The organism is Afipia sp. GW821-FHT04G03, from assembly GCF_059419985.1.
The window spans coordinates 424,781-655,466 of sequence record NZ_JBWKSV010000003.1; the positions used below are offsets into that span (position 1 = coordinate 424,781).

Annotated in this window: 211 protein-coding genes, 2 tRNA genes and 2 pseudogenes (2 of these 215 cut by a window edge); 74 read left to right on the top strand and 141 right to left on the bottom strand. The window is 58.8% G+C overall.

Annotated features, from left to right (window positions below; all coding sequences use genetic code 11):
* Positions 1–61 carry the 5' portion of an ABC transporter substrate-binding protein gene (locus AC07UB_RS16410; RefSeq protein ID WP_492790523.1) on the bottom strand. It extends 1,115 nt beyond the left edge of the window, so 61 of the gene's 1,176 nt are visible here — the first part of the coding sequence; the start codon lies at positions 59–61; the stop codon falls past the left edge of the window.
* A 117-nt stretch (positions 62–178) separates the two neighbouring features.
* Between AC07UB_RS16410 and AC07UB_RS16415 the strand changes: the two genes are divergently transcribed.
* Positions 179–706 carry a MarR family winged helix-turn-helix transcriptional regulator gene (locus tag AC07UB_RS16415; protein WP_492790524.1) on the top strand — a complete coding sequence of 176 codons (528 nt, stop codon included), beginning with the start codon at positions 179–181 and terminating at the stop codon, positions 704–706.
* 53 nt (positions 707–759) lie between these two features.
* On the opposite strand, the gene AC07UB_RS16420 is transcribed toward AC07UB_RS16415, so the two are convergent.
* The 3 genes from AC07UB_RS16420 to AC07UB_RS16430 are packed head-to-tail and all read right to left on the bottom strand — an operon-like array spanning position 760 to position 3,554.
* On the bottom strand, positions 760–2,019 hold the full coding sequence (locus AC07UB_RS16420) for an NAD(P)/FAD-dependent oxidoreductase (RefSeq protein ID WP_492790525.1): 1,260 nt from the start codon (positions 2,017–2,019) through the stop codon (positions 760–762).
* On the bottom strand, positions 2,016–2,345 hold the full coding sequence (locus AC07UB_RS16425; RefSeq protein ID WP_492790526.1) for a 2Fe-2S iron-sulfur cluster-binding protein: 330 nt from the start codon (positions 2,343–2,345) through the stop codon (positions 2,016–2,018). Before AC07UB_RS16425 ends, AC07UB_RS16420 begins: the two co-directional genes overlap by 4 nt.
* 15 nt (positions 2,346–2,360) lie before the next feature.
* Positions 2,361–3,554, bottom strand: coding sequence for a cytochrome P450 (locus AC07UB_RS16430; RefSeq protein ID WP_492790527.1), 1,194 nt, complete (start codon positions 3,552–3,554; stop codon positions 2,361–2,363).
* Positions 3,555–4,029: 475 nt separating this feature from the next.
* Here AC07UB_RS16430 and AC07UB_RS16435 point away from each other — a divergent pair, with 475 nt between their 5' ends.
* Positions 4,030–5,133: an ABC transporter substrate-binding protein gene (locus tag AC07UB_RS16435; RefSeq protein ID WP_492790528.1), complete on the top strand. Its 1,104-nt coding sequence runs from the start codon at positions 4,030–4,032 to the stop codon at positions 5,131–5,133.
* Positions 5,134–5,223: 90 nt separating this feature from the next.
* Here the strand turns inward: AC07UB_RS16435 and AC07UB_RS16440 are convergent, their stop codons facing one another.
* From AC07UB_RS16440 to AC07UB_RS16455, 4 genes are all read right to left on the bottom strand, one after another.
* Positions 5,224–5,643, bottom strand: coding sequence for a Zn-ribbon domain-containing OB-fold protein (locus AC07UB_RS16440; protein ID WP_492790529.1), 420 nt, complete (start codon positions 5,641–5,643; stop codon positions 5,224–5,226).
* Positions 5,643–6,812, bottom strand: a complete 1,170-nt coding sequence (locus AC07UB_RS16445; protein WP_492790530.1) for a thiolase family protein — start codon at positions 6,810–6,812, stop codon at positions 5,643–5,645. The genes AC07UB_RS16440 and AC07UB_RS16445 overlap by 1 nt, the downstream gene beginning before the upstream one ends.
* Before the next feature lie 27 nt (positions 6,813–6,839).
* A complete protein-coding gene (locus AC07UB_RS16450) occupies positions 6,840–7,598 on the bottom strand; it encodes an enoyl-CoA hydratase-related protein (protein ID WP_492790531.1) in 759 nt (252 codons plus the stop codon).
* A gap of 139 nt (positions 7,599–7,737) precedes the next feature.
* Positions 7,738–8,400, bottom strand: coding sequence for a TetR/AcrR family transcriptional regulator (locus tag AC07UB_RS16455; RefSeq protein ID WP_492790533.1), 663 nt, complete (start codon positions 8,398–8,400; stop codon positions 7,738–7,740).
* Positions 8,401–8,672: 272 nt separating this feature from the next.
* Here AC07UB_RS16455 and AC07UB_RS16460 point away from each other — a divergent pair, with 272 nt between their 5' ends.
* The 3 genes from AC07UB_RS16460 to AC07UB_RS16470 are packed head-to-tail and all read left to right on the top strand — an operon-like array spanning position 8,673 to position 11,902.
* Entirely contained in the window at positions 8,673–9,500 is an 828-nt protein-coding gene (locus AC07UB_RS16460) for an ABC transporter ATP-binding protein (RefSeq protein WP_494654421.1), read from the top strand.
* Entirely contained in the window at positions 9,497–10,282 is a 786-nt protein-coding gene (locus AC07UB_RS16465; protein WP_492790535.1) for an ABC transporter permease, read from the top strand. The genes AC07UB_RS16460 and AC07UB_RS16465 overlap by 4 nt, the downstream gene beginning before the upstream one ends.
* A gap of 21 nt (positions 10,283–10,303) precedes the next feature.
* Complete coding sequence (locus AC07UB_RS16470; RefSeq protein WP_492790536.1) at positions 10,304–11,902, top strand: class I adenylate-forming enzyme family protein; 1,599 nt, start codon at positions 10,304–10,306, stop codon at positions 11,900–11,902.
* A 48-nt stretch (positions 11,903–11,950) separates the two neighbouring features.
* Here AC07UB_RS16470 and AC07UB_RS16475 read toward each other — a convergent pair whose 3' ends face one another.
* The 12 genes from AC07UB_RS16475 to AC07UB_RS16530 all read right to left on the bottom strand — a co-directional run bounded on the left by AC07UB_RS16475 (position 11,951) and on the right by AC07UB_RS16530 (position 24,091).
* Positions 11,951–13,006, bottom strand: a complete 1,056-nt coding sequence (locus tag AC07UB_RS16475) for an NADH:flavin oxidoreductase (RefSeq protein ID WP_492790537.1) — start codon at positions 13,004–13,006, stop codon at positions 11,951–11,953.
* On the bottom strand, positions 13,003–13,890 hold the full coding sequence (locus tag AC07UB_RS16480) for an IclR family transcriptional regulator domain-containing protein (RefSeq protein WP_492790538.1): 888 nt from the start codon (positions 13,888–13,890) through the stop codon (positions 13,003–13,005). The genes AC07UB_RS16475 and AC07UB_RS16480 overlap by 4 nt, the downstream gene beginning before the upstream one ends.
* 7 nt (positions 13,891–13,897) lie before the next feature.
* Positions 13,898–16,009 (bottom strand): acetate--CoA ligase family protein, encoded by a 2,112-nt coding sequence (locus AC07UB_RS16485; RefSeq protein ID WP_492790539.1) that lies wholly within the window; start codon positions 16,007–16,009, stop codon positions 13,898–13,900.
* Positions 16,006–17,427, bottom strand: a complete 1,422-nt coding sequence (locus AC07UB_RS16490) for an aldehyde dehydrogenase family protein (protein ID WP_492790540.1) — start codon at positions 17,425–17,427, stop codon at positions 16,006–16,008. Before AC07UB_RS16490 ends, AC07UB_RS16485 begins: the two co-directional genes overlap by 4 nt.
* A gap of 102 nt (positions 17,428–17,529) precedes the next feature.
* Positions 17,530–18,300, bottom strand: coding sequence for an enoyl-CoA hydratase/isomerase family protein (locus tag AC07UB_RS16495; protein WP_492790541.1), 771 nt, complete (start codon positions 18,298–18,300; stop codon positions 17,530–17,532).
* Between the two features lie 7 nt (positions 18,301–18,307).
* Complete coding sequence (locus AC07UB_RS16500; protein ID WP_492790542.1) at positions 18,308–19,270, bottom strand: Bug family tripartite tricarboxylate transporter substrate binding protein; 963 nt, start codon at positions 19,268–19,270, stop codon at positions 18,308–18,310.
* A gap of 85 nt (positions 19,271–19,355) precedes the next feature.
* A complete protein-coding gene (locus AC07UB_RS16505; RefSeq protein ID WP_492790543.1) occupies positions 19,356–21,032 on the bottom strand; it encodes a thiamine pyrophosphate-requiring protein in 1,677 nt (558 codons plus the stop codon).
* Positions 21,029–21,430 (bottom strand): RidA family protein, encoded by a 402-nt coding sequence (locus tag AC07UB_RS16510; protein WP_492790544.1) that lies wholly within the window; start codon positions 21,428–21,430, stop codon positions 21,029–21,031. Before AC07UB_RS16510 ends, AC07UB_RS16505 begins: the two co-directional genes overlap by 4 nt.
* 10 nt (positions 21,431–21,440) lie before the next feature.
* Positions 21,441–21,905, bottom strand: a complete 465-nt coding sequence (locus AC07UB_RS16515) for a MaoC family dehydratase (RefSeq protein WP_492790545.1) — start codon at positions 21,903–21,905, stop codon at positions 21,441–21,443.
* Positions 21,906–21,913: 8 nt separating this feature from the next.
* On the bottom strand, positions 21,914–22,249 hold the full coding sequence (locus tag AC07UB_RS16520) for a MaoC family dehydratase (RefSeq protein WP_492790546.1): 336 nt from the start codon (positions 22,247–22,249) through the stop codon (positions 21,914–21,916).
* 5 nt (positions 22,250–22,254) lie between these two features.
* A complete protein-coding gene (locus AC07UB_RS16525) occupies positions 22,255–22,704 on the bottom strand; it encodes a hypothetical protein (protein WP_492790547.1) in 450 nt (149 codons plus the stop codon).
* Between the two features lie 421 nt (positions 22,705–23,125).
* A complete protein-coding gene (locus AC07UB_RS16530; protein ID WP_492790548.1) occupies positions 23,126–24,091 on the bottom strand; it encodes a 2-hydroxyacid dehydrogenase in 966 nt (321 codons plus the stop codon).
* A 298-nt stretch (positions 24,092–24,389) separates the two neighbouring features.
* On the opposite strand from AC07UB_RS16530, the gene AC07UB_RS16535 reads away from it, so the two are divergent.
* Positions 24,390–25,406 carry an LLM class flavin-dependent oxidoreductase gene (locus tag AC07UB_RS16535; protein ID WP_492790549.1) on the top strand — a complete coding sequence of 339 codons (1,017 nt, stop codon included), beginning with the start codon at positions 24,390–24,392 and terminating at the stop codon, positions 25,404–25,406.
* Between the two features lie 118 nt (positions 25,407–25,524).
* On the opposite strand, the gene AC07UB_RS16540 is transcribed toward AC07UB_RS16535, so the two are convergent.
* The 3 genes from AC07UB_RS16540 to AC07UB_RS16550 form a co-directional block, all read right to left on the bottom strand.
* On the bottom strand, positions 25,525–26,553 hold the full coding sequence (locus tag AC07UB_RS16540) for a D-alanine--D-alanine ligase family protein (protein WP_492790550.1): 1,029 nt from the start codon (positions 26,551–26,553) through the stop codon (positions 25,525–25,527).
* Positions 26,550–27,578, bottom strand: a complete 1,029-nt coding sequence (locus AC07UB_RS16545) for a putative zinc-binding metallopeptidase (protein ID WP_492790551.1) — start codon at positions 27,576–27,578, stop codon at positions 26,550–26,552. Before AC07UB_RS16545 ends, AC07UB_RS16540 begins: the two co-directional genes overlap by 4 nt.
* A gap of 205 nt (positions 27,579–27,783) precedes the next feature.
* The gene (locus AC07UB_RS16550) at positions 27,784–28,965 is read right to left on the bottom strand and encodes a peptidase M15 (RefSeq protein ID WP_492790552.1); all 1,182 of its coding nucleotides are present in this window, start codon (positions 28,963–28,965) and stop codon (positions 27,784–27,786) included.
* A gap of 249 nt (positions 28,966–29,214) precedes the next feature.
* On the opposite strand from AC07UB_RS16550, the gene AC07UB_RS16555 reads away from it, so the two are divergent.
* Entirely contained in the window at positions 29,215–30,765 is a 1,551-nt protein-coding gene (locus AC07UB_RS16555; RefSeq protein ID WP_492790553.1) for a L,D-transpeptidase, read from the top strand.
* A 41-nt stretch (positions 30,766–30,806) separates the two neighbouring features.
* Here AC07UB_RS16555 and AC07UB_RS16560 read toward each other — a convergent pair whose 3' ends face one another.
* Positions 30,807–31,244 (bottom strand): hypothetical protein, encoded by a 438-nt coding sequence (locus AC07UB_RS16560; protein WP_492790554.1) that lies wholly within the window; start codon positions 31,242–31,244, stop codon positions 30,807–30,809.
* Positions 31,245–31,289: 45 nt separating this feature from the next.
* Here AC07UB_RS16560 and AC07UB_RS16565 point away from each other — a divergent pair, with 45 nt between their 5' ends.
* The 5 genes from AC07UB_RS16565 to AC07UB_RS16585 are packed head-to-tail and all read left to right on the top strand — an operon-like array spanning position 31,290 to position 34,189.
* A complete protein-coding gene (locus AC07UB_RS16565; protein WP_492792679.1) occupies positions 31,290–32,081 on the top strand; it encodes a sterol desaturase family protein in 792 nt (263 codons plus the stop codon).
* Between the two features lie 24 nt (positions 32,082–32,105).
* Positions 32,106–32,504: a hypothetical protein gene (locus AC07UB_RS16570; RefSeq protein ID WP_492790555.1), complete on the top strand. Its 399-nt coding sequence runs from the start codon at positions 32,106–32,108 to the stop codon at positions 32,502–32,504.
* Between the two features lie 24 nt (positions 32,505–32,528).
* The gene (locus tag AC07UB_RS16575; protein WP_492790556.1) at positions 32,529–32,726 is read left to right on the top strand and encodes a hypothetical protein; all 198 of its coding nucleotides are present in this window, start codon (positions 32,529–32,531) and stop codon (positions 32,724–32,726) included.
* Between the two features lie 21 nt (positions 32,727–32,747).
* Complete coding sequence (locus AC07UB_RS16580) at positions 32,748–33,044, top strand: DUF6166 domain-containing protein (RefSeq protein WP_492790557.1); 297 nt, start codon at positions 32,748–32,750, stop codon at positions 33,042–33,044.
* Positions 33,045–33,079: 35 nt separating this feature from the next.
* The gene (locus AC07UB_RS16585; protein WP_492790558.1) at positions 33,080–34,189 is read left to right on the top strand and encodes a Zn-dependent alcohol dehydrogenase; all 1,110 of its coding nucleotides are present in this window, start codon (positions 33,080–33,082) and stop codon (positions 34,187–34,189) included.
* 10 nt (positions 34,190–34,199) lie between these two features.
* Here AC07UB_RS16585 and AC07UB_RS16590 read toward each other — a convergent pair whose 3' ends face one another.
* The 8 genes from AC07UB_RS16590 to AC07UB_RS16625 form a co-directional block, all read right to left on the bottom strand.
* Positions 34,200–34,820 (bottom strand): GntR family transcriptional regulator, encoded by a 621-nt coding sequence (locus AC07UB_RS16590; RefSeq protein ID WP_492790559.1) that lies wholly within the window; start codon positions 34,818–34,820, stop codon positions 34,200–34,202.
* 321 nt (positions 34,821–35,141) lie between these two features.
* Positions 35,142–36,284, bottom strand: coding sequence for an acyl-CoA dehydrogenase family protein (locus AC07UB_RS16595; protein WP_492790560.1), 1,143 nt, complete (start codon positions 36,282–36,284; stop codon positions 35,142–35,144).
* A gap of 35 nt (positions 36,285–36,319) precedes the next feature.
* Entirely contained in the window at positions 36,320–37,075 is a 756-nt protein-coding gene (locus AC07UB_RS16600) for an enoyl-CoA hydratase/isomerase family protein (protein WP_492790561.1), read from the bottom strand.
* Positions 37,076–37,104: 29 nt separating this feature from the next.
* On the bottom strand, positions 37,105–37,809 hold the full coding sequence (locus AC07UB_RS16605) for an ABC transporter ATP-binding protein (protein ID WP_492790562.1): 705 nt from the start codon (positions 37,807–37,809) through the stop codon (positions 37,105–37,107).
* A complete protein-coding gene (locus tag AC07UB_RS16610; RefSeq protein WP_492790563.1) occupies positions 37,802–38,575 on the bottom strand; it encodes an ABC transporter ATP-binding protein in 774 nt (257 codons plus the stop codon). Before AC07UB_RS16610 ends, AC07UB_RS16605 begins: the two co-directional genes overlap by 8 nt.
* The gene (locus tag AC07UB_RS16615) at positions 38,565–39,503 is read right to left on the bottom strand and encodes a branched-chain amino acid ABC transporter permease (RefSeq protein ID WP_492790564.1); all 939 of its coding nucleotides are present in this window, start codon (positions 39,501–39,503) and stop codon (positions 38,565–38,567) included. Before AC07UB_RS16615 ends, AC07UB_RS16610 begins: the two co-directional genes overlap by 11 nt.
* Positions 39,500–40,360 carry a branched-chain amino acid ABC transporter permease gene (locus tag AC07UB_RS16620; protein WP_492790565.1) on the bottom strand — a complete coding sequence of 287 codons (861 nt, stop codon included), beginning with the start codon at positions 40,358–40,360 and terminating at the stop codon, positions 39,500–39,502. Before AC07UB_RS16620 ends, AC07UB_RS16615 begins: the two co-directional genes overlap by 4 nt.
* 106 nt (positions 40,361–40,466) lie before the next feature.
* Entirely contained in the window at positions 40,467–41,645 is a 1,179-nt protein-coding gene (locus tag AC07UB_RS16625) for an ABC transporter substrate-binding protein (RefSeq protein ID WP_492790566.1), read from the bottom strand.
* A 221-nt stretch (positions 41,646–41,866) separates the two neighbouring features.
* Here AC07UB_RS16625 and AC07UB_RS16630 point away from each other — a divergent pair, with 221 nt between their 5' ends.
* Positions 41,867–42,547: a GntR family transcriptional regulator gene (locus tag AC07UB_RS16630; protein WP_492790567.1), complete on the top strand. Its 681-nt coding sequence runs from the start codon at positions 41,867–41,869 to the stop codon at positions 42,545–42,547.
* 17 nt (positions 42,548–42,564) lie between these two features.
* Here AC07UB_RS16630 and AC07UB_RS16635 read toward each other — a convergent pair whose 3' ends face one another.
* The 15 genes and pseudogenes from AC07UB_RS16635 to AC07UB_RS16705 form a co-directional block, all read right to left on the bottom strand.
* Positions 42,565–44,154 (bottom strand): acyl CoA:acetate/3-ketoacid CoA transferase, encoded by a 1,590-nt coding sequence (locus AC07UB_RS16635; protein ID WP_492790568.1) that lies wholly within the window; start codon positions 44,152–44,154, stop codon positions 42,565–42,567.
* The gene (locus AC07UB_RS16640; protein ID WP_492790569.1) at positions 44,151–44,894 is read right to left on the bottom strand and encodes an enoyl-CoA hydratase/isomerase family protein; all 744 of its coding nucleotides are present in this window, start codon (positions 44,892–44,894) and stop codon (positions 44,151–44,153) included. The genes AC07UB_RS16635 and AC07UB_RS16640 overlap by 4 nt, the downstream gene beginning before the upstream one ends.
* A 10-nt stretch (positions 44,895–44,904) precedes the next feature.
* Positions 44,905–46,233, bottom strand: coding sequence for an FAD-dependent oxidoreductase (locus AC07UB_RS16645; protein ID WP_492790570.1), 1,329 nt, complete (start codon positions 46,231–46,233; stop codon positions 44,905–44,907).
* Positions 46,234–46,291: 58 nt separating this feature from the next.
* Positions 46,292–46,558: a hypothetical protein gene (locus AC07UB_RS16650; RefSeq protein WP_492792812.1), complete on the bottom strand. Its 267-nt coding sequence runs from the start codon at positions 46,556–46,558 to the stop codon at positions 46,292–46,294.
* Positions 46,559–46,570: 12 nt separating this feature from the next.
* Positions 46,571–46,796, bottom strand: a pseudogene (locus AC07UB_RS16655) (alpha/beta hydrolase); the annotation flags it as partial.
* A 168-nt stretch (positions 46,797–46,964) separates the two neighbouring features.
* Positions 46,965–47,348: pseudogene (locus tag AC07UB_RS16660) on the bottom strand (gamma-glutamyltransferase); the annotation flags it as partial.
* 9 nt (positions 47,349–47,357) lie between these two features.
* The gene (arcC, locus tag AC07UB_RS16665; protein WP_492790571.1) at positions 47,358–48,323 is read right to left on the bottom strand and encodes a carbamate kinase; all 966 of its coding nucleotides are present in this window, start codon (positions 48,321–48,323) and stop codon (positions 47,358–47,360) included.
* The gene (fdrA, locus tag AC07UB_RS16670; protein WP_492790572.1) at positions 48,310–49,842 is read right to left on the bottom strand and encodes an acyl-CoA synthetase FdrA; all 1,533 of its coding nucleotides are present in this window, start codon (positions 49,840–49,842) and stop codon (positions 48,310–48,312) included. Before fdrA ends, arcC begins: the two co-directional genes overlap by 14 nt.
* On the bottom strand, positions 49,839–51,089 hold the full coding sequence (locus tag AC07UB_RS16675) for a YlbE family protein (protein WP_492790573.1): 1,251 nt from the start codon (positions 51,087–51,089) through the stop codon (positions 49,839–49,841). Before AC07UB_RS16675 ends, fdrA begins: the two co-directional genes overlap by 4 nt.
* A gap of 10 nt (positions 51,090–51,099) precedes the next feature.
* A complete protein-coding gene (locus AC07UB_RS16680) occupies positions 51,100–51,297 on the bottom strand; it encodes a hypothetical protein (protein ID WP_492790574.1) in 198 nt (65 codons plus the stop codon).
* 240 nt (positions 51,298–51,537) lie between these two features.
* Positions 51,538–53,130 (bottom strand): gamma-glutamyltransferase family protein, encoded by a 1,593-nt coding sequence (locus tag AC07UB_RS16685; protein WP_492790575.1) that lies wholly within the window; start codon positions 53,128–53,130, stop codon positions 51,538–51,540.
* A 216-nt stretch (positions 53,131–53,346) separates the two neighbouring features.
* Positions 53,347–54,090: an oxamate carbamoyltransferase subunit AllH family protein gene (locus AC07UB_RS16690; RefSeq protein ID WP_492790576.1), complete on the bottom strand. Its 744-nt coding sequence runs from the start codon at positions 54,088–54,090 to the stop codon at positions 53,347–53,349.
* 395 nt (positions 54,091–54,485) lie between these two features.
* Positions 54,486–55,238 carry a TetR/AcrR family transcriptional regulator gene (locus AC07UB_RS16695; RefSeq protein ID WP_492790577.1) on the bottom strand — a complete coding sequence of 251 codons (753 nt, stop codon included), beginning with the start codon at positions 55,236–55,238 and terminating at the stop codon, positions 54,486–54,488.
* 196 nt (positions 55,239–55,434) lie between these two features.
* Positions 55,435–56,640 carry an amidohydrolase family protein gene (locus tag AC07UB_RS16700; protein WP_492790578.1) on the bottom strand — a complete coding sequence of 402 codons (1,206 nt, stop codon included), beginning with the start codon at positions 56,638–56,640 and terminating at the stop codon, positions 55,435–55,437.
* Between the two features lie 63 nt (positions 56,641–56,703).
* Entirely contained in the window at positions 56,704–57,711 is a 1,008-nt protein-coding gene (locus tag AC07UB_RS16705; RefSeq protein ID WP_492790579.1) for a polysaccharide deacetylase family protein, read from the bottom strand.
* A gap of 160 nt (positions 57,712–57,871) precedes the next feature.
* Between AC07UB_RS16705 and AC07UB_RS16710 the strand changes: the two genes are divergently transcribed.
* From AC07UB_RS16710 to AC07UB_RS16720, 3 genes are read left to right on the top strand one after another with little or no spacing between them, the layout of a single operon-like run.
* The gene (locus AC07UB_RS16710; protein WP_492790580.1) at positions 57,872–59,080 is read left to right on the top strand and encodes an ABC transporter substrate-binding protein; all 1,209 of its coding nucleotides are present in this window, start codon (positions 57,872–57,874) and stop codon (positions 59,078–59,080) included.
* 35 nt (positions 59,081–59,115) lie between these two features.
* Positions 59,116–59,991 carry a branched-chain amino acid ABC transporter permease gene (locus AC07UB_RS16715; RefSeq protein ID WP_006019414.1) on the top strand — a complete coding sequence of 292 codons (876 nt, stop codon included), beginning with the start codon at positions 59,116–59,118 and terminating at the stop codon, positions 59,989–59,991.
* Positions 59,988–62,531: a branched-chain amino acid ABC transporter ATP-binding protein/permease gene (locus AC07UB_RS16720; protein ID WP_492790581.1), complete on the top strand. Its 2,544-nt coding sequence runs from the start codon at positions 59,988–59,990 to the stop codon at positions 62,529–62,531. Before AC07UB_RS16715 ends, AC07UB_RS16720 begins: the two co-directional genes overlap by 4 nt.
* Before the next feature lie 147 nt (positions 62,532–62,678).
* On the opposite strand, the gene AC07UB_RS16725 is transcribed toward AC07UB_RS16720, so the two are convergent.
* A complete protein-coding gene (locus AC07UB_RS16725) occupies positions 62,679–63,278 on the bottom strand; it encodes a hypothetical protein (protein ID WP_492790582.1) in 600 nt (199 codons plus the stop codon).
* Between the two features lie 156 nt (positions 63,279–63,434).
* Here AC07UB_RS16725 and hpaR point away from each other — a divergent pair, with 156 nt between their 5' ends.
* Positions 63,435–63,980, top strand: a complete 546-nt coding sequence (hpaR, locus tag AC07UB_RS16730; protein WP_492790583.1) for a homoprotocatechuate degradation operon regulator HpaR — start codon at positions 63,435–63,437, stop codon at positions 63,978–63,980.
* Between the two features lie 10 nt (positions 63,981–63,990).
* Here the strand turns inward: hpaR and AC07UB_RS16735 are convergent, their stop codons facing one another.
* From AC07UB_RS16735 to AC07UB_RS16790, 12 genes are all read right to left on the bottom strand, one after another.
* A complete protein-coding gene (locus tag AC07UB_RS16735; RefSeq protein ID WP_492790584.1) occupies positions 63,991–65,454 on the bottom strand; it encodes an NAD-dependent succinate-semialdehyde dehydrogenase in 1,464 nt (487 codons plus the stop codon).
* Positions 65,451–66,431 carry a 3,4-dihydroxyphenylacetate 2,3-dioxygenase gene (gene hpaD / locus AC07UB_RS16740; RefSeq protein ID WP_492790585.1) on the bottom strand — a complete coding sequence of 327 codons (981 nt, stop codon included), beginning with the start codon at positions 66,429–66,431 and terminating at the stop codon, positions 65,451–65,453. Before hpaD ends, AC07UB_RS16735 begins: the two co-directional genes overlap by 4 nt.
* Before the next feature lie 199 nt (positions 66,432–66,630).
* Positions 66,631–67,431 carry a 2-oxo-hept-4-ene-1,7-dioate hydratase gene (gene hpaH, locus AC07UB_RS16745; RefSeq protein WP_494654407.1) on the bottom strand — a complete coding sequence of 267 codons (801 nt, stop codon included), beginning with the start codon at positions 67,429–67,431 and terminating at the stop codon, positions 66,631–66,633.
* A gap of 75 nt (positions 67,432–67,506) precedes the next feature.
* Positions 67,507–69,027, bottom strand: coding sequence for a 5-carboxymethyl-2-hydroxymuconate semialdehyde dehydrogenase (gene hpaE, locus AC07UB_RS16750; protein ID WP_492790587.1), 1,521 nt, complete (start codon positions 69,025–69,027; stop codon positions 67,507–67,509).
* Positions 69,028–69,289: 262 nt separating this feature from the next.
* The gene (locus tag AC07UB_RS16755) at positions 69,290–71,359 is read right to left on the bottom strand and encodes a methyl-accepting chemotaxis protein (protein ID WP_492790588.1); all 2,070 of its coding nucleotides are present in this window, start codon (positions 71,357–71,359) and stop codon (positions 69,290–69,292) included.
* Positions 71,360–71,400: 41 nt separating this feature from the next.
* Positions 71,401–72,705 carry a TRAP transporter large permease gene (locus tag AC07UB_RS16760; RefSeq protein WP_492792680.1) on the bottom strand — a complete coding sequence of 435 codons (1,305 nt, stop codon included), beginning with the start codon at positions 72,703–72,705 and terminating at the stop codon, positions 71,401–71,403.
* A gap of 6 nt (positions 72,706–72,711) precedes the next feature.
* Complete coding sequence (locus AC07UB_RS16765) at positions 72,712–73,206, bottom strand: TRAP transporter small permease (RefSeq protein WP_492790589.1); 495 nt, start codon at positions 73,204–73,206, stop codon at positions 72,712–72,714.
* A 153-nt stretch (positions 73,207–73,359) separates the two neighbouring features.
* A complete protein-coding gene (locus AC07UB_RS16770; protein WP_492790590.1) occupies positions 73,360–74,376 on the bottom strand; it encodes a TRAP transporter substrate-binding protein in 1,017 nt (338 codons plus the stop codon).
* A gap of 388 nt (positions 74,377–74,764) precedes the next feature.
* Positions 74,765–75,631 carry a fumarylacetoacetate hydrolase family protein gene (locus AC07UB_RS16775; protein ID WP_494654406.1) on the bottom strand — a complete coding sequence of 289 codons (867 nt, stop codon included), beginning with the start codon at positions 75,629–75,631 and terminating at the stop codon, positions 74,765–74,767.
* 1 nt (position 75,632) lies between these two features.
* Positions 75,633–76,025 (bottom strand): 5-carboxymethyl-2-hydroxymuconate Delta-isomerase, encoded by a 393-nt coding sequence (locus tag AC07UB_RS16780; protein ID WP_492790592.1) that lies wholly within the window; start codon positions 76,023–76,025, stop codon positions 75,633–75,635.
* 397 nt (positions 76,026–76,422) lie between these two features.
* Positions 76,423–76,824 (bottom strand): RidA family protein, encoded by a 402-nt coding sequence (locus tag AC07UB_RS16785; protein ID WP_492790593.1) that lies wholly within the window; start codon positions 76,822–76,824, stop codon positions 76,423–76,425.
* Complete coding sequence (locus AC07UB_RS16790; protein WP_492790594.1) at positions 76,824–77,519, bottom strand: GntR family transcriptional regulator; 696 nt, start codon at positions 77,517–77,519, stop codon at positions 76,824–76,826. Before AC07UB_RS16790 ends, AC07UB_RS16785 begins: the two co-directional genes overlap by 1 nt.
* Positions 77,520–77,743: 224 nt before the next feature.
* Between AC07UB_RS16790 and AC07UB_RS16795 the strand changes: the two genes are divergently transcribed.
* The 5 genes from AC07UB_RS16795 to AC07UB_RS16815 all read left to right on the top strand — a co-directional run bounded on the left by AC07UB_RS16795 (position 77,744) and on the right by AC07UB_RS16815 (position 83,994).
* Positions 77,744–78,793 carry an extracellular solute-binding protein gene (locus AC07UB_RS16795; protein WP_492790595.1) on the top strand — a complete coding sequence of 350 codons (1,050 nt, stop codon included), beginning with the start codon at positions 77,744–77,746 and terminating at the stop codon, positions 78,791–78,793.
* 75 nt (positions 78,794–78,868) lie between these two features.
* Positions 78,869–79,675: an ABC transporter permease gene (locus AC07UB_RS16800; protein ID WP_492790596.1), complete on the top strand. Its 807-nt coding sequence runs from the start codon at positions 78,869–78,871 to the stop codon at positions 79,673–79,675.
* The gene (locus tag AC07UB_RS16805) at positions 79,675–80,454 is read left to right on the top strand and encodes an ABC transporter permease (protein WP_492790597.1); all 780 of its coding nucleotides are present in this window, start codon (positions 79,675–79,677) and stop codon (positions 80,452–80,454) included. The genes AC07UB_RS16800 and AC07UB_RS16805 overlap by 1 nt, the downstream gene beginning before the upstream one ends.
* Positions 80,447–81,535, top strand: a complete 1,089-nt coding sequence (locus tag AC07UB_RS16810; RefSeq protein WP_492790598.1) for an ABC transporter ATP-binding protein — start codon at positions 80,447–80,449, stop codon at positions 81,533–81,535. The genes AC07UB_RS16805 and AC07UB_RS16810 overlap by 8 nt, the downstream gene beginning before the upstream one ends.
* Before the next feature lie 1,127 nt (positions 81,536–82,662).
* Complete coding sequence (locus tag AC07UB_RS16815; protein ID WP_492790599.1) at positions 82,663–83,994, top strand: MFS transporter; 1,332 nt, start codon at positions 82,663–82,665, stop codon at positions 83,992–83,994.
* 161 nt (positions 83,995–84,155) lie between these two features.
* On the opposite strand, the gene AC07UB_RS16820 is transcribed toward AC07UB_RS16815, so the two are convergent.
* The 6 genes from AC07UB_RS16820 to AC07UB_RS16845 all read right to left on the bottom strand — a co-directional run bounded on the left by AC07UB_RS16820 (position 84,156) and on the right by AC07UB_RS16845 (position 90,419).
* Positions 84,156–84,932 carry an SDR family oxidoreductase gene (locus tag AC07UB_RS16820; RefSeq protein ID WP_492790600.1) on the bottom strand — a complete coding sequence of 259 codons (777 nt, stop codon included), beginning with the start codon at positions 84,930–84,932 and terminating at the stop codon, positions 84,156–84,158.
* A 41-nt stretch (positions 84,933–84,973) separates the two neighbouring features.
* Positions 84,974–86,176: a CaiB/BaiF CoA transferase family protein gene (locus AC07UB_RS16825; RefSeq protein WP_492790601.1), complete on the bottom strand. Its 1,203-nt coding sequence runs from the start codon at positions 86,174–86,176 to the stop codon at positions 84,974–84,976.
* Between the two features lie 66 nt (positions 86,177–86,242).
* Entirely contained in the window at positions 86,243–87,205 is a 963-nt protein-coding gene (locus AC07UB_RS16830) for a 3-hydroxyacyl-CoA dehydrogenase NAD-binding domain-containing protein (protein WP_492790602.1), read from the bottom strand.
* 9 nt (positions 87,206–87,214) lie between these two features.
* Positions 87,215–87,985 carry an acetoacetate decarboxylase gene (locus AC07UB_RS16835; RefSeq protein ID WP_492790603.1) on the bottom strand — a complete coding sequence of 257 codons (771 nt, stop codon included), beginning with the start codon at positions 87,983–87,985 and terminating at the stop codon, positions 87,215–87,217.
* A gap of 220 nt (positions 87,986–88,205) precedes the next feature.
* A complete protein-coding gene (locus tag AC07UB_RS16840; RefSeq protein ID WP_492790604.1) occupies positions 88,206–88,592 on the bottom strand; it encodes a phasin family protein in 387 nt (128 codons plus the stop codon).
* 180 nt (positions 88,593–88,772) lie between these two features.
* Entirely contained in the window at positions 88,773–90,419 is a 1,647-nt protein-coding gene (locus AC07UB_RS16845; protein ID WP_492790605.1) for a fatty acid--CoA ligase, read from the bottom strand.
* A 740-nt stretch (positions 90,420–91,159) separates the two neighbouring features.
* On the opposite strand from AC07UB_RS16845, the gene AC07UB_RS16850 reads away from it, so the two are divergent.
* Positions 91,160–91,813 (top strand): TetR/AcrR family transcriptional regulator, encoded by a 654-nt coding sequence (locus tag AC07UB_RS16850; RefSeq protein WP_492790606.1) that lies wholly within the window; start codon positions 91,160–91,162, stop codon positions 91,811–91,813.
* 135 nt (positions 91,814–91,948) lie between these two features.
* On the opposite strand, the gene AC07UB_RS16855 is transcribed toward AC07UB_RS16850, so the two are convergent.
* Entirely contained in the window at positions 91,949–93,037 is a 1,089-nt protein-coding gene (locus AC07UB_RS16855; RefSeq protein WP_492790607.1) for a hypothetical protein, read from the bottom strand.
* A gap of 306 nt (positions 93,038–93,343) precedes the next feature.
* On the opposite strand from AC07UB_RS16855, the gene AC07UB_RS16860 reads away from it, so the two are divergent.
* A complete protein-coding gene (locus AC07UB_RS16860) occupies positions 93,344–94,474 on the top strand; it encodes a helix-turn-helix transcriptional regulator (protein WP_492790608.1) in 1,131 nt (376 codons plus the stop codon).
* A gap of 95 nt (positions 94,475–94,569) precedes the next feature.
* Here the strand turns inward: AC07UB_RS16860 and AC07UB_RS16865 are convergent, their stop codons facing one another.
* From AC07UB_RS16865 to AC07UB_RS16880, 4 genes are all read right to left on the bottom strand, one after another.
* A complete protein-coding gene (locus tag AC07UB_RS16865) occupies positions 94,570–95,133 on the bottom strand; it encodes a c-type cytochrome (protein WP_492790609.1) in 564 nt (187 codons plus the stop codon).
* Between the two features lie 72 nt (positions 95,134–95,205).
* A complete protein-coding gene (locus AC07UB_RS16870; protein WP_492790610.1) occupies positions 95,206–95,811 on the bottom strand; it encodes a TetR/AcrR family transcriptional regulator in 606 nt (201 codons plus the stop codon).
* A gap of 1 nt (position 95,812) precedes the next feature.
* Entirely contained in the window at positions 95,813–96,214 is a 402-nt protein-coding gene (locus tag AC07UB_RS16875; RefSeq protein ID WP_492790611.1) for an ester cyclase, read from the bottom strand.
* A gap of 54 nt (positions 96,215–96,268) precedes the next feature.
* Entirely contained in the window at positions 96,269–97,018 is a 750-nt protein-coding gene (locus tag AC07UB_RS16880; RefSeq protein ID WP_492790612.1) for an oxygen-binding di-iron domain-containing protein, read from the bottom strand.
* 856 nt (positions 97,019–97,874) lie between these two features.
* Here AC07UB_RS16880 and AC07UB_RS16885 point away from each other — a divergent pair.
* From AC07UB_RS16885 to AC07UB_RS16910, 6 genes are all read left to right on the top strand, one after another.
* Complete coding sequence (locus AC07UB_RS16885) at positions 97,875–99,533, top strand: NAD-dependent epimerase/dehydratase family protein (protein ID WP_492790613.1); 1,659 nt, start codon at positions 97,875–97,877, stop codon at positions 99,531–99,533.
* Positions 99,534–99,544: 11 nt separating this feature from the next.
* Positions 99,545–100,786 (top strand): DegT/DnrJ/EryC1/StrS family aminotransferase, encoded by a 1,242-nt coding sequence (locus tag AC07UB_RS16890; RefSeq protein WP_492790614.1) that lies wholly within the window; start codon positions 99,545–99,547, stop codon positions 100,784–100,786.
* A 6-nt stretch (positions 100,787–100,792) separates the two neighbouring features.
* Positions 100,793–101,509, top strand: coding sequence for a sugar transferase (locus AC07UB_RS16895; protein WP_492790615.1), 717 nt, complete (start codon positions 100,793–100,795; stop codon positions 101,507–101,509).
* Between the two features lie 32 nt (positions 101,510–101,541).
* Entirely contained in the window at positions 101,542–105,669 is a 4,128-nt protein-coding gene (locus tag AC07UB_RS16900) for a beta strand repeat-containing protein (RefSeq protein WP_492790616.1), read from the top strand.
* An 85-nt stretch (positions 105,670–105,754) separates the two neighbouring features.
* A complete protein-coding gene (locus AC07UB_RS16905; RefSeq protein ID WP_494654401.1) occupies positions 105,755–107,926 on the top strand; it encodes a type I secretion system permease/ATPase in 2,172 nt (723 codons plus the stop codon).
* Complete coding sequence (locus AC07UB_RS16910) at positions 107,865–109,283, top strand: HlyD family type I secretion periplasmic adaptor subunit (RefSeq protein WP_492790618.1); 1,419 nt, start codon at positions 107,865–107,867, stop codon at positions 109,281–109,283. Before AC07UB_RS16905 ends, AC07UB_RS16910 begins: the two co-directional genes overlap by 62 nt.
* Positions 109,284–109,330: 47 nt before the next feature.
* Here AC07UB_RS16910 and AC07UB_RS16915 read toward each other — a convergent pair whose 3' ends face one another.
* From AC07UB_RS16915 to AC07UB_RS16930, 4 genes are all read right to left on the bottom strand, one after another.
* Entirely contained in the window at positions 109,331–109,681 is a 351-nt protein-coding gene (locus AC07UB_RS16915; RefSeq protein WP_494654397.1) for a VanZ family protein, read from the bottom strand.
* A gap of 34 nt (positions 109,682–109,715) precedes the next feature.
* Entirely contained in the window at positions 109,716–111,029 is a 1,314-nt protein-coding gene (locus tag AC07UB_RS16920) for a polysaccharide biosynthesis/export family protein (RefSeq protein WP_494654395.1), read from the bottom strand.
* A 23-nt stretch (positions 111,030–111,052) separates the two neighbouring features.
* Positions 111,053–112,321: a lactonase family protein gene (locus tag AC07UB_RS16925; RefSeq protein WP_494654767.1), complete on the bottom strand. Its 1,269-nt coding sequence runs from the start codon at positions 112,319–112,321 to the stop codon at positions 111,053–111,055.
* A gap of 69 nt (positions 112,322–112,390) precedes the next feature.
* Entirely contained in the window at positions 112,391–113,245 is an 855-nt protein-coding gene (locus AC07UB_RS16930; protein WP_492790621.1) for a LuxR C-terminal-related transcriptional regulator, read from the bottom strand.
* A gap of 539 nt (positions 113,246–113,784) precedes the next feature.
* On the opposite strand from AC07UB_RS16930, the gene AC07UB_RS16935 reads away from it, so the two are divergent.
* The 8 genes from AC07UB_RS16935 (at position 113,785) to AC07UB_RS16970 (ending at position 125,169) form a co-directional block, all read left to right on the top strand.
* Positions 113,785–114,441, top strand: coding sequence for a LuxR C-terminal-related transcriptional regulator (locus AC07UB_RS16935; protein WP_492790622.1), 657 nt, complete (start codon positions 113,785–113,787; stop codon positions 114,439–114,441).
* Between the two features lie 350 nt (positions 114,442–114,791).
* A complete protein-coding gene (locus AC07UB_RS16940; protein WP_492790623.1) occupies positions 114,792–116,132 on the top strand; it encodes a glycosyltransferase family 4 protein in 1,341 nt (446 codons plus the stop codon).
* Positions 116,129–117,433, top strand: a complete 1,305-nt coding sequence (locus AC07UB_RS16945) for an O-antigen ligase family protein (RefSeq protein ID WP_492790624.1) — start codon at positions 116,129–116,131, stop codon at positions 117,431–117,433. Before AC07UB_RS16940 ends, AC07UB_RS16945 begins: the two co-directional genes overlap by 4 nt.
* A gap of 1 nt (position 117,434) precedes the next feature.
* Complete coding sequence (gene asnB / locus AC07UB_RS16950) at positions 117,435–119,441, top strand: asparagine synthase (glutamine-hydrolyzing) (protein WP_492790625.1); 2,007 nt, start codon at positions 117,435–117,437, stop codon at positions 119,439–119,441.
* A complete protein-coding gene (locus tag AC07UB_RS16955) occupies positions 119,438–121,369 on the top strand; it encodes an AAA family ATPase (RefSeq protein ID WP_492790626.1) in 1,932 nt (643 codons plus the stop codon). The genes asnB and AC07UB_RS16955 overlap by 4 nt, the downstream gene beginning before the upstream one ends.
* 75 nt (positions 121,370–121,444) lie before the next feature.
* Entirely contained in the window at positions 121,445–122,974 is a 1,530-nt protein-coding gene (locus AC07UB_RS16960) for a nucleoside/nucleotide kinase family protein (protein ID WP_492790627.1), read from the top strand.
* A gap of 25 nt (positions 122,975–122,999) precedes the next feature.
* The gene (locus AC07UB_RS16965) at positions 123,000–123,806 is read left to right on the top strand and encodes a nucleoside/nucleotide kinase family protein (protein WP_492790628.1); all 807 of its coding nucleotides are present in this window, start codon (positions 123,000–123,002) and stop codon (positions 123,804–123,806) included.
* Entirely contained in the window at positions 123,799–125,169 is a 1,371-nt protein-coding gene (locus AC07UB_RS16970) for a lipopolysaccharide biosynthesis protein (RefSeq protein WP_492790629.1), read from the top strand. Before AC07UB_RS16965 ends, AC07UB_RS16970 begins: the two co-directional genes overlap by 8 nt.
* Before the next feature lie 91 nt (positions 125,170–125,260).
* Here the strand turns inward: AC07UB_RS16970 and AC07UB_RS16975 are convergent, their stop codons facing one another.
* From AC07UB_RS16975 to AC07UB_RS16990, 4 genes are read right to left on the bottom strand one after another with little or no spacing between them, the layout of a single operon-like run.
* A complete protein-coding gene (locus tag AC07UB_RS16975) occupies positions 125,261–126,163 on the bottom strand; it encodes a polysaccharide deacetylase family protein (protein ID WP_492790630.1) in 903 nt (300 codons plus the stop codon).
* A gap of 45 nt (positions 126,164–126,208) precedes the next feature.
* A complete protein-coding gene (locus AC07UB_RS16980) occupies positions 126,209–127,708 on the bottom strand; it encodes a tripartite tricarboxylate transporter permease (protein ID WP_494654390.1) in 1,500 nt (499 codons plus the stop codon).
* Positions 127,699–128,187 (bottom strand): tripartite tricarboxylate transporter TctB family protein, encoded by a 489-nt coding sequence (locus tag AC07UB_RS16985; protein WP_492790632.1) that lies wholly within the window; start codon positions 128,185–128,187, stop codon positions 127,699–127,701. The genes AC07UB_RS16980 and AC07UB_RS16985 overlap by 10 nt, the downstream gene beginning before the upstream one ends.
* 15 nt (positions 128,188–128,202) lie before the next feature.
* Positions 128,203–129,192, bottom strand: a complete 990-nt coding sequence (locus AC07UB_RS16990; RefSeq protein ID WP_492790633.1) for a Bug family tripartite tricarboxylate transporter substrate binding protein — start codon at positions 129,190–129,192, stop codon at positions 128,203–128,205.
* A gap of 134 nt (positions 129,193–129,326) precedes the next feature.
* Here AC07UB_RS16990 and AC07UB_RS16995 point away from each other — a divergent pair, with 134 nt between their 5' ends.
* The 5 genes from AC07UB_RS16995 (at position 129,327) to AC07UB_RS17015 (ending at position 133,524) form a co-directional block, all read left to right on the top strand.
* Positions 129,327–130,025: an isochorismatase family protein gene (locus tag AC07UB_RS16995; protein ID WP_492790634.1), complete on the top strand. Its 699-nt coding sequence runs from the start codon at positions 129,327–129,329 to the stop codon at positions 130,023–130,025.
* Positions 130,015–130,782, top strand: coding sequence for a maleate cis-trans isomerase family protein (locus AC07UB_RS17000; protein ID WP_492790635.1), 768 nt, complete (start codon positions 130,015–130,017; stop codon positions 130,780–130,782). The genes AC07UB_RS16995 and AC07UB_RS17000 overlap by 11 nt, the downstream gene beginning before the upstream one ends.
* A 42-nt stretch (positions 130,783–130,824) precedes the next feature.
* Positions 130,825–131,469, top strand: a complete 645-nt coding sequence (locus tag AC07UB_RS17005) for a MarR family winged helix-turn-helix transcriptional regulator (RefSeq protein WP_492790637.1) — start codon at positions 130,825–130,827, stop codon at positions 131,467–131,469.
* 66 nt (positions 131,470–131,535) lie between these two features.
* Positions 131,536–133,014, top strand: a complete 1,479-nt coding sequence (locus tag AC07UB_RS17010) for a 4-hydroxyphenylacetate 3-hydroxylase family protein (protein WP_492790638.1) — start codon at positions 131,536–131,538, stop codon at positions 133,012–133,014.
* A 3-nt stretch (positions 133,015–133,017) separates the two neighbouring features.
* On the top strand, positions 133,018–133,524 hold the full coding sequence (locus AC07UB_RS17015) for a flavin reductase family protein (protein ID WP_492790639.1): 507 nt from the start codon (positions 133,018–133,020) through the stop codon (positions 133,522–133,524).
* 284 nt (positions 133,525–133,808) lie between these two features.
* Here AC07UB_RS17015 and AC07UB_RS17020 read toward each other — a convergent pair whose 3' ends face one another.
* From AC07UB_RS17020 to AC07UB_RS17040, 5 genes are all read right to left on the bottom strand, one after another.
* Complete coding sequence (locus AC07UB_RS17020) at positions 133,809–134,297, bottom strand: CYTH domain-containing protein (RefSeq protein WP_492790640.1); 489 nt, start codon at positions 134,295–134,297, stop codon at positions 133,809–133,811.
* Positions 134,298–134,456: 159 nt separating this feature from the next.
* The gene (locus tag AC07UB_RS17025; RefSeq protein WP_492790641.1) at positions 134,457–137,630 is read right to left on the bottom strand and encodes an efflux RND transporter permease subunit; all 3,174 of its coding nucleotides are present in this window, start codon (positions 137,628–137,630) and stop codon (positions 134,457–134,459) included.
* 4 nt (positions 137,631–137,634) lie between these two features.
* Positions 137,635–138,789 carry an efflux RND transporter periplasmic adaptor subunit gene (locus tag AC07UB_RS17030; protein WP_492792682.1) on the bottom strand — a complete coding sequence of 385 codons (1,155 nt, stop codon included), beginning with the start codon at positions 138,787–138,789 and terminating at the stop codon, positions 137,635–137,637.
* A 404-nt stretch (positions 138,790–139,193) separates the two neighbouring features.
* Positions 139,194–140,540, bottom strand: coding sequence for an MFS transporter (locus AC07UB_RS17035; RefSeq protein ID WP_492790642.1), 1,347 nt, complete (start codon positions 140,538–140,540; stop codon positions 139,194–139,196).
* Positions 140,541–140,568: 28 nt separating this feature from the next.
* Complete coding sequence (locus AC07UB_RS17040) at positions 140,569–141,729, bottom strand: amidohydrolase (RefSeq protein WP_492790643.1); 1,161 nt, start codon at positions 141,727–141,729, stop codon at positions 140,569–140,571.
* Positions 141,730–141,954: 225 nt separating this feature from the next.
* Here AC07UB_RS17040 and AC07UB_RS17045 point away from each other — a divergent pair, with 225 nt between their 5' ends.
* Together AC07UB_RS17045 and AC07UB_RS17050 are read left to right on the top strand one after the other, a co-directional pair.
* Entirely contained in the window at positions 141,955–142,413 is a 459-nt protein-coding gene (locus AC07UB_RS17045; RefSeq protein WP_492790644.1) for a MarR family winged helix-turn-helix transcriptional regulator, read from the top strand.
* 213 nt (positions 142,414–142,626) lie between these two features.
* The gene (locus AC07UB_RS17050) at positions 142,627–144,609 is read left to right on the top strand and encodes an FAD-binding monooxygenase (RefSeq protein WP_492790645.1); all 1,983 of its coding nucleotides are present in this window, start codon (positions 142,627–142,629) and stop codon (positions 144,607–144,609) included.
* Between the two features lie 424 nt (positions 144,610–145,033).
* Here the strand turns inward: AC07UB_RS17050 and AC07UB_RS17055 are convergent, their stop codons facing one another.
* The 8 genes from AC07UB_RS17055 to AC07UB_RS17090 all read right to left on the bottom strand — a co-directional run bounded on the left by AC07UB_RS17055 (position 145,034) and on the right by AC07UB_RS17090 (position 152,577).
* Positions 145,034–145,828 (bottom strand): SDR family NAD(P)-dependent oxidoreductase, encoded by a 795-nt coding sequence (locus AC07UB_RS17055; protein ID WP_492790646.1) that lies wholly within the window; start codon positions 145,826–145,828, stop codon positions 145,034–145,036.
* Positions 145,829–145,840: 12 nt separating this feature from the next.
* The gene (locus AC07UB_RS17060) at positions 145,841–146,632 is read right to left on the bottom strand and encodes an SDR family NAD(P)-dependent oxidoreductase (RefSeq protein ID WP_492790647.1); all 792 of its coding nucleotides are present in this window, start codon (positions 146,630–146,632) and stop codon (positions 145,841–145,843) included.
* Between the two features lie 73 nt (positions 146,633–146,705).
* Positions 146,706–147,503, bottom strand: coding sequence for an alpha/beta fold hydrolase (locus AC07UB_RS17065; RefSeq protein WP_492790648.1), 798 nt, complete (start codon positions 147,501–147,503; stop codon positions 146,706–146,708).
* A 15-nt stretch (positions 147,504–147,518) separates the two neighbouring features.
* Positions 147,519–147,983, bottom strand: coding sequence for a cupin domain-containing protein (locus AC07UB_RS17070; RefSeq protein ID WP_492790649.1), 465 nt, complete (start codon positions 147,981–147,983; stop codon positions 147,519–147,521).
* A gap of 35 nt (positions 147,984–148,018) precedes the next feature.
* Complete coding sequence (locus tag AC07UB_RS17075; protein ID WP_494654383.1) at positions 148,019–149,347, bottom strand: MFS transporter; 1,329 nt, start codon at positions 149,345–149,347, stop codon at positions 148,019–148,021.
* A gap of 195 nt (positions 149,348–149,542) precedes the next feature.
* On the bottom strand, positions 149,543–150,718 hold the full coding sequence (locus AC07UB_RS17080; RefSeq protein WP_492790651.1) for an LLM class flavin-dependent oxidoreductase: 1,176 nt from the start codon (positions 150,716–150,718) through the stop codon (positions 149,543–149,545).
* Positions 150,715–151,497, bottom strand: coding sequence for an alpha/beta fold hydrolase (locus AC07UB_RS17085; protein WP_492790652.1), 783 nt, complete (start codon positions 151,495–151,497; stop codon positions 150,715–150,717). Before AC07UB_RS17085 ends, AC07UB_RS17080 begins: the two co-directional genes overlap by 4 nt.
* A 156-nt stretch (positions 151,498–151,653) precedes the next feature.
* Entirely contained in the window at positions 151,654–152,577 is a 924-nt protein-coding gene (locus AC07UB_RS17090; protein WP_494654381.1) for a LysR family transcriptional regulator, read from the bottom strand.
* A 217-nt stretch (positions 152,578–152,794) separates the two neighbouring features.
* Here AC07UB_RS17090 and AC07UB_RS17095 point away from each other — a divergent pair, with 217 nt between their 5' ends.
* Genes AC07UB_RS17095 through acuI form a run of 3 tightly spaced genes read left to right on the top strand, consistent with a single transcriptional unit; the run spans position 152,795 to position 154,798 of the window.
* Positions 152,795–153,415 (top strand): NADPH-dependent FMN reductase, encoded by a 621-nt coding sequence (locus tag AC07UB_RS17095; RefSeq protein WP_494654379.1) that lies wholly within the window; start codon positions 152,795–152,797, stop codon positions 153,413–153,415.
* Positions 153,416–153,451: 36 nt separating this feature from the next.
* Complete coding sequence (locus tag AC07UB_RS17100) at positions 153,452–153,763, top strand: NIPSNAP family protein (RefSeq protein ID WP_494654378.1); 312 nt, start codon at positions 153,452–153,454, stop codon at positions 153,761–153,763.
* Between the two features lie 48 nt (positions 153,764–153,811).
* On the top strand, positions 153,812–154,798 hold the full coding sequence (gene acuI, locus AC07UB_RS17105) for an acrylyl-CoA reductase (NADPH) (RefSeq protein ID WP_494654376.1): 987 nt from the start codon (positions 153,812–153,814) through the stop codon (positions 154,796–154,798).
* 590 nt (positions 154,799–155,388) lie between these two features.
* Here the strand turns inward: acuI and AC07UB_RS17110 are convergent.
* From AC07UB_RS17110 to AC07UB_RS17195, 18 genes are all read right to left on the bottom strand, one after another.
* A complete protein-coding gene (locus AC07UB_RS17110) occupies positions 155,389–155,514 on the bottom strand; it encodes a hypothetical protein (protein WP_492790657.1) in 126 nt (41 codons plus the stop codon).
* Between the two features lie 169 nt (positions 155,515–155,683).
* Positions 155,684–156,382 carry a DUF2270 domain-containing protein gene (locus tag AC07UB_RS17115; RefSeq protein WP_492790658.1) on the bottom strand — a complete coding sequence of 233 codons (699 nt, stop codon included), beginning with the start codon at positions 156,380–156,382 and terminating at the stop codon, positions 155,684–155,686.
* 169 nt (positions 156,383–156,551) lie between these two features.
* Complete coding sequence (locus tag AC07UB_RS17120) at positions 156,552–157,682, bottom strand: 8-amino-7-oxononanoate synthase (protein WP_492790659.1); 1,131 nt, start codon at positions 157,680–157,682, stop codon at positions 156,552–156,554.
* Positions 157,683–157,736: 54 nt separating this feature from the next.
* Positions 157,737–158,792 carry a biotin synthase BioB gene (bioB, locus tag AC07UB_RS17125; RefSeq protein WP_492792683.1) on the bottom strand — a complete coding sequence of 352 codons (1,056 nt, stop codon included), beginning with the start codon at positions 158,790–158,792 and terminating at the stop codon, positions 157,737–157,739.
* Positions 158,793–158,894: 102 nt separating this feature from the next.
* Positions 158,895–159,371, bottom strand: a complete 477-nt coding sequence (locus AC07UB_RS17130) for a PaaI family thioesterase (RefSeq protein WP_492790660.1) — start codon at positions 159,369–159,371, stop codon at positions 158,895–158,897.
* The gene (locus AC07UB_RS17135) at positions 159,364–160,914 is read right to left on the bottom strand and encodes a class I adenylate-forming enzyme family protein (protein WP_492790661.1); all 1,551 of its coding nucleotides are present in this window, start codon (positions 160,912–160,914) and stop codon (positions 159,364–159,366) included. The genes AC07UB_RS17130 and AC07UB_RS17135 overlap by 8 nt, the downstream gene beginning before the upstream one ends.
* A 16-nt stretch (positions 160,915–160,930) precedes the next feature.
* Positions 160,931–162,304, bottom strand: a complete 1,374-nt coding sequence (accC, locus tag AC07UB_RS17140) for an acetyl-CoA carboxylase biotin carboxylase subunit (protein WP_492790662.1) — start codon at positions 162,302–162,304, stop codon at positions 160,931–160,933.
* Positions 162,305–162,344: 40 nt separating this feature from the next.
* The gene (locus AC07UB_RS17145) at positions 162,345–162,842 is read right to left on the bottom strand and encodes an acetyl-CoA carboxylase biotin carboxyl carrier protein (RefSeq protein WP_492790663.1); all 498 of its coding nucleotides are present in this window, start codon (positions 162,840–162,842) and stop codon (positions 162,345–162,347) included.
* Positions 162,843–162,883: 41 nt separating this feature from the next.
* Positions 162,884–164,374 (bottom strand): hypothetical protein, encoded by a 1,491-nt coding sequence (locus AC07UB_RS17150; protein WP_492790664.1) that lies wholly within the window; start codon positions 164,372–164,374, stop codon positions 162,884–162,886.
* Positions 164,375–164,376: 2 nt separating this feature from the next.
* On the bottom strand, positions 164,377–165,564 hold the full coding sequence (locus AC07UB_RS17155) for a thiolase family protein (protein ID WP_492790665.1): 1,188 nt from the start codon (positions 165,562–165,564) through the stop codon (positions 164,377–164,379).
* A gap of 1 nt (position 165,565) precedes the next feature.
* Positions 165,566–166,396, bottom strand: coding sequence for an SDR family NAD(P)-dependent oxidoreductase (locus AC07UB_RS17160; RefSeq protein WP_492790666.1), 831 nt, complete (start codon positions 166,394–166,396; stop codon positions 165,566–165,568).
* A 101-nt stretch (positions 166,397–166,497) separates the two neighbouring features.
* Positions 166,498–167,274 carry an ABC transporter permease gene (locus tag AC07UB_RS17165; protein WP_492790667.1) on the bottom strand — a complete coding sequence of 259 codons (777 nt, stop codon included), beginning with the start codon at positions 167,272–167,274 and terminating at the stop codon, positions 166,498–166,500.
* Positions 167,271–168,110, bottom strand: a complete 840-nt coding sequence (locus tag AC07UB_RS17170) for an ABC transporter ATP-binding protein (protein WP_492790668.1) — start codon at positions 168,108–168,110, stop codon at positions 167,271–167,273. The genes AC07UB_RS17165 and AC07UB_RS17170 overlap by 4 nt, the downstream gene beginning before the upstream one ends.
* Positions 168,111–168,122: 12 nt before the next feature.
* Complete coding sequence (locus AC07UB_RS17175) at positions 168,123–168,965, bottom strand: SDR family oxidoreductase (protein ID WP_494654369.1); 843 nt, start codon at positions 168,963–168,965, stop codon at positions 168,123–168,125.
* A gap of 99 nt (positions 168,966–169,064) precedes the next feature.
* Complete coding sequence (locus tag AC07UB_RS17180) at positions 169,065–170,084, bottom strand: ABC transporter substrate-binding protein (RefSeq protein WP_492790671.1); 1,020 nt, start codon at positions 170,082–170,084, stop codon at positions 169,065–169,067.
* 136 nt (positions 170,085–170,220) lie between these two features.
* On the bottom strand, positions 170,221–170,697 hold the full coding sequence (locus tag AC07UB_RS17185; RefSeq protein ID WP_492790672.1) for an aconitase X swivel domain-containing protein: 477 nt from the start codon (positions 170,695–170,697) through the stop codon (positions 170,221–170,223).
* Positions 170,694–171,929, bottom strand: coding sequence for an aconitase X (locus AC07UB_RS17190; RefSeq protein ID WP_492790673.1), 1,236 nt, complete (start codon positions 171,927–171,929; stop codon positions 170,694–170,696). The genes AC07UB_RS17185 and AC07UB_RS17190 overlap by 4 nt, the downstream gene beginning before the upstream one ends.
* Positions 171,930–171,959: 30 nt before the next feature.
* Positions 171,960–172,793, bottom strand: a complete 834-nt coding sequence (locus AC07UB_RS17195; protein ID WP_494655279.1) for a GntR family transcriptional regulator — start codon at positions 172,791–172,793, stop codon at positions 171,960–171,962.
* A gap of 558 nt (positions 172,794–173,351) precedes the next feature.
* Between AC07UB_RS17195 and AC07UB_RS17200 the strand changes: the two genes are divergently transcribed.
* The 5 genes from AC07UB_RS17200 (at position 173,352) to AC07UB_RS17220 (ending at position 177,940) form a co-directional block, all read left to right on the top strand.
* Entirely contained in the window at positions 173,352–174,125 is a 774-nt protein-coding gene (locus AC07UB_RS17200) for an integrase core domain-containing protein (RefSeq protein WP_494654365.1), read from the top strand.
* Positions 174,126–174,499: 374 nt separating this feature from the next.
* Positions 174,500–174,817, top strand: coding sequence for a hypothetical protein (locus AC07UB_RS17205; RefSeq protein WP_494654364.1), 318 nt, complete (start codon positions 174,500–174,502; stop codon positions 174,815–174,817).
* A 633-nt stretch (positions 174,818–175,450) separates the two neighbouring features.
* Positions 175,451–175,825 (top strand): DUF3489 domain-containing protein, encoded by a 375-nt coding sequence (locus AC07UB_RS17210; protein WP_494654362.1) that lies wholly within the window; start codon positions 175,451–175,453, stop codon positions 175,823–175,825.
* A gap of 19 nt (positions 175,826–175,844) precedes the next feature.
* Positions 175,845–176,351 (top strand): DUF2924 domain-containing protein, encoded by a 507-nt coding sequence (locus AC07UB_RS17215; protein ID WP_494654360.1) that lies wholly within the window; start codon positions 175,845–175,847, stop codon positions 176,349–176,351.
* The gene (locus tag AC07UB_RS17220; protein WP_492790679.1) at positions 176,348–177,940 is read left to right on the top strand and encodes a recombinase family protein; all 1,593 of its coding nucleotides are present in this window, start codon (positions 176,348–176,350) and stop codon (positions 177,938–177,940) included. Before AC07UB_RS17215 ends, AC07UB_RS17220 begins: the two co-directional genes overlap by 4 nt.
* Before the next feature lie 164 nt (positions 177,941–178,104).
* Here the strand turns inward: AC07UB_RS17220 and AC07UB_RS17225 are convergent.
* Positions 178,105–178,180 (bottom strand) — tRNA-Ile (locus AC07UB_RS17225).
* A gap of 195 nt (positions 178,181–178,375) precedes the next feature.
* Between AC07UB_RS17225 and AC07UB_RS17230 the strand changes: the two genes are divergently transcribed.
* The gene (locus AC07UB_RS17230; protein WP_492790680.1) at positions 178,376–178,588 is read left to right on the top strand and encodes a DUF1328 domain-containing protein; all 213 of its coding nucleotides are present in this window, start codon (positions 178,376–178,378) and stop codon (positions 178,586–178,588) included.
* A 25-nt stretch (positions 178,589–178,613) separates the two neighbouring features.
* Here AC07UB_RS17230 and AC07UB_RS17235 read toward each other — a convergent pair whose 3' ends face one another.
* The 5 genes from AC07UB_RS17235 to AC07UB_RS17255 all read right to left on the bottom strand — a co-directional run bounded on the left by AC07UB_RS17235 (position 178,614) and on the right by AC07UB_RS17255 (position 183,355).
* Positions 178,614–179,873, bottom strand: a complete 1,260-nt coding sequence (locus AC07UB_RS17235) for an adenosylmethionine--8-amino-7-oxononanoate transaminase (RefSeq protein ID WP_492790681.1) — start codon at positions 179,871–179,873, stop codon at positions 178,614–178,616.
* Positions 179,870–180,511, bottom strand: a complete 642-nt coding sequence (gene bioD, locus AC07UB_RS17240; protein ID WP_492790682.1) for a dethiobiotin synthase — start codon at positions 180,509–180,511, stop codon at positions 179,870–179,872. The genes AC07UB_RS17235 and bioD overlap by 4 nt, the downstream gene beginning before the upstream one ends.
* Positions 180,508–181,638, bottom strand: coding sequence for an 8-amino-7-oxononanoate synthase (locus AC07UB_RS17245; protein WP_494654358.1), 1,131 nt, complete (start codon positions 181,636–181,638; stop codon positions 180,508–180,510). The genes bioD and AC07UB_RS17245 overlap by 4 nt, the downstream gene beginning before the upstream one ends.
* Before the next feature lie 42 nt (positions 181,639–181,680).
* Positions 181,681–182,028 carry an aspartate 1-decarboxylase gene (gene panD / locus AC07UB_RS17250; protein WP_494654764.1) on the bottom strand — a complete coding sequence of 116 codons (348 nt, stop codon included), beginning with the start codon at positions 182,026–182,028 and terminating at the stop codon, positions 181,681–181,683.
* A 91-nt stretch (positions 182,029–182,119) separates the two neighbouring features.
* Positions 182,120–183,355 (bottom strand): MFS transporter, encoded by a 1,236-nt coding sequence (locus AC07UB_RS17255; RefSeq protein ID WP_494654356.1) that lies wholly within the window; start codon positions 183,353–183,355, stop codon positions 182,120–182,122.
* A gap of 294 nt (positions 183,356–183,649) precedes the next feature.
* Here AC07UB_RS17255 and flhA point away from each other — a divergent pair, with 294 nt between their 5' ends.
* Together flhA and AC07UB_RS17265 are read left to right on the top strand one after the other, a co-directional pair.
* Entirely contained in the window at positions 183,650–185,782 is a 2,133-nt protein-coding gene (gene flhA, locus AC07UB_RS17260; protein ID WP_492790685.1) for a flagellar biosynthesis protein FlhA, read from the top strand.
* Positions 185,783–186,085: 303 nt separating this feature from the next.
* Positions 186,086–186,295, top strand: coding sequence for a hypothetical protein (locus AC07UB_RS17265; RefSeq protein WP_492790686.1), 210 nt, complete (start codon positions 186,086–186,088; stop codon positions 186,293–186,295).
* A 174-nt stretch (positions 186,296–186,469) separates the two neighbouring features.
* Here the strand turns inward: AC07UB_RS17265 and AC07UB_RS17270 are convergent, their stop codons facing one another.
* The 4 genes from AC07UB_RS17270 to fliI form a co-directional block, all read right to left on the bottom strand.
* Positions 186,470–187,543 carry an anti-sigma factor gene (locus AC07UB_RS17270; protein ID WP_494654354.1) on the bottom strand — a complete coding sequence of 358 codons (1,074 nt, stop codon included), beginning with the start codon at positions 187,541–187,543 and terminating at the stop codon, positions 186,470–186,472.
* A 46-nt stretch (positions 187,544–187,589) separates the two neighbouring features.
* On the bottom strand, positions 187,590–188,138 hold the full coding sequence (locus tag AC07UB_RS17275; protein ID WP_492790688.1) for a sigma-70 family RNA polymerase sigma factor: 549 nt from the start codon (positions 188,136–188,138) through the stop codon (positions 187,590–187,592).
* 298 nt (positions 188,139–188,436) lie between these two features.
* On the bottom strand, positions 188,437–188,856 hold the full coding sequence (fliJ, locus tag AC07UB_RS17280; protein ID WP_492792685.1) for a flagellar export protein FliJ: 420 nt from the start codon (positions 188,854–188,856) through the stop codon (positions 188,437–188,439).
* Positions 188,857–188,961: 105 nt separating this feature from the next.
* The gene (gene fliI / locus AC07UB_RS17285) at positions 188,962–190,287 is read right to left on the bottom strand and encodes a flagellar protein export ATPase FliI (protein ID WP_494654352.1); all 1,326 of its coding nucleotides are present in this window, start codon (positions 190,285–190,287) and stop codon (positions 188,962–188,964) included.
* A 369-nt stretch (positions 190,288–190,656) separates the two neighbouring features.
* Between fliI and ctrA the strand changes: the two genes are divergently transcribed.
* The gene (gene ctrA, locus AC07UB_RS17290; RefSeq protein WP_044414657.1) at positions 190,657–191,358 is read left to right on the top strand and encodes a response regulator transcription factor CtrA; all 702 of its coding nucleotides are present in this window, start codon (positions 190,657–190,659) and stop codon (positions 191,356–191,358) included.
* Positions 191,359–191,589: 231 nt separating this feature from the next.
* Here ctrA and AC07UB_RS17295 read toward each other — a convergent pair whose 3' ends face one another.
* From AC07UB_RS17295 to chpT, 9 genes are all read right to left on the bottom strand, one after another.
* On the bottom strand, positions 191,590–192,495 hold the full coding sequence (locus AC07UB_RS17295) for a DUF1259 domain-containing protein (RefSeq protein WP_494654350.1): 906 nt from the start codon (positions 192,493–192,495) through the stop codon (positions 191,590–191,592).
* A gap of 83 nt (positions 192,496–192,578) precedes the next feature.
* A complete protein-coding gene (gene chrA / locus AC07UB_RS17300; RefSeq protein ID WP_494654348.1) occupies positions 192,579–193,979 on the bottom strand; it encodes a chromate efflux transporter in 1,401 nt (466 codons plus the stop codon).
* Positions 193,976–194,806: a chromate resistance protein ChrB domain-containing protein gene (locus AC07UB_RS17305; RefSeq protein ID WP_494654346.1), complete on the bottom strand. Its 831-nt coding sequence runs from the start codon at positions 194,804–194,806 to the stop codon at positions 193,976–193,978. Before AC07UB_RS17305 ends, chrA begins: the two co-directional genes overlap by 4 nt.
* A gap of 135 nt (positions 194,807–194,941) precedes the next feature.
* Entirely contained in the window at positions 194,942–195,811 is an 870-nt protein-coding gene (locus tag AC07UB_RS17310) for a CheR family methyltransferase (RefSeq protein ID WP_492790693.1), read from the bottom strand.
* On the bottom strand, positions 195,808–196,983 hold the full coding sequence (locus tag AC07UB_RS17315) for a protein-glutamate methylesterase/protein-glutamine glutaminase (RefSeq protein WP_494654343.1): 1,176 nt from the start codon (positions 196,981–196,983) through the stop codon (positions 195,808–195,810). Before AC07UB_RS17315 ends, AC07UB_RS17310 begins: the two co-directional genes overlap by 4 nt.
* 97 nt (positions 196,984–197,080) lie before the next feature.
* A complete protein-coding gene (locus AC07UB_RS17320) occupies positions 197,081–197,446 on the bottom strand; it encodes a response regulator (protein ID WP_494654342.1) in 366 nt (121 codons plus the stop codon).
* Between the two features lie 84 nt (positions 197,447–197,530).
* Entirely contained in the window at positions 197,531–198,001 is a 471-nt protein-coding gene (locus AC07UB_RS17325) for a chemotaxis protein CheW (protein WP_492790696.1), read from the bottom strand.
* An 11-nt stretch (positions 198,002–198,012) separates the two neighbouring features.
* Positions 198,013–200,688 carry a hybrid sensor histidine kinase/response regulator gene (locus AC07UB_RS17330; RefSeq protein WP_494654340.1) on the bottom strand — a complete coding sequence of 892 codons (2,676 nt, stop codon included), beginning with the start codon at positions 200,686–200,688 and terminating at the stop codon, positions 198,013–198,015.
* Positions 200,689–200,900: 212 nt separating this feature from the next.
* Positions 200,901–201,548, bottom strand: a complete 648-nt coding sequence (gene chpT, locus AC07UB_RS17335; RefSeq protein ID WP_492790698.1) for a histidine phosphotransferase ChpT — start codon at positions 201,546–201,548, stop codon at positions 200,901–200,903.
* A 203-nt stretch (positions 201,549–201,751) separates the two neighbouring features.
* Between chpT and AC07UB_RS17340 the strand changes: the two genes are divergently transcribed.
* On the top strand, positions 201,752–202,612 hold the full coding sequence (locus AC07UB_RS17340) for a 3'(2'),5'-bisphosphate nucleotidase CysQ family protein (RefSeq protein ID WP_492790699.1): 861 nt from the start codon (positions 201,752–201,754) through the stop codon (positions 202,610–202,612).
* Here the strand turns inward: AC07UB_RS17340 and AC07UB_RS17345 are convergent.
* On the bottom strand, positions 202,606–203,115 hold the full coding sequence (locus AC07UB_RS17345; protein WP_492790700.1) for a YHS domain-containing (seleno)protein: 510 nt from the start codon (positions 203,113–203,115) through the stop codon (positions 202,606–202,608). The two genes, AC07UB_RS17340 and AC07UB_RS17345, sit on opposite strands and share 7 nt — an antisense overlap.
* A gap of 124 nt (positions 203,116–203,239) precedes the next feature.
* On the opposite strand from AC07UB_RS17345, the gene AC07UB_RS17350 reads away from it, so the two are divergent.
* The 3 genes from AC07UB_RS17350 (at position 203,240) to AC07UB_RS17360 (ending at position 205,475) form a co-directional block, all read left to right on the top strand.
* The gene (locus AC07UB_RS17350; protein ID WP_492790701.1) at positions 203,240–203,812 is read left to right on the top strand and encodes a DUF1134 domain-containing protein; all 573 of its coding nucleotides are present in this window, start codon (positions 203,240–203,242) and stop codon (positions 203,810–203,812) included.
* A 146-nt stretch (positions 203,813–203,958) separates the two neighbouring features.
* The gene (locus tag AC07UB_RS17355) at positions 203,959–205,257 is read left to right on the top strand and encodes a hypothetical protein (protein ID WP_494654337.1); all 1,299 of its coding nucleotides are present in this window, start codon (positions 203,959–203,961) and stop codon (positions 205,255–205,257) included.
* A 143-nt stretch (positions 205,258–205,400) separates the two neighbouring features.
* Positions 205,401–205,475, top strand: a tRNA-Val gene (locus AC07UB_RS17360).
* 3 nt (positions 205,476–205,478) lie between these two features.
* On the opposite strand, the gene AC07UB_RS17365 is transcribed toward AC07UB_RS17360, so the two are convergent.
* Positions 205,479–206,240: an outer membrane protein gene (locus AC07UB_RS17365; RefSeq protein WP_494654335.1), complete on the bottom strand. Its 762-nt coding sequence runs from the start codon at positions 206,238–206,240 to the stop codon at positions 205,479–205,481.
* Positions 206,241–206,567: 327 nt separating this feature from the next.
* On the opposite strand from AC07UB_RS17365, the gene AC07UB_RS17370 reads away from it, so the two are divergent.
* The gene (locus AC07UB_RS17370) at positions 206,568–206,960 is read left to right on the top strand and encodes a hypothetical protein (protein ID WP_492790704.1); all 393 of its coding nucleotides are present in this window, start codon (positions 206,568–206,570) and stop codon (positions 206,958–206,960) included.
* Between the two features lie 11 nt (positions 206,961–206,971).
* Here the strand turns inward: AC07UB_RS17370 and AC07UB_RS17375 are convergent, their stop codons facing one another.
* The 3 genes from AC07UB_RS17375 to AC07UB_RS17385 all read right to left on the bottom strand — a co-directional run bounded on the left by AC07UB_RS17375 (position 206,972) and on the right by AC07UB_RS17385 (position 209,275).
* Positions 206,972–207,133, bottom strand: a complete 162-nt coding sequence (locus tag AC07UB_RS17375) for a Flp family type IVb pilin (RefSeq protein WP_494654333.1) — start codon at positions 207,131–207,133, stop codon at positions 206,972–206,974.
* A 312-nt stretch (positions 207,134–207,445) separates the two neighbouring features.
* Positions 207,446–207,664 (bottom strand): hypothetical protein, encoded by a 219-nt coding sequence (locus AC07UB_RS17380; RefSeq protein WP_492790706.1) that lies wholly within the window; start codon positions 207,662–207,664, stop codon positions 207,446–207,448.
* Between the two features lie 66 nt (positions 207,665–207,730).
* Positions 207,731–209,275, bottom strand: coding sequence for an acetolactate synthase large subunit (locus AC07UB_RS17385; protein WP_492790707.1), 1,545 nt, complete (start codon positions 209,273–209,275; stop codon positions 207,731–207,733).
* Positions 209,276–209,669: 394 nt separating this feature from the next.
* On the opposite strand from AC07UB_RS17385, the gene AC07UB_RS17390 reads away from it, so the two are divergent.
* Positions 209,670–210,242: a L,D-transpeptidase gene (locus AC07UB_RS17390; protein ID WP_492790708.1), complete on the top strand. Its 573-nt coding sequence runs from the start codon at positions 209,670–209,672 to the stop codon at positions 210,240–210,242.
* Between the two features lie 177 nt (positions 210,243–210,419).
* Positions 210,420–211,205: a DUF2927 domain-containing protein gene (locus tag AC07UB_RS17395; RefSeq protein WP_494654331.1), complete on the top strand. Its 786-nt coding sequence runs from the start codon at positions 210,420–210,422 to the stop codon at positions 211,203–211,205.
* Between the two features lie 144 nt (positions 211,206–211,349).
* Here the strand turns inward: AC07UB_RS17395 and AC07UB_RS17400 are convergent, their stop codons facing one another.
* Both AC07UB_RS17400 and AC07UB_RS17405 read right to left on the bottom strand, forming a co-directional pair.
* Positions 211,350–212,522, bottom strand: coding sequence for an isovaleryl-CoA dehydrogenase (locus AC07UB_RS17400; RefSeq protein ID WP_492790710.1), 1,173 nt, complete (start codon positions 212,520–212,522; stop codon positions 211,350–211,352).
* Between the two features lie 215 nt (positions 212,523–212,737).
* The gene (locus AC07UB_RS17405; RefSeq protein WP_492790711.1) at positions 212,738–214,216 is read right to left on the bottom strand and encodes a methyl-accepting chemotaxis protein; all 1,479 of its coding nucleotides are present in this window, start codon (positions 214,214–214,216) and stop codon (positions 212,738–212,740) included.
* 260 nt (positions 214,217–214,476) lie between these two features.
* Here AC07UB_RS17405 and AC07UB_RS17410 point away from each other — a divergent pair, with 260 nt between their 5' ends.
* From AC07UB_RS17410 to AC07UB_RS17425, 4 genes are all read left to right on the top strand, one after another.
* Positions 214,477–215,745 carry a cytochrome P450 gene (locus tag AC07UB_RS17410; protein ID WP_492790712.1) on the top strand — a complete coding sequence of 423 codons (1,269 nt, stop codon included), beginning with the start codon at positions 214,477–214,479 and terminating at the stop codon, positions 215,743–215,745.
* A gap of 114 nt (positions 215,746–215,859) precedes the next feature.
* Positions 215,860–217,023 carry an acyl-CoA dehydrogenase family protein gene (locus AC07UB_RS17415; protein ID WP_494654328.1) on the top strand — a complete coding sequence of 388 codons (1,164 nt, stop codon included), beginning with the start codon at positions 215,860–215,862 and terminating at the stop codon, positions 217,021–217,023.
* Positions 217,024–217,031: 8 nt separating this feature from the next.
* Positions 217,032–218,156 (top strand): CaiB/BaiF CoA transferase family protein, encoded by a 1,125-nt coding sequence (locus tag AC07UB_RS17420; protein WP_494654326.1) that lies wholly within the window; start codon positions 217,032–217,034, stop codon positions 218,154–218,156.
* The gene (locus AC07UB_RS17425) at positions 218,153–219,007 is read left to right on the top strand and encodes an HTD2 family dehydratase (protein WP_494654325.1); all 855 of its coding nucleotides are present in this window, start codon (positions 218,153–218,155) and stop codon (positions 219,005–219,007) included. The genes AC07UB_RS17420 and AC07UB_RS17425 overlap by 4 nt, the downstream gene beginning before the upstream one ends.
* Before the next feature lie 7 nt (positions 219,008–219,014).
* Here AC07UB_RS17425 and AC07UB_RS17430 read toward each other — a convergent pair whose 3' ends face one another.
* Together AC07UB_RS17430 and trhA are read right to left on the bottom strand one after the other, a co-directional pair.
* The gene (locus tag AC07UB_RS17430) at positions 219,015–219,812 is read right to left on the bottom strand and encodes an SDR family oxidoreductase (protein WP_494654324.1); all 798 of its coding nucleotides are present in this window, start codon (positions 219,810–219,812) and stop codon (positions 219,015–219,017) included.
* A gap of 35 nt (positions 219,813–219,847) precedes the next feature.
* The gene (gene trhA, locus AC07UB_RS17435) at positions 219,848–220,543 is read right to left on the bottom strand and encodes a PAQR family membrane homeostasis protein TrhA (protein WP_492792686.1); all 696 of its coding nucleotides are present in this window, start codon (positions 220,541–220,543) and stop codon (positions 219,848–219,850) included.
* Between the two features lie 202 nt (positions 220,544–220,745).
* Here trhA and AC07UB_RS17440 point away from each other — a divergent pair, with 202 nt between their 5' ends.
* The 3 genes from AC07UB_RS17440 (at position 220,746) to AC07UB_RS17450 (ending at position 223,661) form a co-directional block, all read left to right on the top strand.
* Entirely contained in the window at positions 220,746–222,215 is a 1,470-nt protein-coding gene (locus AC07UB_RS17440) for a YcjX family GTP-binding protein (RefSeq protein WP_494654323.1), read from the top strand.
* A complete protein-coding gene (locus AC07UB_RS17445) occupies positions 222,212–223,255 on the top strand; it encodes a YcjF family protein (RefSeq protein ID WP_494654322.1) in 1,044 nt (347 codons plus the stop codon). The genes AC07UB_RS17440 and AC07UB_RS17445 overlap by 4 nt, the downstream gene beginning before the upstream one ends.
* Positions 223,256–223,412: 157 nt before the next feature.
* The gene (locus AC07UB_RS17450; RefSeq protein ID WP_494654321.1) at positions 223,413–223,661 is read left to right on the top strand and encodes a hypothetical protein; all 249 of its coding nucleotides are present in this window, start codon (positions 223,413–223,415) and stop codon (positions 223,659–223,661) included.
* 63 nt (positions 223,662–223,724) lie between these two features.
* On the opposite strand, the gene AC07UB_RS17455 is transcribed toward AC07UB_RS17450, so the two are convergent.
* Positions 223,725–225,290, bottom strand: coding sequence for a glycosyltransferase family 39 protein (locus tag AC07UB_RS17455; RefSeq protein WP_494654319.1), 1,566 nt, complete (start codon positions 225,288–225,290; stop codon positions 223,725–223,727).
* A gap of 183 nt (positions 225,291–225,473) precedes the next feature.
* Here AC07UB_RS17455 and AC07UB_RS17460 point away from each other — a divergent pair, with 183 nt between their 5' ends.
* Both AC07UB_RS17460 and AC07UB_RS17465 read left to right on the top strand, forming a co-directional pair.
* Positions 225,474–227,237: an adenylate/guanylate cyclase domain-containing protein gene (locus AC07UB_RS17460; RefSeq protein WP_494654317.1), complete on the top strand. Its 1,764-nt coding sequence runs from the start codon at positions 225,474–225,476 to the stop codon at positions 227,235–227,237.
* Positions 227,238–227,376: 139 nt separating this feature from the next.
* Positions 227,377–227,577 carry a cold-shock protein gene (locus AC07UB_RS17465; protein ID WP_235098904.1) on the top strand — a complete coding sequence of 67 codons (201 nt, stop codon included), beginning with the start codon at positions 227,377–227,379 and terminating at the stop codon, positions 227,575–227,577.
* Positions 227,578–227,669: 92 nt separating this feature from the next.
* Here AC07UB_RS17465 and htpX read toward each other — a convergent pair whose 3' ends face one another.
* Complete coding sequence (htpX, locus tag AC07UB_RS17470) at positions 227,670–228,599, bottom strand: zinc metalloprotease HtpX (RefSeq protein WP_494654315.1); 930 nt, start codon at positions 228,597–228,599, stop codon at positions 227,670–227,672.
* Between the two features lie 255 nt (positions 228,600–228,854).
* Here htpX and AC07UB_RS17475 point away from each other — a divergent pair, with 255 nt between their 5' ends.
* The gene (locus AC07UB_RS17475; RefSeq protein ID WP_492790723.1) at positions 228,855–230,087 is read left to right on the top strand and encodes a multidrug effflux MFS transporter; all 1,233 of its coding nucleotides are present in this window, start codon (positions 228,855–228,857) and stop codon (positions 230,085–230,087) included.
* A gap of 407 nt (positions 230,088–230,494) precedes the next feature.
* Here the strand turns inward: AC07UB_RS17475 and AC07UB_RS17480 are convergent, their stop codons facing one another.
* Positions 230,495–230,686 carry the 3' end of a hypothetical protein gene (locus AC07UB_RS17480; protein WP_492790724.1) on the bottom strand. The gene runs 678 nt beyond the window's last position, so the window shows 192 of its 870 coding nt (coding positions 679–870); its start codon lies beyond the right edge, outside the window; it ends in the stop codon at positions 230,495–230,497.

The window sequence follows — 230,686 nt, forward strand, 5'->3', positions numbered from 1 at the left end:
GAGACGATGCACACAGTCCGACGAACAACCCTGTCATCACGATGTGCTTGAACTTTTCCATTTTTTCCTCCCTCATTCTGATTTCAATGACTCTGCGTTTGCTTTAGATCATCACTTTGTATGTTCGGTCTTATGCAAGTGACCGGATTTCCTTTGAGAAATTGCGGGGAAAATATTCGTGCAAAAGAAAAATGTTCGTCAGGGAGCTACAGCCGTATCCGGCCGCACCGTGCTCGATCTGGATCGGCACATCCCGTACTTTTTCACTTACATCTCGAACAGGCTGTCGCGCGGTGCTTCCGACACCTACCGGAATCACTTCGGTCTTGGGATCACCGAGTGGCGCGTGATGGGCGTCCTCGCGGGAATGCCTGACATCAGCGCGAACCAGATCATCAACGCGATCGGACTCGATAAAGGCGCGGTCAGTCGCAGCCTGCACGTCCTTGAGGACGAGCGTCTTGTTACGAGTGAGCCCGATCCCGATGACAACCGCTCGCGGATCATGCGGCTGTCCAAATCCGGCAATGCTCTCCATGACCGCATTATTGCTGCAGCGCTTGCGCGCGAAGAACGGCTGCTGTCGACTCTTTCGCCGGAAGAGATCGAAACTCTCATCGTCTGCCTGCGAAAGATGCGCGCTAATGTGCCTTACGTGAACGCCTACGACCCCACGAGCCCCACTCAAGGCAAACGGAAAAAGTAGCGAGATGGAGGCATTTCTTTGGCGAAGATGGCTTTCGCGGATGGCTCGGCCTGTCATGGACAAACCTCCAACGCCGTCTCACGCGCCTGAATCTCCATTGCCTTGATATCGAACTGCGCGGCAGTGACCTGCTCCGGTGACAACCGAACGTTATGCTTTAATAAGCGCCGGCCAGCCATGTGATCGGCCGGGCGGTTGACGGATTCGATGGCAACGAGATTTTTTCTTCTGAAGCAGAATACTGAGAAGCAGCCGCCATCCATTTCGCCTGAAACCAGGACTTCATCATGCCCTGCTGCAAGGCCAACAATCTGCAATTTGACGTCGCCCTGGTCGCTCCAGAACCACGGCACGCTTGCATAACGCATCTGCCGGCCCACGAGTTTCGCAGCCAGGACACGTCCCTGATCGACGGCGTTCTGCACCGATTCCAGCCGCGTCAACATACCGTCCGCGCCGGCCGGAAAAGCTGCACAGTCGCCGATGGCGGAAATATGCGGGGCGCTGGTCGTCAGGAATTCATCGACGACGATGCCATTGTCCACCAACAACCCCGCTGAAGCTGCCAGCTCTGCATTTGGAACCACACCGATTCCAACCAGAACGAGATCCGCCGCAAGCCGCTCACCGGTTCCGAGTTGAATTCCAGTCACCTTCCCATCGACGCCGTCGATCGCAACAACGTCGGCATTCATATGAATCTTCGCGCCGCTTTTTGCGTGAAGGCCGTGAAAATAATCCGACGTCAGTGAACTGACGGCACGCGCCATAGGCCGCGACGCGATGTCGAGCACCGTCGTGGCAATACCGCGCTTCCGAGCAACCGCAGCGACTTCGAGACCGATAAAGCCAGCACCGATGACGACCAAGTGTTTGGCCTGTTCAAGCTTGGCCCGGAGAACCTCGGCATCGGCCGCAGTTCGAAGATAGCAAACCCCGTCGAGATCTGCGCCGGGAACCTGCAGAAGCCGATTCCGCGTGCCGGTCGCAAGAACAAGATGATCGTATCGGAGAATTTCTCCTGAGCGCAGCGTGACCAATAGGCTCGAACGATCGATTTTTGAAACCGGCTCATTGGACCGGACCTCTATCATTCTGTCGTCGAAGAATTTCGACGGCCTGAGTGATAGTCCGGTGGCCTGCGCCCCGGATTCGAGCGCCGCCTTGGAGAGAGGTGGTCTCTGGTACGGCAAATGCGGTTCATCGCCAATCAAAAGAATGCGGCCCGCGAATTTCTCATCGCGCAGCGAAGCCGCGGCTTGGAATCCCGCCTGACCCGCGCCGACGATGATGACCGTTTCGGGCGCCGTCATAGCTGGCTCTCGGGTAGATGAACCACAAGGCCATCGAACGCTTCTGTAACACGGAGCTGGCAACTCAGACGGCTTTCACTCCGTCGCTCCGATGCCGCAGAATCGAGCATCGCGTCTTCAACAGCGCTGACCGGGGGAATTGCTTTCGCCTGATCCTGTTTTTGATCCACATAGACATGACATGTTGCGCACATCGCGGATCCGCCGCACTCACCAACGATACCGTTGAGACCTGCGCCGACGGCCGCGTGCATGAGCGTGGTGCCGACCGGCACATCGAGGACGTCCTGGCGTCCATTAGATTGAATGAAGGTGATCGACGGCATTGAATCTTTACCGCCTCACGCGTGAAAGCGCAGAGGAAGGCGCTCGAAGCCCCTCAGCGTATTGTGCAACTGGCGAACCGGTGAATCGGTCATTTCTATCCGACTCACCCGTCGCGCAAGCGCGGATAAGAGCACCTCAACTTCGAGCCGGGCGATCATTTGTCCAACACAACCGTGAATGCCGGCCCCGAACCCGACATGCCCCGTTGTGCTGCGCCGAACGTCGAAATTGTCGGGATTGTTCCATTTGCGCGGATCGCGGTTCGCGGCACCGATGGACACAAGGACCTTGCTGTCCTTTTCAATCTGAACGCCCGCGAGTTCCGTATCGCACGTCGTCGTTCGGAAGAATGTCTGAAACGGCGATTCAAAGCGCATCATTTCCTCGAACGCCGCTTTCACCATCGCCGGCTCGCTCCTAACGATGTCCCATTGGTCGGGATGACTGGCGAAACAGAAAAGCGCACTGGCTATCGCGTATGTTGTCGTATCAATTCCGGCTGACAGAAAGGACCGGACCAACAGCGCGGCGTGCCGTTCGTCGATCTCTCCAGAATCAACATGACGATAAACTTGCGCGCCAAGATTGCCGTCCGTCAGGTTTTCACGCTGACAGGCCATGTTGACCCATTGCGACACCTCGTCGGCATTCGCCATTGCACAGTCGAACAGTTCGTTGCGAGGCCCCATGCCATTAAACACCATGTTGCCCCAAGCGATCAGATGGTGCCGGCCCTCGAGAGGTACGCCAACCGCATCTGCAAATACCTTCATGGGGAAGGCTTCAGCAAATCCGGTAATGCCCTCAACCGTTCCGGCCTTGACGACCTTATCGACCAGAATTTCCGCTTCCTTCTCGAACGTAGCGCGCAAAGCGCGCAGCGCCGCGGGGGAGAGAATGCGGCCGACGATTGCGCGGTTGGCGGTATGGTCGGGCGGATCTGTTTCAAGAAGAAGGCTTGGCGTTCTCCAGCCGCCATTCTTACGCTGATCGAGAATTCCGACGCCGCCGCCCGAACAAAAAGTCCGCCAGTCTGTCAGAACGGACTGCACTTGCTCGTAGCGAGCAACAGCCCAGACGTTCCATTTCTCGAGCCAGACAACGGGGGCAAGATCTCTCATCCGCTCATGAGATGCATAGGGATCGAGGATGTAACCCGATGAAAAAGGATCGATGTCGGTAGCGGTCCGATCAGCAATCACGTCCATGGTCATTCTCCTCCTAGTGACTGAAACGAACGTCCGTCGATCCGGCATCGCACAAGAGAAACGAGCCCCTGTGATTCATCAGGCCCGCTCGTTCGGCAAAACCAGATTCCTCCGAGCGATCAGCAAACCGTCCGCACTCGCATGCGCCTAGTTAGTTGCCACCTCAACTTTATTCTGTCAACCAACTTCAGGAATTGTACGGGCGTACAATTTGCATTTCTGTTTTGCATTGCACCCATTTCGACAGCTTGGAAATGAACGGTCCGGCGTCACCAAGCACTGGAAATAGAGACCCAGGCGAAATGCGTTGTTCGACATGCCGCTGCATGCACGCAGCGGATTCCGCCTTCCTGCAGTTATTCCCGTGCCTTAGTGCTGCGACGTGATGGCGCTCGTATCGAATGAGGCTTGACTTGTCTCTCACCTAATCGCACGATCGTGCAAATAAAAATTAATTACTATAGGGGAGAGAAAATTGTCACACTGTATCAATCGAAAGGCATTGTCACAGTTGCGGTTCGCGCTCGTGATTGCTGGCAGCATCCCACTCCTTTCCTCGGTCGCTGTCGCCCAGTCGCCTGACGTCGTGAAAATCGGCTGGCCAGCCGGCTTTGCGTCCAACATGGCGCACCTGACTTTCGGCAAGGAGCTTGGCCTCTTCAAGGACGACAACCTCGACTACGAGGTCGTCTCCATGCAGGGGACTTATCCCGTCATTCAGCAAATACTGTCGGGAGGATTCGACACCGGTTATGTGGGCGTGGAAACCGTGGTCAATGCACTTCAGCCAGGCGCGACACCAATTCCATTGCGCTTTGTTTTCAATTACACGCGGCAGTCGATCTGGGAGATCGTTGTTCCCGAGAACAGCCCGATCAAAGGACTTGCCGACCTGAAAGGTAAAACAATCGGAATCGCCGGTCCGACATTCGGCAACGTCCCCGTCACCAAGGCTGCGTTGGGCGTTGTCGGTATCCAGCCAAGTCAATACTCGCTTTTCACCGTCGGTACTGGCGGTCCAGCATTCCGGGCGATGACGACTGGACAGGTGGATGCCTTGAATCTTTGGGACACCATGCACGCGACTCTCGAAGCTTCCGGCTTCAAACTCCGCGAGGTCAACTTTCCAAGCGAATTCAACGGAAACCCAAGTCACGGGTTCGCGGTCACAGACGATCTGATGAAAAACAAGCCCGAGTTCGTTGCCCGTTTTGGCCGCGCCATCGCTAAAAGCATCGTCGCCTGTGACGCCAATCTAGAAGAATGCATCCGGTCGTTCTGGCGAGCTTACCCTGCCCAAAAACCGCAAGGCCTGGAAAGCGAGGCGATGGCAAAAGAACTGAAGATCCTGTCGGCGCGTATGAAGAAGCTGCTTTACTTTGGGCCGGGAGAAAAGCCGCTGTTGGGCAGCTTTACCGATGCCGAGTGGCAAGGCGTCATCAAGTCGCTCAAGCTCGGCGGCGTAATTACGGTCACCGACCTACCGATGGACAAGCTTTATACGAACCGCTTTGTAGCCGACTTCAACAAGTTCGACCGCGCGGACGTCATCAAGCGAGCCAAGGCGGCTACGAAGTAAACGATATCCGGAGTCCTCTTACGACAAAGCCGCCGACAATTGTCGGCGGCTTGCTTTTGGTCGGTCGAAGGGTCAACCTCGACGGGTTGTTTATGCCGGCTCGAACACCGGATAGTTCGAAGTCCCGGCCAGCACCCATGTCAGGCGGACCGGCATGTCGATCTTGAGGGCTTTCGGATCGCAATTAATGATGTTGGTCAGAATCCGCACGCCTTCTTCGAGCTCGACGCTCGCGATGACGTAAGGCTTCACGTCCTTGAACGGAGGCGGAGCCTTATATGACAGCGAGAACGAATAGATGTGCCCTTTCCCGCTGGCTTCGCGCCATTCCAGTTCGCGTGTGCCGGTGTAGACACTGACCGGCCGGGGATAGAACTGGTACTTGCCCGATTTCGGGCAATACTGAAGCATCAGCTTCTTGTCCTTCGCGCCGTCCCAGAACGGCTTGCTGAAGTTCAACGGAATCGGAGCAGGACGCTGTCCCGCCAAGGGATCGAATTCGATCGACATTATGCAGCCTCCAAAATCAATGCGGTGCTTGAGCCCCAGTTACGTCCGTACGGTATCCAGCCGATTCCGGTAACGATCGCATTGGCATGATCCTTGATCTGGCGGGCGCCAGCCTCACCAAACAACTGGCGCAAAGCTTCCGACAGATTATGCGCACCGCCTGCCAGTCCGGCCTGCCCTGCTGAAATCTGTCCGCCGCCCGTGTTCAACGGAAGATCGCCGCGATAGGTCATGTCGCGCTCGTTGACGAATTGGCAACCGCGCCCTGTTTCACAGAAACCGAGATGTTCGAGTTGCATGACGATGGCGATAAGAAAGTCGTCGTAGGGCTGGAACATCTTGATGTCGGAAGGCTTCATGCCAGCGCGTTCAAACGCCCGCTTGCCCGCAGCGCGGTGACCGCCCTCGGTGATGTCGGGAGTCGGGTTTGTCTCCATGTAGTTTACCCGTTCGCCATAGCCAATCGGATGGACCATCTTCTTTGCGCCCATCTTCTTCGCACGCTCGGTCGTCGTAACGATAAACGCGCTGGCGCCGTCGCATACCATGACGCAATCCAGCATCCGGATCGGGTCGGAAATCATCGGCGATGCGAGGTAATCGTCGACCGTGATCGGCTTTTTAAGCTTCTCACATGCGAGATCATTCATCAGCGCATGGTTCCGCTGAGTCACCGCAAGCTTTCCAAGCGCCTTGGGATCCAGCCCGTACTGATGATCGTAGCGCTGGCTGATCAATGCGAAGTATCCCGGAGGACCCATGATGCCCATCGGGTACTGGAATTCGCCTCGGAAAGCTCCAATAGCCTGCTTGTTTTCACTGGACTGCGGATCGGATGCGATGACAACAACAGTTTCGCAGAGCCCTGCTTTAATTGCCGCGGCAGCGCGCGCGATGTTGCCGGAGGCCGACGCTCCGCCAAGATCCGTCACCTGGCACCAGTCCAGTTCAAGCCCGAGATAGGCCGATAGAATCGGCCCATAAAACGGATTGCCGGCATCCGCAAAGCTGGAAGAGACAGCCATGCCATCGATCTCGGATTTTTCAATCCCGGCATGCGCGAGTGCGCCAGCCATGGCTTCGCCGGCCAGATCGTAGACGCTGCGGCCAGACCGGAATTCGATCTTTGTCTCGGCAAAGCCGATAATTGCGATATCGCGATTTATCATTGATTTTCCTCAGGGTTCCTCGACGTTTTACTTGCCCGCAAAGGCGGCTACACGCTTTTCCGTGAATGCCTTGACGCCTTCGCGCATGTCCGCGGTACCGAACATCAACTGGTAGCCGCGCCGCTCGAGCTTCAACCCGGCATCGAGCGACGTATCGAGGCCCGCATTCACCACCTCCTTGATCTGCTGCGCTGCCAGCGGCGCAAGCGTTGCAATCTGCGCGGCGATCTCAAGCGCGCGCGGTTCGCAGTTGCCCGGAACAATTTCGCTGACGAGGCCCATGCGATGCGCGTCGTTGGCGTTGATGAACGCGCCTGTCAGCAGCAGGTACAACGCGTTGTACTTGCCGACCGTCCTCGGCAGCCGCTGTGTTCCGCCAGCGCCTGGAATCAGACCCAGCTTGATTTCGGGCTGACCGAACTTGGCCTTGTCGTTCGCGATGATGATGTCGCACTGCATCGCGAATTCGCAACCGCCGCCAAGCGCAAAGCCGTTAACTGCCGCAATGACCGGCTTCGGAAAATCCATCACGGCGCGGGTCGTGTAAGCCTCGATCGCGCCGACGACGTCGCGGCCTGCCTGCTCCTGAATGTCCGCGCCGGCGGCAAATGCCTGTTCGTTGCCCGTCAAAACAACGCAACGGACATCGGGATCGTCCGCCAGCTGGGCGAAGTGTCCATGCAGAAGGCGGCGCACTTCGGTGTTCAGCGCGTTACGCACATCCGGGCGGTTGAAGCGGACGACGGCGACGTGCGGAGATGGTCTTTCGACAAGGACAACAGGCATGCGGGCTATCTTTCCTTTGATCTTGCTACGGGCAATCCGGGATCGGTTAACATAATTCGCACGACCGTGCAAATAATCCAAAGATACAAAAAAACCGCCGGCCTTATGACCGACGGTCTCTATAATTGCGCCAATGAGCTTAGCTGATCTCGGACAATTCCCGGATCGAAGGCTTCAAAGTCTTGCCATCCGTCTCAGGCTTACGCCGCTCCAAGACCTCGAAATACTCCTCGAGAAGCTTTTCGCAATGCGCACGATTTTCTGCATCTGCACGCAATATCTGACGCATGACGAGTCCGTGGACGAAGATCAGGAGATGCTCGGAAGCGCGCTGCGCCTCAAGATCGGCCGGCAACTCCCCAGCCTTGATAGCGCTCTCGATCAGCCTCCTCCAGAAGCCGAGTTGCTTCTCGAAACGCCGGTTTTGATGCTTCCGCAGCTCAGTGCTTCTGGTGCCGGCAGCGGCGTAGTTGACCCAAAAGCGCCAGAACCGGTCGTTCGACGAGCGAAAAATATGGCTGAAGGCAAACACCTTGAGTTGCGCCAGCGGTGAAGAACTGGGCTCCTCTTCGGAGGGTGTCTCATAGGCAGCCTGAAGCGCCGCCATGATCAGCTTTTGTTTGTTTCCAAAATGGTAGTTGATCGTTCCGGTGCTGACCTCCGCCCGGTCGGCGATCTGTCGCATGCTGGCTCCGTCAATGCCGGATTCCGAAATGACTTCGTAAACAATGCCCAGCAAATCCTTGCGCCTCTGAACTCGACCAGGCCGCTTTCCGGCAATGGCTTTCGATTTACTCTTCATGTTCCGGGAATCCAATTTCGAGCGTTGTCCGCGATCCGATGCGGCAAATTATCGGGTCTTGCATCTACCGGCAATGATAGCAGTTTTACGTCGCAAAAATAACCCGCAATGAAATTATTTGCACGACCGTGCGAATTGTGCACAATGGCTCCTGCACTGCCGCCGAATGGCGGATCAACCGGCAAACGGGCGCAGACCCGCACACACAAAACCCATCAATCCGCGGACGGGAAACCGCAGATATCTCGCGAGAGGCCCAAGGTCGCACCAATATGTCGAAACCGGATCAGACAACAAAACAGATGCGTGGCGATTCTCCGAATCCCGTGCTCTCGATCAACCAGATGAATCTGACCTACAATTCGAGCCGTGGCCCGATTCCAGCCATCCGCGATCTGTCGTTCTCGATCCGGAAAGGCGAATTCGTTTCGATCCTCGGGCCGTCCGGATGCGGCAAATCGACCTTGCTTCGGATTGTGTCAGGTCTGCTGCGTCCGACCTCAGGCAAGGTTGTTCTGGCTAACGCCGAGGTTAAAGCGCCGCGGCCGGATGTCGGAATTGTCTTTCAGCAACCGACGCTTCTCCCATGGAAGACTGTTCTGGAGAACGTTCTCGTGCCGATCAGGGCCATGCGCATGCCCATCGCCGAATACAAGGATCGCGCGCACGATCTTCTGCGGCTCGTCGGGCTGGGCGACTTCGTCAATCACTATCCGTACGAACTTTCCGGCGGAATGCAGCAACGGGTCGGCATCGCGCGCGGCCTTATTCACGACCCTGCGATGCTGTTGATGGATGAGCCATTTGCAGCACTCGACGCAATGTCGCGCGAATTCATGATGGACGAATTGCAGCAGATATGGATGACCACCGGAAAGTCCGTGCTGTTCATCACCCACTCGATTCCGGAGGCGGTGTATCTATCGGATCGTGTCCTGACGCTGTCGCAGCGTCCGGGTCGCGTTATTGACGACCTTAAAATCGACCTTCCTCGCGTCCGGGACGTCGAAACCATGGGACAATCCATGTTCGGCGAGTATGCAACCCACCTCAGGGCGCTGTTCAAATCAAGCACCACGCAATCTGCGAGGACCGCATGACAAAATTTCGCTGGATTGAAATTGGGATTTCCATCTCGTTTTTCGTGATCACCCTGCTGCTGTGGGATCTCTCGGTCCGCTTCTTCAAGGTGCCCGCTTATCTTGTCCCCTCGCCGCTTTCCGTCGGTGGAGCGCTCATCGATGGCCTTATAGGAGGCACCTTCTATCCGCATATCGCCGCGACGCTTTATGCAGTGGTCGTTGGCTATCTCCTCGGCTGTTTTCTCGCCATCGCGATCGGCGCCCTTCTGGCCGAAATTCCGCTCATCGAGCGAGCGCTGATGCCCTATATCGTCGCGTTGCAATCGATGCCAAAGGTCGCCCTCGCGCCGCTCATCATCGTCTGGTTCGGATTTGGGATATCCTCCAAAATCGTCCTGGTCGCACTGATCTGCTTCTTCCCTGTTTTCATCAACACACTGGTCGGCATCCGCTCGGTCAATCCGGACATCGTGAACCTCTACCGTGCGTTCAGTGCATCGCGATGGAATATCCTGCTCAATGTCAAACTCCCCGCGGCAGCATCATCCATCTTCGCTGGCCTTCAGATCAGCGTCGCTATGGCGCTGATCGGCGCAGTCGTTGGCGAATTCATCGCATCCAAGGCCGGACTTGGTAACTTATTGCAGGCTTCCTCTATGACGATGGATGTCGCAACGATGTTCGCGGTGGTCATCGTTCTCGCCGCCATCGGGGTGGCCGGAAATGAGATCCTGCAATACCTGCATCGCAAGGTGGTCTTCTGGGAGAACAGAAACCATCTTGCGGCAGAAGGCGCATAATCATAGCGCTTGGGGAAGGCCATGTCGTCGACAGTAAAAGCAGCCGCAATGCACGAGACGGAATTCAGCGCGGTTGACCCGCTCAACGGCGGCAGCGCGGAAGCCTTGCTGGCGTCCATGCCGTCGCGGCTCGCAGGGCTGGTTCAGCGGCAGGCCTTGACCGCGCCGCATCGCATCGCGCTCATCTCGGCTGGGAAGTCCGTTACATATCTGGATTTTTGGCAAGCTATTGAACGCGCCAAGGACTTGCTGAAAGCGACCGGTGTTGTCGGTGGCGATCGTGTGATGATCGTGAACGAGAACTCCATTGCCGCTGTCACATTCATTTTTGCCGCGACCGATCTCGACGCATGGGCGAGTCCCATCAATGCACGAATGTCAGCGCGCGAGATCGAGGCCTGCCGCGCATACAGCGGGTGCCGCACAGTCGTTTACACGGTCGGAGATTCAACGGCGGCGGCGGATCACGCCGCGCAGGCACAGGCTCGGCCGCACGAAGATCCTGTTTTTGGCAAAGTCGCGTTCGGAGCCACGGACGTCAACGCGCAACCTGAGCCGGTTTATGCGGAGAAAGAACGCCAGACCGCCATTCTGCTGTTTTCGTCGGGCACCACAGGTGCGCCGAAAGGCGTGATGCTGAGCCACCAGGCTATCATGTATATGGGCGGAAACATGGCCGAGCTCCGCAACATTACGCCAGACGATGTGTTCTACAATATCACGCCGGTGAGTCATGTTATCGGTCTCGGAGCGATGCTGACAACGGCAATCTGGGCCGGCGGCACAACCGAACTCGTGACTCAATTCCGTCCCGACAGTTTCGTGACCGCGCTCAAGGCCGATCGCATCACCTACGTCATGGGCGTACCCACGATCTTCGCGCGACTGCTCGAATACGCCAAGAGCAACAACGTTTCGCTGCGATCCAATCGGTTGCGCTTCATTGCCGTCGGTGGAATGCCGCTCGACCTGACACTGAAGACGCAAATCGAAGAGGCCTTCGGGCTCGAGCTCGGTAATTCATACGGGATGACAGAGATCGCGCCGATCACGCGATCACGCGGCGCCACAATAGGTCGATCGGTCGGTGTGGTGCAGCCCGGAATCGAAATCCGTATCGTTCGCGAAGACGGCAAGCATGCCGCGATTGGAGAACCCGGAGAGATATGGGTCAAGGGCCCCAATCTCATGCTGGGATACTATAAAAACGAGCTCACAAACGCTGAAGTCAGGCGGCCCGACGGCTTCATGACAACGGGAGACATCGGATCTCTGGATCAGGACGGTAATCTGTCTCTGGTCGGTCGAACGAAGGACGTTATCATCCGTAGCGGATTCAACGTCTACCCTATCGAGGTGGAGGCGGTCTTGTCGCAGTTCCCCGGCGTTGCGCTGGTGGCTGTGGTTGGCCGCGCCGTGGATGGCAACGAGGAAATCATCGCCTATGTTCAACCGACAGCAGGCCGTCAGCTCAATGTTGCCAAACTTGATGCCTGGGCGAAGGAGAATCTCACTGCCTATAAACGGCCAAAGGAAATTGTTCTGACCAACGAATTGCCGATTGGCCCGACAGGCAAAATCTTAAAATCGAAACTGAAAGCCGATTTCGCTAAGCCATAGATTTCTCTCTCGAGAATCGATGGATCAAAGCGAGCGCGGTCGAGCATGTCAGGCCCGAACGTCACCAAGCAGCGGCAAACGCTCTTGTCCAGGCGCGTATCGCACCACATCGCTCTTGGCGATCATGCGAGTCAACCAGTCTGGATTAGCGAGATAAGCTCGAGCGATCGAGACCGCGGTTGCACCACCCTCCTGAAGCGCAGCTTCGCAATCCTCAAGTGTCGTCAAACCGCCATTGGCGATGATATCGCCGGATGCTGCTGCCCGGACGGTACGAAAGAGCGGCTCACCCCATGCCTCGGTGCGCAACGCCTTGCGCGTGCTGACGTGGATGATGTCGGTGCCCGCACCGCACAGCGCTCGCACTATCTCCGTCACCTCGTCCTGGCCACCAGGCGGCTGATACGCAGGGTCATCCATCTTGTAGAGGGAGAAATTGAAACTCAGCGGCAAAGCCCCAATCGCCGCACGCACGCTCTTCACCATTGCAAGGGGTATCTCGAGACGCGACTTTAACGACCCACCGAACATGTCGGTACGGCGGTTGGTGCTGGCAGAAAGAAAATCATCGATGAGGTAGCCGCGTGCGCCATGGATTTCCACGCCATCGAACCCGGCCTCGCATGCCCGTCGAGCAGCATCTCCAAATGACGTAACGATCTCTTGGATTTCAGTCACGGTAGCAGCGCGCGCCACCGCATTCGGGCGTCCGGTCTGCCACGTATTTCCTGCCGCAACGCCATCGCTTGCGGCCAGATGCAGCGGATTCAAACCCGGCTCGGCAAGCCGTCCGCCGTGTTGGAGTTGCGCGAAAATCCGACCGTCAGCGGCATGCACCGCATCGACGACCTTCCGCCACCCTTCGCCCTGCCTGTCGTTGGCAAGTCCGGGTTGATTGAAATATGCGCGGCCGGATGTTTCATCGGTATAGACGGCCTCGGTCATCACCAGCCCAGCGCCGTCGCGCGCGTAGCGCGCATAATAGTCGGGCATATCGGATGAAACGACGCCGTCGGTCTGAGCCTGCATGCGCGACATGGGAGCGACCACCACGGCATTGCGCAGTTCCATGGACGCGAGACGCGTCGGCTTGAGTGCCTTCATCCGCCCCGTCCCTTGAGATTCTGCGAGGCAGCCGCCCTGCGCATCGGTTGTCCGACCGAGAGCGAAGCCTGAATTCGGTCTGCCGCAGTCTGCAAGCTCGGCAGCAGCCGCTTGACCATTGCATCTTCCTTGACCGCGGGCTGATTGATGCTGACGTTCAACGCAGCAATCACCCTGCCATCGACCTGACGAATGGGGACCGATAGTCCGGAGACGTTCTCTTCGATCTCGCTGCTCACCCATGCATACTGCTGGCGAGTGACATCCTTGAGCAGCTTGCGCAGACGTGCTGGGTCCACAACCGTGCGGGGTGTAAACGCCTTGAGACGCGCGCGCGCGAAGTAGGAATCGAGCTGTGTGGGGCCTAAATCAGAGAGCAGCACCCGCCCCCCCGAATGGCAATAGAGCGGTAGGCGCGAGCCGACGATTACCCCTTGGCTCAAAATGCGATGAATGGGAATGCGCAAGACATAGACGAGATCTGTATCGTCCTGGACGGCTATGGCGCAGGTTTCGCCCACTTCCTCGACAAGATCCTGCAATATCGGGCTGGCAAACGACCACAATGGCGTAGATGCGAGGTAGGAATATCCAAGCGCCAGCACCTTGGGCGTAAGGATGAAGTGCCGCACCCCTTCGCGCGCGACGAAGCCGAGATCCTCAAGCGTCATGAGTATGCGCCGCGCCGATGCTCGCGTGAGGCTGGTTACGGCAGCCGCTTCTGCAAGTGTCAAAGCAGGTGTTTCCGCACTGAACGCCTGGATCATGGAAAGCCCCTTCGCCAAACCATTGACGAAGTGCTTTCCGCGGGCGCTGTCCTCCTCACTATCCTGGCGGCGATCCACCGCCTTGCCGCGTCGAGACTTTTTGGCCTTCGTCGTCATATTTCCCTCATGAGCGCACCAGCTCAACGAGCGCGTCCGCTGCCGCCATTGCGCCGGCTGGTCCTAACATGAGAGGGTTTATGTCGGCAGACTTTACACGTCCAGCATGATAGTGGACCCAGCTACCTAGCTTCACCGCAATCTCGGCAACATGCGTTGCAGAAAGGGGGGCTTCCCCGCGGACGCCAGAGAAGAGAGGAGCCATACGCAAAGCACGCATCCGCGCGAGACAATGCTCCACATCGAAGGGATGGATCAGCGTGACGACATCGGGCATGGCCTCGACGTACTTGCCACCGTCACCGATCATCACGATGCTTCCGAACTGGGCATCCCAGCGCGCACCGATAATCATCTCGCGCTGCGCACGCAACATGCTCGCAACGATCACACCATCAAGACCCTTCCCGAGTTTCTGCACCGCCTCGGTGATCGCGTCGAAGGCAGAGATAGCAGTCTCTTGATCCGCAATACCAAGTTTGACGAGCCCATACTCGGTCTTATGCGGGATCTCCGCCGAGCAGGCCTTGATAACCCAGGGGCCCGGCACTTCCCGCAACGCGACGGCCAATTCCTGCCTGGACCGGCACAACCGATAAGGAGCAACGGGTATACCGAGTTCCGCAAGACAGGCGAGACTGTCGCTCTCGGACAGGAAGCCCCCCGCCGACACTGGCAACCCTGATTTCACAGTCTTCATAGACGCGCCCACAAGGCGCTCGGCCTCGTTCTGCAACGCAGTTACGCGCGCAAGTTGACCAAGCGCGAGCATAGCATCCTCGTCATGCTCAAAACTCGCTACGCCTGCCTTCTCGAACAAGTCGCGCGTACTCGCCAGCGGGCTTGCAACTACCGTCGGCTTCCCCGTCTGCCTTGCAAAAGAGGCCGTATCCTCTGCGAACTGTGGGACGTCATAACCCTTCCCGGACATCGGCAGGCTGATGAAGTAAGCATCTGCAACATCATTCGGAGCCAGCAGCGGCAGAACCTGGCTAAAGAGCTTGCTGTTGGAAAGCAACGCAGCCGTCAAGTCGATCGGGTTTGCGGCACTCGCAAAGGGAGGCAGTACGCGCTCCAGCATGCTGCGCGTATGAGAGGCCAGCGGTTCGAGGTCTAGCCCGTGGCGTTCCGCAGCGTCCGCCGCCATGACGCAGCAAGCGCCCGAATTGCTGATCGCCACCACACGTCGGCCATCGAGCCTGGCCCCATTGATGAGCACGCGCGCGGCACGCACGAGCGACCGCATATCGGAGACGCGTAAAATTCCGGCTTGGCGGAAGAACGCATCGACGACCTTGTCTTCGGTCGCGAGGGCTCCGGTGTGAGAGCTGGCCGCTGCCTGCCCTCGGCTGGACACGCCGGCTTTAAGCGCGACGATCGGCACGCCGCGCGCGCGCGCGACACGGGCCGCTTCACTGAGAGTTGCGGGATCGGATATCGATTCCATATAGAGCAAGATCAGCCGGACACCAGGATCTTGCGCCACGGCAAGCGCGAAGTCGGCAACAGTCAAATCGCACTCATTGCCAGTCGCATGCGCGTGGCGCACCCCGATGCCTTCGGCCCGCAGAAAGGCATAAGGCACAACGCTCATTGCCCCACTCTGACTCACAATGGCGACCGGTCCATCTTCAGCACCGAGTTCGCCGATCAGAGTCGCGAAGCTGGCAATTGCACCCGAGCTGAAATTCACGAGCCCTTGCGTATTGGGTCCGACGAGTCGCATTCCGTGCCGGCGAGCTGCGTCCAACATGCGATCCTGAAGCTGCCGCCCTTCAGCGCCGGTCTCGCCGAATCCGGAGGATACAATGACGCAGATCTTCACACCGCGCCGCGCGCATTCCTCAACCGCCTCGACCGCAAGCTGGCCCGGAATGCAGACGATAGCCATCTCCGGAACAGCAGGAAGCGCAGAGATATCCGGATAGGAGCGCAGTCCCTGGATCTCGGAACGGGTCGGATTGATCGGATAGATCACACCACGGTAGCCGTGGGCTTTCATGTATTTGATGGGACGGCCGCCGATCTTCTCGGGGTTCTCGGATGCCCCGATAATAGCAACCGATGCCGGGTCCAGCGCTGCCGAAATCCAGGCGTCGTTGTGGGCGCTTCGACTCACTGACGACCTCCCTGCGACAGCTCGGCTGTCTGGCTGAAATCGATCCAGACGGCCTTCGCACGCATGAAACCTTCAATTCCCTGCCTGCCGGACTCCTTGCCGAAACCCGATTGTCCGTAGCCACCAAAGGGGCTTGTCATCATTTCCGGAGTGCGCCCCCAACGATTGATCCACACTGTGCCTGCTTTCAGCGTGCGCGCCGCAGATAGGGCCGTAGCGACGTCTCGGGTAAACACCGCGGCAGACAGGCCGTACACTGGATGCTGGGCAAGTTGCAGCCCTTCTTCACGCTTCGCGAAGCGTTGCACGCAAAGAACGGGACCGAAGATTTCCTCGCGGTATCCGGTCATTCCATCCTTCACTCTATCGAGAATTGTTGGACGGAAAAATGAACCACCCTGCAATTCAAAGGCACCGGCACCGCATCGGGAGATGGCACCCTCTTCGCGCGTCGAGCGCACAAGCGACGAGATGCGCGCGCACTGTTTCTGGCTAATGATGGGCGGAAATGTCGTTTGCGGCGACCAGGTCGGACCGGGCACCAACATTTGCATGCGCTTGGCAATGCGCTCGATCAGTTCGTCTGCAATGCTTTCCTCCACGACGAGCCGCGCTCCGGCGTAGCAAAGCTGCCCGGCGTTTCGCGTGATACCCCACGTGACATGATCGGCAACTGTTTCAAGGTCTCCATAGTCGGAAAAGACGACCGTCGCGCTTTTGCCGCCGAGTTCAAGCGAAACGGGCTTGATCCCTGACGCTGCAGCATCCGACATGATACGCGCACCGACTGCCGTCGATCCCGTGAAGGTCACATAATCGATACCCGGATGCCGGACGAGCGCCGCACCAGTCTCCGGCCCCGATCCGTGGATCACATTGATAACGCCATCGGGAAGTCCCGCCTCACTGGCGAGTTCGGCCAGCTTGCGGATGGAGTATGGCGTCAGTTCGGATGCCTTGACCACAACGGCATTGCCAGCAGCGATGGCCGGCGCGAGCTTCCAGGCCGCGAGGAAAAGTGGAAAATTCCAGGGCGTGATGATGCCGACTACGCCATAAGGCTCCCGCAACACCAACGAGAGGCGATCATTTCCGCTCGCGGTCACAGTCCCTTCGAGCTTGTCGGCATATTCACCGTAAAAACGCAGCCATTCCGCCACGGCCGGCACATCCGCGGCGACAGCTTCGTGGTAGGGGCGCGAAGAGACAACGGACTCGAGCTGCGCCAGCGCCACAATATCCCGGTGCACGAATTCAGCCCAGCGACGCATCGCAGCTCCGCGTTCCCGCGGGCGCATAGCGGCCCAAACGCGATGACCATCGCGCGCCGAAGCGACAGCTGCGTCCACCAATCCCTCATTCGCCTGAGGTATGCGCCCATGTACGCAGCCATCGGAAGGGCGCATGACATCAAGCATCGAAACGCAATCGGTTCGAGCGCGTCCATGCACCCAATGACCTGCCGGCGGCATGACATCGGACGGATCATAAGCGTGCTTCACGGAAGTCATCGTGCTGTCCTATTTCCACCGCGGCGCGCGTTTCTCGCGATATGCGAGCATGGCTTCCGCAAAATCATCGGACACGAGACCCTTGCGCTGATAACCCATGTAAGCAGCCAACGCTGCGTCGTAGTCCATGGTGGCAAGCTCGTTCATCGCGCGCTTGGTCGCCCTCACTCCCTCGGATGAGAGGTCGGCGATTTTCCCGACCCAGTCGGCGAACTCCGCCTCGCGATTCTCGTCGGAGACAAGCTTGGACACGAGACCAATCCGCAACGCCTCCCTGCCATCGATCGGATCTCCGAGTAGAGCCAGTTCCTTGGCACGTCCCATCCCGACGAATTTGGCCAGCCGCCACACGGAAAGGCCAGGCAGGAGCCCTTCGCGCCCTGCCGGAAGGCCGAACTGCGTCGTCGGCGTCGAGATGCGCAGGTCGCACGCAATTGCGAGTTGCACGCCGGAGCCAAACGCATAGCCGTGGACAAGCGCCACCGCGATCTTGTCCATGGTTTCGACGATCCGCAGACAGTCTTCCCACAGGGCAAAATTGCGTTCGTCGATTTTTCGGCTCGAAAGCTCCTTTAGATCAATTCCGCTGCAGAAGGCGCGGCCGGCTCCGCGGAAAACAACAAGACGAACACTTGCGTCCTCCGCCGCATGAACGAGCGCTGATTTCAAATCCCATTTGCTGGGATAGTCCTGGGCATTCAGCCGCTCCGGGCGATTGAGGGTTACAGTCGCGACACGATCTCGAACTTCATACGTCAGATTAGGATATTCAATCCGCATTGACAGATTACTCCACCTTCACGCCGGATCGCTCGACCACGTCCTTCCAGCGCTTCGATTCACGACCGATGACATCTCTAAATTCCGCGCGGCTATTGGCGACAATCGTGACACCCTGTGCCTTGAGTTTATCTGCGACACTCGGGTCCTTGAGCGCCTTCACCATCTCGCTGTTGAGTAGATCGAGAATTTCTGCCGGGGTCCCCGCCGGCGCGACGAATCCGAACCAGGCTGTCGCGTCAAAACCGCGGACACCCGCTTCATCCAGTGTGGGAACGTCTGGCAATGCATCGGAACGGGTCGCGCTCGTGACCGCAAACGCCTTGAGTTGTCCGGACTTCACGAGCGGCAGCGCGGTAGGCAGATTGTCGAACATGATATTGACATGTCCGCCCAGGAGGTCCTGAAGCGCGGGTGAACTACCACGATAAGGAACGTGCTGAATATCCACGTTTGCCAGGATCTTTAACATCTCGCCATTGAGATGCCCGGTCGTCCCGGTACCCATTGAAGCAAATGTTATCTTTTTCGGATTCGCGTGTGCGTAGGCAATCAGTTCCTTGATATCACGCGCGGGCACAGAAGGATGCCCGAGCAGAACGTTCGGCACCGAACCCGCAAGCGTAATGGGTGCGAATTCCTTCTCGGGATCATAGCCAAGGTTCGTATAGAGCCATTTGTTGATCGCGAGAATACCGATGGGCGCTGTCAACAGCGTATACCCATCAGGCGTTGCCTTCGCCACGGAGGATGCGCCCACGTTTCCGCCAGCTCCCGACCGGTTTTCCACGACAACAGGCTTGCCGAGGCTGGACGCCATCCTGTTAGCAACTGCGCGCGCAATGATGTCGTTTGTTCCGCCGGCCGCATACGGCACCACCAGCGTAATCAGCCTCGTCGGATATGACTCCGCTGCAGCAGCTAGCGACATGGATAATGTGGCAACGATGATAAGGGCAGCGCGCATCATGGCTGAATTCCTGAATTGTTGGTCTGAACAATTGGATCGTGTTGCGATAGTGAGAGTTTTTTCTCCTACGGACTCCATGTCCGCCTTAGCTTGTACGAGTGTAAGTCGCCTCCGTGAGAACGTTGATGACCGCTTGTCGGCGTTCCTTTTGAACCGCATAGACCGCGCGCTCGATGGCCGGCTGTAGCTCGCTGACCTGCTCTACCCGCAAGCCAAGCCCACCACTCGCTTCAACGATGCGTTCATAGTCGGGAGCCGGTTCGAGCGTTGCGAAGACAGGCGTTGGTTGCGCGGCTGCCGCTCCCTGCGGATACATGGATAGCGTCGCACGATGCACTGCCGCCCATCGCCGGTTGTTATAGATCACGGTGATAAACGGAAGTCCGCGACTCGCGCTTACGAAGTGAGCCGGCGTTGGATTGCCGAACATGTACGTGCCGTCACCGATCGTAGCGAAGACGGTGGCGTCTGGCCGCGCCATGCGAATGCCGAGTGAAGCACCCAGCGCCCATCCAAGCCCCCCAGCCGGGCTGTGCGTGAAGAATTGATCATTTGTTTCGACCCGCAGTTCTTCCAGAGCAAAGGTGTATTCGTTGACGAGAACACTGTTCTGGTCCATCGCGTCGGCGATGCACCGTGAAACATATTGGTTTGTTAGGGCATGACCGACAGAAGGAATCTTGTCTCGCCACTGCGTGGCAGCCTTCAGCCAAGCCGTGCGCGGCGCTGCGGTGGGCTGAGCAGCCATCAGCTCGCGCAAGATCAAGGGCGTGCTTCCTTGCAACGTCAGATCCGATCGAAAGCTGCGCATTGGATAATCGGCATAGAGCGGGTCGCGGCCGATGTGGACGATCTTGGCGCCCAACGCTGGAGACACACCGTCTGGTAACCACGGCACATCGCTTTCGACGACGAGGACGAGATCGGCATCCGGGAGGAGAGACGCCGCTTCATATCCTGCATGGGTCGGCGAAGAGCAAGGAATGCTGAGATAGCGTGGCCGATATTGCACGACCGGTACGCCATATTTCAGCGAAAGCTCGGTCAGCGCATCGAACCCTTCGCGGGTCCGCCCTGCACCAGATGTGATAACCAGCGGGCGCCGCGCACTTGAAAGCCATTTCCGACAGATTTCGAGATCGCTTTCCGGCGGAAGGCCCGCAACCGCCGGCATCTGCACGCCGAGACCACGATTGGTGGCTTCGATCGCATTAGCCGCAAGCACTTCGCGCGGCAGAACGAGATAGACAGGGCCTTCCGGAGAAGATCGGGATATCGCGAAAGCCCGGTCCACAACGTCCGATATCTGAGCGGGGTCACGCAGCTCATAGTCCCACTTCACGAGCTCTCGCACCATGCCACCCTGGTCGAACATCTCCTGGGCCCAATTGATGAAATTGTTGCGGGCCCCCAGCCGTCCATGCTCGAGAACTGGCGTGCGGCCAGCCGAGACGATCATCGGCACATGCTCGCGGGCGGCGTTGAATATACCCAACAGAGCATTGGCAGTTCCAAGCCCCACATGCACCATCACAACCTGTGGCTGCCCGGTGATCAGCGTGTAGCCATACGCCATAGCGACGGCGACGTTCTCATGCGGAACGACGATCGGCTCAATGCCGGTATCATCATGGGAGAGCGCCTCGACGAGCGGAGGAAAATCCGTTCCTCCATTGCCAAAGATATAGCGGACACCATGGGAACGCAGACATTCGAGATACTGTGCTGCTACCGAACGCGTTGACTTGCGGCTGGAGGTCATGCGCCGCCGCCGAGATAGGCAATTACCCGGATCTCTATAAGAGCGTCCGGCCGCACGAGTTCGGACACCTTGACGCCCGTCGCTGTGGGGAAAGGACCATCGCCGAATACATCGCGACGAACCTTCGCCGTTTTCTCATAACCCTCGAAGGTGGTGACGTAGTCTACCGTTTCGACAATCTGGCCAAGATCTGCGCCTGCGGTTTCCAGCACCTTTGCAATCTTGCTGTAAATAAATCTGGCCTGAGCCTCGATATCACCAACACCGACGATTCGACGCTGATCATCGGTGGCGGTGATACCGGAGACATAAAGAAAATCTCCAGCACGCACCGCCGACGAGAAAGTCGCCTTCGGATTGGCGCCGGCGACCTGGATCGGATTCAATGAAGAATGCATAATGCGCCCACTAAAGTGTCGTCTTGAGAAGAAATCGGTGGCTTACCCGCGCCAGCACCTGCCGAGCTTCAGAAAGAAGCTCGACATCAAAGCCCACGAGCGACACACCGTTTGACTTCGGCACGATCTCGCCAACGCGCAGTTCGATCTTGATCGCATCATCCAAGTATGCGGGACCGAGAAACTTGGCCTCGGTCCCCACCATGGCCACCATGCTCGCGTGTAAGCGATCCGAGATCGGCGTCGCACCGAGCGCCGTCATTGCGACAAGCAGCAGGCCATGAGCGATAGGAGCTCGCAGTCCGCGCGCTCTCGAATATGCGACGTCGTAGTGGATCGGGTGATTGTCGCCGGTCAGCGACGCGAAGGCATCAAACGTGCCCCTGTTTAGCATGATAGCGCGCTCCGCTAAAAGCTCCCCGGGGTTGAGGTCGCACGCTGCGAGCTGATCGCCGATTACCTTCGTGTCGGACACGGCTTCCCTCAATCCTTAAGCGTGACAGAGCCGACCATGGCGACTTCACCGCCCGATACGGCTTTCACAGTCCCATCGTCGGAAAGCTCAACCACGAAGCGATCCCTTGGGCACACCGGGCCGATCCACTTGGTCTTGAGATGACCACGATAGAGCCATTCCTTGCCGTAGCGCTTTGCCCCGAGATCCGAAGCAAAGGCAGTCATGTGAGGACCGTGCAGAAGCGTGCCGCGAAATCCGCGAGCCAAAGCATACTCGTGATCATAATGGATGATATCGTTGTCGCCGTTGATGCGGCCGTAGCCGTCGATCATTTCCTGGGTGATGTCGATCTCGCGCTTCATAACGTTTACTCCGGCACGTGGAAGGTGTTGATCAGCGTTGCAATTGGCTCGCCGTCCGTGCGGGCGAATGTCGCCTCCCAATTGATGTAGCGACGGCCACGCTTTTCGAACTTCGTGAGAACGCGCCCGGTAGCGACGACCGAGGTCGTCTCATCCGCCCAGATCGGCTTGTGCCAGGTCATGTCCAGCTCGGCCATGACGATCCCCTGGTTCGGCGGATAGGTCATGTAGATCGGCACCGTCATGTAAGGCAGCAGCACGTTCGGTGGCGCAGCTTGACGATCGTCAATCTTGTAGAGAGCACGATCTGCAGAGACCGCAGTAAAATACTCCTCCACGATTGCCGGGGTTATCTCGAAACTTACCGGTCCAAGTCGAGCCCCTTCCGCGAATTCGTCATATAGCGTTCCCCGCACAGAACCTTCGCGGGGCTTGATCTCACTCGGTCTGGTCACATTTGCCTCCTGTGCGATAATCGCACAATAGTTTCTATATGCGCACAGTGTATTCAGACGAAAGGTTCTGTCAACGGGGCACCGTGGCGAAAATTGTTTTCGCGGCGGACGTATTCCCGGGGCTGTTTGGTCGAAAGGCAGATAGAGCGCGGGCCGCCGTCGCCCGTTGGGCGCTAAAGTCGGCGATTACAAAAGACGATGCGTCTTGCTCTATCGAAAGGAGCGACAGTGAGCTCAGGCACCGCTCTCTACGCGATCTTTATCCGCTATCAGTTCAGCGGATTCTCTAAGCGCACCAATCGAAGCAGGCTTTCTTATCGAACAGCCGCCTGCCCAATTTTAATTTTGGCTTTCTGGCGCACGCGCGGTCTCTGACTGATGAATCGCTCGCCGCCGTACTAGAACGAAAGAAATTGGGTAATCAGTAGCCACGCTGGCGATCGACCACGTTTTGCAGCGGTTGTCCTGCCTCGAAGTTCAAAATCTGCGTGGCAACATATGAAGCGATGGTATCGGGATCTGTATCTGCGGCATTGTGCGGGGAGATCGTAACCGCAGGATGTGCCCAAAGCGGACTGTCGGACGGCAGCGGCTCGCGCTCAAACACGTCAAGCGTGACTGCTTTAAGTGTGCCATCCTCAAGACAGGTGATTATATCCTTCTCGTTCTGCAGTCCGCCACGGCCAGCGTTAATAATCACCGGTCCCCCGAGAGGGCCGTCGCTTGCAAGCTGCACAAAAAGATCACGCGCAAGAAGCCCTCGCGTTTCCGACGTCAAGGGCAGAAGCACCACGAGAATATCGGTTCTCGCAAGAAAGGCGTTGAGCTGACTGGGTCCTGCATAGCATTGGATACCTTCGATTGACCTCACAGTCTTGCTCCAGCCTGCGACCTGAAACCCGATATCACGAAGCGCAAGCGCGGCCTGCCGGCCCAACACACCCATTCCAAGCATGCCGACGCGAACAGCTCGGGCCGGCCATTGCAAGCGAGGCGCCCAGACTCCCCTGACCTGGCAGTCGGCGAGATAAGCCTGTTGCCGATGATACATCAGCGTATGCATGACGATATACTCCGTCATGCGAGACGTCAGGTCATCATCCGCGACGCGGACAAGCGGCACAGCTGGAAGCAAAGGATCTTGTAAGACTGCATCAACGCCCGCACCTAGATTGAAGATCGCTTTGAGGTTCGGGAAGGTCCGAAGAAGGCCCGGTTTTGGCTGCCAAACGGCAGCATAATGCACCAGATCCGGGTCAGCCCTGTCAGCAGGAAGCAGAGCAATATCTCGGTCCTTGAGCTTCTGATTGAACCGCAACTTCCAGCGATCCGGAGCCCAGTTATCAGTACCGCCGCTGATGAGCAGCGCTAAAGCGCCCTTCGACATCTGGAAACTCCAAACCGCGCCATAATAATTTCAGCGACATCACCACGTATATGCCCAGCGGCTTGCATATCCAACCGATAAGGTTTTGCATCTTTCCTTACTAATCTCCAACCAAATGGTCCTACCGAACGCGCACGGTGACGCTCGAATAGCCCCGGACAACGCCCACTCGATTCGCTTGCGCAATTGCAGACGACCCGTTCAAAGCCGTAAACGTTGAGTTTCCCGTTGAGCTCTTGCAACAGAGCTCACTCACGGCCAGCTAATTGGGCTTAAGATGACAGGTTTGGATGGTACAATGAAAAAGATCGGTTTTCTTTCGTTCGGACATTGGTCCGCCGCTACCGGTTCAGCGACGCGCTCTGCCGGTGATGTCCTTCTGCAATCGATCGATCTCGCGGTCGCTGCGGAGGAACTGGGAGCCGACGGCGCTTACTTCCGCGTCCATCACTTCGCACGGCAACTCGCGTCACCGTTCCCATTGCTGGCGGCGGTTGGCGCCCGAACGAAGCGGATCGAAATCGGAACCGGGGTAATCGACATGCGTTACGAGAACCCTCTTTATATGTTTGAGGACGCTGGCGCGGCCGACCTCATCAGTCGGGAACGACTTCAGCTCGGCATTAGCCGCGGCTCGCCTGAACAGGTCATCGATGGCTGGCGTCATTTCGGCTACGTGCCAAGTGAAGGACAAAGCGATGCAGATATGGGACGCCGGCACGCGGAGGTCCTGCTTGAACTGTTGAAGGGGAAAGGCTTCGCCGAGCCAAGTCCCCATCCGATGTTTCCGAACCCGCCGGGTCTTCTGCGTCTCGAGCCATACTCACCAACCCTGCGCGAACGCATCTGGTGGGGTTCGGCGTCAAACGCGACAGCGGTCTGGGCCGCACGCATGGGCATGAACTTGCAAAGCTCTACGCTGAAGGCGGACGAGACCGGCGAACCCTTTCATCTCCAACAGGCAAAGCAAATTCGCAGCTACCGCGATGCGTGGCGCGAGGCAGGACACACGCGCGATCCGCGCGTTTCGGTCTCGCGCTCGATCTTCGCGCTAACGGATGATCGCGACCATGCTTACTTCGGCCGCGACGACAGCAGCGATCAGATCGGTATCATCGACAACATGCGCGCTGTCTTTGGCCGGTCCTATGCCGCCGAGCCGGACGTCCTTGTCGAACAACTCAAGAAGGACGAAGCGATTGCTGAGGCGGACACCCTCCTCCTTACAGTCCCGAACCAGCTCGGGGTGGACTATAACGCGCACGTCATAGAAGCGATCCTCAAGCACGTGGCTCCGGCAATGGGCTGGCGTTAGCGTGATTGTCAGTGATCAGCTTACCTTGCCTTATTAGTCGCTGACTGAATCAATTGTTCAGTTTCCTTATGAGTGGGCGAACTGACACCATATCGCTGCTCAAGCGGGGCTTTGTCTTTTAACCTACAGATACACCCGCTTTTGCCCGCCTGATTCCGAGAGCAAGAATGCGGTTCAGCAGGTCCGGATAATCGAGGCCGTCATGCTGAGCGGCGGTAGCGAATTCTTGGCTTTTCGCGATTTCAGGATTGGGATTTGCTTCAATGAAATACGGCGTCCCGTCGGACGAGAGGCGAAAGTCGATGCGCGCGTATCCATCGAGCCCCAGCGTCCGGTAAATGCGTTTCGCTGCTCGCTGAACGCGGGCGGATACTTCCGGCGCCAGGCCCTTGGCTGGTCCGTCCACGATTCCGACGCGTTCCTGGTAACTGGTATCGTGCTTGACCTTCTCGGTGGCGATGTTCCGAGCACCGCCCATGGTGCCGAACTTCAATTCCCACACCGGCAGAGCCCTCAGCCGATTGTTTCCGAGTACGCCGACATACAGCTCACGCCCCTCGATGAATTGCTCGGCGATAGCCGCAGTTTCGATCCGCTCATGGATGAATGCGACGCGTTCGGCGAGCTTTTCGTCGGTATCGACGACAGACGCCTGCGAGATGCCGTGTGATCCATCCTCGTTCAGGCTCTTGACGATCAGCGGCAGCGCCAGGCGCGACGGCCGCTTGACCTTGCGGCGCATCGGAAACACGGCGAAAGCCGGGACCGCGATCCGGCGATGATGCACCAGCGTCTTCGACAGGTCCTTGCCACGCGCCAGCACCAAGCCGCGTGGATTGCACCCCGTATAAGGAACCTTCATCAATTCGAGAAAGCTTGCGATGTGCTGATCGTACGCGGTCTGATAGTGAAACTCTTCCAGTAGAGTGAACACCACATGCGGCTTGAAATTTTCAATCTCGTCGCGCATAGGCTTGATTTCTTCCTGCACGCCGAGCGGACGAACGTTATGGCCGACCGCGCGCAGGGTGCTTACGACATCGTATTCCGTTTTCCATTTATTGATTTCCTGCGCGGTGTACCCATCGGCCGAATCCGGAGGCACGAAGTCCGGATGCATGAGCACGAGGATACGGAGGCGCCTCATAGTGCTATCCATTTGCGTCGTGATGGGCCGAACAGTGCGTGCATGGTTTTGGCGGTCAGCAGCACTGTGAAGTCCATCACGAGTTTCTGTTCAGAGCCGACTGCGCGCAGATCAAGCTCGCGACAGCGGGAGATCATGTCGTCCAACACGGCATCTAGCGTCAGCTGGTTCTCACCGGTCCAACGCGCAACCAACTCACGGATACGCGCGCGGTGCCGCCGGATGAAGCCCGACGCTGCTTGCGCCCGGTGGTGCCTGGGGTCCGCGGAAAACAGCCGGGAGAGATCGCGGTCGTATGTTTTCGGCGGTGTGAAGGCATAGAACGCCTGCTTTTTCCGGTAGTGCTCTTCGAGAGTCTGGCTGAGTTCATTCAGGGGCTCGACCCGCTCCCGCGTCGTCAACAGCGGCCGTTTCCCGGCGATCTCGCCCATCAGCTCGTCGACATATTCGAGCTTCTTGAGCGCCGGCCAGCCAGCATAACGGGTCCGCCAGCTCGAACGCGGCCGCAGCCACACCGCAAAGGTTTCGGCGAAATCTTCGTCCGGATGGCTCTGCGCGTACCAGAGCCGAAGATGCTGGACATACCGCCGGCTGGCCGGATTGGGCCGGTAGTAGCGCGGGTAGCGTTTCGAGGACGGGCCGAACAGCTGTTGCCAGCGTCGGCGGCGTTGTAGCTGGTAGGCGTGCTGCACAGTGTGGCCTGCCTCATGACGGAGAATTGCCATGCACTCGGACCAGGTGCCGCCCTCGACCTCGAGCATCATCTTCTTCTCGATCTTCATCAGGCGGGGATGAGTGAGATAGAAAGGAATGGCGATACCCGGCGAATTTGCCGGGCTGAACCATTCGCTTGAGATCCATGCGTGCGGCCGCAGCCGGATTCCCCGCTCTTCGAGCTCTTCATGCAGGGTTGCGAGGCAATCGTCGAGCCAGGTGCCTTTGACGCCAACCTTCAAACTGCTGAGGCGGCGCGCAAGCAACTTGTCGTCCGATAGCTTTTCCCAGGCAAATTTTTGGCGTGACATAGGATATCTGAGGTCATGAAACATCGATGTTCGGATGGTGTCACAAGATGTCGCTTACAACAACCGTGTGGGTCTTCGAGGCGCACCGCTGTTCGGCCGCGCTTCTCGATTTTGGGTCAGAAGCGACGATCTACAGATATCTGCTTTTGCGCCAGTAAGGGACGTCAGGAATTCATTTTGCGAGTCTGATATCGGACCCAAGCACTCAGCTCGCTCTCAGCTTTGAGACGGCGGCAGTTCTCGGGCGCTTCGCAGGGCGTGAGTGGTCGCGTGTGGTCACGCGCTTCAGCTTCTTCACGTCGAGCTTCTTCACGTTCACCTTCTTCACGTCTAATGCCGCCTGTCTGGTGTCGCGGTTGTGCGCTGCATATTCTCGGCCATCGATCGGTGCGACATGCGGCGGGTCCCTGCCGAGATATGGGCGCCCGATTCCGAATTCCTTCCCATGCACATCAACCCACTTCCAGAGCCTATCGGAGGAAGCCCATCGCTGGTCGCGAGTTCCACCTTGGACACTCACGATATCGGCCGCAAGTCCATGCCCATAGCCACCGCGGGAGCTCCCGCCATGAAACGATTTGTTGCTCGCCGCCTTGAGGCCGCTTGCGATCGACTGGCGGTAGTCATCACGGAATGCGCTGGTGATGCCGGGCGAAAGGCCCGCCGCCTCCGCCGCGTGAAGCATATGAAACAATTTTAGCTTGAAACTCCGATCCATGCCTCCGATCACGTAGTCCATCATCGACATGCGGACCCGGTCCGCCGCCTTGGGATCCTTCCACCCAAAACCTTGATCGACAAGCTTGGTGAAGGTTCTAACGACAGTCACCATCTTGCGCTTCCGCTTGACGGAGACGTTCCTCCGTTCACGCACCTTGATGGTGTCCTCCTTGGGCGTCCGTTGATAAAGCGCCCACAGATAACGATCGACGCAAATGTCCACGACCAGGCACTCATCGATAATCTCGATGGAGTTGACGACCCTGCTTGCGTCGCCGATTACGATATCCGACGGATCAGCGCTTGCGACTTGAACAGGCCCTGGTTGCGTCGGCGGCACATCCGGGGAATTAATCGAAGTCGTCTCGACAGCCGGGAGCGGCTTGTTCAAAGCGATGAATGCTTCGGCAACTGCGCCTGCAAGTTCGGCCATCGCACCATCGGCTCGATCGAGATCGTCATTGGGCACTGAGGCAAACTGCGATCCCCCAGCAAGCTCATGTTTGATGGAGTGAGAAGAAGCGATGATGCCCTTGCCTGGGGCCGCGCCGGTGCTCCGGATTCCTTCTGGCCCGGAAGCAGCGAGCAAGCCGACGACCCCGGTCGCGAGAATGGCTAATCGCAACAATAGCGACGGCTCTGTCCAAAGTCGCTGCAGGTTCATCATTCCAGCCTCATCGGAACCGGATTGCACAGCCAAGCATGCGGACGCCGCTGATTGTTCGGGCAACGTCATGACCACGCAATGCGTAACCCGACAGGCTGTGCCCTTTTCCCCGAAGTGTTGCCTGTGCGCAACGGTGGATGGCGGGCCCGCTTTGCGCCAAATTCAGGTGCGGGCACGCTTGTTCCTCACGAGTCGGATATGTTGATGTTCGGTTCACGGCAGCGGACGCGCGCTGCATCGGAGAAGCGAATGGTGGATGGATTGACGTCGGCGAAATCCATTATGGCGATGCGCCATTGGCGATTTTCAGCCGTTGTGATGTTCGCAGCGATGGCCGCGCTGATGGCGCCGGCCGCAGATGCCGCGGCGAAACAGGCGCGCCGCGCGCAACCCGCCGAGACGGCTGCGCCGCGCGAGGCAGGCGAGCCGATCATGGCGATCGTGTCGATCAAGAGCCAGCACGTCACGGTCTATGACGCCGAGGGCTGGATCCTGCGCGCGCCGGTGTCGACCGGCATCAGGGAGCGCGAGACGCCAGCCGGCGTCTTCGCCATCGTCCAGAAGAACAAGGACCACCGCTCGAACATGTATGACGACGCCTCGATGCCGAACATGCAGCGCATCACCTGGAACGGCCTGGCGTTGCATGGCGGGCCGTTGCCCGGTTATGCAGCCTCACACGGCTGCGTGCGAATGCCTTTTGGCTTTGCGGAGAAGCTGTTCGACAAGACGCGGATCGGGATGCGCGTGGTCATCTCGCCGGGCGATACGGCCCCGGTCGAATTTTCTCACCCAGCGCTAGCGCTCTTCGTACCAAACGCGGAGGTCATCGCAGCTGCCCCGGCAAAGGCCGAGACGCTCTCACGCGAAGCGGCGGACGCTGTCATGACGGCCGACGCGGCCAAGAAGACTGCTGCGGCAATGGCTCGCGAGTCGGCACCGCTCGCAGCGTCTCTGCGCAAGCTGGAGCGGCTCAAGGCGCGGGCAGACGCCGAGCTCGTATCCGCCGACAAGGCGGTGGCAGCCGCCAAGATCGATCAAGCCAGGGCAAAGGCTGAGGTTCGTAAGCAGAAGGCCGCCGCCAGGGCAGCGGAACTGGGGACCCAGTTCGACACCGCCAAGGCGGACGCGTCATCAAAACTCGACGCAGCCAGCGCCGCAAAAGAAGCGGCCAAGACGGCTCAGACAAAAAAGGCCGACACCGCCAAGGCGGCGCTTGACGCGAAGCTCGCACTTGAGCCGGTCTCGATTTATATCAGCCGTGCAACGCGGACGCTTTACGTCCGGCGCAACACGCATAAGCCGGCGCCGGACGGGGGTGGCGAAGTGTTCGATGCGACCATCGAGGTCCCGGTCGCGATTCGAGATCTCGGCAAACCACTCGGCACGCATGTGTTCACGGCGGTGGCGCGCAATGACGCGGGCCTGCGCTGGACCGCCGTCACGATCGATAATGGGGATGAGGCCAAAAACGCGCTCGATCGGATCACTCTCCCGAAGGAGGTCCTCGACCGCATCGCGCCGACCGCATTGCCGCGATCCTCGATCATCGTCTCTGACGAGCCGCTGAGCGAGGAGACCAACTATCGCACCGAATTTGTTGCGGTACTGAGCGACCAGCCCCAAGGCGGCTTCATCACACGCCAACCGAGCGAGGTTCTCATGGCGGACGACAACGGCTGGGGTTACGGCAGCCGACAGGACGACGACGGCTTCGGCGTCTTTTCCCAGCGAAATCCGAACAATACGCGCCGGAGCGGCAGCCAGTTCATTGCTCCGGTGCAACGAGGCTGGTGGTAAGACGCGGCACGCCGTGCTTTGGCCAGAATATCCGCTTCGGGTCAGGAGCGCGGAGTCTGCAGCACTGCCCGCGGGAGCTTCGGCCGCGCGCGCGACGCCGTCGGGCGTCCTGTCAACCGCAGCGCGTTCGCGACAACCACGATTGACGATCCCAAACATAGCCACTGCGGCAAACAGTGGGGGGTGACATAGCCAAGGATAGCAATGGGGACCGCCGCGAGATTGTAAAGAACCGCCAGCGCCAAATTTTGGCGCACCAGACGGCCCGCCCCGCGAGTCAACGCAATCGCCTGCGGCACCGCCGAGAGACTTTCCTGCAGGAAGACCAAGTCAGCGAGGTCGCGGCCTGACGGCTTATCTCTGGACTGGTCTTCATTGCGTTTTTCTAAGTTTTGCAATGGATGGTTCGAGCGCGCAGAGCCGCAGCCCTGCTTGGCCAAACTCATTTTCGCCTTCGAAAACACCTTGCGATCGGCCATTAATATGTTACTGATATGTCAGCAATCGAACCTTGGAGCCGCATGATGGAACTCGTTCAGAGCGTAATGGCGGAACGGCAACGGAAGTACCGAGCAACCTATCGGGAGCGTGTTGCGGGCTGGTATAATGGCTGGCTGCACGTACTTCTGATCTACACAATTGGATTCACTGCGCTTTACATCTACATCGCCAACATGCGCGACGTGCGTTCATGGGAATTGCTGACAGTTCCTGCTGTTTTCCTGATCGCCAATTTCTTCGAGTGGGCCGTGCATCGCTATGTCATGCATCGTCCCTCCAACATCCCGGTGCTGCGCGCGGTCTACAGCCGCCACACTTTGATGCACCATCAATTCTTCACCGAAGAAGAAATGCGCTTCGCCGACCATCAGGACTGGCGCGTGACGTTTTTCCCGCCGTACGCCCTCGTCGTGTTCACATTCATGTCGATCCCTGCGGCAATCGCAGCCGGTTACGTCATTACCCCAAACGTTGGCTGGCTGCTGATTACGACAACGACGTCCATGTATCTGATCTATGAATTCATGCACTTCTGCTGCCATGTCGAAGATAACTGGTTCGTACGCAATATGCCTTTCGTAAACACAATTCGCAGACATCATACGGCTCACCACAATCAGTCGATCATGATGGAGCGCAACATGAACCTCACTTTCCCGGTGATGGACTATGTGTTCGGAACTTCTGATCTGGACCGAGGTCTGCTTGGCCATATCTTTAACGGCTACGAGACTCGCTACGTGAAGAAGAACATGCGCAAGACCGCTCGTACGCCACGCGTATCAACGACGACGCTTCAGCAGACCAAGACCTGAGCGACCTCGAAGCCGAGACGATCAATGAGCCAGCTAGAACCAAATATCATAGAGCTTGTCTGGTTTACTTTACTCTGGAGCGTTTGTTGTCTCGGCTTTTTTCAGCTCGCCGGCATGTATCCACTCGCTTCGCGAAGCGCGAAGATTCCGGCTTCGGTCGTGATTGTGAGTACTGCAATCTGGATGACCCTGCTGGTGACCGCGCTCGCATACGCTGTCACCGAACTGCGGTGGACGAGCACCATTGTCGTCGCTGGACTGCTTTTCCTGTTCACGCCTGAACCTTTTCAAGCAATACCGGAAAGGTGGCGAAACAGTTCGGCGGGGTTGATCGTTACGGGACTGACTCTCGCTGTGACTTTAATCGCTTTCTGTGTCTTCACACCAAATCTGCTAACGAATGTTCTGAGATCGATCATCTAATCTTTCACGTTTAGGACACGACGAATGCCTCCTCGCATCAAATTCTTTCTCTCCGTGGGCTGTCTCCTGGTGGCCGCAGCAGCTTATTTCTATATGGCGCAGGCGGGCAAAACCGGCCCAAGTTATGCGGTCGCGTTCCTCGGCGTTTTTGCCACCGTCGCCATGTGGGTGTTCCCTGAGGTGATGAAGAAGGGCGACAGCAGCCAACGCACCCACTCGTAAGCTCACCAAAGGGCCCGGAACATGACTCACTACGTTGGCGACAGAACGATCGACGGAATCGCGGTATCGGCTGATGGAAAGCCGCTGTCCACTTATTATGACCAGCTAGCCCTCACAGATCGCGGGTTCGAATGGAGCTACGAGGGGCCGGAGCCCGCGCAACTGGCCTTTGCGTTGCTGTACGACCATCTGCGCGACGCCAACCGAGCAAAGGCTCTCCATGACCAGTTCATGAAGAGCATCGTAGCGAACTTTGACAATGTCTGGGAGCTGACGTCAGAGGATATGGACGAGTCGATCAAGGCTCTGAACGCATAGACAGCAGTTCTCTTACGCCGCCCCGGAACAAATCAATGAGTTCAGATTTCCGTGCCGCCGTGCTGCACAAGGTCGGTACGCCGCTGGCAATTGAGACAATCACCGCCCCTCCTGTCGGTCCGGATGACGTCAGGGTACGGATTCGTGCCACCAGCCTTTGCCACACCGATCTTGAAGTGATCGACGGCTCCCTTCGCAATCCGCTGCCGATGGTGCTCGGCCATGAAGCATCGGGCATCATCGAGGAGATTGGCCGCGGGGTTACCGATCTGAAGGTAGGCGACCATGTGGTATTGTCCTGGAATCCACACTGCGGCCATTGCTTCCAATGCGATCGCGACCAGCCGATCCTCTGCGACACCTATATCGAGGCCGGCCCGCGCGGGCTGCATTTCGATGGCGCGTCGAAAGCTACTCTCGCATCGGGTTCACCCCTCACCCACCTCATGTTCCTCGGTACCTTCGCAGAGTACTGCGTGGTGCCATCCCAGCAGGCCATCGTGGTACCCAAGGACATTCCATTCGATCGATCCTGCCTGATCGGATGTGGCGTCATGACAGGGGTCGGTGGCGCGTTGAATGTTGCTAAAATCCACCAGGGCGACACTGTGATGGTCTTCGGTTGTGGCGCCGTGGGCCTTGCCGCCATTCAAGGTGCAAAGCTCGCCGGTGCCGGCGCCATCATTGCGGTTGATCTCGATGACTCCAAACTTCAGATCGCGGCCAGCCTAGGGGCAGACCGGCGGGTGAACGCCACGAAGGAAGATCCCGTCGAAGCAGCCCGCGCCGCCACAGGCGGCCGTGGGGTAGATGTCGTACTCGAATCCGCCGGTCATCCCGTCGCCTTTCGCCAGACCACCGAGGCTGTGCGTCTCGGCGGCCAGGTGATCTGGCTTGGCAAGATCGATGTCACCAAGGATGTGAATTTCCGCTGGGGATCGCTGATGGGCGAAAAGCGCCTGCGCCGGTCCAGCTATGGCGGTGCGCGGCCGCGCCGTGATTTTCCACTTCTTGCCAAAGCCTATCTGGACGGGCGGCTGAAGCTCGACGAGTTAATAACCCATCGTATGAAGCTCGAATCCATAAACGAGGGATTTGACCTTCTGCGTAACGGAAAGACTATTCGCACTGTCATCGAATTCTAGCGATGCATCATCACAACGTGGATCTTGCAAAGCTTTCGATATAGCCGACCAAGCGGTCGGAGGCCGCACCCGCCCTATCCAGATTGCCCTCCGCAATGGCTTCAGCAACCTCCGCATGTAGCCGCGCAGCAAGCGGAAGGTCCGCCGTCTGGCGGTAATGCTGATACCAAAAGCGGCGCGACAAGCCGTGCATCAGCCCCATAGAGCGGCTCGCGAACTCGTTTCGCGCAGTCGTTGAAATAAGCGCGTTGAACTCCTTGTCGAGTCGCATGAACGCGATGTCGTCGGCTTCGCGCGAAGCACGCTTCATACTTTCGGCGATAACAGTGAACTTCTTGCGCTCGATGTCATTTGCCCGCTCAGCGGCAGCTCTGGCCATCAGCCGCTCAAGCTCCCGCCGCACTTCAAGCAAGCGCAACTGACTGTGAAGATTGATCTCGGACACCAGAATTCCGCGACGAGGCAAGATGTTTACGAGCCCGTCTCGCGACAACCGCTGTAATGCTTCGCGGATCGGTGTGCGGCCAATTTTCAACAGCTTAGCCAGCACCGCCTCCGACAGAACAGTGCCCGGCTCAAGCCGCAATGTGACGATCATTTCCTCGAGCTCGGCATAAGCTCGATCCGTCATCGTCTGCTCGGACAGCCGATCCGGAGCTTCGATCTCGCGCCGGGGCCGGGAAGCGGCTGCGTGACTTTTTGGCCCGCGTCCCGCACGTATAGGCGTCTTCGCTGTTGCCAACGGTTGATGCTCCGTTTCTTGATCTGCAGCCTGAAGAAAATTCAGCCGAGGCCGGATACGAACGGGCGCATTATGCGTCTAAAGCGCTCCGGCTCAATGCCTTTTCACGCCACACACAGGAATCACTCCAGCGTGGAGCGCCAGAGTGCGGCAAGGAGCCGACTGAACGAACAAACCTGCGAACAACAGGGGGTTGTCGCGGCGCGAGAACTAGGCGGTCAGTTCGCGGGCGATCACCAGACGCTGAATCTCGCTGGTGCCTTCCAGAATCCTGAGTACCCGCGCCTCGCCTGGGAGGCTCGACACATCATACTCTTCAAATGCGCCATAACCGCCATGGACCTGAAGGGCAATATCGGCAGCCTGACCTGCCATCTCCGTTGCAAACAGTTTTGTCATGGACGTTTCGAGCCGGAATGGCCGATCTGCGTCCGCTAGGCACGAAGCATTTCGAATCATCAGTTCAGCGGCGTGAATATTCGTCAGAGAATCCGCGAGCGGGAATGTCAGCCCTTGATGGGTAAACACCGGAACACCACCGACCTTGCGCCCGCCACCATAGGCCTTGGCAAGATCGACCGCCTTGCGGGCCAGACCGAGTGCCGTGGCGGCGACCAGAATGCGTCCAATGCTGAGCGTGGTCAGAATCTGCTTCAGCCCGTCACCGCGATTGCCAATCATGTTGGCTTTCGGGATCCGGCAGCCATCGAGGAAGAGTTCAACCGAGTCCGCAATACGCCAACCAATCTTGCGGCCAGGCTTGCCGACGGTGAAACCGGGCGTACCTACCGGCACCACAAAAGTGGAAAGTCCGCGCGGACCGAGGTCGGGATCTGTCACCGCGACGAATGTCGTGACGCCGTGCAGAGGCGTTCCGGCATTGGTTGAGAACACCTTTGATCCGGAGAGTACGAACGAATCGCCGTCTTCGACCGCTCGCATCTTGACGCTTGCGACGTCGGAGCCGCCACTCGGCTCGGTGACGCCGAACGATGCAATCATGTCTCCACGGCACAACGGCTCAAGCCACTTTTTTTTGATCTCATCCGAGCCATACCGAGCGATCGTCGTCATAGGAGCGCTGTTGCAGAGATATATCGCCGCAAAGCCCGGCTCGATGCGGGCAAGCTGCTCTGCAACGATCGCCGCTCCACGGGTGCCAAGCCCGCTTCCACCGTAGTTGGGATCGTACGCCGTGCCCATAAACCCGAGCGCAAGAAACTCCTTCATCAGCTCGGTCGGGAATTTGTGCTCGTCCGCAAACGGCTTGATCTTCGGGCGCAGCGCGCCCTCCCCGAACTGCTGCAACCCGTTGCGCAGCATGGTTTCGTCTTCGTTGAGATCGAGTAGCATCGTGCCTGTCCTGCTCGTTGTGTTGGCCCTGTCGCTCAGCGCCGGTATTTGGCAAGGGTCTGCTGCGCAGCGCTCTCGCGGCAATTGTCGAGAAAGAGCCTGTTCGCCTCGAAATCCATCGCCTCGGCATCCTCCATTAGATAGTTCGAGAAGAAGCGCTTGGTTGCGCGGACTGCCGGCCGCGGCAGCGTCGCGATCTTCCCCGCGATGGCCAATGCCGTTTCGAGCGCTGTGCCGTCGTCACAGCAGTAGTCGACCACGCCAATCTCACGCGCAGCTTCGCCGTCGAGCGGTTCGAGGCAAAAGCAAAGCTGCCGTGCCTTCACGAGACCGACTCGCGAAACGAGCGATTTGATACCCCAAGGTGTCAGCCAACCATGCGGCACTTCAGGGAGGCTCCATTGCGAGCCACGTCCGGCCACCACGACATCACAGCTTGTCGCAAGCGTGAATCCGCCGCCGACGGCGAACATCTCGACAGCCGCAATCACAGGCGTTTCGAGAAACCCCATCAGCCGCCCCAGATCCCCGCACTCCTGCTCGAAGCGCCCCATGACTTCAAGATCGAGGTTGCCGATAAACTTCAGATCGCTACCAGCTGAAAAACCCGGTGCTGCGCCAACCAGTACAATTGCGCCAACGTTTTGGTCCCGATCGAGTTTGAGAAGCGCGGCCCTCACACCGTCGACCAGCGCTTGGTCCATCGCATTACGTCGCGCTGAGCGCAGCAGCGTAACGATCGCTACCGCGCCACGCATTTCGATACCAACTACACTCTGATCGTTACTCATGCTCATCTTCAGTCAGGTACGCGCGACAATCACGTACCAAGATACATTTGCTTAACTTCGGGGGTTGCCGAGAGCTGTTGGGCGTCGCCCTTCATGACAATGCTGCCCGATTGCAGGATGTACGCGCGATCAGCACAACCAAGCGCCATCATGGCATTCTGCTCGGCGAGCAGGATCGCCAGACCCGCCTGCGCAAGATTTCTGATCGTTGAGCCAAGCTCCTCAATGATGATCGGCGCAAGACCGAGCGTTGGTTCGTCGAGAAGCATGACCTTTGGGCGAGACATGAGACCACGGCCGATGGCAAGCATCTGCTGTTCGCCTCCCGACATCGAGCCGGCGCGCTGAACCCGACGCTCTTTGAGGCGCGGGAACATTGTGAAAATTCGTTCAAGATCGCTGTCGAGATCGTTACGGTCCGCACGGTGATAGGCGCCCATCAGCAGGTTTTCATTGACTGTTAGACGCGGGAATATCTGACGCCCTTCCGGAACCAGCACCAGCCCGGATTGAACGCGTTCGACGGTCGGGAGCGCAGAAATATCGGCTCCGCCGAATCCGATTGTTCCGGAGTCCGCCTTCTTCAAACCTACAATCGTACGAAGCGTCGTCGATTTACCGGCCGCATTCGAACCAATGAGAGCGACGACCTCGCCTTCCTGAAGCGATAGGTTCACATCGCGCAGAACCTTTTGCTTTCCATAGCTTACGTTAATATTTTTGAGTTCAAGCATGTTTCTTGCCCAGATAGGCGGTCACGACCGCGTCGTTGGCGAGAACGTCGGCGGTCTTTCCGGAAGCAATAACTGCTCCATGATGCAAAGCGATAGACCGGTCAGCCAGACGACCGAGAAAGCCCACCTTGTGATCGATAATGCAAAGCGTGATACCGTGCGTTTTCAAATCGCGAAGCACAGCGTCAAGATTGGTGATTTCGTCGTGACCAAGGCCCGAAGCCGGCTCGTCGAGCAGCAGGAGTTCGGGGTCGCAGACCATTCCCATCGCGACGCCGAGCATCTTCTCACCACCGTAAGATAGCGCGCCTGCTTCGTCGTTACGGTGCTTGTAGAGCCGGCACAACTCGAGCATTTGATCAATCTTCTTGCTCAACGTCTTTTCAAGCTCGACCGTTGCGCCCTTTCCGAAAAGCGTGAGCAGTCGCTTCGGGCCGAGCGCCCGCTTGACGTGAAGATGACATGCAATGCGCATGTGCTCGGCAACGGTCAGTTCGGGGAAAAGCTGCGGATTTTGAAAGGTTTTGACTAGCCCCTGCTGCGCAACCTCGAACGGCGTGAGCGTATTTATATTCTCACCTTTCCAGACGATCTCCCCGCTCGTCGGCTTCAAAATGCCGGCGATAAGGCTAAGCGTCGTGGTTTTCCCCGAACCGTTGGGTCCAAAGATACCGATGATTTCGCCGCGCTCGATACCGAACGTGACATTTGAGACGGCGGTCAAACCGCCGAAGCGCTTAGTAAGATTTTTGATATTAAGCAGCATTTTTTCTGCTCGACAAAAGACCCATGATGCCCTTGGGCATCACCAGGATCACGAAAATGAGAATTGCGCCGTAAAGCGCGATGCGAAGTTCAGCGCTCAGCTCGATCATGTGAGGCAGCGCAGTCAGCAGGAGCGCGCCGATCACAGGTCCGATCAGCGAGTTGATGCCGCCGAGCAGGACCATCGCCACGATGTCGAGGCCGAGCGTGATTGACAGATAGTGCGGCTCAACAAAGCCGGCGTAGAAGCCATAAAAAGCGCCCACGAGACCGGCAAGTGCGCTGCCGATAGCGAAACTGAGCAGCTTGTACTTGAAGACATTGATCCCGAGCGTCTCGCCCAACTGATCGTTCAGGCGGATGGCTGCAAGACACTGGCCAATCCACGAATGGAGAACCCGGTGGCAGATTATGTAAACGACAACCAGCAGCGCGAGCGTCACATAGTACCAAGAGAAGCCGCTCGAAAACACGACCGAACCCCATGGCGTCCAAAGCGAGGGCTTCTCAACCACCGTAATGCCGAGCGAACCGTTAGTGACGCTGTTCCAGTTCAGTGTGATGAGACGCAGAACTTCCGAGAATGCCATCGTGACGACGGCGAAGTAGAATTCCTTCAGCTTGAAGCGAAAGCAAATCGTACCCACCAGAAGGGAGAGAAGAATCACCAGCACAAGGGCGCATGGAATGGCGAGCCAGAAATTCCAGCCAAACGTAGTGACAAGGATCGTCACTACATAGGCTGACACCCCGAACGAGGCGGCATGGAACATCGAGAGCTGACCGGTGAAACCGAAAATCAGGTTAAAACTCACAGCCAGCGATGCTGCCATGAAGCCGTAAACAGCGATCGCCAGCGTGGAGTCGCTTTTCACGAACCACGGCGCTATCAGCGCGACAAGCAAACCGCCCAGGATAGCTAGTCTCATGACTTGTCTCCAAACAGTCCGCTCGGGCGGACAAGAAGGATTGCGATGAGGAAGACGAGTCCATACGCGTCGCGGAAAGCGGACGGAAAGAACACCGATCCGATATTCTCACTCACACCGAGAATGATTCCGCCCCCCAGCGCTCCGATCACACTTCCGACACCGGCGAGGATCGCAGCTTCAACGGCCTTCAAGATGTAGGCCGCGCCGATTGTGGGTTCGAGGGAGTACATGCTGGCGTAGAGACCACCGCCCAACCCTGCCAAAGCTGTCGAGTAAACGACGACAATAGTCTGCAACCGTTCAGTGCGAATGCCCATCAGCGCGGCGGCTTCCGGATTCTGCGCATATGCGAACGCAGCTCGCCCAAGCCATGTCCGCGTTAGAGCCAAGTACGTACCGAAGATAATTGCCAGGAAGACCAGGCAAACGACAACTTTGATCTTCGGGAGGAACATGCCCGCGACCTGGAAAGCGCCCGGTAGAACGTAGGTTAAATCCTTCGGTGTCGTCGTGAAGGCCGCGAGCACGAGCGCCTCGAACACCGAGATGAGGCCGATCGAAACAAGAAGACCGTTTACGAGATTACCTCGCGTGAAACGGAACAGAAATAGATCGGATAGATAACCGATAACACTGACGATGAGAACCGCGCCAACCACCGCCACGGGATAAGGAAGGTGATTTACATCGTAGAGATACCATGTGCTGTAGGCGCCAAGCATCATGAACGCACCGAGTGCGAAGTTCACGATGCCGGTGAGCCCAAACGTAAGAGTCACACCCAACGCGATGATCCCGTAGAGCGAGCCTACGATGATGCCGTTGAGCAGCTGACCAATAATGAGCTGTGTCATGGATGAATGTATCCGTTGCGGTTTCGCTCCGCGGAGATCGCTATTGTGTGCGTTGAAAATCAAGGAACGGCGCCGCGGACAAAGCCGAGGCGCCGCCCTGTTTTGGCTACTTGGTGGGGTCGAACTTGACGACTTCGATGGTGCCGCCCTTGCGAACATGCACAACGTCAAACCCGAAGACCGCTTCGCCGGTTTGGTCGTACTTGATCTTCCACAGGCCGTCGTAAGTGATCTCCATGAGCGCCTTACGGATCTTGGCGATGTCGCTCACAGTTCCCGCCTTCTGCATGGCTTCGACCAGCATGTAGACATGGTCGTAGCAAGACGACGAGCAGAGCGGCGCCTGGTCATACGGGAAGTCGCGCTTGTGAATTTTCTTGTAGCTTTCGATGAAGGCCTTGGTCTTCGGTTCGGTCTTCTCCGCCTCTTCGAAATACTTTGGAACGTAAGCGATGTAGTCGGCGATGGTGTCCTTGTTCTTCAGAGCAGGTCCGATCGAACCACGAACGAGGAAAAAGCGATTCCCGAAACCGGACTCGGTCGACTGACGAACGATGTCATAGAGCACCGCGTCCGAGTAGCCGGGAAAAAGGATATCAGGCTTTCCAGATGCAAGCTTGGCAAGCGCGGCGCTGAAATCCTTCGTGCCAGGCTCGAAGAGCTCAACCTGAAGCTCGATACCGGCTTCCTTGAATAGCGCGGCGTAGATGTCGACGGCAGTCTTGCCGAACGCGTCGTTCTGGAAAAGCATTGCCACCTTCTTGGTGTTCAACTTCTTCAGATAGTCGACCATCAGCTTTCCAAAACCGGTTTGCCCCGCGTCCCAGTTCCAGGTTCGCAGCAAATAGTCATGCTCCGGCTTTCCAAGCGCATGGTGCGCGGACGTGGCGCCTGCAAACAGAAGAAACTTGCCGTTGTTCTGATTTGCGATCGGCTCGATCGCATTGAACACGTTGGTCAGAAACGGGCCGAAAACGAACTGGACGTTCTCTTCCATCATCTTTCGGAACTGCACGGTCGCTTCGCGCGGCTCGCCACGCGTGTCCATCTGCAGCAATTGAATCTTGTAGGTCTTGTCACCCACCTTGAAGCCGCCCTTGGCGTTGATCTCTTCAACTGCGACTTTCGTGCCTTGTGCCGACATCCAGCCATACGTTGCAGTCGCGCCGGTCAGCGCTTCGATCTGACCGATCTTCACGGTGTCCTGCGCGCGCACCGCTTGGTTCGAGAGTGCCAGGCCGGCTGCTGCGATCACAGCTACCGCCACCTTCTTGAGATGCATCATGGATTATTCCTCCCCAAAACGTTTGTATTATTTAGCTAACGTACTAGTAATATACTACGAACTTGAGGTCAATCCGCCCGCGAAGGATTCGCCCTTATTGAGAATCGAAGCCGGCGGAGGTTGCGCTCTGGCAGAGGTTACGTGCCCACGCTAACTAACGAATCCAGTAGTGTGGTATTACTGGCCCCGAAGCGACCACTTGCCCTTAGGCTCGATATCCCATGGCTAAAAAACCCGAGATTTCCCTTCCACCCGCTTCGCAGGCCGACCTGGCCCATCAGCGGCTCGAAGAGATGATAGTTACGCTGAAGCTTGCCCCGGGGAGCCATTGGTCCGAGGAAGGGCTCGCCGATGAAATCGGAATTGGGCGCACCCCTGTGCGCGAGGCGGTAAAACGTCTGCAGGCTGACTATCTGGTAAGTATTCTTCCAAGACACGGCCTAATGATCACTGAGATCAGCGTGCATGATCAGTTGCTGGTCATAGAATTTAGACGGGAGTTGGAGGCATTTATATCAAAGCGCGCCGCCCTTCGCATAACGGCATCTGACAGGGAACTCCTGTCGGTAGCGGCAAAGGAAATCGACAATGCGGGCATTAAAGGAAATCTGGAAAAGTACCTCCGTGAGGTTTTCAACGCCAACCATCTGATTGCGAAGGCTGCCGGAAATCCGTTTGCTGCAAGATCAATTTCCCCGCTTCATGCTCTGTCTCGGCGATTTTACTACAGGTACGAAAGAGACCTTCAGAACTTGCGCGCAATGGGCGGACTTCACGCCGATCGCGCGCGAGCGATTGTCCAGCAAGACGAGCGGTTAGCTGTTGAGAAGGCCAACGCGCTTCTGGACCAGATCGAGAGCTACACCAGAAAGATATTCAACCTGAGTGTTGCCGGGAACTAGTTCGTAACGGCCCCGGCCTAACTCGCCTGTGCTTCCGCCATGGGCTTTGAGAAGAAAGCCGCGTCCATTGTCCGCAGTTGATCGGAAATCTGCGCTGGCGCGAACTCCATTTGGTCAAGGATGTCTTTCCTTACATCGATGCCAGGTGCGACCTCGGTGAGAACGAGTCCCTTTGTCGTGACCTCGAAGACAGCGCGCTCAGTCACAACCTTCGCGGTTTGGCCACGGAGGATTCCCGATGAAACAGAGTATGTGATGTGTTCAACATCAGGTACGAATTTACGCACCTTCCCCTCTTTAAGGATGCGAAGCTTCCCATTCTCACATGCCACTTCAAGCCCGCCCGTCGTAAACGTCCCGGTAAAAACAAGCCGCTTCGCGTTTTCGGCGATATCGATAAATCCCCCCGCGCCGGGATTTGCTACGCCGAATTTCGAGACGTTGACGGTCCCCTTGGCGTCGAACTGCGCGAACGCCAACGCCGCAAATTCGCAAAGGCCTCCGTCAATAACGTCGAACTGGTAAATGCCGTCGAGAATTGCGTCTGGATTCAAGTTCGCGGAAAACTGCCAACCGGACATAACGAGCCCGCCATATGATCCGTGCTCGGTTGTGAACCAATAGTCTTGCAGTTCGCCAGCAGCGAACATTCCTTGCTCTGCCATGACCAGCGGGACATCCGCCGCTGCACCAAAGCCGAAGATTGATAATTCTCGTTTGCGCACTTCCTTGGCCGCACGCATCGCGACGACCTTGTCTGCTGACATTGCGATCGGCGGCAGTTGCGACAAAGGTCTGCGTGAACCACCGAAGTAAACGGGATCAAATTTCACGTCCGTGGTCATCATCATTTCATGATCGACAACGACGGCATCGACAAACATTCCCGGAATTCGCACATCGGTTGCCGACCGCGTGGCGTGCGAAACCCGACGTCGTACCTGCGCAATCACCCGTCCACCGCTCGCCTTTGCGGCCAGCGCAAGCGCAATATTCGAGGAAACCAACGCATCTTCCTCGAAGGAAAGATTGCCGTACTCATCCGACGACGAGGCGCAGAGGAATACGGTGTCGAGTTTCCAGGCTGGGTAGAACAGATATGGCTTCCCTTCGAACTCGATGCGCTTAACGAGATCGTCCTTCGCGCGCTCGGTGAACCGTCCGCCCCCGTTCTTTGGATCGATATAGGTATCCAATCCGACGCGCGTCATGTAGCCCGGACTCCGGCGCGCCACCTCGCGCAGCCAGTGCATCGTGGCTCCGATCGGCCAGGAGTAGGCTTCAACTTTGTTTTCGCGGATCAGACGCATCAGCTCCGGCCGCTTGCCGGTCACTGGATCGACGGGATTAATATAGGAGCCCCCGACAATGCGCTTCATCAGCCCTTCTTGGGCGACATGATCCATTCCTCTGATGCCCTGGGCATCGCCGGTGCCCACCGGAAAATAGAATGTCAGATTACGAGGAGCAGCTTCCTTTCGGAAGCGATCACCCAAAGCCTTGAGCAGCGCATCGGGAGTCACCCACCCGATCACGCCGACGCAACCAACCGACGACCCGTCTGAAATGGACGCTACTGCCGTTGCAGCGTCAACAATCTTGCTCATGACTTCACCGTAAAACGCTCGAAAGTTTTTTTGGAACTGGGGGATTCGCAATTCAGCGCGAATTCTCGCCCCGCGACTTCATCAAGGCGCTCTGCATCCGCCATGATAAGCGGCTCGAAGAACCGCTTGGTGGACGCAATTGCCTCAGGCGGCACCGCAGCGAGCTGATTGGCGACATCAACCGCATTTGAAAGCGCCGCGCCTGGCTCAGCCAAATCATCGACAAGACCGATCCGCTCGGCTTCGATGGCATCGATGGGTTTGGCGCCCCATGTCAGCCGCCGCGCGCGCACCGGCCCTACCCGCGCGGTGAGCGCCATCAAACCCCATGGCGGCAGCCAGCCATTTGGGGCTTCAGGCAAATGCCAGCGCGCATTCGATGCGCTCACGACGATGTCGCACGAGGCGGCAAGAATGAATCCACCGCCGAGAGCGTAGCCCTCTACTGCCGCGATCACCGGCTTTGCCCGGTAGCCAATCGCACGGGCAAAGGCCGCTGTCACAGCTTCATGATGGCACATGTCCGCGATTGACAATCCGGCCAGTTCTTTCAGATCACTGCCTGCACAAAACGCAGGGGCCGCACCTGTCAGAACGATCGAACGCACATCTTTGTTGCGCTCGGCCCCGGCCAGAGCGGAGCCAAGCTGCGCCATCAGCTCTGAGCCCAGCGCATTGCGGCGCTGGGGCCGATCGATTGTCACGACCGCTACCGCACCATGTAACTCGGACGTTATCATTCTAGATATCCTATTGGCCGATGCGTGCGCCGTCGGCGTTCACGGCAGCGCGGACATCCTCTCCGCGGATTTCACGGGGGGTGAGGTTGTTCCGGATGGCCATGACCGCGGCATGCCCTATAGCGTGACCGTAAGCGAAACATTGCGCGGTCACCCTCGCCGACGCTACGGCCTCGTGTTCCGCCGAAAGACAGCGGCCCGCAACAAGCAGTCCTTCGCCCCCCTCCGGGACAAAGCATCCGTAAGGCACCTCGTAATAATCATTGAGCAGCCATTCAACCTTCGGCTTTTCACCCGAGTGAAGCTCGATAGGCCACGGCGAAACGGCGATGCCGTCGGCGAACTTCGTTCCCTGCACGACATCGGAGTTCATCAGACGTTTGACGCCCGATACTTGGCGCGTCTGGCGCACCCCGACCTGCACGCCGGTATCGTTCAGGAAGGAATTCTCGCAACCGACAAGATTCTCCTGGAAGAACCTTGCATACTGCCGTGCCTGCAGTCGTCCTTCGATCTCCGCATCGGTAAAATCTCGGGCATACAGCGTATTCAGCTCCCGGCCGTCGGAGCCGATCACACGAGTGCAATTACAAAGAAGTTCGTTTGGACGCGTCGTTGCAAATAGCCATATTTTTGCACGAGGCAGCACATAGTCGCCCGCATTGTGCTTGGAGCGGATCATCGCGGAGATTTTCTCCGGCATGATGGTATCCGTGCCGTATTCACCAATGAAGCGATCGACATCCACTCCCATGATCCGGAAGATCATTGTGGGGTTCTGCACCCGGCCTTGATCACCAACAAAATTGGGCAATCCAGCCATTGCCACGACATCCGCATCGCCACTGGCATCGATCACAATTTTCGCACGCGCGTCGATCGGACCCTGTTTGGTCCAGACCTTCAGACCAGCAACACGGTCTCCATCCATATGGACCCCGGTCGCAACCGCATGAAAGACAATATCAACGCCCGCCTCGCGCAGCATGGCATCGGCGGCTTCGCGCCAAACATGCGGGTCATGCACTCTCGCCCAGGTTTTCCCGTACAAAACCGGATCAGCGAGACCACCCATTGCCTCTAATCGCCGACAAAATTCATCGGCAAAGCCAAAGACAACTTGCTTAGGCCCTCCGGCCAGGTTCTCGGTCGCTTCATAAAGACCGCATACTGTCCCTGACAGGCCGGCAACAGCACCGCCCCCGCAGAACCCATAGCGCTCGATCAAAGTCACCTTAAGTCCTTGTCGGGCCGCCGATACTGCGGCCGCGACTCCGGCCGCACCTCCGCCTACTACGACGACGTCCGTATCGATCCGAACGGAATTACGACTGTCCAAGGATTGCCTCTGATATCTTAGTGATGCACTATTGGTATGTTATAGTACTGAGGCCTGTTCAGCGCAACCGGCTTGATATGTTCAGGGGACGATCTTTGAAAATTGCAGCGCAGCCATTCGACACCGACCCATTTGTGCCGGCTACCAAAAGCGTTCTAAGTTGAAGATAGATGCCAGGCCCAGCTCGATCATCCACGGCGGTCGTGATGCAGCCCTGTTGCGCCAGATGCTGGGCATACAGGTCCGCGACCTGCCCCCTTACGTAAACGGATTCGGATCTACCCAGGAATTCGCGCCGCCTTTCGCTGATGACGCCGTTGGTCATTTCGGTCCCCCCTTCGAGTCTCCTCTCGGCAAGGAGCTTCGAGACCTGATCCGCAATCTCCACGTTGTTCAGGTCCGACATCAGGAAGTGTGTGTGTTGCCGGGAATGGCGATGACGGGCAGATGCACCAGCCGGCGTCGCCGCCGTGCTTGTTGATGGCTTCGACCCAGAGCTTCGCCATGGCCAATCGCACCCGCCAATTGTCCGCGCCGTAGCGTGCAGTCGGCATCGTGGGATATTATCGCCGCAACCCGGTTGCCCGCGTCGGATCAAAAGGAGGCATGTGCACAATGTCCGCTGGCGGTGGGATTTAACGAACAGCGCGGACGCGGGGCCCGTTCCGGCGTGCCTTCTCGACACTCAGATTGAACGACAACATAAAATGCCGTTACTCAGTTCCGCTGCATCACATGCCAAGTGCTCGCCCGTCGCTGCGCGGATCGTGCGCTACGGATCGCGCCGGGATGTCCTGCCAGAGGACTCTGGGCGGGAATCGGACTCATTTCGTGGCCGCGTTCAGCGAGTTTCTTGAACACCTCTTCGCCCGCGTCCTTCTCCAGTTTCAGGCTGTCGCGTGAATCGGAGAACGTCTTCCGAGCAGGAAGCGCGGCCGCGAAAGCGCCGTGAGCGGGTCCATGTTGTAGTCGATGAGCCGCGTGAGCACGGCAGCGAGCGGCTGACCGTCGGCGCCCTGCGTTCCATACAGAAGATGAGGCCGTCCCTGCTTGAGATACATGCCCGGATTGAGCGTGTGGAACGGGCGCTTGACTGCGCATATTTCCCGTGGCGCGGAACCACGTCACGGATTCCGTACGATATGCGTGCCGGTCTCGCCGCGAAGCGCAGGTATCGCGTGATCGAGATGACTGATGATGGCGCGCTTACCACCTCCTTCGATAAAACGGATCGCCGCATCGATCTTCGGTCCCATGCTGCCGGGCGGAAAATGTCCCTCCCGGTGATAGGCCTTGATCTCGTCGAGGGTCACCTCCGCAAGCTCTTTCTGGTTGGGCTTACCGAAATTGATGGCGACACGCGGCACCGCCGTAAGGATCAGCAACTCGTCGATGTCGAGCACGTTGGCGATGTGTGCTGACGTCAGGTCCTTGTCGATGACCGCAGGCACACCGGTGCGCACGCCCTTCGCATCGCGGATCACCGGCATGCCGCCCCCGCCGCCGGCAATGACGATCGTACCTCGCTTGACCAGTGCATCGACCAGCGAGATATCGCAGACATGCTTTGGTTTCGGCGACGGCACGACATGACGCCAGCCGCGGCCCGAATCCTCACGCATCGCCCAGTTGAGCTCCTTGCTGATGTTCTTGGCTTCCTCTTCCGTAAAGAACGGCCCGACGAACTTGGTCGGGTTACGGAAGGCAGGATCGTCGGCATCGACTTCGACCTGAGTAAGGAGACTTGCGACGTGCCGCTGATTGCCTTGTTCCCGCAGCGCGTTCTCGATCGCCTGCATGAGCAGATAACCGATGCCGCCCTGACTGTGCGCCACACAGATGTCCATCGACATGGGCGGAATACGGCTCATGGTCAGCATCTGGCGCATCATGATCTTGCCGACCACGGGACCATTGCCGTGCGTGATCACCAGTTCGTTGTCGATCTGGGCAAGCGGCAACAGCGCTTCCGCGGTTTGCTGCGCGACGGACTTTTGCTCTTCGGAGGTCCCGCTGATGTCTTCCGGGTGAACAGCGTTGCCGCCGATCGCAATCACGAGGCGGCGCGGAACTTCACTAAGTGTTCGCATAACGGTTCACCTTCATGTCAGTGGCCGCGAGGGCCAGCACGAGTTCGCATGCCTGTGCATTCGATGGCGCGACCATAACGCCCGCCTCTTCCAGACGCCGGGCCTGCGCGGAGCGGACCTGCCGATCGAGTTCGGTGCCCGTCACTGAAGCGACAATGAAGGGCGCATTGTCAGCGCGGTCTGCCACGATCTCCGCCAAATGCGCGGCGGGATCAGCATGCGCGCCGTAACCAATCACGAGATCGACGAGAATGACCGCAACCTCGGGATCGATCAGCGCCGCGCGCAATGCATCGTCGCGCACCGACGGATCGATCATGGGATGCGGCCGGCCTTGGGTATATTCGTCGGCACCCAGGTCGATAATCCGATCTCGACCCACGCTCTCCGGTGCATCGAGATAGGGAACGTTGGGAATTGCTGCGTTCGACGCTACCTTGCGGCCGCCTGCTCCGAGGATCACCTGCGCTTCCGCACAGAGTGTTCCTCCGGCAAACAGTCCCTCGATCCGGCGCTCGCCTCTGCGCCTAGGCAGGCGCGTGGCCAGTTTCGTGACGTTGAAGCTGCCGCCAATGGTCCGGCCTCCGAGCGCGAGTTCCGCCGCGTCCTTGAGGGTGCGGGCAAACTTCGCATTCGGCGGAAGCTCAGCCGAAGCTGCGCCGATGAAGCACACCGTGTAGGGCTTTGGACTTCTGGCAATACGCGCGATCACAGCTTTCGCAACATCCGGATGCGGTGGCTTGGAAATCAGCACCACGCGTTCCGTTTCCGGATCAGCGTCCAGCGCGTCCATCGCCATCAGCGTCGTGATGCCGCCGATTTCCTTTTTCAGGTCTCGGCCGCCCACACCGATCGCATGGGAGATGCCCTCGCCCGCTTCGGAGATGAGACACGAGACTTCCTGCGTGCCGGTTCCGGACGCGCCGATGATACCGATCTTGCCGCGCTTCAGCTTGTTGGCAAATGCCAGCGGCGCGCCGCCGATAATGGCCGTACCGCAGTCCGGTCCCATCATCAGCAGACCTAACTCCCGCGCATGCTGCTTGAGCGACAACTCATCAGCGATCGAGACGTTGTCACTGAACATCAAAACGTGGAGTCCGCGATTGAGTGCCTTGCGTGCTTCCGCCGCGGCGAATTCACCCGGAACGGATATCAGAGCCAGATTAGCGTCAGGCGCGGCCTTGACCGCGGCGCCGATGCTGCGCGGCCGCCATGCGGCTTCTCCCGAACTCTGTGTCTTCGGCTTGTCGAGCGCCTTGAGCGCATCGCCGAGCGCCGCCCGCGCGGCCTGTTCGCTCTCGGCCTTGACCGCCAGGATCAGATCATTGCCTTGCGCAGCGACATCGCCATCAAGCAATCCCGCGTTGCGCATAATGGCGACGTTGGACGGCGTCCCCATCATCAGCGCGGCTTCGAGAATGCCAGGCGCCGACGCGATCTCACGGGACAGTCGCATCAGCGCGACGGAATCCAGATAGAAACCTTTTCGAATCTCATTCAGAACGAACGCGCTCATGATACCCCCAGGTCTTTCGCAATGGCTCGGACGGCTTGCTGGAAGCAGGCCATCGGCGCCTTCACCACGCCGGCGCCCACCTGCCCGATCCCGGGCTCACGATGTGCGATGCCAGTATTGATCACCGGCGCTAATCCGGTTTCGACCACCAGCCGCACGTCAATTCCGGTTGGAACGCCAGCGAAGTCGAGCGCTGCGATCGTCCATTCAGGATTTTGGCCAACGGTAATCTCACCCATCGCCCGGGTGAAGTTTCCCGCGGAGGACGGCGCACCGGCGCCGATGAATCCGGCAACGGCGGGCGACGCAGCCATGGCGAAACCGCCGAGACCGATTGTCTCGACAATAGCGGAGTCGCCCATGTCGGGGTTGGCGTCCTTTTCTGAATAGCCTGCGAAGTAGAGCCCCTCCGGCATCTCGACCGGCGCGGTGAACCACTGGTCACCCAAGCCGCTGACGCGCACGCCGAAGTCGGTGCCGTTGCGGCACATGGCGGTAACGATGGTCGAACCGCGAATGCCCCTCGCCGGATCGGTCATCGCCTTGCCCATCGCCATCGCGATGTTGAGAAAGAACTGATCGTTCTGCGCAATGAACGCGATGCAATCGGCGAGAACTTCGTTGTCGGTCGACGTTCGCGCCATCGACGGTCCCACCTCTCTCAGAAACACACTCGAGCAGGCGAGATTGCGCTGGTGCATCTCATCGCCCATCGAAAGACCGCGCGCGATGATCGACTTGAGTTCAATGCCACCGCGCGCCCGGATCGCCTTGGCGAGGACCGGCCCAAACACGTCCCGCAACCAGGCCAGACGCGCCAACACACTCGCGTCATTCCCACCGAAACGCATCACCTTTCCGAGCCCTTCGTTGATGGCGCAGTAGGCGCGGTTCGAGAACCTGGAGTTTTCGACGACAAAAAGCGGCATCGAGACGGTCGTCATTCCAGTCATTGGACCGACCGCCCCGAAATGATGGTTCGGATGAAATTCAATACCGCCGCTTGCTGCCAATTCAGTGGCGGCATCGAGATCGGGCGCCCAACCTTCAAAGACGGCCGCGCCGGCGACCGCACCGCGCATCGGACCGCACATCTTGTCCCAAGTGATCGGCGGTCCGGCATGAAGAACCATCCGGTCCTTCAATCCCTTCAACACCTCCCGCGCCGGAACGATGTCGATTAGCTTCGGCTCGCCTTCCAAAATGCGCGCCAGCGCCTGCTTGTTTGCTTCTTCGATCAATTTCATGAATGCCTCCTCATACGCCGAGCTTTGCGAGCAGCGCGGCCATCTCAGGATCGCCGCCGGCGGGTGGCGACCAGTCGACATGAATGACCTCGATGTCGCAGTCGCGCAGATCCTTCACGAAGCCTTCAAGTCCGACGTTCACGACTTTCACGTCGCTCGTCAGCAAGGCTTGGTACGGCGTGTCTTTCTCAGTTGCCACGAACGTCATTCCTCCACTCTTTATCGACGATTTAAGATTAGTAAGAAAATTCTTACTTTGTCAATTGTCGATGCAAGCATGCTCAATAGATGCAGCGAAAATCATGGTGTGAGTGAAGGGTCGCAGCAGCAATGCACTGCACGCCGCTCGTCGCGGCTGAACGATGCTGAAACAGCATCAAGACGCCGCGCGATCGGCATACGAGACTAGCTCTCACCAGCCACACCGACGTCGCGCTGCAAATCGCAGCTATCGCGCAGCGACCACGCCATCGCTGCGGGGATCGCTTGCGCCTTCGAGCAATCCGTCTGGATGCCAGACGATTGCGCCTGCGTGCCCCATGAATTCCTCGAACGCGCCCACAACCTGGACATCGTGTCCGAGACTGCGCAGGGCCTCGATCGTTCCGGGATCGAAACGGGATTCGATTTTGAGGTTGTTGTTTTCCTCACCCCAGGTTCGGCCCAGCAGCCAGCGCGGAGCGGTGACCGTCGACTGGAGATCTTGGCCGTGCAGCGCATAACGCGAGAAAATCGCGGCCTGCGTTTGAGGTTGTCCCTCACCGCCCATCGTGCCGTAAGACATCAGGCGGCCGTCGCTCAGTTCCGCCATCGCAGGCTGAATGGTGTGGAATGGAAGCCGCGACGGCTCCAGCAGGTTGGTGTCGCCCTCGGATAAGCTGAAGCTTGTTCCGCGATTTTGCCAGGTCACGCCGGTTTGCGGAAGAACGACGCCCGAACCGAACTCCCAATAGATGCTCTGAATGAAGCTGACGCTGAGACCGCTGCGATCGGTTGCGGCGAGCCACACCGTGTCGCCCTGCTTTGACGGATCCGGCCACGGCGCAGCACGCCCTGTCGAAACAGTTTTGTCGAGAGCAACGAGCGATTCCGCGGTCAGGAAGTCGGCCGCAGCACGCTCCATGTAGTCAGGATCCGTCACGTGCCGATTGCGGACACGGAACGCGGCCTTGGTGCATTCAACCAGCCGGTGAAGATGATCGATGCCATCGGCCACATTGGCGATGCGCCGTGCGTAAAGCCCAAGGATCAAAAGCGACGCAAGACCCTGCGTCGGCGGCGGCATATTGAAAACCTTGTGGCCGGCCACATCCAGCGACAATGGTGTCACGAGCGTAGCTTGATGGCGCTCGAGATCGGCCAGACGAACCGGACTGCCGGCCTTTTCAAGATCCGCGGCCATCGATCGGGCGAGATCACCGCGATAGAAATCCGACAGGCCCGCTTGCGACAGACGCGCGAGCGTATCGGCCACGCGAGGCTGCCGCAGCTTTGAACCGATAGCGAGCGGAGCGCCATTTGGCAAATAGACATCGGCAAAGCCCGGCACATCCTGCAACTCCGGGCGCTTCTTCTTGATGTTCTCATGAAGGGTTTGCGGAACCGGCACCCCTTCCCATGCATAACGGATCGCGTCCTGAAGAAGCCGCGACATCGGCAATCGGCCGCCATGCTGCCGGCGGCTGAGATTTTGCGCTTTCTCCCAGCCATCCACGGTGCCTGCAACCGTCAACGCCGCCAGCGGACCGCGTCCGGGAATGGCTGTGCATCCGCGATCCCGATACCAGTTGCGATCGGCAGCCATCGCGGAGCGCCCGCATGCCTGAATTCCGATCGGTGCCGATCCCGGCTTGCCGATCAGCCAGAAACTATCGCCGCCGAGACCGTTCATGTGCGGATAGACGACAGCGATTGCCGCAGCCGAGGCGATCATTGCTTCAATCGCATTGCCGCCGTCCGACAGAACGGAAAGACCAGCCTGGGCCGCGAGGTGATGCGGCGCCGTAACCATGCCTCGATAGCTTCTCTTCGTCTGCAACATCAGAACGCTCCGGAGAAAAATAAGTAATAATGTTTTTACTTATATATCGTCAAGAGCCTTTTGTGAGCGAACCGCACCACAATCGACGTGCGATTGCGTGGTGCCGCATCGAAAAAATACATAGACGGCGAGAGCAGCACGCAGCAGAGAAAGAACTGCTCCGGGCCTGCACCCGGAGCAGCCAAGTTGGGAGAAAGTTGCCGGAATTTGGTGCTGTTAGATGTTGAAAACTGAAGCCCGTTCTTCATTGCCGGCGAAATGCCGCCCGACGGCTCGTAGCGCAACCAGGGCACCTGCAAAACCATCCCTGCCCGAGCTGTGACCGATCGCCGATACGGCAGCCAAGACCTGCTCCACGCGACTGATGTCGCCTTTTATCGTCGCCTGAATTGCAGCATGCATCGCGGCAGCTCCATAACCCAGCGCCGCTGTGCGCAGATGTATCGCGCTGATGTCGTTGGTACGATGAAGGTGATCGCGGCAGGCGCTCCACAGCAGATCCTGCACCTTCGACAGATCGAGTGCCGCCAACGCGATGAGCGCGCCTCCGAGCAAATCGTCGCCCGACGGTGTCAGACCGGGTCCCAGACCGATCAGCGTCGCAAGCTCTGCGCTATCCGTTGACGACGGAGCGCATCCATCGAGCGCATTCGTGATGACGCGATCAAGAGCCGCAATTCCCGGTGCGGCGGCAGCAATAAGTGGCGTGAATGTCACGGGAGGCTGCACACATCCCGCAGCCGCCAATCCCTCCTCCGCCGGTCCTAAACGAAAAGACTCTTCAACAGCGCTGAGTCCAAGCCGCAACTCTGCAAACGTCCAGCTTACCGGCAATTCTGGCCTCCAGATCGACGCATCGCCGAATGTCGCAAATGGCTTATTGTCGACCCAGAGAGTTGAACCGGTCACCGCGATTGCGGCCCCTATCTCTGGCCAGCAAAGCGGCCGGCGCTCATACAAGACATGCAGCGGACCAGAGCCGAGATGCGGGAGACCGACGCAGATCCACCGATCCCCAAGCGCGGCATAAAATGAACTCTCGAAAACAGCGGCAATTCGCCCCTCGCTTTCGCTAAGGAGAACCTTCTCGGCGAGAAAGCCAAGCTCGATAATGGCCGGCGACGGCCGGCTCGCGGCTCGCTCCGACTGTGACACCGACGTCCGTATTCGATCCGCAATTGCCATATCTAATTCTCAGGCGGCCACGCCCTGCAAGCATATAAGTAATAATATTCTTACTTATCGATGTCAAACAGTAAGCCGCAGCCGCGTCCAGTCGCCCGGCAGCGTCAAGGCATGATCGAGAATGGGGTCGCCTGCGGCGCGCGCCCGCAGAAGGCGCCGATAATAACGGGTTAGACGAGGTGGGACGCCTTCCCCTGCACAGGCGACAGTTTCGGCGAGGGAACCTTCTTCCCGTCCTTGCGCAAGGCATTGGAGACCGTCAACCATGTCATGATCACATCGTGAGTATGCATGCGGCGATCTTCAAGCCATTTCGGATCGCCCAGTTCCTTGTCGAACATTAGCGACAGCGTGTGCCGGTTCGACACATGGAAGTAACTGAATGCTGTAATCGTCACGTAGAGCTGGATCGGGTCCACCCCGCTGCGGAAAATGCCAGCCACCACGCCACGCCGCAGGATATTCTCGATGTTGGATACAAGCGGCATCGTGAGCGCAGCGATCTTGCGGGATTTGCGAAGATACTTTCCGCGTTGCAGATTCTCCGTGTTGATCATCGCGATGTAGTCTTGGTGATTCTGGAAGAACGTGAACGTAAAATCGACCAGTTCGCGCAGAGCTGCCGCGGGATCGAGGCTATCGAGATTAAGCTGTTGTTCGGCGGCGCGGATATCCGTGTAGACGTGTTCCAGAGCAGCCAGATAAAGGCCGTCCTTGTCGCCGAAATAGTGATACAGCAGGCGCATGTTGGCCTTCGCGCGGTGTGCAATCGCGTCGACACGGGCACCGCCAAGTCCATTGCGGCAGAACTCATAAGTCGCAGCCCGCAAAATCGATTCCTTAGTGAGGGCGGAATCCCGCTTACGCTTGCCTCCAGCGGCTTTCTTTCGCGCGGGCTGCTTCTTTACTGACGTCTCGTTCATTCGTGCACCTGGTCAACACCGTTGAAAGCATTTGGTGACTTTGAAATGGTGACTTTAATATCGTTGCCGTTACCGGCGAGTCATTCGACATTCTGCGGGCAATACCGGTCCTAGTTACCACATCGCCGCTACCGCAATCAAATGACGAGATAGACCGTCTGCACCAGATGGATGGCCCATTAGCCAATGCGCTTGCTCAATGCGCATTGGAGATCATCGCACCGTTGCGGGCGACCATGCGGCCGGCCTTATAGACGTCACGGCACTTCGGCCGCGCGATAACCGCCTCTTGAACGTGCTGCGCATCGATCACCAGAAAGTCCGCAGGACCGCCTGCCGCAAGACCATACCCCTTGATATTGAGGGCGCGCGCCGCCTGTGACGTCACCATATCAAATGCGAGCGCGAGTTCCGCGTCGGTATTGAAACCCGAGCGATATCCCACAATCATTGCCCGTTCGAGCAGATCGCCGTCTCCATAGGGCCACCAAGAATCGCGGATGTTGTCATTGCCCGCGAAGACATTTACGCCGGCTTCGTGAAGCAGCAGGACCGGTGGAAAGGCGTGGGCGCCGGGCGCATTCGTCAGAATCGAGACCCCCGCCTCTGCGAGCCGATTCGCCGCTCGCTGCGCGACGTCGCGCGGAACCTGACCCAGCGCATAAGCATGACTGATCGTCACTTTGCCGCCAAGCCCAAGTGCTTTCGTGCGCTGTGCGATCTCCTCAATTTCGAACACACCGAGCAGATCGCCATCGTGCAGATGGATATCGATGCCGACGCCATGCCGTTCCGCGACGTCGAAGATAGCGTCGAGATGCCCCGCGATATCGCCGTCGTAACCAGCCGGGTCGAGACCACCTACAAGATCGGCGCCGTTGCGGACGGCCTCGTCAAGTAATTCGCGCGTGCCGGGCGCGGTCACGATGCCGCTTTGCGGAAAGGCGACGATCTGGATCGATACCTTGTCGCGATGCGCGTCCCGCACCGCCAACACCTGTTCAAGATTCCGCAACCCGATCTGCGGATCGATATCGACATGGCTGCGCATGTGGGTCGTGCCCTGTGAAACGCAGAGTTCGATCAAGCCAGCGGCGCGTACGGGAATCGGCTTCGCCTTGGCAAGCGCCTGCTTCTCGAATTCGACCCGTTCGCGGACATTGAAACCTGCGGTGCACGGCCGGTGCGGCTTCCACTCGTCGCCGATGAAGCCCTTGTCGAGATGGATATGACCGTCGACCAGACCCGGCAGCACGAGGCGATGGTTGAGATCGGAACTTTCACGCGCTGTAACGCGCAGACCGGCTGCGATAGCAGCAATACGCCCGTTCTTCACGGCAATATCGGCGGTTCGACCATCAGGCAGTCGTGCATTTTGAAACAGCGTGTCGATGTCAGTCAATTGAAGTCTCCAAATCTGTAGGCAAGCGAATGCATGGTCAGTCGGCCGCACTACAGCGCCGCGTTATGACTGGATGATTCCTTCCGGGAGCGTCCGGCAATAATCGGCGATACCTCCAGCCGTGGTGATCCAGATGTCGCTGCGTTTCGCAACGATGGCTTGCAACGCGCGCCGGAGCGATCGCAGGCGGTATGGCTGGCCTACAAGATAAGGATGCAGCGCGATGCCCATCACGAGAGACTGCTTCGTCGACTGCTCCAGCATCTCCTCGAAGTTGTCGACGATCATGTTCGCAAACTGCTCGCCCGAATCCTTTCGGCCTACGATGGCAGGAATATCGTTCATTTCCTGTGGATAGGGCACGGACAGAATTTTCCCGCCATTGCGGGTTGAAAACCAGATCGGCTGATCGTCCATGCACCAGTCGAGCAGATAGCCGTAACCGGCTTCGGCCAACAAATCCGGCGTGAGGTGGGATTGCGAAATCCACGGTCCGAGCCAACCTGCCGGCTGGCGCCCCTCGGCATCGCCGATCACCGCAGTGCACTCTGCGATCAATTGCTGTTCTTCCGCTTCAAGCAGGATGCCCTGCCGTTCGGAATTCGTGCGCCCGTGGCCGACAACCTCGGATCCGCGTTTCCGAAAAGCTTCCATCACTTCCGGGCAGTAGTGGTAGATGCTGCTATTCGCGAGCACTGATACGGGCAGCGACAACTCATCGAAGAGATCGATCAACCGCCAGACACCGACCCGGTTGCCGTAGTCGCGCCATGCATAATTCAGAACGTCCGGATGCGGCCCGCCAGGACACAACTCTGCGCCCAGCCCATCTCCGAATGAAAAATGCTCAAGATTCAGACCGATATAGACAGCAAGGCGTTTACCGTCGGGCCAACTAAAATCGGGCCGGTTGACGATCGCGCTGTAGCCATACCGCCCGTGCGAAGGAACCTCGAGATTCTTCCTTGCCGGCGAACGCAACTGATTTTTCGGACTGCTCGAAGCGTCGGCAACTGCCGCAGATCTGGGCACATTTTGCTCCTCTTTTGGAGTGGACGTTTTCTCGACCATCCCGAAAACTCCTTCAAAGTAATTATGGCCGCTTGACATTTCGACTATAGTTGAAGAAAGTTTTTACTTCCGTCAAGTTCGCAAAACGATGAGCGGCGGAAATGCTGGCGAGTTCGCTCTCGATACGCAGAGTGACCGCCTTATTGGGAGGAATAACAGAATGCGCTACAATTCGACATCATCGAACCGTGCCTTTCCTCGTCTTTCGTTCCGGCAAGGCATGATAGGCGCGGCCTTCGCGGCAACACTGGCCGTTTCACCAGCTCACGCCGCTGACCCTATCAAGATTGGTCTCGTCACTGCCCTTTCAGGCCAATCGGCACGAGCTGGCGAAGCTCTGACTCGTGGAGCCACCATCGCCATCGAAGAGATTAACGCCAAGGGCGGCGTTCTCGGCCGGCCACTTGAACTCGTTCGCCGCGATGACGAAAGCAATCCGGCGAAAGGACTCATTGCCGCACGCGAATTGATCCAGCGTGAGAAGGTCTCAGCCCTGCTCGGCGGCCTCGACACGCCGGTCGCACTCGCGATCGTGCCGTTCGTCAACAACGCCAAGATGCCCTTCGTCGTGCCATGGGCTGCGGGCACCAACATCACGCAGAACGGCGCCGCCGACAACTTCGTGTTCCGTGTCTCGGCGATGGATGATGAAGTCGACAAGGCCATCGTCCAATTCGCCCGCAAGACCTACGACACCAAAAAACCCGGTCTGATCCTGGTCAACAATCCATGGGGCGAGTCGAACGAGCATGGCCTCAAGGCGGCCATGAAAGCATCTGGCACAGAGCCCGCCGGCATCGAGAAATTCGAAGGCAACGACGTCGATGTCGTGCCGCAGCTTTCACGATTGAAGCAGGCAGGCGCCGATACGTTGTTCCTGGTCGGCAACGTCGGCCCCGCTTCGCAGGTGGTGAAGTCACTCGACCGAATGGGCTGGGCTCCGCCGATCGTTTCGCATTGGGGTCCCGCCGGCGGCCGCTTCACTGAACTTGCAGGCCCTAACGCCAAGAACGTGATTTTCGTCCAGACCTACAGCTTCTTCGGCGACCTCTCGCCTGTCGGCAAGAAAGTCATCGCGGCACTGCAGGCGAAGTATCCTGACATCAAGGGTCCGGCTGACATTACCCCTGCCGTCGGCGTTGCCAACGCCTACGACTCCGTCCTCGTCATTGCGAAGGCAATCGAGAAGGCCGGCAAGGCAGAACCCGTCGCAATTCGTGACGGCCTCTACACAATCGACCGAGTCGATGGCCTGATCAAAACATATGAGAAGCCGTTCACGAAGACAAAGCACGACGCGCTCACGGAGAGCGACTACATCTGGACGCGCTTCGAGGACAACCACATCCTGCCGTTTGTGAAGAAGTAACCGGCTCGTTAGCCGATAACCAAGGCGCTCAGCACATGTCACTTCTTCCTGCGATCATCACAGGATTGGCGCTCGGCAGCATGTATGGGCTGCTCGCGCTTGGCTTCCATGTCACCTACGCCGTATCCGGCACCGTGAATTTCTCCCAGGGCAGTTCGATGACCCTGGGAGCCGTGGCCGGATACTTTTTTCTTGTCCTGTGGGGCTGGCCGGGCGCACTTGGAATTCCGGCCGTGCTCGCGATCTGCGCTCTGTATGGCCTCATCATCGAACGTTACGCCGTGCGCCCGTTCGTGCAGCGTGGATCGGACAACTGGCTGATGGCGACTGTCGCCGTCGGCATCATCGTCGATAACCTGATGCTGTTTGTGTTCGGCAAGGAGCCTCGCGGTTTCCCGTCGATGCTCGCGGTGAAGCCCATCCAGATCGTCGAAGGAGCGGGCGTCTATCCGCTTCAGCTACTGATCCCGGTCATCGGCCTTCTGCTGGCAACGGCTCTCCATCTTTTCACCCGCCGTACACGCCACGGCGTCGCTATGCTTGCCGTCGTGCAAAATCCAAATGCAGCGCGCCTGATGGGCATCGATGTCGGCCGCGCCATCGCTGCAAGCTACGCGGTGTCGGCAGTTCTCGCCGGGATCGCCGCCCTCCTGATCGCGCCGCTATTCAACGTCTCTTCGGAAATGGGCACACTGTTCGGCATCAAGGCATTTGCCGCCGCGATTATCGGCGGCCTAGGTAGCGCATGGGGCGTGATGCTGGCTGGACTCTGTCTCGGTCTCATCGAGGTGTTCGCCACCAGCTATCTCGGCTCGGTTTACACCCAGATCATCACATTCGCTTCCGTCATCGTGATTCTCGTAGTTCTGCCTCACGGGCTGCTCGGCCGCGCTGGAGTGAAAAAGGTATGACTTCCCGCACGTCTCTTCTCATCGGCTGCGCCGTACTTGCGATCACTCTTGGCTATACCGCCCTCGCCGACAGCTACGCGGTGTTTCTCATCGCGACGATCGCACTAACCGCAATTGCCTGCATTGGCCTGAATGTCCTGCTCGGACTCGCGGGCCAGATCTCGCTCGGGCACATCGGTTTCATGGCTATTGGCGCCTACACCACGGTGCTTCTGATGGAAAAAGCGGGTTGGCCATATCTAGCGGCTACCGGCGCAGGCATCGTCCTTGTCAGCATCATCGGCGGTCTTCTTGCTATGCCCGCGCTACGCGTCCGGGGCCCGTATCTGGCCATGGTCACGATCGCGTTCGGCTTCATCGTCGAACACGGCACCATCGAATGGCGCGATCTCACCGGCGGCGGCAACGGCCTCGTCCTTACCGTTCCGCCGAGCATTTTCGGCGTGCCGTTGTCGGAACGCGGCCTCGCGATCGCCAGCGTCATCCTGATGTTCGCCGGCGTCGTCCTGTTCGATCGGCTGAAGCGCAGCGGCTGGGGCTATGCCATGCGCGCCGCTCGCGATTCCGAGGTTGCGACACGCTCGGTCGGTATCGATCTCGTCCGCGTGCGCACTATGGCCTTTGTCATTTCCGCGGCGGCCATGGCGCTGGCAGGATCGTTGTTCGCTCCGCTTCAGGGGTACATCAGCCCAAGTTCATTCCCATTCCTGCAATCGATCCTGCTGCTGTTCGGCGTCATGATCGGCGGAGCCGGATCGGCGCTCGGCCCGGTCATCGGTGCAGCGCTTGTCGTGCTGTTGCCGGAGCTTCTGTCGGATCTGGCGGAGTATCGCCTGCTCGCGTTTGGTCTTTTGCTGTTCGCTGTGCTGCGCGTCGCTCCAAACGGGGTTGCAGGCCTTGTCGGACAGCTCATCGCAAAATTCTTTCCAGCGTCACGGCTGCAATCCGAAACGGAAGCCGTGTCCGCAATCGGCGAACCGGGCGCCGGGCTTCGTGTGGAAACCAACAGCGTTCCTCCGCTCGACGTGACGGATCTCTCGATTGCATTTGGTGGTGTGCGCGCGGTGCAGAACGTGACATTTACGGCACAGCCTGGTCACGTTACGAGCGTGATCGGTCCCAACGGCGCCGGCAAGACGAGCGCTCTCAACCTGCTCTGCGGGTTTTATCGGCCGAGCTCAGGGACGGTAAAGCTCGGCGATCGTGACCTGACCGGCCTGCCGTCGCATGTCCTCGCCCGCGCTGGCGTGGCCCGAACATTTCAGACCACGCAACTGTTCGGATCACTCACCATTATCGAGAACACGCTTCTGGCGGAAACCGCGGGTAAGCTCGGCGGCATCGTCTCGCCGCTGCGCAACCCGGATACGGAGCGTTTCGCACGATCGCTGCTGCGGTTCGCCGGTGTCGACGGCGACCTCGACCGGCCGGCGGAATCCCTGCCGCATGGCGAGAAGCGTCTGGTCGAAATCGCGCGCGCGTTGGCGTTGCGGCCAAAAGTTCTGCTTCTTGACGAGCCCGCCGCAGGCCTGTCGAAAGGCGACAAGCAGCGCTTAGCGACGCTCCTGCGCCGCATCGCAGACCTCGGTGTCGCCGTGATCATTGTCGAGCACGACATGCCAATGATCATGTCGCTGAGCGATCACATCGTGGTGCTCGATGGTGGCAAGCGCATCGCCATCGGCGGGCCTGCGGCCATCCGGAACGATCCGCTGGTTCGGAAAGCCTATCTTGGCGACGCTACGGCAAGCGAACAGCACCACCGTCCCGCACGTCAGACCGGACAGGAAACCGTGCTCGATATTAAGAAGCTTAATGCGTTCTACGGTCTGTCGCAGGCGCTCGAAAACATCGATGTTGTTGTCGGAGACGGCGAAGCGATCGCGGTGCTTGGCGCAAACGGTGCCGGCAAAACTACGCTAATGCGCTCCATCGCGGGCCTCGAGCCGCCACGTGCAACCGGCGAGATTTCGCTTTCCGGCAAACGGATCGACGGCCTGCCCGCGCATGCGCGAGCCCGTATCGGAGTTGTGCTGGTGCCGGAAGGACGACAGGTATTTCCAGAACTCACCGTCCGGCAGAACCTGCAGCTTGGCGCCTATGCTCGCACGGGTATCGACCTCGATGCCGAAGTCGAAGCCATGTTGGCCCGCTTCCCGCGCTTGAACCAACGCATCGATCACCGCGCCGGTCTCCTCTCCGGTGGTGAACAGCAAATGCTGGCAGTTGCGCGCGGCCTGCTGACATCGCCGAAGGTGCTGATGCTGGATGAACCCTCGCTTGGTCTTGCTCCGCTTGTTGTCGATGAACTCTTTGCGTCGTTCGAGAGACTCCGCGTTGAAGGCATGACACTGATCGTCGTCGACCAGATGGCCGGACAAGCGCTTGCTCTGGCTGATAGGGCCTATCTCCTGGAGACGGGCGCCATTGTAAAAAGCGGCGCGGCAGAAATCATCGCGGAGGATCCCTCGCTCGAAGCCGCGTATCTGGGTGGAAATGCTCAGGCAAGCGCTGATCAAAGGACTGCGGTCGGCGCCTGATGATCCGTGAAGCTGGTACATCCAACGGGGCAATGGCTTGGTCCACAAGCAAGTGCCCTGCCCAAACCAAATCGTTTGAGCTTCCTCCTCAGCATATCGGGAGACGATCAAACAAACGATGCCAGCAAGATCGACCCCACTGTGACCTCACATTTCGACAATGTCATTCTTCGAACCCGTCATCGGACTATGCCTGTCTAGATGGCGATCGATGACGACACACAGTTCCAGCCTGGGAGTGGCACGGTTTGCGCCCATCAAATCATTGATCTCAAAGGCGCCGTCTATACTGATATTGTGATGCGAGGCGATGATCTGCGTCACCAGCCCCTCCTCGAAGAATGGCAGTAGCAGACGTTCGTAAGATACGGGCCTGTGAAGTACATCCTCGATCATAAAGATCGTATAAACTGGGCGAGCGCGGGAAATACATTCGACGTACGCCGGAATAATCATCGGGGCGAGCTGGGGGCCGAGATACTGATCGAGAGCTTGCCCCGTGCTGGCATGGCCGTAGACCGTAGCCATGTGGGTGCTTTCCCGCTCGAAGAACAGTCGTGGAGGCACCGTCTGCCGATCGACTGTAAACAGCGCCAACTTCGGTAACTCATCACCGATCCGGTCAGGCTGATAATCGACTACGCGCGGTTGCTGCTCATGCTTTGCGAACAAGCGAAGCCATTGGTTCAGCAAATCGCGCTGTTTGATTGACCGTACGATTGATGGCGTTGCGCTCTCGAACTCCATGATACCCACCTTTCGAGCCGTTCAGATTGAACAATCTGAACATTTTTGAATGCAGATCCAAGCCGCTTCAAATCGCAAGCCTGTCCAAATCTCCACTGGTAAAATGACCACAAAAACGCTAGCCAATACACTTCACGTCCGCCCAAAAAGATAACCATGATTGACGATCCCTCGCCCCCCGGAGGCCGCCTTCGCGGCTTCTCGATGTCGCTGCCGATGTCGCTCCTTCGCGCACGTGAATCGGTCATGCAACATTTTCGCGCCATGCTTCGCACATTCGGGATCACGGAACAGCAGTGGCGGGTTTTGCGGGCCTTGACGTCAAAGGAATCTGTCGAATTCTCCGAGCTTGTCGAAATGACATTTCTGCTTGGTCCGAGCATGTCACGCATCCTCAAGGAGCTTGAGAGCCGCAAGCTCATCGTTCGCCGAACACCGAACAGTGACCAGCGGCGCGTCATCGTATCCATCACCCTTCCAGGCTTACGCCTGATCGAGAACGTCGGCGTATACTCCGAATCAATCTACGCTCAGATGTCTGAGCGCTATGGTGCAAAGAAGCTATTGACCTTGCAAAACATGCTGAAGGAGCTGGAGGACGCAATGTCCAGCCCAATCTTCCAGCCGGTTTCCGCAGCCGGCAAAAAGGAAGCAAGCCGAGCCGACGGAAAGCCAAGAAAAGCACGCAAGGCGTCGGGTTAGAATCCTTGCGCTAGTGCGATAGCCCTCCCATACAAACATATTTGATCTCGATATAGCTATCGATCCCGTATCGTGATCCTTCCCTGCCGATGCCGGACTGCTTCACTCCACCGAAGGGCGCCTCGGCCGTTGAAATCGCACCTTCATTGATCCCTACGATTCCGGCATCGATACTACGAGCAAGGCGCCAAGCCCGCCCGTGATCTCGGGTGTAGACGTATGAGGCCAACCCAAACTCACTGTCGTTGGCCCGCTCGACAGCCTCGTCCTCGTGTTCGAATCTGACCAGTGCCGCAACAGGTCCAAATATCTCTTCGCGCAACAGTCTTGCAGTAGGAGGAACATCGACGAGCACGGTCGGCTCATAAAATAGACCGCCACGTGCGTGAGGCCGACCGCCGACAATTGCGCGGGCGCCTCCCCGAAGCGCATCGTCCACCAGTAGTTGCACCTTCTTGATAGCTGCTTCGCTGATGAGAGGACCTTGCTGGGCACCTCTCTCAAAACCTGAGCCAACCTTCAACTGGCTTACGGCGAGCGCCAGTTTTTCAGCGAACGCGTTGTAAATTCCGGACTGAACATAAAACCGATTGGCGCAAACGCATGTCTGTCCCGAGTTACGATACTTCGACGCAATAGCTCCGCTCGCGGCCTGATCCACATCTGCATCATCGAACACAATGAAAGGCGCATTCCCTCCAAGCTCGAGCGACACGTTCTTGATCGTATCCGAGCATTGCCGCATGATCAGCCTGCCGGTCTCGGTTGATCCTGTGAACGATATTTTCCTCACGCGGTGGTCGCTCGTCAGAATGTCGCCAATTTCCCTGGTGCGGGTCGTCGGCAGGACGTTGAGAACGCCAGGCGGAATTCCCGCCTCTTCCGCAAGGGCAGCCAACGCCAGCGCCGAAAGCGGCGTTTCGCCGGCTGGCTTCACGATCGCGGTACAGCCCGCCGCCAGAGCCGGCGCAACCTTGCGGGTGATCATGGCATTGGGAAAATTCCATGGCGTGATCGCTGCGATCACGCCGACCGGATCTTTCAGGACGACGATCTCGCGCCCCGACCTCGGTGCGGGCGTCACGTCGCCATACACGCGGCGCGCTTCCTCGGCAAACCATTCGATGAAAGATGCACCATAGACAACCTCATCGCGCGCTTCCGGAAAGGGCTTTCCTTGCTCGCGAGAGAGGATGGCTGCGAGTTCCTCCGCACGCTCCATGACAAGATCAAACCATCGGCGCAGCAGGTTCGCGCGCTCCTTCGCCGGCGTTGCCCGCCAGCCCGGAAATGCTGCCTGTGCGGCCGCGATCGCCCGCTCCGCATCATCCCGCGATAGGTCAGCCACCATCGCAACGACAGAGCCGTCGGCGGGATCTGTCACCGCGAAGGTGCCGCCATCCGCTGCGCTGACCCATTCGCCGCCGAGATAGGCACGGTCACGCAGCAGCCGCAGATCGACGCGGCGCATCATGGCGCCACGATGGGTGTCGCCAGCAGCTTGGGCTTTCTCGGTGTGGCGCCGATGAACAAGCTGCCTTCCTCGAACCATGAACGGGGAGCCGGCGCGCCCCACAGCGTTTGCCGTTGCGGATCCTTGAGATCCCATCGGATCGGCTCGTGATCCGGATCGACTGTCTGATAGTCAGAACAATAGATTTCGATGCGATGCCCGTCGGGATCACGGATATAGAGGAAAAAAGCATTCGAAATGCCGTGACGCCCCGGCCCGCGCTCGATGTTGGCCACATAACCGGATGTGGACATAACATCCAGCAGATCGATGATGTTCAGCGGCGTCGGCACCCAGAACGCCACGTGATGCAGCCGCGGGCCCATGCCGTTGGTAAAGGCGATGTCGTGCACGCCGCCTTTACGATGCATCCAGGCCGCCCAGAACTCACCGGTGTCTTTGGTATCGGTGTATTCGGTCAACCGGAAGCCGATCGAGTTATAGAAGCTCACCGCCTCGGCGACATCAGGGCTGAAGCAGTTGAAGTGGTCGATCCGCAGCGGCTTCACGCCGCGATAGAGAGCGTACTTCTGATGGATGGCCGGCAGTCGCTCCATCCGCGCGTAGAACTCGAGCGGGATACCTTGCGGGTCGCGTGTTCTGAACGTGCGCCCCTGATACGGAGTTTCGACCCAAGAGGTCGCAAGTCCTTGCGATTCAAAAAATGCCTTCGCCTGATCGAGATGCTCGTCGTTCTGAACCTTGAAGCCAAGTTCGTTGGCAACCGCCACATCGCCCTTCTCCAGCACGATGCAATGGTGGCCGCGTTCCTCCATGGCCCGCAGATAGATGCGGTTTTCGGTTTCATCCGTAACCTGCAAGCCAAGAATTTCGACGTAGAACTTACGCGATGCGCTCAAATCCGTCACCGTCAAGACAATATGACTGAGACGGACGACGTTGAACGGAGGATTCAACACACAGACAGGGATCGCCATGATTTCCTCACCTCGATATTCGTTTTTGTCTTTCAGTAGGTTTGCTTGGCTCGATCAGGCCTATGTCAGCGTTTTCAGCTTGCTCACGGCCTAGCGCTGCCTTCGATAACACCATTGCAAAGCGATCTGATCTTCCCAGCACGGCTCCGGAAATATCGCCTGGCCGTCTTGAACGAATTTTGCGAGCGGTTCATGGACTTTAGCCGAAATGACAAGTGACGCTGCCGAATGCGCCGAAATCCGCATGAATCGTATCGCCCTTCCTGGCTTCAACCGGCCGTATGAAGGATCCGGACAGAATCACCTGCCCCACTTCCAGCGAATATCCCTGCGCCGCGATTTTGTTCGCGAGCCATGCCACACCGCTGCCAGGATGGTTCAGGACTCCCGCCGCAACTCCGGTCTCCTCGATCTGCCCGTTCTTGTGGACCAGCACACCTACCCATCGCAGGTCTGTATCTGTCGGGCGAAACGGACGCCCGCCGAGCACGACGCCGGCATTCGCTGCATTGTCGGCAATGGTGTCAAAGATCTTCCGCATCGATCCTGTTTTGGGATCGACGCGCTCGATTCGTGTATCAAGAATCTCAAGCACCGGCACGACGAAATCGGTCGCGTTGAGCACATCGAGCAAAGAGCAATCCGGCCCTTTCAATCTGTACTTCAACACAAACGCCAGTTCTGCTTCGACCCGGGTTGCGATAAAACGATCGGACGGCACGACCGCGCCATTCTCGAAGAACATATCGTCGAGCAAAACTCCGGAGTCCGGCTCGTCGATTGCCAACGCGCTTTGCATGACCTTGGAGGTCAGGCCAATCTTGTGGCCGCGCATGGTGCGACCATTCGCGATCTTCATGCCCATCCAAGCCTGCTGAATGGCATACGAGTCCTCGATAGTGAGGTCCGGGTATTGCAGCGATAGCTGCCGAATCTGCACGCGGGTCTGTTCCGCCTTGCTCAACTGGGCTGCCGCATCACGTATCAATTCTGGCTTCAACGACATAAATGCAATCCAACGATCCTGATAATCCGCAACAGCCGGTTTCCTGGAACAAACATGACCTCGATTGGCTCAGTCACCGGTGAGACGCTGAACGTCGTGCGCACGTGTCGCGAATGCGACGTTCTTTGTCTCCATGTAGAAGTCGAACGACCAGTCTCCGCCATCCCGGCCGATGCCGGAGTTTTTCACGCCGCCAAACGGTGCTGGCAAATGACGCACATTTTCCGAATTGACCCAGATCATCCCCGCTTCGAGCCGGTCGGTGAACCGAAATGTCCGGCCAACGTCGGACGTCCAGAGATACGCCGTGAGGCCATATTGGCTATCGTTGGCCAAGGCCAACGCTTCATCTTCCGTATCAAAAGGAATGGCTGCCAGAACTGGGCCAAAAATTTCCTCTTGAGCGATACGCATCGTGTTAGTCACGTTTGTAAAAAGCGTGGGCGCCACATAGCATCCACCTCCAGGGCCCTCGACCGCCGTTCCGCCCGCAGACAATCTGGCACCTTCGGCCTGCCCGAGAGAAATGTACGACAGCACCTTCTCGCGATGCTCAGGATGAATCATCGGCCCGATGACGGTTGCAGGATCGAGCGGATGACCGACCTTGATCCTTCCAATCTTCTCAGCAAGCCTGGCCGTAAAATCCGAATAGATCGAAGCTTCGACCAACAGCCGCGACGATGACGTGCATCGCTCGCCGTTCAACGAATAGATCATGAACAGGACGGCATCGGTCGCACGATCCAGATCGGCATCTGCGAATACGATCACCGGATTCTTGCCGCCCAGTTCAAAATGCACCCGCTTCAGGGTATCCGCGCCCTGCTTGAGAATGGTCGATCCCGTCCGGCTTTCGCCGACGAAGCCGATCGCCTTGATGTCCGGATGAGTGGTGAGCGCCCGCCCGGCCTCTTCACCTAACCCATTCACCAGATTCCACACGCCGGCTGGAATTCCCACGTCGACGGCGATCTCCGCAAGCAACCGTGCCGTCAACGGGGAGAACTCCGCGGGCTTGTGAACGATGGTGCAGCCCGCAGCCAATGCCGGCGCGATCTTCCAGGTCGATAGCATGAACGGCGTGTTCCACGGCGTGATGATTCCGACCGGCCCGATCGGCACTCGTGACGTCATGTTGATCTGACCCGGCGCGCGCAACGTCTTGCCATCCCGCGCTTCCGGCGCCCGATCGGCGAAGAAGCGGAAATTCTCCGCACCGCGCAACGCAGCCTTTGCCATAAACCGCAGCGATTGACCTGTATCCATGCATTCAACCAGGGCGATCTCTTCCGCCCTGGCTTCAATAGCGTCCGCAAATTCGTGAAGCAGTTTTTTGCGCTTCCCTCCCGGCATAGCCGACCATTCGGGGAAAGCCGCTTTTGCCGCTTTCGCGGCACGGTCGATATCCTCTGCCTTGCCGGCAGCGATTTTTGCGAGCGGCTTCAGGTCGATCGGCGAGATGGTTTCAAAGTAACTCCCGTCAGCCGACGGAACGCTGACCCCGCCGATATGATGACAAACCGGCGCGCCCCGGAACCGTTGGAGATATCTCTCCGCCTTTCTGAGGTTCTCACTCAAATCCGACATCCAGCCTCCAATGCATCCGTCCAAATCGCTCGGCAACAGCGATTATGGGCATCGCCACCTTCATTTCATTAACATGTTAATGAATTATACGCGTGTGTCAATCGCAATCCGGCAAGCCGCGTTTGAGGGCAAAAAGTATCGGCCGCACGGCATATCCATACGACCGACTAGTTTGGGAGGCTCGCCATGGCAGCGGGAACGCTCTTCCCGCCGCAAACTGTTTCGGCACCGCTGCGAACCACAAGGATTTTCCCGGCATCCGTCAGGTTGCGCTCGACTTGAATTCGCTGTCTTTCATGGAACTAAGGAATTCACGAATCTGGGTGACCAGCACATCGAATTTCTGCTTGAGGAACTCGACATCGCTCAGCGCATCGCCGGTCGCTCGCTCTGCAGCGACAACATCTCCCGTCACCAGAACGAGGATATCCGCGACAACCTGCGTGGTTCGTCCCGCTTCGGTGACGTTCGTGCTGATCTCCCGCGCCGTCAGGCTTTGGCGCTCTACCGCAACGGCGATCTCAGCGGTCGCGTCCTGCGATCGCATCGCCAGTTGCGAGATGTGCTTGACGCTTTCAACACTGGTGACAGTCGCGTTCTGAACACTGGCGATCTTCTTTTCGATCCCCTCAATTTCCTTTGCGGTCTGCCCGGCGAGGGTCTTGACCTCTTCGGCGACAATCGCGAAGCCGCGGCCACTGTCGCCGGCACGCGCCGCCTCGATCGTCGCATTCAGCGCCAAAAGATTGGTCTGCTCGGCAATCTCGCGGATCACATTCACGATGCTACTGATTTCCAGGCACCTTGCCGCAAGGTTTTCGATCGCTGCGCAGGCTTCACTGGCTGCGGTCGAGGTATTGGCGCAAAAGCCAGCGCTCTGCGCCGTCTGTTCGGAGATGCGCTCGACGGAACGCGACATTTCGCCAATAGCGGCGGAAACAGCGTTAGCGTTGCTGAGCGTTTGCTCGGTAGCGGATTGGACCTTCCCGGCGTGCCGGGCAACACCGTCGATGCGCGTTTTCATTTCGCCGACGCAGGTTGTCACCCGATCGGTGGCGAGCGATGCCTCATCCAGAAGGTGGGCTACCGAACTCTCGAACTGGTAGGCGGTCGCCACCAGAAGCTGCCGGCGCTCCGCATCGAGCTTCTGGCGGGCGTCCTGCTGCTGCATGGTCAGACGGCTCACCTCCTCTGCGTTCTGCTTGAAGACTTCGACAGTTCTTGCCATGGAGCCTATCTCGCTGCGGAGCGAAGCGCCCGGAATGTCGATCCCGGTTTCTCCGCCGGCAAGCCGCTCCATCGCACGCGTCAATTTCTGCAACGGCGTGCTGATGCCCTGACCGATCAACCAGCTCAGCAGCAGGCCGACAACAGCGGTCGCGATCCCGATCCCTATCACCGCTGTTCTTGCCACTGCCTGCGATGCTCTTTGCGCAGCCGTCGCTTTATCGGCGTGGTCCCTCGCCGCGGCGATCAGTTCACTGGCCTGTGGCAACATTAACTGAATATCCGAATTGATGCCGCTCAATAACGGAGCCACTGCCCCGGCATTCTTTAACCACGCATCGAACGCCTCGGCGTACCCGGTAATCGCAGTATTGATCTCAACTGCTTGATCGGCGTTCAGGACAGCGCCTTGAAACAACGACCGGGATCTTTCGATCTCGGCGCGAAAAAGCTGTGGGACGAACCCGACCCGATCGATGCGATACTCGAAGTCCAGGCGTCGCGCAGCCATCAGCGACATCGCAAAACCTTTGTCGGCGGGACTCGTGGCCGCGTCACCGGTGGCGATTCGATCAACTGCCGCGCCCGCGGCCTGAAGCCGTCCTCTGATGCCATCGCGCGGCGACAAGCCGAACGTGTTTTGCTCCTTCGCCAGAGCTGAAAATTTTGCTTTCAGGCCGCTGAGCAGGCCATCCAGCCCCGCAATCAGTCCACGGCTATCCGCCGCCGCATGAGCGTCGAGGGCATTGATACCGGTTTTTGCAAGCTCGTATGTCGCATCGAACGCCTGCACCAGCGACGCACTCGGCTGGGTCGAGAACTCCCTCGCTATTCCCTGCAACGTCGTGAGCGCCCCTTTGAGCTCGAGGCCCGATTCAATCATCTGCCGAGAATTGGCCGAGTTGGCGAAGGCGTGATCGACTTGCTTCTCATTGAGGTCGAAGCTGATCCCGTTAGCAATGAACCCGAACACTGGAATGATGGCGAGCGCCACGATCCGCGCGCGAACCGAGGCTATCCAGGGCTGATTCACCATCGGTGTCGATACCTGCCGGTCAACCTTGAGGACGTCATAGGAAGGATCAACCTGCAATGCGTCACTCATAGGCGGCCCCTTGTTGTCCCGAACCCAACCGTGCCACCGCCCTACCCCATCATGCGTTGTGGAAGCCAGATCGCGAGCAGCGGGAAAGCTATGAGGATCACGAGACGGATCAGATCCGTGACTACGAAAGGAAGCACTCCCATGAAAATCGTCGACATGTTGACGTCCTTGATGACGCTCTTGATGACGAAGACATTCATGCCGACCGGCGGATGGATCAGGCCGAGTTCAACGGTCATAACGATAATGACGCCGAACCAGATCGGATCGAAGCCCAGCGCTGTGACCACTGGAAACACGATCGGCACGGTCAGAATAACCATCGCCATCGCGTCCATCAGGCAGCCCAGAACCAGATACATTAGCAGGATCAGCGCGAGCACGCCGTATTTGCCGATGCCGAGGCCGGTGAGAAATTGAGTCACATGTTGCGGCGTCTGGGTGATAGTGAGGAAATAGCCGAAGCACAACGCGCCGATCAGGATGGTAAACACCGCCGCCGCCGTGCGGGTCGCCTGCAACAGCGATTCCAGCATCCCGTCTTTCGTCAATTTGCCGCGCATGACGCCGATGATAAAGGCGCCGACCGCGCCGACCGCGCCGGCTTCGGTCGGGATGAAAAAGCCTCCGTAGAGGCCGCCGATCACGAACACGAACAGCGCCAGCGGCGACCAGACGTCCCTTAGTGCATGCATCCGGTCCTTCCATGGACTTTTCGGCCCACTCGGCAGGAAGTCCGGCTTGACGACGCCGATGATCGCAATCGTAACCATGTGCATCACAATCGCCAGTAATCCCGGAATGACGCCGGCGATGAACAGTTTGCCGATGTCCTGCTGGGTGATGATGCCGTAGACCGCAAGCACGGTGGATGGCGGCAGCATCGCGCCAAGCGTGCCGCCGACCGCGATCACGCCGGCAGCAAAGGATTGCGGATAGCCGAAGCGCCGCATCTCGGGATAAGCAACCGCCGAGAACGTCGCAGCAGTCGCGACAGACGAGCCGGAGATCGCCGCGAACCCGCCGCAGGCTGCGATAGTGGCGATGCCGAGACCGCCCTTCCAGTGTCCAACGAAAGTGTTGGCGGCGCGGAACAACTCGCGGCTAATGCCGGAGACCGAGACGAACGCGCCCATCAGCAGGAACATCGGGATCACGCCGAAGGTGTAGTCGGTCACCGTCCGCATGACGGTCTGACCGACAAGTTTCAGCGCCGGCTCAAAGCCGGTGAGATAACCGAACCCGACGGTGCCGACGAGGCCCATTGCCATGCCGACCGGCACGCGCAGCAACATCAGGCCGAACAGCGAGACAAAGCCGATGATGGAAACCGCTTCATGGCTCAACATCGGTCACTCCGCGGTCTTGATTTTGGGTTCGTGCATCAGTTCGGGATTGAAGATCAGCCGCCAGGTGCGGATCGCGATCAACAACACCGCGGAAACGTCACCGATCCAGGCTACCGCGAAGAACGGCCAGTTCGGCAGGCGCAGATCGTAGGTCAGGACGTGATCGTGATAGGTCGAGACCACCTTGTCGAACAGCGTGTAGGTCTGCACCGTCACCACGAACAGCAGCACCAAGGTCGCAAAGATATCGATCCAGCGCTGATACTTCGGCGTCGCATTGGCCCACACCAGATCAACCGTGATGTGAGTTCCGCGATAACTGGTCGCAGCGATGCCCCAAAAAATCAGAATACCGAGCAGTAGCCGTCCAAAATCATAATAATCCGGAATCGATATCGCGAAGAACTTGCGCAGGAAAACCGCGATGAAGGTGTTCAGCGCGACAATTCCGACAAACGCCGCCGCCACCCATTCGATCGAGTCGATAAAGCGGTCCATGGGGCTCTTCTTCGCCGGACCATTCGGCTCACTCCCCGTTTCGTCAATGCCGCCAGCACCACTGGATCCGACCGCTGCCGCCATGCATTCCCCCACATCCAAAAATCGCCGCGACGGCAAGGCCGCCGCGACTCAGTGCCCCACACACAACAACTAGAATCCGGCGTTGAACTTCTTCAATTCGGCCTGAAGATCGGCTTCGATCTTGTCCGGATCGCCGCCGGCCTTCTTGACGCCATCCGCCCAGCTCGTCTTCAGCGGCTCGGTCGCCTTCTTCCACTGACCCAGTTGATCGGCGGTCAACGGATAGACCTCATGATCGTTGAGCGCCTTCATCTTGGTCCGGCCATTCGCCTCAAAATCATTCCAAGGATCCGAAACCTTCGATGCCCACTCAGAGGTGCAATGATCGTCGATAACCTTCTTCTGAGCCGGGGACATCACGTCATAGATTTTCGGATTGATGTTGTAGGTGAACACGGTCGTGTAGAGCGGCGCGTCCATGTGAAACTTCGTCACCTTGTCGATACCGAACAGGAAGATCGATCCCCATGGGAAGGTGATCTCGTCGGCGACGCCGCGCTCAATGGCGTCACGCGCTTCCGGCGCCGAGGCCTGAACATTGGTGCCGCCCAGCATCTTCACCATCTCGCCGATTGTGCTCTGGGCCGGACGGACCTTCATGCCCTGCAGATCCGCAGGAACGACGATTTTCTTCCTGCCATGCAAGGCACCCGGATCGTGGATGAAGGCGAAGCAGAGCTTCGTATCCTTCATCTCGGTCTTGGCGTACTTCTGGTACCATTCGTTGAGTGCCTGCGTGCCCTTCTTGCCATCATTGAAGACAAATGGGAGCTGACCCGCTGCAATGATCGGGAAGCGGCCGGGCTGATAGCCTGGGTTCACGTAAGTCACGTCGGCAATGCCGTCACGCGCCATATCATAGTGGTCGAACGCCTTGCCAAGTTGTTCGGACGGGAAGACGACGGCCTTGATAGTCCCGCCGGACGCCGCCTCGATGTCCTTGGCCCAGGCTTGCGTCGCCGGCACCAGTGGGTGCGCAGGAGGCACCCACAGGGAAATTTTCAGAGTAACCGTCTTGTCTTGAGCCAACGCCGGAGACGCGAGAATTCCGGCAAGCAAAATCAGCGCAAAAGAAATCCGTTGCATTGGCATCTCTCCCTGAGACTGCAGTGAACACGATCGGGCTTCTGGCGGCCCATGATTGTTAACATGGCAATGATTAACATGTTATCTTTTAAAAAAACAAGATGCAAGCCATTGCCATTGAGCGGCGTATCGTCCGGGGAAAACGACGATCCGCCGCGTCTTGGAGCAAATGCTGAATTCGATCGAAGAAGGTGGCCACACCTTTGAACGGCACGGCATCGCTGCAAGGTATGATCAACGCATTGACGCGGCGGCGTAATCCAAATGTAACGGCGATACAGTTCAGCCGACTCTTTATCGAAGGCGTCTGCCCGTGCAGCCTATGGGTGCGCTCGATTTAATCGAGCTGATCGACCTCAATGTCGATCTGCTGCATCGAGAATATGCGCTAAGCCTCGTCCATCACACCATTGCGAAGAGTGCCGATACCGTCCGCCGTCACCTCTATGATGTCTCCGGGTTTCAGCCACACGGGGGGCTCGAAGCGGGCACCGGCGCCCGTCGGCGTTCCGGTCACAATCACATCGCCTGGCACCAGCGTGGTGAATGTCGAGATATAATTGATGATCTTGCGGAATGAGAAAATCATGCGCCCGGTTCGGTCGCGCTGGCGGACATCACCATTCACACGAGTTTCCAGACCAATATCAGCGATTTGCGTTTCACCAATGTAGGGAATGAGCCACGGGCCGATCGATCCCGTGCAATCGAAATTCTTGCCTTGAGTTACGTTGAATTTGGCGTGGCGTACCCAGTCGCGAATAGTGCCTTCATTGCAAAGCGACAGCGCTGCAATATGTCCGAGCGCGTCTTTCTCCGCGATGCGCCGCCCGCTCTTGCCGATGATGATAACGATTTCGCCTTCATAGTCGAGCTGCCCGGATTCCGGGGGCCGGACCAGCGGTTGCCCATGCCCGACGAAACTGCGCGGAAAACGAACAAACAGCGATGGGTTCGCGGGCGCCGCATTTCCGTCCTTGTATTCTTCATTGCGATCCGGATAGTTGACCCCGACACAAATGATCTTTTCGGGACCGGGCACCGGAATTTCGTAGCGAATGTCGGTCGCTGCAATATCCGGTGAAAATTTCGCAGCATCATCCGCAAGGCGCGCCAACGCGCCTTCGGCGATAACTTCCCTTAGAGTTGGCCAGCGATCGGCATACCGGACGGAAAGGTCGACGACCCCATCTTCGGTAAAAAGCCCGTATCCGGCCCTGCCCCCTGTGGTGAAACTGATAAGTCTCGCGGTCATGTCATCCCTTCATAACGCGAAGTCTGGGATGGATGGCGTTCTTCTTCCAGCTGAGAGCTGCATCAATCTCGCGAACCTCCAGCGATAGCGCAAAATGAGGGGTGACGAAGAGATCGGATAGCCGCTTGCTCGCGGCGGCAAAAATCAGTTCCCCTGCCTGCTTCGCTTCTTCGGCGGTGCGCCCGCGCCCAATACGAAATGACATGTCGAGAAAGCTGTTCCGGTCGTCGAGGTCGGCGATTGCATAGTGGCGTGCCGGAAATGCCCGCACACGCACTGCCCCAAGCTCAAACAGCCCGCTATCCATGATCGACTGATGCAAATCCCGGCACAGCGCAGGAATATCTGCCTTCGACTCGAGATTTGCCGAATACTCCAACGAGAGATGCGGCATGTTTCCTCCGAGACCGGGCTCTCCGCTATTGCTTAACATGTTAAGTATGTGCACGGGCGTGTCAACTGATATTCGCGCTCTGCGCTCCCGGAGGAGATTGCAGGATCGCAAATAGATCGCGCGGGCCTTCACCTATATCGCGGCAACCTATCGTTTCCAGGCTGCCATGATACGCGGTGCCGACTCTGGCTCGCATTGCACCTTCGCATTAAGCTAAACAAGCTCATCCAATGAAAAGCTCATCAGCAAGCCCTTTCGCAGCCCCGTTGATTAGGCCTGTTCCCAAAGGGAAGGCTTTCGTTATCTGACGCATGCGGAAGTAGGCGCCCTTGAATCACGGCAGTGAATCAGCGTCGCCAATTTTCGGCGACGCTGATCAGAAATTGGCTATTGATCGTTAGGTCGGCAGCCCGACCACGGCTTCGACTTCGACCTTCATTCCCGGCACTGCAAGCTTGCTGACTTCAAACAAGGTGCTCGCGGGCCGTGCCGCGCCGAAATACTTCTCGCGGACGGGATTGATCTTGGTTCGGTCGTTCACGTCGGTGAGCAGAACCGTCACCTTCAGAATGTCTCCGAACGTCGCGCCGGCCTTTTTGAGAATCTTGTCCATCGCGGAGAAGATGGCCTCGGCCTGCGCAGCCGGATCATCTCCGCCGATCAGGTTGAGATTTTCGTCCAGAGGCGCAATGCCCGATATGAACAGCAAATTCCCGAACGAGACTGCATCGCAGTAGTGGCTGATGGGAGGGCTGAGACCGACGGAGTATTCGCGACGCACGGCTTTGGAATTGCTCACTATGAACCTACCTTGGTTTGCTGGGTGGATTTCTTCTTTGCTGATCCCGATGGAAACGGCATGGTCTGCCCATTCATCAGAAAATAGACGAGGCCGGCGCCAGTGTGGCGGATGTGCTCTGCCAGCGCTGTTCTGGCGATTGCCGGATCACCCGTGCGCAACACCCTGAGAAGCGACGAGTGTTCGACGCCCGGCATTTCGGGCTCCTTATAGACGTCGATGTACATCAGAATGTAAGGACGGATGGATTGTCGAACGCGATGGATCTCATCGAGCAAGCGCGGCATCTCCGCATGACGATAGATCATGTCGTGGAATTCATCGTGCAGCAGGAGCCACCGCTTGGTATCGGCTGAGACCCGCTCCATGCGGTCGAGCTGAAGCTCGAGTTCGGCAAACACCGCAGGTGTGAGCCGCAAGACAGCTCTTTCGATAGCGAGCGCTTCGAGAGCAATTCTGATCTCCAGGCGCTCCAGAATCTCCTTCACGCTCAGCACTGTCACGACCGGCCGCCGATTTGCGCCGAACGTCACCAACCCTTCCGCCTCGAGCTGAACGATCGCTTCGCGCACGGGCATGCGGCTCAAGCCGAGTTTGCTGCCGATGTCCGCAGGCTTGATCGCCGTCCCCGCCGGCATCTTCCCGGCCAAAATCCGATCCTTGAGAAAATTGTAGGCTTTTGATTGGGCATTCATCGGGCGTTCCCGCGCAAGAGGTGAAGCGCGACCATTGTTCACAAAAGTGTATTCAGTTATTCAGTGAAGTCAATTAGTCGCGGACGAATGAATCCACATAAACCATCCATATAATGGCATTTTATGCGCTTACCGCAAATATAAGCGAGAACTTCTCATAAATCGCCTTGCAAGAATTGTAATATGTGTATCCAATTATGCAGAACTCAAAATGGAGCGATCGCATGTATTCCAGACGGTATATTCTCGGCGGCTTGGGCGCAGGCATGGCAACAGCAGTATGGCCCAGCGGCATGCTGGTCCAGGCTCAGGAAAATTCGATCACGATCACCAGCCTTGGCGGCAAATGGGAGCAATCGATACGCGAGCACTTCATTCCGCTGTTCAAGCAGCGCACGGGCGCTGATGTAAAAGTTGTGCTCGGCTCCCCAACGCAATGGTCGTCTCAGATCGAAGCGCTGCCCGGCAAGCCCCCTCTCGATGCGGTCGACAACAGCGAGACACTGGCAATCTCTTTGATCGACAAGGGACTTGTTTCAAAACTGACCGTCGACAAGGTCCCCAATCTGGCGAACACACCTGATCTGTTCCGCAAACCGTTTGATGATTACGGCGCATCGTATCAATATTCGACGTCGGGCCTTTTCTTCAACGCAGATAAAATCAAGAATCAGCCCAAATCCTGGGCGGAGTTCTTTGAGCGCGCCGGCAAAGGTGAATTCGGCCGCTCGATCACGCTGCCGGACATCAGCTATCCGTGGGGACCGCATCTGATGTGGCACTACGCGGTGGCACTCGGTGGCAGTATCACCAATCTCGATCCGGCTTTCGAGGCTATGCGGAAGATCAAGCCCTACATTGTAAAGTTCTGGGGAACGGCTCTCGAAGTCGAGCGTATGGTGATGTCGAAGGAAGTCGATATCGGCGTTCTCTGGGATGGCCGCGTTACGGCCATGATGAGCGGCGGAGCGAAATTCCTTCAGTTCACACGACTGGATCCTCACTCGCTGATCACGTTGTCTCCAGCCCAGGTTGTTAAGGGTGGAAACGAGCGCCTCGCATATCAGTGGGTCAACACCCTCCTCGATCCCGAGCCGCAGTTGAAATACTTCAAGCTGATCAACTTCACTCCGACCAACAGCAGGGTGGAGATTCCTGCCGAACTGCGCGGCAACATCATGCCGCTGGAGAAGGGCATCACGCCTCCCTATAGGGATCTCATTCGAGCCATACCGGGGATCGTCGATCGCTGGAACCGTGAAATCCGCACCTAAGACACAAGCGCAGTTACGATGAACGGAACCAGGCAAGCATTTGGCCGGTCGACAGCGGTTCTTTTACTGGGACCGGTGTTCGCCATCATCTTCGTGGGCTACATGCTGCCTGGTCTCGCGCTTTTTGCGATGAGTCTGGAAGTCCCGTTTCGCTGGCCGACATCCCTCGACTCTCTCAGCTTCCGACACTACGGCCGGCTATTCACCGACGCCTATTACGCCCGGATCCTTGGCTACACCTTGGCAATGGGCTTGATCGTTTCGACGATCACAGCCATCGCTGCATTTCCGATTGCCTATTATCTGGCGCGCACCCGCAGCAGACTGACCAGCTTTTACGCCGTCCTCACCTTCACGCCGCTTGCCGTCGGCATGAACATGCTTACGCTCGGCTGGATGGTGATCCTCGGACGCACAGGCTTCATCAATTCACTGTTGACCGGGACCGGCTTGATTACCGACCCGCTTCAACTTCTCTATGGCTGGAGCTCGGTCATCGTCGGGATGGTGCACGTCACCTTCACCTTCATGGTCTTGCCGATCGAAGCGGTGATCCGACAGATCGATCCGTCCCTGGAAAAGGCGGCGCGCACCCTTGGTGCCGGCCCTATCAGGACGTTCATCGCGGTAATCCTGCCTCTGAGCATGCAGGGCGTGGCCGCCGGCTTTCTCATTGTATTTCTGCAGGTCTGCGGCGCCTTCGTATTGCCGCTGCTGCTCGGCGGTCAGGGCCTGTCTATGATTCCGATCTCGATCTGGGAGCAGATTACAGTCTCATCCGACAAGCCGTTCGCGGCTGTGCTTTCGGTCGCGCTGATATTGATTTCGATCATTATCATGATCCTCCAGTTGAGGATCATGCGCGGCAAGGATCTCGTCTGATGCAACGCATGCCCCTTCCGATCCGCATATATGCCGCAGCAGTCGCGGTTCTGCTCGTCTTCCCTCTGGTGATCGTGGCCGCAGTCTCTTTCGATCCCGGGAGCTACATTGCATTTCCCCCATCCGGCTTCAGCGTCCGCTGGTACGTCGAGATGTGGGCGAACGAGACGATTGTTCTTGCGCTCAAGAACAGCCTGATCGTCGGAATTGCGTCGTCCGTCCTGGGAACAGTGATCGCCATCCCCGCCGCCCTTGCGATCGCGCGAGGCGGCGCGGTGTCTCAACAGTTCATCTACCCGCTTCTGCTATCGCCGTTCGCTATTCCATGGTTAGTTTACGGATTGGCCTTGTTGTTCTTCTGGAGCTTAACCGGCCAGCGACTGTCGCTTTGGACGATCATGCTCGGCCATACGGTCATCGCCATTCCTTATGTCCTGCGTATCACGCTGGCGATCTTGCGCGATATGCCTCCGAACTACGTGCGCGCGGCGCGCGTGGCGGGCGCCAATCCCTGGCAGGCGTTTCGTTACGTTACGCTTCCCTATATCCGCTCGGGCATCGTCGCGGGCGCGTCTTTCGCGTTCATTGTATCGTTCACCAACATTCCTGTATCGCTTTTTCTGACGACTGCGGACAATATCACACTGCCGGTCGCAATCTTTAACTACATGATCAACAATTTCGAGCCGATGGTAGCAGCGGTTTCCGTTGTGCAGGTCTTGATGATCATCGTGGTCCTTCTAATGACGAGAAAACTGGGAGCTCTGGATCGTGGCTGAACCTTCGCGCTATGACCTCCACCTAAACCGCGTCAGCAAAAGCTTCGGATCGACGCTCGTCGTCAGCGACGTCTCTTTTGCGCTGAACAAGGGCGAGTTCCTCGCGCTGCTCGGCCCCAGCGGCTGCGGAAAAACGACAACGTTGTCCATGATCGCGGGGTTTGAGCGCCCCGATTCCGGAATGATCTCCATTCGCGATCAGCGCGTAGAATCATTGCCCCCAGAGCGCCGCGACATCGGGATGGTGTTCCAGAACTACGCCCTCTTCCCGCACATGTCCGTGGCGGAAAACATCGCATTCGGCCTGAAAATGCGGCGAACCGCCAAGGCCGATATCGAGCCGCGCGTGCGCAGGGTCGCAACACTGGTGAAGGTTGACCATCTGCTTGATCGACAGCCCAAGGAACTGAGCGGCGGTCAACAGCAGCGTGTCGCCCTGGCGCGCGCTCTCATCGTCGAGCCCGCAATTTTGCTGCTGGATGAACCGTTCGGTGCCCTTGACAGGCAACTGCGGGAAGACTTGCAGATCGAGGTTCGCGCGCTGCTGCGCAGGCTCGACATCACAACTGTTTTCGTCACCCACGACCAAGACGAAGCGCTCTCGATGTCGGATCGAGTCGCCGTCATGAACGGAGGCCGGATCGAGCAGATTGCTTCACCCCGCTCTCTCTATGACACCCCAGCGACCAAAAATGTCGCCGCCTTCATCGGCAAGGGAACTTTCATTTCGGGAAGGATTATCAAAGACGCGTCATCATCAATGGTCAGAACCAGTATTGGCGATTTCAGCTTACCACACAGAGTTGGGCAATCTTTGCCAGAGGGAGAGATTGACTATTTCCTCCGTCCTGAGGCAATCCAACCGACCACTTCGAGTGAAAATCTATCGAACCGCGTTACCGGTACCGTTGCTGCGACCACATTTCTTGGCGACCGCCAGCAAATCCTCGTCGACGTACAAGATCGCGTCCGATTCCTGGTAAGGTTTGAGCAAGTTCAGGTACCGGCGATCGGTGATCAGATTACACTGGGCTGGAAAGAGGATAGTTCCGCATTGTTCCGCGAAGGCCAGCGCCTTTAGAAAGCAAAACCGACCGTAAGATCGCCCGAATTGAAGAAATTCCGTAATCGATCATTCCGCGAACTGCACGTCACGAGCCATTGAAGTCCATATTCCCTTGGCTGAGACCATCACTGACACCTTACGGCACAGTGGTTTTATTCGCCTGAAAAGCGACTTCGCGAGCCATCCCTGCGTTCTGTTGCCCTTCACCTCCTCCACATTAGTGGGTAAGCAACCGGACTACCCTCCCTTTGCGATGCCGCAACAGGCGCTGTTCGCCTGTTAATTCCGAGAATCAGATTCTGAGCTTGTGATCGATCGGCGTGAAGCCTTTCTACGGACAAGCCCGGAACCGCTCGCCATCCAAGCAAACTGTACGCTCCCGAAATAACGCGCCTCGAAGGGCACCTCGGCTTCAACACCCGCCATGATCGCGATATCCAATTCGCCAGATCCGAGCTTCATAATTGAGCAAAATCTCAACTTGTAAGATCAGCTTCGGATACTGCTCACGAACAGCTGCCACCATCTTTGGCAGCCAGGTGATGGCCACGATCTCGGCGACTCGGCCTGGATGGTCTTTTAAAGGACCACTATTTCCGACGTGACAGGTGCATTTTCCCGAGGTGCCCTCAAGTTTGCCCCTCAATTGCCCCGCGAGCTTAAGGCTGCCTTAAGCTCCTTCGCCTGTGCGTGGCCCCCTCAATTGCCTGACAATACTGGTTTCTTGCTCGGCTACACACCCCAGCCGAAACCGCCAGATGCGGGTAGCAGCAGCATGTCCCCTGTTCGCAGCGCATCCGGGACAACCGGCGCGTGTTGCTAAACAATCAAGCGACTGATAGATTAATGGCAAGAGTCTTTTGAAGCTAACCGTGACCGTTTTGGCCTTGGTTCTTGCCCGAAAGTCAATCACGATGCGGACAACGCCGAGCGTGTGCCCGAGAACGTTCAAAAGATCCGGCCACGCGCGCGCAGCGCGACTGGCAGCGGTCCCGAACAGTCATCGTCTGGGATTTCAGATTTTCAACATGCGAAACGTCAGCAGCCGCGGTTACGGCGCGCCGGACGCCAAGGAGTAAGAACCAGCAAGTTCCAACTCGGAGCAAAAACGACTCCGAAGGAATACAAACGAGGGGGTAACAATGGCTGTACATGCGACCAGTATCCGCACAGTTCCTTCCGCTGAAGAGCCAATCGCCGTCGCGAAGCTGTTCTCCAAGATCAGTTGGCGGATCCTGCCCTTCCTGATTGTTTGTTACATGATCGCGTTCCTGGATCGCATCAACATCGGATATGCCCAGCTTCAAATGAAGCAGACGCTGACTTTCAGCGACGCAACCTACGGCTTCGGTGCAGGCATCTTCTTCGTCGGCTACTTTCTGTTTGAAGTTCCCAGCAACCTACTGCTTGAACGTATTGGTGTCCGCAAGACCTTGCTGCGCATCATGTTCACGTGGGGCATCGTGGCGTGCGCGATGGCGTTCGTGCAGACACCGCTGCAATTCTACATTGCCCGGTTCCTGCTTGGCGCACTCGAAGCGGGCTTCTTCCCGGGCATCATCCTTTATCTGACGTACTGGTATCCTTCGGCGCGGCGCGGCCAGATCATCGCGATGTTCATGACCGCGACGGCTATCGCGTCCGTCATCGCAGGTCCGCTGTCCGGCGCCACGATGAAGTATTTCAACGACATCGAGGGCTGGCACGGCTGGCAGTGGCTCTTCATTTCCCAAGGCTTGCCGGCATCGATCCTCGGTCTTGCCGCCTACTTCTATCTTCAGGATAAACCCGAAGATGCGAAATGGCTGAGCAGCCAGGAAAAAGCGGCCCTGCGCTTCCAGCTTGATCACGATCACAAGGACGTCGAATCCGCGCACCACGCCGGGTTCTTCCAGATGCTGAAAGACCCGAAGGTCTACGGCCTCGCATTCACCTACTTCTTGTTGCTGGGCGCGACCTACACCATGGTTTTCTGGATTCCCACGCTGATCAAAAGCTGGGGCGTGGCCGACCTCTTGTATGTGGGCTTGCTTGCCACCCTGCCGCAAATCGCGGGTATCATCGGAACGATCCTGATGGGACGTCACTCCGACAAGACAAGAGAGCGGCGATGGCACTACGCCACTTGCGTCGCCGTCGCTGCGATCGGCCTTTTGGCCATCACATTCTCCCACGGCAACTTGCCGGCGTCGATCATAGGTCTGACACTTGCCGGCCTCGGGTTCATTTCAGCGACGCCATTGTTCTTCACCACCATCACTGAGTACCTGTCCAAGGCGAGTGCCGCGGGCGGCATCGCGCTGATCAGCAGCCTCGGTAATCTCGGCCCTGCCGTCGCACCTTCCCTCACGGGCTATATTAGCGCGACGACGGGCAACTCGCTTTACAGCACATATCTTATCGTCGGAGCCTATCTGCTGTCCGGGTTGTTATTGCTGATCATCGTAAAAGCCGCAGGCCCCGACGAGGCCTGAGGCAGGACAGCTATCACGATCGGCGAACGTCTGAAGCAGACGCTCGCTCCCGAGAACTGATGGTTCAAGAAGAAGGCGCCGCATCATGCGGCGCCAGTTTTTTTTGGGAGGCTCTCGAAGCCCGTTGATACGCGCTGGAGTCTTGCTTTACAGCGCGGACCTCAAGCCGTCGTGGCCAAACCACCATCAACCGGAATCACAGCACCGCAGACAAACCCGCTGGCCTTTGAGGCGAGATACAGCGCAATTCCCGCCATGTCCTCCGGCGATCCCATACGCTTCATCGGCGCCCCCTCGATAACCATCTTGGCTTCCTGCTCTTCGATCGCATCCGTCATCTTGGACGGGAAGTAACCCGGCGCGATGGCGTTGACGGCGATGTACTTCGGCGCGAGGAATTTCGCCATGATGCGCGTTAGATGGTTCACGCCCGCCTTTGACGCTGCATAGGAATAGGCTTCCAAACTGGACGTGCGAATGCCCTCGATCGATCCTATGTTAATGACCCGCGCGTAGGAATTCTTGGAACCCGCAACTTCCAGAAGATCGAGCAGCTTCTGCGTGAGGAAGAACACCGACTTAACGTTCAGGTTCATCACCTTGTCCCAGCCGCTCTCGGGAAACTCGGCGAAGGGCGATCCCCAGCTCGCGCCAGCATTGTTGACGAGGATGTCGAGTTTCTTCTCGCGCTTGTGGAGTTCTGCGGAGAACCGCTCAATCTCATCCATCCGCGACAAGTCTGCCGGAATGGCGATGCACTCCCCGAATTTCGACAGCTCTTCTGCCAGCGCCATGCAGGCGTCGGCCTTGCGCGCGGTAATATAGACCTTCGCGCCGTTCTCGACATAGGCGCGGGCAATGATCTCGCCGAGACCGCGGCTGCCGCCGGTGACCAGCGCAACCTTACCGCGGACACTGAACAATTCCTCGATCTTCATGCGTCGCTCCTCAAATTGGAATTACCTTGACGAAATCATCCTCAACCAATCGCTCCGACGGCCCGCATCTGCGCGATGACCGCCGCATCGAAGCCCGCTTCCCTCAGAATCTCGTCGCTGTGCTGCCCCACCGAAGGCGGCATCCGCGGTTGCACCTTGTCGGCTCCACGCAAAGCGATAGGCGAATTGATCGTCTTTGTTTCGCTGTCGGCGAAGGGAATGAGGATATCGTTATCGTGAAGCTGTTGATCGGTTGGAATATCTTCCGGCGTCGCCACGACGTCAAAGACGATCCCAGCCTTGGTGAGCCGCTTGCGCAAATCGGCACGGTCCTGCTTCTCAAACTCCTTGTCGAGCAACGCAATCAGCTCCTTCGAGCGCGCCAATCGGTCAGCCTTTTTGGCAAAGCGCGGGTCTTCGATCAGATCCTCACGATCAAGGCATTTCACGAATTCCGGCCACTGCTTCTCCTCGTTGAGGATGGTCAGGATCACCCACTTTCCGTCGCGGCACTTGTAGTAGTTCGTCAGCGCATTGAAAGCGACTTCACGCGGCGGACGATCGGTGAAGGTCGCGCCACATAGCGCCGCCTGTCCGTTGTAACCGTTGGCCCAAAGCCCGTTCGCCAACAGTGACGACAACACCTCCGTGCCCTTGCCGGTGATCTGGCGTTGATAGAGCGCCATCACGATGCCGGAGAATAGCGTGAAGCCCGCCGAGTAGTCGCCCATGCCGTTGGCGGGACGCACCGGCACCGATTGCGACGACGCACGCACGGTATCCATCAGGCCGGATCGCGCCCACCAAGCCGTGACGTCGAATCCCGGCTTGGTTGCCTCCGCGCCGTTTTCGCCATAGCCGGAGAATGACGCGTAGATCAGCCGGTCGTTCAACGCTGAAAGCGTCTCGTAACCGATGCCGAGCTTCTTGCGCACTGCGGCTGGGTAATTGGTGATAAACACATCCGCCTTTGACGCCAGCCGCAGGATCGCTTCCCTGCCCTCGGGCTTACCCATGTCCACCGCGAGGCTACGTTTGTTTCGCGAGCCCATCATCCAGGCGTAGTTCTGGTCGCTTTTTGGATGACCGGGCAGCTTGGTCAGATGCCGGTAGGGATCGCCCGCTCCCGGCGGCTCGATCTTGATCACGTCGGCTCCGAAGTCCGAGAGCACCGTGGCCGCAGCGGGCGCTGCGATGAAGCTGCCGCAGTCGATCACCTTTAAGCCTTCAAACAGAAGTCCCATTTTCATTCCTCCCTTAGAACGCGCCTTGATCCTTTCGGACGGCACGATTGCAGCCTTTGTTACTGCTTATCCTTGAGCCTTCACCGCCTTCAGCGCACGGATAATGGCCAGTTGCTTCGCATCGCGCTCGCCCTCGAGTTTCTCAGGCGGCTGGGCGGCAAATGACGCTTCGGCCTGCGCGATAATCCTGTCCTGCGCGACTTCGTCCAGATTGACCGGCGCCATGTTCTTCCAAGCCTCGTTGAGGCCGGGCCCAAACTGCTTGAAGAACGACTTGAAGCCACCAGCGCCGCCACCGAGATGGAACGAGCGGAACGGCCCGTCCGCCGCCCAGCGCAGGCCGATCGAACTCGTCACGATGTCGTCGAGTTCATCGACCTTCACGACCCCCTGAATAACCAGGTAGCAACACTCCCGAAAGATCGCCCGTTGCAGCCTGTTCGCGACGAAGCCCGGCATTTCCTTGCGCACGACGCGCGGCACCTTTCCGAGCGCCGCGTAGAATGCAACGGCGTCGTCAACGGCCTCCGGACTCGTCTTCTCGCCGGGCACAACCTCGACCAGAGGAATCAAATGCGGCGGGTTGAACGGGTGCCCCACCAGCAACCGCTCGGGCCGCGACATCTTCAACGCCTGCTCCGTCGCGGTCTTGGCGGAGCTTGACGACGCCAGCAGCGTGTTTCCGCCGACCACCTTGTCGATGCGCGCCCACAAATCCTGCTTGAATTCGATCCGCTCCGGTCCATTTTCCTGAACGAGGTCGGCGCCGGCCACCGAGCGTTCGAGATCGCTCTCGAAGCTCAACTTCCGTTCCAGATTGTCCGTCGGCAATCCGAGTTCTTTCAAGGTCGAAAGGTTATTGCGGATGTAATCGCGAACGATGGTCTCGACATCCGGGCGCGGATCGTTGACGACAACGGAAAGGCCATGCGCCAGAAAGAGTGCCGTCCACGATGCGCCGATCACGCCAGCGCCAATCACAGTGACTTTTGAATACCTGTTCAGGATGTCTTGCTGAGCTGTGGCCATCGCATTCGCCTACTTTTTCTTCTTGGGATCGGCAGCAGGTGCGCTGTCGTTGAGATAGTCGTAGATGACCGTGGCCGGCGACAGCGTAAGATCGGTCAGGATGTGCGTAGCCGAAATGATCTCACGCACGGGGAGGTCCGCAAGCGGCGCCAGCACATGTTCAAACAGCTGCAATCGGGCGGGCCCGCGCCACGCGCCCCTCACGGAGATGTTGGTGATCTCGGTGCGGACCAGTTCGCAGATGCGCGGACGCCTTTCGTAGCTCGGAAGAATTTTCAACATGAACGTCGGCACGCAGATTTCCTGTCGCGCCTTTTCCAGATCCATCGGCTTGTGCTTGTAGCCCATCGTCGCGCGGGCGACGCTCAGTGTGCCGTAATCCAGCGTTCCCACCAACGTATCGGAATCGACAAACAGCTTCGCCGAACCCAGCTTTTTCGGAAACGCGCTGAGTTCGCGGCCCGCGGCAATCGCAGGCAGGTTGTCGAGATACATTCCGATAATGTATTCGCCGACTTCATCGCCGTGACGCACGACCGCGGCCTGTCCGCATTCAACATACGAGCCGTAGCCTGTGGTATCAGGCATGTTCATCACTTCGAAGCGCACCAGGGGCTCGTCGACTTCGAGCGGCTCGGGCACCTGTTTCTGAAGGGCTTCCCGATCCGTCCGGTAGGTGATGTTGAGATATTCCCGAGAGGTGAAGCGATGTGGCCCCGGGACGAAAGCCGGAGCTCCTGTCGGTGTTGTGTATTGCTTGAGTACGTCCTCTTTTTTCATCTTGACGCTCACCCTTGAGTTAGACGTTTCAGCGTTCGGTATTGGCGACGGCCTCGCAACCTCCCCGCTGCGCTCCACACCCGCCACCAGTACGAACCATTGAGCCTGTCACTGCAAGCCGGATCATGGCTAAGTCGTGAGGCTGCCGCGGAGACGACGTGCAATGCGCCAATTCTTCCGCGTTGCAGCAGATGCCGCCCGCAACGTCAGACATGAGAACTCAGAACTTTTTTGCTTCAATGGCCGTGCGCGCCTCGGCAAAGCTTTCGCGCATGCGACCGAGAATGATTTTGGGCGCTTCGCTGCTCGACTTCTGAACCAGTTCAGCAATGTCCCTGGTGTTTTTGACGGTTGCTTCAAAAATGCGCTTGGTCAGTTCCGCCTGCTTGGTTGCAACTTCCTGCGGAGAACCGCCCGGCTTGAAGTCAGCGATCAACAGCCGCGCCTCGCGCGCAACCTCCAACAGGATTTCCTGCTGTTTTGCGAAGACGGCGCGCCCACCGTCCGACAGCACCGCCACAGACTTCTGCATGGCTTCGATATTCTTGCGGTGGATGTCGAGAAACGCCTCGTAATCAATCTTCGGCAGATTGATCTGCTTCGCCATGTCGGCGAGCATATCCATGACTGTCTTGTCGGCCATTTTCCCTCCCGGTTGTACTGTTGTGCCTGGAGCTTTTTTGCCTACTCCATGTCGTTGTCTGACCTCATCATAGCCAGACCGCTTTCGACTAATCAAGCGATCGATCAATTAATCCGGATCGCGGTCTATTTCTTCGGTAGCGGCTTAACCGTCCCCGTATTTTGCGCGCAGCACCTTTTTGTCGATCTTGCCGACGCTGGTCTTGTCCAGAGCATCGACGAACATGATCCGGTCCGGAATCGCGAAGCGCGAAATGGCGCCTTTTTCGGCATAGCTTTTTACATGCTTCTGCACAGCCACATCGTCCACGTTGCCACCCGGATGAGCGACCAGGATGGCTAGCGGACGCTCGCCCCATTTTGCATCCGCGACGCCGATGATCGCCGCCTCGCGCAGGCCCGGCATCTGGAGCAGGATATCCTCAAGTTCGATCGACGAAATCCATTCCCCGCCGGTCTTGATCACGTCCTTGATCCTGTCGGTGATCTGAACGACGCCGTGGGCGGTCATGGTGCCAATGTCGCCGGTGTGCAAATAACCGCCTTCCCAGAGCTTTTCCGAGGATGACGGATTGTTGAGGTATCCCATCGTCAACCAGGGCGCGCGGACTACGATTTCGCCCGGGGTACGGCCGTCGTGAGCGACGTCTTTCATCTCGGCATCCACGATGCGGAAGTCGACCAGCGGCACCGGCGTCCCTGTCTTGGTGCGAAGCTCGGCCTCTGCATCAAGGTCACCCGTGAGCTCATGCTCCTTGAGCTGCGCGATCGTCAGGATAGGGCCGGACTCCGACATGCCATAGCCGGCAAAGATGTCGATGCCGCGCTGCATCGCGGCCTTGGCCAGCGCTCTGGTTAGCGCCGCGCCCCCGATCACCATTTTCAGCTTGGAGAGATCGACGTCCTTGCTGTTGGGAGCCGACAGCAACATTTGCAGGATCGTTGGAACGCAATGACTGAAAGTAACGCCCTCAGTCTTGATCAGGTTCAGAAGCAGCTCGGGTTGGTATCGGCCGGGATAGACCTGCTTCACACCGGCTGCAGTCGCAGCGTAAGGCAAACCCCAGCCGTGGACGTGAAACATCGGCGTGATCGGCATGTATACATCTTCGCGGTGGAAGCGCCCTTGCCGCGCAGGCGAGCCGAACCCGACCAGATCGATCAGCGTGTGCAGCACGAGCTGGCGATGGCTGAAATAAACGCCTTTCGGCGCGCCTGTGGTCCCGGTCGTGTAAAACAGCGTCGCGCGGGTGTTCTCGTCAAAATCCTCGAACGTGAAATCGGGAGCGCTCTTGCCCAGCATCTCTTCATAATGACCAACAGTTTTGATCGAGCTGCTCGGAAAGACACCGTCGTCCGACATCAAGATGATGCCTTCGACGGATTCAAGCTGACCGTGCAACTGCTCGATCAGCGGAAGAAACTCAACGTTCACCAGCAGCAGTTTCGGACGCGCGTGATTGAGGGTGAACAGAACCTGTTCGGGCGACAGACGGATATTGACGGTTTGAAGCGTGGCCCCCAGCATCGGGATTGCAAAATAGGATTCCAGATAGCGATGGCTATCCCAATCCAGCACGCCCACGACATCGCCGCGGCGAACGCCTTTCGAAGTCAAACCGCTCGCAAGACGTCCAATTCGCTCGCGCAGATCGCGATATGTGTAGCGGCTGATGTCGCGGTATACGATCTCCTGATCGGCCGACTGTGTCATCGGCGTGTGAAGAAGGTGTTTGATCAGGAGCGGATATCTGTAGGCCGACGGTGTGTGCTCGATCAGGAAATCAGACATTGATTTCTCCTTAAGGGCTGGATGACGTCAGCGACCCTTTCACCTCAAATCCAAAGGAACGCGTTACAAGACGTGGTCGCTTGATCGATGAATTCGCTGAAGTCGGTGCCTTTCACGACGACGCACCCGATGAACAACCGGCGTCTTCCCGGAGGCGCAGCAGTTTGCACCACAGGTTTCCGAAATCCGGAAAAAGCTGGGTCGTTCACGGCGCTCCTCGTGCCGGCGGAATTGTTTCCGTCCGTTTTGTTTGCTCGGCTTGTCTCCTTTTGCCCCGCACCGGAAAAATCCAGCGGAAGACGGCCGAGCATTTCTTATTCTATCGTTCGCTTGATTGAATAGTAAGTCAAGCCGAATGTATAAGCGGGGCCGTGATGAGCTGCCGCCGGCAAGCATCGATGCACCGCAATGATGGGCGGGTCGAATGAAACGGCCCGAGCGAGCACTGCCAGTGCGCTGATAAAGACCGGCGTGTCTGATCGACGCACTGCGGGCCAAGGCGCACCGGCTTGAAATGCAGCCTCACGAGCCGCGGCGACGCGGCGGCCTGTGACGTCGGTTAGCGGACTCTCGCGTCTATCGGTCGCTTGATCGATTCTCGACAATGCCTCCCCAAAAGTGTAGATGGTCTGCACTCCGCGAAATGGTTTCTGCAAACCCTGCCGAGGCGATTGGAAGCCAGGAGTGGCCAAATCTTACGTTGCAGCCAGGTTCTTCATTGTTGACGGACTGAGAAGAAGATGACGAAGCCCTTAGGGCGCGCGAAGGCTCGTACAAAAAAGCCGAAATCCTTGCGAAAGGGTCCCGATCGCCGCCGGCAGATCATTGCCGCAGCGTCCGAACTGTTTGCGCGCAACGGATTTGAAGGCACGTCGATCCGCGACATCGCAGCCGCGTCAGGCGTTCTGTCCGGTTCGCTGTACTATCACTTTCCGTCTAAGGAAGACCTGCTCTTCACGGTGCACCAGGAAAGCCTCACGGCGATGCGCCAGGAGGTCGAGACCGCCATTGCTGAAATCAAAGAGCCCTGGAAGCGGCTCGACGAGGCCATCGCTGCGCACTGCCGGATATTGCTCGGCGGCAGCGTGACTCGCGCGATCCTCACGCCGCCGCGCTACTACAATCTCAAGGGTGTCCGAAAACTTGTCCGTCAGCGCGACGAATACGAGCAGATCTTCGCCAGCCTCATCGACGATTTGCCTCTGCGCGCCGATTGCGACCGGCACGCATTTCGGCTGTCGATCCTTGGCGCCATGAACTGGACGGTGTTCTGGTACACCGCAGGCGGTCGCTTGAGTGTCGACGATGTTGGTCGGCAGATAGCCCTGATGGTACGGGGCGCCGCCAGCACCGCCGCGACCAAAAATAGCGTTGGTGAAAAACGAAACTCTTGAAGCTATGGGATAATCGCAGTCTGGCGAGAACTACCGCTACACCCATCTCCTGACAATCATCAAAGAAATCGGCTAGCTTCGGCGACATCTCCCGACAAAGCGGATACGGCGCATCCGGAAAACACGATAACGATCTTAAGGATTGAACCCGACCGTCAGGCGTCCGCCAGCGTAATAACTGGTTTCCGACGCGAACTTGATTCCGGCCGGGGTAACGCCAGTGGGAGCGCCGCCGACAAAGGAGGCCGCCAACATACCAGGAACGCGGCTGTCGAAATTCAGGCCGCCGAAAACTTTCAGTGAGACACCGGCAAGCGGCTGGATTGTCGCGCTGGCTTCAGCGCTGGCGAGCAGTGGCGCGGTGGCATGGCTTCCAGCTGCGGCGGAATAGACAGTATAGCCGCCCACACCCAGATGGTTGTACTCGTCACTCGCATTCATCGAAACATCACGCCAGGCGGTCCCAATGTTTCCGCCGAGGCCGACGCTCAACCAGTTCGCGAGTTGCCATTTTCCGTCGAGCCCAGCGCGTGCGCCCCAATCAGTCCAGCCGAGCAAGGAGTTCGCGCGATAATTCCGGTTCGAGGGCGATACACCGGTGTTCAGTTGCTGAAAGAAAGTCTGGTTGTTGCTTGCGTGACCTGCGAAGACGGACAGCGACGGCGTCAATGTCACCGGGCCAAAGGAATGGTCTGCTGCGGACTTCAGGCCGATTTTCCAGGCAGTGTAATCGGTCGTGAGCGTCGAGTTGGTCCATGACGTGCTGCCGAAACCGTTGGTTTCACCAAAGCCACCGCCCAGCATCTGCGCGGCATAGCTGTAGCCAAAGCCCGCAATATCGGCACTCCGGCCGGTCGTTGTTCCGCTGGCGTGGATGTAGGACGCGCCGATTTCAAGCCGAACATTGCGGCCCCACATGTTCGCAAACGTTCCGTCCGGCGCGACATACCCAGCTGTGCCCGCGATGCCATAGCCATCGACGCGAGGCTTGTAAGTCTCGGACGGCCCGCGATTGGCTCCCGTGGTGTAGTCGGTCAGTTTCCAGCCGAGATCGTAGGCTGGCAGATTGATGGTTTGCGACGATCCCTCAATCGAGGCGTAAAAGCCGGCGCCCTCAAATGACGGGATTGGCTGCTGCCGCCGAAGAGAAACATCGTCGGCATTTGCGGTTGCGGCGGACATCAAAGTAATCAGCGCAACCGTGTGCAGTACAGTCAATTTCATACGTTAATTCCAATGGCAATGACGCGAATAAAATGTACGCTGCGGATTTCGGGAAGCCAGACATGGGTCGGACTGAAGGCACAGCGAGGCGGACATTCCGCAAATCGCAAAATCAGCTCCCAAACGCCCTCAACACCGATTCATCCCGGAAATCGAGAACTTATGGCTATTGGGCCGGGTGTAACGTGTCGTCACCCCCAGGTATGAGGCGAACGATTCAACATCGCGTGGTGGCAAGAATCACACAGTTTGACTTGACCTCGCCTTTCGCACACACAACGAGCACAGAACCTTAAAAGGCCAAGAATGGCTGCCGTAAGCAACGAGACTCTCTCTTCGATCATCGGCGATATTTACGACTGTGCATTGAATCCAGACGGTTGGCCTGATGTTTTGACTCGTATTACGCGGACCATGGATGCCGCGTACACCACTATCGCGTTAGCCGGTATATCCGACAATCAAGGCCGTTTTGCTGCCCAATCGCCTTGGGAGCCGGCACGCATGCGTGAGCTGGAAGAATATGACTTTGACCAAATTCCAGGTCTCAAGGCTGCTGTGACCGGAGACGTCGATGCGCCAATTTCCACATTGTCATTAATGTCGGAAGGCGAACTTCAGCAAACGCAGTTCTTTCGCGATTGGGCTGGCCCGCAAGGATTGCGCGAAGGCTGCATCACAAAATTCGTGCATACGCCGGACCGGATAGGTCTCCTGGGGGTCACGACACGTATGAGCCGCGCCGCGTTTGACCCGGACGATGAGAAATTTCTAGCTCTATTATCTCCTCACCTTCGCCGCGCGGCTCTCATCGGCGACTTGCTGGATAATGCGCGGCTGGCCACCCTCCGCTTTCGCGATACTCTTCAGAACCTCGCCGTGCCGATCGTGCTGACAGATGCACGCGGTGAAATTCTTTACGCGAATATGCGCGCGGAAAAGATGTTCGCCGATGGAGGACCGATCCAGCGGCAAGACAGGAGAATACAACCTGAAAATCCAGCTATCGGTGACGCGCTACTTCAAGCCCTAACAAGCGGCTCCTCGGACCTTTCAGTGGGATCAAAAGGAATCGGTCTCCCCATATCGGCGAGGGGTAAACCGCCTGCGGTGGCCTACGTCCTTCCGCTAAATCAGGGCGTAACTCGTTCAGCGCTTAGACCTGCATGCGCAGCGATCTTTATTTCGACGACGACATCCGCGTCGCCGATGCCCGAAGCAGTTCTTGCCACGTTGTTTGAGCTGACACCGGCCGAAGCCCGTGTGCTCCGGACAATCGGAGGTGGTTCGACCTCTGCATCGGGTTCGGAGACCTTGGGCATTAGCGAGAATACGCTAAAAACCCATCTCAACAGGATTTACGCGAAAACAGGGATGTCGCGCCAGGCCGATTTGGTGAAGCTCCTAAGCGAGATCAGCACTCCGCTATCAACCTGATTTCGCCGCTCTGCAACATAGTAGGTGGAAGCGGGCGCTTCCACGCTACGCTGCAGCTCCACCAAAGCACGCCAGGGTCTCATATTTATAGATCACTATTTTTGCTCTGCCGCGCTTGCGGAACTGGCGGGCGGCACGATCTTCATCACAAATGACACTGGCTTGTCGTCGGGTCCAAAGGGACCAGGGACCTTGTTCTTCACGGGCGGCAGACTCTTGAGAAAGGCGACAATGGCTAGAGTATCCTGGCGCGTGAGATTGGCGAATGCATGCCAGGGCATGATCGGCGCCAGCATCCGGCCATCGGGCCGCCGGCCTTTGGTAATTGCTGCCGCAATATCCTCCGATGACCATTGGCCAAGCCCGGTCTCACGATCCGGCGTGAGATTCGGGCCGTGAAATACGCCGAGGCCTGGAATTTCAAATCCGACTTCCGAACCGCCGAGATAACGTGCCGTGTCCGGTTTACCGAAGAAATATCCTGGCGTGTGGCAATCGTTACAGCCTCCGAAGGAAACCAGATACTGGCCGCGCTTGATCTGGGCGTTTTGGGCAGAGGCCGCACAGCACATGACGAATGTCAACGCCGCAGCCACTGCTGCAAGACGAACAGCGATCCTGGAGACGGTTCGGTACAACGTATGAATAATGTCGATCATGGCTAATCCACCAGTTTATGAAAAACAGATCGTGAGTTCGGAACGCGGGAAAAACTTCCCGACCAGAAGTATTTACTTTTTTGCCGCTTCGACAAGTGAGCGGATGACCCAGCGCTTGACCTTTCGCGCATCCTCATCGGGGAGACGCAGAACATCCTTGATAACGATGGTTGCTTCCGGGCCCATGACCAGCGCAAGCGCCTTCGTGAGCATGCGTAGATCGGCCAGCTTGAACTGGTCGCGCGCCGGCTCCAGCGCCGCTTCAATCAACGGCGTGCGACGATCCTGGCGCTTCGGCAACTTGGCATCGCCATCGGTGAGGAAGTCCCTCTGGATGGTGTAAGCGAGCATGTTGCGCAGCAACGACTCGTTCGCCAGGATCATATCGTAGAGCGTGGTTTCAACACGCTGCAACCGCGCCACCGGATCACGCGACGTCTCATTTCGGAAGAACTCCCCAGGCTCAGGCACGGCGACGTCAACTACCGCTTCCACCATAAGAGCTTCAACGCTCGGAAAGTATCTGTATGCTGTTGCGCGCGATACCAAGGCAGCCTCGGCGACCTCCTCCAAGGTTGGCGTGCGGCCCTGCTTGATCAACTGGGCCGCAGCCTGAAGGAGATCCTTCCGTGTGCGGGCTTTCTGGTTCGGACGCCCCAATGATTCCGATTGTGTCACGTCAGTCCTGTGGCAATTGCTGCATGATGGCGGCCAGATCGATCCAGACATTCTCACGCTTGATATCGCCACTCTCGGCAAACTCTAGGACGTGAAGCAACCTGAACTCAAGGGGTCGGTTTCGCCCTTCCAGCCCGAACGGCCTTCCTGGCGCCTTGCCTGACCAGATCGATTCATCGACCATAAAATTCGACCCATAGAGTCGTTTCACACACCGCACCTTACTGTCGGCAAGGTCAACAAACATTGTTTCATAGAAACGGCGCGCGCCTTCATGACCACGCGAAGGACCTAACGGCCAGCCCACAATGTCATGATCCACATCATCGGTCAGAGTGGCAAGCACGCCGTCAACGTCGTCGTTCCCTTCGAACGCGAAATGCTCGTCCATCTTGTCGTCCATCTGTCTCGAAGTCAGTGCCATAGAAGTCGCCCTTTCTGGCTATGAATACGAAATTCAAGCTGCCTTGACGTTCGAAAGCGCGGCGATCCGCATGCGTCGATCGTAGTCATCTGCCAGCGCGCACAACGCTGCGGCGCCGTCGCCGGAAAACGAAGGACCGTGCATGAGCGCAAGCGTTTTTGGCGTCAGCTTCGACAACGCGCGTATCGTCGTCCCCATCTCGGGATTGAGTCCTGAATACTTGAATAAGTCTTCGGCTTCGATGGCGGGGCCGACAATATCACGATCCGTTAGCGCCGAACTGTTGCCGAGCTGTGTGAACAGATCCCCACACAGAAGCGTGCCGGTCGATTCCTCATACATGACACCGGCATCCCAGCCATGTGGCGTGTGGGGAGTGTCAATAAAGCGCACCCGCTTGCCACCGCCAATATCAACTACGTCGCCATCGTTGAGGACGCGCGGTGGACGATCGGCAAAATCGTTGAGGGACACCATACAGCCGGTGTTCCCATGGGCGGCGGTCGCGTGCGGTGCAATCGACAGCCATTCATTCATGGCTCCGCATTCGTCCGCCTCGAAATGGCCGTAAGCAATCCAGCGCAGCTTTTCAGGCGAAACGATCCGAGCAAGCGCCTCGCTATTGAGCGTGAACATCTTTCGCAAGCCGGTGTGGAACATCAGAGGCTCATCCCCGAGGACGAGAAACTGGTTGAAGGTGAAACCTGCCGGTGGCGCGATATCCGGCACAAATGTTGAGAGACGATAGATACCATCGGCAATTTCGGTGATTTGGGTTTCCATGACTTTCCCCCGAAAAATCGGCGCGTGCCTGCCCCGGACATCCGTCAGGCATATGGCAGTTGAAAAAAGCGCGCCACTAAACGAGATAAGTTTTATCTAATGAGATAATCGTCTCATGTCAATACTAAAATCTCGTTACGTATAAACACCTTTAATAACAACCCGTTATCTGCTTCGGACAAGGAAGGGCCCCAACGGGGTAGGTAGCAGCCGGAACATCTGCCGGTCAGCGGGACCACGCATTCACTGCGCTTTTTTGACCCAAGCGGCCGCCAGTATGCTGCGGGCGACTTCGACGATCTTGAGCGTGCTGCTTACAACCGGAGCGCCACCCGGTGGATATCTGCAGCTTCAGGACACAAGAATGGGATTCGTGCCCATCTGGCGCTCAAATGTAGTCCGCATGCGCTTGAAGCTCCGCACCGCCATTGTCGCTTTGCCGCCTCCGGACCATGGAATATAGACCAAGCTCGGCGCCAGTATCCTCCCGAGCAACTCAGCTTCATGGCATGCAAAGGCTTCGTACCATTGCGATGCGATTTGCTTCGGTTCGCTCTCCGCCGTTGCAACACTATAAGCTATTCAGCTCGGACATCATCCATTTCGGGTCAAGGCTCGGTTGAAGCTGCGCATCACCATCGAACGCTGACATCCGCAAAAGCAGCATCATAAAGTACCCATTTGTAAGTACCTCCCCTCGTCTTCACGAGGTGCGCTCGCCTGCGACGGTAGTACTCCGGTTTAGTCATCAGCCAAAAATTCCGACCGCGCTATAATAAACGGCCGGCCGGTTGTCTGGCGACTAACAACAGGAATCGACCTCAGAATAAAAAAGTAAAAAGACGCAAGCTGGAGATTGCAATCCAAGTTCTCTCTGCATCGCATTTCGCTCGGTTTTATCCGAGCAAATGTATGTGTCCGCGGTCTGTTGCCCGGAGTAACGCGTATGACTTTGTTGCATCGTTTGATTTCCTTCGAGGCGTTCTTTGCATTGCGCCCAACCAAAGGCTCCGCACTACGTATCGCAGCCGACGCCAGCTCCCTATGGGCGGCATTTCTGTTTGGCTGGTTCTTCATAGAAGAACGGAATCTCGCCGCCATCGCCGAAACAAAATATATTTTTCCGTTCCTTGGGCTCTTCTCGCTCATGATCTTTATCACCTACGCTGATGCCGGCCTCTATACGTGCCGGCACGGCTACTCTCTCACGACAAAGATCAGCAGTATCATCCGGATCAATCTCGTGTTGCTGATTATTGGAGGCGTCATCCTTGCGTTTGCGCCGTCCGCTTCCGGCATCACGCCTCGCATTCTTTTGACGACCATTACAGGCGCGACGCTTCTCGCCTGCGTTGCGCGAATGATCTCTTTCGTTCTGCGCTCCGAAGATCGGGAGCCCGGCGGATCGGACGCGCATGAAAGCCCCGACGAGTCGCGGGTACTGGTGATCGGCGGCGCGGGCTATATCGGCTCTGCGCTGGTCGAGAAGCTGCTGAATCTCGGGAAGCATGTCACGGTTCTCGACGCCATGCATTATGGTGATGAACCGCTTGCGCGCGTTGCCGGACATCCAGAGCTGACGATCGTCCGGGAAGATTTTCGGCACATTGAAGTTCTCACCCGCGTCATGAGCGGTATAGGCGCGGTGATACACCTTGGCGGCCTTGTGGGCGATCCGGCATGCGCGGTCGACCCTGACCTCACCGTCGACATCAACGTCACGGCGACCAAGCTCGTTGGCGAAATCGCCAAGGCACGCGGCGCCAAGCGCTTCATCTTCGCCAGTTCATGCTCAGTCTACGGTGCTTGCGACGAAATGGTGGACGAAACTTCCCACTTCAACCCTCAGTCACTTTATGCACGCAGTAAAGTCGCATCTGAAGCGCTACTCGGCACACTCAACAGCGATGATTTCGCCGTGACATGCCTGCGCTTCGCCACGGTCTACGGTATTTCCGGCCGCACACGTTTTGATCTCGTGGCCAATTTGCTGTGTGCGAAAGCCGTTCGTGACGGGGTCATCACGGTTTTCGGTGCGGATCAGTGGCGCCCCTTCGTGCATGTGGATGACGTTGCAAGAGCCATCGTGACGGCTCTCACGGCTCCGGTTGCAGACGTCGCTGGCGAAGTATTCAATGTCGGCAGCGATACCCAGAACTACACGCTCGGCGAACTCGCAGCGCTCATCAAAGCACAAGTGCCGGACGCTCGGATCGTTTCCGACAACAACTGCACGGACAAGCGCAACTATCGTGTGTCTTTCGCGAAGATCCGCAACCAGCTCGGATTCGAACCGGCGTGGACGCTCGAACGCGGCATAACGCAGGTCATCTCGGTCGTGCGATCGAATGAAGTGGGTCACTATTCCCTGCCGAACTACAGCAACGTCCTCTATCTGAAGGAATGCGGCAGCCAGAGCTTCGGTAGCTTCAAGATTACAGGCTGGGAAGCCGAATACATGAAAATCGATCGCATCGCTCCGAGTCACGGAGTGAGACAGACAGCCGCAGCTTAAAGGACATTGCAATGCGATACCAGCAAGCACAGGAAATCCGCGCCTCAAGAATTAGCCGGTCGCCGCACGTCCCTAAACTTCATAAGCCCAAGGTTCACGAGCTTCTCACGAACATCCCGTGCTTCCGTCCCGTGGTGGGTGAGGAAGAGATTGAAGCCGTGACAGCCGTGCTCCGTTCGGGATGGCTGACCACGGGTGCCAAGGCTCGCGAGTTCGAACAGAAATTCGCGACCTTTCTCGGCGGCGGGATCGAGGCCGTGGCGGTGAACTCGGCGACAGCCGGGCTGCATCTGGCGGCGGAAGCTTGCGGAATAGGCCCCGGCGATGAGGTGCTGGTGCCGACGCTCACATTCACCGCCACCGCGTCCGTGATACGTTATCTCGGTGCGGAAATCGTTTTCGTCGACGTCGATCAGAAAACCCGCACGATCGACCTCGAACACGCCGCGCGGCGCATCACGCCACGCTGCAAAGCCATCATTCCGGTCCATTTCGGCGGGTTTCCCTGCGATATGGTTGCGGTACTGGACTTTGCCCGTCGCCATAACCTCAAAGTTATCGAGGATGCGGCCCACGCCCTGCCGGCGCATCGGTTCGATCGTCAAGTCGGCACCTGGGAGTCGGACGCTTGCGTGTTCAGTTTCTATGCCACCAAGCCGATCACCACCGGCGAGGGCGGCATGATCACCACCCGCAATCCGGAAATCGCCGCACGCGCACGCGTGATGCGGACCCATGGACTCAATCGCGATGCGTTCGATCGCTTCAGCAAGGTCGGCGCATCGTGGGCATACGATGTCGTGTCGCCCGGGTTCAAATACAATCTCACCGACGTCGCTGCGGCTGTGGGTGTGGTTCAGCTCGACCGCGCCAGGGGGCTGCAATCCGGCCGGCAACGCGCAGCGCAACGCTATCTGGAGAAACTCGCCGGTTTGCCGCTCGATTGCCCCGCACCGGCGCCCGCCGGCAGCCTTCATTCGTGGCACATGTTTCCCATCCGCATTCACGAAACCGCGCGCGTCACGCGCGACGATGTCATCGCAGCATTGACCGCACAGGGCATAGGCACCTCGGTCCATTACCGGCCGCTGCACCAGATGACTTACTGGAGACAGCGTTATTCCTTCAAGCCGGACGATTTCGTGGAAGCCGATCGTTATTTCTCCGGTGCGGTGTCATTGCCGCTCTTCCCCACCATGACCGATCAAGAGATCGATCGGGTCGTTGACGCTTTGCGAGATTTGCTGGAGTGACACGCCATGCCCGCTTGCGATACCAGCCTCTCCATAACGCGGCCATCTGCGACAACGCTCTCGTTCAAACGCGCTCTAGATGTGGCCGGTTCAGCTTTCGGACTGATTCTGCTGTCGCCGCTATTCGTTATCATTGCAATCGCAATCAGGCTGGAAAGCTCGGGACCGGCTTTCTTCCGCCAAACGCGGGTCGGGCTCAACGGCCGTCCATTCCGGATTTACAAGTTTCGATCGATGAGCACCGCAAAGGGGGCGAACCGTACGGCCCTGACAGTGCGCGCGGACAAGAGAGTAACCCGCATCGGCAGATTCTTGAGAAGAACGAAGATCGACGAACTGCCGCAGCTCATCAACGTTCTCGCAGGGGACATGTCGCTGGTCGGCCCCCGCCCCGAGGTTCCCGAGTTCATGGGGTTCTATTCTCCCGAACAGCGGGCGATCCTTCTCTCGATGCAACCCGGAATGACCGACTATGCCGCGATCCTGTTTCGCGACGAGAGTGCCATGCTCGATCAGAACCAGGACCCTGTCGCGGTCTACAGGCACAAGATCATGCCTATCAAATTCGGCCACTATGAACGTTACAGTCGCGAGATCGGCGCGATCAACGACCTGCGCATCATTCTGGCGACGGTTTTGCTGCTTGTGGTCGGACATATTCCCGGAATGTTGGGGATCGAATCCGAACTCCCTGATCTGACCCGCGAGACGATAGCACAGTAACGTGGCAGCATACGGAATAAGGTAGTGTTCAAATGAGTTCGATCTCACAGATAGACACGCTCTTTTCTGGCATTTCAAACACGTCGAGCTACCCGCCGCACAATGGCCTTGCGGTTGGGCCGAACAACATCGTGATGGCCGAAGGATCGCGGATCGAATGGACCAACCTGACTGGCGGCGCGGTCACAGTTCAGTCGGTCTACAGCTTCTTCTCATCGCTCGGAGCGACGGCAACCAACTCGCTGTTCGACCCGCGCTGCATCTACGACAGCGCCAGCGGCCGCTTTATCATCCTCATGGAGAACATCGGCGCTAACGGCACCGTCAGCAATATCGACATCGCCGTGTCAAAGGACTCCAATCCGAATGACGGTTGGTACTTTGCGTCGCTGAACACCTCGCTCACCATCAACGGACAGCTGACCTCTTCCGACAGACCGTCCATCTCCATCGACGGTAGCAACATCTACATCACCGCGCCGCAGTACAACGTCAATGTTTCGGGCTACGCGGGAACCGAGACATGGGTCATAGGAAAAACCGCCGGTGCCGGCGGCGGTCTCTACAACGGCGGCACGATGACGGTTGTCGCCAACCAGATCACCCCGTCGAACCAGGGTATTTTTTCCGTCGCGGCAGGCAACAACGGCACGACATACTACGCTTGCGACTATTCCACGGGCAGCCAGATCATCGCTGTGGTGCAGGCTTATAACACCTCCACCAGCACGTTCGGTCCTGCGACCACCATCTCGCTCGGCAATATCGACCAGGGCGGCGCATATACCGCCCAACAGCAAGGCACCACCTTGCTGCTCGACGCCGGCGACAAGCGCATCCAGAATCTCCAGTATGCCAACGGTTTTCTCTGGGGTGTCTGCGAGCTGCAGCCGATCGGCTCCAGCGTGCCGCTGGTCCACTGGTTCAAGATCGATGTCAGTAATCCGAACAGCCCGACGCTTGTCGCCCAGGGTGACATTTCCGGCGCGTCGCTCGGGACCAATGTGGCAACCTTCAACGGCTCTCTCGCCGTCGACGGTGCCGGCGATGTGGTCATCAACTTCACCGCCAGCGGTCCGAACATGTATCCTTCGGACTACTACGTTTACCAGGCCTCGTCCGATCCCACTGGCACCTTCAGTTCGCCGCTCCTGTACCAGGCAAGCACAGGCTTCTTCAATTCCGGAAACGGGTCCAGCGTGCAGCGCTGGGGGGCCTATTCGACAGCGATCCCCGATCCCAACAATCCGAATGCGGTCTGGGTATCCAACGAGTACGTCGCAAACGGCTGGTGGCAAACCGCCGTTTCCCAGATCGAGATCAAGGCGACGAATATCCCGGCTATCGCGTCGGTCGTGACCACCGGTGCAGGCGTCACCAATGGCGGCGGCGACCTTAACGCCGGCAAGACCGTGACACTGACGGTCAATTTCAGTGTTGCCGTGACGGTCAACACGACAAACGGTTCGCCGACACTGGCGCTCAACGATGGCGGCATCGCAAGTTATGTCGGAGGCTCGGGCAGCAACGCTCTTGTCTTCAGTTATGTTGTTACGCCGGGCCAGAACACACCCGATCTCGCGATATCATCCATCATTCTCAATGGCGCCACGATTCAGGACGGGCTCGGCAACAATGCCGATCTTTCGGGTGCGGTGAATTACAATCCAGCCGGAGCATTGCAGATCGACACAGTCGCGCCGATAGCACCATCGGGGCTGTCGCTCGACACAACGGCCGACAGCGGCGCCAAGGGCGATGGCATCACCAATCTCACGCAAGTGAAGATCGATGGCACGGCCGAACCCGGCAGCACTGTGACATTGTACGACACCAATGGCACCACCGTGCTCGGCGTAGGGATTGCCGACGCTACGACCGGCACCTTCGCGATAGGCACAACTGCGCTCGCCAATGGATTGCACAGCATCACTGCGCAAGCGACGGATGCGGGCGGCAATACCGGTACGGGATCGGTCGTCTATGCGGTGACAATCGACACCATCGCACCGGATGCGCCAACCGGCCTTACCCTCGACCCGGCCACCGACAGCGGCACCAAAGGCGACGGAATCACCAACTTCACGCAAGTGAAGATTAACGGTACAGCGGAGCCCGGCAGTAGCGTAACGTTATACGACACCAATGGCACCACCGTGCTCGGCACGGGAATTGCCAACGTAACGACCGGCGTGTTCGCCATCACAACTCTGCCGCTCGCTGTCGGAACTCACAGCATTGCGGCAAAAGCGACGGACACCGCAGGCAACACCAGCACAGTATCAGCGGCGTACACGGTCACCGAGACCGCAGCCCCACCTGCAGCCACCTCAGAGGTTGAAACTCAATTCTCGGGCATTTCCGACAAATCCGGTTATCCACCTCACAACGCGCTTGCTGTGGGGCCCAACTACATCGTGATGCTGGAAAGCTCAAAGATTGAATGGACGAATCTGAGCGGCGGTGCGCCGACACTTCAATCAGTTTATCAGTTCTTCAAGCCGCTGGGGACGACGGCGACGAATGCCCTGTTCGATCCCCGCGCCGTTTATGACAGCGTGAACAGCCGCTACATCATTACCATGGACAATATCGGCTCCAACGGTGCGATCAGCAACATCGACATCGCAGTTTCCAAGGACTCCAATCCGAACGACGGCTGGTACTTCGCCTCGCTGAATACCGCACTCACCATCAACGGGAAACCGACCAGTTCGGATACGCCCGTGGTGTCGGTCGACGGCACCAACATCTACATCACCGCTCCACAGTACAACATTAGCGGCGGCGGCTGGCAGGGAACAGGCGTCTGGGTTATCGGCGACACGGCTGGCACCGGTGGCGGCATCTACAACGGCGGCACGATGACAGTTACCGCTAGCGAGGTCACCTCCCCCAATCAAGGAATCTACCGTGTCGTGGCCGGCAACAACGGCAACACCTATTATGCAAGCAGCTACTCCGCCGGCGGTCAGATTGTCGTGACCCTGCAGGTCTACGATGTGGCCACCAAAACGTTCGGACCGATCAGCACCATCGGGCTGGGCAATATCGATCAGGGCGGATCCTATACCGCCCAGCAACTGGGAACGAGCTTGCTGCTGGATGCAACAGACAAGCGCGTCCAGAATCTCGCCTACTCCAACGGCTTCCTCTACGGCGTCACCGAGGAAAAGCCAATCGGATCGAGCGTGCCGCTGGTCCACTGGTTCAAGATCGACGTCAGCAATCCGAACAGCCCGACCCTGGTAGCGCAGGGCAACATCTCAGGCGCCTCGCTCGGCACCAATGTGGCAACCTTCAACGGCTCCATCGCTGCGGATAGTACGGGCGACGTCATCATCAATTTCACCGCCAGCGGCCCGAACATGTATCCGTCGGACTACTACGTCTTCCAGTCGGCGGGCAGCGGAACGGGATCTTTCAGCGCACCTATCCTGTATCAGGCGAGTTCAGGCTTTTTCAATTCAGGCAACGGGAACAGCGTCCAGCGCTGGGGCATCAATTCAACGGCGATCGCTGACCCTAACAATCCGAGTTCGTTCTGGATTTCGAACGAGTACATCGCGAATGGGTGGTGGCAGACCGCAATCTCCCAGGTGCAGATCCAGTCAACTCCGGAAACGCCTACGCTCACTCTTGGCAGCACCGCCCTGACAGTGAATGCCGGGGGATCGGTGGCGTTACCAATCAGCGTCACCGCATTCGACGCCGACGACGCCGTATCTGTCACGATCAGCGGACTGACAAGCTACGAGACCGTAACCAACGCACTCGACAAGACGGTCTTCAGCGGCAGCTCCGTCACATTGAGCGCGGCGGAGGTCAACAGCGGACTGACACTGCTGTCGTCCTATAGCGGATCAGATCATCCGGTGAACACACTGACGATCAGCGCAAGCAACACGACCTCAGGCGAAGCCGCAACCTCGGCATCGCAGACAATTGTCGTCACCGACCCACCCGTGACTCCCGTCACGGCTGGAGGAATTCCTCAGGGGACGCCGCTCGGCCAACTCATCGCGCTGATGGACCAATATACGGCCGCGGGTTTCCTCCACGGAGCTGGCAGCAATGGCTTCAGCCAGATTGTGCAATCGCTATCGACGCAGATCGGACCAGACGGTCCGCCGCTTCTGTTCGCGCCGCATCATGCATGACGCACCAAGACGAGTTCAACCGCCTCCGATGGCATGAGACTAGTCGCTTTGAATTTCGTTTTCCTGAAACGCGGGACGTCAGCTAATGACACCAGAAAACGATTCAGGACTTCTTGCCCTCGTGCTGCTGCTTCGGATGAACGGCATTGCCGCGGAAGCTGAACAGATTCGTCACCGCATCGGGACAGATACGATCGGCACAACGGAGATGCTCCGCTGCGCCCGTGATCTTGGCCTCAAGGCGCGCGCCATCAAGACAAATTGGGCCCGCCTGGCACGAACTCCCCTCCCGGCAATCGCGGCTCTCGCCGACGGCGGCTTCCTGATCCTTGGCAGCACCGGGGATGACAAGGTACTCATCCAGCGCCCGCCAGGGCTACAGCCGGAAGGGATGAGCAAGGCGGACTTCGAAACTCTGTGGAGTGGCCGCCTGATACTGATGACACGTCGTGCAACGCTTTCCGACCTTTCACGGCGCTTTGACGTCACCTGGTTCGTTGGCGCCATTCAAAAATACCGCCGGCTCCTTGGCGAAGTCATCATAGCCTCCTTCTTCTTGCAAATCTTTGCGCTCGTAACACCGCTGTTCTTTCAGGTGGTGATCGACAAGGTGCTGGTACACCGCGGGCTCGGCACGCTCGAAGTCCTCACCATCGGCCTCATAACCATTGCTATCTTTGAAGCAATTCTCGGCGCACTACGCACCTATCTCTTTGCCCATACGACCAATCGGATCGACGTCGAGCTTGGCGCGCGGCTGTTCCGGCACCTGATATCGCTGCCGCTCGCCTATTTCCAGAATCGCCGCGCCGGCGACTCAGTCGCGCGCGTCCGCGAACTCGAGAATATTCGCAATTTTCTCACAAGCTCCGCGCTCTCCTTGGTCATCGATCTGGTCTTCACGTTCGTTTTCCTGAGCGTGATGTTCATCTATTCCCCGCTGCTTACCTGGATCGTGCTCGGCGCTTTTCCCTTCTACATCGCAATTTCGGCCGCCGCGACGCCTCTGTTCCGCCGATCCCTTGATGAAAAATTCAAACGCGGCGCTGAAAACCAGGCCTTTTTGGTCGAAAGCATCGTCGGGATGGAAACGTTGAAAGCGATGGCGGTCGAACCTCAGATGCAGCGCCATTGGGAAGAACAACTCGCGGGTTATGTCGCTGCGAGCTTCCGGGTTCTAAATCTTGGCAACGTGGCAAGCCAGGCCGTTCAGTTCGTGAGCAAGCTTGTCACAGCCACCATCTTGTTCCTGGGTGCCAAGCTTGTCATCGACGGCAGCCTGACTGTCGGCGAGCTTGTCGCATTCAACATGCTCGCCAGCAGGGTAAATGTGCCGGTTCTGCGACTCGCACAGGTCTGGCAGGATTTTCACCAGGCCCGCCTTTCCATCGAACGGCTCGGCGATATCCTGAATACGCGCCCGGAATCGTCGATCACGGCTCACCGCGCTGCGCTTCCGCCGATCCGTGGCGAGATCACGTTCGAGCATGTCGGCTTTCGCTATCGCATAGATGGACCTGAAGTCCTGCACGATGTGCAATTCCACGTGCCCGCCGGGCAAGTGGTCGGCATCGTCGGACCTTCAGGTTCGGGCAAAAGCACCCTCGCCAAGCTAGTCCAGCGCCTCTATTTGCCTGAGGCTGGCCGCGTACTCGTTGACGGCGTCGATCTCGCCATGGTCGACACAGCCTGGCTGCGCCGCCAGGTCGGCGTCGTTCTGCAAGAAGACATGCTTTTCAATCGCTCAGTGCGCGACAATATCGCGCTCGCTGACCCTGCGTTGTCGATGGATCAGATCATTGCCGCGGCGACGCTTGCCGGTGCACACGAATTCATTCTCCAGCTTCCCGAAGGTTACGATACGCTCGTCGGCGAACGTGGCTGCAGCCTCTCTGGCGGACAGCGGCAACGGATCGCAATCGCTCGCGCCCTCGTCACCGACCCGCGCATTCTGATCTTCGACGAAGCGACGAGCGCGCTCGATTACGAGAGCGAGCGGATCGTACAGTACAATATGCGGCGCATCTGCGAGCGGCGCACCGCCATCGTGATCGCTCACCGCCTTTCGACGGTACGCGGCGCCGACCGCATCCTCACGATCGACCGGGGACGCCTCGTCGAGGACGGAACGCATGAGGAATTGATTCATACCAACGGACGCTACGCCACCCTCCATGACATACAGGCGGGATTCCATGACATCCGTCAAAAAAATCATTCAGTTCCCGGAACGGCAGAAGCTCTCTCGCCACGATGAGACGGCCTTTCTTCCCGCCGCACTTGAAATCGTCGAGACTCCTGCCTCGCCTACCGCGCGCGCGCTCGGCGCGGCGATCATCGCGCTTTTCAGTGCGGCACTGGTATGGGCGTCGCTCGGCCGCGTCGATATTGTCGCAATCGCGCCTGGCAAGGTCATTCCAACCGGCCGCACCAAGATTATCCAGCCGTTCGAAACCGGGATCGTCCGGGCCATTCACGTTCACGACGGGTCAGTGGTGACGGCCGGAGATGTTTTGATCGAACTCGATCCCACGATCAATGCAGCCGATGTCAAGCACATGAGAATTGACTACGTCGCCGCGGAACTCGACGTTGCCCGTCTTCGCGCGGCACTCGCGGACGGCGACAATCCGTTCGATGACTTTATCTCGCCGAACGGCGCAACCAAAGAACTCATTGAAACACAGCGCCAGTTCCTCATGACCCAGACTCAGGAGCATCGTGCAAAGATCGCCGAGATCAATCGCCAGATCAGTCAAAAGGAAGCAGAGCGGAACACCATCTCCACCAACGTTGCCAAACTTGAGGCCACGACCCCCTTGCTTGAGGAGCGAGCGAATCTGAGAGGGTACCTCTATGAAAGCAAGCTTGGCTCAAAAATTACCTATCTGTCGGATTTGCAGGATCTTGTGGGGCAACAGCACGAGATCCTTGTTCAGAAAAGCAGGGAGCGCGAGGCGGACGCCGCGATCGCGGCATTGAACGAGACACGATCCAAAGCGAAGGCGGAATACCGCCGCACGCTGTTCGACGATCTGGCAAAGACGGAACAGAAGGCCGGTGGCCTTGGCCAGGAGGTCATCAAGGCGGAACAAAAAGCCAAACTGCAAATCCTCACCGCGCCAATTGACGGCGTTGTCCAGCAACTCTCCGTGCATACCATCGGGGGCGTGGTCACGCCGGCACAGGCCCTCGCCGTTGTCGTCGCAACCGATGGCGCGGTCGAGATCGAGGCCATGGTATCAAACACGGATATAGGCTTTGTATCCCCCGGGCAGGACGCCGAGATCAAGGTCGATACATTCAACTTCACGCGTTACGGCCTCGTCCACGGACGCATCATCAACGTTTCGCACGACGCCATTATTCCCGATAAGTTACGCGACAAATCATCCCAGACGGAGAGCGCAGCGAACGAACCCAAAGGCCAGGAACTCACCTATGCCGCGCGCATCGCGCTCGACCGCACACAGATGCAGATCGAGGACAAACTTATTCCGCTCTCTCCAGGAATGGCGGTGACAGCCGAAATCAAAACAGGATCGCGCCGCATCATCAGCTATCTGCTCTCTCCGCTCACGCGGTACAGGCACGACATCCTGCGAGAGCGATAACTCCGATCGAGGAGTGCCCGGAGACAAGGCGCCTCAATCAAACAGCCTCAATCAAACAGCCTTGGACAGACCCGCACGACGAACAACAGATGGAGGCCTATCCAGGCCCCCAATACGCTGACCGTGAAATCCTCAATGCTTGCGGTCCGTCCGACAATAAACATTTGTGCTGCTTCGAGCGAGGCAGCACCGACGATCAGCGCAATACCAATGGCAAGCCGCTGCCTGAGCGCGGGATAGCCCGCTGCAAGGAGACAGCCGACAACGATATAGGCGACAAAATGCTCCTCATAGTTGTTCGCTAGAACGTGAGGGCGCAGACGGCCGGGCACCAGTGAGATCACCACGACCGACAGCACCGCCAGCCAGCCGATAATCCTGGTCGCGGCGGCGCTCATTCAGGATAACCTCGCACAATCATCTTACATCGTCTTATTGTCCACGCGGCTCGCCGGATAGTCCGGGCCGCAGAGTGACCTCCACGACATCGCCTGGCTGAAGCTCGGATTCTTCATTCGCAAGGATGCGCTGCTGACCCTTTTCGCTGATCCGGATGATTGCGATCTGGGGCTCACTACCGCTTCCACGTATAAACTGCGACTTGACGACGGTCGCATATTGCAGTTTCTCCGCTGTGCTCTGCAGCTTCGACCGAATCTCGCTGAGCCTCAGATTAGCGTCCTGCAACTCGCGGAGCAGCTCCATCTTGCGCTGGGCGTCGAGTTTTCCGATTTGTCGTGTGAAATCGTCTTGCTGTTGCTTGATCTGCATCAGTTGAGCCGATGTCTGCAACTTTCTTGTTGAAGACATCAGCACCGCACGACGGGAGTCGGCAACGCGAGGACTTGGAAGCGACCCCTTGCCATAGAGATCCATTGTCCTCTGCAACTCGTCTATGTCCGCTTGCGCGCCCTCATCGTCCTGCCTCTGCTGCTCCGTGAGAACCCCGACCTGGTTTTGACCCAGTGCGATTGCGCGTTGCAGGAATTCCTTCTGACTATCGTAGTCTGCCTGACGAGCCTTCAATTGCTCCGCCTCGACATGCACGATTTCGGAGATGGTTGATTGACCCAGAGGCAGGTCCTTCAGACTGCTCCGATCGAGATTCCTGTCTTCTCCGAGCTCCGTCTTCAGGCGCCACACATGGGCCTGCTCTTTGGCAAACCCCGCCCAAAGCGTTTCATACTCGGCTCTCAAATCCGCCGACTCGAGAATAGGATTCTGCATGCGGTAGCGCATAAGCTCATAACCGCCCGAAAGAGCCACCGCCTGCCGCACCGTCATTAGCGGCCGATAGGAATATTCGCCAGGTTTGGAGACGTCGCCATTAACGTATACCGGCCGGTATTCCACGACGGTCGCCGTCACCTCGTCGTGGTCGATCATGATCTCGTTCTCGCGGCCATCCGATATCCGCTGCCGGAAGACCTTGGTGGCCAGGATCGCCTGAATTCTGGCCTGCGTCTCCGAGGGCGTAAGACCTGCTATCGGAAGATTGCCGAGCATGGGGAACGAGATCGATCCGTCCAGTTGCACAGGAACGCGTTGTTTGAGTTCCGGCGCCCTGGCTACCGAGATTTCGACCACATCACCGACATGCAACCGATAATCGGCCCTTGCCTGAGGGGCCGAACACAACATGGCCGTTGCGAACAGCGCCCACTTTAGACCGGATGCTCCATCCAGCCGAACGACCTTGCGGAAAAAGGAGGCGCTGGTCCCCGGTGGCAATCGAATGGTCGGCATATTGTATCTCCCTGTGTCGGTAATCACTGACGCATAGATGATTGCTTTCGCGAAGTTTCCGGCCAGGACAATCGCGTGACGTAATCCGCGACCGCGCCGCCCGGTTGCCCCCAGTTGCTGGACCAGATGACTTGCGACCCATCGGGCGAAGGCGATGCATGGGTCTCGCTCCAATAATCATGCTTGGGATTGCGGGTCTGCGCGATCCGGCGCACCTCTCCGCTGCCGTCAATGCGGAGCGCGACAACTTCCTGGTAAAAGGGCGCCCAGCCCCGCTGTCGCGAGACCTCGGAAAAATATCCGCCATAACTCAGGAATACCCATCCGGGCAGATTGATATTGCGAAGCGAGGCATGCTGGCCCTCGCCGTAAGGCGCAAGGTCAGTTACCTTACCGTCCGCCAGCCGCCGCTTGATAATATGAAACTTGTCTGGATTATCCTTGCTGATGCCGACATAGACGTCGCTGCCGTCCGCATCGATCGTCAGGTCGCCGTGGCCCGGACGATGATGATCGGTCCAGTGCTGGAGCTGCACCCCATCGACCGTGAAAACATACCCTTCAGTGATCCCGCCGGATAAATTTTGACTACAGAATATGTAACGACCCGATGGTGAAATGCCGCAATAGCCATTAGTCCCGGGTAGGTCAGTGAGCCTGATATCCGGAAATCTCGTTTTCGTTGAAATATCGAATGCAAAGGCGATGAGCGTCCCGGACTTCGTCGTTGCGCGCACAACCAGCCTATTGCCATCTCTGGATGGATTGCCCTTGTTCGGCCCGAACTGGAGATCGCGGTCGGCATCTCCGACGAAAACAATCGTCTTGGTGTCGCTCCGCGGTGCCCACGTATAGATTGCGCGACTGCTGACGCATATCATCAGCCTTGCATCGGCCGGATGCCACTCGCATTCGTTAAACATTGAGCGCTGAAAGAGGGGGACGTAGGTCTGCCCGTCCAGGAAACAGAACCCGGAACAGCCGTTTGTGATCAGCAGCAAACTCTGATCTGCGTTCCAGGCTTGCGAACTGGAATATCTGTGAGTGCAGTATGCCAGCTTGCAGACAACGCCGCCGGGCATCTTCCCACCTGGATCAGTGACTCGGGTTACAAGCGTTCCGAAGACCGGATCCTTGGCCTCTTGCAGATAGCCGACATTTGGCATGGGAGGCGTCGCGAGGACCCGCGCCGCCGTCAGTTCATCATAGGCCAGCGCAACGGTATGCAACGCGACAATCAGCGATGCCGCACACAACACGCCTCTCGCTGTCGGTGCCCTGGTCCCGTGCATTTTCGAGCCGACCAATCAGCCGTTCTTTCAATCGAGGCTCACCCGCCCGTGATCAACAAAATCTTCGATTTACCACGGCTCGCTCTTTCGAAGAGCAGCCGCCGTGAACAGCGATGACTCGCTTCTCTTAGCTGGAGGCAGAGCCGGCATTGCGTGCTGAGACACAGACGGTTGAACGGATATCTGCGCAAGAGGTGTCGAACCGTTTCCTACCTGCCAGATGGAAAGGCCGTAGCTCATACCCCAAATTGCCGCCTGCGTACGGCTATGAACCCGTATCTTACGAAGGATCGACTTGACGTGAACCTTTACGGTCGCTTCTGAAATAGCGATCTTGCGTGCAATCTCCTTGTTTGAGCACCCATCAATAATACAGCGCAGGATCACCTTTTCCCGCGCTGACAATTGCCTCATGGGCGCGCTGTCTGCCACCGTCAGAAATTCCTGTTTCAAGTCAGTTTTGCACGCGCCCCCGTCATCGTGATGACTTCTGCCATTCTCGTCGCAATTTTCGTGGTCTAGCACAAATGGAAGAAATTCAGCAGGCAGTATTGTTTCGCCCAACATCACCAGTTCCAGAAACTTGATGAAGGCCACGGAGCTTGCGACGTTGGCAAAATAGGCACTCGCCCCCCCACGATAGACAGAGGCGGCATTGGTCAACTGATTGGTGCTATCCAACACCACAACCCGCCACATTGGATTGTGTGCCTTGATAAGCTTGATTTGATCCAGCATGGCTGCTGAATCATCGCCGGCTTCGAGAATAAACAAGATGCCGTCGCGCTCCTCGGCCAAGGTATCCAGAACGGAGCTGTTAACGCTGGCAATTGCATCCAGTATCCGGAAATTCGCCGCTCCGAGAATACTGATAAGGCCTTCACGGAAGAGATTGTTCGATCCAACAATGACGGTCGCATGCATTTTGCTGCTCCCTAATTGTTCCCACCTCTGATCAATTCATTCGCTCCGTTTCGGAGTCATTATTGGCAGCACGTCAAACAAGCCGCTTGAAATCCCATGCACACTCGTGCGATTTTTCTCCTTCCAAAGCCGACAGTGCGATTGAAATTTCGACGCCACCGATTGCAACTCTTTTATGAAATATAAATGACAATCCCCGATACTCATATATATCGTTCGTTATGTGCGAATGACGTCCTTCCGAAACGAGACCGCCTTTCGCCCCTGCGATCCGCAACGGCGATTCAATGCTGAGCTTTGAAAAAGCGATATCTCAGTGAGTGCGCACCGCGGTGCGAATGCGGCCGGGCGCAACTTGCGCCTGCGGCTGAACGGCGGCCAAACCCGCCACCACACTCACGAGTTACAAATTCTTGACTTGCTGCCCGTGTGGAAATGTGAAAAAAATAAGGCCTTACTACGCTATATCGTGCCTGACGAGATATCTCCGAAGGCCGCATCGATACTGACTGGGGGCACCCATTTCAGAGGTGTGTGCTATGCGTTGCGTAAGAGTAGTTATTGCGGACCGCAATCCATTGGTTTTGCAAGGCCTTGCCAATCTTCTGAATGCGGAGAAGAGCTTCAAGGTCATAGCTGGCTGCATCAACAGCACCGAATGCATTCGGATTATCCAAGCTGAATCTCCGGACATCGCGCTCATCGAAGCCATGTCTGGCATACCAGGTTTCGATATTCTCGCGGCCATCGCGTCGGCATCCGTGTTCACGCGGGTGGTCTTTCTAGCGGCATCATCCCAGCTTCGCGAGCTGATTGTAGCATCCGCCGCCACTCCCTATGGATTGTGCCTCAAGGAAACGACGTTGGTGCACTCCCTGCGTCAGGTCGCGGCTTGTCAGAGATCGATCGGCCGTGTGCTCCCCGACGATAAAAATGTTTCGGGGGGACGGCATCACTCCGCGCACGCCGGTATATCCAACCAATCGCTTGCATGTCTAACCGAACGCGAGCGCGAGATCATGTATGAGATATCCGAAGGACTTTCGAACAAAGAGGCCGCCCGGCGACTAAACATTTCCGAGGGCACGATCAAGGTTCACCTGCACCATATCTATCACAAGCTTTCCATCAAAAATCGGGCTGCACTTGCTGCGATGGCGGTCAATCATTCCGGGCCGACCTGGCTTGCCGTCTGAACCGCCGGGCGGGGAACTCAATTCCATCTCCGGGTTTCCGCAACATCGGATGATGTAACGTCATCTACGCCCTCGTCCTCCGAGGCGAGGCAGCGCATCATGCCCTTGCAGTTCTGCCGCAAGTTTCAAAATCCTCATCCGCAATCGCAGGCACTTCGGACCATACCTCCCTATGGGTACTCCCTAATGCACAAACTCTGTCAGCCTTCCTGCTGGTAGCATTGTGGCTCCTCCGTTCGATAGGGCCGCTTGGCAGAGCCAATGATGGGGTTCTTCACACACGCAGCAGGGAGATTGCGGCGACATCGAGATTCACGCGCGAGACTCATGCGTTTGTAGGACATACGTTCATGACCGAAAGCTTTTCCTGTGACATCGATAATCCAGCTCGCGGCAGTACATATCAATTCAGCCATAGCAGCCCGCAAATTGCCGGCACCGAAAATGGCAAAGCCCGATTTTCCGACAGTCGCTGCAAGAACCCGCACCTGCTTTGTATCGGAGGCGAGGACCATAATCTGCGCATTCCATTCTTGCTCGCGCTCCGGGATCGTGGCTATCGCGTGACTGCGGCTGGAACAGGCGATCCTGGCCCATTCATGCGGCACGGCATCGATTTCCGTCCGTTTTGCTTCAACCGGTTTATCAATCCGCTTGCGGACGGTTCCGCAGTTCGCGCCCTGACCAGACTCATGGCCGACGTGGGACCCCACATCGCCCAGAGCTTTGATACGAAGCCAAATTTGCTAGTCCCTCTTGCAGCGAGGAGCCTGCCGAATGTCCTCGTAGTACGCACAATCAACGGGCTGGGACAAATCTATTCATCGCGCTCGTTGTTGGCCCTCACACTGCGTCAGATCTTTCCAACGCTCCATCGGGTGGCAGCGCGCTCCACGGCCCTGACGATATTTCAAAACCGTGACGATCAGGCTTACTTCGAACGCCATCGGATGATCGGCAAGGGAACGAGCCTGCTGATACCTGGCTCGGGCGTCGATATCGAGGCCTTCGACAAGACTCTTCTCACAGGCCCCTCTGCAAACGAGCTCCGTCAACAACTCAAGCTTGATAATTCAGAGGTTGTGATCACGGTCACCCGTATGACGCGTCAGAAGGGAATTCCGACCCTGCTTGCGGCAGCGGCATTGGTGAACAAGGTACGCCCCCATGTGCGCTTCCTGCTTGTCGGGCCACGCGAGGGTGAGGGATCGTCTGCGGTCACACAGGCCGAAATCGATCGCCACGCCCCCTATGTGATACCCATCGGAAAACGGTCAGACATCCCCGCACTCCTCGGTCTCGCCGACGTTTTCGCATTTCCGACAGAATATCGTGAGGGCGTGCCTCGCGTTTTGCTTGAGGCAGCGCTCGCGAATTTGCCGATAGTCACGACGAAGATGCCGGGATGCACCGACGTTGTCCGTGATCGGTGGAGCGGATTTCTCGTTCCACCTCGTGATCCGCGCCTGCTCGCTGCGAGAATTATGGACATGCTGCACGACCGCGAATCTGCGCGGGTGATGGGTACCCGCGCCGGTCAACTGGTGAGAAAGGAATTCGGCCTTCAGCTCACAGTTAATCGATACACGGAAGCATACAGCGCGTTGATGGATCGATCGGCCCAGGTCCCCTCGCATGGAGAGCGCGATGAAACAAGACACGAGACTATATTGCAGGAGGCGCCCTCATGATGCGGGACGCCCTGCTCGCTCTCGGCTTGCTGCTGTCCACGGCGTCGCAGCTGCGCCCCGATGGCGTCCCGATCGGGCCGGGTGAAATTTGCCTGGTCATCTGGATCACCTTGATGCTGGGCGGGATGCAAGACCTGCTTCGCTCGAGGATGACAGCGGCTCTTTCTCGAATGTTTGTTTTCTGGGTCCTCTTCATCATTTCCCTGTGCTTGGGGTCCGCGACGGCGTTTGCGATCAGCGACATTCACGATCCTGATCTGTTCATCCACGATATCCTAGCGTATCCGCTTCTCGCCGCTGTGAGCTTCCTGAGTACGGTGGAGTCCCACGCTGGTTGCCACATTCATCGCGCAGCGTGGTTTCTTACGCTTTTCAGCGCTGTGTTTTTTGGTGTTCAACTCGCCCTTGCGTGGGACTTCATCACCATCCCGAACATGGACCCCTGGTATTGGGACAGATTTCGCGGCCTGTCGGAAAACCCAAATCAGCTCGCCATTTTTTGTGCATTGATCACGTTCCTGGCGATTCATTTCGTCGAACACGCAGCGGGACCAGGCAGAAAGATCTTTGCTGTCTCCTGTTCGATCCTCTCGATGTATGTCGGCCGGCTCACGAAGAGCGATACGTTTGGCCTTATCCTGGCGAGCGGGCTTCCGCTCTTCGCAGCGCTCAAGCTCCGATACTGGCTGCTGACGTCCAAGCGGAGCATCCCGTTCAGGAGCGCAATCGCCGGCGTCATGGTCGTCACCTTGCCGATTATCGCCTCCACTGCACTGCTATTCACCAACCTGATCGAGGTCGACGCGCTAGATGTCATCAAGGAGATGGCAAAGGGCACACCCCAGGAAACATCCGAAACCGCCAACATCCGGCTACAATCATGGGGTCGCGCAATCGATCGCGGTATAGAGTCGGGAATGCTTGGGTTGGGACCGGGCCCGCACATCGAAATTCCACCCGTACTCGTCGCAGCCAGGCGGGAAGCGACCGAGCCAAAATACATCGAACATCCCCAAGTCAACGGCACACCGAATTTCGAAGCGCACAACACGTTTCTCGATCTTTTCACGCAGGGCGGATTGATCGCGGTTCTGTCTTTCACCTGGCTCATCGCAACGGCTTTCCGATCGGTCTATCGATCCAATCTGGACGCCCTAACGATGGTGGTGTGGAGCATCACTGTCCTCAGCATCTTCCATTTGATCGTTCGCCATCCGCTGTTCTGGTTCACAATCGCCTTCGTGCTGGTTGCCGGGACAGAAGCCCGCATCCCCTCCTTCCTGCTAAACCGGAGCAAATGACATGTGCGGAATTGTCGGCATCTTTCTTGATCAAAAAGCTGCCGATCCGCGCCAACTCGCGGCGATAGAAGCGATGACCACGACCCTGCACCATCGTGGACCCGATGCCAGCGGCACGTGGATCGACGCGGATAGCGGTATAGCCCTCGGTCATCGCCGACTCTCGGTCGTCGATCTGTCGGAGGCCGGCAAACAACCGTTGCTGTCTCACGGCAAAGGTCTGGCCATGACTTTCAACGGCGAGGTCTACAATTTTGAGGAGCTACGACTAAAGCTGGAGGAAGCTGGTTGTCATTTCAGAGGTCACAGCGACAGCGAGGTCATGCTCGCTGCGTTCGAGAATTTTGGCATCGCATCTGCACTGACGCAGTTTTCCGGGATGTTTGCTCTGGGTGTCTGGGATCGCAAGGACCGAATTCTGCATTTAATTCGCGATCGCATCGGAAAGAAACCTCTGTACATCGCGATCGTCCGCGGCGGCATTGTCTTCGCGTCTGAGCTCAAGGCTATTCTGGCTTACCCCGGCTTCAAGCCAACGGTCGATCGCAACGCCATCGCCATGGTGTTGCGGCACGGCTTCGTTCCCGATCATTGCTGCATCTGGGAGGGCGTTTTCAAGCTGCCGCCCGGTACAATGCTCTCCGTGACCGCCGATGATCTGAAAAATGGCAGCGTCTCCTATCTGCGCCAACGAGTCCAACGCTGGTGGTCTCTCGCCACGATCGCACAAGAGGGCCAGCAAAACCCGATCACAAGGGATCAATCCGATCTCGAAACCGAACTCGATCAACTGCTGCGAACCGTCGTGCAACAGCGGATGAGAGCTGACGTGCCATTCGGCGTATTCCTCTCTGGAGGTGTCGACAGTTCAATTATTGCCGCACTGATGCAGGCGCAATCGCAACAACCGATTCGCTCGTTCACGATCGGCTTTGCCGAATCCAACTACGATGAGGCGCGACATGCCTCGCTGGTAGCGCGGCACTTCGGCACAAAGCACACGGAGTTCCGGGTCACGCCCAAAGAAGCGCTCGCCGTCATTCCGGATATTCCGCACGTTTGGGACGAGCCGTTCGCCGACGAATCGCAAATTCCGACACTGCTTCTTTCCCGGCTAGCGAAGGAGCATGTCACGGTCGCGCTGTCAGGCGATGGAGGTGACGAGTGCTTTGGTGGCTACTCTCGCCATGTCATGATGGCGCGTCTGGCGCCTTTCTTCCAGCTTCCGGCGAAGCTGCGCCAGATGACCGTCTCGGCGTTCCGCGTGCTGAGCACGGAAAGCTGGGAGAGCATGCTCCGCGGCTTGCCCCTCCCCGAAGATCTGCGCGCGACCTTAACCGCGGAAAATCTGGAAAAACTCGGCCGAGTCCTCAACGCGAGGGACGATCACGAACTCTACCATCGGCTCATGACGTTCGGCTGTGGATGGCAATCGACTTCACCCGGACTAGTCGGAATCGAGGATATTCCCAATCTGCCCGATGCGGCAGCCAGCCTCATCTACTGCGACATGGCCAGCTACCTCGTCGGCGACATTCTCGTGAAACTCGACAGAGCCACCATGGCGGCAGGTCTCGAGGCGCGCAGCCCGTTCCTCGATCATCGCGTGATTGAATTTTCGTGGCGCTTGCCGACGTCCCTGAAGATTCGCGGCGGGCAAGGTAAATGGCTGTTGCGGCAGGTTCTGCGCCGCTACCTTCCGGAGTACCTCTTCGAGCGGCCGAAGCAAGGCTTCAATGTGCCGATCGGCCCTTGGCTCCGCGGCCCGTTACGCGACTGGGCCCAGGGATTGCTCGATATGCACCGCATTCGGAACGATGGCTTTCTCAATTCTCGAAGCGTCCAGGCATGCTGGCAGGAGCACCTGACTGGCCGGCGCGACCAGTCGCGCTATCTGTGGTCGGTTCTGATGATTCAATCATGGCTCGATGCGAACTGCAAAACAGGTATGTCACTGCCTGCTCCCGACAACGCCGGAACCAAATGTCTTGTGGAGATTGAGTCATGAACTGGACGCGCATAGACATGGACGCAGCCCACAAGATAGCTCCTGCATTCAGGCCGTTGCCAAACGTGTACAACGCCGGATACGCGCATCCCGGCGATGAACGACCCGCTCCAGGACTTTACCTTGCGCAATTGCTTGATACCCTGCGGCGCCGCCGGAAGCTCATTCTGACGATTGCCACCTGCGGTACGCTGCTGGCAACCGTGGTTGCGTTGTTGGTTGCGCCGAAATACACCGCCGCAGCTCAGATCATCGTTACCCCAGTTCAGAGCGCCAGCGGACCACCTGCCTCGCCGGCATCGGATGAATCGGCCGTTGATACGCAGGTCAAGGTGCTAACATCGCACGATCACCTGCAGCGGATTGTCGAAGTCTTGCTGGCAGATCCGGAATTCCTCGCGATAGCGAAACGAGCCGGGGCCGCGGCAATGACGGCATCCCCGAACAAACCCTCCAGATCTGTAGCTACCGAAGCCGGGACATCCTGGTTGGGCGAACTTAATCGCCGCCTTCACATCTGGGTGGGAATGCTCTTCAGAGACAGGCACGGAGCGCCTCTCGATGTCGAGGATCTTGAACGGCGTCTGAAGGTTGCTCAGGAAGGCCGCTCCCGCGTGATTACCGTCAGATATACGTCGCAGAATCCCGAAGAAGCGGCCATCGTCGCGAACAAGACCATACAATTGTACATTGACGGCCAAAGCGAACAGCAGTCGAAATACACTTCTCATGAACTTGCGCAGCTTCGTGAACGGATTACCGAAGCGCGAAACGATGTCGTGCAGAATACTGCCGCCGTCCAGAAGGTCGCCCAGGAACAGACCCAGGCCTCGCAGAATCAGGGCCGCGATGGAACGCGGGAGATCAACACCCGTCTTCGCGCACTTGAGCGCGAAGCAGCGGCAAGCGCGTTGACCTATTCCAAGCTCCAGAGGCGCGAGAAGGAAATCCTCGACCAGCGAGACGGGATGGGATCAACTATCCGAATCGTTTCTCTTGCCACTCCGCCGGAGCAGCCAAGCTCCCACAATCCCATTCTCTTCATTCTGCCGATCCTGATCATTCTGCTGATCGGCGGAAGTATCATCGCCGTGATCGCGGAGCAGGGCGACAGAGGACTGCGCAGCGAGCGCGACATTAATGATGCGCTCGGGATATCCTGCGTTCGTCTTGTGCCGCGGCTGCCTGGCATCGGAGACATGAAGCCCCATCAATATATGCTGACGGAGCCCTTCTCCGCGTACACAGAGACAATCCGCTCGGTTGTCAGCGAATTGTGGTTGGCCTCGTCCCGGAGCGCGCCAAGGACGGTGCTGATCAGTTCAAGCGTGCCTGGAGAGGGAAAGACCACGGCCGCCGTAAGTATCGCCGTCTGCGCCGCATCGCTCGGACGACGGGTGCTGCTGATCGACCTCGACTTCAAGCGGCCATCCGTCGCGCGTGAACTCGGCGGCAATGCGGAGCGGGAAATCTTCGATATCCTTCTGCGCAACCAGTCTCCGACAGAGGTCATTACGCATATTCCGGATCTTGGAATCGATTATCTTGCGATGTTCACATCTCCGCTTGACGCCTTGCCGATTCTTTCCGGCCAGAAACTGCCGCTCCTGCTGCGTCAACTGAGCGAAAATTACGACAGCGTCATTATTGACGGACCACCTCTTCTCGGGATCGTCGAATCCCGGTTGCTGGCTCTGATGGCGGACAAGGTTCTCTTCGTGGTGAAGTGGGGTAGCACGAGACGCGAGGTCGCGCAGAACGCGATGAGCTTGCTGCGCAGCCCGGATGGTCTCACCAGGGACGTCGATATCCCCATCGTTCTTCTGACGCAGGTCGATCTGCAAGCGCACGCAGACTATCGCTATGGCGATGTCGGTGAGGCTCTCGTGAAATACGAAAATTACTACTCGCACTCGGTTCGGTCCTGACTGCAACAAAGGTGGTTTGCCATCGTGAAACCCATCGCTGCCAGCGAACGCCGTTGAAGCCGGAGTGCCTCGACCATGAGACAGATAGATATCCAGAGAGAGCTTAAAGTAACTGCACCACCGCGCACGGAAAGCTCCGTCTCCCTCGTCTTGTTGGCTGTTCTTCATGATTTCCACCGGACAGAAATATCTTACTGCTTCTGGAAAAGCAGCAGGAGCATTCATTCCGTCCTGACCGGTGAAGGTGATCTTGACCTTCTCATCGCACGAAAAGATCAGCACCGTTGCGAGATCATCCTGCTCGAACGCGGCTTGAAGCTCTTTCCGTCGGTTCCCAGCCGGGATGATCCGGCAGTCCTAAGTTTTCTCGGTTATGATAATTTGACTGGCCGACTGGTGCATATTCACTTGCACTTCTGCCTGGTGGTCGGCGAGCGATTACTCAAGAATTACCGCCTCCCGTGGGAAGAAGTGATCCTCGCACGCGCCATTCAGCATCCGTCACTCCCCATCAAGATGCTCGATCCGGCAAGCGAGGCGTTACTGCTGATCATTCGCTGTTGCCTGGAACTGCGGCGCCGCGATCCGGTCACACTGTGGCATTGGACCTCCACAACACGAAAATTTGCCTTGGATCGCGAGATACTCGCGGCTCATCTCGATCGCAAAGCCCTCCACCATCTGGCCTCAAGCCTCATGAATCGGCATCTCGCGACGGAAATCGTTGAGGTCTACGACGATAAACCGCTGGCAGATCGGCACGCACTGAGACATCACATAGAAAAATTTCTTGCACCTTACCGCGCTTACGGAACGGTTGAGGCACGCTTGCGAGCAGCCGGCCGCGCGGTTCGCTGGATCGCCGGTGGTCTTAACAAGCGGTTCTTTCACTTGCCCCGGCCATGGAACCGACGTGCGCCTGGCGGCGGTGCCGTCGTGGCAATCGTCGGCGTCGATGGCAGCGGCAAGTCTACTGCCGTGGCCGCAATCAGGGCGTGGCTGGGCTCGGAGATCGACGTCGTTCCCATATACTTCGGCACCGGGGACGGCAGACCGTCACTGCTTCTGCGTCCTTTCAAGATGATGATGCCTCCGATCGCACGCATCCTCCGATCGCGTCCCAGGGGATCTTCGCATGGCAAGATTTCGAACCGAGCACCGGGCTTTCTCTACGGCTCGCTTCTCACTGTCTGGGCGATCGTTGTCGCTCGGGAAAAGCTAAGCAAACTGTTGGCTGCGCGACGCGGAGCCAACAGGGGACTGATCGTTCTGACGGATCGATACCCCCAGAACGAAATCCCCGCCTTCAACGACGGCCCTCTCCTCAACCGTCTTCCTGGTGCTCCGCGATGGATTCGCCGTCTGGAAGGTTCTGCCTACGCCCTCGCGCATCGCCTGCCGCCGGATCTCGTCATCAAACTGCAGGTCACGCCGAAAACGGCAGAGACGCGCGAGCCAAACATGAACCCGGCGGTCATTCGCGAACGCATAGACGTACTACAACACCTGAACTTCGGGGCCAGGCGTGTCGTGACTGTGAATGCCGAACAACCGCTGCCTGAAGTGATACGCCTGATCAAATCCGAGATCTGGAATCTTTTGTAGACCTGTTTTTCGGGGAAACTGGAGCATGATTATCGAGATCTTCGGTCCCCAAGGTGTCGGCAAAACGACTTTCGCCCGCGCACTTGCTGCTCAATTGCAGGAACAGGGTCACATCGTTGATCTTGTTCTCAGCTACCGGCCTGCCGAACGTGTGCGACCAGATCCGCGCAAACATCCTGCGCCCGCCCGATCAGCAGCCGTAGCTATCCGCCTGGCCCGGCCGATCATTGAGTTGCTGACAATGATGCTCCACCCGTTCGCCTATTCGAACGACGTCAATAGGGTTGCGAACCTGCTGAGAGCCCTGCCGCCGAAAAACTTTCTTTCGTCGATCCGATTGAGCCAGTACATCCTTCGCCTCTCCCGCTCCTGGCATCTTGCTTCCGAGTCAGACCATATCACATTGTTCGATCAAGCCTTCGTCCAGGCCGTGTGCTCGCTCGCGCTATTTGGCCGATCGGTCGACGAAACACTGATCGCGCACGCGCTCGACGTCATCCCGAAACCCGATGTGCTGATCCAGCTCGATGCGCCTCCGGAGATCCTGGCAATCCGTCTTCGCGACCGACAGCGCCTCCAGGGCTTGGTAGAACGCATGCTTGAGATCGATCCTAAAACGAATATCGAAGGCAAACCGATTTTCGAACAGTTGTACAATCTTCTTCGAAAACGGGCGCAGGCCGTAACCTGCGTCTGCTCATCCGATCCGAATTCACTTGCCGATGCGGTGAACAGAGTCGCAGAACAGGTGAGAACGATGCTCCGCGCGCGACATCAGAAGCACCGCGCAATTTCGGAGAACTTCTTCGGTGAGGGTCTACCGCATGTTTGACAAAGTACTCGGCAGCGGCTCTGTCAGACGCGTCACCCTCGGGGGAATGACCGCGCTCGCGGTTTATGTCGTTGGCGCTGGGTTAACAGCCTGCTCACAATTCCTGATAGCGAGAATCGTCGGGGTGGATACATTCGGAATCTACTCTTACGTTCTCGCCTGGATCACGGTTCTTGCTTATTTCTCGGCGCTTGGCTTCGATATTGCGCTTCTACGCTTTGTGTCCGCTTACCGCGCCAGTCAGGCGTGGGGTCTGCTTCGTGGCGTTATCCAGTATTCGGAGCGACGCATGATGATCGCCGGCACCCTCGTCGTCGCGGTCGGCGCGATCGCGGTTGCGATTTCGGCCAACGAAATAACTCCGGAGCTGAGAAATACTTTTCTGGCGGGATTCACTCTGGTGCCGGTCTGGGCCCTGTTGTGGCTTCGAAGCTCAATCGTGCGGGCGTTTGGCGGAGTCCTGTCGGCTGTTGTTCCGGATCGAATGGTACGGGACGGCACTCTGATATCCATCATCGCGCTCTTGAGCTGGGGGCTGAAATGGCACCTCGACGCCCCCTTGATCATGATGGCAACACTTGCCAGCACGGCCGCGGCTCTCGTCATGGCAAGCCTGGCCGTGCGGCGGCTACATCCTTCCGAAATTGACGGCGTCTTACCAGACTACAATATTCCGGCCTGGCGAAAGATCATTCTACCTCTCATGGCAATTACCGCGACAGAAGCTCTACTGAATCGTTGCGGCGTGCTAGTGCTCGGCTGGACCGGATCTACTAAGGATGCAGGCATCTACGCCCTTATATTTAGCATTTCATTCCTGGTGGCTCTGCCGAGAACCGCTGCCAACACCTTACTAGCGCCCACCATCTCGGATCTGTTTGTCAGGAAGCAACACCACTCGCTACAAATCCTGATCACTAGGATCGCATTGTGGACGCTGTGCGGAGCCGCTATCAGTGCGCTGGCGCTTTCCGCTATGGCTGCGCCGCTTCTCGCCTGGTTTGGTCGGGATTATGAGACCGGAGCCCCCGCGTTGCACATACTCCTTGCAGGCCAGGTCATTGCCGCGAGTTGCGGATCACAACTATCGATTATGACCATGACGGGATGCGAGCGTGGAGCTGCGCTTCTTCTCATACTGAGCGCTCTATTCAACCTTCTTCTCAGTGCCGTTCTCGTTTACCCGTTAGGACTAACGGGTGCGGCAATCTCGACAACGGTTACACTCGTTGTCTGGAATATAGCGATGGCAATTTTTATCTGGCATTACATGCGATTACTGCCGGGTCCGATCTTCATGCTTCAATCGATGTTCAGGACGAAGACGATTATTCGCACGACGCGTGGCAGTCCCACGATCTGACCGGAACTGATGCGCGACTGCGCCGGCCGCACGCGAAGAGTCGCCTAGCGAGACCTGTGGATTAATGTTCGTATCGAATTAGCTAACCCTTTTACGGCTCAATCAACACGCCCTTCGGAAGTGTTAGGGAATGCTTAGCGATTTCGCCGGCGGTTGTAATCCAGATATCGTCTCGATGCTTGGCAACATGATCCAAGGCACGCCGAAGCCTGCGCGCGCGATGGGGTTGACCCATCACAAAGGTATGCAATGCAACACAATAGACGAGCGGATACTTTTTTGAATCTTCGAGCTGTTGGTCAAATGCATCAATCAAGAGAGATGCAAATTCTTCATCACTTACTTTGCGATTGAAAATCGCCGGAAGATCGTTGAGCTCCATCGACGGATAAGGCACGCTGAGAATTGGACCGTTATCCGTTCGAAACAGCTGTGGCTGCTCATCAAAGAACCAATCCAGCATGTACCGAAACCCATTTTCAACCAGAAGTTCGGGAGTTTTTGCGCTTTGCGAGATGAAGGGACCGAGCCAACCCCGCGGTGCCGCACCTTCTTCCCTTGTAAATTTTTCGCAAACCTCACGAAGCATCTCTCGCTCCTGATCCTCTGTCATATCGACTTGGCGCTCGGAGTTCGTACGACCGTGACCGACAAATTCATCCTTTCGCTCGCGAAACGCGGCAAGCAACTCAGGATAAGCATCATAAACCGCTGCATTGGTGAGAATTGACAGCGGTATATTCAACTCGTTGAACATGTCTAAAAGACGCCATGCTCCAACACGGTTTCCATAGTCGCGATAGGCGTAGCCACGATGAAACGGTGCGCTCGGCATCGTCGTAAAATCGGGACCTGGATTTCGGCCGAATTCGAAAGCTTCAATGTTAATCGCAAAGTAAACTGCCAACCGCTTGCCATTTGGCCACTCGTAAACCGGGCGTTTTGGAATAGGAACGAAGGGGTAACGGTTCATTTTTGTTTCGAACTTGGTCATGCATCTCTCTGATAGGTTTGATGGACGTAAATCACAGTCGCTAGCTTACTCAGCGAATGCTGCTTCTCTTTTCGCTCGCAGCGCGGGGAGCAGCAGCGACATGATCAACAACAGGGTTGCTAAGAACAGCGCTAAGCTGATTTTGCTATGGACTAAAATGGCGGGATCCCCGCCCGAAAGCAGCAGAGAACGGCGCAAATTCTCTTCCAGCAAAGGCGCGAGGATGAATCCCAGCAACAACGGCGCAGGCTCGCAATCCAACTTGCGTAAAATGTACCCAACAAGGGCAAATCCGGCCATCAGCACGACATCGAAGGCCTGCAAATTGACGCTAAACACCCCGACGCAACAGATCAGCAGAATAGCTGGAAAGAGCCGCCTGTAAGGAACGAGCACCAGCCGCGCCCAGAGGCCCACCAAGGGAAGATTGATAACGAGGAGCATGAGATTGCCAATCCACATGCTCGCGACAACCGTCCAGAACAGTTGCGCCTGTTCCTCGATAACTTTCGGCCCTGGGATAATACCCTTCACCGTCATGAGACCAAGCATAAGCGCCATGACGGAATTGGCTGGAATGCCCAACGTCAGCAGCGGAATAAAGGACATCTGAGCGCCCGCGTTATTCGCCGATTCAGGTCCGGCCACACCCGCTATAGCTCCGTGTCCGAATTTTGAGGGATCTTTCGCAACTCGCTTTTCAAGCGCGTAACTCGCGAATGACGCAAGAATAGCGCCTCCCCCAGGCAAGATTCCCAGAACTGATCCGATTCCTGTACCGCGCAGCATGGCCGGCCACGACTCGCGCAACTCCTCGCCACTAGGGAGTATTTTGTTTAGCTTGGTCGTGACAAGGCTACGCGTTTCAGGCTTCTCGAGCGCCAAGATTACCTCTGAGATTCCAAACAGTCCCATTGCAATTATGGTGAAGTCGATGCCATCGGCTAGTTGCAGAAAGCCAAACGTAAACCGCTGCGCATCCGAACTCACATCAGTACCAACCAGGCCGAGGAATAGGCCCAGAAATATCATGGCGATCGATTTCAGTAACGAACCGTTGGCCAACACGACGGCGGCCACAAGTCCGAGGACCATCAAGGCAAAATATTCTGGCGCACCGAACTTCTGCGCGAACGCCGCAAGCGGAGGGCTAAGCAACGCGATGAAAACAGTCGCTACAGTTCCGGCAAAGAACGAGCCGATGGCGGCTATTGCGAGCGCTGTCCCAGCTTTGCCTCGCCGGGCCATCTGATGACCGTCCAGTGCCGTCACCACCGACGATGCTTCACCCGGAAGGTTAATCAGGATGGACGTCGTGGAGCCGCCGTACTGAGCGCCGTAATAGATGCCAGCTAACATGATGAAAGCAGCGTCGGCTGGCAACTGATAGGTGATGGGCAACAGAATTGCGAGCGTTGCGGTCGGACCCAAGCCAGGCAGAACACCGATCAGAGTTCCAATCAGAACGCCGACGAAGCAGTAAAAAAGATTTGCAAGCGACAACGCCGAAGCCAGTCCGTTCAGAAGATTGAGACCTAGCTCCATGGCAACACCGGCAGTCTAGGAAGAAGATCGATGCGTACGCCGATGCCATACACAAAGACTAATGCGACCCCGATGATAAGAACGCCGGCGAGAAGCAGCGTCTCCATGATGCTATTGCCTTTAACCGCCTGAGCGCCGCACACAAGCAACGCCAGGCTTGAAAAGATCAGCCCCGCTGGCTTTACCAAGACAGCAAACAGCAATATGCCGATCAGGACGCTAAACAGCGGCCGCGTATTCCAGTGATCCGCGTTTATCGAAAGGCTCTCCGTTCGGAGGGTTGCAGCAAAGCCTTTTGCAGCGATAACAAGCCCAAAAAGCGCCATTCCGCTTCCGATCATGAGCGGCACATACCCCGGCCCCATACGGCCGGCAGTTCCAATCTTATAATTCAGGCTTAACGCGATCGCCGCTAACCCCAGAGTCGCAAACAAGATTCCCGCCAGGACATCTTTGTTGAGGAACAACTTTCTGGTCATTTATCTGCCCATCGCTCAGTTGCTGTCGGCCTTAAGGCCCGCCTCTCTGACGATCTTGCCAATGACTTCAAAATCACTTCTTACGAACGCTGAGAATTCGTCGGCCGTGAACGCACCCGGTGTAGCGCCACTGTCGATAATGCGCTTCTTAAATTCAGGCATCTCGGCCATCTTCCGCAGTTCTGTATTTATTTTTTCAACGATTGGTTTCGGCGTTTTAGCTGGGGCGAAGAGACCGAACCATGATCGCATTTCGTAACCTGGCACTCCCTGCTGAGCGATTGGCGCAACATCGGGGATGAGATCTTGGCGATTGGTGGTCGTTACTCCCAAAGGTCGCACTGTGCCTGCCTTGATTTGGCTGATCACCGAAATGGTGTTCGCGAACATCGATTGAACTTCGCCGACCGCGACCGCATTTGCCGCCAAAGCGGAGCCTCGGTATGGGATGCTCAGAAGATTGACGCCTGCCCTTTCTTTGAACAGTTCACCGGCAATGCTCATTGAGGTTCCTGAGCCGGCGTGGCTGAAGGTAACTTTTCCGGGGTTGGCTTTTGCGTAAGCGACGAATTCTTGAACCGTTTTCACAGGCAGGTTTGGATTAACGACTAGGACATTTCCGAGCATCGCAATCAGCGCGATTGGTTCGAAGTCCTTCAAAACATCGAACTTCAGGCTCGTGAACAGATGCGGGTTGGTTGCGTGCGTCGCCTGCCCGCCCATCAGCAATGTGTAGCCATCCGGCTCCGCGTTCGCGACTGTCTGCGAGCCGAGAATCGCCTGGCCGCCGGGAATGTTCTCAATGATAAATTGCTGTCCGAGCGCTTTCGTCAGATGTTCTGCAGCCATGCGACCGTAAAGATCGTACACGCCACCAGGAGGAAACGGCACAATGATCCTTACAAGTTTGCTGGGATAGTCCGCGCCAAGAGCGCTTGGCGAAAAAAGCGCAATAGCAAAGAAAACCGTCAGACGTCCAATCTTTGACCAAATTGAATAAAGCATAACGCCTCCAAACTGTGCCTGCTTACTGCTGACACGCAGCCGAACCCAACTTGACTAAAAGGCTAGTTCAAGATATTTAATTTTGCAAACTAAAAATATGCACAAAATTTTGCCGCTTAGCACAAAGGACGATCATGAGACCGTGGGACCCCTTTATCTCCGCCGAAGAAAAGCGCGCCTACGAAGCGGCTGGTTTCGGTCGATCGGCTGGCCTTGGAAAGCGCCCGGCGCTACTTATCATCGACGTTCAGTATCGAACTACTGGTACGCAACCGCTGCCCTTCTGGAGGGCGGTGGAGGAGTTTCCAACATCCTGTGGCGATGTCGCTTGGGAGGCAGTCCATCAAATACAAACCGTCTTGACCTTGTTTCGCGACAAGGGATGGCCGGTCCTTTATCCGCATGTCGCACCGAAAACGGCGAACGACGGCGGGCGACTGGCCGGCAAAGTGCCCGCCATTATGTCAATTCCGCTCCAGGGCTATCAATTTGTGAAAGAAGTGGCACCGGTTGAACAAGACATACTAATTCCGAAGAAGCATCCTAGTGCCTTTTTTGGAACAACGCTTGTCAGCCATCTTGTAGATCTCAAGGTCGACACTCTAGTCATGACCGGCTGCACGACATCAGGATGCATCAGGAGCAGCGTCGTCGACGCATTTTCCTATAACTTTCATGTCGCAATTCCTGAAGAGTGTGTCTACGACCGCAGTACGACAACCCATGCCGTGAACCTTTTCGATATGTCGCAGAAGTATGCAGAAGTTTTGCCAACCGCGACACTGCTTTCACAGCTCGCCAATCTCCAAGGTGATGACGAAGATGCGGGATGATTTCGAATATGGTTCGGCAGGCATCATCGGCATTGCTCCACCGCAATCGAATCCAACCGTCGAGCCAGAAATGGCAACGCTTATCCCGGCGGATGTTACGATGGTCACGACCCGTCTGCGCGGTGACATGAACGACGCCCGAAAGAGATTCGGTGAGTATCTCACAAACCTTGGAGATAGCCTTGAAGGATATGGGGCGATCAAATTGGGGGCCTTTGGCTTCGCCTGTACGGCAACCACCTATCTGCGTGGTGAACCTGAAGCGAACCGCGAATTTGATCGGCTGTCCAAGCGTTTTGGATATCCCATAATCTCTTCAGCTCAAGCGATCCGTATGGCTCTCAAAGAACTGGGAGCAACCCGCATCGCGATATTCGGCCCCTACCCGGATTGGCTGCAGAACGCGTCATTCAATTTTTGGACAGAGTGCGGCTTTGATCTTGTTTCGAAGGGCGGAGTCGATCTCGGGACTGGCGATACCCTGGGAATCTACCGATTGCGGACGAGCAGTATCGTTGAAGCTGTCAGTAAGATGGACTGGAGCAAAGCCGACGCAATCGTTTTGACCGGGACTGGCGCGCCTACCCTCACAGCAATTCCTGAAATTTCGGCGCGATCGGGAAAACCGGTATTTTCTTCAAACCTTTGTCTCGCATGGGCACTTTTGCGTGCGATCGGGCACCCGTCAGCGCTGCCTGTCAGGGAGGACAAAAGCATGTTAATCAAGGATTGGGCAGCCCGACTAAATTACAGATGATTCGAAAGACAGCGCTATATGGGCGCACAAGGTAGTCAGTCCATGAAATCCAAAGAACCCAAGCAATCGTTACGCGCAAAACCGAGGACTACCGGATCGAAGGAAACTTTGCTTCCGCCGACCATTTCGCGCGCAGCTCTGATGCTTGACGGTTCTGACGCGCTCGTACGCCGGATTACGCATTTGCACTACGTGCTATCGGGGATGCTCGAGAATATTCGTGGCGGATTTGCATCGCTGATCGGCGTCTCCTCATTCCAGTATGTGCTGATGCAGGCGCTTGGACGGCTTCAGACGGACACGAACTGGACCGTGCGTTCGGTCGCACGCGAGATGCGCATGACCGACGCATACGTCAGTACGGAAATTAGTAGCCTCGAAGCCCAAGGGTTTTTAGCAAAGGTAACCAACCCAAATGACAGGCGAATGAGCTTTCTGGCTCTGACAACAAAAGGACGCGAAGCGCTCTCAATGATCGCTCCGGTCCAGACGATTGTGAACGACACGCTGTACGGACACCTGGATCGGAAAAGCGCAGCCTCGTACGCTGATGAGCTGGATACCCTACTTTCGCAGGCTGAAAAGGCTAGCGCAGTACTCGATCAAATTGCAGCCGCCCAGCGGCTGGCAGTCTTGGGAAACGTCCCTCGCCCACGCCGCCGAAGACGCAGTCCCGGGGGAGCATAATAAGTACGCTTGACAGCTTCGTACTCGTTTATTATTTAGTTTAGATAAATAACTAATGGGTGACTTATGCTTCGGTCTGGCAAGGATTATCTTCGCTCGCTTCAGGATGGTCGGAAAGTCTATCTCGGAAATAAGCTGGTTGACGATGTCACAACGCACCCCGGCTTTCGAAACTCTGCGAAGAGCTTTGCTCATCTTTTTGATCTAAAGCGGGACGCGTCCCATACAGATAGCCTTTCCTTTGAATCTGAGGGCGATCGCCACAGCTTCTACTATTTACAGCCACGAAACACGCGCGATCTTCAGTTCCGGATGAAGGGTCACAAGCTGTGGGCCGATGCGAGTTACGGTCTCTTCGGCCGGTCCCCCGATCACGTCGCTTCATTCATAACCGGCATGACCTGCCGGCCTGAAGTCTTTGACGTCGCCGATCACGGTTTCAAGAACAGGCTATTGGATTACTATCGGTACATCCGGGACAATGATCTTTACGTGAGTTACGCCACTCATCCACCTCAGGGGGCCCGCAATTATTCATCGGATTCGAAGGCGCATTTCTTTAAATCGCCTGCCCTGCATGTTGAGTCCACAGATAGCGAAGGGATCACGCTCCACGGGATGAAGACCCTCGCAACAGGCGGTGCTTTTTGCGACGAGGTCTGGATCGGGAACTTGACCCCACTTGCCCCGGATCGCGTGAAAGAAGCCGTTACATGTGCAATTCCCGTCAACTCACCTGGTCTTTCGCTTTGGTCGCGCAGGTCCATGGAAGAAGCCGCAGCGAACGACTTCGATTACCCTCTGTCTTCACGATTCGACGAGAGTGACTGCATGCTTGTGTGCGAGCATGTCAAAGTACCTTGGTCCCGCGTGTTCACCATCGGGAACGTTGATCTTAGTCGTGCCATTTATATGGAAACCGGTGGCCACTACTTCGGCAATCACCAGTCAAACGTTCGATTCTGGTCAAAACTTCAATTGATTATCGGCTTGGCAAATAAGATTGCGAAGTCTGCCGGCGTGCGGGGAATTCCCGCCGTTCAGGACACGCTGGGCAAGCTGGCCGCAATGGAAGCCACCATTGCCGGGCTAGTCCATGGTCAAATTGCTGACTACCAGCCGCTTGGCGATGGCTATGTTGTCGTGAACCAACGGTATATGTACGCGGCGTTAAGCTGGTGTCAGGACAACTACGGCCCGATTTGCGCAATGGTGCGTGAGCTCATGGGCGGCGCCATCTTCCAGATGCCCGCTGATATTTCCATCATCGAGAGCGAGAAGCTCAACGACATCTTCGAGACCTATTGGGCGACGGAGAACGAGACAGCCCTCGACCGAATGAAGCTGTACAAGCTTGCTTGGGATCTGCTCGCCTCGGAGTTTGGCGCCAGGCACGTGCAGTACGAAAATTTCTACGCTGGCCCCCCGTTCCTTGTGCGGGCACACAGCATGAGGCTGGCTCCATGGCAAACCTTTGACACGACCGTCGATGACCTAATGGCGAGCTACGGACCCAAGTCGCCCTCTCAAGCCGCAGCGGAATAGAGAATGTCGGGGGACGCTCTCTTACCCACCACTTTCGATACACGGGCCTTTCGCAACGCGCTCGGGTGCTTTCCGACTGGCGTGGCGGTCATAACGGCGAGACCTGAGGGCCAATCGCCGGTAGGGCTTACGATTAGTTCGTTCGCTTCGGTGTCGCTTGATCCACCGCTCGTTCTTTGGAGTCTTCGCCGTGATGCCCCCAGCAAGGATGCGATCCTTAAAGCCGATCATTTCGTAGTCAACGTGCTAGACGAGGACCAACTTGACCTCGCTCACCGCTTTGCAAAGCCAGCACATGACAAGTTTAATGGTGTGAAGATTGCCGCGAATAGCTGGGGTGCACCATACATAGCTGACTGTATTGCCCGATTCGAATGCAGAATTTTAAGCTGCTTCGATGGCGGCGATCATGTGATATTTCTGGGAAGGGTAGAGCACTTCAATCACTCGGCGGGAACGCCGCTGGTCTTTTGCCGCGGAATGTTTGCGTCGTTGCACGGGTCAAAATAGTTTGGAGGTAAGTAGTTGAAGCGGTTCTCAGCCTGCTGAAAGCCCTTTGAGAAATTCATAGTGTAATTGGAATTAACGGTGCGCTATCATTCAGACTCAGGGGGAAATGTCATGAGTTTGAAGGGTGCCGGAAACGGCTTGTTATCTTCATTGACCGTGTATGAGCTGCTGCTCCGCGGAGCTGAAGGCGAGCCAAATTGGACCGGTGTCATCAGTTCACGCGCAATCCTGGGCGGACTCCATCACCACTACGCCCGTGTCTAGGTTTTCGGTACACACAATGGTCACGATGTCCCGCGATCCAACGATCGCCCGGCCTGTCGCGCCTCAAGCATCGCGCTCTTCCTGTATTCAGGCCGGCCAGTGACTTCTTCTCCTATCCACTCCGGAAGCGAAACTTCTTGGTCCATGCGATCGAGTTCGACTTCGGCGAGAACTACGCCGACCAACAGACCGTCATAGATATCGATTTCCCACTCTATGTCATCGAAGGGCACATGGTAACGGGTTTTCTCAAGGACGTTGGAGCCGCAATGTAACGCCAGCATTTCTTCCGCGTCGTCGCGCGGGATTTCGTATTCGAACTCCGCGCGCTGGCCCTGCCGCTGCCTGGACTTCACCGTAAGGGTCGCACGGTTCTCATAGAGCCGGACCCGGACCTTTCGGCCGTCGCTTGCCGCCAGTATTCCATCACGGAGATGCTCGCTTCGAGCGACCCGACGGCGCCACGTATCGTTCTTGACCAGAAACTTACGTTCGATTTCCTGCGCCATCAACATCCCAAACTCAACAGCGGTCCAGCTAATCTGATTGCACAACGGAACTTCCGTGTCTACATCATGGCACCGCGTCGGAGCGTTGCCACGCCTCTATGGGCCGCCCCGTTATTCGATTCGCAAAACGGCGGCGGCGAATCCCTGATCTAACCGAGCCTAGGGCCCTAATTTGGGTTGTCCAACTGGCTCGCGGGCGGGCTTCGCCTGATCCCTGCCCTCTCCTGCAAACCGCCGATGAGTCCACTCGCGCATGCTCTCGAATACGACATAGAGCATGGGAATAAGAAAGAGGCCGATCACTGTCGCCGCGATCATACCAGTGAAGACGGGTGTGCTTACCGCGTGCCGCGCGATCTGGGAGGCGCCCTTCGCCCAGACCAACGGCACGAGCCCGAGAATGAACGCGAAAGACGTCATGAGTACCGCACGGAAGCGCATTTCTGCGCCTCGGGCTGCCGCGTCAACGATGCCGTGCCCCTGCTCTCGCTGCTCTTTGGCGAATTCAACGATCAGAATAGCGTTCTTGGCCGCCAGCGCGATCAACACCACAAGGCCGATTTGCGCGTAGAGATCGAGCGTAAGTTTGGCCACGAGGATTCCGCCGATGGCACCAAGAACACCGACGACCACGGAGAGCAGCACTGGTATTGGAATGACCCAGCTTTCATAGAGAGCGACTAGGAACAGGAACGCAAACAACAGCGCCATGCCAAGCACGATTGTGGTCTGACCCGCTGCCCCCTGCTCCTGGTAGGCCGTGCCGGTCCATTCGAAGGCGTAGCCAGCCGGCAGCGTCTTCGCCGACACTTCCGCCATCGCGGTCAGCGCCGTTCCCGTCGCGACGCCGGGAGCCGGGCTGCCATTGATCGTGACCGACTGGTAATTATTGTAACGCGTGATGACTTGCGGCCCGGTGATTGTCCGCGCGGTGGCGATCGATTGGAGCGGCACCATCGTGCCCTTTGCATTGCGAATGTAGATCTTCCAAAGCGCGGAAATGTCGCGACGGTCTGCCGCCTCGCCTTGCAGGTTCACTTGCCATGTACGGCCAAACAAATTGAAGTTGTTTATGAAGTAGCCGCCGAGCGTGGACTGCAGGGTGGTGAAGACATCGCTGAGCGTCACACCCAGCGCCTGCGCCTTCTCTCGATCGATGTCGAGGAAAATTGATGGGGCGCTGGCCCCATACGTCGAGAAAACGCGCGACAGGCGCGCATCCTGATTGGCTGCCGCTATAAGCCCTTGAACGACGCTGCCCATGACCTTGGGATCAGCGCCTGCAAGGTTCTCCAACTGATATTCGAAGCCGCCGGTCGTCGACAGGCCGACCACTGGAGGAAGATTGAACGGGAGTACATTTGCCGTGCGTATCTGCTGCGACGCGTTGAACACCTTGGCGATCAGCGCCTGAGCGGTATCTGCTGCTGCAGTTCGATCCTCGAAAGGCTTTAGTATGGCGATCAGAAAAGCATTGTTGCTCGCCGAATAGCCGTCGAGCAAGGAGAAGCCGATAATCGCCATAGTGTCCTGCACCTGCGGCATAGATTTCAAGATGCTCTCGACCTGACGCACGGTTTCGCTGGTCCGGTTAACCGATGCGCCGTCCGGCAATTGAACGTTGATGAAGAACGCGCCCTGATCTTCCTCGGGCAGGAAACCCGTCGGGGTGACCTTCATGAGACCGAAGATACCGAATCCGAATGCCGCAACAAGCACGACGGAAACGATAGACAGCCGCAAGGTCTTGCGCACGATGGTAGCATAGCCTCCACGAACCTTATCGATCCCCCCACTGATGCGCCCCATGATGCCGCGCCGAGGGGAATGTCGGAGAAACACCGCACACAGGGCTGGCGATAACGTGAGCGCATTGATGGCGGAAATGAGCACCGATGCGCTGATCGTCACCGCAAACTGGCGGAACAGTTCGCCCGAAATCCCTGAAATAAAAGCGATGGGAACGAAGACGGCGAGCAGCACGAGCGTGATACCAACGATCGGCGCGGTCACCTGCGCCATGGCTTTCTTGGCCGCATCCACTGGGGAAAGTTCCGGCTCCTCTTCCATCACTCGCTCGACGTTCTCAACAACGACGATCGCATCGTCCACCACGATACCGACTGCGAGTACCAGCGCCAGTAGCGAGACCGTATTGGCTGAATAGCCTAATGTCAGAAGAATGACGAAAGTACCGACGAGACTGACGGGGATTGCAATGATCGGGATGATCGTCGCACGCAAATTCCCGAGAAAGACAAACACGACGATCGCGACGAGAACGAACGCCTCGATCAGGGCGGTGATAACCGCGCTGATCGTGTCCGTGACAAAGATGGTAGAATCGTGAACCACACGCGCCTTCAGTCCTTCCGGGAAACGGGCGCGCAACTTGTCGAGCGTTACGTTGATGGCCTTGGACACGGTGATGGCATTCGCGCCAGGGGCGAGATAGATGCCGACGGCGACCGACGGGTTTCCGTTCAAACGACTGAACGTATCCTCATTCTGTGCCCCGAGTTCAACGCGGGCGACATCCTGCACCTTCAGCACCGAGCCATCCTGGTTGGCGCGAATGACAATCGCGCCGAATTCCTCCGGTGTGGCCAGACGGCCCTGGGTCTGCAGGTTGAGCTGGAATTGCTGGTCGTCCGGCACCGGGCGAGCGCCAAGACGCCCGACGGGAGCCTGAACGTTTTGAGCCCGGACCGCCGCGATTACATCCGATGGCGCAAGTCCAAGGCTCGTAAGCTTCGACGTATCGAACCAGATCCGCATCGAATAGTCTTCGCGCGCGAAGAGGCTGGCCTGGCCGACCCCCGGCGTGCGCGACAGTTCGTCCATGACGTTGATGATAGCGTAGTTCGTTATGAATAGCGGATCGAGTTTACCGTCCTCGTTATACAGCGCGATGAACTGAAGGATCGACGAAGACCGCTTCTGGACCGTCAATCCCTGAACCTGAACTTCGGTCGGCAGGGAAGCCAGGGCCGTCTGGACGCGGTTGTTGACGTTGACAGTGTTGATGTCCGGATCCGTACCGAGGGCGAAGCTGACGGTGAGACTGTAACTTCCATCGGCGCCGCTACTGCTCTTCATGTAAAGCATCTTATCGACGCCGATGACCTTGGATTCCAGCGGCTGCGCTACAGTAGATTCCAGAACTGAAGCGGACGCGCCTGGATAAACCGCAGATACCTGAACCTGCGGTGGCACGATGTCGGGAAGTTGCGCGACCGGAATGCGCGATAAAGCGAGCAGTCCCGCAAGCGATATGACGATCGCGATGACGATCGCCAATCTCGGACGGTCGATGAAGGTTGAAGAAATCATGCCCTCACCTCGCGCCGCGAGCTGTTGGCGACGCTGGTCCGGGCGCCACGACGAGGTTTGGACGCACCCGCTGGATGCCTTCGACTACGACCTGCTCGCCGGGCTTTAGGCCCTCGGTCACGGCCGCGATGTCCGGTGTCGACTGCCCTAGTTTGACGCGACGCTGCTCGGCGACATTCTTGTCGCTGACGACAAAGAGATAGTCGCCCTGTTGATCGGAAAGCAACGCGGATCGCGGGACGGCCAACACTTTGAGCGGCTCAACCGCTTCCAGCAGAACGGTGACAAACTCTGCGTCGGACAATTCGTAAAGCTTGCTGCTCCCCACCGTCTGGATAACGGGATTGGAGATCGTGCCGCGCAGGGTGATGGTGTCGGTATCCTGCGCGACGCCGATATCGACGAAATCCAGCTTTCCGGTCGAACTGTAAAGTTCGCCGGTCGGCAGGCGCAGACGAATTTTGACGGCGTCGAAGCCGCCCTTGTCAGCGTAGCGGTCCCTTAGTTCAAGAACGCGACGCACCGAGACAGGAAAGGTCACATACATGGGATCTGGACTGACAATCGTCGCCAGCGTTCCGCTGGTGGGGCTGACAACGTTACCGATCGTGATCGAGGTTCGGCCAATGCGGCCGTCGATCGGCGATTTTATTTCTGTGTAACCGAGATTGATCTGCGATTGATGGAGTTGCGCTTGCGCAGCCTTTACCTGCGCTACCGCCGTGCGCTGCGTCGCCAGCGCGCTGTCGACCGCGACCTGCGTACCGGAGTTTTTCTGCAACAGGTCCTGCGCGCGAGAGAGCGTGAGATTGGCGTTCTCCAGTTGAGCCTGAGCCTGAGCAACGGCCGCTTCTTTAGCCTCGACGTCGGCCTCGAACGGAGCGCGCTCCAGCCGGTACAGAAGCTGTCCCTTCTTGACGTCCGCGCCTTCTACAAAAAGCCGCTCGTTCATGAACGCCGTCACGCGCGCGACCAGATCAACGCGATCCCGAGCCTGAATGCGACCGTTAATTTCCGTGCTTTCCGTCATCGGCCGAAACTCAGCCTTGACTACACCTACCGCCGGCGGCCCGCCGGGGGGCACTTGCGCCATCGCCGGCGCCACAAACAAAAGTGTTCCCATGATTGTGACAGTACGAAGCGACGGGGACGCGCGCATGGCAAGCTTCCTTTTAGTCGGCGACGAATAATCACGGGGAACAACTAAGACCCGCGCCAAATCTAATCACGAGTAGAGGGATTGCCCAATAGCATTGTGTGTACCGAAAATCTAAACTCGCACGTAATGGTGATGAAGGCTGTCAAGGATAGAATGCGATTTGATGCTTCCGGTCGGCTGAACTGGGCGAGAGACCGGCGCGTCTTTATCCAGTAACCGATGCGTTCTGATGTCGTTGTAATAGCGTGCGTACGATCACAGAATCTGGCGCAGATGCGCCGCAATTTTGCGCCTATTCAGAATAAAGCTACGAAGTTACATATTATTGAAATTACCGTATGATATCAGGAGACAGCGAACTTTTGAACGGCCCGCTGTCTCCTCCAATCTGCGTAGCAGTTGTCTTAAGCCGACCTAACGGGAGCGGCTGCTACCGCCGGACGGGCGCGGACCTCCCGCAACAGAAGCAGGCCCAGCACACCGACCACCGCTGAGATGGCGACGTAGTAGACCGGGCTCATCTTGTCGCCGGTGATGGCGATCAGCCAAGTGATGGCAAACGGCGCCAGTCCGCCGAACAACGCCACGCCAACGTTGTAGATCATCCCCACGCCGGTCGAACGGACCCCAACCGGAAACAGATCCATCAGCAGCACTGGTGTCGGTCCCCAGATGAAGGCCATCACGAGCGACGTCGCCATTTGGGCGAGAATTAACCGGCTGAGCGATGGCTCCGCGAGGAGGTGGTGCACCGTCAGCCACACCACAACCGCATAAATGACTACCGCCGGCAGAACCACCACCCGGCGGCCGATGCGATCGGAAAGGCTGCCTGCGAGGGGGCAGAAAACGACGATCAGCGCCGTCGACAGCACAGACGAGAGCTGCGCGCCGCTCATCGGTATTCCAAGTTGCCGAACAGCATAGATCGGGATGTAAAGCAGCATCACGTAGTAGGAAACCGTGCCCATCACCACGATGCAGAAGCCGACCACGAGTTCGCGCAGATGCTTTGTGAAAAGCTCGGCGAGAGGCGTATTCGCCGACTTGTGCTTGGATTGCAGATAGCGCTGAAACTCGGGCGTTTCATCGATGTTGGAGCGAAGCCAGTAGCCGAACGGGCCGATCAATATGCCAAGGATGAACGGAACCCGCCAACCCCAGCTTTCCAGCGCCGCGGGCGACGCATAGGTGGTGGCGAGATACGCCAGAAGCGCGCCGACCGTGAAGCCAAGCGCCTGTGATACCATCTGAAAGCTGCCGTAGTAGCCGCGGCGGCTCTCCGGCGAATACTCGACCAGCATCGCGGTGGCGTTGGAGAATTCGCCGCCAACGGAGATGCCCTGGATCAACCTTGCGACTACCATGAGCAGCGGTGCTGCAATGCCGATCGCAGCGTAGGTCGGCAACAAGCCGATCATACCGGTGCCGATCGCCATCATGATGATCATCAGCGTCAATGCACGTTTGCGGCCCAGCCGATCAGCATAAAGCCCGAACAGGACACCGCTCAGCGGACGCACCGCAAACGCGACCGCGAATGTCGCAAACGTCAGCAGCATCGAGTTGACGTCGTTGCTGGCCGGAAAGAACAGTTTTGAAATGATCGGTGCAAACATGCCGAAGATCGCGTAGTCGAACCATTCGAAGGCGTTGCCCAATGTCGATGCGACCACCACGCGGCGACGCATCGCCGACGTGGCATCGTCCGAAGCGAGATCTCTTGATCCAGTGCTGCCTTGGATACCCATTGCTTCCCCCAATTTTATGTTTTGTAGATCAGTCCCTATTCAGCCTATCGTAGGCAATCTGCACGAACATCGCGCCGCCGATCGGCATGATCGCATCGTCGAAAATATACTCGGGGTGGTGGCAGTTCTGGCCACTCTGCCCGACGAAGAAGTAAGCCCCCGGCCGCTCCTGCAACATGAAAGAGAAATCTTCCGACGCCATCACCGGCGTGATGTCGGCGACCAGATTGTCCGGCCCGACGACGAGCCGCGCCGCCCGTTCGACCACCGCGGATTGTTCGGCGTGATTGACCGTCGGCGGACAGCCGGGCCCGATATCGCAAGCGATCTTGATGCCAAAACAGTTGGCAACCCCGTCGCAGATCTCGCGAACGCGACGCAGCAACAGCGCCCGGCCATCTTTCGACATCGAGCGGATCGTGCCCTCCAGCACCACCAGATCGGGAATCACATTGGCAGCCGTGCCGCCGTGCATGGTGCCGATGGTCACGACCCCGGAATCCATGGCGTTGAGCGAGCGGCTGACGATGGTCTGCAACAAGCCGACGAGTTCGCAAGCGGCGACGATCGGATCGATGCCCTGATGCGGTTGCGCCCCATGTGCACCAACACCGTGCACCTCGATCCGCAGCGGATCGCAACCTGACAGGATCGCACCGGCGCGAATGCCAATCTTGCCAGGCGTCATCAGCGGGTTGTTGTGCAGGCCATAGACTTCGCTGACCGGCGCATGGGTGAACAGGCCGTCAGCGATCATCGCCGGCCCGCCGCGCAAGGTTTCCTCGGCAGGCTGGAAGATAAAATAGACTGTGCCGGCGAAATCCGGATGCTCGGAAAGATATTTGGCTGCACCCAGCAAGGTCGAGGTGTGCCCGTCATGCCCGCAACCGTGGAACGCGTCCGGCCGAGTTGAGCGATACGGCACGTCCGCGCGCCCGGTCATCGGCAAGGCGTCCATATCGGCGCGAAAGCCAATAGCGTTGTTACCCGGTCGGCGGCCGCGCAGCGTCCCGATCACGCCGGTGCCGCCTATACCAGTGCGGACCTCGATGCCCCAACTGGTGAGCAGTTCGGCAACCTTCGCTGCGGTGCGGGTTTCTTGGAATCCGATTTCCGGATAGGTGTGGAAATCATGGCGCCAGCTCGCCAACAACGGCAGTTCGCGCTGCAGGTATTCAAGAGCACCCATCCCCGCCCCATCGACATGTTGCGCGCCAGAAGCCGATAGGCTTCAAGGAACCAAAGGCTTCCACGCGACGGATTTGGCCATCAAGGCCGCACCCGCTTGTTCGGAGCCAATCACGATTAGTTGGTATTTACAACAATATTGTTTGACAACAATACGGGCCAGGACCGGCCCGCGAACGAGGGACCCATGCGGCGAGAAAAGGTCGAGCGCCACTTAACTTATAGGATGGACACTCTGAGCAGCAGCGCGATCGACATGGCCAACGAAGTCTATGTCCGGTGCTGCGGCCTCAATGTGCGCGAGCTGCGCATCCTGCGTCTCACCGACGACAACCCGGGCATCACCTTCAGCGATCTCGCGGCGGAGACCAGGTTCGAGCGAAGCCTGACATCGCGCCTGCTGTCGAAGCTCATCAAGGACGGACTAATCCGGCGAACGATCGGAAAGAAAGACGCGAGGCAATTCAATCTGCACACCACCGCAAAAGGACGCGAGATGTGCGGAAAGGCCACGCAGATCGCTGGCGAAGTAGAGGAGCACTTTCTAACACCGTTGTCCGCGGTGGAGCGCGAAACCCTGGATTCCTGCATCCAGAAACTGACTGAATGGGTGGACGGCGGCGGCAAGGATGTGATCGGGCAACTCGTCCCGTCGAAACGCCGAGGTTCGACTAACAAGGTTTGATGGCGCGAGCTTTCCTGAGACTTGGAGTCTGAGTCATCTGGATAGAATCGATCGGGGATCCCCCGGACAGGCAGCCTTTATCCGATCGAGCGCATCCAGCCGCTATGCCTGCCCGACAGATTGACTGTTTGAGAATAACTCGACTTCATCGAACAGGACATTACGCTGACAATCGGCGTGATTGCCAGAACCGCGACGTAGGAAGACGAATCGATGCAATTTCATCTCGACGGATTTCGGCCCGGTGACCCGGCGATCGCGCGCGCGTCCGATACGCACGACAGTCCGCCCAGCCATATCGATGTGCTCATCGTCGGCTGCGGTCCCGCAGGCCTGACGCTCGCGGCCCAGCTTGCTGTATTTCCGGACATCGCCACGATGATCGTGGAAAGCAAGGACGGCCCGCTTCAGGTGGGGCAGGCGGACGGCATCGCTTGCCGCACTATGGAGATGTTCGAGGCTCTCGGTTTCAGCGAACGCGTTCAGAAGGAAGCCTACTGGGTCAACGAAACGGTTTTCTGGAAACCGGACCCGGACCATCGCGGCAGCATCGTCCGCAGCGGCCGCGTGCAGGACGTCGAGGACGGGCTGTCGGAAATGCCGCACGTCATTCTCAATCAGGCGCGGGTGCACGACTTCTTGCTGGAGACGATGCGCCACGCGCCGTCGCGACTGGAGCCGGTCTATGCGCGTCGGCTGGTGCAGCTTGAGACGGCATCCGTCAACGCCAGCGCGCATGAGCCGGCAGGCTATCCGGTAACCGCGTTTCTCGAACGCCTTGATCTAGGGCACGAAGGCGAGATCGAGACGGTCCATGCGCGCTACGTCGTCGGCTGCGACGGGGCACGAAGCAAAGTACGGCAAGCGATCGGGCGCGCGCTGGTTGGTGATTCCGCCAATCAGGCCTGGGGTGTCATGGACGTGCTGGCGGTGACCGACTTTCCGGACATCCGGTTGAAGGCCGCGATCCACTCGGCGAACGACGGCAGCATGCTGGTCATTCCGCGCGAGGGCGGATACCTTGTTCGGCTCTATATCGAACTCGACAAGCTGGCGGAGGGCGAAAGAGTCGCGAGTAAGAACATCACCTCGACTCATCTCGTTGCTGCCGCGCAGCGCATCTTCCGTCCTTACAGTCTCGACGTGAAAGAGATCGCGTGGTGGTCGGTCTACGAGATCGGGCAGCGGCTTTGCGATCGCTTCGACAATATGCCGGATGGCGCGGACGGGACGCGAACTCCATCGGTGCTCATCGCGGGTGATGCCTGCCACACCCACAGCCCGAAGGCCGGACAGGGCATGAATGTTTCCATGCAGGACGGTTTCAATCTCGGATGGAAGCTGGCGTCGGTAATCCGTGGGCAGTGTTCGCCTGCCATCCTCAACACCTATTCGGACGAGCGTCGCGCGCTCGCGAAAGAACTGATCGACTTCGACCGCGCCTTCGCAAAAATGTTCAGCGCCCGGCCTAGTGATTCCAACACAAAGGATTCGGCCAGCGCCGATGGCGTTGGAATCGATCCAGCGGAATTCCAGCGCTACTTCGTCAAGCAGGGTCGCTTCACCGCCGGCACCGCCGTTCACTATGGGCCGTCGCTGATCTCGGCCGCGCCCACATATCAGCATCTCGCGACGGGCTTTGTCGTCGGCATGCGCTTTCACTCGGCGCGTGTAATTAGGCTGGCCGACGCCAAGCCGCTTCATCTCGGCCATGTAGTGAGGGCGGACGGCCGCTGGCGCCTGTTCCTGTTTGCCGACGATAAGACGCCGGATCATCCTGCGTCGCGCCTACGCGCGCTATGCGATTTTCTTGGCCGGTCTGATCACTCGCCTGTCAGAGTGCATACTCCGACCACAGCAGATATCGATTCGGTGATCGATGTGCGCGCCGTCTTTCAACAGGCCCATCGCGATCTCGCCTGTGATGCGATTCCGGACCTGCTACGGCCGCGCAAGGGCCGGTTCGGCTTGATCGACTACGAGAAGGCGTTCTGCCCAGACAAAAAAAGCGACGACGATATTTTCGAGCAGCGAGGCATCGACAGGTCGGCCGGATGCATCGTCGTGGTGCGGCCGGATCAATTCGTAGCGAATGTCCTTCCGCTAGATGCGCATGAGGAACTTGCTGCCTTCTTTCGCGGATTTATGATGCCGGTCGATGCCGTCTATAGCGGACCAACAAAGCACTATCCGTAGTTTCAGACCCCGACGACCTAGGTATTTCCGCGCTGGAGGCGAAGCCGGCAATTGCTCGTCCAAACTCCCTGCGTTCGGCGTCTGATCAATGGCCGCCTCATCGGCTGGAGCGGCTTAAGGTGGCCCGACTGCGATCAGACAATGAATCGGCTCAAATATTCCATTGACCCCGCCCGTGCCGCCGTCACTTTCCTTTCGGCAAGGCGCACTGTTCAAGTTGCGCCCATCCGGCCGCCGCTGGCCATTCGCGGCACGTGCCGCCCTTTGCATGGGCGCGCCGGTATTGGCTGGACACCCCAGATCACCCGCGCCGCTGACTGATAAGCCTTCTCATCAGGCTGAATAGGATCCTATAATTTCCTTGTCTGTCGGCGAACTGACTCCACTTTGTGGCTCCATGCGTGCCCTCGTTCCATTCATCCGCTTACGTCATCACAGATCCGCCATCCACAGAAAGCGTCTGGCCGGTCAGGAAATCACTGGCTGGGGAAGCAAGAAAGAGGAGAGTGCCGACCAAATCGTCCGGAACAGCTTCGCGCTTCAGAGCGCGACTAGCGATATTGTTGGCCACGATATCGCTGGTCCAACTCGGGTTCTTGAGCATGGCCTCGCTCGTGGTAAGACCAGGCGCGATAGCATTCACGCGGATACCGTCACCACCAAGCTCGCGCGCCGCAGCGCGCGTCAAGGAGATAACCGCACCTTTTGACGCGACGTAATGAGCAATTCCAGGTGAGCCTTTGATGGCCGTACCTGAAGAGAGATTGATGATCTTGCCATAACCGCGTTGTTTCATGAGCGGCGCCGCCGCCTTGATGCATTCGAACGTGCCCCTCACATTGACCGTCAGCACCCGATCCCATTCGGCGCTCGTGATCTCGGTGAGGTGCTGTAGCCTCAATTGACCGGATATTGCGGCGTTGTTCACAAGAATGTCTATGCCGCCAAATTTTTCGCTCGCAGCTTTCAGCATGGCGTTGACGGAACTGCCATCGGTAACGTCAAGTGAAACACCCAGCGCCTTACCGCCATTTGCCTCGATTGCATCACACGTAGCAGCGGTGCTCGAGAGGTCGCCTGCGACGACCGACGCGCCGGCGTTCGCCAGCGCCAGCGCAAATGTGGCGCCAAGCCCCTGTGCCGCACCGGTTACGACTGCAACCTTTCCGGCGAGCGGCGCCGATGGCCCCCCCGATGATACCTGCGATGATACCGTCAAAGCCAATTCCCCTTACGACGCTGACGCGCCACCATCGATTGGAATGACTGCGCCCGTGATGTAGCTGGAAGCCTGCGATGCCAGAAGCAGCGCCAATCCCTTGATCTCTTCGGGTCGCCCGATCCTACCCATCGGCACATCGGCGGCGAATTGATTCGCAACCTCGGCCTGACGCAAGCGGCCCTGCCCGATATCCGTCAAGAATGGTCCTGGCGCGATTGCATTGATGCTGACGTTGTGCGGAGACAGTTCGATGGCGGCCTGCCGAACCAGATTGCTGACGGCTGCCTTGGTCGCTGCATAGGCGTATCCGCACATGCGTTCGCCGCGCAGACCGGCAATCGATGCTGTAACAATGATGCGTCCGCTACGCCGCGCGCGCATGTGAGCAGCCGCCGTCCTGATTGTCACGAATACGCTCGTCAAATTTATTTGAAGCAGACTATTCCACTGGGTCAAATCGACCTGCTCCATTGCGCCCGCTTCGGTCAGCGGTCCCGAACCGGCAGAAAGGCCAGCATTCGCAAAAGCGATATCAAGCCGCCCGAAGCGGGCGGCAGTGCCGTCAATTGTCTTCACCAGCGCATCGATGTCCGATACGTCGACGATCTCGGGATGAACCTGAAGCCCACGGGCGGTCAGCCGAGCGCAAGCGTCCGACAGAGCAGCCCTGTCGATATCCGTCATCACGACAGTCGCGCCCTGCTCGGCAACAGCTTCGGACATCGCGAAGCCGAGTCCTTTTGCGGCTCCAGTCACAAAAGCAACCCGACCATCGAGATTGAACATATCCTTGCCTTGCACAGCCAACTCCCAGCGCTAGCTACCATCCTAGTCTTCTTGCAGGCCGCACGGCACGGAAACCGCTCTCGGCTTCTTACGAGCCGACAGTCGAGAGAAACGCGTTCAACTCGGCGAGGAAACCCTGCGGATTTTCCATTGCGACGATATGCCCGGCGTTGGGCACCACCGCATGTCGGGCGCGCGGAATCTTCGCTGCCGCTTCGGCCAAAATCTCCGGCGGCGCACCTTTATCCTTGGCGCCACCGATGATCAGCGTTGGAACGCGGATTTCATGCAGCCTTGCACCGAATGCCAATGTCTGTAACGCCTTGCAACATCCCTCATGACCGACCGGGCTGGTCGAGCGGATCATCTGCCGAACCTTGTCGAGCGCCGGAGGATTCTTTGTGACCGTCTCGGGAGTAAACCAACGCTCGATTGTCGACTCAACCACGCCCTCCATACCCTTCTCGCGCGCCTTGTCGATTCGCGATTGGAAATAGGCCGCGTAGTCGGGCGGCGCATCCGGCCGCGAGTCACAAGCCGTAAGCGAATGCAGTCTGCCGGGCGCAGAGATCGCGAGGCCGTATCCGATCATCCCACCGATCGACAAGCCCACCCAATGACTCTTTTCGATGCCCAGCGCATCCCAAAGACCCATGGCATCCTGCATCAGCATTGGAAAGTCATAAGGCCCCTGCACTGCCTGGGTTTCCCCGTGTCCCCGCTGATCGTAACGAAGAATGCGGTAGTCCGCCTTGAGCGCAGCGACAGTATCGTCCCAAACTGTCAGGTTGTTCGCCAACGCGTGTGAGAACGTAATCCAGGGAGCATTCTTGTTTTGAACTTCGGTCTCGCAGTGAATCGAGACGCCATTAACTTCGATTTTCATTGAAGAAGGCCTTTCCTAGTCTTCGCCGACATAAGTGAGATCGTCCGCGAGCTTAAGTTCGATGAGGACATTCTCGTCGGTGGAATCTTCGCAAAGCATCGAACGATGAGCGATGCCCTTGGGGATGAACAGCATGTCCCCCGGACGCATCGTCCGTGTCCCCATCTCGGTTTCCCAGCGCAAAGCGCCCTTTATGCAAATGATAACTTCATGTGCATCAATGTTCCGATGCCAGAAACCCATGTCTTCCTTGCTGCGCTTGGAAAGGTCGATCTTGACGCGGTCCGCGGAGTAGATCCGCAGTGGCGTGCCATCCGCCTTGTTTTTGTTACTCGGCGTGAACTTGGCGTCGAAAATATTGAGCATTCGGAAAATCTCCGGATACTCGAGCACGCCTGCGTTTTCGACCGGCGACGCATGGTGCGCAAGAACGACATTCTTGCCATTAATCGTAACTACTTCTCTCAGAACGTCGCTCATGCGTATCCCCTTGGTTGCTGCAACTTCATTGATATCTACCGGGCCTTCGCTTCGATCACCGCAAAGTTGCGCCCCGCCGTCTCAGGCAGGAGCAGCGCAGCCACGAGGCAGATAACCGCCGCCACGCCGCCTATCATCATGCCGTTGAGAAGATTGCCGCCGGTCTGCGCGGCTACGAGCGGTACAACATACGGAGCAAGACTGCCGACGCCACGACCGATCATGTAGATCGTCGAAACAGCGCTCGACCTCAGCTCAACCGGGTAGAGTTCCGAAAACCAGGCGCCGAACATGCCGGCGGCAACCTGACCTACGCCCCAAACCAGATACCAGGCAAAGAGCGGCCAGATCCAAAGCGAACCTGGGAAAGCCGCATCCTTAGAGATGTAGATGCCATAGAAACCGATAAGGCTAAGCAGCATTGGCAACACGATGCTGAGCTTGCGGCCAAGGCGGTCGGAGTACCACCCAAACACAAGGAAAGTGATCGCCAGCACCAGCGCAAACAGCAATGTCACGTCGCGCACCGTCGCGGGCGCCGCACCAAGCTTGACCATGTAGCCCGGAATAAACACCGACACCGAATAGAAGGCGAACATGTAGCCGGACACGACTGCAAATCCCAACACCGTGTAGAGAAGTGAGGCCCCCTTGAAAATCTCGATCAGCGGGCTGCCCGATTTGGCCTTCTCCGGTGGAAGCTCCCCCGCCTTGCGCATCCGCTCATACTCGGCCCAGATTTTGGATTCCGGCATCCAGAAGCGCACGTAGATCATAAGGAGGATCGGAGAACCGCCTGTAAGGAGAGCAATACGCCAACCCCAGTCGGGGCCGAATGTCCCTAACGCCCACACCGATACAACAGCAGCAGCGGCGATACCGCCGGAAGACGCGGCCTGGACGACGCAACTGCCGAAGCCGCGCCTGTTCTTGTCCCACACCTCATTGAACAAAACGATGCCAGCGCCCCATTCGCCGCCAAGTCCGATGCCTGTGATGGCACGCAGCACAAGAAGAGAATTGAAATCCCAGGCGAAAGCAGATGCTATTGCGCCTAGCGAGAATAGCGCCAGCGTCAACATCAGGGAATTCTTGCGGCCGATCTTGTCGCCAAGCCAGCCGAAGATGATCCCTCCGAGAACCGACCCTATTAGGGTGACCGTTGTGATGATACCCGCTTCTGTCAGCGTGATCCCCAGCGACTTTTGAATCGCGCCCATGAGAAATGCCAAAATCAGAATGTTATAGAAATCCAGACCAAACCCGAGAACCGTGGAGAAAAGCACACTTCGCTTTTCCCGCTTGTCGTACGTCAGCTGCCCCGTAACCATTTCCAAACTCCCCTTGAAGACCAAAGGCCGCATTGCTTGCGGCTGTCATGTTTTTGACGCGCATTCTCATCAGGACCTACCGAAAGCTCCTGCCACTCCTCATTTGTCCGCTAGATACAACAGCATTGACTCGGGATACTTCGATCATCGAAGCAGCTAAGCGATGACATAACCGCGATTTATCTTTTTCGGTGCGCGGGTATGCCATCCGCGTTTAGCGAGGCCAGCCTAAGCAGCTGGCTGCGCATCCTTCCTGGCTGGCGCACGATCCTGGAGGAACGGCATCACATCCGAAGCAAACCGCTCGATGTTCCTGTTCGTCAACTCATCGTTCAGCGTTCCGAACTGCAACAGACAGACCATGTTTCCAAGGCCAGTCTTATCGCGCATCTGCTCGATCTTCTCTCGCACGGTTTTCGGACTGCCGATGATCGCCGTGCCTTTCTCGACGAGTTGTTCCAGCGTCTGTCTTTCGATGCCGAGGCCAGTCCGCACCTTTGCCAGCGCCTTTGACGAAGCCAGCGATGAATAGCCGGGTGGAATGAGCATTTCCCAAGGCATGGGCAGATAGTCGTTGAAGAGCCGCTCCAATGGTTCACGCGCTTCTTCGCGAGCACGTTCGTCGGTATCCGCAACATAGATCGGCGCGGCCCAGCCCAGCTGATCGGACGACACCTCGTAGCCAAATTTTTCCGCCTCGCCGCGATAGACCTTGAGGTATTTTTCAACTGCTTCGGCCGTGCTGAATGTCACGACGAAAGGGTATTTTCTTTCCGGTGCGGCGGCCCAGTGAATTGTTTCAGCCGAACCTTGTGAAGGAATCCAGATCCTCGGGTGCGGATTCTGGACGGGACGCGGCCATGGGTTCGCATAATTCAGCGTGAAGTGATCACCTTCGAAGGCAAACGGACCCGGCTGCGTCCAAGACTTTACGATCAGATCGTGAGCCTCGTGGAAGCGTTCGTGAGAGAAAGCCGGATTGATGCCTGACGTGTGGTACTCCGACCCGATACCGCGAACGAAGCCGACGATAAGCCGCCCCCTCGACATGTTATCCAACATCGCGAATTCTTCCGCGATGGTGATCGGATTGTTCACCAAAGGAAGAGCTCGGCCAAATACACCGATTTTGACGTTCTTTGTTCGCTGAATGAGCGCGCTGGCAATCAGATTTGGCGCAGGCATCATGCCGTATGCCGTCTGATGATGTTCGTTGACGCTAATAATGTCGAATCCAAGCCGTTCGCCACTGACGAGTTGCTCGATGTAGGCAGCGTAGTCTTCCGCGCCCTTGGCCGGATCGTAGAAGCTGTTTGGCAGCAACGTCCAGGCGGAGCGATACTTCTTGGCCGCTACGAAGTCCAAGCTTCGATACGGCATCAGATGAAACAGAACGAACTTCATACCGCTACCCCATCAATGAAAGTTTTAACCTCGGCTAACAAGGCATCCGACGCTTCAATATGCGGAAGATGTCCGCAGCTCTCATAGATGGAGACCTTCGCGTGCGGAATACGCTGTTTCCAGCGCTCGGCGTAGCTGGATGGAATGATCTTGTCTTCCTTGCCCCAGCCAATGAACGTTGGAATCTTGATTCGGTGCAGCCACTTTTCCAGATCTGGATTGAACATGCGCGGCTGCCAGCCGTATTTCGTCACCGCGAATCTGTTCTTCATCATCACATCGAGTTGCTCATCGGTCGGCTTGACCGACAGCAAGCGATCCGCAATGGCCTGATTAAAGAAGATATTGCGTGTAGCCTCCTCGTTCGACCACATGAAGATGTCTCCGAACGGCACGCCCTTGATTCTAACGCCGGCAGGCCCGACCATCGTGAGGCTGGCAAGTCGGCTCTCGTTGCGGATTGCAATCTCGGAAGCAATCCATCCGCCCATTGATGTTCCGACCAGATGAACATCACGCAGGTCAAGCTTCTCCATCAAATCGAGATAGAAAAACGCCAGATCCGGCACGCTGCGTATCCATTCCGGATCGTCGGAGCGACCGAATCCTGGATGATCGGGAATGATCAGATCGTACTTACCGGAAAGATTCTCAAAGAACGGAAGCCAACCGGCAACTCCGTTGGCTCCGTGGATAAACAGGACCGGCTTGCCCTTGCCTTGCCGCAGCAGGCCTACGGCAACGCCGTCGACTTCAATTACTTGACCAGTTGGTGTCATGTAGAACGCGCTTTCTGTTGCTCAACTTCACAACCGTTGGCGCAATCTACATAGATGCTTACTTACCACTACCTTTCAAACTCATATGGATGATATCAAGAAATCTAATGCTGCTAGTGCACACTAGCACCCGGCCAACAGCAAAGCATTTACACGCTACTGCGGCATTCTGCTCCATAGCTCGTCGACTTTTCCTAGTTCTGCTTCAATCATTTCGATAAATTTTCTCGCGACGGCACTAAGAGGCCGGCGACGATCATAAACCGCATAGAGATCAAAGGGGATTGCAGGCGCAATAACCGGATAAATGTACGCTCCCGGATTTTCCAGATCATCGAGCACAGCAATGAATGAGGCCATCACCGCCCAGTCCGAATTCATGGCTATTCCTACGGATCCAACCGTGCTGTTGATCTCGATAACTTTCGCGACTTTGATAATGCCGCGCTCAATGTACTCCTGAGTGACCTTTCCGAAACTGTGTTTCGTCGTCGGCAAGATCAACTTCAGTCGATCGGTGCGCGTGAGGTCGCACGGGCTGAATGAAGGCCCAAACAGTGGAGAACCACTCATAAGAACCACGCGGTCCTGGTACACCAGCCGTTGGACCAGATTTCCTTCGACAACAGGCCGGGCACCCAAGGCAAAGTCGATCATGCCATCCCTAACCCACTCCACGAGCGTGCCGGTGTAACTTTCAGAGATGGTGATATCAACTTGCGGATACCGCTCCATGAATGGCAGTAGAACATTCTTGAGCAGGCTGCGATTAAACATCCCCGACAGACCGACGTGAATTTGACCGGTCAACATGTCCTCGTGATGCGCTGGACGCAGGTCCTCTTCCGCGAGAGTAACATTCAGCATAATCGCGACGCATCGACCGTATAATTTTTCGCCCGCATCGGTCGGCTTGATACCTCGTGCATGACGCTCGAAGAGCTGAACGCCATACTCATCTTCCAGACGGCGAATCTGCATGCTGAGCACGGGCTGCGCCACCCTCGCCTTCTGGGCAGCCTTGCTGAAAGACCCCTCCTCGTACACCCACATGAAATAGCGAATCTGCTTAATTTCCATCGTTAGGGACCGCCCTCTCCTGTTTCGCATTGCAACCGGCAGGTATTGCGATTGTTGATATGTACCTTCTGTTTTGTAGACGTAGTGCGCCCTGCACCTATCTCATATCCTGAATTGCTCTCGTGTGATGGCGGCATCGCCCTCTCCGCGCGCCGCCTGCGTTTGAAACAGCTTTGTATACATAAGCAAACCCAGCCAATCCACTGAGGCAATCCTAATGAAGAAGAATGCTTACAGCCGTCCGCTCGTTGTTGGGATCGGCGGCTCAACTCGCGCCGGTTCGACATCCGAGCGGGCCTTACGATCCGCGCTTTCTCTGGTGGGTGCTGCGGGATGCGACACTCTTGCTTTCGCCGGTCCCGATCTCATACTCCCTCCCTTTGAGATGGGTGTCGCGCAGAACAATCCCGGCGCCATTCACCTGATTGATGCGCTTCGTCGCGCATCCGGCGTCATTATCGCCTCACCGGGATACCACGGTTCGATGTCCGGAATCGTCAAGAACGTGCTCGATTATACGGAAGAGATGCGTGGTGACGATTTGCCTTATCTCGAAGGTCGGGTCGTCGGCTGTATCGTTTGCGCGAACGGCGCCCAAGCGATGGGCACCACGCTAGTGACCATGCGATCCGTCATCCATGCTCTGAGGGGATGGCCGACACCTTACGCCATGGCGATCCAGACCGATGTGAAGCAATCGTCCTCCAGCGAAGCCGTCAACTGGCAACCCGGCCTCACGATTCTCGCCGAACAAGTCGCCGCCTTCGCACTATCGAACATCGCGGCCAATCTTTCCGCAAATGCAGCCGATCAAAAGAAAGCCGCTCGCGCCTGCTGAAGGATGCGCGCATTTCTACATCAAGCGAGGCATATCATGATCTTTGAATGGAAAACCTATCAGGCTGCAGATAACGCGGCTCCGGCGATGAAGGATCGCTTCATGAAGCACACGCTGCGCTTCTTCGCCAGGCATGGCATCGGCGTAGTCGGGGTTTATTCGGATGCGGCCGATCCTTCGAAACTCTATTATCTGACGCAGTTCGATACGGATGAGAAACGCCAGGCTGCTTGGAAAGCGTTCCAGGGCGATCCAGAGTGGCAGGCCGTCAAAAGGGATTCGGAAATCAACGGCGCACTCGTCGCGGCACAAACAACCATCGTCCTTCAACCTGAGCCCGTCCGTTAGCAGCCGTACCGTACGCTCTCATCTCGAAAACTGGATCAGGATAGGCCGATGACCTTCAAGGCGCTGGTGGCAAACAAGACAGGTGGTAAGATTTCGACGGGCGTAGTCGAGATGAGTGAGCAAGACCTCATGCCTGGAGATGTGTCCATTGCAATCGACTATTCAACCGTGAACTTCAAGGATGCGCTCGCGATTACCGGGCGCACGGAGGTCATTCGCAAGTTTCCTCTGATACCGGGCATCGATTTTGCGGGTATCGTGGAGGCATCGTCCTATCCCGGCATTTCAGTCGGAGACCGCGTTGTTGCTAACAGTTGGGGGCTGAGCCAAACCCATCATGGCGGATATGCGCAGAAAGCGCGCGTAAAAGGGGAGTGGCTGGTCAAGCTGCCAGAACCTTTTTCGACAAGGGACGCCATGGCTATCGGCACGGCAGGCTATACGGCCATGCTAAGTGTCCTTGCTCTCGAACACGGCGGCATTACGCCGGCTCGTGGCGACATCCTCGTGACGGGCGCGAATGGTGGCGTTGGCTCCATCGCGATCGCATTATTGTCTGGTCTCGGTTATCGCGTCGTTGCATCGACTGGTCGTCCTGAGGAGGCCGACTATCTGCGGAGTCTGGGCGCTGCGGACATCATAGATCGGCGGACACTTTCGGAGCCGAAAGGTCCAATTGCCGACGAGCGTTGGGCCGGAGCCGTCGACTCCGTCGGCAGTCATACACTCGTCAACGTCCTGGCGCAGACGAAGTACCGTGGTGTCGTGACAGCCTGCGGCCTGGCTCAGGGTCTTGATCTTCCGGGCTCGGTTCTGCCCTTTATCCGGCGCAACGTTACCCTTGCTGGCATAGACTCCGTGAATACACCGCAGGAGGCGCGGATCGAGGCCTGGTCACGTCTTGCACGAGATCTAGACCTGAAGAAGCTTGCACGGACAACGCATGAAGTCGGTCTCGCAGACGTTCCCGATGTCGTGCGCAAACTGTTTGAGGGAAAAATCCAGGGCCGGACCGTTGTCGACGTCAACGTCTAGTGGCCTGCTTTGGTCTGCATCGTTCGGACGGTAATTTCTCTAGGATCTGTCCTGCGCTTTGGGTCGGATATCAAGCCAAGACGTCCGACAATCATATCGACGCTCAACCGAGCCATCGCCATGTTTGCAAACCGCGAAGCATCGAGGTCGACAATGGCAGTCAATTTACATCGAGAGAGTTCGACCTATGGGCGCGCAGCCTTTGTGCAGGACCGACTCAAGCTATTGATATTGTTGGTGGGCGACCCAGTTATGATCGGACCAGTCTCTCGCCGGATTCCCTGCTAACAGGGAAAAGAACAGGGTATTTTCTGAATTCGGGGCAATTTTCCACGCAGCAAGTGTGAGATACGCCCATTTGGCAGGGTTTTCTCGCAGAATTCCCTACGCAAAGAACAGGGATCGAACAGGCCCGGAACAGCGAATTTTCAGGGCCGATCAGGGATTGCGGAAACGAAAATAGACCCGATCGAGCCGCACCGCGCTCGTTATTATAAGGTACGCCGGCGGCCCGGTCAGAAAGGACGCAGAATGAATGAGACTTTCTCCGTTGGCGTCGGTGTTTCGATCCGCCCCAACATCACACCCAGTTACATGTCGGGATAGAATGCGACGGGGTTTAAGAACTTCGCCTGCATCTCGGCGATGGGTATGCCTGCAAGTCCGTACTCTTCTGCAGGTGCGCAGGCCCAGGCCGCCTTGATGGCAATATTCATGGACCACTCCCAATTATTGCTCGGTATGCCCGCCGCATCTCGAAGGCCCGGCGTGGGTAGATCAGCACATCGCTTCCCACGAGCTCAGTTCCTGAGCGCGCGTTACTCGTCCCTAATATCGCATATTTCTGAGCTCGATTGGCGGTGCCGAATGCCCGGCACCGTGCCGTTAAACGTGTACGCGGCCAATAACAAGTTCACCGTCCGATCGTCTGCAGATCAGAGCCGCTGAAATCAAGGTCAAGTAAAACGCTACGACCACAGCGACTACTGCAACACCGGGCAACGAGCCGATGGAGGCGTTCAGGGTCAGGTTGGCCCAATTCAGATCAGACGACCCCGGCAAGATCTCCAATTGGGAAATCTGGAGCATCCATGCGGCGAGGAGAATCGTGAACAGCCAAAGATAGTTTCGGCGAAGGCGATGGCAGAACGCTTCACGTCTGCTGATAACGAATGTTGGCAAACGCAGATCATCCCCGAGGCTATTCGCCCAATCCAGATTGGCACCACGTTCGGGCTTGAAGACCTGCGCATAATAATGACGCTCGATTGTCCTGACCCGGCGGCGATAGACGTCAAAAAATCGATAGCGCCTGGACTCGATCACGAGAAGCATGGAAACAATAATCATTGCGAACAGCAGAATCTCATGACGGTGCGCTGGCCCAGACCATGAAATGGACAGCATCGCCGCGACGCATGTAATAGCCCAATTCGTCGTCCGGTCGATACGGTCCCGCCACCCTGCCATACGCGCGATCTCGCCCCTGTAATAATGCGCGATCACGTTGATGAACTCCTGCGAGGTTGCAGGAAACATAGTAACCGGCACCTGTGTTTCAAAGTCACGTGGCGAGATATTCATTACAGCTCTCCTCCGCAACTGACTCCGCTCGACTCTCCAAAGAGATGCAGGGCCTGAATCGACTTCCAGTAGAACCAATCCAGAGCCCGGGCGAGTGCGGCAACAGAAGCAGTCCTCCCGATGCCGATGCCGGTGCCGGTGCCAGTACCCGCTAGAACGATGCGCATGTTCATGCAGCCTGCCGTATGTCCTCAGCCAAAGCTGCAAACAGCTCTGAGACGATAGCCTCATCGACATTCAGTGTCAGCGCGATGCGAAGCCGCGCGGTGCCTTCGGGGACGGTCGGCGGGCGGATCGCACGAATGTCGAAGCCTCTGTGCTGTAAGGACGCAGCGAGCGCCACCGCCGCGCGATCGGCACCGATGATCACAGGCAGAATGTGCGAACCGGAGGGTTCGATACCGCAGCAACGACGAAGCTCAGCCCCCGCAAACTGAACCAAACGCGCCAGCCGTTCCCGCCGCTCGGGATTGGTACGGGATACTTCGAGAGCAGCCCGCGTGATCGCCGCGACCAATGGCGAGGGCGCGGTCGCGAAGATAAAGGGCCTCGAGCGGTTGACGAGGAAATCGCGGACAATTCTCGGCGCAAGAATGAAGCCGCCCACCGTGCCGAGCGCCTTGCCGCAGGTGTGCAGCGTGATGACATTGTCACGGCCCTCGAACGGCGCAGCGAGCCCTCGCCCCTGCGGCCCAAGCACACCCGTCGCATGCGCCTCGTCGATCACGACCATCGCATCGTGACGGTCCGCAACCGAAAACAAGTCCGGCAGATTCGGACTGTCTCCGTCCATGCTGTAGAGGCTCTCAACCGACAACCAGGGCCGCCCCCTCCCCCCGGCCGCGCGCCAGCGCACGATCGCAGCCTCGAACGCATCAACATCGTTATGCGGAACGCCGACCGACTCGGCGCGGCCACGGCTCAGTCCCTCGTGGACGCTCGCATGAATCAAGTCGTCGTGGACGATGAGATCGCCACGCTGCGGCAGCGTCGAGAAGATCGCGAAATTGGCGACATATCCGCCGCCGAAATAGAGTGCCGTCTCTGCCCCGAAATAAGCGGCTGCTTCACTCTCCAGCGCCTCGTGCTCCGCATGATTGCCTCGCAACAATCGCGATCCGCCCGATCCGACCGGCACGCCGCGCGCCAGCGCATCGACGGCGGCCTTTTTCAGTTCGTCCGATTCCGCCAGGCCGAGATAGTCATTCGACGTGAAATCGATGCCAAACCGCCCGCGTAGCGTCCGTAACCGGCCCCGCCCCGTGAGTTCGAGCAAATCTGCTTCAAATTTCTCATGCATCGTCGCACCTCACATCGCTGACTGAGCTCAGCTTCGTCAACCGGACTAGAACAGTTAAGCCGATGCCGATACGGATCCCGTCATGGTCGTCCTTGCTTCCGTTCGTTCCATTCCGAGTCGCATAAGCAACTGGTGGTCCTTATCCTCGCTTGGATTGGTCGCGGTCAAAAGCGTGTCGCCGATGAAGATCGAATTGGCGCCGGCCATGAAGCAAAGCGCCTGCATTTCGTCGGTCATCGCTGTGCGTCCCGCCGACAAGCGGACGTCGGACATCGGCATCAGGATTCTCGCCAGCGCCACGGTGCGCACGAAGGAAATCGGATCGATCGGCGCGGCGTCGGCAAGCGGTGTGCCTTCAATCGGAATCAACATGTTGATTGGCACGCTCTCCGGATGCTCCGGAAGGTTGGCCAGCGTTCGCAGCATCTCGGCGCGATCGAGCGGCTGCTCGCCAAGACCGAGAATTCCGCCGCAGCAGACTTTCATGCCGGCGTCGTGGACATGCCGCAGCGTCTCTAGCCGATCGCCGAAGGTCCGGGTGTGAACGATGGAGTCGTAATGCCGTTCGGAAGTGTCGATGTTGTGGTTGTAATAATCCAGTCCGGCATCGGCCAGTTGCTTCGCTTGATCCGGCGTCAGCATGCCGAGCGTCATGCAAGTTTCCATGCCGAGCGCCTTGACACCTTTGACCATTTCGATCACGGGACCCATGTCACGGGCCTTCGGCGAGCGCCAGGCCGCGCCCATGCAGTATCGCGTCGCGCCAGCCGCCGCGGCCGCCCTGGCTTCCTCGATCACCCGCGCCGGGTCCATCAGCTTGGAGGCCTGCACCCCGGCATCGTGATGGGCGGACTGGCTGCAGTAGCCGCAATCCTCCGGGCAACCGCCGGTCTTGATATTCAACAGCCGGCTGAACTGTATCTTGTTAGGATCGAACACCATGCGATGAATCGTCTGCGCCCTGAACACCAGATCCATAAACGGAGAATCATAGATCGCAGCAGTCTCTTCGCTCAACCAGTCATGGCGGATCACGAACGACTTCGCCGCTCCCGGATCAACACCCTGCTCCGGCCGACAGTCGCCGTTCAAGATCGAGAAAGACTGCATCGCGTTCACTTGCTGTGTCATCGAAAACTCCCATCCGATAGCGACTAAATCCAGCCGACGCACTGCGAAGCTTGTGGCCGCGGCCGTCGATCTCGTTCCCGGCTAGGCCGGTCGCAAGACTTGAAAACTCGATGTCGCCGACGCGATCAGGTTGTCGGCGCCATCGTAGGCAGATGCGGTCATGGACCAGACCCGCGAGCCGCGATGAAGAACCTGCGCGACGCACCGCAACCGGCCATCTGAAATGGGGCGGTGATACTGGACGTTGAGCGCAATCGTCGCAGCCGCACTTTGCAAGTGATTGATCAGATGCCCCATCGCCACATCCAGAGCGGTGGCGATCACGCCGCCCTGCAACACTGCGCGAGGGTTGTGCATGTCCTCGCGCACCTCGAACGTCACGGTACAGGTGTCCTGGTCAAACGACACTCCAAAACCCAGAAACCGAGCCAGGAAGAACGTGCCAAATGTCTGCGAATGCGTGTCCAGCGCCCGTTCAAGCGCCTCGCGCGGAACATTCAGATCGCGCAACTTGCGCGGTCGAATGCTCTCGCGGTCGCTATCCCCAAGGTCAGACACGGCGCGTCTCTCCGACCCAGTAAGTGTCCCGCACAGCTCGACGCATGACTTTTCCAACCGCGCTACGTGGCAGGGTCGCTACGAAATCCACTGACTTCGGCGTCTTCACCGGGCCAAGGCGTTCCCGGCAGATCGCGATCAGGTCCTCGGCGAGAGCTGGTTCGCCGGGCTTGAGTTCGACAACCGCCTTGATGGCTTCGCCCCACTTCGCGTCCGGCACACCCACAACGGCACAATCCTGAACTGCCGGATGTGACTGAATCACCTGCTCGACCTCGAGCGGATAGACATTGAATCCGCCTGTGATGATAATTTCTTTCTTGCGATCGCAAATATAGAGGAATCCGTCCTCGTCTTCGTAGGCGAGATCGCCGGTGTGATGCCAGCCAAACTTGGACACTTCCGCGGTCGCCTCTGGATTCTTGTAGTAACCGCGCATGACGATATCGCCCTGAGCGACAATCTCGCCGACCTCACCTCTGGCGACGAATTCACCATCGTCGTTCATCAGTGCTACCCGCGTGAAGGGCGCCGGACGACCACAGCTCAAAAGGCGCTTTTCATCGATCTCTCCGTTGCTGTCGAGATGCTCCCCCGCGCTCAGGAACGTGATTCCTGCAGGCGCTTCATGCTGACCGTAAGCCTGTGTCATGACATGGCCGAACACACCAATCGCCTCGCCGAGTTTCGCCGCCGACATCGGCGCCGCCCCGTAGAGGAAATAGCGCAACGACGAATAGTCGAAATCATGAACGCGCGGATGCGACAGCAAGCCATAAATCGCGGTCGGCGGCAGATAGATCAGCGACACCCGATGTTTCTCGATCGACGACATCACCGCCAGCGCGTCGAATTTCGGCAGAATCACCATGGTTCCGCCAAGCGCAATATTGATAAAGGCGAACATCGCGGCAGCATGCGACAACGGCGCTGCAGCCAGATAGACCGACGAGCCGTCCGACTGCATCCGCGAGCGATAGTTCGCAATCATCGCCATGAAATTGCGGTTGGTGTTCATCACCGCCTTCGGCCGCCCGGTGGTTCCGCCGGTGCCACGCAGCATGCACATCCCATCGGGATCCAGCGGCAGCAGAACAGCTTCGTCGGACTGATGCGCCATCCACTCTTCCATGGCGGGACCACACTCACCCGCGCCATCGATACAGATAAAATGACGAATGGCCGGAATCTCCTCGCGCACACGGCGCGCTAGGGCCTCAAACTCCTTCTGATAGAACAGGACTTCGACATCGAAGAAGTCCAGAATATATAGATGATCCTCTTCAGCGTTTCCGACATTGATCGGAACCCACGTCCCGCGTGACTTCAGAATGCCGAGCAGCGCCACGAACGACAGCCAATGATTGCGGCTGATCACCGCGCATTTGGTTTCCCGCTGCACCCCGAATGTTGCCAGGCCATTGGCAACGCGGCACGCCAGGTCATCGACCTGCTTGTAGCTCCATGACTGATCCTGGAAAATCAGCGCGGCCTTGTCCGGAAACATATGAACATTCCGGTTGAAGAAATCGATCAGGTTCATTTTGAGCTCTCCATAGCTAGGCTGTTACAGCCGTTTCCCGCAGCAATTCGTTCTCGACCCACGTCGTTGTCACCTCGGCAGCGGCGAAACTGCGATGCGTGATGACCCGGCGCTGGAATGGGATGGTTGTCGTAATGCCCTCGACGTTGAATTCAGCGAGATACCGATCCATGCGCGCGATCGCCGCTTCTCGAGTCGGCGCATGGACGATCACTTTCGCGATCATCGAATCGTAGTACGGCGGCACGCGGTAACCCGCATAACAATGGGTATCGAGCCGCACGCCGGCCTGCTCCGGCGGCGACCATGCGGTGATTAGGCCGGGTATCGGCTGGAAGTCTCTCGCCGCATCCTCGGCATTGATCCGACATTCGATTGCAACGCCGTCGATCCTGACCTGATCCTGAGAGAACGAGAGTTTCTCGCCCGCTGCGATCAGTATCTGTTCGCGCACGATGTCGATGCCGGTGATCATTTCCGTCACCGGATGCTCAACCTGAACGCGCGTATTCATTTCCAGGAAATAAAAGTGATCGCTGTCGATGTCATAGACGAATTCGACCGTGCCGGCATTGGTATAGCCGGCGGCCCGGGTCAGCGCCAACGCCGCTTCGGCCATCGCCGTCCGGGTGGCTGGCGCCAGCACCACCGATGGCGCTTCCTCGATTAATTTCTGATGGCGGCGCTGCACCGTACAATCCCGCTCGAACAGATGACAGACATTGCCGTGGTGATCGGCCAGCACCTGAATTTCGATGTGGCGTGCCCTGCTGATGTATTTTTCAAGATAGAGCGCTCCGTCGCCGAACGCCGCCAAAGCTTCCGCCTGCGCGCTCTTGAATGCAGCCGTCGCCGCCCCCAACTCCCGCACGACCCGCATACCGCGACCGCCGCCGCCGGCAGTCGCCTTGATCAAACAAGGAAGGCCCACCTCATCGATCGCCTCGAGAAGCTCCTCCGGCGACGAGACTTTCTCTTTTCCCGGTACAATCGGCACGCCTGCGCGCTTGGCCATTGAAATGGCGGTTATCTTGTCGCCCATCTTTTCGATGGCGTCAGCGCTCGGGCCGATGAAAGCAATCCCCGCTTCCGCGCAGAGCCGTTGAAACGCCGCGCGTTCAGAGAGAAATCCATAGCCGGGATGAATGGCGTCGCACCCTGTGCCCTGTGCCGCGGCAATGAGCGCATTCATGTTCAGATAGCTCTCCTTGGCCGCAGCTGGACCGATGCAGATCGCCCGGTCGGCGAGACGCGCGCCAAGTGTGTCCCGATCAGCAGCAGACACGCCGATCACGGTTTCGATACCCAGACTTTTGCAAGCCCGGATAATACGAACCGCGATCTCGCCCCGGTTGGCAATGAAAACGCGACGGAAGCGACCTGCGGTCATCGGCTTACTCAGAGTGGCACTGTGAACGACAGAAACGAGCTCAACCAATCGGCTCGATGCGAATCAACGGCTGATCGAACTCGACCAGCACGGAGTTCTCGGCGAGGATCTCGACCACGCGCCCGTGGACGCCCGCGGTCACTGTGGAGAACAGTTTCATCACCTCGATAAGCCCGATGGTATCCTCGGGGCCGACGACATCGCCGACCTCGACGCACGCCGGCGCACCGGGTTCGAGGGCGCGGTAGAATGTGCCGAGCATCGGTGCCCTGATGTAGTGGCCATCAGCCATCAGATTCACCGGCGCCGCAGCGACTGGCGCCGCGGCCTTAGCGGCAGTATCGGCCGGGCGTGGCGCCGCCGCCGCGTTCGGTGCAATCGCCAGGCGTTGGGCAGGCTGCGACAATTCCGCGCCGTCTTGCCCGGTAATGCTGATCTTGAAATCACCGACTTCGATGGTCGCACTGCGGCACCGGTCGGCAGATTTGATGAGTGTCAGGATGTCAACGACATCACGGTAGGTCAGAGGATAATCCACGTTACATCTCCAGATATCACAAACGGGTGCCGTCGATCCGACTAGGCGTAGTCCATGGCGATGCGGAGCGGGCCGCGATTGCCCGCAAGCCCGCGCTTCTCGATCCGCAATGCTTTGATGGTTGTCTGCTTCGTGAGCTCTTCGACCAGAATCTTGAGCGGCGTCTTGATCGCGTTGCCGCCCATGAAGACGTTCTTGCTTTTCTCCATCGCCTCGACGGTCGGCCGGCCATAAAATAGGTGCAGCAACAGCTCCTCGTCAGACCTGAACGGCCCGTTCTGTTGCCTGAAACTGTCCAGGACGCGCTCTTCGTAAAAGTCCTTCAGAACGATGCGCTCGGCTGACTTTCCGTTAAGAATGCGATCCAGCACATTCGGATCGATCGGCGCGCCGGTGGACCCGTAATATCCGAGTGCGAACAGGCGAACCTCATTCGGGATCGTTTTGTAACGCTCCCCTTGAATGATATTGAGCGTCGCCTGCACGCCGACGAACTGCGAGAACGGCGTCACCATGATCGGATAGCCAAGTTCCGCGCGCACCCGGCCAGCTTCGTGCAGCACCTCGTCAAGGCGATGCATGAGCCCGGCTTCCCGCAACTGATTTCGGAAGTTCGAAATCATTCCGCCGGGAATCTGATGCTCGACAAAACGGTCATAGGTAACCGGATCGAAGGTCGCCAGTGGGAAGACCTGCTTGTTCTCCCGGTATGCCGCCCAATACATGTAATCGTCCAGCCGCCGCACGACGTCCATGTCGAGCGGAACAGGGATGCCCAGCTCGTTCGCAATGCGCACAATGTCGTGGGTCGCCGGCAGCGATTCGCCGTTCGCCAACGGCTCCGCCGCCGTGGTCACGGCCGACACGCCAGCTTTCAGCGCCGCGCGATAGGAGTCATGCGCCAGACCCATGGAGGCGTGCGCATAGAATTCGATCGGCAGCCGGTTCTCCGCTCCGCGGTTGATTGCTGCCAGCAACAATACAGTTCGCGGGCCGTCGAGAATGCCACTGGCATCGGCAACCACAATGCCGTCGACGCCGAGATCGAGATATTCGCGCGCCTTCTGCGCATAATGTTCGTCGGTGTGGATCGGGCTCTTCGAATAGGTGATCATGCCAGTGACTTGCAGACCGAGCTTCTTGCCGATACGGCAATGCGCGGCGATATTGCTGACGTCGTTCAGGCCATCGAACACCTTGACTGACTTTGCACCATTGCGCTGCAGGCAACGGAACAGCAATTCGACGACCTCGTCCGGATAGCGGTTCCAGCTGAACAGGTTGCGGCTCCGGATCAGAATGTCGATATCCGTGTCCGGCAGATAACTACGGACCAGACGCATCCGCTCCCAGGGATCGTCGCCGAGAAAGCGGACCGCGGTCTCGAACGAGGCGCCGGAGATCACCGTCGCCCGGTCGAACCCCGCTTTGTTGATGAGGGGGCTTGCCTCGAGCATGGTGCGCGTATCCATCCGCGTCGCCCATAGCGATTGCGGCCCGTCGCGCATCGTCTCATCGATGAATTTCAACATGCTCACACCTTCACCAGCAGGGCATCGGCCTGGCCGAATCCGCCGCAAATGGCCGCAATACCGTAACCGCCGCCTGCTTCACGGACCGCCCGCGCGACCGTCATGGAAATCCGCGCGCCGCTCGCGCCGGTTGGATGCCCAATAGCGACGGCGCCGCCATTGACGTTGGTCATCGCGCGCAGGCGCTTCAGCAGAGCGTCATCGCCATCTGCGAGAAATTTGCTCGACACCAGAGGCATGGCGGCAAATGCCTCGTTGATCTCGATGCGCTTGATATCCGACAGCTTGACGCCGGCCTTGTTCAGAAGCGCCGCGATAGCTCGCCCCGGCAGGACCGGCGATGAATCGAGCGCGCCGGCGAGCTGGACATGGCCGACGATTTCGCACAACGGTGTTATCCCGCGCTTGCGGGCTTCTTCCGCCGACATCAGCAGAGCGACCGCCGCGCCATCGTTCAGCCCCGGCGCATTGCCTGCGGTAATCGTCGGGCTTTGGTAGACGACCGGCAATTCGGCGAGCTTTTCGCGAAGCAGATTGCGTCGCGGTGCTTCGTCGGTCTCGAGATTTTGCTTGCGGCCTTGTGCTTCGGCGGTAACAGGCGCGATCTCGCCACTGAAGTAACCGCGATCCAGCGCGGCAAAGAAACGCTGATGGCTCTGAAAGGCCCAGTCATCCTGTTCTTCACGACCGACACCATGGGCAATGGCTACCTCTCCCGTGACTCGCGCAAGCGGCTCGCCGTTGATCGGGTTGCGGAACTGCAACGGATCTTCAACGGTGAAATCGCCCAAGCGCCGGCCCCAGCGCACACCGCGCTGGAGAAAGGGCGCATTGCTGCAACTCTCGATGCCGCCAGCCAGCACGATGTTCGCTTCAGCGATCCGGATGCGCATGTCCGCTAGGCCGATTGCCGTCATCGACGAGCAACAAGCGCGATCGACGGTGAGAGACGGCGTATCCGGCGGAAGCCCGCCTTTGATGTTGACCTGCCGCGCGGCAACCAGCGTATGGCTGCCGTGAATCGCGGTTCCGAAGTATGTCTCGTCGATCTCCTGCGGCTCGACCGCACTGCGACTGACCAGCGTCCGGACGACATGCGCGCCCAGATCGATCGCCGAATGGTCACGCAGCATGCCGCCGAGTTTTCCGATCGGGGTACGCGTCGCGTCCGCAATAATTGTCCCGCTCATCCTATCTTGCTCCGGTGAGTACGCTACTGTCGCCTGATCCCGCCGCGCCCCCGGTCTCATCGACGAACGGCACCGGATCGGGAGCGAGGACCGAGGACAAACCGCCGTCGGCCACCAGATTGGCTCCGGTGACATAGCTTGCCTGCTCCGACGCCAGAAACAGGATGACGTTGGCCAGTTCCTCCGGGCGCGCATAGCGCCGCAACGGGATCCGCCCGACCCACAAACGGTCAAGCCCGGCGGAGCGCATGTCCTGATTCATCGGCGTCGTTACAAATCCGGGCGAGACCGCATTGACCCGAATGCGATACGGCGCGAGGTCGGCTGCTAGTTGCTGCGTCAAGGCAATGACGCCGCCCTTGGCTGCGGCATAAGCGACGTTGACGCTGGCCGTGCCGCGCAGACCCGCCACCGATGCGATATTAACAATAGAACCACTTCCGGTTCGCTTCATCGCGGGTATCGCCGCACGTACCGTCAGGTGAATCGAAGCGAGATCGATGCCGACAATCCGATTCCACAGCACCGCGTCCGTTTCTTCCACCGTCCCGCGACCGACAATGCCGGCCGCGTTGCAGATAATATCGAGACGGCCATGCGCCGCCTCGACGCCATTTATGGCATCCCCGATCTGCTGTTCGCTGGTGACATCGGCAACGACGCCTCTGGCGTTATCGGTCCCCAGCGCCGCCAGTGCGTCGCGCAGCGCGGCTGCGTTCTGATCAACGAGCGAGACCCGCGCACCTTCCGCGAGCAGCCCTTCGGCAACCGCGAGCCCCATACCCGAAGCACCACCTGTTACCACGGCCACCTTGTCTGCAAATCTCTTCACGTCAGCCTCCTCAACCACTTGCGGCAACATCCGGCGGCGCGTCACACGCCGTGTCGATTCATCAAAGATATGTCAGCATCCGCGCGATAACGCGGCAGCCGTCATCGCCAGCGCAGCAAGCGCTTCTCAAGCCCCGTCATGGCCTTGGTCAGAATGACCCCGGCGATGCCCAGCACCAGAAGCACACCGAATACGCCATTGGTGTCGAAGGTGCCCGCGAGGTAGGTCAGGAGCTGCCCTAACCCGTGCTCTGATGCGATGATCTCGCCCGCGATCACGCCAAGCAGGGCATAGATCAGCCCCAGCTTGAGCCCCGAAAAAATCGTCGGGATCGCGTTCGGCAGCATCACCTTGAAGAACACCACCGCCTTCGACGCGCCGAGCGTTTCCGACAGGATGAGAAAGTCGCGATCGACGCTCCGCGCTCCGGCGACCGTGTTCGCCAGCACGATGAAAAACGTCAGGGAAAAGCCCAGCGCGATTTTCGAGGCCACGCCTAGGCCGAACCACAGAAGAAACAGCGGAGCGAGCGCGACACGGGGCAGCGAATTGAGCCCGGAGAACAGCGGCTCCAGAACTTTCTCAGCAATGGGATAGACCGCGAACAAGAGACCGAAGGCAATACCCGCGACACTGCCGAGGCCGAACGCGGCCAGCGTGGAGCCCAGAGTCCACGCCGTCTCTGTCGGAATCGTCCCGTCCATAATCGACGTTTCAAGGTAACGAACTATGCCGGAAGGACGCCCGATGAATAGAGGGTCGATGATCCTGTTGACCGACACCCACTCCCACAGCAACACCACAACGGTGAATCCAGCGATCTGGATCGACGGGATGACCCACCACTTTTCAGCCTTTGCCGAATACAGCGTGCTCATTGGCCTGATATCTCCGATTCCAAGCTCGCCTGCTCGACGGCGACTTCGAGACGTCCCCATATCTTGGCGTAGAGCTCGTGATAGAGCGGGTCGCGCTGAAGCGCGCGCACCGACCTCGGGCGCGGCAACGGAATCGTGACATCGTCAACGATGCGACCGGGCCGTGCGGACATGACAATCACGCGATCGGACAATGTCACGGCTTCCGACAAATCATGCGTGATGAACACGACGGTGCGCCGCTCTTCGTTCCACAGGTTCATCAGAATGTCTTCAAGCTGAAGCTTGGTTTGCGCATCGAGCGCGCCAAATGGCTCGTCCATCAGCAGAACCGGCGACTTCAGGGTGAAGGTGCGCGCCAGCGCCACACGCTGACGCATGCCGTGCGACAGCGCCTTCGGATAATTATCGGCAAATCGTTCAAGGCCGACACGCTTGAGAAATTCAAGCGCGCGCGCCCGGCCTTCGGATTCCTTCACGCCACGAAATTCGCTGCCCACCATCGCGTTCTGCAGCGCAGTGCGCCAGGGAAACAGGCTGTCTCTCGCCAGCATGTAAGCGACATCATGCCGACCCGCACGCGGCGGACGACCGGCCACTGTCATGACGCCAGTCTGCAGCGGCAGAAGTCCCGCCAGCAGATTTAAGATCGTCGTCTTGCCGCAGCCGCTTGGCCCGACAATCGAAACAAATTCACCAGCCCGCACCGACAGCGAGGCATCCGTGACGGCCTGCATTCCACCCGCGAAGGTGTGGGTAACGCCGGAAAATTCGATAGCTGACGCGCCTTGTTCCGTAAGACGCGCCGGCTCGAAGACGCGATGGGAAGCATTCATGGCCGTTTCCTCTCAGGACCGCGCCATCGCAGCATCCGAGTCGCCGGCTGCAACGTGCGTACTGTTCACAATGCCGTATTGCCGCTCCATGCTTCCGATCCACAGATCGCGGTCGGACGCTTTGCTCACAATCCGTTCGCGCACCGCTTCATGCGGCAGGATGAGGAACCGCCGCGCGGTAATCCCCTGAATCACAATCTTGGCGACCTGCTCGGGTGGAAGCACATCCCCTCCCGCGAGGACCCCCGCGGCAGCGGCGCCGTCTTCCGCCACCAGTCTTTCAAGCATCGACGTCTGTACACCCAGCGGACACAAAGCACTGACCACCAGCCCACGGCTTCGGTACTGGATGGCCAACCATTCCGCATACGCGACCGCCGCATGTTTGGTCGCCATATATGGCGCGTTGCGGTTGGCCAGCAGACCGGCCGCCGAGCAGGTAATCATCAGATGGCCGCCCCCCCGCGCGATCATCCTGGGTACGATCTCGCGCGCGACATAGACATTGGACATGACGTTCACTCGCCAGCTTCTCTCCCAATCGTGGTCGGAAGCCTCTTCGGTGGATGCCGTGAAAATGCCGGCGTTAGAACACATCAGGTCAACTGGCCCGAGAGCCTTCTCGGCACGGTCGATGAACGCGCTCACCTGCGCCGCATCGCCGACGTCGACTTTCGCCGCGAACGTTCGGACGCCAGTTTTCCCGAGTTCATCCGCCGTGCGCTCCGCTGCCGCCAAATCGAGATCACCGATCCCGATTGCGGCGGCGCCGGCGGTGGTCAGTTGCCTTGCAATGGCCGCGCCGATCCCGCCAGCACCACCGGTAATGAGGGCGACCGCTCCCTTGATCTGCATTACGTCCTCCCTTTGCGCAGCCGACATCCGTTGGACCGCGTCGATAGATTTCAAGCGCTCAACTTTCGTCGTTTGGTTCCGAGCGATTGGTGGCTTTGGTCAGGATGCAGATTTGTAAAGCAGCGTGTCGACGGCAAGAGGTTTGTCGATCACCTTGTTCTCGAGCAGGAAGTCATGCCACCCCTTGATCGATGACGGCACCAGCGAAGACGTGAAGTGCGGAATCGCATCACGCACCATCAGCTCATAGACCTTCTCGCGATTGGGGATGTTCTCGCCGAGCACAATATTTTTCTTCGTGATCGCCAACACCTCGTCGGCGTTCGTCGGGTCCTGAATCCAGGCCACCGCGTCGGCAAGCGCGCGCTCGAAGGCCTCGATGCGTTCAGGATACTTTTTGATGTATTGACGCTGCGCCTGCAGGAACACAGACGTGCTGTTGAGCGACTTGAAACTCGCTGGGCCTTCGCCCTTGCGCATATCCACCATCGACGAGCAGGTCTGGGCTGCTTCGCACAGCGCCGGGACCGGGTCCCAGCTCAATGCCGCATCGACCTGCTTGGCCACGATGGCCGCGTAGGCTGTCACCGGCCCGCCAACCGGAATGTACGACACGCTGTCGATCGGCATTCCCGCCTCTCTCAGCAGAGCCTTCACGAAGATTTCGGCCGAGCTGCCGCGCGTGGTCACGCCGACCTTGAGTCCCTTCAGGTCGGCCATGTTGCCGGGGTAACCCTCATTCTTGTGAGCGAGCGGAAGACCGGCCCGCGCCACCAGGATGTAGGGATTATTGTTCCAGTACCCCCCAAAGATCTGCAGATCGTTGCCCTTTGCAATCGCCTGCAACGTCGTATCGATTGTGCTGTTGACAATATCGACACTGCCCGCTGCCGATGCCGCCTGCGCGAGCGGCGCACTTGCGAGCGTAACCGCCTCGCACTTGATGCTGTATTTCTCGCAAAATCCCTTCTGGATCATCACCCAGTTGGGCAGATGAAGAATGATCTTTCCATACTCATGAAAGCGGACGACAGGCTTCTCCTGCGCGCGCGCCATCGCGCCTGCACTCAACAGACCTGCCGTTAGACAAAGTCCCAGCACGGTATTCGATCGTTTCATTGCGGCCTCCTCCTCACTGGCAATACTCTGACAATTTTGCTGGCCTTTTCGGCTCTTGCATTGCCGCTGTCGCGGCTATGTTAAACTCCACTCAGGACGGCGCGCGTCAGCGCCGCACTCTGCGCGATCAGACACATCAACGTTGCTCCGGCCGGCGGCTAGAGGGCTTTTCATCCACGATCCGCAGCACACCGCTCCTGCCGTCGATCTCCACCATCGCACCGGACGGGACGCTCAACGTGATGTCCTCGTCAAAGCCCGCGAGCATCGTGAGATTCGCGAAGGATGCGCCCTGCACAAGAATGGGATTGACGCTGTTGAACACGAAGGCGATCGGCGCGACGCTGCGCGAGACCATTTCATGCAGCATCCACGCGCTGGCAACGCCGCCCTTGGCGGTATCGAAGATCAGAATCTTGCCGACATAGGACTGGCCAACCAGGCGATGGGTCGGTCGCGAAAAAATGCCGGCGATCCGATCAAGATCGTAGCGCGCCGAAAAATTGTCCTGGGCGACGAGCGCCTCGCCGATCACAGTATCTCCCATCGCCTGTCGCGCCTGGAAGACCTTGGTGTGTGAGCGGCCAAGAATTTCTGCGGTCCCTTGCGTCATTTGAGCCTCCCTGTTTCGGCGGCTGCAACGCAACGCTCCATCGAAGCGAGATTGACCGAATATCCGTAGCCGCCGAGAATATTCACAAGCTTGGCGCTGTTGGTTGCCAGGCGCTTCCAGCCGTTGGCCTCGGCGATTTCCCGCGCATACGACTGATAGAAACACATGCCGGAGAGTACGTGTCCGCCAGCCGCCTCGATCGACTCCGTGAGACCGAAGCGATCGGCATCGGTCTTGACCTGGGGGCTGGTCACGGCGAGCAGCGGCCTAGTAAAGCGACGGCCATCGCACATGTTCGCGAGCTCCCGCATCTCGTAGAGACTCAACTGCGGTGCCGAGAACACGACAACATCGATCTCTTCATTGTTCTCGTAGAGCGCCTGCAGCGCGCGTATCTCGGCCTCGCCAACGCGATGGGCGACTTCAAGCCGATCGCCGCCGACATCCGAGAGCCGCTGCGCTTCGGGCGTGATGCCGACGATATGAAACAGCGCGATGGAACCGAAGCTCGCCATTGACGCGCCAAAATGCTTCAGCGCATCCGATCCGGGCACTTCCGTCAGTCCTTCGAGAACCGGCACGGACCAGTAGTTGCCGGCGAGCTTACCGACGACTGCGCCGAGCGCGCCCCAATCGTTCAGCGTCACAGGCGCCCATTCGACGCGAATCAGCAACGTCGCGCGACGGTGCTGATCCAGATGAAATCCGTAACGTGGTGTGCGACCGGTCAGCCCGGCAGCAATCGCTGACGGGCCGCCTTCGAAATTCGATTTTGCTCCGCAAACCGAGTTTGAATAGATCACCACACCGGTATCGCCGAATGCGAGATGTTCGCCGCGCACGGGCGCCTGAATGGTTTGATAGTTGATGCAGGTGTTCGTCATCGAGACGCCGAGTTTGACGAACGAATTGATCGCGCGCCGCTCCAGCGACAGCATCCAAGACGCCTGCCCGAGCGCGCTGGCCTTGGTGAAATCAGTGCCGCGCGGATCGGTGATCGTCGGAATGCACACCCGATGGCGACCGACCTGTTCAGCGGCCAACGTCTCAAGCCATTGCACGCCGGCCTCGCCGAGACTTTCGGTATCCGCCATAACATGCGCCTGACTGACGGGCACGAAATCATGCGCACCGAAGAAAGAGCCAACCTTGATCTGATGCTGAATAGCGATCTGCGGCACCGGACCGAACTCGCCTGCAAGCATCGCATTTTCTTCGGCATTCAGCTTCATCACAACCTCGATACCAGACGACTAAAAATCTCATTCCACGGGAGACACGGCGCGACGCAATAACGGCCGCTCGTCGAAGGTGACCGGTTGTACGCCTCGCGCTATGTCAAGCGCGCCAGTGACATGCAGGCTGAACTGATAGCGCTCTGCGACGATGTAGATCCGCATGGCCTCGCAGACGCTGCGATCCTGCGCGAACGATTGCCGATCCATCACAAGCATGGATTCCGATCGTTTCAGGTCGAACAATTTAGCCACCTCCGCAGGAGGCCGCTGACACCGGATTGTCACTTCGGCGTGCGCAACGCGAACGCCGAGATGCTCGCCCAAGATTTGATAGACGTTCATCTGCTCGACGCGGGCAGCGCTAATCTCTCCAGCCCGGCTCGGCAAATAGCCGATCACAAGCGCAAACGGTTGACCGTCAAGAGAGTAAAGACGCTTCAGACGGACCGGCAAATCAGCTTCGCTTGGTCGAGCGAGATCCTGCGCTCCGGCATCGGGCGAAAACTCAAGCAGTTGAAGTTGCGGATCGAGGCCCTGACTGCGCAACGCATCATAAAAGCCCTGCAAGGTATCAAGACGCTGCGAGACCACCTTCTCCGCAACAAAGGTGCCCTTGCCGCGCCGCGCCATCAGCTTACCCTGCTTCCGGAGCACTGCGATCGCCTGACGCACGGTGATCCGGCTGACACCATATCTGGCGATCAACTCCGCTTCGCTCTCAAGCTTGGTGCCCGCCGGCAACTCTCCGCTCTGGATCTGATTGCTGATACGGGTGGCCAGTTGCTCATAGAGAGGCTCGAGGCTTTGCCGAGACAACGTCCGCAACGAACCGGCCTTTTGCTTATCGACTTGCGGCATGACCCACCTAGCTTGCGATTCATCCTCAAGGAGAGCGGAACCACCACGCGCCTTGGATGACCTCGCCTTATAACATGATAAGACGTTATATAACGTTATATCCCTATGCAAGACATAAACTGCGAAATCCGGAAAAAATCCAAAACATTGGGCAACCGCGCCTGGCCGACAAGCCTGTGTGTACTGAAAACCTTATTCCCCGTTGATGAGGTGACGGAATCGCCTAAGCTGATGGGATGATTGGGCTACTACGTTTCTTTCTGGGGATTTTGGCCTCACCAAAGAACCGGCTTGAAGCTGAGAACGCAGTACATCGACATCAGTTGATCGTTTTGCAGCGCAAGATGCGCGATCGGCCACGGCTGACGAACAACGATCGTTGGTTTTTTATCCAGCTGTATCGCTGGCTTCCATCAATCTTGAAGGTTCTTACAATCATCCAGCCGAGACGCTGGTGCGTTGGCACAGGGCCGGCTTCGCTGCTACTGGCGTTGGAAGTCGCGCCCACTGGGAGGGCGACCGCAGATCGAAACGAACCTCCGTGTGTTGATCCAGCGGATGAGCGTGGAGAACCCACTTTGGGGAACTCCGCGCATCCACGGTGAGCTGCTTAAGCTCGGGTTTCAGGTCGCGCAGCCGAGTGTCGCCAAATACATGATCAAACGGTGCGGGCCGCCAAGCCAGGGATGGCGCACCTTTCTGCGTAATCACGCACCGGATGTTGCCGCTATGGACTTGTTCGTTGTCCCGACTATCGGTTTCGACCTGCTTTACGCCTTCATCATAGTGCGGCTGGATCGCAGAGAGCTGGTCTGGATCAGCGTCACAGCACATCCGACCGCGGAGTGGGTTGCGCGCCAGATCACCGAAGCATTCCCGTGGAATGAAGCCCCGCGCTACATGATCCGCGATCGGGATCGCATCTTTGGCACCATCGTCACACGCCGGTTGCGCGCGATGGGGATCCGGGACACGCCCACTGAACCAGCCTCACCCTGGCAGAACGGCTTCGCCGAACGGCTGATCGGATCGATCCGGCGTGAGTGTGTGGACCACATCATTGTCTTGGACGAGGCGCATCTGCGCCGGTTTATGAAATCCTATGCTGATTATTACAACAGCGTCAGAACGCACCGATCGTTGAAAAAGGATACGCCGATCTCTCGCCAAATTCAGCGGACCGGAACATCAAATCACACGCCATCCTTGGCGGACTTCATCATCACTACGTCCGGGTTTAGGTTTTCGGTACACACAGGGTCACCAAATGGTACAGATCCGATGGATCATGGACTGTCGATCAAGTTGCACGTGGCACGGCCGATCTTCTGATCGGTGGCTTGGGCAAGAATGCGGCTCTGCCCGCGGGCGTAACGCCCCTCCTCCGGTGATCCGCGACTGCGGGAATACTCCCCAACTGAAACCGTGGAGAGTGGCATCTCTATCTGGGCCAACGGTGACTTCTCTATCTGGCGTCTACACGTCGTGTTGCAACAAAGTTGAGATGTCACGATCTGTGCAAAGTTGAAATGTCACAAGGCAGCTTGTCAAGGGACGGGATACGGCGCCGCGCAGACCGTCGTATCGGAGCGGCGCCGTCTTCGTCGGGAGGATTTTGGGGCTGATTTGGCGGCCTCGGCGATCCGCTCAGCCCGGATCTTCATAAAGCCAGGCTTCTGGTTTGACCGCCTTGGGCCCTTGAGAAGTTGTTCATCGACAAGGCGGACTTGCCAAAGTCGGTGTGGAATTCGGTTATTGAGAAAACCATTCTCAACGTCGTTGAAGATAGCCCTACGTATTTCATTGAGCGCGAAATTGGCGTTCGAATCGAAGCGCAGTCACGCGCGATCCAAGAGAACGATTTGCGCGACATGCAGTCCTTCTGCGCGGTTATGGCCTACGCAGATATTGTGACCGCTGAAAATCTTTTTTCGAACCTCGCCCTTCAAGCAGGGCTACACAAGAAGTATGGGACGCAGATTGTGCCTAATCTGTTTGAGCTTCCGAAGGTGCTCGCGGCTTAACATCAACAATTTCACCACGGCGTGAGTAGCGCTTCCGACCAGGTTTAGGCGGCGGGATCGTCTCCTCAATCAAGTCATCGAAATCCCATTTTCCCCTCCCGGTCGCGGCGTATTCCTAACCTTTGCAAGTACGGCGCTTGGAGAACGAGGATTCGAACTCAACCAGTCTAGTTCGAACCCGGTCTCTCGATCCGCTTCGGCGAAGTCTGGAATGCTAAAAATCGCTCCGACTGATTCACCCACCGTGTAGTGGATTATTCTCTGGTCTCCAGAGCGAGTCTCCAGAAAACGGGAATTTTTCAATAGATAGCCGGAGACTTTCGGGAATTCGCGCCGCAAAAGTTCGACAATTGGTATCTTGGAGACTCATCGACGTCAAAGAAGCCCGCATTTGGCGGGCTTTTCTGGCATCTAAGAAGGATATTCTCTGAAAGCCGCACTGGTTGGCTGGGCGAATAGGATTCGAACCCAATATTCCGTCCCATTTCACATCAGAAATGACTGGCAATGAAGAGCAATTCGAGCATTGCTACATCTGTGAGCCGCCCATAGTGGCTCCCTGAGATTGCCCCGCCAGTGCGCGGGGTCGAGGTCGTGCGGCAGACATTGCCGCGGCAATCTCAGGAGATTTTCGTGAAAAAAACTAAACCCAAGAAGACCGCCGCGAAACGTGGCGCAACGCTGCTTCGAGCCACTGCTCCCCATTCCGCACAGCAACATAGAAAGCCGCTCGCTGGGCGGATCAGCCCAGCCTCGGTCGCGGCCAAGGCCTCGTCGATAAACGGAGAAACCAAACACGACAAAGTACTGGCGATGCTTCGCTCCAAACAAGGCGCGACAGTAGCGGCGATGATGAAGACAACCGGCTGGCAGCAGCACTCGGTGCGGGGCTTTCTTGCCGGTGTTGTGCGCAAGCGGTTGAAACTTGACCTCACCTCGGAGAAGCCGGGCAAAGACGCCTCTATCGCATCAAAGCTGCACGATCATCGACGACCAAAGATACCGTGACTAGCTCGATGGCCTAGCCATGGCGTGCACGCGCGGCTTGAGGCAGTCTTTGAGAAACTCGATTGAAAGCGAGATCGCGCAGTTGCGCGGTCTCGATCTGCGCGGATTGCAGGCCCGCTGGAAGATCAACTTCCGAAAGCCTGCCCTTTCCCATCTGCCAAAGCACCTGCTTTTTGGTGTCCTTGCTTATCGGCTGCAGGCTGACGCATTCGGCGATCTCGACGCGGCGACAAAAGCTGCGCTTGAACGAAGCGGCGGGACCAAATCCCGGAGCGTCGTTGCCTCACAGCTTGAAGCCCATGATCGGCGGCAGACCAAGGCAGAAGCCGGCACGGTCCTGATGCGGGAATGGAAGGGTCGTCAGCATCGCGTCATGGTGATGACTGATGGGATTGCCTGGAACGGGAAGACCTACAGGAGCCTTTCTGCGGTAGCCTTTGCCATGACCAGCACGCGTTGGAACGGCCCTAGGTTTTTCGGCCTGCGAGACGGCACTATCGGCAAGGAAGCAAGGACCGACCGATGAGCAGCCACCGTAAGACCATTCGGTGCGCGATCTATACGCGCGTGTCGACCGATGCCGGCCTGGATCAGGATTTCAACTCTCTCGATGCTCAGTTTGAAGGAGCATCTGCCTACATCAAAAGCCAGGCACATGCGGGATGGACGCAGCTTCGCAAGCGGTACGACGATGGAGGCTTCTCCGGGGGATCAACTGACCGGCCTGCCCTTCAACAACTCCTTGTTGATATTCAGGAAGGAAGGATCGACGTCATCGTCGTCTATAAGGTCGACCGCCTGACGAGATCATTGGCTGACTTCGCCAAGCTTGTTGAGCTTTTCGATAAGCACGGCGTCTCGTTTGTGTCGGTCACGCAGCAGTTCAATACTACGACATCCATGGGACGGCTGACACTCAATGTGTTGCTGTCCTTCGCCCAGTTCGAACGCGAGGTCACGTCGGAACGCATTCGAGATAAAATAGCAGCTTCAAAGCGCAAGGGACTTTGGGTCGGGGGCGTCGTTCCACTCGGCTACAGGGCCAAAAATCGCAAAATCACCATTGTCGAGAGTGAGGCCAAGACCGTTCGTCATATCTTCCGTCGGTATCTCGAACTTGGAAGCATCGGTACGCTCCTTGAGGATCTACGAAAGAGCGGCATCACCACGAAGCGCCGACCTCTATCGACCGGCAAGATCATCGGAGGCATCCCCTTCGGCAGGGGACCGGTTGCTCATCTTCTCCGCAACCGCTTCTATATCGGCGAGGTCAAATACAAGGACGAGGTCCTGCAAGGCGAGCAGAAGCCAGTCCTTGAGCGCAAGCTGTTTGACGCCGTCCAAGCCAAACTCGACCAGCAACGCCAAGCGACCGCCACAGCTAGAAATAACTCCGAGGCCCTGCTCATGGGCCGCATCTTCGATGACCGCGGCAACCGGATGACACCGACCTCGAAGCTCAAAAAAGGTGTTCGCTATCGCTACTACATCTCGGGCAACCTCCTACGGGGTCAGTCCCGAAATACTGGCAGTGTCCCGCGGGTACCAGCGCCGCTAATTGAAAAGCTGGTATTCGATGCTGTTCAGAAGCACCTGAAGCAGACAAACTTTAGTTCCGCATCAGACATCCGCGGTCACATTGAACGTGTCGAAGTTGGCCTGAGCACGTTGAAAGTTCAGCTTTCGACCAAGGCCCAGCTAGAAGCCAAGGGCAAATCGCGTAATGCTCAACCCTCCGTCCTCACCGTTCCGTGGTCCAAACCGCCCTCCAAAGTCGCCAGAGAAATTATCCCGCCAGCAAAATCATCACAGCGCATGGATAAACGACCGATCCGGTCCGAAACGCGAGCAAAGCTCGTCCAGGCGATCGCTCAAGGCCGACTTTGGGTCGACAAACTCATCTCAGGCAGCGTCACATCTACTCAACAAATCGCGTCGCGTGAGAAATGCACCCTGCGGCAAGTCAACTTGACAATCTCCCTCGCGTTTCTATCGCCAACCCTCGTCCAAGCTGCTGTGAACGGACATCTTCCGAGAGGAGTTGGAATCTCAACCATTCGCGATTTGCCCGAGCTCTGGGCAGCCCAACACCGAAGCCTTGGCCTACAGGCCTGATTAGCTAGCTGGGGAACAGGATTTTCCAGCCACAGAGACAAACCGCCAAAATCAACCGTATGCTGGTCTCTGAGACCGATTGAGCGACAGGTAGTTTCAGAAAGCCCGCCAACAGCGGGCTTTTCTCGTCGCTCTCGCGATATCACGGATATCGAAGGACTGTGTGGTGGGCCCGGCAGGACTCGAACCTGCAACCAGACCGTTATGAGCGGTCGGCTCTAACCATTGAGCTACAGGCCCCGCCGGCCCCCGCAACGGGGCAAATAACGGTGCAATCATCCCCATACAATGACCGACGCCTCTGGGCAATCGCGTGCGCCGATCATCTGGAACATATCCCGGGCTGTGGCGTCGTTCGCCTGTGTTTCGAGGGATATTCCAGCCAGTCGCCTGCCCCGCAGCAAAAGAAGTCTTGAGGACCAACAGGAGATACATGTGTTTCGCTGGGCTGTCCTGTTTCTCGTTCTGTCGCTGATCGCAGGAGGCCTCGGCCTTGCCAACATTTCGGAATTCACCAAACGGATCTCGATGATCCTGTTCGGCCTGTTTTTTCTTGGATTTCTCGCGCTTCTCGGATTCTGCTATTTCGTCAGCTCGGCCGTCAGCAGCTCAGGGTTGGCGTCGGCGTTCGTGGCCATCAGCGGATAGTACCGACGACAATATAAGCGGGTCTTCAGGCGGCCTTCCCCGCCAGCTCATCGATGGCGTCATAAGCCAGATCGAGGTCGTTTGCCGTGCTGCAATAAGGCGGCATGAGATAGATCGTGTTGCCGAGCGGACGGATCAGTAAACCGCGCGCGAGAAATCCGCGATAGAGACGCGGCCCGATGTCGGCGAGGTAGCCAGCATCCTTGACCGCAATATCGAGCGCGGCGATGGTTCCGATCTGACGCACGTTCATGAAGCGGTCGTCGTCGCGAAACCGTGCGAGCCTCTCCTGATGTAGTGAGGCAAGCGAAGCGATGCGCTCCATCACCGGTTCGCGCTGCCAGATTTCGAGATTGGCCAGAGCGGCGGCGCAGGCGATCGGGTTCGCCGTGTACGAACTGGAGTGAAAGAATGTGCGGCTGCGGTCCATCGAATAGTGCGCGTCGAAAATATCCGCGCGGCAGAGCGTCACCGCCAGCGGCACCGAACCACCCGTCAGCCCTTTCGAGTAGCAGGCAATATCCGGCGCGATGCCCGCCTGCTCGCAGGCAAACAACGTGCCCGTGCGTCCCCACCCCGTCATCACTTCATCTGCAATCAAGAGCACGTCATGTGCTCCGCAGATGCGTTTCATCTCCGCCAGCACGTGCGGCGGATAGATCAACATGCCCCCGGCTCCGAGAACCAAAGGCTCGACAATCAACGCGGCAACATCGCCGCGCTTGCAGGCAGCGTTCAGCGCACCCAGCGTCGCGTCCTCCCGGCCTGGCGCAGGAAACGGAATCCGCTCGACGTCGAACAGCAGAGGATCATAGGGCGCATTGAAAACGCCGCGCTCGCCAACCGACATGCCACCGATGGTGTCGCCGTGATAGGCGCCTTCAAGTGCAAGAATGCGGCTGCGTTTACTGCCTTGATGCTGCCAGTAACCCAGCGCCATTTTCAGGGCGACTTCCACGGAGGTCGATCCGCTGTCGGAAAAGAAAACATACTTCAGTTCCGGCGGCGTGATCGCAACCAGATGCCTCGCCAGTTTCTCCGCCGGCTCATGGGTGAATCCGGCAAAGATCACCTGGTCGAGCCGATCCGCCTGGTCCTTGATTGCCTGTACGATGTGAGGGTGGCGATGGCCGTGAGTCACGACCCACCAAGATGAAATCGCATCGAAGATGCGCTTGCTGTCGGGCGTCTCCAGCCATGCCCCCTCGCCTTTCGAAATCATCGTGGCTTCAGGCTGAACTGCGTGCTGCGTGAATGGATGCCAGACCGGCGATGTCGTTGTCATCGGGGCGCATCCTTGAGGAAGTCGGCGACATCGAAATGCGATGCGAAGGCTGAGCGCAAGGTTTCGCCTGTCAGCTCCGCAAGATGCGGCAGACGGCCAAGACGCTTCGCGCGCGCCATGGCGCAAATGATCCGCTCGGATTCTACATTCTCGTCGCCGATGAAGGCGACACCGAGCAGCGGGATATTTCGCGGGCGCAGCGCTTCAATGGACAAGAGGCTATGATTGATCGTGCCCAGTGTGGTTCGTGCGCACAGCACGACGGGCACCCGCCATCGCGCCATGACATCTATATATGTGTCGCTCTCTGTTAGCGGCACCATCAGGCCACCGGCCCCTTCAATCACCAGCGGACGGTCAACCTCCGGCAGAAGAAGCGCGTCCCGATCGATGGCAATGCCGTCGATCTTCGCGGCGAGATGCGGCGACGCCGGCGTCTTCAACCGATAAGCCTCAGGCAACAGTCGCTCGCGCGGAAGCCCGGACAGCCGCAGCACTGTCTCAAAATCGGTCTCTTCATCAAGGCCGGCCTGCACAGGTTTCCAGTAGAACCCATCGAGCGCGCCCGCAAGTGCCGCCGAAAAAACCGTCTTGCCGATTCCTGTATCCGTGCCCGTGACAACGATGCGCACGGTCATGCGGCTGTCCGCATGTCTTCGGCAAGCGCGCCGAACAGGTCGGTGACGATGGCCTCATCGATATTCAATGTCAGCGCGATGCGCAGCCGCGCCGTGCCTTCGGGGACGGTCGGTGGACGGATCGCGCGAATATCAAAACCCCGGCGTTGCAGCGATGCCGCGATAGCGACCGCCGCACGATCCGCACCGATGATAATGGGAAGAATTTGGGAACCGGACGCAGTCATATGACAGCTGCGGCGAAGCTCATGACCCGCGAACTGAACCAGCCGCGCCAGCCGCTCGCGGCGCTCCGGGTTGGTGCGGGAAATCTCCAGCGCTTTACGTGTGACCGCAGCAACCAGCGGCGATGGAGCAGTAGCAAAGATAAAGGGGCGCGAGCGATTGACCAGGAAATCCCGGATCGTGCGTGGCGCCAGAACAAAGCCGCCGACTGTGCCCAACGCCTTGCCACAGGTATGCAGCGTAATGACATTGTCGCGCCCCTCGAACGCCGCTGCCAACCCACGTCCCTGCGGACCCAGGACGCCAGTCGCATGCGCCTCGTCGATGACCACCATCGCCTCATGACGATCGGCGACGGCGAACAGGCCAGCGAGGTCGGGGCTGTCGCCATCCATGCTGTAGAGACTTTCAACGGAAAGCCATGGACGCCCCTTGCCGCCGGCAGCGCGCCAGCGGACGATCGCGGCATCGAATGCTTCGATGTTGTTATGCGCGACGCCGACATGGTCGGCACGGCCACTGCGCAAGCCCTCATGAACGCTGGCGTGAATCAGTTCGTCATGAACGACAAGATCGCCACGCTGCGGCAGCGTCGAGAAAATTGCGAAGTTCGCGACATAGCCGCCACCGAAATAGAGCGCAGTCTCCGCGCCGAAGTAGGCAGCCGCTTCCGCCTCAAGCGCCTCGTGCTCAGAATGGTTGCCGCGCAGCAGCCGCGAGCCGCCGGCACCGACCGGAACGCCGCGTGCCACCGCGTCGATTGCGGCGCGCTTCAACTCATCGGATTCAGCGAGACCCAGATAGTCGTTCGAGGTAAAATCGATCCCGGCCCGCTCGCGCAGCGATCGCAATCGCCCCCTGCCCGCCAGATCGAGCAAATCCGCCTCGAACAGCTCGTGCATACATCACATCCTGTCTGCGCGATGGAAACCGGTAACAAGAAGTTACAACTTCTGGTTTCTCTCATTAACGAGAACGACGCGCGGCTGAAACTGCCTTGCCTCGGCGTCGTCAAAATTCGCGTAAGCTACGATGATAACCTTGTCACCCATCATCGCAAGCCGCGCCGCCGCGCCATTCAGGCCGATCGTGCCGGAGCCTGCCGGCGCTTCGATGACGTAAGTCGAGAAACGCGCGCCGGTGTCGATATTGTAGATGTCGACCCGTTCATTGACGAGGAAACCGGCCGCGTCGATCAGCGTGCGGTCTATTGAAATCGAACCTTCGTAATGCAGATCCGCTTCCGTTACATGCGCGCGGTGGATCTTGCCTTTCATCAGCGTGACTTGCATCGACATGCTCTGGTTGCGGCGCGCAATATCTCGCGCGAATGTCCGTTAGGACGCCCGTTCCTTGCGGTCAACCCTTAGCTTCACTGAAAAATCAGGCAAAAGCCATGCGCTGGCGGGCGCGCAGAAGCAGCGCCACCACGATGGTGACGTTCAGCGCGTTCCAGCCCACGCCGTTAAGGAACGCGGCGGCGTAAGAACCGGTTGCGTCGAAGATCACGCCCGAGACCCACCCCCCGAAAGACATGCCGATCACGGATGCGAAGATCACAATGCCCACCCGGGTCGCAGCTTCGCTGGCCGGCATCGATTCCCGAACGATGATGGCGTAGCTCGGCACGATGCCGCCCTGAAACAGCCCGAACATCGCGGAGATGATATAAAGCGACGTCAGTCCGTCGAAGAACAGATAGAACAGCAGCGCCACGCCTTGCGCGATCGAGCCGACAAGCAGCGTACGCAGACCGCCGATACGGTCGGCGAGGAAGCCCGAGCCGATCCGGCTGACGATGCCAAAGGCCAGCATCAGCGACAGCATTTCGGCGCCGCGCGCGACGCCGTATCCAAGATCTCCGCAATAGGCGACGATATGAACCTGCGGCATCGACATGGCCACGCAGCAGGAAACGGCCGCGATGCAAAGCATGATCGTCAGCGTATTTGTATTGAGCCGCAGATCCACGCGCGGCGGCGGCGCATTTTCATGTGAGCGCACGGTTTCGCTGCCGATCTGCCAGCGCAGGATCGCAACCACAACGACCATGACGACGGTGCAGCCGATCCCGATTGCGATGTGCGTGGCGCGCCAGCCGGCATAAGCGGTGCCGCGTTCGACAACCGTCGGCCAGAACGTGCCTGCGATGTAGTTTCCGCTGGCCGCAATGGTAACGGCCAGACCGCGATGGCGGCTGAACCAGTGCGACGCCTCCGTCATCAGCGGCCCGAAAGTCGCCGCGGCACCGAGGCCGATCAGGAAGTGCATCAGATTGAATTGCCAGAGTGCCGCAGAGTATCCAGCCCCAACGTAGCCCAGCAGCATGGCCACGATGCCGATGGAAATGGCCGACACGATGCCGAGGCGATCCGACAGCCGGCCCATCGCGACGCCGCCCAAGCCGAAACCGAGCATGGTGCAGGTGAACGCCAGCGAGGCCGCGCCCCGCGTTGCGCCGAAGTCGGCCTGCACAATCGGGATGACAACCACCACCGACCACATGCCGACGCTGCCGATCGATCCGATGATGACGGCAATACCCAGCCGCACCCACGCCGCACGTGAGTCCGGCGTGAAACCCGCTGGATGGGAGACTGAATCGATGGAACCCGGCACAGGGGCAACTTCGTCGCCCTTGGGCCGCCGGTCAAGTCATTCTCCGAATGGGGGATATGCGAGAATATCATCCTCCCGAGCGCGGCATTTTAGCCGCTGCTTTCCGCGTTAACTCTTTCCTAACCATAAACTGGGCAAATTTTGCCGGGTGAAGTCGAGTGTCGTCTGTCGTGCAGAGCCGGGGGAATGCCCGTGGATGCCAGTGCGGTGCCTCACTTTAGGAACGGTGGCCCTTCGGCCGCCGCTCAAGTCTTTGGGGCTCGTGACAGACACGCGCGTGGGGAAGCGGCAACGATGGTTGATCTAACGGCAGGCCAGGGCAGCCCGGCAAAAGCCTCGGGGTTCCCCAACTTCACCGACATCGGCACCATGCTCAAGCGCGGCGATCTCGCGCTCGCCTTCGGTGTTCTCACCATTCTCGTCGTCCTCATCCTGCCGCTGCCGGCGGTGGTGCTCGATCTGTTTCTGGCGATCTCGATCACACTGTCGATCCTGATCCTGATGACGGCGCTGTTCATCCAGACGCCGTTGGAATTCTCCGCCTTTCCGACCATCCTGCTGATTTCCACGATGCTGCGGCTGTCGCTCAACCTCGCCTCGACGCGGTTGATCCTGTCGCACGGCCACGAAGGCACCGCCGCCGCCGGTCACGTCATCGAGGCGTTCGGCAATTTCGTGATGAGTGGCAATTTCGTCATCGGAATTATCGTCTTCACCATTCTCGTCATCGTGAATTTCGTCGTCATCACCAAGGGTTCAGGCCGCATCGCAGAAGTCGCGGCGCGTTTCCATCTCGACTCCATGCCCGGCAAGCAGATGGCGATCGACGCCGACCTCTCCGCCGGCCTGATCGACGAGAAAACCGCCAAACACCGCCGCAAGGAACTGGAAGACGAAAGCGGCTTCTTCGGCGCGATGGACGGTGCATCCAAGTTCGTGCGCGGCGACGCCATCGCCGGACTGCTGGTGGTGTTCATCAACGTAATCGGCGGCATCATCATCGGCGTTGCGCAACAGGGAATGGGCTTCGCCGACGCCGCCCGCACCTACACGCTGCTGACGGTCGGCGACGGCCTCGTGACGCAGGTACCTGCGCTGATCGTCTCCACGGCCGCGGGCCTTCTGGTTTCAAAGGCGGGCGTCACCGGCGCCGCCGACAAGGCGATGATGAAGCAGTTGTCGGGCTATCCGCAGGCGCTGGGCATGTCGTCGGGCGTGATGCTGGTGCTGGCGATGCTTCCGGGCATTCCCATGCTCCCGTTCCTCTTTCTCGGGGGCGGCGCCGGCTGGCTGGCGTGGAGCGCACGCAACCGCAACCGAGCCGTCAAGGTCGAGGAGGCCCGGGTCGCCGCCGAACCGGCTGCCGCCGCGGCCGCCGCAGCTGCCGCAGACGAACCGATTTCGAGCGCGCTCAAGATCGACGATCTGAAAATCGAACTCGGCTACGCGCTGTTGCCGCTGGTGAACGGACCCGACGGCACCGACCGCCTTACCGACCAGATCAAGGCGCTGCGCCGTTCGCTCGCCACCGAAATGGGCTTCGTGATGCCCGCCGTGCGCATTCTCGACAACGTGCAGTTGGAGGCCAACACCTACGTCATCAAGATCAAGGAAGTTGATGCCGGCACCGGCCGCATCTGGGCCAACCAGTTCATGGTCATGGATCCCGCCGGCAACCAGGTCAACGTTCCGGGCACCCACACCACCGAGCCGACCTTCGGATTGCCCGCGACCTGGGTCGAGGCCTCCCTCAAGGAAGAAGCCTCGCTCAAGGGCTATACCGTGGTCGATTCCGCGACGGTGCTGTCCACGCATCTCACCGAACTGCTCAAGAACAACATGTCGGATCTGCTCTCCTATGGCGAAGTGCAGAAACTCCTGAAAGACCTGCCGAAAGAACAGGGTGAACTGGTCAAGGACATCGTGCCGAACCAGATCACCGTGTCGGGCATCCAGCGCGTCCTGCAATTGCTGCTGGCCGAACGCATCTCGATCCGCGATCTGTCCACCATTCTCGAGGGTATCGCCGACGGGCTCGCCTTCTCGCGCAATCCGTCAACGCTCGCCGAACATGTTCGCGCGCGCTTGGCGCGGCAAATCTGCGCGCAGAACACATCGATGAACGGCTACCTGCCGCTGATCGCGCTCAGCGCGAAGTGGGAGCAGGCCTTCGCGGAATCGCTGATCGGCACCGGTGAGGAGCGCAGCCTTGCGATGCAGCCGTCAAAACTGTCGGAATTCATGACCATGGTGCGCGACCGTTTCGAGCAGGCCGCGCGCGAAGGTGAGGCGCCGGTGCTGGTCACATCGGCCGCGATCCGGCCGTTCGTGCGCTCGCTGGTGGAACGGTTCCGCGCCCAGACCACGGTGCTTTCGCAGGCGGAAATTCATCCCCGAGCCCGCCTTAAGACGGTCGGAAGCATCTAGCGCGGGCACCCGCTCCAGGTAAAAAAGCTGCGACTTTCCTGTCACAGACAAGCATTTCGTCGCATCCACAAAATTTCCGTACCGCAGCGCGGCAAAATAGACCGGATCAACATACTGATTTTGCTCGGAAAACCAAGATTGGTTTATCGACCTCTCGGGAGTTCAAGACATTTCACTCGTTTGTGAAGGCCGCTTGGAAACGAATCCCTGCCAATTACGTTCTCAACACGTGAGGTCATTGAACCCACGGGCAGGCGAACGAGACGAACGTTCGACCGCATCAAAAGGCGGCGGGAGGTTTGTATGAACCATTCGTTTTACAGTGCAGATCGCATGACCCATTTGAAGATCGTTGTCGTTGCGCTTGTCGCAGCGATCGGCGTCGCGGGTTTCGGTATCTCTGCGCGCCTTTCGGATAATGGCTTGACCCAGACGGCCCGCGTCAGCGGTCCGGCAGTGAAGGCCAATAAAGCAGTTGTCATGACCAGTTCGGATCTATCGACGATCCGCTAACGAATTCACGAGGCTCTCTTCCCCGCCCCCCGAAGTCGCCTTGTGATTGCTCAGAAGACCCCAAGTCTGAGACCGAAAAACCCCCGCTCCCCACGGGGGTTTTTTGTTGTCCGGATTTTGGGGGCATCCCGAAAAATGGAAACCGGTTTTCGGAAAAGATCGCACCAAAAATAGTCAGCGCGGCTGCGCGGGAAGCGCAGGCACGCTCTCGACCAGCTTGCCCGTGTAGACAATCGGCCCCGTAGCGACGCCGGTCGGCGAGCCGCCTTCGGGTTCGATGGTGACTGCATAGGTCGCCTTGTTGATCGTCTCGGCATCGTAAGCCGCCAGCGAAGGACGGATCGTGAAGTCGCTGCCGCCGATGACGCCGAGAGAACGCGGGCGCTGGAGCTTGTCGGACACGAGCCAGAGTTCATAGCTCTTGCCCGGCTCCGGCGTGGCGCCGACCTTGCGCACGGTGAAATTCTTCGTGGCGGTGTCCACCGTCAGAATGAATGCGGGCGCTGCGGCGTTCTGCTGGAGCACCGCGACGAATTGCGCGGGCAGCGGCGCTGCGGGCGCGGCCACCTCCACGACCTGAATCTTCGGCTTCACGCGAAGATTTTCAGGCAGCAGTTCAGGACGATAGGCCTGGAGCGCGATCACCCCGGCGAGCGAAGCAGCAACGGCCGTCATCACCCAACCGAATGCATTGGACCCGCCGCGTTTGCGATCCGACAAAGCAACGACATTCGACGGCTGATCGACGACCGGTCCGGACATAATTTCAGGCATCGCTGCCGCGGTCTCCGCGCGGCCCGGCGCAGCTTGATCCGATGTCACCCGCCCTTGCGCAACCTGATCCGACGCGACGGTGGCGGCAGCCGGCGCATCGGCATCGCCAGTTGGTGTCGCGCTGACAGAACTTGTGTCTTCCGGCTGCTGCAAACCGATATTCGCGTATTCGAACTGGTCGGACACGGTCGGGGAAACCGGGCTCTGCCCGACCGGCTCGGGTTCTGAAACCGGCTGAGCTGGTTGATCGACAATGCCGATGGCGTTCTTGATGTTATCCCACAGATGCGGCGGCGGCTCGACGGGCGCGACCATCTGGTGCAGCGGGCTGAGCTTGCGATCCCACGCATCGACCACTTCCATGAAGCCATGATCGACAATCATCATGGTTTCGACAAGCGCGCGCTCATCGGCGTCAAGAGTACCGAGAGCGTATTCCGCCGCGAGTGCGATATGGTCTTCGCTGTAGTTCATTTCATACCAATCGAAACTATTTCAAAAAGAGTCCCTGCCGACGAATTCATGCCAACCCGAGACATTCGCGAATATCAATCATGCTGCGCCGTAGCCATGTCTTGACGGTGTTCAGCGGCGTGTTGAACTTCTCCGACAATTGTTCCCGGCTCCATCCGTTGTAATAGGCCAGCAGCACCAGCTTCTGCCGGTCGGGATCGAGTTGACCGACACATTCCAGAATTCGCTTCAACTCCTCCGTCATTTCCTTCCGCGCCAGCGGATCGGGCGTGTCGGAAGCCACCTCCATCGCCGCCGGCTCGTCTTCAATCGACGCCTCGCTGCGTTTACGTACAACGTCGATCGCGCGATTGCGGGCAATCGAAACCATCCAGGTGATCGGAGATGCCATCGCCGGGTTGAACTGACCAGCGCTGTTCCAAATCTTGACGTAGGCTTCCTGGACAACCTCCTCCGCCAGATCCTGACGCCTCAAGATACGCAGGACCACGCCGAAGAGTTTCGCGCGGGTGGCAGCATAAAGGCGCTCAAATGCGGCCTCGTCCCCCTTCGCAACAGATGCAAGCAGCCAGATCAATTCAGCCGGCGTCAGCATTCAATTCCCTCAAAATATATCGTTCTATCGCAACCGGCCGTCTCAAACCGCGATGTCGCGATTTCGCCTTCGTATCACACCTTGCCTGCATCCGGTCCAGCTTCCGCCGGATGAACAACCGGCCGAATAACCTCTTGTCAGGCGAAAAACTCGGCCGATTCCAAGTCGCGAAAAAGCAAAACCCGGGCGTTGCGGCCCGGGTCTCATAATCACGGAAACAGATTGCGAAAACCAGCACCTCTGTCCGCTGTTCCTGTTGGCCCGGCAGGTGAGCCCGAAAGGCTCCCCGCCGCGGACCTCAGGCCATCGCCCCGATCCGGGCGCGCATCAAGCCAATGCTGTCGAGATCGGCCTGCTCGCGCGCGTTTTCCTCGGCGCGCTCCCGCGCCTGATCGCGCTCGTCCAGCAACTCGACCTTCTTGAGTTCCTCGAACGCCTCGCCCAGCACGGCCTTGGCATCCTCGAGCTGAACCCGCAGTTCATCGGCGGAGCGGGTCAGGTTCTCCCGGCGCTGGATCGCGGCCTTGGCATAAGTCGGATAGGCAAAATGGGACGGGTCCTGAATGCCGGCGCGATCCTGCTCGTGCTGGATTTCGCGCTCCAGATCGACCGACATGCGCTGGAAGTCAGCGATCATGCCCTCGATCTGAGCAACCCTTCGGCGCTTTTCGTCGACCTGAAATTTTTTCAGGCGGATCAGCGTTTCACGTGACTTCATCGACTCGTACTCCCCAGAAGTCCCAATCTGAAAGCGGGACGGAACCGGCTTCCCCACAAGGGCCCCCCCGGTCAAACACAGATGCTGGATCATGGCCCGACAAAGTTAGCGTTCCGTTTCCAAGGTTTGCAGGATTTGCTCCAATCGGCGGTACCCCTCCGCCAAACCCGTCGCTTCATCCTTGGCCTGCCGCAGAAAGTCCTCCAGCGGCTCATGCAGCCGGATCGCCTCGTCGACCTCAGGGCTGGACCCGGCCCGGTAGGCGCCGAGCCGGATCAGTTCCTCCATATCGGCGTAAGTCGCCATTGTTTGGCGGGCTTTGATGATGGTCGGCCAGAATGCCGGATCGGCCGATTTCGGCATGGTCCGCGAAACCGACTTGAGGACGTTGATGGCCGGATAGCGGCCTCGCTCGGCGATGGCCCGTTCCATGACGATGTGTCCATCGAGAATGCCGCGGACCGCGTCGGCAACCGGCTCGTTGTGATCGTCGCCATCCACCAGCACCGTGAAGATGCCGGTGATAGTGCCCTCGCCCATGCCAGGACCCGCGCGCTCCAGCAGTTTCGGCAGCTCCGTAAACACGGTGGGCGTATAGCCTTTGGCAGTCGGCGGCTCCCCTGCAGACAGGCCTATTTCACGCTGCGCCATCGCAAAGCGCGTCACCGAGTCCATCAGGCACAACACATCCTTGTCGTCGTCGCGGAAATATTCGGCGATCGCCAACGTGAGGTAAGCAGCCTGCCGCCGCATCAAGGCGGGCTCGTCCGAAGTCGCGACCACTACCACCGACCGCGCGAGGCCTTCTTCTCCGAGATCGTCCTGCAGGAATTCCTGCACCTCGCGGCCGCGTTCGCCGACCAGACCGATCACCGAAATGTCGGCGTCCACATTGCGCGCCAGCATCGACAGCAGCACCGACTTGCCGACACCTGAGCCCGCGAAGATGCCGAGGCGCTGGCCCCGGCAGCAGGTGAGAAATGTATTAAGCGCACGCACGCCGAGATCGAGCGGCGCGCCTACCCTTTTGCGGGAGTGGGCCGGCGGCGGCGCGTTCCGGTAAGGCATCGGTGACGGGCCTTGAGTCAGCGGTCCCTTGCCGTCGATCGGCTCGCCCATCGCATTGATGACACGTCCAAGCCAGGACGCGGACGGACGAACCTGGCTGGCTGCATTTGCGATCACGGCGCGGCAACCGCGCCGCACGCCTTCCAGTCCCGCAAACGGCATGACAACGGCGTTGCTGCCGGTGAAGCCGATCACCTCGCACGGAATGAATCGATTGGTGCCGGTCTCCACAACGATGCGCGCGCCCACCGACATGGCGTGGATCGGTCCCGCGATCTCGACCATGAGACCGCGCACGCCGACGACACGGCCGTAAATGTTGACGCCATCGATGTCGGAGATCTGTTCGGCAAGCGCCTTCATTGCGAAAACCTTAAGTTTCGACGATTTCGCGCCTGTCCCTTAACCCCGTGTTTACCCGCATCGTTAATCATTGCGTCACTGTCTTTGGTGACTGAGAGCGCTCGACCTTCAGAACGAAGGTGTGAGTCGCAGGAGTCGGTTAGGCCCGGCTCTTAATGTGGAACTTGAACGGCTAGGCTACGAAAAGCTGCTTACCCGCAATATCTTAGTGCGATTCGACAAAAATTGCACGATAGAGCTTGCAGACACGAATCAGCATTTGTTAACCATATGTCGTCAGGATCCGAATCAGTTGTTCAAAGGCGTTTCTCCAGTGCCGCAAGTATGCGGCCGGCCTGACGCCCGGAGCGGCGACTATAGGGGACTGGCATGCGCGTATTGCTGATAGAAGATGACAGCGCCACTGCGCAGTCGATCGAGCTGATGCTCAAATCCGAGAGTTTCAACGTCTATACGACGGACCTCGGAGAAGAAGGCGTCGATCTCGGAAAGCTTTATGATTACGACATCATCCTGCTTGACCTGAATCTGCCGGACATGTCCGGCTACGATGTTCTCAAGCAGCTTCGTGTCTCGAAGATCAAAACACCCATCCTGATCCTCTCCGGCCTCGCCGGCATCGAGGACAAGGTCAAGGGTCTCGGCGTCGGCGCCGACGACTACATGACCAAGCCTTTCCACAAGGACGAACTGGTCGCCCGCATCCATGCGATCGTCCGCCGTTCCAAGGGTCATGCCCAGTCGGTCATTCAGACCGGCGATCTGGTGGTCAATCTCGACACCAAGACCGTCGAAGTCGGTGGCCAGCGCGTCCATCTGACGGGCAAGGAATACCAGATGCTGGAGTTGCTCTCGCTCCGCAAGGGCACCACCCTCACCAAGGAGATGTTCCTCAATCATCTCTACGGCGGCATGGACGAGCCCGAACTCAAGATCATCGACGTCTTCATCTGCAAGCTGCGCAAGAAGCTCGCGAACGCTTCGGATGGCCGCAACTTCATCGAGACCGTCTGGGGCCGCGGCTACGTGCTGCGCGAGCCTCACGAAGAGGAAGTCCGCATTCCTGCCTGATATCGGGTTGTACCGGAGCCTGTACGGCTCACCTCCCAGACTGAACCCCCGCCGCAAATGGCGGGGTTTTTGTTTGGGAAAGGCACAATCTCGCCGCGTGGCGACCGGCTTTTAGCCATTACGCGCATAAGGCAAACTGGCGGCGAACTTCGGCCGATAAGGCGAAGCCGGGGCGGGATAAGGCAACCTCATCGCGAGGCCCGGCGCGGCCGCAGATTGCGTTGCGCCCTTTCATTTTTCCTTCGGCGGCACGCTGGTCTTCTCGAGTGCCGCTCTCAGGCTGTTCGCGAGTTGCACCGCGTCGTCGTTTGCCCAGAAATGGATAAAGAACGTGCGGGGCTCATCCATCAGCATGTGGTTATGGATAGCCGTGACCTCGATGCCATTCGATCGAAGCGCGCTGACAAGCGGATTGACCTCCTCGGCCAAAGCGACGAAGTCGCCGGTGATCGCAGCCTTACCGTTTCCGGTGGGTTGAAAATTGATGGCATGGGCCGAACCCAGCGCTGCGGGAACGGCCATGCCACTATCTGTGATGGTGTCGGCCCGCGGCACGCCAAATTGATACACTCCGCCGGTGGCGCGGCCCTTAACTCCAATCGCCTCATCCAATTTTGCGGTGTCGAGATCGAGCGCGGCGAGCGCACCTGTTGTTGCGGGAGCAACGACGCCGGGCGTCCTGCTGAGCACAAGCGCTTCGCGGATTGTCATCGCCATTTTCACGGGATCACCGTGTCCGCCGATGTGCATGTAGAAAGTCGCCGGAGAGGCGCGCAAAAGATGGTTGTGAACCGCGGTCACTTCCATCCCATCGGAAAGCACCCTGGCCATCACCGGATTAACTTCGCTCTCCGTCAACACCAGATCACCCATCACCATGGCCTGGTTGCCCATAGGCTGGAACGCAACCCATCCGCCGAGCGCGAGAGCCGGTTTGATTGCTATGCCGTCGAGGGTCACGTTCAAGTCGGTGCGCGGAAATCCATAGCGATGGACATCCTTGGTAACGGTTGCCGTCCGCCCCAAGACATCATCCACCTGCTTCCAGTTTATGTCTTGGCCGTGCGCTGCGGTGACAAGCATTGCACTCAACAACCATCCGAGAATACGCATTGGTTTTCTCCGTTCGGTTTTCATTTCCCAGCCCGAACTCTTTCGATGCGAATTCGTTTCGTTACTCCTTCGTCATGACGATCCTGGAACCTCATACATGATGTGCGTCAGAGAGCTCCGGCCAAATAAAGCAGCATTCCGGCGGAGGCGCAGGCCGCCAACGTCTGCAACATCCCTGTGTTGAAGCGAAAGATCGCTGTTGCCGCCGCGACGGAAAGGGCGAGCGCCCACGGATCGACGCTCCAGAGCAGCGGGGCATCGAACGACATCCCGAAACCGCGCACCGGAGACGTTTCCCGGAATACGGTGTGGATCGCGAACCAGATCGCAAGATTGAGGATCACGCCGACCACCGCTGCCGTGATCGCCGACAACGCGCCGGTGAGCGCCTTGTTGCCGCGCAGGATCTCGATGAACGGGGCTCCGAGGAAAATCCACAAGAAACACGGCGTGAATGTCACCCACGTCGCAAGCAGGCCACCGAGCGTTCCTGCGACCATCGGCGGCAGCGTCCCCGGATCGCGGAAGGCCGCCATGAAGCCCACGAACTGGAGCACCATGATCAAGGGTCCGGGCGTTGTTTCCGCCATACCTAGTCCGTCGAGCATCTCATGCGGTCGCAGCCAGTGATAATTTTCCACGGCCTGCTGGGCGACGTAGGCCAGCACGGCGTAGGCTCCGCCGAATGTCACCATGGCCATCTTGCTGAAGAACACCGCGATCTCGGTAAACACGTTGCCCCCTCCAAGCATCAGGAAGAGCAACGCCACCGGTGTCAGCCACAGAAGGAGCCAGACCACAGCGATCCGCAACGAGCGCGCAACAGTCGGGCGCGCATGATCGGGCAATTCATCGCCAAGCAAGGCATCGACCAGCGCAGTCGACGTCTTGCTGTCATGTCCGCCGCCCGCAGCAAATGCGGGAAGGCCGGCCCGGCCGCCGAAATAGCCGATCAGCCCGGCGGTCAGAATGATCACGGGAAACGGCACGTCGAAGAAGAAAATTGCGATGAATGCAGCGGCCGCAAGCCCCTGCATGATCCGGTTCTTCAGCGCGCGTTTGCCAACGCGAAAAACAGCCTGGATCACGATCGCCAGTACCGCAGCCTTGAGACCGAAGAACAGCGCCGCGACAAATCCGACATTGCCAAAGGCGGCATAGATATAGCTCAGCGTCATGATGGCGACGACGCCGGGAAGAATGAACAAGCCGCCAGCGATGATGCCGCCGCGCGTGCGATGCATCAGCCAGCCGATGTAAGTCGCCAACTGTTGCGCCTCAGGACCGGGCAACAACATGCAGTAGTTGAGCGCGTGCAGGAATCGGCTCTCGGAAACCCAGTGCTTCTCCTCCACCAGAATGCGGTGCATCACCGCGATCTGTCCGGCAGGACCGCCGAAGCTGAGCATCGCGACCCGGAACCAGACCCAGAAGGCTTCCCTTGGAGTTGGAAAGACCGGATTGCTCCGCTCAGCGGAAAACGCGGACGTTGTCGTTACATCGCTCATGCCTTGGCTTTCACTTTTGCTTTATGGGAAGGCCAGTTATGGGTTTCGTCGGTGGCATCGCGGCACCAGCGATAGAACGCGTCATAGAGCGCGAGTCCGGCATCGAGCTGCTCGAGATCGTCCGAATACATTCGCGACAGGCCAAGCGATGCTGCAAGCAATCCCGGCGCCTCTGGTGAAAGGTCGAGAACCGCGGTGTCAGCAGCGCGCACGATCGTCGCCAGATGCTTGAGAGGCGCAGTGTCGAGACCGAACTCCTCGATCATGATATCGAAGGTGCACAGTTCACCGCGATGGCTCCAGAAGACATTTTCAATGTCAAACGGCACCGCTCCAAAACGTTCGCCGACTTCCTCCACTTCGGAAGCGGTCACAAAAAGAAAGACCGCGGACGGATCGACGAAGCGCCGGATCAGCCATGGGCAGGCGATGCGGTCAACTTTCGGCCGCGAGCGCGTCACCCAGATCGTGCGCCCCTGCTGATCGCGCGGCGGTAACTTCGCGAGGGGCACCACCGGAAACTTCGCCTTCGCCCAGGCTTCATGGCCGCCTTCCAGCACGTCGGCTGAAGCTCCGGCGTGACGGAGCCAGGCGGCGACACCCTCGCTCAGCTTCCCGCCTCTCTTGCAAATGACAACGGTTGCACCGCCGGAAAACTCGGACGCCCAGTTGGCAACTGACTCATGGTCTCGGCGGCGCGCGCCCGGAATGAATTGCGGCTCAGCGGCGATGTCCTCCGCGAGGCGAACATCGATAAGGGTCGGACACTTGGGTGTGCCGATCAGCCGGACGAGTTTGTCGGGTGAGATTGAATTGATGGAAGACATGATGCGTCCCTCTGATGAGAATGGACGCGATTCTTGGGCATGTCGCCTCGTGGGGAGATCGCTTCCCCATGCCCTATTTTAGACCTTAGGGCCCGCTGGTTGTCAATGACGCGCGCGTCGCGTTCCGGTGAAGCGTCAGCTCGACGCGACCGCCTTGTGACTGAACGTTCCCATCCCGGGCACCAGCGATGGCGACGAACGCACCGGGTTGGGGATATAGACACCGCGCATATCCGGCGCAGACCGGTAGGCGTCGGTCAGCCCGATCACCGTTTCGGCGGCACCCAGGAAAAGGTAGCCGTCGGGCTCGTTCACCTTCTGCATGCGACCGAACACATCGATCTTGGTCGGCTGGTCGAAATAGATCAGCACGTTGCGGCAGAAGATGATGTCAAAAACACCGAAATGGGAAAAATCCTGAAGCAGGTTGATCTGCTGGTAACGCACCATGGCGCGAATGTCGGCATTGAGCTGCCAGACATCGCCCACCTGCTTGAAATGCTTCACCAGCATCTGAATCGGCAGACCGCGCTGAACCTCGAACTGGCTGTAGATTCCCGACTTCGCCTTTTCGAGAACGTCCTGAGACAGATCGGTCGCGACGATTTCCGCGCGCCAGCCCGCGGGCAGTGCTTCCTTCAGGATCATGGCGAGCGAGTAAGGCTCCTGCCCGGTCGATGCCGCCGCGCACCAGATGCGCAGGCTGCGGCGATTGGCGCGCACCTTCAGCAACTGGGGAAGAACGGTGTCGCGAACGTTTTCGAACGGCACCTTGTCGCGGAAGAAGAATGTTTCGTTGGTGGTCATCGCCTCGACCACATCGACGACCGTTGCTTCCGAGCCGGCCTTGATCTTCTGGACCAGTTCGCCGATGCCCGCCAATCCGGCCTTGCGCGCAAGCGGCAGCAGCCGGCTTTCGATCAGATATTGCTTGTCGGACGACAGCAGCAATCCAGACCGGTCCTTCAGAAGCTTTCGCAGAAACTCATAATCCAAAGGTGTCACGCGCGAACTCCCGAAAATACACGAACAACCTTTGGAGCGATCTGGTTCAGCGGCAGAACGGCCGCGCAAAGTCCTGCATTGGCGACGGCGCCCGGCATGCCCCACACCACGCTGGTGGCTTCATCCTGCGCGACGACATTGCCGCCCGCATCGACGATGGTCCTGCTGCCACGCGAGCCGTCCGATCCCATCCCGGTCAGCACCACCGCGAGAATTCCGGCGTGCCAGACATCGACAGCCGACGCGAACAGCGGATCGACGGCCGGCTTGCAGAAATTGATCTGGGGTCCGTCATCGAGCGCAATGACGGCGCCGGTGCCGGAGCGCGCGACGCGCATATGGCGGCCACCGGGGGCGAGATAAATCCGCCCCGCCGTCACCGCTTCGCCATCGACGGCCTCATGGGCGGGATGCCCGCTCACGCGCCCCAGATGCTCTGCGAGAATGGTCGTGAAGGTCGGCGGCATGTGCTGTGTGATGAGAACGGGATACTGGTCGATCACAGGTCCGATGCCGGCCACCAAACTCATCAGCGCCTGCGGACCGCCCGTCGATGAACCGATCAGGAGAACGCGCGGCGGCGCGGCGCTGAACGGCCGGATCACCAGCTTCGGATGGGCGACCGGCGGCAGCGTGCCGGCCGGCGTCCGTGGCAGCGGCGCACGCGCCGGTTCCGCCGCTGGCGAAAGCGAAGGGCTGGGAACGACCGCCGAACGGCGCAGCCGCGCGCCGAGATGGCGGATTTTTTCGATCAGATCCCGCTTGAAGATGTCGGCGGCGGAAATCTCGCGGGTGCTCTCGGGCTTTGGAATGTAATCTGCTGCACCGAGCGACAGCGCCTTGAAACTGATTTCCGCATTCCGGCGGGTCAGGGTCGACGCCATGATGATGACGAGGTTGCGCTTCTTCTCGAGCAGCAACGGCAGCGCCGAGATGCCGTCCATGTCCGGCATTTCGATATCGAGAACGACAACATCGGGATCGACGCGCGAGATTTGATTGACGGCGTCCAGCCCGGTCCGGATTGACGCGGCGACCGTCAGGTCGGGCTCGGCCTCGATCCAGCGGGAAATCAGTCCCCGAATGACGGCGGAGTCGTCGACCACCATGACGCGCAACGGTTCATGACGTTGTGCAGCCGAGCCGGGCGGATTCAGGACTGCAACGCTCATCAGGACAACCAACTCTACGCAACCGAACGACAAAACGTGAAACGACTTCAGGCAAACGATCCGGACGGCGGCCGCAGGCCGCCGTTCCAGCACAGCGTCAGATCAGGCCGACCTCATGAAACTTCGCCGTCACGATTTCCTTGTCGAACGGCTTCATGATGTACTCGTTCGCGCCGGCGTGCAGTGCGCGCGCGATATGCGCGACATCGTTCTCGGTGGTGCAGAACACCACCTTCGGCCTGTCGCCGCCGGGCATCAGGCGCAGGTTGCGCAGGAATTCATAACCGTCCATCACGGGCATGTTCCAGTCGAGCAGGATTGCGTCCGGCATTCCGCGCTTGCAGACTTCCATGGCCTTCTCGCCGTCCTCGGCCTCGACGATCTGGAAGTCCAAACCTTCCAGGATGCGCCGCGCGACTTTCCGGATGACGCTCGAATCGTCAACGATCAAACATGTCTTCATTTTAGCCTCATGTTTCTGCCGTTCCCGCTTGGCGGCGCTCGACGGGATCTTGTGCGTTGCTTCCCAAATTCTTCTTTTAAGTCGTCAGGCGGCCATCATGTCTGGCGCGATCTCCAGAACGCGATCGACATCGAGGACCACCATCAATTGTCCATCGAGCCGATGGACGCCGCCGGCCATCTTCGCCATCCGCGGATCGAGATTGACCGGGTTCACCTCGCGGCTGTCGTCGGCAAGCTTGAGAACCTCGCCGATGCTGTCGATCAGCAGGCCATAGGACTCGCCGCGCAGATCGACACCCACCGCCATCGGGGGGCGGCCGTCGTCGTTCCTGGAGAGACCGAGACGCGCGCGCATATCGATCGCGGTGACGATCCGGCCCCGGAGATTGAGAACACCGGCGACGTCAGCCGACGCCAGCGGCACCCGCGTCAGCCGTTCCGGCATGAACACGTCCTGGACCCGCGAAATCGGCAGTCCGAACAATTGGCCGCCGATCATCGCGGTCACGTATTCGGTGATCCCGCGGTCGGCGCTCTCGACGTTTGCATCCATGGTCATTTTCCTTACGCCGCCTGAGTCATATCGGCGGTCTGTTCCTTCAGCGCCGCGATCAGTCCCGGACGATCGAACTTCGCGACATAGTCGTGGAAGCCGGCCTGACGGCCGCGCTCGATGGCCGCCGGCGAAACCAGCGACGACAGCGCGATGATCGGCATCGCTTCGGTGCGCCGGTCGGCGCGGATGGCCTCGGCGAACTCGAACCCGTTCATGTCCGGCATTTCGATGTCGGTCAGAACCACATCGAACTGGTTGCCGGAACGCAGCACGGTCAAACCTTCCTGTCCGCTCTGCGCGACGGTCACGCGATAGCCAGCAGCTTTCAGCACCGGCGCCAGCATGTTGCGGAAGAATGCCGAGTCATCCACCAGCAGGACGGTCTGGGCGTTCGCCGACGGGCGCATTTCCTTGCGGTTGAACCAATCCGCGAAGGCCATCGGCAGAAAATGTCCGACATCGATCACTTCGGTCGCCTGGCCCTTCACAACGGCCGAGCCCAGCACGCCATCGCGGGTGCTTGCCACTTCGATGCTCAGATGCTCCTCGACGATGTCGATGATCTCATCGACCACGAGACCCATCGAACGGCCATCGTCCGAGAACACGAGGATCGGCTGCACGCCGTTTTCCCGGAGCGACACGCCTTCGATCTCGACAAGCGGCATGAGCTGCTCGCGGTACTGAACCATGTAGCGGCCGTTCGAGAACTCGATCTTCTCGACCGCGATTTCTTCGAGCCGCGTGACCAGCGACAGCGGCACCGCCTTCGGCTGCGCCGATCCGGCGCGGAACACCAGCAGGGACGTCAGCTGCGCGTCGGAATTCGTGCGCATCGCCGCGCTTTCATCTCCGATCTCGCTTTGCGTCGCGGCCGCGGTCCCGAGCGACTGGGCGATCCCGTTCGGATCGATAATCATGATGACCGCGCCGTCGCCGAGAATCGTATTGCCCGAGAACATCCCGATATGGCGGAGCTTGGTGGACATCGGCTTGACGACGATTTCCTCGGTATGAAAAACGCCGTCGACGACGATGCCGAATGTCTGGTTGCCGACCTGCGTGACCACGATGAAGCCGTTCTCGGGGTCGATCTCCGCGCCGTCGTCGATCTTCAGAAGTTTCTTCAGATGCATCAGAGGCAGCAGCTTGTTGCGCAGCCGGAGCACCGGCGTGTCCTTGATGCGCTCGATGCGATGCTCCGAATTGGAGCGGGCGCGGACGAGTTCGACCACGGACAATTGCGGAATCGCAAAACGGTCGCCGGCGGCTTCCACGATCAGCGCGGAGACGATCGCCAGCGTCAGCGGAATCTTGATGGTGAAGCTCGACCCCTCGCCCGGCACCGACTTCACGTCGATGGTGCCGCCGATCTGGTCGATATTGGTGCGGACCACGTCCATGCCGACGCCGCGACCCGAGACACTCGTCACCGCCGCGGCCGTCGAGAAGCCGGGCGCGAATATGAACTTGTGGATCTGCGCTTCGGACATCTTGTCGATGTCGGCTTCGGTCGCCAGCCCGTTGGAAACCGCTTTCGCCTTGATGCGCTCGGTGTTCAGGCCGCGCCCGTTATCGGCAATGCAGATGATGATATGGCCGCCCTCATGATAGGCGGAGACGCGGATCGTGCCCTGCTCCGGCTTGCCGGCGGCAACGCGGTCGGCGGTCGACTCAAGGCCGTGATCGGCCGAGTTGCGGACCATGTGCGTCAGCGGATCCTTGATCAGGTCGAGCACCTGACGGTCGAGTTCGGTATCCGCGCCGTGCATCTCAAGTTCGATCTGCTTGCCGAGTTCGCTCGACAGGTCGCGCACGATGCGCGGCAGCTTCTGCCAGGCGTTGCCGATCGGCTGCATGCGCGTCTTCATGACGCCTTCCTGCAATTCGGCGGTGACGTTGGAGAGCCGCTGCAGCGGCACCTTGAACTCTGAGTCCTCGTTGCGGCGGCTGATCTCGAGCAACTGGTTGCGGGTCAGCACCAGCTCGGACACCATCGTCATCAGATGTTCGAGCGTATCGACGTTGACGCGGATCGACTGGTTGGCGACCTTGTCGCCTTCGGCGGTGTCGTTCTCGATCACCGGCTTTTTCGGCTTCGGCGCTGGCTTCGCGGCGGCCGGCTTCGGAGCCGGCGCGGGAGCGGGAGCAATCGGCGGCGAGGGAATTTCCATTTCGGTTTCGCGGAACGCGCGTTCCAGCTCATCCAGCGAGACCTCGCCGGGGCGCAGTTCGCGCTCGAGCGTCTGACCGGTCATGACGCCAGCCGTCGCGGCGGCCGGGGCAGCAGGCGCCGCCATCGCAGCCATGCCCTGATCGACCATATGATGAAGCGCGTCGATCAGATCGACGTCGGCGCCTTCCGGTTCGGCCTCGGTCGCTTCGAGTTGTCCGAGAATTTCCTTGATGCGGTCGATCGTGCTCAGGATCAGCGTGACGGCGGCACCGGTGACCGGCATTCCGTCGCGGAATTTTCCCATCAGCGTCTCGGCGGCGTGGGCGAGCGCTTCCAGGCGCGGCAATCCGAGAAAGCCGCAGGTCCCCTTGATCGTGTGAACGAGCCGGAAAACGTTATCGAGAATTTTTGCGTTGTTCGGATCCTGCTCGAAACGAACCAGCTGATTGTCGACAGTGTCGAGACTCTCATTGGTCTCGGTCAGAAATTCACGCAACAGATCGTCCATGAAACCAGGCCTTCACGCAAAACGGGCGTGCAACGCACGCCTCCCGAATGCAGTCAGTTTCAACACAAAGCGTTTAATAATGGTTGAGTAATCAGAAAAGAACGCGCTGAACAAAGCGCTAATAGGCATCGCCCCGGAAAGACGTGCTCTCCGGGGCGCCGATCATTAAGAGTTTATGAAGATGCGGCCGACGCGAACGTCAGAACCGGACGTCAGGCCGCGGTGACGGTCACCGCGTCGGGCTCTGCCGCGAGCGTCACCTTCAGCCCGCAGGCCTGCGCCAGCAGCGCCGTGTAATAAGGCTGGACGGCATGGGCGGAAACCGACCCGGCATTGTCGAGGTTCAATTGAGCCGCGACGTTTTGTGGCTCGCGGGCGTTGGTGCCGGCGGCGCGAATCGTGAAGCCCATCGTGTCGGCCTCGCCGACAGGATCGACGATGAGCTGGCCGCCGCGCGGGATCGCCTGCTGCGCGATGACGAACATGTTCAGCAGCAGCTTGACCCGGTTCTTCGCCATCAGGACGTGCGGCAGATTCCAGACGATCTTGGTCTTCTCGTCCTCGAGATGATTGCGCGTCATCTTCTGCGCCTCGCCGAGATCGATCTGCGAGCCAGCCGATCCTGCGGCGCCGTAGGCGATGCGGCAGAACTGCAGCCGCGCGGAGGTGGATTTCGCGCTCTTGCGGATCAGGTCGAGCGCGAACTCCTTGTCGTCTTCCTTATTGCTGCTGTCGAACACCTCAAGGCCGTTGACGATCGCGCCGACGGGGTTGATGAGATCGTGACAGACACGCGAGCACATCAGCGCGGCGAGTTCGAGAGCGTCGGGAGTGGGACCGGGGGTCGACGTGCCAGACATGAGATTCCTTGGATTGTCTTGAGATTCTCGGCGATTTCCTGCAACCACGATAACGATAAGGCTGCGCGGTGCTGACGCGGCGAATCACGCCTGCTCTATGATTTGATACACTGCGGCTGCTTCTGCTGCCACCGACGAGGGAATATGAACCACAGCAACCGCAGCGGATTGAAGGCCAATATGCGCGCAACCGGGACCGATCAATGACCAAAACCTCCGGGCCTGCGATCGATGTGGATGCTGCGGCAGCCCTGATGGAGCCATTGACGGACATCGTGGTCGCGGCCGGCGCGGCCATCCTCGCGGTGAGCCGTTCTACCATGCAGATCGACGGCAAGTCCGACGGCTCGCCGGTGACGGAAGCGGATATGGCCGCCGACGGCATCATTGCGAGCGGATTGAGCAAACTCGCGCCGCACATCACCGCGCTGTCGGAAGAACGCACCCATCTGGCCGAGCGCCCTTACGGACACAGCTTTTTTCTGGTCGATCCGCTGGACGGCACCAAGGAGTTCATCGCCGGGCGCGACGAATATACCGTCAATGTCGCGCTCATCAGTTCCGGCGTGCCGCTTCTCGGGATCATCGCCGCGCCCGCGCTTGGGCTGGTCTGGCGCGGACTTGTGGGCCGGCAATCGGAGCGGCTGATGGTGACGAAAGACGGCAAAACCCGTTCGGCCCAGCCGATCCGGACCCGCCCTCACCCCGCGCCGGGCGGTGCGTGGATCGTGGCGGTGAGCCGGTCGCACGGCGACGAGCGGACCGAAGCCTTCATCGCAGCCCGCCCCGGAGCGATCCGGCAAGCCCTGGGCTCGGCGGTCAAGTTCGGCCGCGTCGCCGAGGGCGGCGCCGACATCTACCCCCGGCTGTCGCCGACATCCGAATGGGACGTGGCGGCCGGTCATGCCGTGGTCACGGCGGCAGGCGGCAGAATCACGGACAGCAAGGGAGCCGCCCTGCGCTTCGGGGAGGCCCGCGAGGGCTTTCTGGTTCCGGAATTCATCGCATGGGGCGACCCGGCCACTGTGGCCGGTAACCTTCGACCAAGAAGCTTGGATCAGTAGCTCGAGAGGGTTTCCACCAGCACCGGCCAGTTGCTCCCGGCCTGTTTCAGCACGCCCTTCGGATCGGCCGCGAAGGCGCTGCGGTTGTCTTCGCGGCTGAACAGATAAAGCCGCCCGCCCGAAATCAGCCACAACTGGGGCCGTCCCGCGACGATCTTGCCCCGCGCGGCGTCGATGGGGTCGTAGCCGCCGAATTGGGGTCCGTAAATCTCCGGATGGGCCAGAAAAATGGCCCTGTTGGCTTCATTCCGGAAGCGCCAGATGCTCCCGCCCTCGTTGGCCTCGACCGCAGGCTGTCCTTTGGCCGCCTCGGCATCCGTGAAATAGGCCACCGGATCGAAACCATCGATGGCAAGGCCGCTGTGGCGGTTGACGACCACCCGTTCAGTGACCGCCGCCCATGCTCCGGCGCACGGTCCGGCCAGCCCGGCAGCGCCCGCAAGGACCGCAAGGCAGGCAATTCTAAGGTAGAGCCCTTTGTCTTCCTGCCGCCGTGCCGTCATAGTTGATGCCGATAAACATTCGAGTCGGGGACGTGGGACCGCAGCTTAGGCCTGTGCTTGTCAGCAAGGGGTTAAGCGATGGACATGAAACTCCGCCATCTGGTGCTCCAAGGGGTTTTCTTTCATGACCTTCGCTTCGCGTGTTGCGGCGCTGGTATTTGCAGCGACGATTTCCCTGGCGATGCCGGCTTCTGCCCAGCAGCGCGCCGGCGGCAGCAGCTATGGCCCCGACGAACTGTCGGCAGCAGGCCACCGGTTCTTCGGCGGCGTGTCCCGGGGCCTCGCCTCGGTGATCGAGCGCGCTGTCAGCCAATGGGGCCTGCCCAACGGCTACGTGCTCGGAGAGGAAGGCAGCGGCGCTTTCGTCGCCGGTCTGCGTTATGGCGAAGGCACGCTCTACACCAAGAACGCCGGCGATTTGCGGGTCTACTGGCAGGGGCCGTCGGTCGGCTTCGACTGGGGCGGCGACGGCGCACGCACCATGGTGCTGGTCTACAATCTGCCCGCCACCGACGCGATCTATCAGCGCTTCGCCGGCATCGACGGCTCCGCCTACATCATCGGCGGATTCGGCATGACGGCGCTGACGGCGAACGGCATCGTGCTGGTCCCGATCCGGTCCGGCGTCGGCCTGCGGCTGGGCGCCAACATCGGCTACCTGAAGTTCACCCCGCGCGCGACCTGGAATCCCTTCTGACGCTGCCGTCCGGCTTTACCGGAACGGCCTTGCGGGCGCGCTTTCGAGCGGCCCGGCGGATTCACGTTAACGCACTGTCCGGCTAGCTTTTTCCCCGCCCGCCATGGCATGGTGACCGCGTTAATTCTGGCGCAGGGATAATGCCTATGGTCGAGCCGATCATGTATCTGGCGATCGGTTTTCTGGTCTCGATGCTGTTCGGTCTGATGATCGTGCCGCTGGTGCATAACCGTGCGGTGCGGCTGACGACGAAAAGGCTTGAGGCCGCGACTCCGCTCTCGATGGCCGAAATTCAGGCCGACAAGGATCAGTTGCGCGCCGAGTTCGCAATGTCCGCGCGCCGGCTCGAAATGAGCGTCGAGCAGCTCAAGAACAAGACCAGCAGCCAGCTTGCCGACCTCGGCAAGAAATCGGACGCGATCAATCGCCTCAAGATCGAGCTTGGCGAAAAGAACGCTGCGATCTTCTCCCTCGAAGCGCGCGAGAAGGCGCTGAAGGACCAGTTGCGCGCGACCGAGGAAGAATTCGCCACCAAAACGCAGTTGCTGCGAACCGCCGAACAGCAGTTCTCCGACAAGCAGACCGAACTGGCGAAGCTCAACAGCGAATTGTCCGAGCGCTCGATGACGGCGGAAAGCCGCCAGATCGAACTGGTCGCGGTCCGCAGCCAGATCGAGGTTCTGCAAAACCGCGTCAGCGACGCCGAGAAGGACCTCGCCGGCAGCCAGCAGCGGCTCACCGATCATCGCAACGAAGCGGACATCGCGACGCGCGAGTTGAGCGCCGCGCGTGGCAAAGTGGAAGATTTAAACGGACGGGTCGGCGATCTCGACCGTCAGCTTGTATTGCAGACCAAAGAGACCGAGATGCTGTCGGCGCGCGTCACCGATCTCGAAAACCGTCTCGCCCTGCAGGGCAAGATCCTCGCCGAACGCGAATACGAGAACAACCTGCTGCGCCAGCAGGCCGAGGCCGCAAAACAGACCGAGCAGAAACTGCGCGAGGACATGACCTCGGGCGCCGGCAATTCGGCGGCGGTGGAAAAACTTCGCGCCGAAAAAGCCTCGCTCGAAGAACAACTCGGCGTCGCCCGCGACGAGCGCGCGAAACTTCAGCGCGACATCAATCTCATCCAGCAGCAGGCCGAGAGTTCCTGGTCCACCGAGCGCATGGAAAATGCGCTGCTGCGCGAACGCATCAACGACATCGCCGCCGAGGTCGCGAAGCTCGCCGTGACGCTCGAAGGCCCGGACTCGCCGATCGAGGCCATCCTCGCGTCGGAGGAACAGCCCGCGATCAGCGCCATCGTCAAAGCCACCACGGCGAACGGATCAGCTCCGAACGGCGCATCCGCGAATGGAGCGACGACCGAGGCGCGCGGCACCCTCGCCGAGCGCATCCGGGCCTTGCAGGCCCATGCCTCCCGTGCGCGCCAGCCGACCTGACGCATTCCGCCGCATTTCACCGGCAAGATCACACTTTCACTGGCGATTTAAGGCGAAATCCCGTCAGGCGGACAGGCCGCGCTTGACACTATGGCCTGCCGTTCCGTAAATCCCGGCCTGCGCGGCCGTCACCGGCCGTTCCCGGGCGCATAGCTCAGCGGGAGAGCGTTCCCTTCACACGGGAGAGGTCCAAGGTTCGATCCCTTGTGCGCCCACCAAGATCAGTATTTCGCAACAACAGGGCCGCTCCAGTTGAACTTGTAGCTGAGCCGGGCTGTGACCGAGTCAATCTTGGCCGCTACGTTGTTTTGTTCAATGGCGGGCGTTCCGGCAGGTGTCACGGGAAACACGGTTTGCGTTCCGAAGTCGTAGTGGCGATATTCTACGCCAACGATCCAGTTCTGATAGATAGCCCAGTCCACGCCGCCGCCGACGTAGTAGCCGTCTCGATTGTTGCTCGACGACGCAAAGAAAGCCGGTACGGCTGGGTTGAAACCTCGATAGTCAAGCTTCGTTGCTGCGTATCCGCCAGTGAAGTAAGGCATCCATTTATCCAGAGCGACGCCAACGCGGCCGCCCCCGGTATAGAGCGCATCTGTAAATCGGGTCTGGTAGACGGCGGTGCCCCCACAAGCTGCTGGCGGAGTACACACCGAACCATTGAACTGGTTGTCGAAAAGGGTTGCAACTTGCCCCTCGATGCCGACAACCAGCCACTGCCATTGGTATTGAGCGCCAACAAAGCCCCCAACGATGCCAGTTGTAGATCGAGAGCCAACGGTGGCGGCTGGCGGCAAGACAAACGATCCGTCCCATCGTGTCTGTGCACCGCCGGCATTCACGCCCAGATAAATGCCCGACCAATTATAAGACGCGGCGGCCATCGGCGGGGCTTTTGTGTAAGGCCGGGCCGCAATATCTGCGGCCTGCGCACCGGTTGCGGAGAGCGCGGCAACTGCAGCAGCAATTAAAAGCTTCTTCATTCGACACCCCAACGAATGCCCAGAGCAGGGAAGCACTTTAGGCGAAAGCGGACTGTCGTAAAGTAGCCCATATGGCACAGTCGGTGGATTAAGGCTGCCAGTTGAGCGGGCCGTCCATTCTAGACACTCTCATTTTACCTGCAAACTCCTTGCTCGCGGCTCCAGTTGCGCGAGCGCGCAATTGGCGCTCAAGAAAAAGATCATTGCGTTGAAGGATCTTTGACGCCCGCTCAACGCATCAGCCTGTGCACACAATGCTCAAAAATCTTCGCGTATCAACGTGAACGCAAACCTCGTTAAAGGCGACCAACAGTTTTGGGAGCTTACATGAAGCGGTTTCTGATTTTCACGGTTCTCTTTCCGCCACTCGTGCCGCTCGTTTACATTGCCGCCGATCCGGTGCTGCTCCGCGATCCTCCCGGAATCGGCTTCCTGACCTGGCTGATGGGGTACGCATACGTGCTCGCAATTGTCCCCGCCTGGCTGACGGCAGGAGTGGACTGGGCGCTGTCGCGCCAGCCGCTTTACGTGCGCCTCATCGCGACGATGCCGGTCGCGGCTATCCTGGCAGAGCTTGTCGCACGCTCCCTTGGTCAGCCAGGTCTAGATGTGACCACAGCCTTGATGGGTGCGATTCCAGCCGCGCTGTGTTCGTTGATATTGGCGTGGGCTGAACGAAGGGAAGCCGTCACGGATTCAGGAAAGAGACGCCGCGCATGACGTAACCGACGTTACGGGAGTGCCGCGCGGACGTTTTCGTAGGTGGTGCCGAGCTTGAGGCCGAGACCGTTGACCGCGCCGATGACAGCAACCGCGATGCCGCACGCGACCAGAGCGTATTCGATCGCGGTCGCGGCTTTTTGGTCGCGAAGAAAAGCAATCACCGTTTTCATGAGATCATCCTCACCGCAGTTCTTGCACGTGACGGCCTCGCGATACGAACCTGGTGGAGTGGATTTGACATTCGCGTCCCACTCGGCCGCGAGTCCGCGACGCGAATGACAAATCCAAAACTCCACCAGAGCTTATATTTCTAGTGGTCCTTTGATTCCAACATTCGCAAAAATGCCTGCCGAAACGGAATGCGAATGTTGGAATCGGACCACTATCCCGAGGCCACGGCTAACCTAGCGGCAAGAGCCTGCAAAAAACTTAATTCACCCTTTTCATGATACCGTCCGGCGGCGCGCGACCGCGCGGCCGCGTCAGCCGTGCCCGGCCGATTTCAGGGCCAGCAGCGCCAACAGCTTCATGCGCTCCGGATCGCGTTCGCCTTGCGCGGCCAACTCGACAATGTTTTTCGCCAGCGCCTGAACGCGCGCCGACCCGACCGGAAACGGCAAGGTCTCGACGGCCTCCTGAAAGGCCTGCGTCATGGCGGCGATGGTGTCGGGGCTGAATGACGAGCCCTGAAAAACATTCATGAGGAAATCCGGTGAACAGCTTGCGGAGGTCAACGCCGCAAGCCCGCACCGGGTTCCCTCGTCATGTCACATCAGGACTTCGATGAGCCGCGGACCTTTTTCACGCACGGCGTCGGTGAGCGCCTTTGAAAAATCCTCGGCTGTGGTGACGGATACACCCGACACGCCCATGCCCTTCGCCAGCGACACCCAATCGAGCGCCGGGTTGTCGATGTTGAGCATGTCGAGCGCCTTGCGTCCCGGCTCGCCCGCATCGACGCCTGCAAATTCGCCCTTGAGGATCTGATACGTGCGGTTCGCGAAAACCACCGTGACAACGTCGAGGCCTTCGCGTGCCTGCGTCCACAATGATTGCAGCGTGTACATCGCGCTGCCGTCGCCGACCATGCAGATCACCTTGCGGTCCGGACATGCAACTGCGGCACCGGTCGCGACCGGCGTCGAGAATCCGATCGAGCCGCCCATGTTCTGAAGCCAGTCGTGCGGTGCGGCGGCAGCCGTCGGCGGAAAGAAACCGCGGCCGGTGGTGATCGATTCATCGACCACGATGGCGTTTTCGGGAATGGCCATCGCAATCGCCTGCGCGATGGAGGCGTGGGTCAGCGCGCCGGTGGGTTTCGCCAGTTCGACGAGTTGCTGCGGCTTGGCGTCAGCAGCTTTCGCGCCGAGCGCATCCGCCAGCGCATGCAAGGCAGCCACCGAATTCTCGCCAGCCTCGCACATGCGATGAACTTCGCAACCTTCCGGCTTCAACAGGCTCGGCTTGTTCGGATAAGCGAAGAACGCCACCGGGTCGTTGGTCTCGACCAGAACGATGTGGCGGAAATTCTTCAGGATCGGCAGCGCCTGCTCGATCACGTAAGGAATGCGGTCGATGGAGAAACGCCCGCGCCCACGCGCCATGCGCGGATTGTAGGTCTGGCCCATCACCTTGCATCCGGTCTTTCCGGCGATGCGCGCGGCCAGCGCCAGTCCCTCTTCGGTGAGCGCCTTGCCGGTCAGCAGCAGCAGCGTCTGCTCGCCGCTGCGCAGAACGCGGGCGGCTTCATCCACGGCCTTCGGCGAATAACTGGCGCGCTGCGACTCGTCCGGCACCTGCGCGACGCCGTCGGCTTCGTTCCATGCGGTGTCGGCGGGCAAAATCAGCGTCGCGATCTGTCCGGGATGGCTTCTGGCCGCAGCGATCGCCGCAGCACCGTCCCGCGCGATCGATTTCGAATCCGGCGAGGTGCGGACCCAGGCCGACATCGGCCGGGCGATGCCTTCGATGTCCGACGTCAGCGGCGCGTTGTATTCGATGTGATAGGTGGCGTGCTGGCCGACGATATTGACGATGCCGGAATGCGCCTTCTTGGCGTTGTGCAGGTTGGCGAGGCCGTTCGCGAGGCCCGGTCCCAGATGCAGCAAGGTCGATGCTGGCTTCCCGGCCATCCGGTAGTAACCATCGGCGGCGCCGGTCACGACGCCTTCGAACAGACCGAGCACGCAACGCATACCGTCGACACGATCGAGCGCCGCGACGAAGTGCATCTCCGATGTTCCCGGATTGGCGAAGCAGACATTCACATCGCCCGCGACCAAAGTTCGCACCAGGCTTTCCGCACCGTTCATCGAGTCACTCCCTTTCAAGGTTTCTTATTGAGCTAGTGTCCTGAATCCGAAGTTCGCCTCATTTCGCAGCGCGCCCCATGGCGAACTTCGGATTCAAAAGGACAATAGAATCCCATAATCCCAGTGTGGTTTTGGTTCGCAAGTCCGCAAACAGGACGCGCTTCAAAATTGATGCGGACTTGCGAACCACCACACTGGATCAGATCAACCATCCTTATGACAGTTCGTCAAAGGCTCCGGACGCATGGGGCTACGCCATCACGCGTCCGTGGGTTGCGAAAACAACGAAATTGTGGCCTTTCTCGCGGGTTCGTGGCACCTGTGAGCTTCGACGCCGCGCTTCGCTCGCTGATCTTTTTCCGGCACCGTCTGACGGGCTTTTACGAGGATTCTAATGACGCGCCTTTTGACCGTAATTCTTACCGCAGCGACCCTGGTCGCTGGCTCCGGGTTCGCGATGGCGGATCAGGAATTCAACCCGTTTCTGGATATTTTCGGAATGAATCGCGGCGGAGGCGGATCAGGTCCTGTCCCCCGCACGACGGTCAGCTTTCAGGGCAATTACGCGCCGGGCACGATCATCGTCGATACCAGGGAGCGCCGGCTGTATCTGGTTCAGGAAGGCGGCCGCGCGCTGCGCTACGGCATCGGCGTGGGCCGCGACGGCTTCCGCTGGGGCGGCGTTCACCGCATCACCGCGAAGAAGGAATGGCCGAGCTGGACGCCTCCCGCGCAGATGCTGCGCCGCCGCCCGGACCTGCCGCGCCATATGGTCGGCGGTCCCGACAATCCGCTCGGCGCGCGCGCCATGTATCTCGGCTCGACGCTTTACCGCATCCACGGCTCCAACGAGCCGGAGACCATCGGCCAGGCCGTCTCCTCGGGCTGCTTCCGTATGGTCAACGACGACGTGATCGATCTCTACAACCGCGTCTCGGTCGGCGCGACCGTGATCGTCAAGAACTGAGATCGGAAACAAGGCAGAGGTTGAGCCGTCACGACGGATCGGACCTTGCCAAAAAAATCCTCAAAGACCGGCCCTTGCGGCCGGTCTTTGTCGTTTTATCGTCATATAGCCTGCCAGTTCCCTTGCGCGCAGACCCCGCCACCGGTAGCTCTGGCTGCAATGAGAGCATCTCTCACAATGTGGCGCCTCGCGCCCGGCATCGCGGTAGCGCTGGGTCTCGCGCTCTGCGTGTCGCTGCCGGCGTTCGCGGAAATGTCCGTCGGCGCGCGCCAGCGCATTGAAAAAAAGACATTCACCGACACGGAAATCATCGACGGTTTCCTGAAGACGGCATTCGGCGCGGAATATCATCTCGCCGGGCGCGTCGACCGCATCCGCAAATATCAGATGCCGGTACGCGTCTTCATCGACGGCTCCACCCGCCCCGACCGCCAGAAGCAGATCGGAAAGGTGGTCGGCGACATCGGAAAGCGCGTCCAGCATCTCGACATTGCCATGGCGAACAAGCGCGACGATGCCAACACCATCATCACGCTGGTCCGCGACCGTGACCTTCAGAAAACGATCACGGCGTTCTATGGCGCCGAGAAAGCCAAGGAAATTCACGACTCGCTGGACCCGCAATGTCTCTCGGGATTCCGCAAGAACGACAACTACGAGATCCAGCGCTCGGATGTGATCCTCACGGTCGACAACGGCGACTTCGTGTTTCTGGATTGCGCCTACGAGGAACTGCTGCAATCGCTCGGGCCGATCAACGACACCGACACGGTGCCGTGGACCATGTTCAACGACGAGGTCTCGATGGGATTCTTCGACGTGTACGACCAGTACATCATGAACATCCTGTACGATCCGCGCATCAAGGCCGGCATGACCGTCGATGAAGTCCGCGGCCTGCTGCCTGCGATCCTGCCCGAGGTGCGGGCCTGGGTCGCAAAGATCAACAACCTGCCGCAGTAGAGTTGTCCTAGCGCTTTCGTCGTCCGTCAGACGCTGCCGGCTGCCTCGTCATTGCGAGGAGCACTTGCGATGAAGCAATCCAGTTCTTTGCTTTTTCAAGGTGGATTGCTTCGCTCGCAATGACGCTGAGGGACGGTCGGCGTTCTACGCCGTCTTTTCGAACAGCTCGCGTCCGATCAGCATCCGGCGGATTTCACTGGTGCCGGCGCCGATCTCATAGAGCTTGGCGTCGCGCAGCAATCGCCCGGTGGGATAGTCGTTGATGTAGCCGTTGCCGCCGAGCAACTGGATCGCGTCGAGCGCGCATTCGGTCGCGCGTTCCGCCGCGTACAGGATCGCGCCGGCCGCATCCTCGCGCGTGGTCTCGCCGCGGTCACAGGCTTTCGCGACAGCATAGACGTAGGCGCGCGACGCATTCATCGCCACGTACATGTCGGCGACTTTACCCTGCACGAGCTGGAAGTTGCCGATGGGCTGGCCGAACTGCTTGCGTTCGTGGATGTAGGGCATCACCACGTCGAGGCAGGCCTGCATGATGCCGAGCGGTCCGGCGGCCAGCACGGCGCGTTCGTAGTCGAGGCCGGACATCAGCACGTTGACGCCGCGCCCGACGTGACCCAGCACGTTTTCTTCCGGCACCTCGCAATCCTCGAACACGAGTTCAGCGGTGTCGGAGCCGCGCATCCCGAACTTGTCGAGCTTCTGCGCGGTGGAGAATCCCTTCATGCCCTTTTCGATCAGGAACGCGGTCATGCCGCGCGGGCCCGCCGCCGGATCGGTCTTGGCGTAAACCACGAGCGTCTCGGCAATCGGCCCGTTGGTGATCCACATCTTGTTGCCGTTGATGACGTAACGATCGCCCTTCTTGTCGGCGCGCGTCGTCATCGACACCACGTCGGACCCGGCGCCCGGCTCGGACATCGCCAGCGCGCCGACATGCTCGCCCGAGATCAGCTTCGGAAGATACTTCCTCTTCTGGGCATCGTTGCCGTTGCGGCGGATCTGATTGACGCAAAGATTGGAGTGCGCGCCATACGAGAGACCGACCGACGCGGACGCGCGGGAGATTTCCTCCATCGCGATACAATGTTCGAGGTAACCCAGACCCGAGCCGCCGTACTCTTCCTCGACGGTCATGCCGAGCAGACCTAGTTCGCCCATCTTGGGCCACAGATCGCGCGGGAACTGATTGCTCTTGTCGATCTCCTCGGCGCGCGGCGCGATCTCGTTCTGCGAAAAATCACGGACGGTCTCGCGGATCGCATCGGCGGTCTCGCCCAGATCGAAATTGAAGACACTTTGCGCGTTCGAACTCATCGAATTTCTCCCAGGACGCGGCTCTTACGCAGGCCGGTGTTTGTTCGGCCGGACAATGCCACGGGCCGGTTGCGGGGAGAAGAGCGGAAGCACCGGACCACCGCCGGCGCCTCTCGTTGGCCACTCACCGCGCCGGCGAGATGGCCACAAAGCAATCGGGCGAAATGTCTTGCGCCTGACATTTCGCCCGCAATTTCGATCGCTGGAGCGCCGGGTTATCCCAGCGCGCGCGAGGCTTCCCTGACTTTGCGGGTCGATTCATCGACGGAACGCGTCGCCTCGGCGATGTCGTTCATGTTGGCGTTGATGTCGGTCACGCCCCGCGCCGCCACCTGCATATTTTCCGAAATGCTTTGGGTCACGGCCGCCTGCTCTTCCACCGAGGCCGCGATTGCCGCCGAGATTTCGTTAACGCGCGAGATCGTCTGGGTGATCGCCTCGATGACATTGACCGCGCTGGTCGTGGTTCCCTGAACCTCAGCGATCTGCGCGCTGATTTCATCGGTGGCCTTGGCGGTCTGGGTCGCGAGACTTTTCACCTCCGACGCCACCACCGCAAAGCCCCTGCCCGCCTCGCCGGCGCGCGCCGCCTCAATGGTGGCATTGAGCGCCAGCAGGTTGGTCTGTTCGGCGATGTTGTTGATGAGCTTGACCACGTCGCCGATCTTCTGGGCGGCGACGGCAAGACCCGACACGATGGTGCTTGTTTCATTGGCCTGCTTCACGGCCTGCATCGAAATGGTGAGCGCGTCTGACGACTGGCGGCTGATCTCGCTGACGGACGCCGCAAGCTCCTCCGCACCGGAGGCAACCGCCTGCATGTTGGAGGAGGTCTGCGTCGAGGCGCTTGCAACGGATGTCACCCGTTCGGACGCCGAAGCCACCGCTTCGGTGATCTGCCCGAGATCGATGTCGATGGATTTCTGCAACTCGCTACGGCGAAGGCGGTCTTCAACCTGGGCCGTCGTGTCGGTGGCGAACTTGACCACCTTGGCGAGCTTGCCGTCCGCCCCCGTAATCGGATTGTAGGAGGCCTGAATCCAGATCGCCTTGCCGCCCTTGCCAAGGCGCTTGTACTCGGCCGCCTGATAATCGCCACGGCGCAGCGAATCCCAGAACTCGCGATAGGCCGCGCTGTCCCGGTACGCGGGCTCGACGAACATGCTGTGATGCTTGCCCTGGATTTCGTCCAGCCGGTAGCCAAGGGTCTTCAGGAAATTGTCGTTCGCGGTGATGACGGTGCCGTCGGGATTGAATTCGATCACGGCCTGCGACTTGTGAATGGCCTTGATCTGGCCTTCGTAATCGACATTCCGGAGTTTCTGCTCGGTAATGTCGGTGGCGAGCTTGACCACCTTGAAAGGCTTGCCGCTGCGGGTCAGCAGCGGATTGTAGGACGCCTGGATCCAGACCGGCCTGCCGCCCTTGGCGACCCGCAGAAACTCGCGCGACTGGTACTCACCCCGGCGCAGTGCCTCCCAGAATTCGCGGTACTCGGCCCCCTCGCGAAGTTCCGCAGCCACGAACATGCTGTGATGCTTGCCCGCGATCTCGTCGAGCCGGTACCCCATGGCGTTCAGGAAATTGGGGTTCGCCGTGACGATCGTTCCGTCCATCTCGAATTCGATAACGGCCTGCGATTTGTCAAACGCCTCGAGTTTTGCACTAACTTCATGGGATCTGAAGAATGGCATCCTGCGCGCCCTTTCTGGGTGAGACGCCCCTAAATTAGCGGATATCCGTTAACCAAACTCTATCAGCGTGCAGGCTCTCGTATTTTCACGTTTCAGTTGCATACATTTTTACCACTCACCGCCGAAAATTCGAGCAGGCGCGGCCCAGGCGCTGCGGCGACCGGCTCTCGCGCGCTTGCCTCCCAGCCGTCGAGAGAGTGTAATTCTCCGAACGACAAGCTTCCGGAATCGACACGGAAGCGCCCAAAGGGAGCGGAGTGATGCACGGCACAATCAGGCTTGCCAGCGACGAGCGCCAGAAGGCCGCCCGTGAGAAGGCGTATTCCATGCCGCTGTCGGAATTCCATCCCGGCGCGCCGGAATTATTTCGAAGCGATACGCTGTGGCCGTACTTCGAGCGGCTGCGCAAGGAAGAGCCGGTGCATTACTGCACGACCTGTCCGGTCGGCGATTACTGGTCGGTGACGAAGTACAACGACATCATGCATGTCGACACCAACGCGGCGATCTTTTCGTCCGACGTCAAGCTCGGCGGCATCTCTCTGCGCGACGTTACCGAAGACTACAGCTGGCCGAGCTTCATCGCGATGGACGAACCGAAGCATGGTCCGCAGCGCAAGACCGTGCAGCCGATGTTCACGCCGGGGCCGCTCGATCGCATGGCCGTTCTCATTCGCGAGCGCTCGGCGGAAATCCTCGACAACCTGCCACGCAACGAAACCTTCAACTGGGTCGAGCGCGTCTCCATCGAACTCACCACGCAGATGCTGGCCACGCTGTTCGATTTTCCGTGGGAAGACCGCCGCAAGCTGACGCGCTGGTCCGATCTTGCCACCGCGCTGCCGAAAAGCGGCATCTATGAAAGCGAGGAGGCGCGGCTGAAAGAACTCGGCGAATGCGCCGACTATTTCATCGGCCTGTGGAACGAGCGCGTCAATGCACCGCCGAAGGGCGACCTCATCTCGATGATGGCGCACAGCGACGCGACGCGCCACATGAACCGCGATGAATTGCTCGGCAACCTCATCCTGCTGATCGTCGGCGGCAACGACACCACCCGTAACTCGATGACGGGATCGGTGCTCGCGCTGAACGAGAACCCGGACGAATACGACAAGCTGCGCGCCAACCATGCGCTGGTCGAAACCATGGTGCCGGAGGTGATCCGCTGGCAGACGCCGCTGGCTCATATGCGCCGCACGGCGCTGCAGGACACCGAACTCGGCGGCAAGCTGATCAAGAAGGGCGACCGCGTCGTGATGTGGTACGTCTCCGGCAACCGCGACGGCGACGTGATCGAAAATCCCGACAGCTTCATCATCGATCGCGCCCGCCCGCGCACGCATATGTCGTTCGGCTTCGGCATCCATCGCTGCGTCGGCATGCGGCTGGCGGATTTGCAGCTCAAGATCATCTGGGAAGAGATCCTGAAACGCTTCGACAATATCGAAGTCGTGGGCGAGCCGACCCGCATCTATTCGAGCTTCGTGAAGGGTTACGAGACCCTGCCGGTTCGCATTAACACCTGATCCCGAACGCCGGCGGCACACGGCAAGCCGCCATTTCTCACTGATGCAAAATCGGAATGCGGCTGCGCGTCCGAACCGCTGGAACACAGGACGGCGATCTGCCAAACACCCCGCATGACCCATCAAGAACAAGACTTTTCAGACATCCGTGAATCCGTTGCCAAGCTTTGCGCGCAGTTTCCCGGCGAGTACTGGCGCAAGCTCGACCGCGAGATGGCCTATCCGAAGGAATTCGTCCAGGCGCTGATCGACGCCGGCTATCTCTCGGTGCTGATCCCTGAAGAATACGGCGGCTCGGGCCTGAAACTGTCAGCGGCCGCCGCGATCCTCGAGGAAATCCAGCGCGCTGGCTGCAACGGCGGCGCCACCCACGCCCAGATGTACACCATGGGCACACTGCTGCGGCACGGCAGCGAGGAGCAGAAATCCAAATGGCTGCCGCGCATCGCGAGCGGCGAACTGCGCCTGCAGGCCTTCGGCGTGACCGAGCCGACCAGCGGCACCGACACCACCTCGCTCAAGACGTTTGCCAAACGCGACGGCGACCATTACGTCGTCAACGGCCAGAAGATCTGGACCAGCCGCGCCGAGTATTCCGACCTGATGATCCTCCTGGCGCGCACCACGCCGAAGGAACAGGCCGCCAAGCGCACCGACGGACTGTCCGTCTTCATCGTCGACATGCAGCAGGCGAAGAAGGCCGGCGGGCTGACCATCCGGCCAATCCGCACCATGATGAACCACGCGACGACGGAAGTGTTCTTCGACAACATGAAGGTTCCCGCCGAGAATTTGATCGGCGAGGAAGGCAAGGGCTTCCGCTACATCCTGTCCGGCATGAACGCCGAGCGCATCCTGATCGCAGCGGAGTGCGTCGGCGACGCCAAGTGGTTCATCAAGAAGGCCAGCGACTACGCCAGGGAGCGTACGGTGTTCGGCCGTCCGATCGGCCAGAACCAGGGCATCCAGTTTCCGATCGCGAAATCCTACGCCAACATGCGCGCCGCCGAACTGATGGTGCGGGAAGCCACCCGCCTTTATGAAGCGGGCAAGGATTGCGGCGCGGAAGCCAACATGGCCAAGATGCTCGCGGCCGATGCATCGTTCGAGGCGGCCAACGCCTGCATCCAGACCCACGGCGGGTTCGGCTTCGCGGAGGAATACGACATCGAGCGCAAGTTCCGCGAGACACGGCTGTATTCGGTCGCGCCGATCTCCACCAACCTGATCCTGTCGCATCTGTCCGAGCATGTGCTCGGCATGCCGCGCTCTTACTGAGAACATCCATGCTGCCGCTTGAAGGATTAACCGTCGTCGCCGTCGAGCAGGCTGTCGCTGCTCCCTTCTGCACCTCGCGGCTGGCGGACGCCGGGGCGAACGTCATCAAGATCGAACGCCCGGAAGGCGACTTCGCCCGCGACTACGACGCGGCGGCGAAAGGCCAGAGCAGCTATTTCGTCTGGCTCAATCGCGGCAAGAAATCGGTCGTCATCGATCTCGCCACCGACGAGGGACGCAAGGCGCTCGAGACGCTGATCGCCAGCGCCGATGTGCTGGTGCAAAATCTCAAGCCCGGCTCGATGGACAAGCTCGGATTTTCCCGCGAGCGTTTGCTGAATGACTATCCCGCGCTGATCTCCTGCACCATCAGCGGGTACGGCGACGACGGCCCTTATGCCAGCCGCAAGGCCTACGATCTTCTCATTCAGGCGGAGTCCGGACTGTGCTCGGTCACCGGCGGCCCCGAAGCACCCTCGCGGGTCGGCATGTCGATCGTCGACGTCGCGACGGGCGCCGCCGCCCATGCCGCCGTTCTCGAAGCGCTGATCGCGCGCGGGCGGACCGGCAAGGGCCGCGACATCCGCATCTCGATGTTCGACGTGATGGCGGACTGGCTCACGGTGCCGCTGCTGAATGCCGAGAACGGCAATCCGCCGAAGCGCATGGGTCTCGCGCATCCGTCGGTCGCGCCCTACGGCGTCTTTCATTCAAAGGACGGCAACGAAATCCTGATTTCGATTCAGAGCGAACGCGAATGGAAGGTGTTCTGCGCCAAGGTGATCGACATGCCCGACCTGCCGGGCGATCCGCGTTTCGGCAGCATGGTCGAGCGCGTGCGCAACCGAAAACTGACCGACGACACGGTCGCCGCCGCGTTTATCAAACTGACGCGCGATGAACTCCTGAAACGGCTTGCGGATGCCGACATCGCGTTTGCCGAGGTCAACACCATGGAAGGCCTGTCGTCGCATCCGCATCTGCGGCGCATCGACGTCGATTCACCGAATGGCGTGGTGAGCTATCCCGCACCGGCGGCGATCATCGTCGGCGAGACGCGAACTTATGGCGCGATCCCGTCGATCGGCACCCACACCGTCGAGAGCGCATTGCAGGCGAGCAAAAAACCATGACAGCCAAGCCCGACATCGATCACCTGCGCCAGTGGATCGGCCGCACCCAGGAAGCGTCCGACATCATCACCGCGCAACTGGTGAAGGGCCTGCGCGCGACGCTGTTTCTCGACATCGGGACTCCGAAGGAAGGCGACGCCGCCCCGCTCACCACGCACTGGTGTCTCGCGCAGCCGGTCGTGCCCATGAGCGAGATCGGAACTGACGGACACCCCGCGCGCGGCGGCTTCCTGCCGCCGGTGCCGCTGCCGCGCCGGATGTGGGCGGGCGGACAGATCGAATTCATCGATCCGCTGCGCGTCGGCGACACGGTGACGCGCGCCTCGCGCATCTCGGACGTCACGATGAAAACCGGCAGCACGGGCTCGCTGTGTTTCGTCTCGGTGGATCACACCATCACCACGCCGCGCGGCACAGCCATTCGCGAGCGGCACGACATCGTCTACCGCGACCTTGCGCCTGCGGGCGAGGCGAAGCCGGCTGCCGCGCCCGCGCCAACTCCGGCGGGAAAAATCCGCGAAACCCACATGGCCGATCCGGTCCTGCTGTTTCGCTATTCGGCGCTGACCTTCAACGGCCACCGCATTCACTACGACCGCGATTACGTCACCAAGGTCGAAGGCTATCCGGGCCTGATTGTCCACGGCCCGTTGCAGGCGTCGCTGCTGATCGAATTCGCGGCCAAGCAGCGCGGCGGCAAGGCGCCCGCGAAATTCGTCTATCGCGGCGTCAATCCGCTGTTCGACGGCGCGGAATTCAGCGTCAACGGAAACGAGACCGCTACGGGACTCGAGGTCTGGACGGCCAACGCCGCCGGCGCCGCGACCATGAAGGGCACCGCGAGCTGGTGACGGCGCCCTACTTCTTGCCGAACATCTCACGCGTGATGGCCTGAAGTTTGGCCATGCCGCCGATCCAGCGGTCGTAGTTCTCGGTCTTCCTGCGCATGTAGTCGATCACCTGCGGATGCGGCAGGATCAAAAACGTCTCGCGGTCGATGCCGTCCAGCGCGCATTGCGCGACTTCTTCCGGCGTCAGATTTCCATCGTTGGACTGCGGACCCTTCGGCATTCCCCTGATCATGTTCGTTTCCACGCCCTGCGGGCAAAGGATCGAAACACGGATGTTGTGCGCCTTGTGCGAGATCGCGAGATTTTCCGCGAAACCGACGGCAGCGTGCTTGGTGGTCGAGTAGGCAGCACTGCCGACCTGCGACAACAATCCGGCCGCCGAAATGGTGTTGAGAAAGTATCCGCCGCCGCGCGCCCTCATGCGCGGGATTAGGTGCCGCGCCGCATAGACGTGCGCCATGACATGAATCGCCCAGCTTCGCGCCCACGGCTCGTCCGACGTCCCGCCGGCATTTTCCGACATCATGTCAAAGCCGCCGCCAATACCCGCATTCGAGCAGAACAGATCGATGGGGCCGAACTGCTTTTCAGTTTCGTCGATGACGCGGAAAATATCGCTTTCCTTGCCGACATCGCAGGCGAACGACGCGCCGCCGATGGAGTCCGCGACGGTCTTTGCCCGCGCGCCGTCAAGATCGGCAACGACGACCTTGGCCGCGCCCTCGCGATGAAAGATTTCGGCGAGCGCCTGGCCGATGCCATTCGCGCCGCCGGTGACGACAACGACTTTACCTGCAACTTTCATGCAGAGGTTTTAGGCGGGAAGCGCCGGCAGATCAATCAGGCCGCGACCAGAACCATATCGAGAACCGCGGTGTAGTGCAGCGCGGCAGCAAGCAATACGAAGGAATGCCAGATCGCATTCTGAAACCGCAACCGCTCCCACGCATGGAAGATCACGCCGAGGGAATAGATCAGCCCGCCGGCCGCGATGAACCAGAGCGTCGAGGTCGGCAGCGACGACACGAGGCTGTCGTAGGCAATGATGCCGCTCCATCCCATGGCGAGATAGAGCCCGACCGAGAGACGATCGAACCGGCCGGGGAGAAAGATCTTGAGCGCGATGCCTGCCGCCGCGACCGACCAGACGCCGACCAGCAACGCCGTCGCCATGAAGCGATCGTTCATCTGCGCGAGGAACGGGGTGTAGGTCGCCGCGATTAGAATATAGATCGCCGAGTGATCGAACCGCCGCAGCACCCATTTCACCGGCGAGACCGGCCACAGATTGTAGGTCGCGGACAGGCCGAGCATGGCGAGCAAACCGGCGACATAGACCGAAACCGAGACGATTTCCTTTGCCGAGGCATACATGGCCGCGAGGACGACAAGCGCCGTTGCGGCGATCAATCCCAACGCGATGCCGAGAACATGAACCACGCCGTCCGCGATCAGCTCCGCGCGATCGTAATCCCAGCGGACCACGCCGCCGCCGGCGACGCGGGCATGAGAGCTGAGTTGCTTCAATCTGAAGATCGTCCGGGCCAATTGATGTACCTCACCGTCGAGCAGAAAGGATATTCCGGCGACGGTCAATGAACTGGCGAAACGGACCGATCAAGATTCATGTGCTTTTGAAACTTGATTTCCGCCGCATAAATCTCCAGCTTCACAAAACTGTCGCAAGGTCTGTTCTTTTCTCTCGTATTCCTCTGTCCGATAAAGTCTTGATCGAATTATGGCACCCAGCTTTTCGGACATCGTCGAGGAAACGCGCCTTTCGATCCAGTCGCTGATCGAATACGGCGAAAGCCTGTTCAATCCCACCGTGCGGCTCGGCGTCACAGGGCTGTCGCGCGCGGGCAAGACCGTCTTCATCACAGCGCTGGTGCATGGGCTGCTGCGCGGCGGCCGGTTTCCGGTGTTCGAGTCGCTGGCGACGGGACGCATCGCCCGCGCCCGCCTCGAGCCGCAGCCGCACGACGCCGTGCCGCGCTTTGCCTATGAGAGCCACGTCCGCACCCTGATCGAAGACCGGCGCTGGCCGAGTTCGACCGTGGACATCAGCGAGTTGCGCCTTGTCATCGAATACCAGCGCCAGAACAGCGCGACGCGCACCCTGACGCTCGACCTCGTGGACTATCCCGGCGAATGGCTGCTCGATCTGCCGCTGCTGAACAAAAGCTACGAGCAATGGTCGGCGGAAAGTCTCGCGCTGTCGCGGCGTGAACCTCGCGCGCGTCTGGCGGCGCAGTGGCACGCCCATCTCGCCACGCTTGAACCGAAAGAACGGGAGGACGAACAGGCGACGCTGACCGCAGCGAAACTGTTCACGGACTATCTGCGCGCCTGCCGCGACGAGCGTTTCGCCATGAGCCTGCTGCCGCCCGGCCGCTTCCTGATGCCGGGCAATCTCGCGGGATCGCCCGCGCTGACGTTCGCCCCGCTGGACGTGCCGCAGGACGGCACCGCGCCCGACGGTTCGCTGTGGGCGATGATGCGGCGGCGTTATGAAGCCTACAAGGATGTCGTGGTGCGGCCATTCTTCCGCGATCACTTCACCCGGCTGGACCGGCAGATCGTGCTGGTCGACGCGCTGGCGGCCTTCAACGCGGGACCGGAAGCGCTGCAGGATCTCGAAGGCGCGCTGTCCGGCATTCTCGATTGCTTCAACATCGGCCGCAGCACGATTCTCAACACGTTGTTCCGGCCCCGCATTGATAAAATTCTTTTCGCCGCGACCAAGGCCGACCATCTGCACCGCTCCAGCCATGACCGGCTGGAGGCGATCCTGAAGCGCATGGTGGAGCGCGCCGCCGCGCGCGCCGAGTTCGCGGGCGCATCGGTCGATGTGGTGGCGCTCGCCGCCGTGCGCGCGACCCGCGAAGCGATGGTGCAGCAGGGGCGCGAGAAGCTGCCCTCGATCCTCGGCACGCCGGAGGAAGGCGAGATGTCCGGCGACGAGGTGTTCGACGGCGAGACGGAGGCCGCAACCTTTCCCGGTGACCTTCCCGCCAGGCTCGACGACCTGTTCAGCGGCGATGGCGCGTTTCGCGGCCTGAGCAACAGCGCATCCGACCAGACGGATTTCCGGTTTCTGCGATTCCGGCCGCCCTTGCTCGACCGTACAGGTGGCGAAGAGCCCGCGCTGCCCCATATCCGCCTCGACCGTGCGCTTCAGTTTCTGATCGGAGACAAGCTGCAATGAGCGACAAGCCGCATCACCGCAAGCCGGCCGCGTTCAAGCTCGACGATCCCCGCGTCATCCTGATGGACGCCGAGGACGAACTGTCGCGTCCCTCACGCGGCAAGGTTCACATCACGCCGGAATCCGATCCCGCCCAGTTGCCCGTCGTCATCGATGAGCCGGTTGTCCCGGTCCGAAGGGGCTTCGGCTGGGGCGGCGTGTTCTGGACCGCGCTCGGCGGGCTGGTGGCGCTCGCGCTCGGCCTCGGCATTTCCAATCTGGTCGAGGACCTGTTCAACCGCAGCGCCAGCCTCGGCTATATCGGCCTTGTCTTTGCAATCTTCGCCGTGCTGGCGCTGGTGGTGATCATCGCGCGCGAAGCGCTGAGCCTCGCCCGGCTGGAAACCATCGAGAAGCTGCACGCGCGCGCCAACGCTGTTCTTCTCAGCGACGACCGCAAGGAAAGCGACGCCATCGTCCGCGATCTGCTCAAGGTGGCCCACGACAATCCACGGCTCGCCCGCGCCCGCGCGGCGCTGGAGGAACACGGCCGCGACATCATCGACGGCGCGGACATGGTGCGGCTTGCCGAGCGCGAACTGATGACGCCGCTCGATCAGGAAGCGCGGCGGCTGATCTCAAGCGCGGCGCAGCGCGTCTCGCTGGTCACCGCCGTCAGCCCCGGCGTGGTCATCGACATGCTGTTCGTGTTCGCGGCGGCGCTGCGTCTGGTGCGGCAGCTGGCGCGGCTCTATGGCGGACGGCCCGGCACTCTGGGCATGATCCGGCTGATGCGTCATGTGATCGCGCATCTCGCGCTCACCGGCGGCATGGCCGCCAGCGACAACCTGATCCAGCAGATGCTCGGCCACGGCATCACCGCGAAACTGTCGGCCAAGCTCGGCGAAGGGCTGCTCAACGGATTGCTCACCGCGCGGCTGGGCCTCGCCGCCGTGGACGTGACGCGGCCGCTGCCGTTCGCGGCGCTGCCGCGCCCGGCGCTGTCCGATCTGGTCAAGGACCTGCTGCGCCGCGCGGGCGACGGCGACGCCAAGTCCTGAGCGGCTTCAAGTCCCGAGCGGCTTCGCCTGGGCAAAACCCGAGGTTTTTCAGGGCCTAGCGGTATCCGTGAACCTGTTCTGCGGGCCGCGCGACCAATTTGCGATGGATGGATTTGACCCAACCCGCGCCGATGGCGCGCTACGCAGGAGAAGACCCATGTTTCGCAAATTCGCTCTCGCACTTGCCGCCACCGCTGCGCTTGGCGCAGCCGCCCTCGCTCCCACCGCGGCGTCCGCCGGCGGCTGGCATGGCCATCACTGGGGCCACGGCTGGGGTCATAGCTATGGCTACGGTTTCAGCCCGGTGATCGTAAGCGGCGGCTATGCCGACGACGATTGCTACCAGACGCGGCGCGTCCGCACCGCGCGCGGCATCCGCTACCGCACCGTGAACGTCTGCTACTGATCTCGGGCGAAGCCTTAAATCGAAAATCCCGGCTGCATCACGCGGTCGGGATTTTTCTTTGACTCAGTTCAGCAGCCGCCATTTGTAAAACGGCGAGTCCGGCGGCGGCGACAACTCCGGCGTCCATCCCCTCACCGTCTTGAACGCGAACGGCTCGATCACCGCGCCGCGCCACGTGCGATTGGCCTGCCCCACTTGCTGCAACCTGGCGGGCGTGCCGGTCTCGATCACATTGCCGTCGTTGGGCGCGCTGTCCACGTAAAGCCCGACGCCGGATCGCATGGCGGCGCTCGCCATGTCCCTGAAGCCGATGAAGCGGCTGCGCTCATTCACCTGCACCACAGGGATGCTGTCCTTGAGATGCCAGCGCAGCTCCGCGTATATCCGGTAATCCAGCGTCGCGATCCATGTCGCGCCGGTCTCTGCCGCCACCGCCTTCGCGCGCGCGGCGATCTCGCCGTAGCCCGCTTCCTTCGCGACCGGATCCTTGGTCGGCGCGAATGCAAAGTTGCTGACGGCGTAGTAATAGAAAATCGCGACGTTCAGCACGACGCCGAGCGCGACCGCCGCCACGGCCCACGATTCAGCCGTGCGGGTGATCCAGCCTGCGCGCGGTTCTTTCCGTATCTCGGCAAGATTGATCGCCGCCGCCGTAAAGGCGAACGGCCAGATCAGCAGCGGCCAGGTGTCGCCGATCCGCAGCGACAGCGACTTCCACAGGAAGTACGCGAACGGCGCAAGCGCACAGGTCGAGACGAGAATGGACGCCGGACTCTGCTGCCGATAGCCGCGCCACGCCAGCATCAGGGAGCCGGCGAGCGCCACCGGAAACAGGATCGGACCGACAAGGGCCAGTTGCAGCCCGAGAAAATCGACGACAGTTCGCGCCGAGATGCCATGATCCGCGCCGACGCGAATGAACTGAAAGCGGAACGACGCCCAGTCATGCTGCCAATTCCAGATCAGCACCGGCGAAAACACCAGCAGCGCAATCGCCATCGACACCCACGGCCAGGGACTGCGCAGCCATCGCGCGCGCCATGGCGGCACCAGCACGAACGCCACGATGGCCGGCACCAGAAACACCGCGGTGTACTTCGATAGCAGCGCCAGCCCGCCGAACAGCCCGGCGGCCAGCCACCAGCGGCCATTATTGTTTTCAGTGAGACGCACCAGCGACCAGACCATCGCGAGTGAGAACATAATCAGCGCGGCGTCGGGAAGGATTCGCGACGCGAACAAGCCATACTCAGGGGCTGCGAACGGCATCAGCACCGCGAGGACGACGGCGCGGCGGTCGCGCGTCAGCCGCCAGACGATGTCGGCAAGGATCGCCACGCCGATCCACATCGCAAGCAGCACGCCGAACCGCGCGCCGAAACTGGTGTCGCCGAAGATCGCCGTGCCGAAACGCACCAGCCACGCGACCATCGGCGGATGATCGAGATAGGACAGCACGCTTTCTTTCGAGAACGTCCAGTAATACGCCTCGTCCGTGCGCAGATCGGTGATCGCGGCATAGACCACCTGCAATGTCACGATCACGGCAATCGCCGCCGCCGCGACAAGCCTTGCACGCGGCGTCAAGGATTCCGGTTCTGCCGTGCTGGCCGTGTTCGCCTTCCCCATGCGGTTAGCTTTTCCGCGACCGCGCCGGTGAAGTCAAACCGCCCCCTCCTCGTCCGGCACGATGGCCCGATGGGTCGCCCATGGCGTCCAGCCGAAGTCTCGTTTAGGATTTTTCCGGCGCATCCCGGACCACCGGATGCGGCGGCATATTCAGTTTTTTCAATGTCCCGGAAGATTTGGCGCATGGCAGAGACCGTTTCATCCGTCAGCCGGGTCATGCGCGGAATTGGAATTCGTCAGGTGCGGCTTGCGACCGGCTTTGTGCTGTTCGCCTATCTCATCAGCCACTTTGCCAATCATGCGCTCGGCAACATCTCGCTCAGCGCGATGGACGCCATGCTCACCTACCACATGCTGTTCTGGCAAAGCTGGCCGGTGCTGATCGTCTTCTACGCCGCCGTGCTGATCCATCTCAGCCTCGGAATCTGGGCGCTCTATGCGCGCCGGCAGTTTCGCTGGACCGGCATCGAGGCCACGCAGCTGGTGTTCGGTCTTGCTATTCCGGTTTTCGTCATCGGACATCTGGTCGGCGTGCGCGTCGCCGCGCCGCTGTTCGGCCACGAGAAGGATTACCCGCAGGTCCTGTTCGCCTACTGGGTGTTCCGGCCGCATCTCAAGTGGATGATGGCCGCCGTGCTGGTGGTGTCCTGGGTGCACGGCTGCATCGGAATTTATTTCTGGGTCCGCACCAAACCGTACTTCAGGAAAATATCGTCGCTGCTGCTCGCGCTCGCGGTGATCCTGCCGACGCTGTCCCTGCTCGGATTGTATCAGGCCGGCCGGACGGTCGCGCGGGCCAGCGCTGCGCCGGAATGGCGGGCGGAGAACCTGTCCCGTGACAAGGTCGGGACCAGCGCGGATCAGGCCGCGATCGAGACCATCAGTTCCACCGCGCTTTTTGGATACTTCGGCCTGATCGGCCTGACCCTGGGGGCGCGCGGTATCCGGGCGCTGCTGGAGCGGCGGCGCGGCCTCATCAAATTGTCCTACGGCAACGGCAAGACCATCCGCATGCCGATCGGCCTCAGCGTGCTGGAGGCGAGCACGCGCTTCAATATCCCGCATTCGAGCGTTTGCGGCGGCCGGGCGCGCTGCTCGACCTGCCGCATCCGGATCATCGGGGATTGCAGCGCATTGCCCGTGCCGTCGAACCGCGAGACCTTCGTGCTGGAGCGCGTCGGCACCGGTGGCGATCCCGCGATCCGCCTTGCCTGCCAGCTGCGGCCCAAGACCGACGTTTCATTCTTCCAGATATTCCCGCCACATACGAGCGTGTCGGCGGCTTCGAACATGGCGCCGGTCCATCCCGGCAAGGAGCGCTATCTCGTCAGCATGTTCGTGGATATGCGCGGGTCGACCAAGCTCGCCGAACAACTGCTGCCGTTCGATACCGTCTTCATCATCAATCGCTTTCTTACCGCGGTGTCGCAGGCCGTCGTCGAATGCGGCGGCCAGCCGAACCAGTTTGTCGGCGACGGCCAGCTGGCGCTGTTCGGGCTTTCCGCCAGCCCGCAAACCGCCTGCCGGCAGGCCATCGAAGCCGCATCCCGGATCGCGGTCCATGTCGATGCGCTGAACGAATTTCTCGGCGACGATGTGCCGGAACCGCTGCGCTTCGGGGTCGGGATTCACGGCGGGGAAGTCATCATCGGCGACATCGGCTCGCAGGAGCACACGGTTTTCACCGCGCTCGGCGATTCCGTGAACGTCGCGGCACGCTTGCAGGACATGACCAAGGCCCTGTCCTGCGAGGTGGTGCTGTCGCAGGATGTCCTGAAAACGGCCAACGTTTCCGCCGGCGGTCTGCCCCATGTGGAGGTGCCAATCCGAGGCCGGATCGAACCGCTGATCGTCCATACGGTCACGAAGGCTGCAATGTTGTCCGCCCTCGTCGCCGATTTCGCAGTTGCAGCAGTGAAAAAAACGGCGGATTCGCGCAAAGTTTGAGCGAAAGGGCCGGTGCGGCAGGGCGTCCGCCATTTTCACTATCAAGAAACGCGCTTCCCGCGTATTCTGCACGCTGTTGGACACGCCACCCGCGGGGTTCGACACTTTGTTATCGGTCTTACCCTCTGGAGACGACGGAATGGCTAAAGGTACTGTGAAGTGGTTCAACCCCACCAAGGGCTACGGCTTTATTCAGCCCAGCAATGGCGGCAAGGACGTGTTCGTTCATATCTCGGCAGTTGAGAAGGCGGGACTTTCTTCGCTCAATGAAGGACAGTCGGTCGAGTACGAAGAAGTCGCAAACCGCGGCAAGACCTCCGCGGAAAATCTCAAGGTTTGATAGGGAGGTCCGGTTCAGAACGCTGGATCGGACCTTTGCTTATTCTGCGATGCGCGCGCCGGGTACAGAACCCGGCTCATGACTCGGCTCTCTTAGCCCCACGGGCCGCGCTGTCCACCCCAGGGACCGCGCGCTCCACGCGCAGGGCCCGCCGGCGCGGCAGCCGTTCCGCCCCGAGCGCCAATCTCTCCCGCAAGACGCTGCAATTCCCGCACACGGTTCTCGGTCGAAGGGTGGGTCGAGAACAGATTGTCCATGCCCATGCCGGACAGCGGATTGATGATGAACATATGCGCCGTGGCGGGACTGCGCTCCGCATCCATGTTCGGGATCTGATGCGCCGCGTTATCGATCTTGACCAGAGCGGACGCGAGCCACATCGGCTGCCCGCAAATGCGCGCGCCCAGATCATCGGCTGAATATTCGCGCGTCCGGCTGATCGCCATCTGCACGATGGTCGCCGACAGCGGCGCAAGGATCATCATCGCCAGCGAGCCGACGATGCCCGGACCACCGTTGCCCCGGTTGCCGCCGAAGAACATGCCGAACTGCGCGATCATCGAGATCGCGCCCGCGATGGTCGCGGTGATGGTCATGATCAGGGTGTCGTGATTCTTGATATGCGCGAGTTCGTGCGCAATCACGCCGGCGAGTTCCTCGCGGCTCAGCGATTGCAGAAGTCCCGTCGTCGCCGCCACCGCGGCATGCTGGGGATCGCGCCCGGTCGCAAACGCGTTCGGCTGCGGATTGTCCATCAGGTAGACCTTCGGCATCGGCAGCTGTGCGCGGCCCGCAAGCTCGGCCACCAGCCGCACGAAATCCGGTGCGGTGCGCTCATCGACCTCCTGCGCGCCGTGCATCGACAGCACCATGCGATCGGAATTCCAGTAGGCGAACAGGTTCGTGCCGGCCGCGACGATCAGCGCAATCAACGCACCGCCCGCTCCGCCGATCAAGTAACCGACGCCCATGAACAGGGCCGTCAGACCGGCGAGCAGAACCGCCGTCTTGAAATAACTCATCCCCGCCTCCTGATGCGCGTTTGGTTCGTGACTATCATCCTTCCTAAATGGTGAGACTCACTGGCCTATTTCAAGATCGCCGCGCCTGCGGCGCCAAGCCGCGCTGGCGATGCCGCTCGCGCCGGAACCCGCCGCCCGTGCGCGTCCGCCCCGTTCATTGCGCGTCCGCGCATGGGAGGGCTGCCCGGACGGGGCCAGTATCCGTTTTGATATATGATGATCGTCATATAAAAAGCGTGCAAAGAGGATTTCCAAATGACGATCCAGAACATCGGCGACAGCGGCAGCGCGACCGCACTCCAGGCGCGATCATCCATGTCCGCGCGGATCATTGTCCTTGCGGCGCTTGCCGCCGTCGGATCGTTCGCGACGAACATCCTGCTGCCGTCCCTGCCCTCGATGGCGAAGGACCTGAACGTCTCGACCGCGGCGGTCTCGTCGACCATCAGCGTTTATCTTGCAGTGTTCGCCGTCGGCCAGTTGGTCGTCGGCCCGCTGTCCGACCGCTTCGGACGCTGGAAGCCCGTGATGTTCGGACTTGGCATCTTCGTGCTGGGCAGCGTGTGGTGCGAATTCTCCACCACCCTGCCGATGATGCTGGTCGGCCGGACCATTCAGGCGCTGGGCGCCTGCGCCGCGTCGGTGCTGTCGCGCGCCATTGCCCGCGATCTGTTGAGCGGCGAAGACCTGACCCGCGCGCTGGCCTTCATCATGGTCGCGATGTCAGCGGCTCCCGGTTTCTCGCCGCTGATCGGCGGGCTGCTCGATGCAACATCCGGATGGCGTTCTGAATTCTTCGTGGTCGGCCTGTTCGGCGCGATCGTCGCGGCGTCCTATTACAAATATGTCGGGGAAACCCACCGCGCCGACGGCAACGTGTCGATCCAGCCGGCGTCCATCGCGCGCGGCTACTGGGGATTGATCACCGACCTGCGCTTCATCGCGCCGGCCGGAACCATCGGGCTCTTTATGGGCGCGATCTTCGCGATGTTTTCGGTGTCGCCGCGCATCCTGATCGACGGACTGGGTTTCTCGCCGATCCAGGTCGGGTTGTTCTTCGCGACAACGGTATTCGCGGTCTTCGCCTCAGGAATGGCGGCGCCGCGCATCGCGGTCCGGCTCGGACATGCCCGCGCGACCATCATCGGGCTTGGCATCGCGGCGCTCGGCGGCATCGTGCTGCTGCTGGCGCACTGGGCCGATCATTCGATCTGGAGCTATTTCATCCCGGTCATGATCTTTCTGACCGGATTCGGGATGGTAAGCCCGCTGGTCACGGCGACGGCCCTGCAGCCGTTCGGCGACAGGGCGGGTCTCGCGTCGGCGCTGCTGGGGTTCCTTCAGATGGCGGGAGCCGCCATCGGCGTCGTGCTGACGGCTTCGATCGCGAGCGCGACACTTGCCATCGGTGTCGTACAGGCCGCGCTAACCATGCTGGGATTGATTTTGTATCTGGCCGGGCAGAGGCGCGCGGTTCCCGCGCGCTAGGCTCTCTTTAACAGGACGCGCCCCACCCCTTGGGGAACGGGATCATCGGCCACGCGCCGGACGTGGAACCGGAACAATCCGCTGGGTTGTCGCCGGGCTCGAGCACACCGCCGCAAAACGGGCAGTTATTGTCGTTCGCCGGACGCGGCTCCTGACCCACGACATCAGTGACGTCGTGAGCGAAAAAGTTAACCACACGGAGGCGCGGGCTCAGTCGATATGCAGGCATGCTCATTCCTCTTCATCAGAGGCTGCATCATGCCAGCGAGATCATGCTGGTCCGTTCAAGTGAACGCTCAAATTTTAGCATTCAAACCGCGTTAAACATCGCGGATTTCCGGCGCTTTTCGAGCAAACCGGGCGCCGGCCCGCTGAAGAAGCGCGTCGAAACAAAAGGCTCCGCGATGTCAGCGCGCGACGATCAGTCCGCGGCTGGTGACGACCACCCAGCGGCCGTCCTGTTTGCGGATCGCATCGACCCGTCCGACACCCGGCAGCGGATCGCCGGGAATCACGTCGAAGATTCCTGCACGACCGACCACCGTCGCCGTGCCATCGAACACTTCACGCAACGCCCAGCCTTCGACAACCGGAAGCCG

Coding starts and splice junctions, on each gene's coding strand:
- AC07UB_RS16420 (WP_492790525.1), bottom strand. CDS start 2,019: ATGACGGCGCCCGAAACGGTCATCATCGTCGGCGCGGGTCAGGCGGGA.
- AC07UB_RS16425 (WP_492790526.1), bottom strand. CDS start 2,345: ATGCCGTCGATCACCTTCATTCAATCTAATGGACGCCAGGACGTCCTC.
- AC07UB_RS16430 (WP_492790527.1), bottom strand. CDS start 3,554: ATGGACGTGATTGCTGATCGGACCGCTACCGACATCGATCCTTTTTCA.
- AC07UB_RS16440 (WP_492790529.1), bottom strand. CDS start 5,643: ATGTCGATCGAATTCGATCCCTTGGCGGGACAGCGTCCTGCTCCGATT.
- AC07UB_RS16445 (WP_492790530.1), bottom strand. CDS start 6,812: ATGATAAATCGCGATATCGCAATTATCGGCTTTGCCGAGACAAAGATC.
- AC07UB_RS16450 (WP_492790531.1), bottom strand. CDS start 7,598: ATGCCTGTTGTCCTTGTCGAAAGACCATCTCCGCACGTCGCCGTCGTC.
- AC07UB_RS16455 (WP_492790533.1), bottom strand. CDS start 8,400: ATGAAGAGTAAATCGAAAGCCATTGCCGGAAAGCGGCCTGGTCGAGTT.
- AC07UB_RS16460 (WP_494654421.1), top strand. CDS start 8,673: ATGTCGAAACCGGATCAGACAACAAAACAGATGCGTGGCGATTCTCCG.
- AC07UB_RS16465 (WP_492790535.1), top strand. CDS start 9,497: ATGACAAAATTTCGCTGGATTGAAATTGGGATTTCCATCTCGTTTTTC.
- AC07UB_RS16470 (WP_492790536.1), top strand. CDS start 10,304: ATGTCGTCGACAGTAAAAGCAGCCGCAATGCACGAGACGGAATTCAGC.
- AC07UB_RS16475 (WP_492790537.1), bottom strand. CDS start 13,006: ATGAAGGCACTCAAGCCGACGCGTCTCGCGTCCATGGAACTGCGCAAT.
- AC07UB_RS16480 (WP_492790538.1), bottom strand. CDS start 13,890: ATGACGACGAAGGCCAAAAAGTCTCGACGCGGCAAGGCGGTGGATCGC.
- AC07UB_RS16490 (WP_492790540.1), bottom strand. CDS start 17,427: ATGCTTGATGTCATGCGCCCTTCCGATGGCTGCGTACATGGGCGCATA.
- AC07UB_RS16495 (WP_492790541.1), bottom strand. CDS start 18,300: ATGCGGATTGAATATCCTAATCTGACGTATGAAGTTCGAGATCGTGTC.
- AC07UB_RS16500 (WP_492790542.1), bottom strand. CDS start 19,270: ATGATGCGCGCTGCCCTTATCATCGTTGCCACATTATCCATGTCGCTA.
- AC07UB_RS16505 (WP_492790543.1), bottom strand. CDS start 21,032: ATGACCTCCAGCCGCAAGTCAACGCGTTCGGTAGCAGCACAGTATCTC.
- AC07UB_RS16510 (WP_492790544.1), bottom strand. CDS start 21,430: ATGCATTCTTCATTGAATCCGATCCAGGTCGCCGGCGCCAATCCGAAG.
- AC07UB_RS16520 (WP_492790546.1), bottom strand. CDS start 22,249: ATGAAGCGCGAGATCGACATCACCCAGGAAATGATCGACGGCTACGGC.
- AC07UB_RS16530 (WP_492790548.1), bottom strand. CDS start 24,091: ATGTCGAAGGGCGCTTTAGCGCTGCTCATCAGCGGCGGTACTGATAAC.
- AC07UB_RS16535 (WP_492790549.1), top strand. CDS start 24,390: ATGAAAAAGATCGGTTTTCTTTCGTTCGGACATTGGTCCGCCGCTACC.
- AC07UB_RS16540 (WP_492790550.1), bottom strand. CDS start 26,553: ATGAGGCGCCTCCGTATCCTCGTGCTCATGCATCCGGACTTCGTGCCT.
- AC07UB_RS16545 (WP_492790551.1), bottom strand. CDS start 27,578: ATGTCACGCCAAAAATTTGCCTGGGAAAAGCTATCGGACGACAAGTTG.
- AC07UB_RS16550 (WP_492790552.1), bottom strand. CDS start 28,965: ATGATGAACCTGCAGCGACTTTGGACAGAGCCGTCGCTATTGTTGCGA.
- AC07UB_RS16555 (WP_492790553.1), top strand. CDS start 29,215: ATGGTGGATGGATTGACGTCGGCGAAATCCATTATGGCGATGCGCCAT.
- AC07UB_RS16560 (WP_492790554.1), bottom strand. CDS start 31,244: ATGGCCGATCGCAAGGTGTTTTCGAAGGCGAAAATGAGTTTGGCCAAG.
- AC07UB_RS16565 (WP_492792679.1), top strand. CDS start 31,290: ATGGAACTCGTTCAGAGCGTAATGGCGGAACGGCAACGGAAGTACCGA.
- AC07UB_RS16570 (WP_492790555.1), top strand. CDS start 32,106: ATGAGCCAGCTAGAACCAAATATCATAGAGCTTGTCTGGTTTACTTTA.
- AC07UB_RS16575 (WP_492790556.1), top strand. CDS start 32,529: ATGCCTCCTCGCATCAAATTCTTTCTCTCCGTGGGCTGTCTCCTGGTG.
- AC07UB_RS16580 (WP_492790557.1), top strand. CDS start 32,748: ATGACTCACTACGTTGGCGACAGAACGATCGACGGAATCGCGGTATCG.
- AC07UB_RS16585 (WP_492790558.1), top strand. CDS start 33,080: ATGAGTTCAGATTTCCGTGCCGCCGTGCTGCACAAGGTCGGTACGCCG.
- AC07UB_RS16590 (WP_492790559.1), bottom strand. CDS start 34,820: ATGACGGATCGAGCTTATGCCGAGCTCGAGGAAATGATCGTCACATTG.
- AC07UB_RS16595 (WP_492790560.1), bottom strand. CDS start 36,284: ATGCTACTCGATCTCAACGAAGACGAAACCATGCTGCGCAACGGGTTG.
- AC07UB_RS16600 (WP_492790561.1), bottom strand. CDS start 37,075: ATGAGTAACGATCAGAGTGTAGTTGGTATCGAAATGCGTGGCGCGGTA.
- AC07UB_RS16605 (WP_492790562.1), bottom strand. CDS start 37,809: ATGCTTGAACTCAAAAATATTAACGTAAGCTATGGAAAGCAAAAGGTT.
- AC07UB_RS16610 (WP_492790563.1), bottom strand. CDS start 38,575: ATGCTGCTTAATATCAAAAATCTTACTAAGCGCTTCGGCGGTTTGACC.
- AC07UB_RS16615 (WP_492790564.1), bottom strand. CDS start 39,503: ATGAGACTAGCTATCCTGGGCGGTTTGCTTGTCGCGCTGATAGCGCCG.
- AC07UB_RS16620 (WP_492790565.1), bottom strand. CDS start 40,360: ATGACACAGCTCATTATTGGTCAGCTGCTCAACGGCATCATCGTAGGC.
- AC07UB_RS16625 (WP_492790566.1), bottom strand. CDS start 41,645: ATGATGCATCTCAAGAAGGTGGCGGTAGCTGTGATCGCAGCAGCCGGC.
- AC07UB_RS16630 (WP_492790567.1), top strand. CDS start 41,867: ATGGCTAAAAAACCCGAGATTTCCCTTCCACCCGCTTCGCAGGCCGAC.
- AC07UB_RS16635 (WP_492790568.1), bottom strand. CDS start 44,154: ATGAGCAAGATTGTTGACGCTGCAACGGCAGTAGCGTCCATTTCAGAC.
- AC07UB_RS16640 (WP_492790569.1), bottom strand. CDS start 44,894: ATGATAACGTCCGAGTTACATGGTGCGGTAGCGGTCGTGACAATCGAT.
- AC07UB_RS16650 (WP_492792812.1), bottom strand. CDS start 46,558: ATGACCAACGGCGTCATCAGCGAAAGGCGGCGCGAATTCCTGGGTAGA.
- arcC (WP_492790571.1), bottom strand. CDS start 48,323: ATGCGAACACTTAGTGAAGTTCCGCGCCGCCTCGTGATTGCGATCGGC.
- fdrA (WP_492790572.1), bottom strand. CDS start 49,842: ATGAGCGCGTTCGTTCTGAATGAGATTCGAAAAGGTTTCTATCTGGAT.
- AC07UB_RS16675 (WP_492790573.1), bottom strand. CDS start 51,089: ATGAAATTGATCGAAGAAGCAAACAAGCAGGCGCTGGCGCGCATTTTG.
- AC07UB_RS16680 (WP_492790574.1), bottom strand. CDS start 51,297: ATGACGTTCGTGGCAACTGAGAAAGACACGCCGTACCAAGCCTTGCTG.
- AC07UB_RS16685 (WP_492790575.1), bottom strand. CDS start 53,130: ATGTTGCAGACGAAGAGAAGCTATCGAGGCATGGTTACGGCGCCGCAT.
- AC07UB_RS16695 (WP_492790577.1), bottom strand. CDS start 55,238: ATGAACGAGACGTCAGTAAAGAAGCAGCCCGCGCGAAAGAAAGCCGCT.
- AC07UB_RS16705 (WP_492790579.1), bottom strand. CDS start 57,711: ATGGTCGAGAAAACGTCCACTCCAAAAGAGGAGCAAAATGTGCCCAGA.
- AC07UB_RS16710 (WP_492790580.1), top strand. CDS start 57,872: ATGCGCTACAATTCGACATCATCGAACCGTGCCTTTCCTCGTCTTTCG.
- AC07UB_RS16715 (WP_006019414.1), top strand. CDS start 59,116: ATGTCACTTCTTCCTGCGATCATCACAGGATTGGCGCTCGGCAGCATG.
- AC07UB_RS16720 (WP_492790581.1), top strand. CDS start 59,988: ATGACTTCCCGCACGTCTCTTCTCATCGGCTGCGCCGTACTTGCGATC.
- AC07UB_RS16725 (WP_492790582.1), bottom strand. CDS start 63,278: ATGGAGTTCGAGAGCGCAACGCCATCAATCGTACGGTCAATCAAACAG.
- hpaR (WP_492790583.1), top strand. CDS start 63,435: ATGATTGACGATCCCTCGCCCCCCGGAGGCCGCCTTCGCGGCTTCTCG.
- AC07UB_RS16735 (WP_492790584.1), bottom strand. CDS start 65,454: ATGATGCGCCGCGTCGATCTGCGGCTGCTGCGTGACCGTGCCTATCTC.
- hpaD (WP_492790585.1), bottom strand. CDS start 66,431: ATGGCGATCCCTGTCTGTGTGTTGAATCCTCCGTTCAACGTCGTCCGT.
- hpaE (WP_492790587.1), bottom strand. CDS start 69,027: ATGTCGGATTTGAGTGAGAACCTCAGAAAGGCGGAGAGATATCTCCAA.
- AC07UB_RS16755 (WP_492790588.1), bottom strand. CDS start 71,359: ATGAGTGACGCATTGCAGGTTGATCCTTCCTATGACGTCCTCAAGGTT.
- AC07UB_RS16765 (WP_492790589.1), bottom strand. CDS start 73,206: ATGGACCGCTTTATCGACTCGATCGAATGGGTGGCGGCGGCGTTTGTC.
- AC07UB_RS16770 (WP_492790590.1), bottom strand. CDS start 74,376: ATGCAACGGATTTCTTTTGCGCTGATTTTGCTTGCCGGAATTCTCGCG.
- AC07UB_RS16775 (WP_494654406.1), bottom strand. CDS start 75,631: ATGACCGCGAGACTTATCAGTTTCACCACAGGGGGCAGGGCCGGATAC.
- AC07UB_RS16780 (WP_492790592.1), bottom strand. CDS start 76,025: ATGCCGCATCTCTCGTTGGAGTATTCGGCAAATCTCGAGTCGAAGGCA.
- AC07UB_RS16790 (WP_492790594.1), bottom strand. CDS start 77,519: ATGAATGCCCAATCAAAAGCCTACAATTTTCTCAAGGATCGGATTTTG.
- AC07UB_RS16795 (WP_492790595.1), top strand. CDS start 77,744: ATGTATTCCAGACGGTATATTCTCGGCGGCTTGGGCGCAGGCATGGCA.
- AC07UB_RS16805 (WP_492790597.1), top strand. CDS start 79,675: ATGCAACGCATGCCCCTTCCGATCCGCATATATGCCGCAGCAGTCGCG.
- AC07UB_RS16815 (WP_492790599.1), top strand. CDS start 82,663: ATGGCTGTACATGCGACCAGTATCCGCACAGTTCCTTCCGCTGAAGAG.
- AC07UB_RS16820 (WP_492790600.1), bottom strand. CDS start 84,932: ATGAAGATCGAGGAATTGTTCAGTGTCCGCGGTAAGGTTGCGCTGGTC.
- AC07UB_RS16825 (WP_492790601.1), bottom strand. CDS start 86,176: ATGGGACTTCTGTTTGAAGGCTTAAAGGTGATCGACTGCGGCAGCTTC.
- AC07UB_RS16830 (WP_492790602.1), bottom strand. CDS start 87,205: ATGGCCACAGCTCAGCAAGACATCCTGAACAGGTATTCAAAAGTCACT.
- AC07UB_RS16835 (WP_492790603.1), bottom strand. CDS start 87,985: ATGAAAAAAGAGGACGTACTCAAGCAATACACAACACCGACAGGAGCT.
- AC07UB_RS16840 (WP_492790604.1), bottom strand. CDS start 88,592: ATGGCGAAGCAGATCAATCTGCCGAAGATTGATTACGAGGCGTTTCTC.
- AC07UB_RS16845 (WP_492790605.1), bottom strand. CDS start 90,419: ATGTCTGATTTCCTGATCGAGCACACACCGTCGGCCTACAGATATCCG.
- AC07UB_RS16850 (WP_492790606.1), top strand. CDS start 91,160: ATGACGAAGCCCTTAGGGCGCGCGAAGGCTCGTACAAAAAAGCCGAAA.
- AC07UB_RS16855 (WP_492790607.1), bottom strand. CDS start 93,037: ATGAAATTGACTGTACTGCACACGGTTGCGCTGATTACTTTGATGTCC.
- AC07UB_RS16860 (WP_492790608.1), top strand. CDS start 93,344: ATGGCTGCCGTAAGCAACGAGACTCTCTCTTCGATCATCGGCGATATT.
- AC07UB_RS16865 (WP_492790609.1), bottom strand. CDS start 95,133: ATGATCGACATTATTCATACGTTGTACCGAACCGTCTCCAGGATCGCT.
- AC07UB_RS16875 (WP_492790611.1), bottom strand. CDS start 96,214: ATGGACGACAAGATGGACGAGCATTTCGCGTTCGAAGGGAACGACGAC.
- AC07UB_RS16880 (WP_492790612.1), bottom strand. CDS start 97,018: ATGGAAACCCAAATCACCGAAATTGCCGATGGTATCTATCGTCTCTCA.
- AC07UB_RS16890 (WP_492790614.1), top strand. CDS start 99,545: ATGCGATACCAGCAAGCACAGGAAATCCGCGCCTCAAGAATTAGCCGG.
- AC07UB_RS16895 (WP_492790615.1), top strand. CDS start 100,793: ATGCCCGCTTGCGATACCAGCCTCTCCATAACGCGGCCATCTGCGACA.
- AC07UB_RS16900 (WP_492790616.1), top strand. CDS start 101,542: ATGAGTTCGATCTCACAGATAGACACGCTCTTTTCTGGCATTTCAAAC.
- AC07UB_RS16905 (WP_494654401.1), top strand. CDS start 105,755: ATGACACCAGAAAACGATTCAGGACTTCTTGCCCTCGTGCTGCTGCTT.
- AC07UB_RS16910 (WP_492790618.1), top strand. CDS start 107,865: ATGACATCCGTCAAAAAAATCATTCAGTTCCCGGAACGGCAGAAGCTC.
- AC07UB_RS16915 (WP_494654397.1), bottom strand. CDS start 109,681: ATGAGCGCCGCCGCGACCAGGATTATCGGCTGGCTGGCGGTGCTGTCG.
- AC07UB_RS16920 (WP_494654395.1), bottom strand. CDS start 111,029: ATGCCGACCATTCGATTGCCACCGGGGACCAGCGCCTCCTTTTTCCGC.
- AC07UB_RS16925 (WP_494654767.1), bottom strand. CDS start 112,321: ATGCACGGGACCAGGGCACCGACAGCGAGAGGCGTGTTGTGTGCGGCA.
- AC07UB_RS16930 (WP_492790621.1), bottom strand. CDS start 113,245: ATGCATGCGACCGTCATTGTTGGATCGAACAATCTCTTCCGTGAAGGC.
- AC07UB_RS16935 (WP_492790622.1), top strand. CDS start 113,785: ATGCGTTGCGTAAGAGTAGTTATTGCGGACCGCAATCCATTGGTTTTG.
- AC07UB_RS16940 (WP_492790623.1), top strand. CDS start 114,792: ATGACCGAAAGCTTTTCCTGTGACATCGATAATCCAGCTCGCGGCAGT.
- AC07UB_RS16945 (WP_492790624.1), top strand. CDS start 116,129: ATGATGCGGGACGCCCTGCTCGCTCTCGGCTTGCTGCTGTCCACGGCG.
- asnB (WP_492790625.1), top strand. CDS start 117,435: ATGTGCGGAATTGTCGGCATCTTTCTTGATCAAAAAGCTGCCGATCCG.
- AC07UB_RS16955 (WP_492790626.1), top strand. CDS start 119,438: ATGAACTGGACGCGCATAGACATGGACGCAGCCCACAAGATAGCTCCT.
- AC07UB_RS16960 (WP_492790627.1), top strand. CDS start 121,445: ATGAGACAGATAGATATCCAGAGAGAGCTTAAAGTAACTGCACCACCG.
- AC07UB_RS16965 (WP_492790628.1), top strand. CDS start 123,000: ATGATTATCGAGATCTTCGGTCCCCAAGGTGTCGGCAAAACGACTTTC.
- AC07UB_RS16970 (WP_492790629.1), top strand. CDS start 123,799: ATGTTTGACAAAGTACTCGGCAGCGGCTCTGTCAGACGCGTCACCCTC.
- AC07UB_RS16975 (WP_492790630.1), bottom strand. CDS start 126,163: ATGACCAAGTTCGAAACAAAAATGAACCGTTACCCCTTCGTTCCTATT.
- AC07UB_RS16980 (WP_494654390.1), bottom strand. CDS start 127,708: ATGGAGCTAGGTCTCAATCTTCTGAACGGACTGGCTTCGGCGTTGTCG.
- AC07UB_RS16985 (WP_492790632.1), bottom strand. CDS start 128,187: ATGACCAGAAAGTTGTTCCTCAACAAAGATGTCCTGGCGGGAATCTTG.
- AC07UB_RS16990 (WP_492790633.1), bottom strand. CDS start 129,192: ATGCTTTATTCAATTTGGTCAAAGATTGGACGTCTGACGGTTTTCTTT.
- AC07UB_RS16995 (WP_492790634.1), top strand. CDS start 129,327: ATGAGACCGTGGGACCCCTTTATCTCCGCCGAAGAAAAGCGCGCCTAC.
- AC07UB_RS17000 (WP_492790635.1), top strand. CDS start 130,015: ATGCGGGATGATTTCGAATATGGTTCGGCAGGCATCATCGGCATTGCT.
- AC07UB_RS17005 (WP_492790637.1), top strand. CDS start 130,825: ATGAAATCCAAAGAACCCAAGCAATCGTTACGCGCAAAACCGAGGACT.
- AC07UB_RS17010 (WP_492790638.1), top strand. CDS start 131,536: ATGCTTCGGTCTGGCAAGGATTATCTTCGCTCGCTTCAGGATGGTCGG.
- AC07UB_RS17015 (WP_492790639.1), top strand. CDS start 133,018: ATGTCGGGGGACGCTCTCTTACCCACCACTTTCGATACACGGGCCTTT.
- AC07UB_RS17020 (WP_492790640.1), bottom strand. CDS start 134,297: ATGGCGCAGGAAATCGAACGTAAGTTTCTGGTCAAGAACGATACGTGG.
- AC07UB_RS17025 (WP_492790641.1), bottom strand. CDS start 137,630: ATGATTTCTTCAACCTTCATCGACCGTCCGAGATTGGCGATCGTCATC.
- AC07UB_RS17030 (WP_492792682.1), bottom strand. CDS start 138,789: ATGCGCGCGTCCCCGTCGCTTCGTACTGTCACAATCATGGGAACACTT.
- AC07UB_RS17035 (WP_492790642.1), bottom strand. CDS start 140,540: ATGGGTATCCAAGGCAGCACTGGATCAAGAGATCTCGCTTCGGACGAT.
- AC07UB_RS17040 (WP_492790643.1), bottom strand. CDS start 141,729: ATGGGTGCTCTTGAATACCTGCAGCGCGAACTGCCGTTGTTGGCGAGC.
- AC07UB_RS17045 (WP_492790644.1), top strand. CDS start 141,955: ATGGACACTCTGAGCAGCAGCGCGATCGACATGGCCAACGAAGTCTAT.
- AC07UB_RS17050 (WP_492790645.1), top strand. CDS start 142,627: ATGCAATTTCATCTCGACGGATTTCGGCCCGGTGACCCGGCGATCGCG.
- AC07UB_RS17065 (WP_492790648.1), bottom strand. CDS start 147,503: ATGAAAATCGAAGTTAATGGCGTCTCGATTCACTGCGAGACCGAAGTT.
- AC07UB_RS17070 (WP_492790649.1), bottom strand. CDS start 147,983: ATGAGCGACGTTCTGAGAGAAGTAGTTACGATTAATGGCAAGAATGTC.
- AC07UB_RS17075 (WP_494654383.1), bottom strand. CDS start 149,347: ATGCGGCCTTTGGTCTTCAAGGGGAGTTTGGAAATGGTTACGGGGCAG.
- AC07UB_RS17080 (WP_492790651.1), bottom strand. CDS start 150,718: ATGAAGTTCGTTCTGTTTCATCTGATGCCGTATCGAAGCTTGGACTTC.
- AC07UB_RS17085 (WP_492790652.1), bottom strand. CDS start 151,497: ATGACACCAACTGGTCAAGTAATTGAAGTCGACGGCGTTGCCGTAGGC.
- AC07UB_RS17090 (WP_494654381.1), bottom strand. CDS start 152,577: ATGGAAATTAAGCAGATTCGCTATTTCATGTGGGTGTACGAGGAGGGG.
- AC07UB_RS17095 (WP_494654379.1), top strand. CDS start 152,795: ATGAAGAAGAATGCTTACAGCCGTCCGCTCGTTGTTGGGATCGGCGGC.
- AC07UB_RS17100 (WP_494654378.1), top strand. CDS start 153,452: ATGATCTTTGAATGGAAAACCTATCAGGCTGCAGATAACGCGGCTCCG.
- acuI (WP_494654376.1), top strand. CDS start 153,812: ATGACCTTCAAGGCGCTGGTGGCAAACAAGACAGGTGGTAAGATTTCG.
- AC07UB_RS17110 (WP_492790657.1), bottom strand. CDS start 155,514: ATGAATATTGCCATCAAGGCGGCCTGGGCCTGCGCACCTGCAGAAGAG.
- AC07UB_RS17115 (WP_492790658.1), bottom strand. CDS start 156,382: ATGAATATCTCGCCACGTGACTTTGAAACACAGGTGCCGGTTACTATG.
- AC07UB_RS17120 (WP_492790659.1), bottom strand. CDS start 157,682: ATGCATGAGAAATTTGAAGCAGATTTGCTCGAACTCACGGGGCGGGGC.
- bioB (WP_492792683.1), bottom strand. CDS start 158,792: ATGCAGTCTTTCTCGATCTTGAACGGCGACTGTCGGCCGGAGCAGGGT.
- AC07UB_RS17135 (WP_492790661.1), bottom strand. CDS start 160,914: ATGAACCTGATCGATTTCTTCAACCGGAATGTTCATATGTTTCCGGAC.
- accC (WP_492790662.1), bottom strand. CDS start 162,304: ATGACCGCAGGTCGCTTCCGTCGCGTTTTCATTGCCAACCGGGGCGAG.
- AC07UB_RS17150 (WP_492790664.1), bottom strand. CDS start 164,374: ATGTTGAAATTCATCGATGAGACGATGCGCGACGGGCCGCAATCGCTA.
- AC07UB_RS17155 (WP_492790665.1), bottom strand. CDS start 165,564: ATGAGCGGGACAATTATTGCGGACGCGACGCGTACCCCGATCGGAAAA.
- AC07UB_RS17165 (WP_492790667.1), bottom strand. CDS start 167,274: ATGAGCACGCTGTATTCGGCAAAGGCTGAAAAGTGGTGGGTCATCCCG.
- AC07UB_RS17170 (WP_492790668.1), bottom strand. CDS start 168,110: ATGAATGCTTCCCATCGCGTCTTCGAGCCGGCGCGTCTTACGGAACAA.
- AC07UB_RS17175 (WP_494654369.1), bottom strand. CDS start 168,965: ATGCAGATCAAGGGAGCGGTCGCCCTCATTACCGGTGGTGCTGGCGGG.
- AC07UB_RS17180 (WP_492790671.1), bottom strand. CDS start 170,084: ATGAAACGATCGAATACCGTGCTGGGACTTTGTCTAACGGCAGGTCTG.
- AC07UB_RS17185 (WP_492790672.1), bottom strand. CDS start 170,697: ATGACGCAAGGGACCGCAGAAATTCTTGGCCGCTCACACACCAAGGTC.
- AC07UB_RS17190 (WP_492790673.1), bottom strand. CDS start 171,929: ATGAAGCTGAATGCCGAAGAAAATGCGATGCTTGCAGGCGAGTTCGGT.
- AC07UB_RS17195 (WP_494655279.1), bottom strand. CDS start 172,793: ATGCCGCAAGTCGATAAGCAAAAGGCCGGTTCGTTGCGGACGTTGTCT.
- AC07UB_RS17200 (WP_494654365.1), top strand. CDS start 173,352: ATGAGCGTGGAGAACCCACTTTGGGGAACTCCGCGCATCCACGGTGAG.
- AC07UB_RS17215 (WP_494654360.1), top strand. CDS start 175,845: ATGGCGTGCACGCGCGGCTTGAGGCAGTCTTTGAGAAACTCGATTGAA.
- AC07UB_RS17220 (WP_492790679.1), top strand. CDS start 176,348: ATGAGCAGCCACCGTAAGACCATTCGGTGCGCGATCTATACGCGCGTG.
- AC07UB_RS17235 (WP_492790681.1), bottom strand. CDS start 179,873: ATGACAACGACATCGCCGGTCTGGCATCCATTCACGCAGCACGCAGTT.
- bioD (WP_492790682.1), bottom strand. CDS start 180,511: ATGACCGTGCGCATCGTTGTCACGGGCACGGATACAGGAATCGGCAAG.
- AC07UB_RS17245 (WP_494654358.1), bottom strand. CDS start 181,638: ATGCACGAGCTGTTCGAGGCGGATTTGCTCGATCTGGCGGGCAGGGGG.
- panD (WP_494654764.1), bottom strand. CDS start 182,028: ATGCAAGTCACGCTGATGAAAGGCAAGATCCACCGCGCGCATGTAACG.
- flhA (WP_492790685.1), top strand. CDS start 183,650: ATGGTTGATCTAACGGCAGGCCAGGGCAGCCCGGCAAAAGCCTCGGGG.
- AC07UB_RS17265 (WP_492790686.1), top strand. CDS start 186,086: ATGAACCATTCGTTTTACAGTGCAGATCGCATGACCCATTTGAAGATC.
- AC07UB_RS17270 (WP_494654354.1), bottom strand. CDS start 187,543: ATGAACTACAGCGAAGACCATATCGCACTCGCGGCGGAATACGCTCTC.
- AC07UB_RS17275 (WP_492790688.1), bottom strand. CDS start 188,138: ATGCTGACGCCGGCTGAATTGATCTGGCTGCTTGCATCTGTTGCGAAG.
- fliJ (WP_492792685.1), bottom strand. CDS start 188,856: ATGAAGTCACGTGAAACGCTGATCCGCCTGAAAAAATTTCAGGTCGAC.
- fliI (WP_494654352.1), bottom strand. CDS start 190,287: ATGAAGGCGCTTGCCGAACAGATCTCCGACATCGATGGCGTCAACATT.
- ctrA (WP_044414657.1), top strand. CDS start 190,657: ATGCGCGTATTGCTGATAGAAGATGACAGCGCCACTGCGCAGTCGATC.
- AC07UB_RS17295 (WP_494654350.1), bottom strand. CDS start 192,495: ATGAAAACCGAACGGAGAAAACCAATGCGTATTCTCGGATGGTTGTTG.
- chrA (WP_494654348.1), bottom strand. CDS start 193,979: ATGAGCGATGTAACGACAACGTCCGCGTTTTCCGCTGAGCGGAGCAAT.
- AC07UB_RS17305 (WP_494654346.1), bottom strand. CDS start 194,806: ATGTCTTCCATCAATTCAATCTCACCCGACAAACTCGTCCGGCTGATC.
- AC07UB_RS17315 (WP_494654343.1), bottom strand. CDS start 196,983: ATGAGCGTTGCAGTCCTGAATCCGCCCGGCTCGGCTGCACAACGTCAT.
- AC07UB_RS17320 (WP_494654342.1), bottom strand. CDS start 197,446: ATGAAGACATGTTTGATCGTTGACGATTCGAGCGTCATCCGGAAAGTC.
- AC07UB_RS17325 (WP_492790696.1), bottom strand. CDS start 198,001: ATGGATGCAAACGTCGAGAGCGCCGACCGCGGGATCACCGAATACGTG.
- AC07UB_RS17330 (WP_494654340.1), bottom strand. CDS start 200,688: ATGGACGATCTGTTGCGTGAATTTCTGACCGAGACCAATGAGAGTCTC.
- chpT (WP_492790698.1), bottom strand. CDS start 201,548: ATGTCTGGCACGTCGACCCCCGGTCCCACTCCCGACGCTCTCGAACTC.
- AC07UB_RS17340 (WP_492790699.1), top strand. CDS start 201,752: ATGACCAAAACCTCCGGGCCTGCGATCGATGTGGATGCTGCGGCAGCC.
- AC07UB_RS17345 (WP_492790700.1), bottom strand. CDS start 203,115: ATGACGGCACGGCGGCAGGAAGACAAAGGGCTCTACCTTAGAATTGCC.
- AC07UB_RS17350 (WP_492790701.1), top strand. CDS start 203,240: ATGACCTTCGCTTCGCGTGTTGCGGCGCTGGTATTTGCAGCGACGATT.
- AC07UB_RS17355 (WP_494654337.1), top strand. CDS start 203,959: ATGGTCGAGCCGATCATGTATCTGGCGATCGGTTTTCTGGTCTCGATG.
- AC07UB_RS17365 (WP_494654335.1), bottom strand. CDS start 206,240: ATGAAGAAGCTTTTAATTGCTGCTGCAGTTGCCGCGCTCTCCGCAACC.
- AC07UB_RS17370 (WP_492790704.1), top strand. CDS start 206,568: ATGAAGCGGTTTCTGATTTTCACGGTTCTCTTTCCGCCACTCGTGCCG.
- AC07UB_RS17375 (WP_494654333.1), bottom strand. CDS start 207,133: ATGAAAACGGTGATTGCTTTTCTTCGCGACCAAAAAGCCGCGACCGCG.
- AC07UB_RS17380 (WP_492790706.1), bottom strand. CDS start 207,664: ATGAATGTTTTTCAGGGCTCGTCATTCAGCCCCGACACCATCGCCGCC.
- AC07UB_RS17385 (WP_492790707.1), bottom strand. CDS start 209,275: ATGAACGGTGCGGAAAGCCTGGTGCGAACTTTGGTCGCGGGCGATGTG.
- AC07UB_RS17390 (WP_492790708.1), top strand. CDS start 209,670: ATGACGCGCCTTTTGACCGTAATTCTTACCGCAGCGACCCTGGTCGCT.
- AC07UB_RS17395 (WP_494654331.1), top strand. CDS start 210,420: ATGTGGCGCCTCGCGCCCGGCATCGCGGTAGCGCTGGGTCTCGCGCTC.
- AC07UB_RS17400 (WP_492790710.1), bottom strand. CDS start 212,522: ATGAGTTCGAACGCGCAAAGTGTCTTCAATTTCGATCTGGGCGAGACC.
- AC07UB_RS17405 (WP_492790711.1), bottom strand. CDS start 214,216: ATGCCATTCTTCAGATCCCATGAAGTTAGTGCAAAACTCGAGGCGTTT.
- AC07UB_RS17410 (WP_492790712.1), top strand. CDS start 214,477: ATGCACGGCACAATCAGGCTTGCCAGCGACGAGCGCCAGAAGGCCGCC.
- AC07UB_RS17415 (WP_494654328.1), top strand. CDS start 215,860: ATGACCCATCAAGAACAAGACTTTTCAGACATCCGTGAATCCGTTGCC.
- AC07UB_RS17420 (WP_494654326.1), top strand. CDS start 217,032: ATGCTGCCGCTTGAAGGATTAACCGTCGTCGCCGTCGAGCAGGCTGTC.
- AC07UB_RS17425 (WP_494654325.1), top strand. CDS start 218,153: ATGACAGCCAAGCCCGACATCGATCACCTGCGCCAGTGGATCGGCCGC.
- AC07UB_RS17430 (WP_494654324.1), bottom strand. CDS start 219,812: ATGAAAGTTGCAGGTAAAGTCGTTGTCGTCACCGGCGGCGCGAATGGC.
- AC07UB_RS17440 (WP_494654323.1), top strand. CDS start 220,746: ATGGCACCCAGCTTTTCGGACATCGTCGAGGAAACGCGCCTTTCGATC.
- AC07UB_RS17445 (WP_494654322.1), top strand. CDS start 222,212: ATGAGCGACAAGCCGCATCACCGCAAGCCGGCCGCGTTCAAGCTCGAC.
- AC07UB_RS17450 (WP_494654321.1), top strand. CDS start 223,413: ATGTTTCGCAAATTCGCTCTCGCACTTGCCGCCACCGCTGCGCTTGGC.
- AC07UB_RS17455 (WP_494654319.1), bottom strand. CDS start 225,290: ATGGGGAAGGCGAACACGGCCAGCACGGCAGAACCGGAATCCTTGACG.
- AC07UB_RS17460 (WP_494654317.1), top strand. CDS start 225,474: ATGGCAGAGACCGTTTCATCCGTCAGCCGGGTCATGCGCGGAATTGGA.
- AC07UB_RS17465 (WP_235098904.1), top strand. CDS start 227,377: ATGGCTAAAGGTACTGTGAAGTGGTTCAACCCCACCAAGGGCTACGGC.
- htpX (WP_494654315.1), bottom strand. CDS start 228,599: ATGAGTTATTTCAAGACGGCGGTTCTGCTCGCCGGTCTGACGGCCCTG.
- AC07UB_RS17475 (WP_492790723.1), top strand. CDS start 228,855: ATGACGATCCAGAACATCGGCGACAGCGGCAGCGCGACCGCACTCCAG.